Genomic DNA, 226388 nt, shown 5'->3' with positions numbered 1-226388 from the left:
TTCGGACCACCCGGACCCATACATTAGGGAAAGCCCATGCGCGAGCCAGACAGGACCCCCATCCAGCGACGCGACATTCTGACCGGAAAGCTGAAACAGGCAGAGCCGCGCTTCCTTCACATCTCCAGCGCCATCGTCACCACGCGGCCGGAACGGGCCCCTGACATCGCGCGGCGCCTTGCCGCCCTGCCGGGGACCGAGGTGCACGCGGTCCAGGGCGCCAAGATCGTCCTGGTCCTTGAAGGCGACTCGGTGGGCGAGATCGGCGGCCGGCTGGCCGAGATCTCGGTCATGGAGGAGGTGTTCTCGGCCAATCTGGTTTTCGAACAGGTGCTGCCCGCCGATGAGAAGGAGGCGCTGGCATGAGCATTTCCAGACGCGACCTGCTCAAGGCGCAGGCGGCGGGGATCGCCGCGATGGCCGCCAATATCCCGCTTTCCGCCGATGCGCAGCCGGTGCCCGGCGGCGTCGAATCGCTGCAGATCACCTGGTCCAAGGCGCCCTGCCGCTTTTGCGGCACCGGCTGCGGCGTCATGGTCGGCGTCAAGGACGGCCGGGTGATCGCCACCCATGGCGACCTGCTGGCCGAGGTGAACCGGGGCCTGAACTGCGTCAAGGGCTATTTCCTGTCCAAAATCATGTATGGCCAGGACCGCCTGACCCAGCCGCTGCTGCGCAAGAAGGACGGCGTCTATGCCAAGGACGGCGAGCTCACCCCGGTCAGCTGGGAGGAAGCCTTCGACACCATGGCCGCCCAGGCCAAGCGGGTGCTGAAGGACAAGGGGCCCACCGCCGTCGGCATGTTCGGCTCCGGCCAGTGGACCATCTTCGAGGGCTATGCCGCGACCAAGCTGATGCGGGCGGGGTTCCGGTCGAACAACCTCGACCCCAATGCGCGGCATTGCATGGCCTCGGCGGCCTATGCCTTCATGCGCACCTTCGGCATGGACGAGCCGATGGGCTGCTATGACGATTTCGAGGCGGCGGATGGCTTTGTCCTCTGGGGCTCGAACATGGCCGAGATGCATCCGATCCTGTGGACGCGGGTGGCGGACCGGCGGCTGGGCCATCCACATGTGAAGGTGGCGGTGCTGTCCACCTTTACGCATCGCAGCTCGGACCTTGCGGACATTCCCATCGTCTTCAAGCCCGGCACCGACCTGGCGATCCTGAACTACATCGCCAATCACATCATCCAGACCGGCCGGGTGAACCGCGATTTCGTGGATCGGCACACCACCTTCGTCGCCGGCGCGACCGGCATCGGCTACGGGCTGCGCGACGACGACCCGCGCGAGATGGCCGCGCGCACGGCCGAGGACCCGGCGGCGACCACGCCCTCGACATTCGAGGAATTCGCCGAGCTGGTCAGCGAATACACGCTGGAAAAGGTGTCCGAGCTGACCGGGGTCGAGCCGGGCTTCCTGGAGCAGCTGGCCGAGCTTTACGCCGATCCCGAGCGCAAGGTCATGTCGCTGTGGACCATGGGCTTCAACCAGCATGTGCGGGGCGTCTGGGCCAACCAGATGGTTTATAACATCCACCTGCTGACCGGAAAGATCTCGGAACCGGGCAACAGCCCGTTCTCGCTGACCGGCCAGCCCTCGGCCTGCGGCACGGCGCGCGAGGTCGGCACCTTCGCCCATCGCCTGCCCGCCGACATGACGGTGACCAATCCCGAACACCGCAAGCATGCCGAGGAGATCTGGCGCATCCCCGAAGGCGTGATCCCCGACAAGCCCGGGCTGCATGCGGTGGCCCAGGACCGGGCGCTGCATGACGGCACGCTGAACTTCTACTGGGTGCAGGTGAACAACAACCTGCAGGCTGCGCCCAACAACAGCGGCGAGACCTGGCCGGGCTATCGCAACCCGGAAAACTTCATCGTCGTCTCGGACGCCTATCCGACGGTGACGGCCATGGCCGCCGACCTGATCCTGCCCGCCGCCATGTGGGTCGAGAAGGAGGGCGCCTATGGCAATGCCGAGCGGCGCACCCATGTCTGGCACCAGCTGGTCGACGCGCCGGGCGAGGCGCGCTCGGACCTGTGGCAGATGATGGAGTTCTCGAAACGCTTCACCACCGACGAGGTCTGGCCCGAGGAGATCCTGGCCGCCAACCCGAACTATCGCGGCCAGAGCCTGTTCGACGTGCTGTTCCGCAACGGCAGCGTGGACCGCTTCGACATCTCGGAGCTGAATCCCGATTACGCCAACCAGGAGGCCAACCATTTCGGCTTCTATGTCCAGAAGGGCCTGTTCGAGGAATATGCCGCCTTCGGCCGCGGCCATGGTCACGACCTTGCCCCCTATGACACCTATCACGAGGTGCGGGGCCTGCGCTGGCCGGTGGTGGACGGCAAGGAAACGCTGTGGCGCTATCGCGAGGGGCTGGACCCCTATGTCGAGCCGGGCGCGGGCGTGCAGTTCTATGGCAACCCGGACGGCAAGGCCAAGATCATCGCCGTGCCCTACGAGCCGCCGGCCGAGCCGCCCGACGAGGAATACAACATCTGGCTGGTGACCGGCCGGGTGCTGGAGCATTGGCATTCCGGCTCGATGACCATGCGCGTGCCCGAGCTTTACCGGGCCTTTCCCGGCGCGCGCTGCTTCATGCATCCCGAAGACGCCCGCGACATGGGCTTCAACCAGGGGGCCGAGGTGCGCATCGTCTCGCGCCGGGGCGAGATCCGCTCGCGCGTCGAGACACGCGGCAGGAACCGGATGCCGCGCGGCGTGATCTTCGTGCCGTGGTTCGACGCCAGCCAGCTGATCAACAAGGTCACGCTGGACGCCACCGATCCCATTTCCAAGCAGACGGATTTCAAGAAATGCGCGGTCAAGATCCTTTCCGTCTGATCCGGCCCGCCGCCATGGCCGGCCTCGTGCTGTTCGCGCTGGTCGGCGCCGCCCTGCCGCAGGCCGAGCCGGCGGTGCAGATCGTGCCGCCGCTGACCGGCTGGTCCGAGCCGATGACCGAAGGCCAGATCCCGCCGCTGGGCCGGCCGATCACCGACGACGTGCGCCGGATGCGCAACTATCCCGAACAGCCGCCGGTGATCCCGCATTCCATCGACGGCTACCAGCTGACGGTGAACACCAACCGCTGCATGGACTGCCACAAGCCGCAGTTCACCGAGGGTTCGGGCGCGCCGATGATCAGCGTCACGCATTTCATGGACCGCGACGGTCAGATCCTGACCGACGTGACGCCCCGGCGCTATTTCTGCACCGCCTGCCATGTTCAGCAGACCGACGTGAAACCGCTGGTGCCGAACGCGTTCCGCGACGGCTACCAGAATGCCGGGGGCCCGTGACATGGGCTGGATCAGCAGGGTCATCCGCTGGGTCTGGGGCCGGGTCACCTGGTTCTGGCGCGTCATCAGCCGGCCCAGCAGCTTTCTCAGCATCGGCTTCCTGACGCTGGGCGGCTTCATCTGCGGCGTGGTCTTCTGGGGCGGCTTCAACACCGCGCTGGAGATCACCAATACCGAGAAATTCTGCACCAGCTGCCACGAGATGCGCGACAACGTCTATCAGGAGCTGATGCCGACGGTGCATTTCTCGAACCGCTCGGGGGTCAGGGCCAGCTGCCCCGACTGCCATGTCCCGCATGAATGGACCGACAAGATCGCCCGCAAGATGCAGGCCTCGAAAGAGGTCTGGGGCAAGATCTTCGGCACCATCAGCACGCGCGAGAAATTCCTGGAAAAGCGGCTGGAGCTGGCGAAGCACGAATGGGCGCGGCTCAAGGCCAACGACTCGCTGGAATGCCGCAACTGCCACGCGGCGGTGGCGATGGACTTCACCAAGCAGACCCGCCGCGCGGCCGAGATCCACGAGCGCTATCTGATCCCGGGCGAAAAGACCTGCATCGACTGCCACAAGGGCATCGCGCACCAGTTGCCCGACATGACCGGCATCGAGCCCGGCTGGCTGGAGCCCCCTGCCCTGCGCGACGACGACCAGGCCTGGCTGCACCAGGACGGCGAGGCGGTGCGGCGCTATCTCGCCACCGTCGAAACCCGCTAGCCGGCCCCGAGCCGGGACCGGGCGCTATGGCCGGACCAGCCGGCGCCGGTGAAGCCACGCCAGCGTCGGCTCGGTCGGCCCTTCCGGCCGGTATTCGGCGCCAAGGGGCCGCGTCCAGCCCAGATCCTCCAGCACCGCGCAGACATGGCGGTAGTCGAGCTCGCCGTGATCCGGAGAGCCGCGGTCGGGGACCGAAGCGATCTGCACATGGCCCAGGATGTCGCGATGCGCCCGCAGCCGGCGCGAGATGTCGCCCTCCATGATCTGCAGGTGGTAGCAGTCGAACATCAGCCGCAGGTTGTCGTGCCCGGCCGCCTCGATGATCCGCGCCGCCTGGTCCGAGCCGGTCAGGAAATAGCCGGGCGCGTCGCGGCGGTTCAGCGGCTCGATCAGGACGGTAATGCCCTGCGGCCGCGCCAGCCGGCAGGCATGGTCGAGATTGGCCAGGAAAACCTGCTGCGCCGCGTCGCCCTCGGCATTTCCCGCCATGACATGCACCGCGCCGCAGCCGATGGCGGCGGCATAGTCCAGCGTGCGCTCGATCTCGGCCCGGGCCTCGGCCTCGCGGCCCGGCAGGGCGGCAAGGCCGTTCTCGCCCGGGCGGCCGCGGCGGGTGTTCAGGCCCAGCATCGGCAGGCCGGTCTCGGCCAAAGCCGCGGCGACCTGTGCGGGCGGCACCTCCTGCGGCCAGTGGCATTCGACCGCGTCGAACCCGGCGCGATGCGCCGCACGGATCGCCTGCGGCAAGGGCAGGTCGGCCCAGAGAAGGCCCAGATTCGCCGAAAACCGTGTCATCCATTTCTCCTTGCGCCGCGCCTGCCCGGCGCAGCAATCCACCGGCCGCGGCGGCTGTCAACAGCCCCGCGCCGACAGGCTCGTTTCATGCCCCGGCCCCTGCCGCAGCGGGAGCGCCTTGCCCCGGCAGGCAGGGGCCCGGCACGACCGGATCGTCGCAGCGTTCGGCTTCGGCGCGCAAGCCCGGCAAGCCTCTGCCCGCGGGATTCAGGCGGCGGGGACGGGAATCCGGGGGATGCGCTCCAGCGCCTCGGCGTTCAGGGCGCGGGCGCGGTCCTCGGTCTCGGCCTCGGTATAGCAGCGCAGTTCCGGCGCATTGCCCGAGGGGCGCAGGTGGATGATCGCGCCGCTTGCGAATCCCATCCGCAGCCCGTCGGTCTGGTCGATCCGCTGCAACCGGCCGGCAAAGGGGAATTGCGCCTCGATCCGCGCGCTCCGCTCGGCCTCGTCGCCCGAGCTCAGCCAGGCCAGGATCGCCCTGGACCGGCTGGTCGGGAAATCCTTCAGCCGCTCGCTGAAGGTCGCCCGCTGCGGCAGCCCGGCGCAAAGCTCGGCCAGCGGCCGGGTGCGGGCCGCGGCCAGCACGGCGACCACCGGCAGCACCGCATCGCGCGTCGGCAGGGCGGCGAGCCGCGGCCCCTCGCGCCGGATCTCGCTGCCCAGCAGGAAGCCGCCATTCGCCTCGTAGCCGCAGACGGGACCGAGGGTCTCGCGCGCCGCCTCCTCCATGGCGGCGATGACATAGGGCGAGCCGATGCGGGTGCGGATGGTGCGGGCGAAGGCGCCGCTCAGCTCCAGCGCGGTGTTGCTGCTGACCGGCGTGACCACGCATTCGGCGCCCAGTTCGCGGGCGCAAAGCAGGCCCAGGATATCGCCGCGCAGCCATTCGCCCCGGTGATCGGCCAGAAGCGGCCGGTCGGAATCGCCGTCGGTCGAGATGATGGCGTCCAGCCGGTGCTCGGCCGCCCAGCCCCGCGCCAGTGCGACATCCTCGGGCCGCAGCGCCTCGGTATCGACAGGGATGAAGCGATCCGAGCGGCCCAGCGGCAGCACCTCGGCGCCAAGCGCGCGCAGGATGCGGGCCAGCAGGTCGCGGCCGACAGCGGAATGCTGGTAGAGCCCCAGCACCAGCCCCGAAAGCGCATCCGGGCCGAAGAAGTCGAGATAGCGGCGCAGGTAGTCCTGTTCGATGTCGCGCGGCTCGGGCAGCGGCGCGGCATCCGCCAGACCGCCGTCGGGGCCGAAACGGGCCGGGTCCAGCACCAGCGCCTGCCGGGCGATGCCGGCCTCGTCGGGCTTCAGCACCTCGGCCCGGGCGCGGTGGAACTTGATGCCGTTGCGGTCGTCGGGGATGTGGCTGCCGGTGACCATCAGCGAGGGCATGTGCCGCGCGAAGGCATGATGCGCCAGCGCCGGGGTCGGCACATGCCCGCAGAACGCCACCTGCCCGCCCGCGTCGCGGATGGCCTGGGCGCAGGCCCGCAGGATGCGCGGGGTCGAGGGGCGCAGGTCGCCCGCCAGCGCGACCTCGGCCCCCGGGGCGAATTCGCCGATCTCGCGCAGGTAGCGCAGGAAGCCCTGCGTATAGCCATAGGCCACCCGGTCCGTCATGGCGGTGACCAGACCGCGCGCGCCGCTGGTGCCGAAGGCGACGCCGCTTTCCTCGATGAGATCGCTGACGGTGAAGGGTCCTGTCTCGGTCATGGTCGAAGCTCGCTGTTTGGAAAGGTGATCATGCAGGCGCGGCAAGGCATTCGTCCAGTGCCGGCGTGGCGAAATTCCCATGCCGCGCCGCGGCGATCATGCCGGTCCTTCGCGGCGCTGGCCAGCCGCCGAAGGCGGTGGCAGAATGCGGCGATGCAACAGGATCAGGTTCTTAGCCGTCTTGCCGTGTCGCTGGCCATCGGCCTGCTGGTCGGACTGGAGCGCGGCTGGCGCACCCGGGCCGAGCGCGACCACCAGCGCGCCGCCGGCCTGCGGACCTTTGCGCTGGCCGGACTGACCGGCGGCGCCACCGGCGTGCTGGCGCTGGAATTCGGCGGCCTGGTCATCGGCATCGTGTTCTGCGGCTTCGCGCTGGTCTTTGCCGCCTTCCAATGGCTGGAATCGCGGCTTGACCAGGATGTCAGCGCCACCTCGGCGGTGGCGGGGATGCTGGTGTTCCTGCTGGGGGCGCTGGCCGTGACCGGGCCGCTGATCCCCGCCATCGCCGCCGCCGTGGCGATGACGCTGCTGCTGGCGGCGCGCGAGCACCTGCACCGCTGGGTCGCGGCGCTGAGCTGGGCCGAGATCCGGGCGATCCTGACGCTGGCGGCGATGTCCTTCCTGCTGCTGCCGGTGATCCCCGATCGCAGCCTCGACCCCTGGGATGCGGTGAACCTGCGCGAGATCTGGCTGCTGGCCATCCTGATCGCGGGGATCTCCTTTGCCGGCTATCTCGCCGTCAGGGCCTTCGGCGACCGGCTGGGAATCGTGGTGATGGCGGCGGCCGGAGGGCTGGCCTCATCCACCGCGACCACGCTGGCCTTCGCCCGGCTGGGCAGGGCCGAGCCGGGCGCCGCCCGGCTGCTGGGCGCGGGGGTGCTGATTTCCGGCATCGTGATGCTGCTCCGCGTCGGGGCGGTGGCCGTCGGGCTGAACCGGGCGCTGCTGCCGCATCTGGCCCTGCCGCTGGCCGCGGCGGCGCTGGTCATGGCCTGCGCCGCCGCGCTGCTGCTGCGGCAGAGCCGGGCGCAGCACGGCCCGGCGCTGCCGATCAACAATCCGCTGGCGGTGGGGACGGCGCTGAAGATCGCCGGTTTCATCTCCGCGGTGCTTCTGGCCGCCGAGATCCTGCGCCGGCAATACGGCGATGTCGGGGTGCTGATCGTCGCCGCGATCTCGGGGATCGGCGATGTGGATGCGGTGTCGATCTCGATGGCGCGGCTGGGCGGCGGCGATCTGGCCATCGCCACGGCGGCACAGGCGATCCTGGTGGCGGTCGGGGTCAACACCGCCTCGAAGGCGACGATGGCCGCGCTGGTCGGCGGCCGGAGGATCGGCACCGTGGTGATCGTGGCCAGCGGGCTGGCCATCGCCGCCGGGCTGGCGGCGATCCGGCTTCAGGCGGCGCTGCAGGGGGCATGAGGCCCCTGCCCCGCATCGGGCTGCCTCGTCACCGCTGCCGAAATCGTGGTTGTCGAAGCTCCCGGCGATGCGCTGCGCATATTCCGGGCCGTCCAGCCGGTCGGCCCGCTTGTCCATGGTGGCGATGAAGGCCCGCACCTTGTCCGGCGAAAGCGGCCGGAACATCGCCGCCAGCGCGCGGTTGGGCATCAGGTCGGCGCGATCGCGCACGGCCTGCCCGGCCGGGGTCACGTGGAGGCCGAAGCGCCGGCCTCGCCCCCTTTCCCCATGCCCCGCCGCTCCTAGGCCGGCGGGCTGGGCCCCAGATAGCGGTCGAGGATAGCATCTGCGACATCCCCGACCGTCCGCCGCGCCGTGACGGGATCGGCGCCGACGATATCGTAAAGCGCGATCATCGCCTCGGTGCCGGTCGCCAGCGACAGCGCCCGGACCAGCGCCTGGGCCCGAGCCGGCGCCAGCCCGCCGCCGTCCTCTTGCAAGGCCTGCTCATACAGCGCCACCCGGCGGGCGCCGCGCATCTGCGGCGACCCCGCCTTCGGGTCGGGCGTCCAGGCCGCCAGCGTCAAGCCGACAAAGCGGCGAAACCCGGCCTCGTGGCTGACCGAAAGGTCGAAGATATAAAGGCTGATTGCCTTGAGCCTTTGCCGCAGATCGCCAGCGCCCGACACGATCTGCTCATAGGGCTCGACCGCCACGTCCAGCCCCGCCTCGGCCGCCAGCATCGCCGGGTCCGAGAAATAGCGGTAGGCCGTCGCCTTCGAAATGCCGTGCAAGGCGGCGGCGGCCGTCACCGTGACCGGCCGCCCCTCGCGCATCAGCTGGCGCGCGCCCTCGAGGATGGCGCGGCGGGTGCGTTGTTTCTGGGCCGTGCGGCCCTTTGCGGTCGTCATTATCGATACCGTTGTCTTATTATGAGACTCTGGTATCATCAATACCGACTCGGCTCAACTAGGATTGTCAGCCATGACCAGCACGGCGCGGAAATACAATGTTCTCAATATCCTCATGTCGTTTCACGCTTTCCCCGACGAGGTGCAGGGCAAATATTGCCTGGTAGAATGCATCGTTCCGGTCGGGGCCGGAGCACCGCCCAACCACCACGCCGGCGAAACCGAGGCTTTCTATATCCTCGACGGAGAGGTCGCATTCCTGATCGACGGGAAAGAGCGCCTGGCCCGCAGCGGGGATTTCGTGCCGATCCCGGACGGCGCTGTTCACGCCTTCAAGGCGGTCGGGACCGCACCGGCACGCTTGCTGATCCTGAACGCACCGGGCCGCATGCATCAGCAATTCTTCACCAGTATCGGTGAGGCACTGCCCGAGGATTTCATCGGCCTGCCGGCTCCGAAAGAACCCGACCTGCCTGCCATACTGGCGAGCGCCGCCGCGGCCGGAATGACTATCCTGCCGCCGAACTGATCGGCGCGCTTCACCGGGCTTTCTGCCGGAGGCATTGAACGAACCGGTCATGGCTTGGGCGCGACGGGCTGGGGCTATCGCAAGCGGCGCCGTGGAAATTGCCAATTGGCAATTTCCTAAAGCGGGTTCTTCTCGGCATAGCTGCGGAAGAAGGCCAGGAAGGCGCGGTCCGGGTCCTTGGCCGGCTCCTTTCCCGCGCTCCAACTCCTCCATTCCCCCTCCACGAAATAGATGTCGTAGCCGGGATGGCGCAGGCGCGCCGTCTCATAGGTCGCGGTCTGCAGGGCCGGGCCGCGCGATTGCAGCCAGGCGGGGCGCGGGCGGGGCGCCTGCCCCGCCGACACCTGCTCGGTGCGGCCCTCGGCCTTTACGCGCCGGCCGACCTTGGAAAACTGCAGCGCCCGGTCGGCCGCGCCGCTGGCATCGCCATCCTTGCGCCACCAGCGCATCTCGACATGGGTCACGGCCCGGCCGGTCTTGATCGGCGAGATCTCGACCATGTAGTCCGAAAGCGCGTTCACCTCGGCCACGGCAGGGTCGATCGCGCGCAGTTTCAGGTTCGACCAGGACGAAAGCTTACCTTTTGGGACCCCCATGATCCCGCGCAAGGCCTCGAGCGTGAACCGTTCCGAAGCCTTCCAGCGCAGGTTGCCGCGCTTCTGCACCATCTCGTAAAGCGTGAGCGCGTATTTCGACGACAGGGCGAACATCACCTCGCGTTGAAGCCGGGCAAATACCTGGCTGTTGCGGATGATCTTGCGCAGACGCGCGGGGATCTCGTATTCTAGCAGCCCGTCGGCCCGGCCGCTTTCCAGGTTGCCGCCCAGCAGCTGCACCCGCTCGATAGCCGGTTCCCCGTCCCAGATCACGGCAACCTTCACGATGGCCGACATGAGCCGTTCCAGGCTTTCCCCCACGCGATCATTGGAATTATGGCTGCCCCGCAAGGTCGACTTGGCGATGACATGCGTCACCGGCTTGTCGATGGCATCCCAAGCATTCTCCAGCAGCTGGTTATAGATTCGCCGGTCGTTCAGGGTCAGCGGCGTGACCTCGATCAGATCGACAAGCTCTCCCGGCTTGATCAGACTGTCCGCATTCGGACGCGCCTCTACTGTTCGAATCGCCGACTCGGCCATGTTCCCCTACCCTGCCGTTCTTACTTTTGTATCGGATGAAATGTAAGTTTTCAAGCGAGCAGCGAACGTTGCACCCAAAATGTAAGCAACGGCGGGAACCAGTCCGAAAAGGTGATTCGCAGCCCCTTGCTTTCGCTGGGAAATTCCGGGCGTTTTTTCCTGCCGCCGACTCCACCCGATTCGTAAGGTTTGGACCGCACCCGGCATGTAAGGACAGGCTGCCCGATCCGTAAGGCCAGCCATCCCGTAAGGTAGGGGGAATCGTCCCGATCCGTAAGCGTTGGAGGAATTCTTTCCGTCTTTTCAGGTGGATGGCGCACCCGAATCTAGAATCCAAGAATCAGAATGAAGCGGATGGTTGTTTATCCACAGGATTCATGGGAGCAATCTGCCAGCGAACGGCGCAACCCTTACAAATCGGGATGATTGCAGCCTGAAAAGCAGCGTCACCCGGCCAGAGATAAGGGAATTTCCGGTGCCTGGACGCAGCCGCGCCAACTTCCGCTTTTTCACCTGCAAAGCCCATAAATCCGAACTTTACGGTTGGCGCCGTTTTGGACATAGTGACGAAAACGAGCAGAAAAGATAGCCATGACCCCAGCCTTTCCTCCCGTCACCCTGGAAGAGCTCGCGGTGCTTAGCCGCCGCGCCTCGACCGTCATCGAACGCCTGCGCGAACGCGTCTTCGCGCCCGGCACCCGTAAGCAGCTGGAGCTGCTGTTCAATGTCCGAACCGCGGCCGAAATGGTCGGTCGCTCGGAAAAGGCGATCCGCGACGCCGAAGCCGATGGCCGGCTGCCCGAACCCGTGAAGGATGCGACCACCAATCGCCGCAACGGGTACACTCTGGCCGAAGTGAACCGGATGCGCGAGGTCTTCGGCACGCTGCCGCATCGCGCGCCCGAAGACCCGCCGCTGGTCATGGCGGTGCAGAACTTCAAGGGTGGGGTCGGGAAATCCACCCTCGTGGTGCATCTGGCGCAATATTTCGCGCTCAAGGGCTATCGGGTCTGTGTCGTCGATTGCGACTCGCAGGCCTCGACCACGGCTGTCTTCGGCCTCAACCCCGATGTGGATGTCGATGAGGACGAGGATACGCTTTATCCGTTCCTCCAGCATGGCGGCCCCCGGACGCTGCATTACGCGCTGCGGGCGACCTATTGGCCCGGCATCGCGCTGATTCCGGCGAATCTGGGCCTTTACGACGCCGAATATGAGTTTGCCGCCCGCATGGCGCGGGATCCGGCCTTCATTCTGGACCGGCTGCGCGAAGGCGTGGCCTCGATCGCCGATCAGTTCGACATCATCCTGCTGGATCCGCCGCCGGCGCTTGGCATGCTGTCGCTGTCGGTGCTGCGGGCGGCCAATGCGCTGCTGATCCCGGCGCCGCCGAACAATATCGACTTCGCCTCGACCGCGCATTTCCTGAAGATGATGGAATCCACCCTGGTCGAGCTGGCGCGTCACGGCGGGGCCAGGGAATACAGCTTCGTGAAGATCCTGACCTCGAAGATGAACGACCAGAAATCGGCCCATCAGGCGATCAAGCGCATGATGGATGCCGTCTTTCCGCAGGACATGCTGAACGCCTCGCTGAAGGATTCGGCAGAAATCGACAATGCCACCGCCAACCTGATGACCGTCTATGAGCTGACCGGCCCGGCGACGCGGACCGAGACCCACAAGCGTTGCCGCGCCTATCTGGACGCGGTCGGGCGCGAGGTCGAGCTGCTGATCCGCAAGACCTGGCCTAGCCATCACCGCCAACTGCGCAAGGAGGGCCTGCTGTGAGCAAGCGCCATGATGCGATCTTCGACGACGTGCTGAAGGATCTCTCGGTCCCGGAATCGCCCGACCGCGGCGGCGCGCGGTTCCTCAAACGGCAGAATGCGCTGTCGGAGAGCGGCGAGCGCGAGGAAAAGGTGCTGCGCTGGGTGGATCCGGACAGCTGCGTGATGTGGGCGCGCCACAACCGCGCCTATGAGCTGCTGACCGAGGAGAACTGCCGGGACCTGATCGACAGCCTCAAGGCCCAGGGCCAGCAGGAATTTCCCGCCGTCGTGCGCAAGCTGCCGCCGGGGCAGGGGGCGGAATACGAGGTGATCTGCGGCGCCCGCCGGCATTTCGCCGTCAGCTGGCTGCGCGCCAACAACTATCCGCAATTCCGCTATCTCATCGAGATCCGCGACCTGACCGATGAAGAGGCCTTTCGCCTGGCCGATATCGAGAACCGCGACCGCGCCGATCTGAGCGATTACGAGCGGGCGCGGGACTATCTGCAGGCGCTCGAACTTTATTACGGCGGCAAGCAGAAGGCGATGGCGGCCCGGCTTGAGGTCTCGGAAGCCTGGCTCTCGCGCTATCTCTATCTCGCGCGCTTGCCGCGTGTGGTGGTCGATGCCTGGCCGCAGATCACCGACCTGAAAGAGCTGCATGCGCGCAGCTTGCGGCCCTTGCTGCAGGATGCCGAGGACAAGGTGCTGGCCGAGGCGGCCGCCATCGGCGCCGAGCAGGCCGCCGCCCGGGCAGGGCAGGGGGCATTCCTAGCGGTGCCGCAGGTGCTGGCGCGGCTGAAGGCCGCGGCGCTCGGCCCGAAGCCGCAGGCCGAGGGCGAGGGCGAGGTGATCGGAACCGGTGGCCCCAAGGGCGGACTGACCGTCACCCGGCGCGGCCGCAAGATCCGGCTGGAGTTCCGCCAGGACATCGGCCACGAGGAGCTGCAGGCGGCGTTTCACGAATTCCTGCAGCGCCAGTTCGGCGGCTGATGGAAATTGCCAACTGGCAATTTCCCGGCGGGCGCATGCAAGAAACCTGTAAGCGAGGCTTGCCGAATAGCCGGCACGCCCCCTTTCTGGCTGACCCGCCATCGGCTGCCGGCCGGGGTTCAGCACCCTTTTCAAGGTATTTTCAGCTTGTCGATAATTTAAAGGAAATACAACTATAAGCCAGGTATAATCCGCAGAACATCTGCATAATGCGGTTTACAGCTTTGCACCTTGGCATTGGCGCGTTTCAGCCGATTTCAGGCGAAAAGCTCGCTCCACACCGGACGGGCGCGGCTGCAAGCCTGCCGCCAGCAAGCCATATCCTGGACGGGCATGGCGGAGCCGCGATGGCATAGCCGGGGGCGCTCATGCCGCATTCTGGCCGGGCCAGCCTGTGGCGGCCGAAGGAACATTCCGGCGGATGGCGGGTTTTCTGCTGCGGATCACCGGGAAAGGGGCGGGGATGTTCGCAGATCGCGTTGATGCGGGCCGGCAGCTTGCCGCCGCCTTGGCCGGGCAACGGGACGAGCCGCTGCTGGTCCTGGCCTTGCCGCGCGGCGGAGTGCCCGTCGGCTATGAGGTCGCGCGGGCGCTTGGCGCCCCGCTGGATGTGATCCTGGTGCGCAAGATCGGCGCACCGGGCCAGCCGGAGCTCGCCATCGGGGCGGTGGTGGACGGCTCGCCCCCGCAGCTGCTGCTCAACGACCGGCTCGTTGCCGCGACCGGCGCGACGCCTGAACATGTCGCGGCGGAGGAGGCCCGGCAGATCCGCGAAATCGCCCGGCGGCGGCAGCTTTACCGCGGCGACCGTCCGCCGCCCGAGATCCGCGGCCGCACCGTCATCGTGGTCGATGACGGCGTCGCCACGGGGGCGACGATGCGCGTCGCGCTGCGGGCGCTGGCGCGATCCGGCGCCACGCGGGTGATCGTGGCCGTTCCGGTGGCCCCGGCGGATGCGCTGCGGGACATCCGGGCCGAGGCCGATGCGGTGGTCTGCCTTGGCACCCCCGAGCCGTTCCACGCCGTCGGGCTGTATTACCGCGACTTCGAGCAGGTCAGCGATGCCGAGGTGACGCGGATCCTGGCGCGTGCCAATGCCGGCAACGGCTGAGCGCGCCCGCAATCTCGGAGCCGGCCGGCGTCTTGGTCCGCCGGCCCGGTCCCTCAGAGCATGGCCCGCCGCGTCAGCGCCTTCTCGACCTCCAGGATCACCATCGTGGCAAAGCCGATCAGCAGGATCACCAGCCCGTCGGCCGGCGCCACCGGGGCGCTGTCGAACAGCTCGTGCATGAAGGGCGCATAGGTGAAGAGCAGCTGCGCCGCGACCACCACCGCGATCGCCCCCAGAACCGCCGGCGTGCCCATGGCGCCGATCAGGCTGAACGAGCTGCGGTGCAGGTAGCGCACGTTGAACAGGTAGAAGATCTCCATCACCACCACCGTGTTGACGACCATGGCGCGGGCTCCTTCGATCCCATAGCCGCGCATGCCGGCATAGGCGAAGATGCCGAAGGCCCCCAGCATGAACAGGACGGACACGAAACCGATGCGCCAGACCAGGAAGCGCGACAGGATCGGCGCGTCGCGCGGCCGGGGCGGTCGGTTCATCACATCCGGCTCGGGCGGCTCGAAGGCCAGGACCAGCCCCAGGGTGACGGTCAGGATCATGTTGATCCACAGGATCTGCACCGGCGTCATCGGCAGCGTCAGGCCCAGCAGGATGGCCAGGATCACGCAGAGCACCTCGCCGCCATTGGTGGGCAGGGTCCAGCCGATCACCTTGCGGATGTTGTCGTAGACGGTGCGCCCTTCGTGCACGGCGGCGACGATCGAGGCGAAATTGTCGTCGAGCAGCACCATCTGCGCCGCCTCCTTGGCGGCTTCGGTGCCCTTGCGGCCCATGGCGACGCCGACATCCGCCTGCTTGACCGCCGGCGCGTCGTTCACCCCGTCGCCGGTCATGGCGACGATATGGCCGTTCGCCTGCAGCGCGTCGACGATGCGCAGCTTGTGCTCGGGCGTGGCGCGGGCGAAGACGCTGACCTCCTCGACCACCCGGCGCAGGGTTTCGTCCGGCATGCCGTCCAGCGCGGCGCCCTCCAGCACCTTCGGATCGTCGGCGATGGCGAGCTGGCGGGCGATGGCCGCTGCCGTGCCCTTGTGGTCGCCGGTGATCATCTTGATGGCGATCCCGGCCGAGCGGCATTCGGCCACCGCGGCGATGGCCTCGTCGCGTGGCGGGTCGATGAAGCCGGCAAGGCCCAGGAAGGTCAGCCCGGTCTCGACCATGTCGAAGCCCAGCCGCTCGGTCTCGGGGCCGACGGCAAGGGTGGCAAAGCCCAGCACGCGCTCGCCGCCCGCGGCGCAGGCATCGATGCGGGCCTGCCAGTAGCCGGGATCCAGGGGCAGGGGGGTGCCGCCGCTCGCCTGCGTCGCGCACATGGCCAGCACCCGCTCGGGCGCCCCCTTGACAAAGATGCGCCTTCCGCCCTGCGGATCGTCGTGCAGCGTGGCCATGAAGCGGTGCTGCGCGTCGAAGGGGATTTCGTCCAGCCGCCGCCACAGCGCCCGCTCGGTCTCCGGGTGCAGGCCGGATTTGGCGGCGGTGGCGACCAGCGCGCCCTCCATCGGGTCGCCCAGCACGGTCCAGTGGCCGTCGCGTTCCACCAGCCGCGCGTCGTTGCAAAGCAGGCCGGCGCGGATCAGCGCGTCGCGCTCGGGTTCGGGCGCGGGCTCGCTGCCTTCCGGGGCCTGGAACCGGCCCTCAGGCGCATAGCCCAGGCCCGAGATCTCGGTCACGCTGGCGGCGGTCACCAGATGGCGCACGGTCATTTCGTTGCGGGTCAGCGTGCCGGTCTTGTCCGAGCAGATCACCGAGGTGGCGCCCAGCGTCTCGACCGCCGGCAGGCGGCGCACCACGGCGTTGCGGGCGGCCATGCGGCGCACGCCGATGGCAAGGGTGATGGTGATGACGGCGGGCAGCCCCTCGGGCACCACGCCGACGGCCAGCGCCACAACCACCATCAGCGCGTCGAGCCAGTCGTAACCCCGGAACACGGTGGCGAAGGCGAAAAGCAGCGCCCCCGTGGCGATCGCGAACCAGGTGAAGCGGGTGCCGAAGGCGTTGATCTGGCGCAGAAGCGGCGTGGTCAGGGTCTGCACCGTGCCGATCATGCCCGAGATGCGGCCGATCTCGGTCTGCGCGCCGGTCGCCACCGCGACGCCGATGCCCTGGCCCGAGGTGACCAGCGTGCCGGAATGCAGGATCGGCGCGCGGTCGCCAAGCGCGGCGTCGGGCGCCACCGGCGGCTCGGTCTTTTCGGCGGGGACGGATTCCCCGGTCAGGATCGCCTCGTCGGCGCTGAGCCCGCGCGCCCGCAGCAGGCGCAGGTCGGCGGGCACCTTGTCGCCGGCCTCGATCACCACGATGTCGCCGGGCACGATCTCGCGGGTGTCGAGGGTGTGCCGCTCGCCCTCGCGCACCACGACGGCATGCGGGGCGATCATGTCGCGGATCGCGTCCAGCGCGCGTTCGGCCTTGCCCTCCTGGATGAAGCCGACGATGGCGTTGATCAGCACCACCACGACGATCACCGCACCGTCGATGACATGGCCCAGCGTTATCGCCGCCACCGCCGCCGAAAGCAGGAAATAGATCAGCGCATTGTTGAACTGCGCCAGGAAGCGCAGCACCGGATGGGTGCGGGCGGCCGGCGGCAGCGCGTTCGGGCCGAAGCGTTCCAGCCGCCGCGCGGCCTCGTCGCGGCTGAGCCCGTCGAGGCCGGTCGCCAGCGCGATGCAGGTTTCTTCGCCGCTGCGGGCATGCCATGCGCCCTGTTCCGGCGCGATATCGGCGGGCTTCATGCGGCTCTCCTTCGGCAGTTTCCCGTCGCCTATCGTGTTTGCAGGCATTCGCCGGCCAGTTCAATGCGTCGGGGCGCCCGGCGTCGGGAATGCCGCAGCGGCAGGCTATCGCTGCAGGACATAGGTCCCCGGCGCCTCGGCCAGCGGCACATAGCCCTTGGCCGGCGCGCCCATGCCGGGGGCGGCGACGCGTCGGGCCGCCGAATGCGCGGCCAGCCATTCGGTCCAGGCCTCCCACCACGATCCGGGACGGGCCTCGGCGGTCTCGGCCCAGGTGTCGGCGCTGCGGCAGCGGCCGCCGGCCTCGCGCAGGGCGATGCGATAGCGGCGATGCGGCCGCCCGGGCTCGCTGACGATGCCGGCATTGTGGCCGCCGCTGGTCAGCACGAAGGTCAGCGCGGTATTGCTGAGGTAATGGATCTTGAAGACCGAGCGCCAGGGCGCGACATGGTCGCGCTCGGTGCCGACGACGAACATCGGGACGCGGATGTTCTGGATCGCCGCGGGCCGGCCCTCGACCATGAAGCGCCCGGCGGCCAGCTCGTTGTCCAGGTAAAGCCGCTTCAGGTATTCGGCATGCATGCGATAGGGCATGCGCGTCGAATCCGCGTTCCAGGCCATCAGGTCGATCATCGGCCGCCGCTCGCCCATCAGGTAGTCGTGCACCATGCGCGACCAGATCAGGTCGTTCGAGCGCAGAAGCTGGAACGCCCCCGCCATCTGGTCGGCCGACAGGTAGCCGCGGTTCCACATCATGCTTTCCAGCAGGTTCACCTGGCTGTGGTCGATGAACAGCGCCAGTTCCCCGGGCTCGCTGAAATCGGTCTGCGCCGCCAGCAGCGTCAGGCTGGCCAGCCGGTCGTCGTCATCGTCATGCGCCATGTCGGCGGCGGCGATCGACAGCAGCGTGCCGCCCAGGCAATAGCCCACGGCATGGACCCTGCGCTGCGGCAGGATGGCTTTGATCGCCTCCAGCGCCGCCATAACGCCCATCCGCCGGTAATCGTCCAGCGTCAGGTCGCGGTCCTCGGCCTGCGGGTTGCGCCACGAGATGCAGAAGACCGTATGGCCCTGCGCCACCAGATGCCGGATCAGCGAGTTCTGCGGCGAGAGGTCCAGGATGTAGTATTTCATGATCCAGGCCGGCACGATCAGGATCGGCTCGGCCAGCACCGTCCTGGTGGCGGGGGCGTATTGGATCAGCTCGATCAGGTGGTTGCGATAGACCACCTTGCCGGGCGTGACCGCGACGTCCTTGCCGACCGTGAAATCCTCGGTCCCCACCGGCGGCTGGCCGGTCGCCATGCGCAGCACGTCCTCGGACCAGTTGCGCATGCCGGCCAGCAGGTTGGTGCCGCCGGTCTCCAGGGTGCGGGCGATCACCTCGGGATTGGTGAAGGGCAGGTTCGAGGGCGAGAACACGTCGAGGATCTGCCGCGCGGTGAAAGAGACGATCTCCTCGTGATGCGGATTGACGCCCGGAACCTCATGCGTGGCGTTGTGCCACCATTGCTGCTGCAGCAGGAAGGCCTGCGCCCAGATGCTGAAGGGCGGCTTCTTCCAGCCCTCGGCGGCAAAGCGATAGTCGCCGGGCAGCGGCTCGATGCAGGCCGCTGCTTCGCGATCCACGCAAAGCGCGGCGAGATGGGACAGAAGCCGCGCCGCCTTGCGGTTCGCCTTGTCCATCAGCTCCAGCCGCTTGCCGGGGGCGGCGGCCAGATGCATGGTCCAGTCCTGCAGGGCCAGGGTCAGGGCCGCGGGCGACAGGCCGCCGGTGAACTGGCCCAGCATCGCCTCGCGCATGCGGTCGAAGGTGCGGAACACCTCGCTGCCCAGCGTCTCGATCCGGGCGACCGGCGGCAGGTCCGCGGCCGGGGCAGGGGGCAGGGCGGGGGCGGGCTTGTCCATGGCGTCTCCTGCGGCGGCTCTTGGCGGGATGGCTGTTGCTGCCGCGATCCTGCCACGCGTCTTAGGGGGATTTGTGCGCCATCCTGCGGATGTCAATCCGGCACAGCGTTGATTCAGGTCAAGACGGCCGGGTTTTCCGGGCACCTGGGCCAAAGAGCGTGACCTCGGCCCGTCGGGGCCCCGACGGCCAAGCCGCATTGCGCAGGGCCGCTTTCCCGGGTTCTATGGTCCGGTTGCAGGCGACGGGGGAAACATGCGGCAAGGCGGGACGGCCGAGCGTGGGCTGATCGACGGGATTTTGCAGGGCATGGAGCTGCGCTCGGCCGCGTTCATCGTCACCGTCTATGGCGATGTGGTCGTGCCGCGCGGCGGCGTGCTGTGGACCGGGACGCTGATCGAGGTCTGCGGCCGCGTCGGCATCAACGAATCGCTGGTGCGCACCGCCGTGTCCCGGCTGGTCGCCGCCCACCGCCTGCGGGGCGAGCGGCTGGGCCGGCGCAGCTATTACCGGCTGGACGCCTCGGCCCAGCGGGAATTCGATCAGGCGGCGGGGCTGCTTTACCGGGCCGAGGTGCCGGCGCGCGGCTGGCAGATCCTGCATGCCCCCGCCCTGGCCGAGGACGAGGCCCGCCGCCAGCGCATGGGACATATGGGCGGGGCGGTGTTCATCCGCCCCGACCGCGGCCAGCCGGTCCCCGAGGGCGCGCTGCTGTTCCCGGCCGCGGACCCGGCCGAGCTGGGCCGGATCGGCCAGTTCTGGGACCTTTCGGCGCTGCACCGGCGCTATCTCGACCTGCTGGCGCGCTTTGCACCGCTGGCCGAGGCGGGGGCGGCGCCCTCGGACGAGACGGCGCTGATCGCCCGGCTGCTGCTGGTCCACGACTATCGCGGCGTGCTGCTGCGCGACCCGCGCCTGCCGCAGGCCGCCCTGCCCGGCGACTGGAAGGGGCACGAGGCGCGGGCGCTGTTTCGCGATCTCTACCGGCGGCTGACCCCGGCGGCCGAGCGCTGGATCGCCGCGCATTTCGAGGGCAGCGACGGCTTCCTGCCCGGCCAGACGCCCGAAAGCCAGGAGCGGCTGGCCGATCTGTCAGAAGCAGACCGTTGAATTTACGCCTCTTTTTTCATTCTTTGCCAAAACATTACAAGACACCTGAATAATTTTCTTCCTTTGTGATGTTTTGCCATGTATAAACTGACCAACCGGTCGGTGAATTGGAGAATCACCGGCTTTGCCAGCAAAAGGGAGAGAGCATGCAGGACGCCTTCATCTGTGATGCGGTGCGCACGCCGATCGGTCGCTATGGCGGGGCGCTGGCCTCGGTCCGGGCCGATGATCTGGCGGCGCTGCCGCTGAAAGCCCTGATGGAGCGCAATCCGGGCGTGGACTGGTCGGCGGTGGACGATCTGATCTATGGCTGCGCCAACCAGGCCGGCGAGGACAACCGCAATGTCGGCCGCATGGCGGTGCTGCTGGCCGGAATGCCCGTCGGTGTGCCGGGGACCACGGTGAACCGGCTTTGCGGCTCGGGCATGGATGCGGTCGGCATGGCGGCGCGGGCGATCAAGGCGGGCGATTGCGATTTCGTCATCGCCGGCGGAGTCGAAAGCATGACCCGCGCGCCCTTCGTGATGCCCAAGGCGGAAACCGCCTTCTCGCGCGCCAATGCCGTCTATGACACCACCATCGGCTGGCGCTTCGTCAACCCGGCGATGAAGGCGCAGTTCGGCATCGACTCGATGCCGCAGACCGCCGACAACGTGGCCGCCGATTTCGCCGTCAGCCGCGCCGACCAGGACGCCTTCGCCGCCCGCAGCCAAGCCCGCTGGGAAGCGGCGCAGAAGGCCGGCATCTTCCGCGACGAGATCGTGCCGGTCACCGTGCCGCAGAAGAAGGGCGAGCCCATCGTCTTCGACACCGACGAGCATCCGCGCCCCGGCACCACCGCCGAGACGCTGGCCAAGCTGAAAGGCGTGAACGGCCCGGATCTGACGGTCACCGCCGGCAATGCCTCGGGCGTGAATGACGGCGCCGCGGCGCTGGCGATCCTGTCGGGCGAGGCCGCGAGGCGGCACGGTCTGACGCCCAAGGCGCGCATCGTCGCCATGGCCGCTGCGGGGGTCGAGCCGCGCATCATGGGCATCGGCCCGGCGCCGGCGGCGAAAAAGGTGCTGGCGCGTGCGGGGCTGACCATCGAGCAGATGGATGTGATAGAATTGAACGAGGCCTTCGCCAGCCAGGCGCTGGCGACCTTGCGCGACCTTGGCCTGCCCGACGATGCCGCCCATGTGAATCCGAACGGCGGTGCCATCGCGCTTGGCCATCCGCTTGGCATGTCGGGGGCCCGGCTTGTGACGACGGCGATGTATCAGCTGCATCGCACCGGTGGGCGCTATGCGCTCTGCACCATGTGCATCGGTGTGGGACAGGGGATCGCCATCATCATCGAACGCGTTTGATCCAGGGGAGGATCCAGCCATGTATGCCCAGCTTGTGAAATCCGAAGGCGCCAAGACCCGCGAGGAGATGACGCCCGAGGAGCTTGCCTTCCAGGAGCGCATCGACCGCGGCGAGAAGATCGAGCCCAAGGAATGGATGCCCGAGGGCTATCGCAAGACGCTGATCCGCCAGATCGGCCAGCACGCGCATAGCGAGATCGTCGGCCAGCTGCCCGAGGGCAACTGGATCACCCGCGCGCCCACGCTGGAGCGCAAGGCGATCCTCTTGGCCAAGGTGCAGGACGAGGCCGGGCACGGGCTCTATCTCTATTCGGCGGCCGAGACGCTGGGCGTCTCGCGCGACGAGCTGATGGAACTGCTGCACGCCGGCAAGATGAAATATTCCTCGATCTTCAACTACCCGACGCTGACCTGGGCGGACATGGGCGCGGTGGGCTGGCTGGTCGACGGCGCGGCGATCATGAACCAGGTGCCGCTGCAAAGGACCAGCTACGGCCCCTATTCCCGCGCCATGATCCGCATCTGCAAGGAGGAGTCGTTCCACCAGCGCCAGGGCTATGCCATCATGATGAAGATGGCGCAGGGCACGCCGGCGCAGAAGCGCATGGCGCAGGATGCGCTGAACCGGCTTTGGTATCCGGCGCTGATGATGTTCGGGCCGTCCGACAAGGACTCGGTGCATTCCGCGCAGTCGATGGCGTGGAAGATCAAGATGAACACCAATGACGAGTTGCGGCAGAAATTCGTCGACCAGACCGTGCCACAGGCGGAATATCTGGGCCTGACCGTGCCCGACCCGAACCTGAAATGGAACGAGGAAAAGGGCGGCTACGATTTCAGCGAGCCGGACTGGTCGGAATTCTTCGACGTGATCGCCGGCAACGGGCCTTGCAACAAGGACCGGCTGGGCGCCCGCGTCAAGGCCTGGGAGGACGGCGCCTGGTTCCGCGAGGGGCTGATGGCCCATGCCGAGAAGGCCGCCGCCCGCCGGGCGCAGGCCGCCGAATAACCCGTCATCGCCAGGAACACGCGCCAGTCGCAGAACCAAGTTTAGGGAGAGAACCATGTCCAAGGAATGGCCGCTCTGGGAGGTCTTCATCCGGGGCCAGCACGGGCTGAACCACCGCCATGTCGGCAGCCTGCACGCGCCCGACGCTGAAATGGCGATCATGAACGCCCGCGACGTCTATACTCGCAGGAACGAGGGCGTGTCGATCTGGGTCGTGCCCTCGGCGCAGATCACGGCGTCGAGCCCCTCGGACAAGGGGCCGCTGTTCGAGCCGTCGAACAGCAAGGTCTATCGCCACCCGACCTTTTTCGACATTCCCGAAGAAGTGGGGCATATGTGATGCCGTCGCTGCCCGACATGAACACGCCCGAGGTGGCGGACCTTGCCCGGCGCGAGGCCAAGGCCCATCCCACCCATCCGACCGTGCCCCAGCCCGATGCCGGGCAGGAGGCGCTGTTCGAAACCCTGCTGCGCATCGGCGACTCGACGCTGATCCTGGGCCACCGCGTGTCCGAATGGTGCGGCCATTCGCCGGCCCTGGAAGAGGACATTGCGCTGGCCAATGTGGCGCTGGACCTGATCGGCCAGACCCAGCTCTGGCTCGGCCTCGCGGCCGAGGTCGAGGGGCAGGGCCGGACCGCCGACGACCTCGCCTATCTGCGCGACGCCTGGGATTTCCGCAACCTGCTGATTGTCGAGCGCCCGAACGGCGATTTCGGCCATACGCTGATGCGGCAGCTCCTGTTCGACGCCTGGCACCATGAATTGCTGAAGGCGCTGTCCGCGTCCTCGGACCCGCGCGTGGCCGAGATCGCGGCCAAGGCCGGCAAGGAGGTCGCCTATCACCTGGAACGCTCGTCCGACTTGGTGGTGCGGCTGGGCGACGGGACCGAGGAAAGCCATCGCCGCATGCAGGAGGCGCTGGACGCGCTCTGGCCCTATACCGGAGAGATGTTCCTGGGCGACGACAAGGATGCCGAGATGGCGGCGCGCGGCATCGCCCCCGACCCGGCCAGCCTGCGCGCCGGCTGGGACGAGACCCTGCGCCATGTGCTGGGCGAGGCGACCTTGCAGGTCCCCGAAAGCGATTTCGCGCATAAGGGCGGCAAGCAGGGCGTCCATACCGAACATCTGGGCTATATCCTGGCCGAGATGCAGTTCCTGCAGCGCGCCTATCCGGGCGCAAGCTGGTAAAGCGCCATGGCCGCAGCGACCCATCCCAGCGTCGAGGAGGTCTGGGGCTGGCTTTCCGAGGTGCCCGACCCGGAGATCCCGGTGATCAGCCTGACCGACCTGGGCATCATCCGCGGCGTCGAATGGCAGGGCGATACGCTGGTCGTGAAGGTCACGCCGACCTATTCCGGCTGTCCCGCGACCAGCATCATCAACCTGGACATCGAGACCGCGCTGCGCGGCCGCGGCATCGACAAGCTGCGGCTGGAACGCCAGATGTCGCCGCCCTGGACCACCGACTGGATCACGCCGGAGGGGCGGGAAAAGCTGCGCGCCTATGGCATCGCGCCCCCCATCGACGGCACGGCGGCGGACGGGCAGATCGCCGGGCGCATCGCCCGGATGACCGGCGCGAACCTGACCATCGCCTGCCCGCGCTGCGGCTCGGCCAATACCGAAAAGATCAGCCAGTTCGGCTCGACCCCCTGCAAGGCGAGCTATCGCTGCAAGGACTGTCTGGAACCCTTCGACTATTTCAAATGCATCTGAGAATGCGCCCCGCTTCAGGAAGGATACCCACATGGCACGCTTCCACCCGCTGAAGGTCATCGACGTGAAGCGCGAGACGCGCGACGCGGTGGTCGTCACCCTTGCCCCCCGCGACGAGGATCGCGCGCTGTTCGATTTCACCCAGGGGCAATACCTGACCTTTCGCCGCGACTTCGACGGCGAGGAGCTGCGCCGCAGCTATTCGATCTGCGCCGGCAAGGACGAGGGCGCGCTACGCGTCGGCATCAAGCGCGTCGATGGCGGCGCCTTCAGCACCTGGGCGAACGAGAATCTGGCGCCCGGCGACGAGATCGAGGCGATGCCGCCGATGGGCAAGTTCTTCACCCCGCTCGATCCCGGGGCGGAAAAGCAGTATCTGGGCTTCGCCGCCGGTTCGGGCATCACGCCGGTGCTGTCGATCATCAAGACCGTGCTGGCGCGCGAGCCGCGGGCGCAGTTCACGCTGGTCTATGCCAACCGCCAGATCAACACGATCATGTTCCGCGAGGAGCTGGAGGATCTGAAGAACCAGCATCTGGGCCGCTTCTCGGTCATCCATGTGCTGGAGCAGGAGGGGCAGGAGATCGACCTGTTCACCGGCCGCATCGACGCGGGCAAGATGACGGCGCTGTTCCAGCACTGGCTGGATGCCGAGGCCGTGGACACCGCCTTCATCTGCGGGCCCGAGCCGATGATGCTGACCGTGGCGGCATCCTTGCGCGACCACGGGCTGCGCGACGATCAGATCAAGTTCGAGCTCTTCGCCTCCAGCCAGCCGGGCCGGGCCAAGGCCCGCGCCGTCTCGCGCGAGGCGGTCAAGGCGGGCGAGGGCGTTGCCGCCACGGTGACGCTGGACGGCGCCACGCGCAATTTCCAGATGCCGCGTCAGGGCGAGACGATCCTGGAGGCGGCCTTGGCCAACAGCATGGACGCGCCCTATTCCTGCAAGGCGGGCGTCTGCTCGACCTGCCGCTGCAAGGTGCTGGAAGGCGAGGTCGAGATGGCGGTGAACCACGCGCTGGAGGATTACGAGGTCCGCGCCGGCTATGTGCTGAGCTGCCAGGCCTATCCGGTCAGCGACCGCGTGGTCGTCACCTATGACGAATGATCCGGGCGCAGGAGGGGAACCCATGTCCGATACCATGAATATCGAGGACTATCTGGCGCAGGGCGGGGTGCTGACCGCGCCCGGCAACGCGCCCGCCCGCTATCGCGGCGAGCTTCTGCGGCTGATGTCGTCCTTTGTCGACAGCGAGCTTGCCGCCTCGGCCGGCTTCGCCAATGCGATCAACTTCGCCCCCGGCATCAAGGAGCGCATTGCCGCCAGCCGCATCACGCTGGAAAAAGCCGACCATGCCGAGCGCGTGCTGCGGGTGATGGCCGAGTTCGGCACCGATGCCGCGCGCTATCAGACCAGCCACGACTGGGCCGCGCGGGTCGAACGCGATGCCGATCTGGGCGCTGCGCGCCGGCCCGGCGACATGCGGCTGTCGGTGTTCCACTATCCCGTCACCGGCTGGACCGATGCGGTGGTGATGAACGTTCTGCAAGGGCTGGCGACCGGGGTGCAGATGACCGAACTGACCCGCGTTTCCTATGGCCCCTTGGCCGAGGTGTTCCGCGAGATCGCCCCGCGCGAGGCGCGCCATGCCGAGCTGGGTCTTGAGGGGCTGGAGCAGATCGCCGCGACCGAAGAGGGGCGCGAGGAAGCCCGCGCCGCCGTCGCCTATTGGCGGCCGCGGGTGGCGGCGGGTTTCGGCGTGGCCCATTCGGACCGCTACGACACGCTGGCGCGCTTCGGCCTGCGCCACAGCCCGAACGAGGCGCTGCTGGCCCGCTGGGAGGCGCTGGCCTCGGAACATCTGGCCGCGCTCGGCCTGTGATCGGCGTTCCGGCCGCGTTCCCCTGGGGCGCGGCCGGCCGCCTGACCAAAACCAAGACTGACCAAGGAAACGCCAATGACCACTCCGCGCTGTCTTGAAAGCTATGTCTGCGGGGGCTGGACCCCCGGCAGCCAGCAGGGCCAGACCCTGCTGGACGCCGCCACCGGCGAGCCGGTCGCCGTGATCGATTCAAGCGGCATCGACTTCGCCGCCGCGCTGGCCCATGGCCGCGAGGTGGCGGGGCCGAAGCTGCGCGCCATGTCCTTCCACGAGCGCGCCGGCATGCTCAAGGCCCTGGGCCTGGCGCTGATGGCGCAGAAAGAGGAGTTCTACGCCGAAAGCCTGCATACCGGCGCCACCCGCACCGACGGCTGGGTGGATATCGAGGGCGGCATCGGCACCATGCTGACCTATGCCTCGAAGGGCCGGCGCGAATTGCCGAATACCCGCGTGCTGACCGATGGCGATGTCGAGGTCCTGTCCAAGGACGGCAGCTTCGTCGCCCAGCATATCCTGACGCCGCTGCATGGCGTCGCGGTGCATATCAACGCCTTCAACTTCCCGATCTGGGGGATGCTGGAAAAGATCGCGCCGACGCTGCTGGCCGGGGTGCCCTGCCTGGTGAAACCCGCCAGCCAGACCGCCTATCTGACCGAGCTGATGGTGCGCCGCATCGTCGAGACCGGCATCCTGCCGGAGGGCGCGCTGCAGCTGATCTGCGGCTCGGTCGGGGATCTTCTGGACCATGTGACCGAACAGGACGCCGTGACCTTCACCGGCTCGGCCTGGACCGGGCGCAAGCTCAAGACCCATCCGGCGATCGTCGCCAATTCCGTGCGCTTCACCATGGAGGCGGACAGCCTGAACGCCTCGATCCTGGGTCCGGACGCGGTGGCGGGCACGCCGGAATTCGAGCTGTTCGTGCGCGAGGTCGCGCGCGAGATGACGGTCAAGGCCGGGCAGAAATGCACCGCCATCCGCCGCGTCATCGCGCCGCGCGCCCAGGTCGATGCGCTGGTCGCCGCGCTGGACGAGCGGCTGGGCAAGACCGCGCTTGGCCTGCCGGGCGACGAGGGGGTGCGCATGGGGCCGCTGGCCAGCCTCGACCAGCGCGAGGAGGTGCGCGAGCGCATCCGCGACCTGCAGGCGGCGGCCGAGATCGTGGCGGGCGACCCGGACGCGGTGCGCGTGACCTCGGGCGATCCTGCCAAGGGCGCCTTCCTCAATCCGGTGCTGATGCATGCGGCGAAGCCCTTCGAGGCGGCGGCGGTGCATGAGGTCGAGGCTTTCGGTCCCGTCTCGACGATCATGCCCTATGACGACCTGGACGAGGCGGTGGCGCTGGCGCGGCTGGGCAAGGGTTCGCTGGTCACATCGGTCTTTACCGACGATCCGAAGGTCGCCGAGCAGGCGGTGCTGGGCGCGGCCCCCTGGCACGGCCGGGTGCTGATCGGCAACCGCGCCTCGGCGAAAAGCTCGACCGGGCACGGCTCGCCCCTGGCGCCGCTGGTCCATGGCGGACCGGGGCGTGCGGGCGGCGGCGAGGAGATGGGCGGCATCCGCGGCGTCAAGCATTACATGCAGCGCACCGCCGTGCAGGGCGCGCCGCGGCTGCTCTCCGCCGTCACCGGCCGCTGGATCGAGGGCGCCGATGCGCAGCAGGGCGTGCATCCCTTCCGCAAGTCGCTGGCCGAGCTGCGCATCGGCGACCAGCTGGTCACGGCGACGCGCACCATCACCCGCGAGGATGTCGAGCATTTCGCGCATTTCACCGGCGACACCTTCTATGCCCATATGGACGAGGCGGCGGCCAAGGCGAACCCGTTCTTCGATGACCGCGTCGCGCATGGCTACCTGATCGCCAGTTTCGCGGCCGGCCTGTTCGTCGAGCCGAATCCGGGTCCGGTTCTGGCCAATTACGGCGTGGACAACCTGCGTTTCCTGACCCCGGTCTATTTCGGCGACACGCTGCAGGTGCGGCTGACCTGCAAGGAGATCAACCCGCGCGAGAATGCCGGCCATGGCGAAGTGCGCTGGGATTGCCAGGTCACCAACCAGAAGGGCGAGGTCGTGGCGCAATACGACGTGCTGACCATGGTGGCCAAGGAGTGGCCGCTGGCGCAGGCGGCGGAATAAGCGGAAGGGCAGGGCGGTGCTTCGGGATCGTCCCTGCCCGCACCTGCGAAAGCCCGGACCGGCCAGCGGCTGGTCAGGACCCCTCGGAAACTCCCAGTTCGCCGGCGATCTGCCTTTCCAGATGCGCGGCCAATCGCTGCGCCGCGTCGGACCTGCTGCTCCAGTCATCGGCGATCTCGCCGAGATGGGCTTGCCGCGCATGGTCCAGCGTCGCAGCTTCCCACCCCCGGATTCGCCGCTTTGCCCAAAGGGCGGCGGCCTGCTTGGAGGCGAACTGTCCGGTGCTCGCCGTATGCCACATCCGGGCAAGCGTCAGCAGGACGTTCCGCTCATCCCCGTGCAAACCGGCCAGCAGGGCCGGAAGCATGTCGCGCATGGCCTGCCGGAGACGGGCCGGGGGAAATGCGGGCAGAAGCTGGTCCGCGCCCGGGCCGAACAGGGGAATAGCCTCTTCGCGCGCCTGTGCGAGAAGCAGGATATGTTCGGGATCACGCGCCGGCATCGCCTTGCTGCCGCTTTCGAACGCCTCCCGCAACCACTCGCCATAGACGAATTCCGCCCGGCCCCAAGAAGCAGGCTCGGCGAGGTCGGCGCGGCGGAATATCATCACCTCAAGGCAGCGCGGGCCGCCCGGCGCGGCGGGGTGGCGGCCGGAAAGACGCAGCAGGGCTGCCAGCAAGTCGCTGCGCTGACCTTCGGACAGGGCGCGATCCACGACGGCCAGAAGATCGATGTCGCTTTGCGGCCGGTGCTGGCCCGAAGCCGTCGATCCATGCAGATAGGCTGCAAGCAGCGCATCGCCGAGGATGTTTCGCAAGGTCGCCAGCGCGGCGGGTATCTGCTCGAATTGCCTGGGCACGGTCTGCATGATCGCTTCGCTTCCGGTCAGCTGCCCGTCACCGGGACTTCCGCCTGCGCTTCGCGGGGCACTCCGTCGAGAACCGTCGCGTCGCGGCATTACCGCACCGCCTTGATCCCCTCCAGGATCAGCGTCGTCGCCACGTCGGCGTAATCCTCGCGGGTGATGCGGCCGCCGTCGCGGAACCACATATAGACCCAGTTCATCATCCCGAACAGCGACATGGTGACCGGGGTCAGCAGCGGGCGCTGCGGATCGTCCAGCGCCGGGTTGATCTCGCGCAGGACCGCGGCGAAGCGCTTCACGATGCGCCGCTCGACGCCCAGGATCTCGGCCTTCTGGTCGTCGGCCAGGGCCGGGGTGGCGTTCAGCTGAACCTTGTGCTGGTTGTCCGCCCCGCGATAGCGGTCCAGCAGCGTGCCCACCAGCCGGCGCAGGCGCTGCTGCGGCGGCAGGCCGGGGTCGTCGGCATCCTCGATGGCGGCGTCGAGCTCTTCCAGATGGGTGATGATGATGGCGAAGATCAGCGCATCCTTGCTGGGATAATAATGGTAAAGCAGGGCCTTGGAGACCTGGCTATGCGCGGCGATCTGCGCCATGGACGCCTTTTCCATGCCCAGATCGGCAAAGACCTCGGCCGCCTTGTCCAACAGGCCGCGCTGCTTTTCCTCGAAATCCGCTGCCCGTGTCCGAGCCATGCCATCCTCACAAGATCATTTGTTCGCCCGCGGTCGGGAGGCGAGAAAAACAAGGGGGCGCGCCGGCCCCCTTTCGATTTAGCGGGTCTGCGACCGCATGTCATGCCGGCTGCCGCGATGCGGCATCATGTCTTGGGCCGGTTGTCAAGCACCCGCTTGGCCTTGCCTTCCGAACGGGCAAGGGCATTCGGATCCCTGACCTCGATCCGGGTCGAGACGCCGACCACGCTCTTGATGTGATGCGCCAGCTCCTTGGCGGAATGGGCGCGGGCGGCCTCGTCGGTCATCTCGGGGGTGCATTCGACATGCACGATCATCGAATCCATGCGGCCCGAGCGGGTCAACTCGATCTGGAAATGCGGCGCGAGGCCCCGGCATTTCAGGATCTGCTCCTCGATCTGGGTCGGGAAGACGTTGACGCCGCGCAGGATGATCATGTCGTCGCTGCGGCCGGTGATCTTCTCGATCCGGCGCATGGAACGCGCGGTGCCGGGCAGCAGCCGGGTCAGGTCGCGGGTGCGGTAGCGCACCATCGGCAGCCCTTCCTTGGTCAGCGTGGTGAAGACCAGCTCGCCCAGCTCGCCATCCGGCAGCACCTCGCCGGTCACCGGGTCGATGATTTCCGGGTAGAAATGGTCCTCCCAGATATGCAGCCCGTCCTTGGTCTCGACGCATTCCATGGCGACGCCGGGGCCCATGACCTCGGAGAGGCCGTAGATGTCGACGGCATGCATGCCGAAGGCCTCTTCGATTTCCTCGCGCATGGCGTTGGTCCAGGGCTCGGCGCCGAAGATGCCGATCTGCAGCGAGGATTCGCGCGGATCGAGGCCCTGGCGGCGGAACTCGTCCAGGATCGACAGCATGTAGCTGGGCGTCACCATGATGATGCGCGGCTTGAAGTCGTGGATCAGCGTCACCTGCCGCTCGGTCATGCCGCCCGAGATCGGCACCACGGTGCAGCCCAGCCGCTCGGCCCCGTAATGCGCGCCGAGGCCGCCGGTGAACAGCCCGTAGCCATAGGCATTGTGCAGGATGTCGCCCGGCCGCCCGCCGGCGGCGCGGATCGAGCGCGCGATCAGGTTCGCCCAATGGTCGATATCGGCCTGGGTATAGCCCACCACGGTCGGCTTGCCGGTGGTGCCGGACGAGCCGTGGATGCGCACCAGCTTGGACTGCGGAACGGCGAACATGCCGAAAGGATAGGTGTCGCGCAGGTCCTGCTTTACCGTGAAGGGGAATTTCGCGATGTCCGCGAGCGATTTGAGGTCCTCGGGATGGACGTCATGCTCGATGAAGCGGTTGCGGTAGAAGGGCGAATTTTCGAAGGCGTGCTTCAGCGACCGCTTCATGCGGTGGAACTGCAGGGCCTCGATCTCGTCGCGCGATGCGATCTCGATCGGGTCCAGCTCCTTCTTTTCCGGCGCCAGTGGATGCATGGATTCCTCCCCTTGCAATGCTTTGCGGTCAGGATTCGACCGGCAGATGGGTGCCCTTGACGGTGCGGGAATGGCCGCGGAACTCGGCCACATGCGCGCCGTCCTGATTGGTGATGCGGATGTCGTAGATGCCCGAGCGGCCCCGGCGCGAGACCTCGCGCGCCTCCGCCGTCAGCCGGTCGCCGATGCGGCAGGGCACCAGATAGGTGATCGAGCAATGCTGCGCGACCACCAACTGGTTGTAGCTGTTGCAGGCGAAGGCGAAGGCGCTGTCGGCCAGCGTGAAGATATAGCCGCCGTGGCAATTGCCGTGGCCGTTCGACATCGCCTCGGTGATGGTCATCGACAGCGTCGCCTCGCCCGGGGCGATATGGTCCAGGCTCATGCCCAGCCGCTGGCTGGCGGAATCGTCGTTCCACATCGCCTTGGCCGAGGCTTCGGCCAGCTCCTGCGGGGTCATCTGGGAAACGGGCTTCATGGTTGCGTCTTTCATTGTCCCCGGAACTCCGGCTTGCGCTTTTCCAGGAAGGCGGTGACGCCCTCGGCGTAATCGGCGCTGCGGCCGGCCTGCCGCTGGCAGTCGCGCTCCATGTCCAGCTGCTGGTCAAGGCTGTTGGTGGCGGCCGCCTGGATCAGCCGCTTGGTCAGGCCCAGGCCCAGCGTCGGACCCGCGGCAAGGGACGCGGCCAGCGCGCCGGCCTCGTCCATCAGCGCCTCGTCCGGGACCGCCTTCCAGATCAGGCCCCAGGCGGCGGCCTGTTCCGCCGGCAGCGGTTCGGCCGTCAGCGCCAGCGCCTTGGCGCGCAGCTCGCCCAGGATACGGGTCAGGCTGAAGGTGCCGCCGGCATCGGGGACCAGCCCGATCTTCGAGAAGGCCTGGATGAACTTCGCCGATTTCGCCGCCAGCACGATATCGCAGGCGAAGGCGATATTGGCCCCCGCCCCGGCCGCCACGCCGTTGACCGCACAGACCACCGGCTTTTCCAGCGCCCGGATCAGCCGCAGCGTCGGGTTGTAGAAGGTTTCGAGCGTCTGGCCCAGATCGGGGGCGGGGCCGCCCTTGCGCGGGTCGCGGTCGCCCAGATCCTGCCCGGCGCAAAAGCCGCGCCCGGCGCCGGTCAGCAGGACCGCGCGCACCGCGGCATCGTCATGGGCGCGCTGGATCCCGGCCCGCAGCGCCAGATGCATCTCTTCGTTGAAGGAATTCAGCTTGTCGGGGCGATTGAGCGTCAGTGTCAGCACGCCATCGGCCAAGGCCGCCAGGACGGTTTCCGTCATCGGTAAAACTCCCTTGCCCCGGCTTTCGGGGGCTCCCTGAAAATTTTTGTTGCATAAACCGACCGGCCGGTCAATGATAATCTGGTCAAGTGTGGGGGGAGCCGTGACAGAATTTTTCGACCGCCATCGGCCGCTGCTGGACGCCGCGCTGGAGGCGCTGCATTGCCGTGCCTTCTGGACCCCGTTTCCCGAGATTCCAAGCGGCAAGCTCTATGGCGAAACCGCCCGCGAGGACGGTCAGGCCGGGTTCGAGGCGCTGCGCAATGCCGCTTTCGAGCTGCCGGGCCACCCGAATCAGCGGCAGCTGGGCGGCGAGGTCTCTCCTTTTGGCGGCGCCTTGGGGATCACCTATCCGGCCGCCGATGCCCCGACGCTGATCGCGGCCGCGCAGGCGGCGGCGCCGGGACTGGCGGCGGCCGGCGCCGAGGCGCGGGTGGGTGTCTGCCTGGAATCGCTGGTCCGGCTCAACCGCATCAGCTTCCTGATGGGCCATGCCACCATGCACACCACGGGGCAGGCCTTCGCCATGGCCTTCCAGGCGGGCGGGCCGCATGCGCAGGACCGCGGGCTCGAGGCCGTGGCCATGGCCTGGGACGAGATGACCCGATTCGCCCCGCAGGCGCGCTGGGAAAAGCCGCAGGGCAAGGCGGCGCCGATCGTGCTGGAAAAGCACTGGACCATCGTGCCGGCCGGCCTGTCGCTGGCCATCGGCTGCAACACCTTCCCGACCTGGAACTCTTATTCCGGGATCTTCGCCAGCCTTGCCACCGGCAACCCGGTGATCGTCAAGCCGCATCCCGCCGCCATCCTGCCGCTGGCGCTGACCGTCCGCGTGCTGCGCGAGGTGCTGGCCGAGGCCGGGCTGCCGGCCGATTCGGTGCTGCTGGCCGTGGACGAGCGCGGCGCGGAAATCACGCAGGACCTGGCCACCCACCCGGCGGTGCGGCTGATCGACTATACCGGCTCGGGCGCCTTCGGCGACTGGCTGCGCGGCCACGCGACGCAGGCGCAGCTGTTCACCGAAGAGGCCGGCGTGAACACCGTCACCATCGCCGCCACCGACGATTTCGCCGGCATGTGCGCCAACCTGGCCTTTTCGCTGGCGCTCTATTCCGGGCAGATGTGCACCGCGCCGCAGAACATCTATGTCCCCGAGGGCGGCATCGACACCGACCAGGGCCACAAGAGCTGCGATGAAGTCGGGCTGACGCTCGCCGCCGCCATCGACGCGTTGCTGGCCGATCCGGCCCGCGCCGCGGGCATCTGCGGCGCCATCGCCAACCCCGCGACGCTGGAGCGCGTGCAGCAGGCGCGCGGGCTTGGCCGGGTGCTGCGCGATTCGGCGCCGCTGGGGCAGGGGCGCACCGCCACGCCGCTGCTGCTGGCGCTGCGGGACGGCGATCCGGCCTGCGAGCGGGAATGCTTCGGCCCCATCGCCTTCGTCGTCGCGGTGAAGGATGCCGATACCGCCATTGCCCGCGCCGCCGATCTGGCCCGCCGCCAGGGGGCGATCACCGCCGCGCTCTACGACCGGGACGAGGCGCGCATCGCCCGCGCCGCGCGGGCCTTTGCCGCGGCCGGCGTCAACCTGTCGGTCAACCTGACCGGCAACATCTATGTCAACCAGTCGGCGGCCTTCAGCGATTTCCACGTGACCGGGGCCAACCCGGCGGGCAATGCCAGCCTGACCGACACCGCCTTCGTCGCCAGCCGGTTCCGACGCGCCATGTGGCGGCGGCCGGCGGCGGCCTGACCAAGTCAACTCGTTTCTGGGAGGAAACAAACCATGAAGAATATCCTGATGACGACCGTTCCGGCGGCGCTGATCGCGCTTGGCCTGGCCTCTGCCGCCAGCGCCGAGATCAGGATCGGCGCCTCGGTCTCGGCCACCGGCCCGGCCGCCTTCCTGGGCGATCCCGAGGCCAAGACCCTGCAGATGCTGGTCGAAGAGCTGAACGCCAAGGGCGGCATCAACGGCGAAGAGATCGCGCTGGTGCTTTACGACGACGGCGGCGACGCCAACAAGGCGCGTACCTTCGCCACCCGCCTGATCGAGGATGACGAGGTGCAGGCCATCATCGGCGGCACCACCACCGGCACCTCGATGTCGATCCTGTCGGTGGCCGAGGACGCCGAGATCCCCTTCATCTCGCTGGCCGGCGCCATCGACATCGTCCAGCCCGTCAAGCCCTTCACCTTCAAGACGCCGCATACCGACCGCATGGCCTGCCAGAAGATCTTCGAGGACATGCAAAAGAGCGGCATCCAGAAGATCGGCATGATCTCGGGCACCGACGGCTTCGGCGCCTCGATGCAGGCGCAGTGCAAGGACGTGGTCGGCGAATACGGCATCGAGATCGCCGCGGACGAGACCTACGACCCCAAGGACGCCGACATGACGGCGCAGCTGACCAAGATCCGCAACACGGCGGGCGTGCAGGCGGTGCTGAATCCGGGCTTCGGCCAGGGCCCGTCCATCGTGACCCGCAACTATCGCCAGCTGGGCATCGAGCTGCCGCTTTACCAGTCGCATGGCGTCGCCTCGGACGGGTTCATCGAGCTGGCCGGCAAGGAGGCCGCCGAGGGCGTGCGCCTGCCCGGCACCGCGCTGCTGGTCGCGGACCTCTTGGCCGAGGACGATCCGCAAAAGCCGGTGGTGACGGCCTACAAGGCCGCCTATGAGGGCAAGTTCAAGGAGCCGGTCGGCACCTTCGGCGGCTATGCCCATGACGGTTTCGCCCTGTTGGTCGATGCGGTGACGCGCGCCGGCTCGGCCGAGCCCGAGGCGATCCGCGACGCGCTGGAACAGACCTCGGGGCTGGCGGGCACGACCGGCATCTACACCATGACCCCCGAGGACCATCTGGGGCTGGACCTGTCGGCCTTCCGCATGCTGGAGGTCAAGGACGGCAGCTGGTCCATCGTCGAATGAACCCGCGCGGTCCCCGCAGGGGGACCGCTTCCGCCCGCTCGGGAGAGCCCAGCCAGAGAGCCTCGGCATGTCTGAACTTCTGCAATTCCTGTTTTCAGGGCTGACGGTGGGCGCGGTCTATGCGCTGGTCGCCCTTGGTTTCACGATCATCTACAACGCCTCGGACGTGGTGAACTTCGCCCAGGGTGAGTTCGTCATGCTGGGCGGCATGATCACATGGTTCGCCCATGCCGCCGGCCTGCCGCTGCCGCTGGCGGCGCTGATCGCCATCGTCGCCACCGCGGCGCTGGGGGTCGCCATCAACAAGCTGGCCATCGAGCCGGCGCGCGGCGCGCCGGTCGTGTCGCTGATCATCATCACCATCGGCGCCTCGGTCTTTCTGCAGGGCGCGGCGCAGCTGGTGTTCGACAAGCAGATCCACAGTTTCCCCGCCTTTTCGGGCGACACGCCGCTGCGCATCGGCGGCGCGACGATCCAGCCGCAAAGCCTGTGGGTGATCGGCGGCGCGCTGGTGGTCTTTGCCGGGCTGTGGCTGTTCTTCACCCGTACGCTTCTGGGCCGGGCGGTGCTGGCGACCTCGAACAACCGGCTGGCGGCGCAACTGGTCGGCATCAACACCAATTTCGTCATGACGCTGTCCTTCGCGCTGTCGGCCGGGATCGGCGCGCTGGCCGGGGTGCTGGCGACGCCGATCACGCTGACCGCCTATAACGTCGGCATCGGCTTTGCGCTGAAGGGCTTTGCCGGCGCCATGCTGGGCGGCATGGGCAATCCCAAGGGCGCGCTGGCCGGCGGTTTCCTGATCGGGCTGATCGAGGCGCTGACGGCGGGCTACCTCTCCTCGACCTACAAGGAGGCCGCGGCCTTCGTGGTGATCCTGCTGGTGCTGTTCTTCATGCCGCAGGGCCTGTTCGGCCGCAAATCGACGGAGCGGGTGTGATGCCGAAACTGACCGCCAAATCCGCCACTTTGCTGGTGCTGGCCGCGCTGATCGCGGTGACGCCCTTCTTCTTTCCCTCGGGCTATTATTACCGGGTCGGCGCGCTGATCTTCGTCAACGGGCTGGCCGTGACCGGCATCGTCATCCTGACCGGCTATGCCGGGCAGATCAGCCTGGGCCATGCCGGGTTCGCCGGCATCGGCGGCTATGCCTGCGCGCTGGCGCCGACGCATCTGGGCCTGCATCCGTCGCTGGCCGTGGTGCTGGGCGCGGCGATCTCGGGCGTGCTGGCCTATCTGGTCGGCCGGCCGATCCTGCGGCTCAAGGGCTATTACCTCGCCGTGGCCACGCTGGGCTTCGGCATCCTCGTCTCGATGGTGCTGAACAACGAGCGCCAGCTGACCGGCGGCCCCGACGGCATCGCCGTGCCCGAGCTTGGCCTGCGCGGGCTGCTGAAAGACTGGGGGCTGGATCTGACCAACGGCCAGTTCTGGTATTTCTTCTGCGGGCTCGTGCTGCTGGCCGGCGCCTGGCTGGCGCTGAACCTGCATCAAAGCCCCAGCGGCCGGGCGCTGCGCGCGCTGCACGGGTCCGAGATCGCCGCCGGCACCGTCGGCATCGACGTGGCCCGGGTCAAGCTGCAGGCCTTCGTCATCTCGGCCGTCTATGCCTCGGTCGCGGGCTCGCTGGTGGCGTTGCAGAACAAGTTCATCACCCCCGATGTCGCCGGCTTCATGCATTCGATCGAGATGGTGACCATGGCCGTGCTGGGCGGCGCCGGTTCGGTGCTGGGCGCGATCTTCGGCGCCGGCATCCTGACGCTGCTGCCGCAGGCGCTGACCGTCTTTGCCGAATACGAGCAGCTGGTGCTGGGCCTGGTGATGATGCTGGTGATGATCTTCCTGCGCGAGGGGCTTTTGCCCTCGGTCCTGCGCAAGCTGAGGGGGAGGGACGAATGACGCTGCTTTCGGTCGAAGGTCTGGGCATCAGCTTCGGCGGCATCAAGGCCGTGAACGATGTCAGCTTCAAGGTCGAGCCGGGCGAGATCGTCTCGGTCATCGGCCCGAACGGCGCCGGCAAGACCACGCTGTTCAACATGATCTCGGGCGTCTATCAGCCCGGCTCGGGCGGGGTGGTGCTGGAAGGCGAGGACGTGACCGGCATGGCGCCGTTCCGGCTGGCCAGCCGCGGCATGTCGCGCACCTTCCAGAACCTGCAGATCTTCCAGAACATGACGGTGCTGGAAAACGCCATCTCGGGCTTTCACCTGCAGGAGCGGGGGGCGGTGCTGGCCGACCTGCTGCACCTGCCCGCCTCGCGCCGCCGGGCGCGGGCGGCCGATGCGGGTGCGCGCGCGCTTCTGGCCCGGGTCGGGCTGGAGCGGGCGGCGGATCGCGAGGCGGGGAACCTGTCCTATGGCTCGCTCAAGCGGCTGGAGATCGCCCGCGCGCTGGCGATGAAGCCCAAGGTGCTGCTGCTCGACGAGCCGGCGGCCGGCTGCAACGCCGTCGAGACCGAGGAGATCGACCACCTGATCGCCGAGGTCGCGGCATCCGGCACCGCCATCCTGCTGGTCGAGCACGACATGAAGATGGTCATGCGCATTTCCAGCCATATCGTGGTGCTGGACCATGGCGAGAAGATCGCCGAGGGTGCGCCGGCCGAGGTCAGCCGCAACCCGGCGGTGATCGCCGCCTATCTGGGAACCGAGGAGGGTGCCGATGCTGACGGTTGAGGGCTTGCGCTCGCGCTATGGGCGCATCGAGGTCTTGCACGGCATCGACCTGCATGTCGATTCCGGCGAGATCGTCACCGTGGTCGGCGCCAACGGCGCGGGCAAGACCACGCTGCTGCGCTGCCTCTCGGGCGTGCAGCCGGTCTCGGCCGGGCAGATCACCTTCCGGGGCGAGCCGCTGGCCGGGGTGCCGGCGCATCGCCGCCCGGCGCGCGGGCTGACGCAATCGCCCGAGGGCCGGCAGATCTTCACCAACCTCACGGTCGAGGAGAACCTGCGCCTCGGCGCCTTCCTCTACAGCGACGACCGGGTGGAAAAGGATATGCAGGACGCGTTCCAGATGTTCCCGATCCTGCGCGAAAAGCGCAACCTGGCGGCCGGCGGGCTGTCGGGCGGCCAGCAGCAGATGCTGGCCATGGCGCGGGCGCTGATGGGCCGGCCGTCCTGCCTGCTTCTGGACGAGCCCTCGATGGGCCTGGCGCCGATCATCGTCCAGCAGATCTTCGACGTGGTCAGCGGGCTCAAGGCGCTTGGCGTCACCGTGCTGCTGGTCGAGCAGAACGCCTTCGGCGCCTTGAAGATTGCCGACCGGGGCTATGTCATGGAAACCGGCCGCATCACAATGCAGGGACCGGCGGCGGAACTGATCGCCGATCCGCGCATCCGCGAAGCCTATCTGGGGATCTGAGGAAATGACCGTCACCATCGCCCGCCAAGGGGAAATCGCCATCGTCACCGTGGACAACCCGCCGGTCAACGCGCTGAGCCAGGCGCTCCGGCAGGGGCTGTGGGATGCCGTGGACATGCTGGACGCGGACCCACAGGTCGCGGCGGTGGTGCTAATCTGCGCCGGTCGCACCTTCATCGCCGGGGCCGATGTGACCGAATTCGGCAAGCCGCCGCAGCCGCCGCACCTGCACGATCTGGTGGACCGGATCGAGGCTGCGCAAAAGCCTTGGGTCGCGGCCATCCACGGCTCGGCCCTGGGCGGCGGGTTCGAGGTGGCGATGGGCTGCCGCTTCCGGGTGGCCGCCCCCGACGCCTCGGTCGGCCTGCCCGAGGTGAGCCTGGGCATCGTTCCCGGCGCCTCGGGCACGGTGCGCACCCCGCGCCTTGCCGGGGCCGCGCTGGCGGTGGAGCTGGTCACTTCGGGCCGGCCGATGCGCGCGCCGAAGGCCCTCGCCGCCGGGCTGGTCGATGCGGTGATCGAGGGCGACCTGCTGGAAGGCGCCACAGCCTTCGCCCGGCAGGCGCTGGCCCGGCCCTTGCCCGCGCCGGTCTCGGCCCGTCCCGTCGCCGCGCCCGATGCCGGTTTCTGGGCCGAGCAGGAGAAGGCCGTGGCCAAAGCCGCCAAGGGCGCTGCCGCGCCGCTGCGGGCGCTGGCCTGCCTGCGCAAGGCCGTCGAGGCGCCCTTCGCCGAGGCCATGGCCTTCGAGCGCCAGACCTTCCTGGAACTGCGCGGCTCGGATCAGGCGGCGGCGCTGCGCCATGTCTTCTTCGCCGAGCGCGCCGCGCTGCGCCCGGCCGCCCTGCGCGAGGTGGACCCCTTGCCCCTGCGCCGCGCGGCGGTCATCGGCGGCGGCACCATGGGCGCGGGGATCGGCGCCGCCCTGCGCGAGGCTGGCCTGCCCGTCACCCTGGTCGAGCGCGACGACGAGGCGGTGGCGCGCGGCCTTGCCAATCTGCGCGGCATCTTCGCGGGCGGCGTCAAGCGCGGCAAGCTGACCGAGGCGCAGGCCGAGGCCCTGGCGGCCGGCGTCACCGGGACGACGGATTACGCCAGCCTCGCCGATGCCGATCTGGTCATCGAGGCGGTGTTCGAGGAAATCGGCGTCAAGCGCGCCGTGTTCGAGCAACTCGCCCGGGTCTGCCGCCCGGATGCGGTGCTGGCGACCAATACCTCCTATCTCGATCCGCGCGCCATCGCCGAGGGGCTGCCCAACCCCAAGCGTTTCATTGGCCTGCATTTCTTCAGCCCGGCCAATGTGATGAAGCTCCTGGAGATCGTGCCCGCGCCGGAAACCTCGGACCGCACCTTGGCCACCGGCTTCGCGCTGGCGCGGCTGCTGAAGAAGATCCCGGTCCGCGCCGGCATCTGCGAGGGCTTCATCGGCAACCGTATCCTGAAACGCTATCGCGCCGCGGCCGAGGCGCTGGTCCGCAAGGGCGTGCCGATCGCAGAAATCGACGCCGCCATGCGCGGCTATGGCTTTGCCATGGGCCCGTTCGAGGCGCAGGATCTGGGCGGGCTCGACATCGCCTTCCTGCAGCGCGAGGGCGCGCGGGCGGCGGGGCAGGAGGTGCCCGAGACGCTGGGCGACATCCTGGTGCGCGCCGGCCGCAAGGGCCAGAAGACCGGCGGCGGCTGGTATGACTATGCCCCGGGCGAACGCAGGCCGCAGCCTTCCCCGGCGGTGGCCGAACTGCTGGCGGGCCAAATCCGGCCCGGCCCGGCGATGAGCCGCGACGAGATCGCCCAGGCCCTTGTCGCCGAAATGGCCGCCGAGGGGCAGGCGATCCTGGAGGAGGGCATCGCGCAGGCGCCTGCCGATATCGATCTGGTCGAGATCCACGGCTACGGCTTCCCGCGCTGGCGCGGCGGGCCGATGTTCGCCACCGGCATCCGCGGCTGACCCGCGGCGGGGGGGCGGGCCCTCGCGTCATGCGGCAAGGCTGGGCCGGCATCCGTCCCCGCCGCCGGGACGGGCCCGGCGCCTGCCGGGCCGCATCGCGATCAGGCCGCCAGTTCCAGGGTCTGGCCCAGGGCCTGCTCGATGGCGGCCTGCCGCTGCTCGGGGCCCAGATTCACCCCGTCGGCCATGACGAATTCCGGCGCGATGCCGATGAAGCCGAATACCGAGCGCAGATAGGTCTCCAGATGCTCCAGCGCCGCGGCCGGATGCTCGCTGTAGAAGCCGCCGCGCGCCAGGGCGACGATCACGCGCTTGCCCTTGGCCAGCCCCTCCGGCCCGGCCTCGGTATAGCGGAAGGTCCGGCCGGAAACCACGACGCGGTCGATCCAGGCCTTCAGCTGGCTGGGCAGGGTGAAATTGTACATCGGCGCGCCGATCACCACCGTCTCGGCCTCCAGAAACTCCTCGAGCACGGATGCGTCGGCCAGGGCGTCCAGCGTCAGGTGCGGCAGCGGATGGCGGGCAAGATCGCGGTGCACGACGCGGGCATCCGGCCGCCCGGCGGCCAGCTTGTCCACGATGGCCCGGCTGACCGCGCGGCTGACGCTGTTTTCGCCGGTGATGCTGCTGTCGATATGCAGGATGGTCACTATTGCCTCCTAGGTATGGAATATATACTGCGGCTTCCCATGTAACCGGCATGCGGCCGGCCGCAAGAAGGCACAATCCTGTGCCGCGCTTACATGGCTGTGCCATGGTCGCACAGAGGTAACCGGAGGATCTTCCCATGCACGACCCCGACAGTTTCGGTTGCAGGGCCTTTACCGCCGTCCTGCAGCGGATCGGAGACAAGTGGAGCCTGCTGATCGTCTCGGTCCTGGCCGAGGGGCCGAGGCGCTTCAACGAGCTGCGGCGCGAGATTCCCAGCATTTCGCAGCGCATGCTGACGCTGACGCTGCGCGGGCTGGAGCGTGACGGGCTGGTGTCGCGCACGGTGACGCCCAGCATCCCGCCGCGCGTGGACTACGAACTGACCGAACTGGGCCGGTCGCTGCGCGAGCCGGTCTGCGCCCTGGCGCAATGGGCGCTGGCGAATATCGGCACGATACAGGCCGCGCAGGCGCGCTTCGACCTGGCGCGGGGCGAGCAGGCCCGCCCCGGCCCGGCCGCGCCCGCACCCCAGCCGCGGGCCTGAACCTTTTTCTCTTCTGATTGTTCCGTGGAACATCTTTGCCTTGGTTTTGTTGATTGCGTCGCGGCTCCGGGTTCCGGGGCTGTTTTTTTTTCAGGAAGGAGACATCCGATGCCCGACAAGGTCCTCGACGATCTTTTCCACGACACGCTGAAGGACATCTATTATGCCGAGCGGCAGATCGTGAAGGCGCTGCCGAAGATGGCGCGCGGGGCGCAGTCCGAGCGGCTGCGCGAGGCCTTCGAGCAGCACCGCGAGCAGAGCGAGACGCATGTGGAGCGGCTGCAGCAGGTGTTCGAGCTTCTGGGCAAGCCGGCGCGGGGCAAGACCTGCCCGGCCATCGACGGCATCATCGAGGAGGGCGAGGAGGTCCTGGCGGCCTTCAAGGGCGCCCCGGCGCTGGATGCCGGGCTGATCGCCGCCGCCCAGGCGGTGGAGCATTACGAGATCGCCCGCTACGGCACGCTGCGGCAATGGGCGCGGCAGCTGGGGCTGAAGGAGGCGGCGGCGCTTCTGGAGCAGACGCTGGAGGAGGAATCGCAGACCGACGAGCTGCTGACCGAGATCGCCGAGAGCGAGGCCAACCGCGACGCGGTCGAGCCGGCCTGAGGCGGGCCTCCGGCGGGGCGGCGAGGCAGGCATCGGTGCCGGGAAACGCATGCCCGCCGCAGGCGGGGTGCGCAGGATGGCCGCGGCATGAGGCGTCCCCCTCCGGGGAACGTCCCGGGCAGGAGGGCGGCCAGGACCGGAGGGGAGTAGCCCGGGCCCGGTCCTGAAGCGGGACCTGAGGGCCTCCAGGCTCGGCCGCGGCGCGACGCCCCCTTGGGCCGGCAAGCCCGGGCAGGACGGCGGCGGCACCGGCGCGGAGGCAAAGCCGGCGGGGGATGCGGAAGGCCGCAAACGCAGGAGGGCGGGGCACGCCGGCGGCCCTCCGGCAAGGCGGGGCCACAAGGCCGAACGCACGAGGCCGAACGCACAGGGCCGAACGCACGGCCGGACCCGTCGGCCGGCATCATTCGCCTCGCCCTGCTCGGCCGCGCCTCGATCGGCCCTCTCGAACGCTCCACCTCATTCTGGCCGCCTCGTTCTGGCCGCCTCAATCGGGACGCGGCCGCCGCCGGCCTGCCGGCCCGCCGCTCCGGGTCCTCCGGATGCGGCCGGGCGGCGGCGTGGCGGCCGCGCCCCGACCCCGGCAGGGCCGGCGCCCGCCGCGGCCCCGAGGGGCGCGCGCGCGGCCGGCGGAACCGCCCGGCGCGGCGCGCCTGCCCCCGGGCCGCGGACCGGCGGCGCGCGAGGGGAACTTCCGCAGGGCGTGCCGGCTGCCTCCGGGAAGGCGGGAAACCGCCCGGCCGGGCAAATGTTCCAGGCTCCAAATGTTCCCGGCCCGTCTTCCCCGCATATGTTCCCGCGCCGGTTCCCCGCCCGTCCTTCCGGCGAGCCGCCCGGCCCTGGCCATGACCATGCCCCGGCCCAGGCGCCCGGGGCCCGGGTCGGCCCGGGGGTCGGGTCAGAGCGCCGGCTCCAGCACCCGTCGCAGCATCGAACGCGCCCGGTTCACCCGGCTCTTGATGGTGCCGATGTCGCAGTCGAGGATGCGGGCGGCGTCGAGATAGGTCTCGCCGAGCGCCCCGACCAGGATGATCGCCTCGCGGTAATGCCGCGGCATCTCGCGCAGCGCCGCCTGCAGCTCGGTCGCCTGCAGGTGCCATTCCTGCCCGGGCCTGACCTGCGCCAGCAGCGAGGCGCAATCCGCCGCCCCGGTGCGCTCGCGCGCGGCCTTCTGGCAATTGGTCAGGAAGCGGTTGCGCATGATGGTGAACAGCCAGGCGCGCATGTTGGTGCCGGGCCGGTAGCGATGGGCGTTCTCGATGGCGCGCAGCAGGGTCTCCTGGACCAGGTCCTCGGCATCGGGGACCGACCTGCACAGGGCGCGCGAATAGGCCCGGAGGGCTGGGATATGTCCGAGTATGTCGTCCGACATGACGGTCCTTCGCGATCCTCGAGGTGGCGACGCCGAGTCAATGCCGGGACGGGGGGATGGTTCCGCGCGAAAGCGCGGCCGGGCGGAAAGCGGCCGGGGCTAGCGGGCGCCGCCGCCCTTGCCGGGACCGCCGCCATCGCCGGGGCCATTGCCGGCGGCCTTGCCGGGGCCGGCGCGGCGGTGGCGGGCGTCCTCGAGCGCCGTCTCGAGCCGCCTGGCCAGTTCGCGCAGCCGCGGCGAGACCGGCTCCTTCTCGGTCTGCGCCAGCAGGTCGGCCAGGGCCCTGTCCAGTTCGGGGTCCGGCTCGGGATCGACGGCGGGGCCGCCTTCAGCGTTGGCCATCGGGGTCTCCATCTTCCAGGCGAGTTGACATATCTTAATCGATCGTCGCCGCTTGGCGACCCTCTGCAACCTGCATATTCCGGCAGTGTTGCAGAACGGGACGCGCCCTCCCGCTCACATTCGGGCGATGCGGGCGGGGCGCCGCCGGGGGCCTGGCGTTCCGGGGGCCTTGCGTTCCAAGGACTTGCGGCGGCTTGCGGCGGCTTGCGGAGGGGGGGTGGCCCCGGCGGCCCCCGTTCCTTTCCCTGCCTTCCGGCCCCTGCCGTCGCCGCGGCGGCCTGGGCCGGGGCGGGAACATTTGCGCCCCCTGCCGGTTCATCGGCCCCACAGCATGGAGGGGCATCAGATGGAGGCATCACATGGCGCGTGAGACGGAGACCTCCGGCAGCAGGCGCCGGCAGGAGGGCGGGCAGGAGGGCGGGCCGGAGGATCGGGCCCGGACGCAATCGGGGCCGCAATCGGGGCCGCAATCGGGCGCGCAATCCGGCCAGGACCAGGCGGATCAGGAGCAGCCGGATCAGGAGCAAGATCAAGATCAGGAGCAAGATCAGGATCAGGATCAGGATCAGGCGGATGGCCGGGGCGACGGCTTCGCCGCGCTGCGCGGCCATCACAAGGCCCTGCGCGCGCTTCTGGGCGAATGCGCCGGGGTGGCCGATGCCGAAAAGGCCGAAGCCGTGCTGCCGCGCCTGGCCGAGGCCTGGGCGCGGCATGCCGGGGCGCATCGGCTGCTCTACGACGCCGCCGCCGAGGCGGGGCTGCAGGAATTCCCGCTGCTGACCGAGAACGCCGTCGAGGCGGATCTGGTGTCGTTCCTGCTCGGCCGGGCCGGGCGGGACCTGGACGGGCCGCTGGCGCTGGCCGGGCTGCGCGTCGCGGCCCGGATGATCGGCGGGATCGTCGAACGCGAGGAGAAGCCGCGCAGCGGCCTTCTTGCCAAGGCCAGGGCCGCGGGGGTGGAGCCCGCGGCCCTGGGCAGGCGCATCCGCGCCTGCATGACGGCGCTGTCCGGGCAGGACGGCGCGGCGACGCCGCAACCGCGGCACCTTACGGCAAATCAGGAGGATATCATGCCGAGGAATTCGAACATGCCCGAGCGCGACGAGCGCGGCCGCTTCGTCAGCGACGACGACGACCGCCATGGCTCGCGCGGGCGGGGCTCCGGGCGGGGCGCGTCGGGCCGGGACGACGACCGCGAGCGCGACAGCCGCGGCCGCTTCGCGAGCGACGACGACGACCGCCGCTATGCCTCCTCGCGGCGCTACGACGACGACCGCCGCTACGCCTCCTCGCGGCGCTACGACGACGACCGTCGCTATGCTTCGCGCGGGCGCGACGACGATTATGGGCGCGACCGCGGCCAGGGCGGCTGGTTCGGCGACCCCGAGGGCCATGCCGAGGCGGCACGCCGCGGCTGGGACCACCGCCGCGACGATGACGACGACCGCTACGGCTCGCGCGGCCGGGGCGCCGGGCAGGGCGCGTCGCGCCGGGACGACGACCGCGAGCGCGACAGCCGCGGCCGCTTCGTGAGCGACGACGACGACCGCCGCTACGCCTCCTCGCGGCGCTATGACGACGACCGGCGCTATGCCTCGCGCGGGCGCGACGACGATTATGGGCGCGGCCAGGGCCAGGGCGGCCAGGGCGGCTGGTTCGGCGATCCCGAGGGCCATGCCGAGGCGGCACGCCGCGGCTGGGACCATCGCCGCGACGATGACGACGACCGGCGCCATGCCTCGCGCGGGCGCCGCTGAACCCGGGCGAGAGGGGGCCGCAAGGCCCCCTTTCCGCCCCGTGGGACCGGATCGATGAGCAGGCCGGAGAAGGCGACGGAGAAGGCGATGGAGAAGGCGCGCGCGCCCGGGCCGGAGACGGAAGCAGGAAAGCGGCCGGAGGAGAGCCGCGGCGCCAATCCCTTGCGGCTGCGCGCCGAGATCGACGCCGGCCGGACCGGCGACAAGCTGGGCTTTCCCGACCCGGCGGCGGCGCCGCTGGGCACCGACGACGAGGCGGCGGGCACCCCGGTCAGCCGCGAGCAGCTGCGCCTGGCGCGCCGCGCCGAGCTGGCCCAGGGCGCCCGCGCCCGCCGCAACCCCGGCCCGCGCCCCCTGCCGCAGAGGCTCGCCGTCCTCGCCATCCTGCTGCTGATCATCATCACAGCCATCCTCATCCGCGCAAACAGCCAAAACTGAATCACGTCGGACGGGAGAGTTCGGGATGCAGCCGCCGCCCTGCAGGACCTGCGGAAGGACAAGACAGCCTCAAGCCGGGCGACGGCGCTGCTGGCCGTCCACCCCGGCCAGGCCCCGCATGAAACAGAGGATCCACCTCGGTGGCCGAGGCGGGCTTCAAGGCGATGATGGCGGGGAGGAGCAGATCGTTACCGGCAGGAAAACCCGGCTGCAGGTGGCGGCGGCGCATGTGACGCCCGCGGGAATGCTGGCCGAGAATGCTGGCCGAGCGGCATCGCCGGATGGCCGAGCCGAATTCCGGGCGGTCGGGGGATGGCGACCCCGGCTCGGGCGCTTCGGCCTCGATCCGGCCGCCCTCGGGCGATGAACCGGCCGGGTTCGCCATTCGGCCGGGCGGGGTTCAGCCCTCGTCCTCCGGCCGGCCGTCGCGCTTGTGGTGCTGGCTTTCCTGATTTTCCCCCTTGGGAGAAGGGTCGCCATCGTCGTTTTCCAGATCCTGCGGCCTGACCCGCCCTTCGGTTATTTGCCCCTCAGGATGTTTTGCGGCCTCAAGATAGGGGCGGGGATCGAAATCCTTGCCGGCATTGCTGGTATCCACGCGCTTCTCGATAATCTGGCGCTGCTGTTGACGGGTTTTCTTTCCGGTCATTCTTGCCTCCTGGATATTATATCGCCGCGTCACTTGTTTTCGCGGCCGCGCTGCCGGGGATCGACGCCGCCCTGCGGCGTGGTATCGTTCAGCACATCGCCCTCGAAGGTATTTTCGCCGCCGATCTCGGGGTCTTTGCGGTTGACGCCCTTCGAACGGCCGATACCGGGATCGTGCCGCAGATCGGCGTCCGAGGGATGGCGGGTCTTGGGATGCTTGCTTGCCATGGCTTTTTCCTTTCCTCGCTGAAATGCCTTTTCCGGCAAAGGCGCTAACAACCGGAAAATCGCTGCATTGTTCCAGACACGCCCGTATTCCGGAAACGGCTGTGCCATTTCGCCTTGCAGGGTGCTGACGCAATGGGCAGTCCAGCCAATTTCCGCCAATGGGTTTTTGCTCATGCGTTAATTCCATAAGCGCGTGGGGGCGCCGCTCACAGGCATCAGGAGGTGAGCATGCCACATCAAACGATTCTCGCATCGGCGCTGGTCGCCGGCGTCATGACCGGCGCGGTTTTTGCAGCAGCGTCGGTGATTGCAATGCAGGCGATGGGAGTATGGATCGAACCTGCCGAGCATTGAGAGCCAGCCCCCCGTTTTAAAAGCGGGGGGCTTCCTCCGGCCGGTCCTTTGAAACCGCGAAAGGCGCTGCCTGCGCGACATGACCCTTGGCCGGGCTTTTCGTCGACGCCGGAACAAAGCCGCCGCCAGCGGGTTCAGGACCGGCCTTTCTTGCGGGAGACGGGACCATGAACCACCCAGCTTTCAGGCGCGCCGCCGCCATGCGGCCCAGAAGCACGCCGCGGGCCGGCCGGCCATGAGGGTGCTGGTGACAGGCGCGACCGGCCTGATCGGGCAGAGCGTCTGCGCCCGGCTTGCCGCCGACGGCCATGTCGTGCTGGGGGCAAGCCGCAGCGCCCGCCCGCCCGCCTTCGGCGCGGTGTCGCGATGGATCCGGGTGGATTTCGGGCAGGCGGACGATCCCGACCTCTGGCGGCCGCATCTTGAGGGGGTCGAGGCGGTGGTGAATTGCGTCGGCGTGCTGCAGGACAATGCCCGCGAGGACACGACGGCCGCCCATGCCGGCGGCGCGGCGGCGCTGTTTCGCGCCTGCGCGGCGGCCGGCATCCGGCGGGTGGTGCATTTCTCGGCCATCGGGGTGGACCGGCAGCAGGCCTCGGCCTTCTCGGCCAGCAAGCTCGAAGGCGACAGGGCGCTGATGGCGCTGGATCTGGACTGGGTGATCCTGCGGCCCTCGGTGGTGCTGGGCGGCCCGGTCTTCGGCGCCAGCGCGCTGATCCGGGGTCTGGCGGTCCTGCCGGTGCTGCCGGTGATGCCCGAGACCGGCCCCCTGCAGGTGGTGGCGCTGGAGGATGTCGTCGAGACCGTGGCCTTCGTCGTCCAGCCCGACCGGCCGGCACGGCTGGCGCTGGAACTGGCCGGGCCCGAACGGCTGTCCTTTGCCGAGGTGGTGGCGCTGCATCGCGTCTGGCTGGGCTGGCGCCCGGCCCGGACCCTGGCGCTGCCGCGATGGGCGGCCGGGCTGCTTTACCGGCTGGGCGATCTGGCCGGCAGGCTGGGCTGGCGCCCGCCGCTGCGCAGCACCGCGCGGCGCGAGATCCGCCACGGCGCCGTCGGCGATCCCGGGCCCTGGACGCAGATCACCGGCATCCGGCCCCGCAGCCTGGCCGAGGCGCTGCGCGCACGTCCGGCCTCGGTCCAGGAACGCTGGTTCGCCGGGCTTTACCCCATCAAGCCGGTTCTGTTCGTGGTGCTGGTGCTGTTCTGGACGCTGACGGCGGTGATTTCGCTGACCACCGGCTTCGAGAACGGGCTGGAGCTGATGCATCGCGCCCGGACCGGCGCCTTGGCCGGGCCGGGCGTGGTCGCCGGGGCGCTGGCCGATCTGGCCATCGGGCTGGCCATCGCCTGGCGGCCGACGGCGCGGCGCGGGCTGTGGGCGGCGATCGGGCTGTCCTGTTTCTACATCGTCGCCGGCACGCTGCTGCTGCCCGAGCTGTGGAACGAACCGCTGGGGCCCCTGCTGAAGATCTGGCCGATCCTTGTCGCGCATTTCGTGGCGCTGGCGATCCTGGACGAACGCTGATGCTGTATCTTGGCCTGAAATACCTGCATATCATCGGCGCTTCGGTGCTGCTGGGGACCGGCGCCGGCATCGCCTTCTTCATGCTGCTGGCGCATCGCTCGGGCGACAAGGCAGTGATCGCCGGCGTGGCGCGGATCGTGGTGATCGCGGATTTCCTGTTCACCGCCACCGCCGTGGTGGCGCAGCCGCTGACCGGGCTCGCGCTGGCCTGGCATCTGGGCTACGGGCTGGGCGAGCACTGGATCGTGCTGTCGCTGCTGCTTTATCTGCTGACCGGCGCCTTCTGGCTGCCGGTGGTCTGGATGCAGATGCGGATGCGCGACCTTGCCGTGGCGGCGCTGCGCGAGGGGCAGGCGCTGCCGCCGCGCTATTTCCGGCTGTTCCGGACCTGGTTCGCCTTCGGCTTTCCGGCCTTTGCCGCCGTCCTCGGCATCTTCTGGCTGATGATCGCCCGGCCGGCGCAGCTCTGGTAGGCGGGCGGCGGTTTTCAGGAACATTCCGGCCCGCCCCCGGTTGTCCGCACCCAGCCGCCCGCGGCGGCGCTGACCGAACAGGAGGATGACATGGCAGATCGTTGGAGGGACGAAGACCGCAATCGCTGGGACCCGGATTATTCCGAGCGGTCCTATCGCAGCCGCTACGCCCGCGACGACGACAGCGATTATCGCGACCGGGACTATGGCCGGTCGGGGCGCTACGGCGATTATGGGCGCGGCGCCTATGGCACGCCCTACGGCGATTATTCCGGCCGGCCCGGCGGCTATGGCGGCGGCTATGGCGACGATCCCCGCCGCGGCTATGGCCGGGGCGATTACGGCGGCGCCTACGGCACCCATCGCCGGCAGGACCGGGAAGGCGGCTATGGCCGCGACGATCGCGACTGGACGGATCGCGCCGGGGACGAGGTCGCCTCGTGGTTCGGCGATGAGGAGGCCGAGCGCCGCCGCCGCCAGGACGAGCTGCGCGATTACAACGACCGCGGGCGCCGCGGCTATACCCGCGCCGACGACCGCATGGGCGAAGGCGCGCGCGGCCGGTTCCGCGACGACTGGTAACCCTATCCGCGCCGGGGACCGCCCGATTCCGGCGGTCCCCACCAGCCCGATGTTCTGCCGCAGGGACCATGACAGCGCACGGGTCTGCAGGCGTCCGCCATGGCGCTGCCTGCGGCTTGGCCATGCCGGCCGCGCCGGGGAACATTCCGCGCGCTTGCGAGTTGGTTCCGGTCCGGTGGGTTCGGGCGGGCAGATCGTGATCACGGGGGCAGGCCGCGGCTGGTTCCGGGATGCGACCAGTGCGCCCGCAGAAGGGGGGTGAAGGTTGCGCATTCTCGTTGTTGAGGACGATTATTTCCTGGCGGAACAGCTGACGACCGAGATCCTTGAGCTGGGCGATTCCGTCGTGGGCCCATTTGCGGACGTGCATGACGCCATTCTCTGCGACGACCGGATCGAGGCCGCCATCCTCGACGTGAAACTGGGCGACGAGACCTCTTTCTGCATCGCCGATTCCCTGAAGAGCTCCGGCATCCCCTTTCTGTTTCTGACCGGCGGCCATCACGAGCTCGTGCCGCCGCGGTTCCGCGATGCCCGGATCTACAGCAAGCCCAGCCACGCCCGGCCGATGCTGCATGACCTGCATGCCCAACACGACCGCCTGCCCGTCCGGCCTTCGGAATCGATCGAAACCATCGTGGTCGACATGCTGGTGCAGGCGCAGCGGGTGATGCCGGACAGGGCCTCGGCCGAGCGGCTGGTCGAGGCGGCGCTGAAATCCGCCGTCGCGATGACCGAGCGGGGACAGGCCGAGCAGGAGCTGAAAGCATGGCTTCTGCGGCTGCTTGGGAAGGAATATGCGAAACGGCGCAGGCGTCACCTGAACTGATCCGTTGCCCGCCTTGCGGCGGGGTTCACCCGCCCATGGCCTGCACGAGCTTTTCCATATCGACCGGCTTGTCCAGCCGCAGGATGCCCGCGAAGCGGTCGGGCAGGGCGGATTGGTCGTAGCCGGTCACGAACACGAACCGCACCCCCCGCTCGATCAGCAGGTCGGCTGCGGGAAAGGCGGCTTCTCCGTGCAGGTTCACGTCCAGAAGCGCGCCGTCCAGCCGCTTTTCGGCTCTGATCAGCGCCATCGCGTCCTGAAGCGTTCCCGCCCACCCGACCACGATGGCGCCGGCCCGTTCCAGTTCGCCCCGAAGCTCGGCCGCAAGCAGGAATTCGTCCTCGACCACAAGGATGCGGCGGGCCTTGAGCAGGGGTTCAGTCATGCCGGTCCGGCTCCGTCGTGCTGGCAGAGACCGGGATCGAGATGGTGCAATGCACGCCGTCCGGTCCGAAGCTGTAAGAGGTCCGGGCGCTGAGCTGATAGGGCAGGGCGCGCTCGATCAGCTCGCGGCCCTGGCCGTTGCCATGCGGACCCGCGCCCGAAGGCGGCATCCTGACCCCGCTTTCGCGCCAGTCGATATGCAGCCAGGGCTTGTCCTGCCCGCCCTGCGGCTGAAGCCGCCAGCTTACCGCAAGCCGGCCCGCCGGCTGACCCAGCGCGCCGTATTTGACCGCGTTGGTCGCCAGCTCATGCAGCGCCAGGGCCAGAATCTGCACGGTCGAGGAGCGCAGGCGGACGCCCGGCGGTCCGTGCAGCACCACCCGCTCGGAGGCGCTGCCCATGGCGGAAAGCTCGGTCCGGATCAGGTCGTCGAAGGTCACGCGGTCATGTTCCTCCAGCCGCGACAGCAGGCCCTGGACCCGGGCCAGCGCCGCCAGGCGGTCGTGGAACCGTTCGCGGAAATCGGCCAGGTCGGTGCTGGTGCGCGCGATCTTGTCGGCCATCGAGCGGACCACGCCCATCAGATTGCGGGTCCGGTGCTGCAATTCGGCGACAAGGACCTTCTGCCGCTCCTGCAATTCGCGCAGCTCGTGGATGTCGGTCGAGGTGCCGAGCCATTCGACGATCATGCCGGATTCGTCGCGGACCGGCGTGGCGCGGGTCTGGAACCAGCGGTATTGCCGGGTCGCGGCATGGCGGATGCGGCCCTCCATCTCAAGATGGCCGGTGCGCACGGCGGCGTTCCAGAAATGCATGGCCTTGTCCCGGTCGTCGGGATGCAGCGCGTCCAGCCAGCCCAGCCCGGCGCTGTCCTCGCTGCTCAGGCCGGTATGGTCGGTCCATTGCGGGCTGGACCAGGTCCAGTGCCCGCCGTCGATGGCGCGCCAGACCAGCTGGGGGATTCCCTCCATGAGCGTTTGCAGGCGCAGCCCCGCCTTGTGCAGCTGCGTCAGGTCGTGGCCGATGCCGCCGATCAACGTCACCCGCTCGGCGGTGTTGGTGATCGGAAAGACGGTGCTGCGCAGCCAGCGGGTGGTGCCGTCGTTCTGCCTGCGGATGCGATAGTCGAAGGTGACGTGCCGGCCCAGGCGGGCCTGGCGCATGGCATGGCTGGCCTTGCGCCGGTCCTCGGCCGCGATCATCCTGATCCAGGCGCGATAATTGTCGCCCGCCTGCGCCGCGTCGCGCCCCAGCCCGTAGATGGTCTCGAAGGCGGGGGTGAGATATTGCCATTGCAGGGTTTTCGCGTCGCGTATCCACAAGATGTCATGCGAGGCCTCTCCGAACCGGCGCAGCCGCTCCTCGCTGGCGCGCAGCCGGTCCTCGGCCTGCACCCGCTCGACCAGATCGGCCGCCAGCCGCACCAGCAGGTCCAGGAAGCGCAGCTCGCGCTCGCTGGGCCGGTGCGGCCGGCGCCAATGGGTCGAGAGCATGCCGAGCACCGTGCCGCGATGGGTCCGCAGCGGCGTGGACTGCACGGCGCGCAGCCCCGAGCGGCGATAGGCCCCCACCTCGGCCGGATCGTCGATCAGCGGTTCCAGATCCGCCATCACCACCCTGTCGCCGCTGTGATAGGCCCGTCCGCAGGAACTGGCGCCATCCATGCCGACCCATTCCCAGAACCGGGCGGATTCGGGGTGAAATCCGCGATGGGCCAGCAGTTTCAGCTGGCCGTGTTCATGGTCCAGCACCTGGATGCTGGCGGCATCCGAACGCATCAGCACCGCCGCCGCCTGGACGATGCGGTCGTAAAGCGCCTGCGGCGGCTTGGCGCCGATCAGATCCCTTACCACGGCGTGCAGCTCCTCCATCGCCTGCAGGTCCTCGGCCAGCTGCGCCTCGTTGCCGCGCAAGGCCGCCTCGGCATACATGCGCGAGATGATGATGGCCGCGGTCTGGGTCAGCGCCGCGGCAAGCTCGCGATCCCGGGCCGTGGGCTCGCGCGGCTCGGCGAAATACATCGCCAGAGCGCCCACGAGCTGTCCCGAGGCGGTCTCGACCGGAAAGAACCAGCAGGCGCGATAGCCGAAGTCGCGCGCCAGCCAGATCCAGGGCCGCCAGCGCGGTTCCCGGGTGACGTCGGGCGTGATGACCGGCTGGCCGCTGGCGAAGGCCAGTCCGCAGGCAAGCGACTCGGGCGAGACCTCGAAGCCGTTCACCCGCTCGGCATAGGCGTCGGTCATGCCGACGACATGGTGCAGCGTCGCGCTTTCAAGATCGGCAAGGTAAAAGGCGCATCGCAGCGCCCCCTTTTCCTGCTCGACCGCCGCCGCGACAAGGATGCCCAGAGAGACGTCCAGCGCCGCGCCGTCCATGGCGGCGCGGAACGCCTCCTTTTGCGCGGCCAGCCAGTTCTGGTTCCGGCGGCGGGTTTCCTCGCTGGCCTGCAGGGCGGCCTCGGCCTGCTTGCGTTCGGTCACGTCCACGAAGACGTTGATCGCCCCCGCCAGCCGGCCGTCATCGTCGTAAAGCGGGTCGATGCTGGCATGGGTGACCAGCCGGGCACCGCCGGGCTGTTCGAGGACGACTTCGAGGTTGCGGGCGCTGCGCCCGTCGCGCAGGGCTTCGGCCATCGGGCTGTCCTCGGGCCGCAGCGGCGCGCCGTCAGCGGTCCACAGCCGGAACGATCCGCAGAACCGCTCGCCGGCATCGTCGAGCCGCGGCGCCCGCCCCCACAGCTCGGCGGCGCGGCGGTTGAAGAAGGTCAGCCGGCCCTCGGCATCGCAGGTGTAGACGGCGGCGGGCATCAGCGAGAGAAGCTTGCTGACGCGCTGCTCGCTCTGGCGCAGGATGATTTGCGCCCCCGCCCGCTCGGCCGCGGCCCGCGCCCTCTCCGCCACCTCGGCGGCCAGCTTCACCTCGGCCGGGGTCCAGTCGCGCGGCGCGCCGTGTTCGAGGACCAGATTGGCCGCCTCCCGGCCGTGCCGGAGCAGCGGGACCACCAGCAGCGCCCGGGTTCCGGCGGCCAGAAAGGCCCGGCGTGCCTCGGCCCCGATGCGGGGATCCTGCGCGATATCGGCCAGCGCGACCGGCTTGCCCTGCCGAAGCCGCTCGCCCATCCGGCCCGCCAGCCGCGCCCCGCCATCGCCCTGCCGGTCATCGCCCCGCCGGTCATCGCCCTGCCGGCCGGGGGCATCCGGGCGGGCATGTGTCCCGGCGTTGCGCGCATCGTTCGGCGCCGCGACCTCGCGATAGGCGGCGCGATCCGCGCCGAGGCGTTCCGCCAGCAGGCGCGCCGCCGTTTCCTGGATTTCCGCGGCATCCGGAATCGCCGCCAGCGCATCGCTGAGACGGAGCAGGAACGCCTGACGTCCTTCCTTCATGCGCAGCCTTCCCTCCATGTCTGGCGACCCCGCGCGCGGATGCGCGCAAACATGGTTCCTGGACGATCAAGGTCGCGGGAAGCGGATTTCTGACAACGCGCCCGGCATGCATCCGTTCCTTGGCCGCGCGAAAACCCTCTCCCGTCCGATGGAAAGCCGCCCGCCGCGGACAGGAACAGGTGCCGCGCCGCCGAATGCCAGCGGCTAGGTCGTGTTGACAAAAGGGATTCCTCTGGCAGTCGTCCTATGATTCAAGCTCATCTCTACGTGGGAGATGAACTTGGCACGCAACCTGATATCCGACGATGAGTGGACCTTCTTCGAGGGCTTCATTCGTGCCGTCCGGCACCCTAACGGGCGGAAACCTGCGGACCATCGTCTTGTTCTGAATGGTATATTCTGGATCGCAAGGACTGGTGCGCCATGGCGCGATCTGCCCGAAGAGTTTGGCAAGTGGTCCTCGGTCTACCGTCAGTTCCGCCGCTGGACTTTGGCGGGACTGTGGGAGGATATCCTGGATGCGCTGAACCACGCTGGGATCGCGCCAGACAAGCTCCAGATGGTTGATAGCACTGTGATCCGCGCCCATCATCATGCGGCGGGCGCAAAAGGGGGACTCCGAAAGAGGCTCTTGGCCGTTCGAGAGGTGGCTTCTCGACCAAGATCCATCTCCGCGTCAACGGCGCAGGCCTCCCGATGAGGACCGAGATCACGCCGGGGCAGGATTCCGACTACACCGGCTATGATATGGTGATGGCCGACAACCTGCCGCAACCAGCAGTTCTGGTCGCCGACAGGGGCTATGACTCTGATAAAATTCGGGAAGACATCGAGAGCCGCAACGCCCTGCCCATGATACCGATGCGAAGGAACCGAAGGGTGCGCAAGGCTGTCGACATGACCATCTACACCCTGCGCAACATGGTCGAGCGCTGCTTCAACAAGCTGAAAAATAGCCGCCGCCTTGCAACCCGCTACGACAAAACCGCCGAAAGCTTCCTTGGCTTCGTCGACGTCGCCTGCATCAGGCTCTGGCTCCGCCATTTGTCAACATGACCTAAAACGGCCCGGCAGGGCGCCGGAGCTCGGGATGGCGCGGGTCGCGTGCGCGAACTTCGGCCTTCGAAAGCCCCTGACAACATGCAGTCCAGTTGAGCAGTTTTGACACAGCCTCGACCGTGCCCTGCATTCCCTGATGGCAGGCAACGCACGGTGACCTCGGCGCAGGACCTTACGCGCGGTCCGGTCTGCGGTCGTCGGGAGGGGTTGGGCGAAGATTGTTGGCCTCCAGCCAGACCGGGTTTTCGGCATACATGTCGCGGATCAGCTGCCTGACCAGGTCGAGATAGGGCGAGGCGTCGCCGGCGCGGTGATTGAGGATGACCGGCGATGTCGCCCGCGGGCTGTCGATCAGCCGATAGCGCACGTCCGACCGCATCTGCCGGGCCGAGGAAGGGATGATGCAGATGCCCGACTCCGCCGCGACCAGACCAAGCGCCGTCTGGATTTCGCGCACCTCCAGCACCTCGGCCGGGCGAATGCCCTCGTCCTGCAGCAGGTTGAGGACCTGGTCGGCATAGCTGGGGCGCGGCTCCTTGGGATAGACGATCAGCGCCTGCCCGGCCAGCGCAGCCAGCGGCAGCGGCGCGGGATCCCGCGCCAGGGGGGTGTCCTGGGGCAGGGCGGCCACCAGCCGCTCCTCGCGCAGGACGGTGCCGACGACATTCGGATCGCTGTGCTTCAGGCGGCCGAAGCCGATGTCGATGCGGCCTTCCTTCAGCGCGGGGATCTGCTGGATCGACAGCATTTCCAGCAGCTGGATGTCCAGTTCGGGCACGTTCTGGCGCAGTTTCCTGACCAGCACCGGCAGGCCGCCGTAGAGGGTCGAGGCCACGAAGCCGATGGACAGCACCCGGTTGCGATTCAGCCCGACGCGGCGCGTCGCGTCCTTCATCTGGTCGACCCGCCCCAGCACCTGCAGCGCCTGTTCGTAGAACAGCCGTCCCGCGTCGGTCAGCCTGATCGGCCGGCTTTTCCGAATGATCAGGGCGACGCCCAGCTCCTCCTCCAGCAGCTGGATCTGGCGGCTCAGCGGCGGCTGGGCGATGTTCAGGGTCTGAGCCGCGCGGGTGAAGTTCCGTTCCCGCGCGACCGCGGTGAAATAGCGCAGCTGTCGCAGATCCATGGCCATCCTCTGGGCAGGCAAGAGCAAAAACGATGATTGTTTTTGGTATTCTGTGGCGGGGTAACTGGCCGCGGGGCCATATTTTCTTCACCATAATACCTTCAGGGTATTCTTTCAAATCCAAATGGTGTTGGACAGAAAGGGGCCGCCGCCGCAATTTGGCGTCATGAACCAGTCATTCGCACCCATCGCCCCGCGCACCGATATCCGCCCCGTCGTTTCCCGGGTCGAGACGGTGATCCTCGACCTTCCGACGATCCGGCCGCACAAGCTCTCGGTCGCGACCATGAACGGGCAGGTGCTGATGCTGGTCCGCGTCCATTGCAGCGACGGGATCGTCGGCATCGGCGAGGGCACCACCATCGGCGGCCTGGCCTATGGCGGCGAAAGCCCCGAAAGCATGAAGACCAATATCGACAGCTGGTTTGCGCCGGTGATGATCGGCCAGGACGCGACGCAGGTGCAGGCGCTCATGGCGCGGATCGGCCGGATGGTGCGCGAGAACCGCTTTGCCAAGTCGGCCGTGGAAACGGCGCTGCTGGATGCGCAGGGCAAGCGGGTCGGCCTGCCGGTCAGCGAGCTTCTGGGCGGACGGCGGCGCGACCGGCTGCCGGTGGCCTGGACGCTGGCCTCGGGCGACACGGCGCGCGACATCGCCGAGGCGGAGCGGATGCTGGACCTGCGCCGCCACCGCGTCTTCAAGCTGAAGATCGGCGCGCGGCCGATGCGCGACGACATCGCCCATGTGGCCGCGATCAAGGCCGCGCTTGGCGACCGCGCCTCGGTGCGGGTGGACCTGAACATGGCCTGGTCCGAGGGCGAGGCCGCCTTCGGCATTCCCGCCCTTGCCGATGCGGGCTGCGAGCTGGTCGAGCAGCCGGTCGCGCAGACCGCGGCGCTGCGGCGGCTGGTGCGGCGCTGGCCCGTGGCGCTGATGGCCGATGAATCCCTGACCGGCCCCGAAAGCGCCTTCGAGATCGCGCGCCTGCAGGGCGCGGATGTCTTTGCCGTCAAGCTGGAGCAGAGCGGCGGCGCCTTCAACGCGCTGCGCGTCGCGGCCATCGCCGATGCGGCGGGGATCGGGCTTTACGGCGGCACCATGCTGGAAGGCGCGGTGGGCACGGTGGTCTCGGCCCATGCCTTCGCCTGTTTCGCCAATCTGCAATGGGGCACCGAGCTGTTCGGCCCGCTGCTGCTGACCGAGGAGATCCTGGCCGAGCCGCTGGAATACGGCGAGTTCGAGCTGACCGTCCCCGCCGGCCCCGGCCTGGGAGTGGCGCTGGACGAGGATCGCCTGGCCTTCTTTGCCCGCGACGGGATCCGCAAGACGATCAGCCTGCCCGGCGGGAGGGTGTGACGATGCTGTTCCATGTCGCCATGACCGTGAAGCTTCCCCGCGATCTGCCGGCCGAGGAAGCCGCCGGGATCATCGCGCGCGAAAAGGCCTATGCGCAGGATCTGCAGCGCAGCGGCAAATGGCGCCATATCTGGCGGGTCGCGGGGCAATACGCGAATGTCAGCATCTTCGACGTCGGCGACAACGACGAGCTGCACCAGATCCTGTCCGGCCTGCCCCTGTTTCCGTTCATGGAGATCGAGGTCACGCCGCTTCTGCGCCACCCTTCCGCCATCCGCGAGGATGACAGCTAAGTCCCAACGGGCAGGTCCGGGGAAGCCTGCCCGCCCAGTTTCCAAGCGAATCCAGGAGGAGAAACCATGACCGTCAAGATTTTCGATCGACCCGATGTGCAGGAGTTCCTGAAGGAACTCAGCGGGTTGAACAACGACAAGGGCGATCCGCGCATGAAGCAGATCGTGCATCGGCTGATGTCCGACCTGTTCAAGGCCATCGACGACCTGGACATCACCCCCGACGAATACTGGACGGGCGTGGCCTGGCTGAACGATCTGGGCGCGGCCGGGCAGGCCGGGCTGGTCTCGCCGGGCCTGGGGGTCGATCACTTCATCGACGAGCGGCTGGACGCCATCGACGCCTCGCTGGGGATCGAGAACCCCACGCCGCGCACCATCGAGGGGCCGCTCTATGTCGCGGGTGCCCCGGAATCGGTGGGCTTCGCGCGGCTGGACGACGGCACCGACACCGACGGCCACACGCTGATCATGCACGGCACGGTCCACGGATCGGACGGCAGGCCGCTGCCGGGCGCCAAGGTCGAGGTCTGGCATTGCGACACCCGCGGCTTCTATTCGCATTTCGATCCGACCGGCAAGCAGGCGCCCTTCAACATGCGCCGCACCATCATCACCGACGATCAGGGCCGCTACAGGTTCCAGAGCATCCTGCCCAGCGGCTATGGCGTGCCCCCCGGCAGCCCGACCGAGGCCCTGCTGTCGGCGCTTGGCCGCCATGGCCAGCGGCCGGCGCATATCCATTTCTTCGTCAGCGCCGACGGCCACCGCAAGCTGACCACGCAGATCAATATCGAGGGCGATCCGCTGATCGACGACGATTTCGCCTATGCGACCCGCGAAGGGCTGGTGCCGCATGTCGTCGAGCGCACCGACGAGGACAGCATCCACGCCAACGGCTTGAACGGCCCCTTTGCCGAGATCGAATTCGACATCCACCTGACCGCCCTGGTCGATGGCGTCGACAACCAGGCCAATGAACAGCGCCGCCGCGCTGCCGCCTGACCGATGCTCTCGGGCGGCCGCCGCAGGCCGCCCCCTTCCGAACCCGATCAACCATCACCGACATCTGGCAGGGGCCGGCCCGCGAAAGGCGCATCCCCTGGGAGGAAAGCTCATGTCCGCGATCATCGAGAAGGCACGCGACCTGGATCAACTTCTGGCGACGGCCGTGCAGGACGACAAGGAGGCCGGCCTCTACCGCTGCCGCCGCGACATCTTCACCAACGAGGACCTGTTCGCGCTGGAGATGAAGCACATCTTCGAAGGCAACTGGGTCTATCTGGCGCATGAAAGCCAGATCCCCGAACCGAACGACTATTACACCACCTGGATCGGCCGCCAGCCGGTGGTCATCACCCGCGACAAGACCGGCACGCTGCACGCGGTCATCAATGCCTGCGCCCACAAGGGTGCGATGCTGTGCCGCCGCAAGCAGGGCAACAAGGGCAGCTTCACCTGCCCGTTCCACGGCTGGACCTTTTCCAACACCGGCAAGCTGCTGAAGGTCAAGGACGCCAAGACGACGCAATATCCCGAACAGTTCGGCAAGGACGGCTCGCACGACCTGACCCGCGTGGCACGCTTCGAAAGCTATCGCGGCTTCCTGTTCGGCAGCCTCAATGCCGATGTCGCGCCGCTGGAGGAGTTCCTGGGCGAAACCACCATCATCATCGACCAGATCGTTGACCAGGCCCCCGAGGGGCTGGAGGTCCTGCGCGGCAATTCCTCCTATATCTACGACGGCAACTGGAAGCTGCAGATGGAGAACGGCTGCGACGGCTATCACGTCAGCTCGGTGCATTGGAACTATGCCACCACCATGGAGCGGCGCAGCGAAACCGGCACCAAGGCGGTGGACGCCAACAGCTGGTCGAAGTCCGTCGCCGGCGTCTATGGGTTCGAGAACGGCCATATCCTGCTGTGGACCAACACGAAGAACCCCGAGGTCCGGCCGGTCTGGAACCGCCGCGAGGATCTTGTGGCCCGGCTGGGCGAGGAGAAGGCGGGCTTCATCGTCAACCAGACGCGCAACCTCTGCCTCTATCCGAACGTGTTCCTGATGGACCAGTTCAGCACCCAGATCCGCGTCGTCCGCCCGCTTTCCGTGGACAAGACCGAAGTCACCATCTTCTGCTTCGCGCCCAAGGGCGAGTCCGCCGAGGACCGCGCCCATCGCATCCGCCAATACGAGGATTTCTTCAACGTGTCGGGCATGGGCACCTCGGACGACCTCGAGGAATTCCGCGCCTGCCAGACCGCCTATGCCGGCAGCCTGGCGCTGTGGAACGACATGTCGCGCGGCGCGCCGCTGTGGATCGACGGGCCGGACGAGAACGCCCGGCGCATGGGGCTGAAGCCGCTTCTGTCCGGCGAACGCAGCGAGGACGAGGGGCTGTTCGTCTGCCAGCACGAATATTGGGCCGGGGTGATGCGCGACGCGCTTGCCGCCGAGAAAAGGGGGGCCGCGGCATGAGCCTGGATCACGACACCACCGGCACCAGCCTGGGCTACGACGCCATCTGCGCCTTTCTCTATCGCGAGGCGCGCCTGCTCGATGACCGGCAATGGGACGAATGGCTGACCTGCTATGCGCCCGACGTCACCTACTGGATGCCCGCCTGGGACGACAACGACCAGATCACCGAGGATCCGCAGTCGCAGATCTCGCTGATCTATTACCCGAACCGCGAGGGGCTGGAGGATCGCGTCTTCCGCATCAAGACCGAGCGTTCCGGCGCCTCGACGCCCGAGCCGCGCACCAGCCACGCCGTCCTGAATGTCGAGGTGGTCGAGGACCGGGGGACCGAGGTGGATGTCCGCTACAACTTCCATACGCTGAACCACCGCTACAAGGTCACCGACCAGTTCTTCGGGACCATCTTCGTGACCCTGCGACGGACCGGCGACGGGCTGGCCATCGCCGCCAAGAAGATCGTCCTGAAGAACGACTACATCCGCCAGGTCATCGACGTCTATCACGTCTGATCCGTCCCAGCACAACCGCAAGGAGGAGGCGACCATGTGCTACCGCATCGCATTGAACTTCGAGGACGGGATCACCCGCTTCGTCGATTGCAAGCCGGGCGAGAAGGTTCTCGACGCCGCGTTCCGCAACAAGATCAACCTGCCGATGGACTGCTCGGACGGCGTCTGCGGCACCTGCAAGTGCCGCGCCGAAAGCGGCGCCTATGACATGGGCGAGGACTATATCGAGGACGCCCTGACCGAGGACGAGGCTGCCGAGGGGCTGGTGCTGACCTGCCAGATGGTGCCGTCCTCGGATTGCGTGCTGTCGGTGCCCACGACCTCGCAGGCCTGCAAGACCGGCCAGCAGGTCTTTGCCGCCACCGTGACGCGGATCGAGCCGCATCAGGACGCGGCCGTGGTGCTGGAGCTTGAGGTGGAGGACGCCCCCGCCTTCCTGCCGGGGCAATATGTCAATATCGGCGTGCCGGGCAGCTGCGATCACCGTTCCTATTCCTTCAGCTCCGCGCCGGGCGAGCATCGGCTGGGCTTCCTGATCAAGAAGATCCCCGGCGGGCTGATGGGCGGCTGGCTGGCCCGTGCGCAGCCGGGCGAGCGGCTGGAGCTGACCGGGCCGATGGGCAGCTTCTATCTGCGGGACGGCGACGGGCCGCTCTTGTTCCTGGCGGGCGGCACCGGCCTTGCGCCCTTCCTGTCGATGCTGGAGGTCCTGGCCCGCGCCGGGTCGCAGCGCCAGATCCACCTGGTCTATGGCGTGACGCGCGACCTGGACCTGGTGCTGGTGGACCAGATTGCCGCCTATGCAGGCCGGTTGCCGAACTTCACCTTCGCGACTGTCGTGGCCGATCCCGCATCCGCCCATCCCCGCAAGGGCTGGGTCACGCAGCATATGCCCGGCGACATGCTGGCGGCGGGCGGGGTCGATGTCTATCTGTGCGGCCCCCCGCCCATGGTCGATGCCGTGCGTAACTATCTGGATGAAAACGGCATCCGCCCCGCCAGCTTCCATTACGAGAAGTTCACCCCCAACGCGCCCCTGAAGGCCATCGCATGACCGGGGCCGTCTTCGCCGGGCGTTTCGTGGGCAAGGTGCTGGTCGTGACCGGGGCCGCGCAGGGCATCGGCCGCGCCGTGGCCTTGCGCGCGGCGGCCGAAGGGGGGCGGGTGCTGTTCGTGGACCGCGCCGATTTCGTGGCCGAGGTGGCGGCCGAGGCGGGCGGCGATGCCGCCGCCTTCATCGCCGACCTGGAGACCTGGGACGGCGCCGAGGCCGCGATGCGCCATGCGGCCGAAACGTTCGGCGGCATCGACATCTTGATCAACAACGTGGGCGGCGCGATCCGCATGCGGCCCTTTGCCGAATTCGAGCCCGCCCAGATCGACGCCGAGATCCGTCGATCCTTGATGCCGACGCTCTATTGCTGCCGGGCGGTCCTGCCGCATCTGGCGGCGCGCGGCGGCGGCACCATCGTCAACGTCTCCTCGAACGCCACGCGGGGGATCCATCGCGTCCCTTATTCGGCGGCCAAGGGCGGCGTCAACGCGATCACGCAATCCCTGGCGATGGAGCTTGCGGCGCAGAACATCCGCGTGGTCGCCACCGCTCCCGGCGGGACCGAGGCGCCGCCGCGCCGCATCCCGCGCAATGCCGAGGGCGACAGCCCGGCCGAGCGGCAATGGATGGCCGAAGTCGTGGAGCAGGTGACGCAATCGGCCCCGATGAGGCGCTACGGCACCATCGACGAACAGGTCGCGCCGATCCTGTTCCTGGCCTCGGACGAGGCATCCTACATCACCGGATCCGTCCTGCCCGTCGCCGGAGGCGACACGGGATGAGCGTCGCGGGGGGCGACAGCGGCTGACCGGGCTTTCAAGCGAAAAACAAGGGAGGAACGACATGCGAAACATAGATGTCAGCGAGGCGATAGACCAGGGTCCGTTCGGCCGCTTCCAATGGATGGTGGTCGCGCTGTGCGGCACGCTGCTGGTCGTCGACGGATACGATGTCTTCGTGGCGGGCACGGTGCTGCCCACGCTGATCGCGGAATGGGGCCTGACCAAGCCGCAGGCCGGCGCGCTGCAGGCCTGGGCGCTGTTCGGGATGATGTTCGGGGCGCTGATCCTGGGCCCGCTGGCCGACCGGATCGGCCGCAAGAAGGGCGTCGCGATCAGCTTCGTGCTGTTCACCTCGGCCACCGTGCTGACCGGCTTTGCCACCTCGCCCGAGCAGTTCAAGATCTTCCGCTTCATCGCCGGCCTGGGCTGCGGCGGGCTGATGCCGAATGCCGTGGCGCTGATGAACGAATATGCGCCCAAGCGCCTGCGCGGCACCATGGTGGCGCTGATGTTTTCGGGCTATTCGGTCGGCGGCATGGTCGCGGCGGGGCTGGGCGTCGGGCTGATCCCCTCCTTCGGCTGGCAGCCGATGTTCTTCATCGCCGCGGTGCCGCTGCTGCTGCTGCCGCTGGTGCTGTGGAAACTGCCGGAATCGCTGGGTTTCCTGATCCGTCAGGGCAGGCAGGACGAGGCGCGGCGCATCTTTGCCCGCATCAACCCGGCCAGCCCGCTGGCGGCCGATGACCAGCTGGTCTTCACCGAGACCAAGGGCGCCTCGGCATCCGTCGCCGAGCTGTTCCGCCACGGCCGGACGCTGCGCACGCTGATGCTGTGGCTGTCCTTCTTCTGCTGCCTGCTGCTGGTCTATCTGCTGTCGTCGTGGCTGCCCAAGGTGCTGCAAGAGGCCGGATATGCGGAACGGGCGAGCCTGCTGTCGCTGTTCTCGCTGAATTTCGGCGGCATGGCGGGGGCGATCGCCGGAGGGTGGCTGGGCGACCGTTTCGGCCTGCCGAAGGTGGTGGTCGCCTTCTTCGCCGCCGCCGGGGCATCCATCGCGCTGATTGGCTTCAACCCGGCGCCGGCGATGCTGTTCCTGCTGGTCTTCGTCGCGGGGGCCACGACCATCGGCACGCAGATCCTGCTCTATGCCAGCGTGGCGCAGCTTTATAACCTGTCGGTGCGCTCGACCGGGCTGGGCTGGGCCTCGGGCGTGGGCCGGATCGGCGCCATCGTCGGGCCGACCTTCGGCGGGGTGCTGCTGGCGCGGGAACTGCCGCTGGAGCAGAACTTCCTGCTCTTCGCGATCCCGGCGGCGGTCTCGGCCCTGGCGATGCTGGTCTTCGCGCTTGCCAACGGGCGCGCCCGCGACACGGCGCGGCTTGCCGCCGCCTGACGATCCCTGCAACAAGGCGCGCGGCCCCTCGCCGCGCGCCGCATTCGCATGAAAGGCCGCCCATGCCCTGCCTGGACCTGCCCACCCACCGGCTGCACTACCGCATCGACGGCGATGCCGGGGAAAAGCCGTGGCTGACCTTCTGCAATTCACTGGGCACCGACCTGCATATGTGGGACGCCCAGATCGAAAGCCTTTGCCGGGATTTCCGCATCCTGCGCTATGACCGCCGCGGCCATGGCCGGTCCGGCGCGCCGTTGCCGCCCTACGGGCTGGCCGATCTGGGCGGCGACGTGATCGCGCTGTGGGACGCGCTGGGGATCGCGCGCAGCCATTTCTGCGGCCTGTCCATCGGCGGGCTGACCGGGCAATGGCTGGCGATCCATGCCGGGGCGCGGCTGGGGCGCGTGGTTCTCTGCGCCACGGCCGCCCGGATCGGCACCGCCGAAGGCTGGAACGCCCGCATCGACGAGGTCAGGGCAGGGGGCTTGGGCAGCCTTCTTCCCGCGACGGCGGAACGCTGGTTCACGCCGGGCTTTCGTGCGGCCGATCCGGCCAGCGTCGCGGCGATCCTGGCCAGCTTCGCCGCCACCTCGGTCGATGGCTATGCGGGATGCTGCGCGGCGCTTGCCGGGGCGGATCTGCGCGGCCGGCTTCACCAGATCGCCAATCCGCTGCTGGCGATTTCCGGGGCTGACGATCCGGTCTGCCCGCCGGCCGAACTGGCCGCGATCGCCGGAGAGGTGCGGGGCGGACGTCACCTGTCCCTGCCGGGGCGGCACATCGTGAACCTGGAATCGGCGGCGCGGTTCGACACCGTCCTGAAGGATTTCCTGACCGCAGCACCTTGGCGGTGAGAATTCGGCCCAACTCCGCCGGTTCATCTTTGTAAAACGCACCGGCCCAAATGCCGGTGCCCTTGTCCGGATCGCTGCCGTTCGCGTCGAATTGCGCCTGACGGCCCGGCGGTGCGGCCCGGGCGCCGGCCAGAAGCGCCTGGGCCATGTCGAACTCGCCGGACCTTTTACCTCAGAAGGTCACCTTCAGGCCGATACCCACCTCGCGCGGCTCGACCACGGTGGCCTCGAAGCCGCCGATCGAGCGGCTGGCCCGCAGATAGGTCACCGAGCGGTCGTCGAACAGGTTGTTGACATAGGCGAAGGCCTGCAGGTTCTCGCGCGGTTGCCAGGTCAGCCGGGCATTGGCCACGGTATAGGAATCGACCCAGGTGTCGCGGTCCTCGTTGTCGTCGGAATAATAGCCGTCGGTGTGGCGCAGCTGGCCGCTGAGCCGCCATTCCGGGGTGATGTCCCAATCGGCCGCCAGCGAAAGCGTATAGTCCGGGGACCGGCCGAAGCGGTGGCCCTGGTAATCCGCCTCCGCGCTGGTGAAGCGGCTGATCTCGGTATGCAGCAGGCCCAGCCCCGCCTTGACCCGCAGATTGTCGCGTACCAGATAGTCCATCCCCAGTTCCAGGCCATAGGACTTGGCGCGCTCGGCATTGACGGTGATCGAACTGCCGATGTTCTCGGGCAAGCTGGTCACGACATAGCGCTGCGCATCATGGAGCTGGGTGTAGAACAGGTTGCCGGTCAGCTCCAGCCGGTCGTCCAGCAGCCGGGTGCGGCCGAAGATCTCGTAGTTCCACGAGGTCTCCGCGTCAAAGGGCACGTATTCCCCGCTGGTCAGGTTCAGCGTCACCCCGCCCGGGTTGTAGCCCTTGCTGATCATGGCGCCGATGCGGCTCGATTCGTCCAGGTCATAGGCCAGCGCGATCCTGGGCAGCCAGGCGTCGAAGCTTTCGTCGTAATCCAGCACGTTCGGGGTAAAGCTCGACACGCCGCGCCGGGTGATGTCGTCGCGCTGATAGCGCAGCCCGCCGGTCAGGCTCCAGCGGTCGGCAAGGCGCCAGGTGGTTTCGACGAATATCCCCAGGCTGTCCTTGCGGTCGTCATAGGTGGTGGTGCCGCGGTAATCCAGAAGCTCGTCCGAATCGGTGCGCGAGACGAACAGTCCCGCCACGCCGCTGATCCGGTCCTCGGGCGAGCCGAAGGTCACGCGCGTTTCGTTCGAGGTCACGTCCTGATCCAGGGTCGCCGTGCCCGAGTCGACCGGCTCGGTCGAGCGTTTGATCCAGATGTCGGAATATTGCAGCTGGTTGAACAGCGTCCAGCCATTGCCGAATTCATAGCTGACATCCAGGATGGTGGTGTTCGTGCGCAGCCGCCAGCTGGGATTCGATGCGGTGGCGCTTTCCAGATCCTCATAGGGCTCGGTCGCGGCTTCCCAGTTCGGCCGGTTGGTCAGGCTGTGCGAGAAGGTCAGCTTGCCCTCCAGCCCCGGGATCTCCTGCGGCTGCCACAGCAGCTTGGCGCGGATGGTGCGGGATTCATGGTCCTGGTCGGTCGAGCCGACGGCGAAATCCGGGTTGGTATAGTCGATGTAATTGTCGCGCGCCCAGTAGTCGACGGTGATGCGCCCGGCCAGATCCTCGGACAAGGGCCCCGAGGCCATCAGGCTGGCGCGGCGGCGGTTGTGGCTGCCATATTCCAGCTGCGCGGCGCCCTCGGGCTGGAAAGTCGGATCCTTGGTCTTGACGATGATCGCCCCGGCGATCGAGTTCGCGCCTTGGGTCGCGGTCTGCGGGCCGCGAAAGACCTCGATCGACTCGACGTCCCAAAGCGCCTGGCTGCCCCAGACGATCTCGTTATAGCCCAGGTAATGCCCGTCCAGATTGAAGGCCAGCCGCGGGGCCGTGCCGCCGAAGAAGGCCACCGCGCCGGAATTCGGACCCTCGCTGTCCTGCCCGCGGATGGTGGGGGCGCCGCCTTGGCCGCCCGAGGCGACATAGGTCACGTTGGCGATGCCCGTCGCCGCATCGGCGGTGCTGTCCTGCCCGCCGCTCTCCTCAAGGTCGCGCGTGGTCAGGACGGCCACCGAAGAGGCGGTATCCTTGATGCTGCGCGCCTGCTTTTCGCCGGTCAGGACGATTTCGTCCAGCCGCACCGCCTCGGCCATGCCCTGATTGTCCTGAGCCAGCGCGGGGGCCGTGGCCAATGCCAGCATGGCGACCGTGCCAAGCAGCACCGGGATTTTATGTCCATTCATCTCCAAACCCTATCCAGATCTACTGCGGGCTGGCGAATGCTGGCTGCCATTTGCGATTCCGTTCCCCCGGCGGGAAACCGCCGAGCGACAGCGCCGGGTTAACCGATTGACAAGGCTTGGGGCAAGGGCGGCGGCGCCTGGGAATCCAGGGCGTGACCCCTGCGCCACAACCTGCGCCGCAGGATCACTTTACACCCATCTGCAGTTGTGCGACAGTAATCCGATAAAAAAGATAAGATACCGTGCGTTCAGCCCTCCGCCAGTCGTCACGGTCGGGATTTCGGCGGAGCGGACATGGTCCTCCCTATCAAGGAAGATTTGCCCACCCTTCGCCAGCGGATTGCGAAAGGAGATTGCTGTGGCAGATCACGCTCTGGACTGGCAGGCCCGCTGCCCGTTCTGGCCCCGGGACGTTGCTGACCGTTACCGCGAGGCCGGGATCTGGCGATACGAGACATTCTTCGACCTTCTGGCGCGGCAAGCCGGGCGGCTGGGTCGGCGGATCGCCCTGATCGACGGTGCGCGGCAGATCGGTTACGACCGGTTGCACCGCGATGCGCTGGCATTGGCGGGCGGGCTTTCGGCGCTGGGACTGGTTCGCGGCGACCGGGTGGTGGTGCAACTCCCCAATTGCGGGGAGTTCGTCACGCTGTTCTTCGCGCTTTGCCGGCTGGGCGTCGTGCCGGTGCTGGCCTTGCCCGGGCATCGCGACCTTGAGCTTGGCCAGTTTGCCAATTTCACCGGCGCCCGCGCGATCCTGACGGCGCAGGAGCCCGGGGGGTATGACATGGTGGCGCTGGCCCGGCGGGTGCAGGACAAGGTTCCCTCGGTCCGGCATGTGGTGGTGCTTGGCGACGGCCGGGACGCGACGCCCTTCGACAGCCTGTTCCGTCCCGATCTCCCGCTGCCGGCCGGTCCCAATGCCGAGGACGTGGCCTGTTTCCAGATCTCGGGCGGGACGACCGGCGTGCCCAAGCTGATCCCGCGCCGGCACATGGAATATCTTTACAACATCCGCATGGCGGTGGCGGCCAGCGGGCTGGACGGCGATACGCGCTATCTGTGCGTGCTGCCGATGATGCACAACTTCCCGATGGCCTGCCCGGGTTTTCTGGGCACGCTGCAGGCCGGGGGCACGGTGGTCATCGCACCCGAGCCCGAGGCTGGGATCTGCTTCGACCTGATCGCCCGCCATCGCGTCACGATGACCGCGCTGGTGCCGCCGCTGGCGCTGCTGTGGCTGGATGCGCAGGCCGGGCTGGGGGCGGACCTGTCGTCGCTGCAACTGCTGCAGGTCGGCGGCGCCAAGCTGACCCCGTCCAGCGCCCGGCGTATCCGGCCGGAGCTGGGCTGCCAGCTGCAGCAGGTCTTCGGCATGGCCGAGGGGCTGGTCTGCTTCACCGCGCTGACCGACAGCGAGGAGCGTATCGTGAACACCCAGGGCCGGCCCATGTCGCCCTGGGACGAGCTGCGCATCATCCGCCCGGATGGGCGCGAGGCCGCCATCGGCGAGCCGGGCGAGCTGGAGGTCCGCGGCCCCTATACGATCCGCGGCTATTACGACATGGCCGGGCACAATGCCCAGGCCTTCACCGCCGACGGCTTCTATCGCTCGGGCGACATCGCGCGGCGCGATGCCGACGGCGCGATCACCGTCGAGGGGCGGGCCAAGGACCAGGTGAACCGGGGTGGCGAAAAGATCGGCGTGGACGAGGTCGAGGATCTGCTGGTCGCCCATGCCTCGGTGCTGGATGCGGCGGTGGTGGGGCGGCCCGATGCGCTGATGGGCGAAAGGCTTTGCGCCTTCGTGCTGGCCGCGCCGGGCACCACGCCCCGGCCGGGGGCGTTGCGCCGCCATCTGGCCGAGGCCGGGCTTGCCGCCTTCAAGATCCCCGACGAGGTGATCGTGCTGGATCGCTTTCCGCAAACCGGCGTCGGCAAGGTCAACAAGCGCCAGCTGCGCGAGCAACTGTGCAAGGCGCATTTTTCTGATCCCGTCGCCGCCCGGCAGGAGGAGCGTGCATGAGCCCGACCGTCGTGGTGCCCGAGGATCTGGCGCCGGACCTGGTCCCGCCGGAAGCGGTGGCGGGGCTGGGCGACGTCCGGCGCGGCATCGACCTGATCGACGCCCGCATCGTCGGGCTGCTGGGGCTGCGGCTGCGCTATGTGCTGGCCGCGGCGGATTTCAAGCCCGACATCGCCTCGATCCCCGCGCCGGAGCGGGTGCGGCAGATGCTGGACGAACGCGCGGCCTGGGCCGCCGAGGCGGGCCTCGCCCCCGATTTCATCGGTCCCCTGTTCGGGCAGGTGGCGGAATGGTTCATCCGCCAGCAGGTGGCGCATTGGCGGGCCTGCCGCGCAGAGCGGCCGGCCGCAGACCGCCGGTCGTCGGCCCCGGCGCCCTCGCCGTCAGCGCGGCCCCCCGGCCAGCCAGCCCTCGACCGCGTCGAGCGTGTGCATGGCGCTGGCGACTGAAGGGCTGGTGACCCTGGCGGAATCCAGGAACACCATCCGTCCCTCGCGCGCCGGGGCCATGAAACGGTCCCAGCCGGGCGAAAGCCGGTCCAGCGCCGCGCGCGCGGCCGCCTCGTCCCGCGCCGGGGCGGCGAAGCTGGTCATCACCAGCAGCAGGTCGGGGTTCAGGCCGGCCAGGCTTTCGGCCCCGATGGGCAGGATCAGCATCGAGCGCGACTGCCGGGTCGAGCCCTCGCCGGCGATCTCGGCCCGGTGATAGCCCAGGTCCTCCAGGGCCTGCACCGCGCCGGACATGCCGGCCACGACATTGGCCTGGTCGGTCAGCATGACGATGAGATAGGTCCTTTCCCCCGGCGCCTTGGGCAGGCGGTCGGGAAACCGGCCGCGCAATCCGTCCAGCCGGGCCTGATAGGCGGTCCTGAGTTCGCGAAAGCGGTCCTCGCGATGCAGGACGCGCGCCAGCTCCTCCTGCACGCTGAAGCCGTGGGCGGTCGCGGCGCTGCTGTTCTGCAGATAGACCGGCGCCGCCTGGGACAGGGCCTTGGCCTTGCCGGCATCGTAATCGGTGCCGATGATCAGGTCGGGCCGCAGCGCGCGCAGCTTTTCCAGGTTGATGCTGCCCACCGGGCCGATCCCGGGGATCGGGTCGGCATCCTTGGAACGTCCCAGCATCTCGTGCAGGAAATCCCCCGCGGTCAGGCTGGAGCCGTCGTCGCCCCGGCCGTAGATTCCGACGACCGGCACGCCCAGCTCGATCAGCGGCACCGCCAGCACCGGCTCGTGCAGCGCCACGACGCGCTGCGGGTCGTCGGGGATCCGCACCTGCCGCCCCGTATCGTCGGTCACCTCGGCGGCCTGTCCCGTCCCGATGGCGGCCAGCGCCACAAGGGCGGTCATCAGCAATCGGCGCATCTCGTCCTCCTTTTCAGCTTGAACTCATCCGCAGGAACAGCCGCATCCGCATCGCCAGCACGAAAAGCGGCGCGCCCAGCGTCACCAGGACCAGCCCGACCGGCAGGCCGATATCGGTGCCGGCGTTGCGCGCCAGCATGTCGGCCGCCGTGACCAGCAGCCCGCCGGTCAGCGCCGCCAGCACCAGACGCGCCCGGCCCGAGGCGGGCGACAGCGCCGCCGCCAGCTGCGGCGCCATGACCCCGAGGAACATCAGCGGCCCCACCGCCGTCAAGGCGGCCGAGCTCAGCAGCACCGCGACGATCAGGACCGCCACCCGCGTCCGTGCCGCATCCAGCCCCAGCGCCATCGCCATGGGCGCGCCGAGGTCGATCAGCCGCAGCGCCCGGCCAAGCAGCAGGATGGCGATCGGGCTGGCGGCGAACCATGGCGCCAGCATCGTCACCCGCGGCCAGTCGGCCAGCGCCAGCGACCCGGCCATCCAGCCGGCCAGCGCATGCGAGGTCTCGGGCGGGGTATAGAGGACCAGCACCGCCGTCACCGCCGAAAGCGTCGATTCCAGCGCAATGCCCATCAGCAGCACGGCCAGCCCGCCGGCATGGCCGCGGACCAGCGCCAGCAGCAGCGCCGCGACCGCAAGGCCGCCCAGCAGCGCCGCGCCCGGCAGCCATGCCGGCGGCAGGCCGGGGGCCAGCACGGTCAGGACCATGATCGCCACCATCGCGCCCTGCGACAGGCCCAGCAGGCCCGGATCGGCCAGCGGATTGCGGGCCAGCGATTGCAGCATGGCGCCGGCCAGCGCCACCGACCAGCCCGCCATGAAGCCCAGAAGCAGGCGCGGCAGCCGCACCTGGTAAAGCGCGAAAGCCTGATCCGCATCCAGCGGCGCCAGCAGGTCCAGCCGCGTCTCGCCCCAGGACAGCGAAACCGCCCCCAGCCCCAGGCTCGCCAGCGTCAGGGCCAGCGCGGCGGCCAGATTCGCCAGTCCGATCTGCATCCCGCCCGGCAGGCGCAGCACGCGGCGGCCGTCCAGGGCGCGACTGCTCATGCCTCGGCTCCGCGCAGGTAGAAGCGGCGCACCATCAGCATGAAGGCGATGCCGCCCAGAAGCTCCAGCACGACGCCGGTATGCAGCGCCAGGGGGGCAAGCGCCATGCGCGCGATCAGGTCGGCCAGCAGGCACAGGCAGGCCCCGGCCAGGGCGCAGCCCGGCAGCAGCGCCCCGAAGCGCGCGCCGGTCAGCGGCCGCACCAGATGCGGCACCACCAGTCCCAGAAACCCCAGCGGTCCGCAGATCGCCACAGCCGAGGCCGAGGCCAGCACCGCCGCCCCCAGCGCCAGAAGTTGCGCGCGCGCCACGTCGATGCCCAGCGAGGCGGCCTTCTCGGCCCCCAGCGCCAGCAGCGACAGCCGGCGGGCCAGCAGCAGCATCGCCGCCATGCCAAGCGCCGCCAGCCCCCAGAAATCCGCCAGCCTTTCGGCATGGACATGGCTGACATTGCCGCCCAGCCAGCCCAGGTAATCCTGCCGCAGCGCCGGATCGGACAGCAGCAGCGCCTGCGTCAGCCCGCCCAGGAACATCGAGACGATCGCGCCGGACAGGATCAGCGCCAGCCCGCGCGGATCATGCGCATGGCCGGCCAGCCGCGCGACGCCGAGGCTGGCCAGAAAGCCCAGGCCGCCGCCCGCCAGCGCGGCCGATCCCTGCGCCCGCGGCTCCAGCCCCAGCAGGAAGGCGCCGGCCACCACCGCCAGCGCCGCCCCGGCATTGATCCCGACCAGCGAGGGCGAGGCCAGGGGATTGCGCAGCACGCCCTGCAGGACCGCCCCCGACATGGACAGCGCCGCCCCGGCCAGCATGGCGATCAGCGCGCGCGGCAGGCGCTGGTAGATCACGATGACATCCGCCTGCCGCGTCTCGTCAAAGCGGGCCAGCGCGGCCCATATCCCCGAGGGCGGGATCCAGCTTTCGCCCGCCGACAGGGCCAGCAGCAGGCAAAGCGCCAGCGCCAGCGCCGCAAGGACCGGAAAGCCGCGCCTCATGCGCTGGGCTCCGGCAGGGCGGGCAGGCAGATCCGCCGCCCCTCGTGGCGGATGACCTGCGCGTCTAGGTCGAAGACCTCGCGCAGGTTCGCGGCGTTCAGGACCTCGGCCACCGGCCCCGAGGCGCGGGCCTCTCCCCCCGACATCATCACCACCTCGTCGGCGAAGCTCAGCGCCAGGTTCAGGTCGTGCAGGACCGAGACCACCGTGCGGCCATGGCGCCGCGTCAGGTCGCGCACCAGCCCCAGCAGGGCATATTGATAGGTGACGTCCAGGTGGTTCACCGGCTCATCCATCAGCACGACGGGCGTGTCCTGCGCCAGCACCATGGCGATGAAGGCGCGCTGCCGCTGGCCGCCGGACAGGGCGTTGACCGGCAGATGCGCCTGATCCTGCAGCCCGACGATGCGCAGCGCCTCGCGAAACAGCAGCCGGTCGCGGTCGTCCGGCCCGGCGAAAAGCCCCTGCCGGGCATGGCCGCCCATCTCGACCAGCTCGCCCAGGGTCAGGTAGTCGGGGCAATGGTTCTCTTGCGGCAGCCAGGCGATGCGCCGTGCCAGCGCCCGGCGCGGGATGCGCGCCATGGGCACGCCGTCCAGCGTGACGCGGCCGGCCTGGGGACGCAGAAAGCCCATCACCGCCTTCAGCAGCGTCGATTTGCCGCAGCCGTTCGGCCCGACCAGCGCGGTGAAGCGCCCCGGCGCAAAACAGGCGTCCAGCCCGCGAATGACCGGCTTTCGGCCATAGCCGACCGTCAGGCCCTGGATGCGGATCACGTTTTCACTCCGGCTGGCAATCGCGTCCTCCGGTTCGTAAAGTAAAACACTCGGAATTATCCAGACGCAATTTCACGAGGAGCATGCGATGGCGCGGATGCTGCATATCGGTCTGGCCCTTGCCCGGACCTGGGGGCCGCCGCCGGCCCCGGACCAGGCGCTGGCGCTGGATTGCGCGCTGGCGGTCCGGGCCGAGGCCGCGCATCTGGACTTCGTCTTCAAGCCAGACAGCCTTTACATCGACCCGAAGGGGGCGGGGCCGCGCATCGCGCGGGCGGCGCTGGATCCGACGCTGGTGCTGACCGCCGTGGCCGGGGCGACGCGGCGGATCGGGCTGGTCACGACGGTCTCGACCAGTTTCAATCCGCCCTATGTCGCCGCGCGGCAATTGCAGACGCTGAACTGGCTCAGCAACGGCCGGGCGGGCTGGAACATCGTCACCGCGCTGGATGGAGAGCGGAATTTCGGCCTTGCCGCCATGCCCTCGGCGGCCGAGCGTTACGCCCGCGCGGCCGAGTTCACCGATGTCGTGCGCCGCCTTTGGGACAGCCACGGTGCCGAAGGGCTGGCGGCCATCGACCATTGCGGCGCCTTCTATCAGGTCGAGGGGCCGCTGAACGTGCCGCGCCATCCCGCGCGCGTCGCGCTGTTCCAGGCCGGCGCCTCGGCCGAGGGCCGCGGCTTCGCCGCCTCGGTCGCCGATGCGATCTTCGCCTCGGTCCCCGACCCTGCCGCGGGGCAAGAGCTGCGGTCGGACCTGCAGCGCCGGGCCCGCGCCGCCGGCCGCGACGACGCGCCGCGGCTGCTGCCGGGCTTTCACGCCTATCTGGCGCCCAGCCGGAGCGAGGCGCAGGAGATGTTCCGCGAGGCGCAGGCCCGCCGCGATCCTGCCGCGCTGCGGGCCAAGCTGGGGGCGCTGGTCGGCCGCGACCTGGGCGACTGGCCCGAGGACCGCCCCCTGACCCCCGCGGACCTGCCGGCCGGGGACGCGGCGCTGCGCAGCCGCACCCATTCGGGGCTGCTGCAGCGGCTGATCCGGCAGGAAAGCCCGCCCCTGCGCGACCTGCTGCTGCGCCCCGAGGTCGCCAATTCCGGGCACTGGACCTTCGTCGGCACCCCGGCCGAGGCCTTGGCCGAGATCGCCGCCTGGTCGGATGCCGGGGCCATGGACGGCTTCATCGCCCTGCCGGGCGGCAGCGGGGAATCGCTGGACCTGCTGCTGTCCGAACTGATCCCGGCGCTGGCCGAGGCGCGGCGCTTTCGCCACGCCTATGCCGGAGAGACGCTGGCCGCGCATCTGGGGCTTGCCTCGCCGGCGTCCAGCGGCTGATCGTCCTGCGGCTGTGCAAAGCGGGCCAGCATCGCCTCGACCGCTTGGGTGATCCGGCGGATTTCGGCGGGGCCGTAGCGGTCGGCGCGATGGCTTAGCATGATGCGCAGGCCGGCGGTCTCGTCCGCCACGTCCTCGACGATCTCGAATTGCAGGCCCAGCAGCGATTCCGCCTTGTCCGGGTCGATCTGCCGGTATTCGACGCGGCTGCCGTCCATCAGCGCGATGGCGCCGTTCATCCGGTTCCGGGCGTGGATCTGGATGAAGACCTCGAACATCTCGTCCAGCCGGGTGACGGGATTGCCGGTCAGCGCCTCGCCCACCAGGTCCAGCGGGACCTCGGAATGCGGCAGCGAGCGGGCGATGCGGTCGCGGACCTGCGCGATCAGCGCGGCGGGCGTGTCCTGCGCCCCCAGCGCCAGCCGATGCGCGGTCATGGTGGTGAAATAGCCCACCGTGTCGAACCAGGCCGGATCGTTGCGCCCCGAGGCCGAGGTGCCGATCACCAGGTCGCCGATGCCGCCCAGCCGCCCCAGCGCCGCGCCGATCGCCGCATAGGCCGTCGCGAAAAGCGAGGCCGCGTTGCGCCGCGCCGTGGCGTAAAGCCCGCGTGCGACCTCGGCCGGCAGGTCGATCCGGGTCCAGCCGCCCTGCGGGTCCTGCCCGCCCGGCGCAGCGCCGAGGATCGGGCGGGCACGCGGTGCGCCGCGCAGGTGATCCAGCCAGTAGTCCAGATGCGCGCGGTCCGTATCCGCCGCCCTTTGCGCGGCGGCGAAGCGGTGGAAGCCCGGCGGCTGGTCGGGCCAATCCGGCGCCAGCCCCGCCGCGCGCTGGCGATAGGCGTGGCCAAGCTGGTCCATCAGCAGGTTCAGCGACCATTCGTCCAGCACGATATGGTGGAACAGCATGGACAGCACCTGCTCGTCCCCCTCGCGGAAGAAGCGCAGCCGCAGCGGCAATTCGCGGGCAAGGTCGAAGACATGGCCGGCCTCGGTCCGGCGGTTTGCCTCGCCCGCCTCGGCGCTGATCCAGAACCAGCGATAATCGCCCAGCCGCTCGACCGGGACCACGTCTTGCAGCGGCTGGCCGTTTTCCTCGCGGAAATGGCTGCGCAGCACGGGATGGCGGCGGATCAGGTCGCCGAAGGCCAGCCCGAAGACCGCTTCGTCCACCGGGGTCGGGAAACGCAGGGCAAAGGGCAGATTGAAGATGCCGCCATAGCCGAAGGCGGCATAGGCCTTCCACAGCGATTGCTGCGCCAGCGACAGGGGCGCCGCCTGGGGTTCGGCCGCGTCGTCCCCGGCTGCGGGCATCGGCGCGGCCGGCGCGCTGCGGGTGGCGATCCCGGCCAGCGCGAGGGCGGTCGGATGGCGGAAGATGTCGGTGAAGCGCAGGGCGATGCCATGCTCGGCCTGCAGCCTGCCGATGATCCGGGTCGCGACCAGAGAATGCCCGCCATGGTCGAAGAAATCGTCCTCGGGCCCCATTCCGGGCGCACCGAGCGCCTCGCGGAAGGCGGCGAGGATCAGGCCCGTCAGCGCGTCCGCCGGCTCGGCACCTGGCGCTTCTGGCGGTGCGGTTGGCTCGGGGCCGGGCTGGCCCGCGATCTGGCGCGCGCGGCGGCGGTCGGGCTTGCCGTTGGCCGACAGCGGCAGCGCCGGGATTGCAAGGATGCGGTCGGGAAGGTGCGATTGCGGCAGCCGTTCGCGCAGGAAGGCGCGCAGCGCGGCCGGTTCGGGCAGGTCGCGACCGGCGACCAGCGCGGCCAGCACCGTCTCGCCCCGCGCGTCGGGAATGTCCACGACCAGGGCCTGCGCGACGGCGGGATGGGCGGCCAGCTCGGCCTCGACATCGGCCAGCGAGATGCGCACGCCGCGCACCTTGACATAGCCGTTCACCCGGCTGTCGAACAGGATGGTGCCGTCGCCGCGCAGCCGCCCCAGGTCGCCGCTGCGAAAGGCGCGGATGCCACCGACCTCGGTGAAGTCGGTCTGTTCCAGCGCGCCGTCGCGCAGATAGCCGAGCGCCAGGTTCACGCCCGTGGTGTGGATGCGGCCGGCCACGCCCTCGGGGCAGGGTTCGCCCTGCGGGTTCAGCAGCAGGTAGCGGTTGCCGGGCAGGGCGCGGCCATAGGGGATGATGCGGTCGTCCTCGGGGCCGATCCGGTGCCAGATGCTCCAGATCGTGGTCTCGGTCGGGCCGCCCAGCGACCACAGCGCCGCATCGGGCCGCAGCCGGCGCAGCCGGTCGATCACCGCCGGCTTGATGTAGTCGCCGCCCTGCGCCACCAGCCGCAGCGAGGCCAGCCCGTCATCCGGCGCGCAGGCCAGCAGCATCTCGACGATGGCGGGGACCGAGCACCAGACGGTCACGCCGTGGTCGCGCACCAGACGGTTCCAGGCAAGGGCGTCCTTTTCCTCGGCCGGCGCGGGCATCACCAGCCGCGCGCCGGCGGCCAGGGTGCCGAACAGGTCGAAGACCGACATGTCGTGATGCAGCGGCGTGACCGAGATCACCGCGTCCTCGGCACCGATCCCCCAGGCATCCAGCGTATGGCCGATGACATTCGCGGTGGCGTGATTGTTCAGCACCACGCATTTCGGCCGCCCGGTGGTGCCCGAGGTGTAAAGGTAATAGGCGGCCGCTTCGGAACGGGACAGCGCGGCCAGTCCCTGCGGGATCGGGGCCGGGTCATGCGCTTCGAGGGTGCGGGGCGAGGCCAGCGGCCAGCCGGGCAGGTCGGTTGCGGCCACGACCAGCCGCGGCGCGGAATTGCGCAGCAGGTAGTCGCGCCGCTCGGGCGGCGCGGCGGCGTCGATGGGCACCCAGACCAGCCCCGAGAAGGCGCAGGCCAGCGTCAGCACCAGATGCTCGGGCCCGCGCGGCAGGCAGATCGCGACCATGTCGCCCGGCGCGAGCCCGCGCGCGGCCAGCCCGGCCATCACGCGCCGCACCCGCAGGCCAAGCGCGCCGTAGCTGGTGCTGCGGGTGTCGCAGATCAGGGCCGTGCGGTCGGGATCGCCGTCGAACAACTGCGCCGCGATGCGCTCCAGATGGCCGGGGCCGGCATGTTCCGCCCCGGCGGGGGCCGCGGGTGGCGGCGGCAGGAAATCGGCGCCGGCCAGGGTCAGCTCGTCCCGCCCGGCCAGCGCGGCGAAGGCGCGGGCGGCGGCGTCCAGCAACGCGCCGACGACCGCAGGCTCCAGCGCCTGCTCGACGTGATCGGCTTGCAGCAGCAGCGCGCCGTCCGCATCCAGCGACAGCCGCAGGTCCAGCGCGACCTGCGGGGTCTGCACCAGCCCGTCCACCAGCCGCAGCCCGGCATCGGCGGGCACCCGGTCCCAGCCCATGCCGTTGGTCAGCACCACCGGCAGCGCGATCCGGCCGCCGTTCTGCGCCAGCAGCAGCCGGCTGAGGCCGACCCCCGACAGACCGGGATGCGCCATGCCCTCCAGCAGGTCCTCCTGCAGCCGGCGGGCATGGTCCAGGAAGCTGCCCCGGTCGGCGCGATAGTCGACGGCGATGAAGGACGAGCGGTTGGCCAGCGCCCCGCCCGGCGGTGGCGCCACCGGCACCGCGACGCAGGGTGCAAGGTCCGGGGTCTAGCGCGCCAGCACCTCCAGCACCACGGCCATGGCGATGCTGTTGCGGGTCAGTTTCCGCGCCGCCGCCAGCCGGGCCAGGCGCGCCAGCTGATCGCGCGGGATGCGGCGGCTGTCGCGGCGCCAGCGCGGGCGGTCGATGCCCTCTGGCGGTTGCCGCCAGGGCAGGCGCGGCGGCCCCTCGACCCCGGCCAGGCGCGCGCGCCACCAGTCGGCATCGGCGGCGCGGTCGGATTGTTCGGGCGGCGGGTCGGGCAGGACGGAGGCCGGCGGCAACCCGGGCGCCAGCAGTTCGGCGATCACCTGCGCGATCCCGGCGCCGTCCAGCGCCAGCGCGTCCATCTTGACCAGCAAAGCCTGTTCCCGGGGCCGGGGCAATTGCACCAGCACCAGCCGCCACAGCAACCCGTCCAGCGGCAGCGGTGCGCGGGCGAATTCGTCCTGCAGGGCAGAGAGCTGCGCCTCGGCCTCATCGACGGCCAGTCCCGAAAGATCGATCCGTTCCAGCGGCGGCTCGGCTTCGTCCAGCACGCGCAGCGCGGAATGGGCAGGGTCGAGCCGGCAGCGCAGCGCCTCGTGCCGCTCGATCAGCGCCTTGGCCCGAAGCGCCAGGGCTTCGGCATCCAGCGGGCCGCGATAGCAGCGATATTCCTGCATGGCGGTGCGGCCCAGCGGCAGCTCGGCCTCGCGGCCCAGCAGATAGGCCTTTTGCAGCTCGCCCAGCCGCCGCATCCGCATCGGTGCCGGCAGCCAGTCCGACAGCGGCGCCGCCGCCAGATCGGGCGCATCGGCCAGCCGGCACAGCGCCGCGTGGCAGGCATCGAAACCGGTGCGGACCCAGTCGCCGGGCAGCGCGTCAAGCCGCAGGTCCCAGTTCAGCAGCACGCCCTCGGCCAGCGATGCGACCTGCACGTCCAGCGCAACCTGCGGCGCCTGCGAGACGCTCCAGACCAGTCGCCCGAACAGCCGGCCGACGCGGGGGCTCAGCAGCTGGCGCTGCGCCCCGTCCAGGTCGAGCCCGCTGGTAAAGACCACCGGCGCGGATTCCACGCCCTGGCCGCCGCGTGACATCTCGCGCAGCACGGCGACGCCGGGGCAGGCCTGATGCGACAGCGCCTCGGCGATCTCGCGCCCTGCCTCGCGCGCCAGTCCGGCCAGCGTGGCCTCGGGCCCGACCCGCAGGCCGAGCGGCAGGATATTGGTGAAATCCCCGACCAGCCGTGAGGCGCCGCGCATCACCGGGGCGCGAAAGAAGCCCGGCAGCGTCAGGCGAAAGGCCCGGTCGCCCGTCGCCCGCGCCAGCACGGCGGCAAAGACCGCCAGGTAAAGCGCGGTCTGCGTGACCCGCAATTCACGCGCAAGCCCCCGCAGCGCCGCGGCCTGCGCCGGCGGCAGCAGGGCCGAGATCCGGGTGGTTTCCGGCGCGGCCGCCCCGTCGCGCAGCGGCAGCGAGGGCGCCGGCGGCATGTCGCACAGCCGGGCGCGCCACCAGTCCCGATCCGCCGCCTCGGCCGCCGGGTCGGGGGGCAGCCGGGCCAGGTAGTCGAAATAGCAGCCTTCGGGTTCCTCGACCGCAGCGATCCCGGCCGGATCCTCGTAAAGCCGGGCCAGGTCGTCCATGACCAGCCCGAAGCAGGAGGGATCGGCCGCGATCATGTCCAGGTCGACATGCAGTCGCTGTTCGCCGCCCGGCAGCAGGCTGAGCAGGAATTCCGCCGCCTCGCCCGAGGCGATGTCCAGCCGCTGATGCGTCATCCGCCGCCGCGTCGCGGCCAGCCGCGCCTGCGCCTGATCCGGCGCCAGCGCCCGCAGATCCTCGACCCGCAGGGCGTGGCGGTCGTCCAGCGGCTGGATCACCTGCTGGCCTGCGGCCGTGACCCGCAGCCGCAGCATGGGGTGCCGGCGGAACAGCCCGCGCACCGCGCGGTCCAGCCGCTGCGGCTCCAGCCCTTGCGGCTGGAATTCGGTATGCAGATGCGCGGATACGCCGCCACCCGGCCCCTTCCAATCGCGCCCGGTCCAATAGGCTGCCTGCATGGCGGTCAGGTCCATGTTCATCCCCTTGCGTCTGGCGATAGTGGTTGATAAAAATACTCAACTAATGGCGGTGTCAAGGAAAGGCTTGGCCGCGCAGGACAGGACGGGATCGAAATGAACGACATCGGATCTATCGAAACGCTCGGCCGGGCATGGCTGGAAACGCGTGTGCAGGCGCTTGTCCCCGACGAGGCGGAGATTGGTTCCGATGAAAACCTGCTGTTCCTGGGGCTGGATTCGCTGTCGGTGCTGAAGCTGGTCGCCGAACTGAAGCAGGCGGGCATCACGGTCAGCGCGCGGGAACTGCTTCAGGAGCCCAGCATCGAGGGCTGGTGGCGCCTGATCCAGGCGCGGCGACCCTAGATCACGACCTGCGATCGGGTTGACCGTTCGCTCGGACGGACGGCCCCGACGCCCGCCTGACCTGAACGGCATTGAGCCGGATCGACGCCAGGGCTGCCCGTGCCGCACACGGGGTCGATCTCACGCGTGTGGGCACAGTCGCGATCACGGATATGCGGGCTGTCATAGGTCGCGGCACGCCCGGATGGCCGTCCGTAGTCACTGGATCAGGCATCGGCAGCTTCCTTCTTGGGGAAGATCAAGATCCCGGTCATTGGTTGGCGCGCTTTTGGGCCCCAGAGTGCACCCCGCCACATCGTCCAGGTGCTGCGACAGGGGAGTCATCCAGGAAGGTGCTGCGAATGGCCGCTGCCGCATTCCTCCTGCGGGTGCCGCCGCAAGGGGCTAACCTGCATGGAGCAAGCCGGAAAGAGCCCGCGCGCGCCCCGCACCGGGAACGGTGCGGGGCGCGGGGGTTCTATGCCGGCCCGTTGCTCGTGCGATGGCGGTTCAGTCCGGATCCGCGATTTTCTTCGCCGCAGCGCGGGCGGCTGCGGTGACCGCGACCACCAGGGGCTGTTCGAATTGCGACTGCAGCCGGATGGCCGAGGCCGAAAGCGGGCCGCCGCCCATGATCACCGCCTCGGCGCCGTCCTCGCCGACCGATTGCCTGACGGCATCGGCCAGGGCGGCGTCGAGCCGGTCGGGATCCCGGACCAGTTCGGCCGGGTCGCCCGGCGTGACCCGGACGCCGCGATATTGCGCCTCGTAGCCGAGCGAGGCCGCCTTCTGGCGGAAGGACTCGATCAGTTCTTCATCCGGCGTCACCGTCACGATGCCGAAGGGCCGGCCGTCGCGCGCGGCCTCGTGGAAGACCTCCTCGCCGATGCCGAGGACCGGGATGCCGACCGCCGCACGCAGTTCCGGCAGGCCGGGATCGCTGAAGGCCGACACGATCAGCGCCGCGACGCGCGGATCGGACGCGGCTTCGGTGCCGGCGGCGACCACGCCCGGAACCGCATTGGCCATGTCCTCGGGCGTGGTCAGCAGGGCCGGGGCGCCGGCATTGCTGCGCCCCTGGACCGTGGCGGCTTCCCCGACCGCGGCCTGCGCCAGTTCGGTCATGGATTGCGTGGCGGCCTCGTTCGAGTTCGGGTTGATCAGCACGATGATCCGCCCCGAGTCCTGGGCCAGCGCCTGGCCCTGCAGCAGGCCCATGGCGCAGCCGGCGGCCAGTGTCCAGCGCCGGGCCTGTCCGGTGATGATGCTCATGGCTCAGTTCTCGCGGAAACGCTGGGCGGAGGGCAGGTGCTGCATCAGCAGATAGTAGAGCACCCCCGAGGGCAGCAGGCTTGCATACCACGAGATGCCCGAGAAGATCAGCGCAAAGACGACGCCGACGACCATGGCGATGACGGCGGCCATGTTGACGCCCTTATACGGCCCCTCGGGATCATAAAGCTTGGCGAGGTTCAGGTTCCGCCTGCGAAGGACGTAGTAATCCACCACCAGGATCGCGAAGATCGGGCCGAGGAAGGCGGAATAGGTGCGGATGAACAGGCTCAGGCCCGCCGCCGATTCGTCCTTGACCAGCTCCCACGGGAAGGTGCCGAAGGCCAGCAGCCCGACGATCACGGCCGAGGTCTTGAAGTTGACCTTGAACACATCCATCAGCGCATAGGCCGGCGGCACGACGTTGTTGAGGATGTTCGTCGTCACCTGCGCGAAGGCGATGAACAGCAGCGTCACGACCAGCAGCAGCTTGTTGTCGACCGCGCTGGAGAACACCTTGATCGGATCGACCTCGCCGGTCGCGCTGGAGACCATCAGCCCGATCAGGCCCATGAACAGCGTCGCCGGCAGGATCGAGTTGGCATAGATCACCACCTGCCGGAGCGGTCCGACATTCTTGCGCAGCTCGCGCGCGTAGTCCGAGACGTTCAGCATCATCGTCGAATAGATGCCCAGGAACAGCATCGTGCCGCCCCAGAACGGTGCGCCCCAGGTGCCCTCGACATTGATCAGGTTGTCGCTGATCTCGGCGCCGTATTTGTCGATGACGCTGAAGAACATGTAGATCAGCGAGAAGATGATGAAGACCGACCCGATGTTTTCCAGCCATTTGATGCCGTGGAAGCCCAGCACCGACAGGCCGATCTGAAGGGCCTGGAAGCCGACGAAGAACACCCAGATGTTGGAATAGCCGAACAGCGTATCCGAGACGAGGTTCAGCGCCCCGGCGCCGATCCAGCTTTGGAAGCCGAACCAGACGATGGCCGGGACCGAGCGCACCAGCGCCGGGATCCGGGTGCCGGTGAAGCCGAAGGCCGAGCGGGCCTGCACCATGAAGGGGATGCCGTATTTGTGCCCGGCCTGCCCGTTGATCATCAGCGCGACGCCGATGACGGTGCAGCCGATGGCGATGGCCACGAAGGTCTGAAGCAGGTTCAGCGTGCCCACCAGCCCCGAGCCGACGGTGAAGGTCCCGATCGAGACGCAGCCGCCCAGCCAGGCGAACAGGTAGGACCACGGGTCCATGATCCGGGTTTCCTGCGGGGCAAGGCTTTCCTCTCCGACGGCCTTGTGTTCGGTCACGGCGCTGTCGGGCGCCATCTCATGCGTTGTCATTGTCAGTCCTCCTCCCTTTTCCTGCTTCCCTATTTTTCGTTGGGGAAAGCGTAGGCGTTGATCTTGCTGGTCCTCAGCCCCGCGCCCACCAGCGCCTCGATCATGCGGGTCGCGACGCTGACGCCGTCGATCACCGGAATGCCGGTCTCCTCGCTGAGCCAGGCCGTCAGGTCGGCCATGCCGGCGCAGCCCAGCACCACGGCCTCGCAGCGGTCCTCGCGGATGGCGCACAGGATTTCATCGCGCACCTTGATCCGTGCGTTCGAGCCGGGTTCCTCCAGCGCCAGCACCGGGATCGAGGCCGAGCGGACGCGGCGGCATTGGTGCGACAGGCCGTAGCCGTGGATCAGGTGCTCGATCACCGGGACCGAGCGCGGCAGCGTGGTGACGACGGAAAACGAGGTCGCCAGCATGCTGGCCGCCTTCACCGCGGCTTCGCAGATGCCCAGCACCGGGCCGCTGGCCAGTTCGCGGCAGGCGGCGATGCCCGGATCGTCGAAACAGGCGACGACGATGCCGTCGATGCCCTGCGCCTCGGCCTCGCGGACCCGCGCCAGCAGGCCGGGCAGCGACATCGCCTCATCGTAATGGCCTTCGATGCTGGCGGGAGCGCCGGCGGCGGTCGCGCCGTGGATCACCGTGCCGGGGCTGGCCACCGCACGGGCGGCCTCGACGATCTTGTCGGTCATTGACTGGGTCGAGTTGGGGTTGACGACCAGGATTTCCACCACTACCTCCATTTGTGTTAACAATCATTGTTAACAATTCATGTTATCAAGTCAACGGATTTGTGCAATACTTGCGACGGTCAGGATTTGCCTGTAATTCCGCAGGCCAAGCAGGAAGAAGCCGAGCCCGATGGACGCCCAGCCCGAAAGCCAGATCGTCGATGCGGTCCTGAACGCGATCTCCGAACAGCGCCTGCCCGCCGGGGCGAAGCTGGGCGAACAGGCGCTGAGCGAGCTGTTCAACTGCAACCGCGCCAATGTCCGCCGCGCGTTGGCCTCGCTGGCCGCCAAGCAGGTGGTCGAGCTGCGGCCCAATCGCGGCGCCTTCGTCGTCACCCCTTCCGCGCAAGAGGCGCGCGAGGTCTTCCAGGCCCGCCGCGCCATCGAGCGGACCATCGCCCGGCAGGCCGTGGCCCGCGTCAGCGACGAGGATGTCGCCTATCTGCGCGCCAATATCGCCGCCGAAGCCGAGGCGCGGGCCCGCCGGGACAAGCCGACCGAATTGCGCCTGTCGCAGCAGTTCCACATGTATCTGGCGCGGCTTTCCGGCAATCGCGTGCTGGAACGCTTTTTGGCCGAGCTGACCATGCGCAGCACCCTGATCCTGGGCATGTATCCCAGTGCCGCGCATTCATGCGCGCATTGCGACGACCATGTCGGGATCGTCGATGCCCTGATGGCGCGTGACGAGGAATTGCTGCTGCGTCTGACCGACGACCATCTGCGGCATCTGGAGGCGGGGCTGAATTTCGACCTGCCGCCGGTGTCTTCGGTCAGTCTCAAGGACCAGCTGATCGGTGCGCCGGCTGAGGGGGCAAGCGGCGACCGCAAGGCCGGGCGGCAGAACCTGCGAAACGCCTGAGCCGCGCAGATCCCGAGGCCCTGCGCATCATCATTGCACCGGACCGGCGCATGGCCCCGGCCGCCCGGCCAAGGCCGGGCACGGTCAGGTGGCCGGCTCGGGTCTCGGCCCCGAGCCGGCCAGATACTGGCGCAGCAGCACCAGCCCGAGGATCGCCGCACCGATCACGGTCGAGATGATTTCCGGCGCGATCATCATCAGCGCCGCCACGGGCAGCAGCATCCGCTCGACCAGCAGAAGCGGCCCCAGCAGCCAGTTGGTGATCGCCGCCGACAGTGCCACGATGCCCAGCACCGCGCCGGCAAAGGCCAGCAGGAAGTCAGGCAGGGTGAAGGATTGCGTGACCAGCAGCAGCGAGGGCGAGAAGACGAAGACGAAAGGCACCAGCGCCTTGCCCATGGACAGCCGGAAGGCGGTGTTGCCCGCCTTGAAGCCGTTGGCCCCGGCGATCCCCGCCCCGGCATAGGCGGCCAGCGCCACCGGCGGCGTCACGTCGGCCAGCACGCCGAAGTAGAACACGAAGAAATGCGCCACCAGCGGCTCGACATTCATCATGCCCAGAACCGGCGCGGCCACGGCCACCATGATGATGTAATTCGCCGTCGTCGGCACGCCGCATCCCATCAGCACGCAGACCACCGCGGTCATCAGCAGCGTGAACAGCAGCGTCAGCGTCTGGATGCTGAACAGTTCGAAGGGCAGCGCCGCCAGCAGGCTATGCACCGAGGCGGCCCAGCCCGCGGCGACCGAGGTGACCATGAAGGCGATCTTGAAGCCGACGCCGGTCAGGGTCACGACGCCGATCACCACGCCGACCAGCGCCGCGGCCGCCGTCACGGCCAGCGATTGCCGGGCGCCGGCGACGAAGCCCTCATAGATGCCGGCGGCGGTTTCCTTGACGCCCTCGATGGCGCCCGACGCCATGACCCGCTGGATCAGAAAGACCACCATGCAGGCGGTGATCGCCCAGAAGGCCGACAGGAAGGGCGTGCGACCCGACATCAGCATCCAGACCAGCAGCACCAGCGGAAAGACCGACAGCCAGCCCTCGCGCAGGACTTTCCACGCCTTGGGCAGCTCTTCCTGGCGCAGGCCGCGGATGCCCAGGCGCTTGGCCTCCAGATGCACCTGCACCAGCACGCCGAAGAAATGCATGAAGGCCGGCACGACGGCGGCGATCAGGATGGTGCGCAACGGGATGCCCAGGTATTCGACCATCAGGAAGGCGACCGCGCCCATCACCGGCGGGGTGATCTGCCCGCCGGTGGACGAAGCCGCCTCGACCGCGGCGGCGAAATGGCGCTTGAAGCCGATCTTGATCATCGCCGGGATGGTCAGCGCGCCGGTGGTCACGGTATTGGCGATCGACGAGCCCGAGATCGTGCCCAGCATCGCCGAGGAGACCACCGAGACCTTGGCCGGCCCGCCGGCGAAACGGCCGGCCAGCGCCGTTGCCAGGTCGATGAACAGCTGCCCCAGGCCGATCTTCTGCGCCATCACCCCGAACAGCACGAAATGGAACACATAGGTGGCGATGACGCCGAGCGCGGTGCCGTAGATGCCCTGCGAGGTCAGGTAGAGATGGTTGACGATATTGGCCCAGTCCGCGCCGGGATGCACCAGGATGCCGGGCATCGACTTGCCGAAATAGGCATAGGCGATGAACAGGGCCGCGATGACCGGCAGCGGCCAGCCCATCGAGCGGCGCACCGCCTCCATCAGCGCCACCAGCAGCACCGTGCCCATGGCGATGTCGAGCGGCAGCGGATTGCCGACGCGGAACTGCAGCTGGGCATAGATCCAGGGCACGTAGAAGGCGCTGACGGCGCCGCCGATGGCCAAGAGCCAGTCCGTCACCGGCACGCCGAGGACGGCAAGACCGTCCGTCCTGTGCCGGTTGCGTGCCAGCGACGAGAAGCTGAGATAGACGATGAACAGCGACACGCCCATATGCAGCCCGCGATGCGTGGTCGCGCGCGGGATGCCGAACCCGGCCGTGTAATAGTGATAGGCCGCAAGCAGGAACAGGATGATCCCCGAGAGGATGGCGATCGGGCGCGTCACCGTGCGGAATCGCGCCTCGGGATCGTATTCCTCCTCCAGCGCGCGAAGCTGGTCGTCGGTAAGCGGGCGGGTTGGCTCGGTCATGCGGTTTTCCTGCCGTTCGGTTCAGGACCAAAGGACGCGGACCAGGGACCGGCCGCGTCCTTTTCGTCACGTTGCGGGCCTGCTCATTCGAGCTTGCCGGCCTCCTTGTAGAAACGCTCGGCGCCCGGGTGGAAGGGAATGCCCGCGCCCTGGGTGGCGCTGTCCAGCGTGATCAGCTTGCCCTTGGCATGGCCGGCGGCGAACAGCTTCTGGGTGTTCTCGTTGTAGATCGCCGCGGTGATGCCGTGGATCAGCTCCTCGGGCTGGTCGGCGCTGGTCACCAGCTGCGCCCCGACCGAGATCGTGGCGACATCGGCGTCCTGTCCCTCATAGGTTCCGGCCGGAACGGTGTCGGTGGCGAAGAAGGTATAGTCCTCGCGCAGCTTGTCGACCTCGGGGCCGGTGATCGGCACCAGCACCACATCGTGCTGGCTGGCCAGCTCGGCGATGGCACCCGCCGGATAGCCGCCGACGAAGAAGAAGGCGTCCATGGCGCCGTCGCGCATCCGGTCGGCCGCCTGGTCGGGCTTGAGATATTCCGGCGTGATGTCCGATTCCGACAGGCCGAAGGCTTCCAGGATGATCTTGGCATCGACCAGCGTGCCCGAGCCCGGCTCGTCCAGCGACACCCGCTTGCCCTTGAGATCGGCGACCGAGCCGATGCCCGCATCCTTGCGTGCCACGAGGTGGATGCTTTCGGGATAGAGGTTGGCGATCAGGCGCAGTTTCTCGACCGCCGGCTGGCCTTCCCAGAGCCCGGTGCCGGTCTGCGCCCAATAGGCCACGTCGGACTGGCTGAACCCGGCCTCCATCGCGCCGCCGTTGATGGCGTTCACGTTGCCGACCGAGCCGTTCGAGGCCACCGCCGTCGCCACCAGCCCCGGCACCCCGCAGGAGCCGCCATCCTCGCAGGCGCGCGAGCCGGGCGGGCTGGAGATCGCGTTGGCGATCAGCCCGCCGATCGGGTAATAGGTGCCGGCCGTGCCGCCGGTGCCGATGCGGAAGAACGACATCTCCTGCGCCGCCGCGGCCTGGCCGAAAGAGGCGGCGACGGCGAAGGCCGCGAACAATGTCCTGAGTTTCATGTGCTTATCCCTGTTTGCCTGGTTGTCTGGACGCAGGTTAGCCAGAGCCGGCGCCGGCGACAACCGCCGAGGCCCGCCGGAAGGGTGCCGTGACGTCCGGTCCTGGCCGGGCCTTGCGGCTTGTCGACGATGGCAGTCCGCCGGGTTTCGCCTTGCGATCCTGCGGGGGATGTGCCGGGCATGCCCCGTTCCGCGAAGCAGGGACCAAGCCCGGCGGGCACCCGGGCCGGTGCGGCGCGTTCCGGTCGGATGCGTCTTGATATGTAGTCGATTCGCTCCTAGCACGCGCGGGAACAGAAAGGCGGAACATGTCTGACAAGGATCTCGAGCCCCGACACTTGGAAACGCTGGACCGCGATCTCGGCCGCTTCGCAAATCTGGAGGCGGCTGCCGCCTATGTGGCCCGGCCTTTGGTGGCGCCGGGCATCGGCTTCGTCTTCATCATCCTGGCCGGGCTCGCCGCGGCGATGCTGCTGGGGCAGAGCGGCGAGATGCTGATCGTCGTCACCGCCGCCGTGTTCGGCGCCTATATGGCGCTCAACATCGGCGCCAACGACGTGGCCAACAACATGGGCCCCGCGGTGGGGGCCAACGCGCTCAGCATGGGGGGCGCCATCGTCATCGCGGCGGTGTTCGAAAGCGCCGGGGCGCTGATCGCCGGGGCCGACGTGGTTTCGACCATCGCCAAGGGCATCGTGGCGCCCGAGGCGCTGGACACGCCCGCGACCTTCGTCTGGGCGATGATGGCGGCGCTGCTGGCCTCGGCGCTGTGGGTGAACCTGGCGACATGGATCGGGGCGCCGGTCTCGACCACGCATGCCGTGGTCGGCGGCGTCGTGGGTGCGGGCATCGCCGGGGCCGGCTTCGGCGCGGTCAGCTGGGACCAGATGCTGGCCATCGCCGCCAGCTGGGTCATCTCTCCGGTGCTGGGCGGCGTCGTGGCGGCGGGCTTCCTGTCGCTGATCAAGAGCCGCATCGTCTATCGTGAGGACAAGATCGCGGCGGCCCGCGTCTGGGTGCCGATCCTGGTCGGCATCATGGCGGGGACCTTCGCCGCCTATCTGGTGATGAAGGGGCTGAAGCAGCTGGTCGAGGTCTCGATGGGGGCCGCGCTGCTGCTGGGCCTGATGGTCGGGCTGGGCTGCTGGCTGCTGATGATTCCGGTCACGCGCCGCCAGTCCGCGGGGCTGGAGAACCGCAACAAGTCGCTGAAGGTGCTGTTCGGCATCCCGCTGGTCGCATCGGCGGCGCTGCTCAGCTTTGCCCATGGCGCGAACGACGTCGCCAATGCCGTCGGTCCGCTGGCGGCCATCGTGCAGACCGTTCAGACCGGCAATTTCAATAGCGACGTGACCATTCCGCTGTGGGTCATGCTGATCGGCGCCTTCGGGATCTCCTTCGGGCTCAGCCTGTTCGGTCCCAAGCTGATCCGCATGGTCGGCAGCGAGATCACCAAGCTCAACCCGATGCGCGCCTATTGCGTCGCCCTGTCGGCGGCGATCACGGTCATTCTGGCAAGCTGGCTGGGATTGCCGGTCAGCTCGACCCATATCGCGGTGGGCGCGATCTTCGGGGTGGGCTTTTTCCGGGAATGGGACGCCGAGCGGCGCCTGAAGAAGGCCCGCATGGCCGTTCCCCGCCCGGAACGTATTCCTGCGGACGAGCGCCGTCGCCGCAAGCTGGTCCGCAGGCTGCATGTGCTGACCATCGGCGCGGCCTGGGTCGTCACCGTTCCTGCCGCGGCGCTTCTGTCGGCGCTCCTGTTCCTGATCCTGCGGCAGATACCGGGCTGAGGCATGGCGGGAAGTCCGGGGGCGCCAGGGTGCGGGGCCGGGCGCGAAATCGGGCGGCGGAGCCCCGCCGGCCCGCCGTCGCGTGCCGGGCGCTGCGCGTGGCAGAGCTTGACATTCGGCGCCGAAATTCCCCGTCTGTAGGCATTGCAATAACGAAACGCGGGATCAATGGGACTCGATCAGATAGAAGAAGCCTTGGGCAAGATCGGCGGCATCGTCTGGGGACCTTACCTTCTTGTTCCCCTGTTGCTGGGCACCGGGCTTTACCTGACCATCCGCTTGCAGGGCATCCAGCTTGTCCGGCTGGGCGCTGCCCTGCGTCTCGGTCTGCTCAAGCGCAAGGATGACGATGCCGAGGGCGACATCTCGCAATTCCAGGCGCTGACCACCGCCATGGCCGCAACCGTCGGCACCGGCAATATCGTCGGCGTGGCGACGGCCATCGCCGCCGGCGGCCCGGGGGCGTTGTTCTGGATGTGGGTCACGGCGATCCTGGGCATGGCCTCGAAATATTCCGAGGCCTTTCTCGGCGTGCGCTTCCGCACCACCGACGAGGTCGGCGAGAAGAACGGCGGCCCGCAATATTACCTCGAGCGCGGCATCCCGAACGGCTTCGGCAAGGCCCTTGCGCTGTGCTTTGCGGTCTTCGCCGTCTGTGCCTGTTTCGGCATCGGCAACATGACCCAGGGCAATTCCATCGCCTCGAACCTGGAGCGCAGCTTCCTGATCCCGACCTGGATCACGGGCGTGGTTCTGGCCGTCCTGACGCTGGTGGTGCTGGTCGGTGGCATCAAGTCCATCGGCCGGGTGACCGCCGGGCTGGTGCCGGCGATGATCCTGTTCTACGTGCTGGGCGCGCTCTACATCCTGCTGGTCAACATCCAGGCGCTGCCCGCCGCGCTGGGCGAGATCTTTTCGCAGGCCTTCACCGGCACGGCGGCGACGGGCGGCTTCCTCGGCTCGACGATCATGGTCGCGGTGCAGTTCGGCGTGGCGCGCGGCATCTTCTCGAACGAATCCGGCATGGGTTCCGCCGCCATCGCCGCGGCTTCGGCGCAGACCACGCATCCGGTGCGGCAGGGACTGGTGTCGATGACCCAGACCTTCATCGACACGATCATCGTCGTGTCCTGCACCGGCCTTGTCATCATCACCACCGGCGTCTGGAACGAGATCGACCCGCAGACCGGGCTGCAGATCTCGCCCTCGATCATGACCGGGCAGGCCTTCACCCATGGCCTGCCGGGGCAATGGGGGCATTGGATCGTGACCGTCGGGCTGGTGCTTTTCGCCTATTCGACCATCCTGGGCTGGGCCTATTACGGCGAGCGCAACCTGGAACGGCTGGTGGGCCATCGCGGCGTCATGCCCTTCCGCATCCTGTTCTCGCTGGCGGTGCTGCTGGGCTGCACGGTCCAGCTGGGCGTGGTCTGGAGCTTCTCGGACGTGATGAACGGGCTGATGGCCATCCCGAACCTGATCGGGCTGCTGATCCTGTCCGGCCTGATCGCGCGTGAAACCCGCTTCTACCTTCGCCACGATCCGCGGCTGGAGGCCAACCGCCAGCAGATCGAGCACTTCATGAAGGGCCAGCCAAGCTGGGAGGAATGGAAGGCGAGCGAGCGGTCGTAGCCCCCGCAGATCAACCGCTGTGGTTCCGCCGGGTGACGGCGGAGCCGGGGTCGGGGGCGCGGATCAGCGCCAGCGCCAGCGTCTCGCGCAGGCGCCCCAGGCTCGGGTGATCGGCCGAGCCGGCGGTCGGGAAGGACAAAAGCGCCACCCGCCGCGCCTCGGCCAGGAGCCGCCGTGCGCGACCGGCTGGAATGGCCCGCCTCGCGCGACCGGGCCTGCCTGCGCGCAAGCAGGCCATGGGTCTTGTTCCATCCCTTCGGCCCAATGCGCCCGGGGGTATTGCCGCAGGATGCCGCCGTTGCGGTTCAACCCCCTTGCCGCAGCGCCGCGATCAGGTCGTGGAAACGGTCGCCCTGCACGATGACATGGGCGCGCAGCGCCTCGGCCGCGCCCTCGCCGTCGCCGGCGCGGATGCGCGCCACCACCGCGTCATGTTCGGTGAAGGACCGCATCATCCGGTTGCGCACCTTCAGCTGCATGCGCCGATAGGGTTGCAGCATGGCATGCAGTCGCGAGGCCTCCTGCTCCAGGAAGGCGTTGTGCGTGGCGCGATAGATGCAATGGTGGAAATCCGAATTGCGGGCGTAATAGGCCTCGACCTCGCCCGCCTCGGCCAGCCGGCGGCATTCGCCATGCACCGCCTCCAGCGCCGCCATTTCCGCCTCGGTGATGCGGCGGGCGGCCAGGCGGCCGCAGGTGGCCTCGATCTCGGCCATGACCTCGAAACGCTCGGCCAGTTCGCTGGGGCTCCATTCGGTGACGAAGGTGCCGCGCTTGGGCACCACCCGGACCAGCCCCGATGCTTCCAGCTGGTGCAGCGCCTCGCGGATCGGGGTGCGCGAGACGTCGAATTCCCGCTCCAGCGCCTCGGGGTCCAGACGGGCGCCGGGCAGGTATCTGCCTTCCACGATGGCGTTTTCCAGCGCGTTGCGGATGCGCAGCGGGGTGGGAATCGTCGCCATGAAAGCCTCCTTCGCCTCTCTGCCCAGAAGATAGGCGGTTGGCGAACATTTATCCATGTTCCGTTTTGTTATATACAACATCGTATGTGAAACGTATAACAGCGCCGTGAGAGGATTCGCACGCCGGAGGAGGGCGCGGGAATCGACAAGGAGGTTTGCATGGAGAGGAGCCGCGCATGACCCCGCATCTGCTTTCAATCTATACGCTGGCGGCGATGTTCGTCGTCGCCACGATCTGGCCGATCAACATGGGCGTGCTGGCCTATGTCGGCGCCTTCCTGGTCGGCACCCTGCTGGCCGGCCAGGCCGCCAAGGAGATCATCGCCGGTTTCCCCAGCGGCCTGTTCCTGACGCTGGTCGGCATCACCTGGCTGTTCGCGCTGGCGCAGAACAACGGCACCATCGACTGGCTGGTGCGCATGGCGGTGCGCGCCGTCAAGGGCCGCATCGGCGCGATCCCGTGGATCATGTTCGGCATCTCGGCCGTCCTGACCGCCGTCGGCGCCGTCAGCCCCGGCGCTGTTGCCATCGTCGCGCCGATCGCGCTGGGCTTCGCCTTCCGCTACCAGATCTCGCCGCTGCTCATGGGCCTGATGGTGGTGCATGGCGCGCAGGCCGGGGGCTTTTCGCCGATCAGCATCTATGGCGGCATCACCAATGGCGTGGTGGCCAAGGCCGGGCTGCCGCTGTCGCCGATGACCACCTTCGCCGCCAGCTTCTTCGTCAACGCGGCGGTGGCGCTGCTGCTGTTCATGGCCCTGGGCGGGCGCAAGCTGATGCAGGCGCACGCGGACCGGATCGAGCCGGTCACGGTGCCGCATGTCGAGATCGCCCGCCCCGCCACCGGCCCGCAGATCTTCGGCGACAGCGAGGCCGAGGCGCTGAGCCGCCGCATCGGCGAGGAGGGCGGCGGCGAATCGAACCGCCTCGTCGCCGAGGTCGAGGAAGGCAATCAGCCCGACGGCACCCCCTATCAGATCGCGACGCTGGCCGGGCTGGCGCTGCTGGCGGTGCTGGTGCTGGCCTTCAACCTCGATATCGGCTTCGTCTCGCTGACCATCGGGCTGGCGCTGGCGCTGTGGGACCCGACCATGCAGAAACGCGCCATGGCCCAGGTCGCCTGGCCCGAGATCGTGCTGATCACCGGCGTTTCCACCTATGTCGCGGTGCTGGAGCACATGGGCACCATCGACTTCGTCGGCGACAGCGTGGCCGGCATGGCCTCGCCCTTGCTGGCGGCGCTGATGCTGTTCCTGATCGGCGCCGTGGTCTCGGCCTTCGCCTCGTCCACGGCGGTGCTTGGCTCGCTGATCCCGCTGGCGGTGCCGTTCCTGCAGGGCGATACGGGCGTGGGCGCCATCGGCTTCATCGCCGGCATGGCCGTCGCCTCGACCATCGTCGATGTCAGCCCCTTCTCGACCAACGGCGCTTTGGTTCTGGCCAATGCCCGCGGGGTGGACCGCCAGGTGTTTTTCCGCAAACTGCTGAACTACGGCGCGCTGGTGACGCTGGTCGCCCCGGTCGTGCTGTGGCTGATCTTCGTCGTGCTGCCGGGATGATCCCGGCAGGCCACCCGCTTTTTGGAGGCCCGAAATGATCAAGACCGTCGAGACCCCGCGCCCCGGACGCCCGGCCTTTCTGGGCGAGCTGTTCGAGGTGCTGACAGAGCGCGGCCGCCGCCTGCTTGGGCGGCGGGGCGCCGGCACCGCCACCGAGGCGCCCGACCTGTGCGAGCTGGGCGAGGCGCTGCTGTCGCGTCGGGGCGAGGCTTCGGGCGTGGCCATCGCCCAGGGTCTGCTCGCCGCCTTCGAGGATGCCGATGAGGCGACGCGGCTGGCCTTCCTGCAGAACCTCGCCGACCGTTTCGGCCCCGATCCGGCGGCGGTCCGCGCGGCGCTGGCGGCGGTGCAGCGCGACCCCGAGGACGGGCGGGCCATCGAGGCGCTGCACGACGCCGCCGAGCCGCGCCGGCAGGAACTGTTCCGCCGCCTGAACCTGGCGCCCGGCGGCACGGCGGCGCTGGTGCGGATGCGCGAGGAGCTGCTGCGCCATCTGAAGGGCAACCCCGCGCTGCGCCGGGTGGACGGCGATTTCGCGCATCTCTTCGCGTCCTGGTTCAACAGGGGGTTTCTCGTGCTGCGCCATATCGACTGGAACACGCCCGCCAGCATCCTGGAAAAGATCATCCGCTACGAGGCGGTGCATGCCATCCAGAACTGGGACGACCTGCGCAACCGCCTGCAGCCGACCGACCGGCGCTGCTACGGCTTCTTCCACCCGCAGCTGGTGGACGAGCCGCTGATCTTCGTCGAGGTGGCGCTGACCGAGGAGATCCCGGACAATGTCGCCGGGCTGCTCGACCTCGACCGCCAGCCGATCGAGGCGGAGCGCGCCAGCACCGCGGTGTTCTATTCCATCTCGAACACCCAGCGCGGGCTGGCCGGGGTGTCCTTCGGCAATTTCCTGATCAAGCAGGTGGTCGAGGAGCTGAAGGCCGAACTGCCCAACATCCGCAGCTTCGTCACGCTGTCGCCGGTGCCGGGCTTTGCCGCCTGGCTGGCCCAGCAGCGCAAGGACGCGATGTCGGAACTGATCGACGCCGACCAGCGCCTGGCCTTCGCCCTGCTGGACGATCCCGACTGGCACAAGGACCCGGCCAAGGCCGAAAGCCTGCGCGCCCCGCTTCTGGCCGCCGCCGCGGCCTATTTCCTGCGCGCCCGCGACGGCAAGGGCCGCGTCGTCGATCCGGTGGCGCGCTTCCACCTGGGCAACGGCGCCCGGCTGGAGCGGCTGAACTTTCTGGGCGATGTCTCGGCCCACGGGCTGAAGCAGTCGCATGGGCTGATGGTGAACTATCTCTATGATCTCGACCGGATCGAGGCGAACCACGAAGCCTTCGCCGAACGCAGCGCCATCGCCGCATCGGACAGCGTCAAGCGCGCGCTGCCGGCCTCCAACCCATGAACCACGGGGACAACGCATGAGTGACAATCTGTTCGACCTTCTCGCCGCCGGCATCACCGACCCCGAGGCCGTGGCCATCGAGACGCAGGCCGGCGAACGCATCCGCTACGGCGACCTGATCGCCCGCAGCGGCCGCATGGCCAATGCGCTGGCGGCCCTCGGCGTCCAGCCCGGCGACCGGGTGGCGGTGCAGGTCGAGAAATCGGTGCAGGCGATCATCCTCTATCTCGCCACCCTGCGGGCGGGCGCGGTGTTCCTGCCGCTGAACACCGGCTACACCCCCGCCGAGATCGGCTATTTCCTCGGCGATGCCGAGCCGCGGGTCTTTGTCTGCGACCCTGCCCGGCAAGAGGCGCTGCGCGAGCCCACCGAGGCCGCCGGTGCCCGCATGGTCACGCTGGATGCCGAGGGGCGGGGCAGCCTGACCGACGCCGCCGATGCCGCCCCCGAAACCTTCGCCACCGTGGCGCGGGACAGCGGCGACCTGGCCGCGCTGCTTTACACCTCGGGCACCACCGGCCGGTCCAAGGGCGCGATGCTGACCCATGGCAACCTGGTCTCGAATGCCCAGGTGCTGCGCGAGGCCTGGCGCTTTACCGCGCAGGACGTGCTGATCCATGCCCTGCCGATCTTTCACACCCATGGCCTGTTCGTCGCCACCAACGTGGTGCTGTTCTCGGGCGCCTCGATGATCTTCCTGCCGAAATTCGACGTCGACCGGATCTTCGAGGCGATGGCGCGGGCGACCGTGCTGATGGGCGTGCCGACCTTCTATGTCCGCCTGCTTCAGGACGACATGCTGAATGCCGAGACCACCGCGAACATGCGGCTGTTCGTCTCGGGCTCGGCGCCGCTGCTGGCCGAGACGCATCGCGAATGGCAGGCCCGCACCGGCCACGCCATCCTGGAACGCTATGGCATGACCGAGACGAACATGAACGCCTCGAACCCCTATGACGGCGAGCGCATCGCCGGCACCGTCGGCCTGCCGCTGCCGGGCACCGAGATCGTCGTCACCGACCCGGAAACCGGCGCCGAACTGCCGCGGGGCGAGATCGGCATGATCGAGGTGCGCGGCCCGAACGTCTTCAAGGGCTACTGGCGCATGCCGGAAAAGACCGCCGCCGAACTGCGCGCGAACGGCTTCTTCATCACCGGCGACCTGGGGAAATTCGACGAGCGCGGCTATCTGCACATCGTCGGCCGCGGCAAGGACCTGATCATCACCGGCGGCTACAACGTCTATCCCAAGGAGATCGAGACCGAGATCGACGCGCTGCCCGGCGTGGTCGAATCCGCCGTGATCGGCCTGCCGCATCGCGATTTCGGCGAAGGGGTGACGGCGGTGGTGGTCCCGACCGGCAGCCCCGCCCTGACCGAGGCCGAGGTGCTGGCCCCGCTGGAGGGGCGGCTGGCCAAGTTCAAGCAGCCCAAGCGGGTGCTATTCGTGGACGAACTGCCGCGCAACACCATGGGCAAGGTGCAGAAGAACCTGCTGCGCGACCGCTTCGCCGGGCTTTACGACTAGCAGGCCGCTGAAGAGCCCGGCCTCGCCGCGTCCTGCGGCACAGGATTCGGACTGGCCGGGGTGATCCGGGAAAGGAGCGGGATCGGGGCATTGGCGTGGGGACGAGCAAGGTCAATGCCTGGCTGCGGTTCGAGGCATCCTCCTCGATCAGGACGCGGACGGGCTTGCCGCCCGAAGGCTGCGGGGTTGAATGCGGGGACAAGAGTGACGCCGTCATGGCGCATCAGGCGCTGCCTGAAAAGCCCGCCTGCATGATCTGGCTTCGTCGGCATCACTCCGGTGTCGCCGAGGCGGGGCATCCTGCAAGGGACATCGATGGGGGGCGGGTCCCTGCCAGTCACGCTGAACCTGGTGCTGAACGGGGCGGGCGATGCCGGGCGACGTCACCGCTCGCGCCAGCCGCACGCTGGCCCGTTGCCTGTCGCATGGCACCACGGCGATCCGCAGCCATGTGAATGTCGACAAGGATGCCGGATTTGCCGGGATCGAGGCGCTGGCGCAGCTGCGCGGCGACTGGGCGGATCGCGTGCGCCTGCAGCTGGTCGGCTTCATGACCCCGCATCCCGGGCAGGATCTGGACTGGCTGCGCGCCAATATCGACCGCGCCGCCGGGCTCTCGGACGCCATGGGCCGCACCCCCGCCGTGGCCGAGGACCCCGACCGTTATCGGGACATCCTCTTCGACGCCGCCGCCCGGCACGGCCTGCCGGTGGACCTGCATCTGGACGAGCATCTGGACGCCTCGCGCCGGCAGTTCGAGCCCTGCCTGCAATGACGGCATGGCGCCCGGGACCCGCAAGGCTCCGGGCGCCGCCCCGGAAAGATCCCCATCCTGCCCCGCGCGCCGCGGCCACGCGGGCGCTTGATCATGGGGACGATGCCGCAGAAGCATCGTGGACACCGGGAGCAAAGCCAGGGTCGATGAGATCATCCTGGTTGACGGGCTGCGGCCCCGGAGCAGCTGGAGGACCAGACCGATTTCGAGACAAGTTTTCGCCCAGACCCCGCGAATGAATCCGACGCGTTCCGATCAAGGGCATGGTCTGCGGTGTCCGGGTGGCGAAAGGGAAGCGAAGGAGAAGATCCTGCGGAAAGGGCGAGCCGCCCCTGGCATAATGGGGGCTTGCGGGCTGGTGTAGCGCCTCACGAAACCTGTCGTGATGATCCGGCGCTTATCGCCCATCGCATGGCAGCCTGCAGACCTGCTCCAGCCCGTGGGTCTGGCGGTTGCGGATGGTGATGCTGCCGCCGTGGCGCTCGATGATCTCGCGCGCGATGGCGAGGCCGAGTCCGGCGCCCGGGAAGGACTTGCGCCGGGCCTGATCGACGCGGAAGAACGGCTCGAAGATCTGCGCCAGCAGTTCGGGCGGCACGCCGGGGCCGTCGTCCTCGATCCGGATCACCGCATTGCCGCCCTCGCGCGCCAGCGCCACGCGCGCCCCGCCGCCATGGGTCGCGGCATTGGCGATCAGGTTGCGCAGCGCGCGCTTCAACGCGATGGGGCCGGCATGGACGGTCAGCGGCGGCAGCGCGCCCAGCTCGACCTTCTGGTCCAGCACCTGCAATTCCAGGGCGATCTGGCGCAGCAGCCGGTCCAGCCGGACCGGTTCGCCCCCGTCCAGCCCGACCTCCTCGCGCACCAGGCGGATGGCGCTGTCGGCGATCATGTCCAGCTCCTCGAGATCCGAGAGCCATTTCGCCCGCTCGGCATCGTCCTCGATGAACTCGGCCCGCAGCCGCATGCGGGTCATCGGCGTGCGCAGGTCGTGCCCCGCCGCCGCCACCAGCCGCATCCGGCTTTCCATCGCCTGCCGCAACTGCGCCGAGAGCCGGTTCAGCGCCCGCGCCGCCGTCCGCACCTCGCCCGAGCCGGTTTCGGGGATTCGCTCCAGCACGCCGTCCGGGCCGACGCGATCCACCGCATCCTCGAGCAGTTGCAGCGGCCGCGTCAGCCGGCGCGCGGCGTGGATCGAAATGGCGGCGCTGCCCAGCACGATCAGGGTCAGCCAGATCACCAGCACCTTCCAGCGGCCGGGCGGCGGCGACAGGTCCGGTATCTCGGTGATGAACCAGCGCCCGTCGCCGATGCGGATCGAGGCGGTAAAGGATTCCTGGCCCGGCAGTTTGGTGACCCGCGCATCGAGCGGCTGGCCGGTATGGCGCAGGGCGGCGCCGAGAAAGCGCGACATCCGCTCGTCCGGCTCGCCGCCCGCGGGGGCGGGCTGCAAGGCGCGCGGCCGGTCCTGGGGCCGGCCATGGCCCAGCAATGCCAGGGTCGCATGGATCTGCCGCGCCACCGGCTCCATCGTGGCCTGCGGCAAGGGGGGGCGCATCACGCTGGTCGCGGTATAGGTCGCCAGCACCACGACGGTGACAATGGCCGCGATCAGCAGGGCGGCGATGCGGGTCTGGAGCGAGCTCATCCCCGCGTCGCCCCCACGCTGACCGGCACGGACAGCTGATAGCCGCCGTTGCGCACCGTGCGGAAGATCGGCGCCGGCTCCTTTTCGGCCAGTTTGCGGCGCAGCCGGCTCATCAGCACGTCGATGGAACGGTCCAGCGGATCGCGGTCGCGGCCCTGGGTCAGGTCCAGAAGCTGGTCGCGCGACAAGAGCCGGCCCGGGCGCTCCAGGAACACGCGCAGCAGGTCGAACTCGGCGCCGGTAAGCTCGATCTCGCTGCCGTCCGCGGCCCGCACCCGGCGCTGGCCGGGATCGAGCTCGAAACCGGCAAAGCCGTAGGTCCGGGTCTCGGGGGCGGCGGGCTCGTCCTGACCCCCGGTGCGGCGCAGCACGGCCTTGATGCGGGCGACCAGTTCGCGCGGGTTGAAGGGCTTGCCCAGATAGTCGTCGGCGCCGAGTTCCAGCCCGATGATGCGGTCCACGTCCTCTTTCAGCGCGGTCAGCAGGATGATGCGCAGCTCCGGCCGGTGCTCGTGCAGGCTGCGGCAGATATCGAGGCCGGAGCCGTCGGGCAGCATCACGTCCAGGACGATCAGGTCCGGGGCGCCGTCCGTCACCCGCGCCTCGCATTCGCGGCGGTCGGCGGCGACAGAGACGCGGAAACCCTGCCCTTCCAGATAGCGGCGCAGCAGGTTGCGGATTTCGGGATCGTCGTCGACGATCAGGATATGGTTCATCGTCATCACCTTGAGATGCGTCCGTTCTAGCGGATTTCGGCGCGCCTCGCTCAGGCAAATTTGTGACGAAACATTGCTGGATCGCCCTTTGGAAACACTCGTTTGCAAAACTTGGCCGCCCGGAAAGAATTCGTCACCGGCAAGACCTAAGCCGGACAAGCGGCCCCTGTAGCGTCATCGGCATCGCAACCGATGAAAGGTCCCTCCGATGAAGAACATCCCGATGAAAGCTCTGGCGATGGCCGCCCTGCTGGGCGCAGCCGGCATCCCCCTTGCCGCGACGGCGCAGAACGCCGGCGAGGCATCCCCCGCCCCGGCGGAGGAACCGGCGCGTCCCCAGCCTGGTCCTGCCGGGGCCCCTCATGGTCGAGACGACGTCTTCCGTCCCCATATCGGCCGGCCCGGCCCGGCGGGCATGACGCCGGCTCTCGGCCTTGCCGCGCATCTTGCCGCGACCGAGACCTATCTGGGCATCACCGGAGAGCAGCAGGATGCCTGGCGCGATTACAGCCAGGCGTTGATCGTCTTCCTCGAACCGCCGGCTCCCGACGCCCGTGCCGAGGGCGGCGAGCCCCCGGCCGATCAGGCCCGGCCGCTGGCCGCCGAGCGCATGGCGCAACATGCGCTGGCCCGCGCCGAGAAGGCCCGCGCGCTGCTCGCGGCAGCGACCGCGCTGCGCGGGTCGCTGGAGCCGGCACAGCTGGAGAGGCTGCAGCAGGTCGATCCGGGCTTTGGTCCCGGCCCGCACGGCCCGCGCCATGAAGGCCCGGGGCGGCAGCAGCCCGGTCCCCGGCATCACCCCGCGCCGGCGCGCTGAACCGGCCTGCGTCGGGCAAGGGCGCCCGACGCGCCTTTCTTCCAGACCGCAGAACAGCAAGGACAGATGCAATGCGTCGCTTTTTCATGTTGACCGCGATCGCGGTGACGGCCCTGGGCAGCGGCCAGATGGCCATGGCCGAAACCCGCCCGGACGGCCCGCCGCCGGAATGCCGGCAGAACGATCGCAAATGCCCCGCGCCTCCGTCCAAGGACGCCCCGCGCAAGGCCAAGCGCAGCGAGCACAAGCCCCGCCCGGCCGAGGCACCGCCGCGCAACGCGAAAGGCAAGCACGCCCCCGAGGGGCGCAAAGCCCTGCGCGTAGGCGACAGCATCCGTGACGGTCGTCCCTTCCAGCGCGCGGCCAACAGCCGTTTCGCTGCGCCGCCGCGCGGTCAGGAATATCGTGTCGTCCATGATCAGGTCGTGCTGGTGGACCAGAAGACCAAACGGATCGTGCAGATCCTTGGCCCGGCCAACCGGTAACGCCGAAAGGAATTTCCCATGAGAAAGATCATCATTCTGGCAGGCTTGGCGCTGCTTCACATCAGCACGACGCCGGCACTTGCGGACCCTTCCGCGCGTTGCGCGCAGGGGGACCGGAATTGCGCGGTCAAAACCGAGCCGGGCAAAAAAGCCGAGCTCGGGGCCAAAAGCCGGGAGGCGCAAAAGCATTCCGCCTCGGATGCGAAACAGCAAAGCAGGGGGCCGAAAATTGGCGACGTCGCGCGCAGCGGCCGCTCTCTGAACTCTTCCGAGGGCCGCAGGCTGGCAAAACCGACGGCCGGCCGCGCTTATCGCGTGATGGATGAGCGCGTGGTTCTGGTCGATTCCAACACCATGAAAGTCGTGCAGGTTCTGGGACTGGTTTCGGACATTCTTCGCTGATCATTCCACGGGTCAGGCAAGAGGCGGCGATCGGGCAATCCGGTCGCCGCCTTTTTTGCGAAACCCGCAACTTCACAGCCCGGAGTAACGCGCCGGCACGGTCGAGAGCACTTGCCCGGAGGCATCCACCAGCAGGAAGGCGCCGGGTTGCAATTCCCAGCGTTGGCCCTCCTCGGGTTTCGGCAATGCGTGGTTGTGATAATCGACCACCACGCCGCGGCCGCTGCGTGCCGCAGGCTCGACGGCTGCGGGGGCAGTGCTGCCGGGATAGCGGTAGATATGCCCCGTCGGTTCATCCTTTTCCGAACAGGCGGCCAGCGTGGCCACCAGGGCAAGCAGGGGAATGACTTTCACGATATTGTCCTTTTTGCATAGTCTCGGGAAACACCCCCCTTTCATCCTTTTTGGAGTGCTTTGACGGGCCGAGTTTTGCTGCGTTGACGGCCGGGAGGTAGCCGAGGATCAGGAACGGTGCCGGTTTTTCCGCATTGTTCCGACATAGCCGCTGGGCGTTTCCATCGTTGGTCTCGTCTGTGTCGAGAGGTTTCCGCCAGGGCCGAATTTGTAACAGACTGTTTCCCGACGCCTCTCGGAAAACAATTCCGGTTGCATGTTACCGATCGTTTCATTGATCCGGTCCGCGGACGGCGACGATGGGCTGGGGGATGCGACAAGCACGCAGCCTTCCGCATCACTTATGCCAGCAAGCTAAAACCGCGCGTTCCACGGACACTGGCACAGAGGATTTCAGCACGAGCGATGCGGGCGCGCCTGAAGCGGCCGGCCCGGCGGCACGATCTTTGTCCTGCAGGCCGTGATACGGCATCAAATGGCGAGGAACAGCGGGCATACTGCCCGGGGAATGGTCTGGAAGCGGGGCGACATGGGTCAGAACGAAGCGGGATTGGCAGCTGGTGATCGCAACCCCGTGCCGCATTTGCGCATCGACGCCTATGATGCCAGCGCCAAGCCCTTGCGCATGGCGCAGCGGCAGTTGCTGCACGAGTTGACGGTGGGGGTGCTGTGGCCGCATCGTCCCCGCGACCTGGATCTGTTCCTGTCGCTGGGGCAGGGCTACCTGGCGGTCGACGAGATCGGGCGTCCCCTTGGATCGGCCATGTATTTCCCGACGGGCGACGATTTCGCCATGCTGGGGATGATGGTCACGGTGCCGCGGTTGCAGGCGCGGGGGGCGGGCAAGTGGCTGCTGCAGCGGGTGATGGCCGATTGCGCGGGCCGGGATCTGCGGCTCAGCGCGACGCATTCGGGGTATCGCCTTTATGCGGCGGCGGGGTTCCGGCCGGTGGGCATCATCCGCCAGCAGCAGGGCATGGCGCGGGATATCGGGCCGTTTGACGCACCCGGCATCCTGGTCCGCGATCTGCGGGCAGAGGATGATGCGGGCCTTCGGGCCCTGGATGCAAACGCCTATGGCGCAAAGCGAACGCGGGTTCTGGACGCGCTGCTGCCCCTGTCGACCGGCACGGTCGCGTTGCGCGACGGTGCCGTCTGCGGCTTTGCGCTGCAGCGCGATTTCGGCAAGGGCACGGTGATCGGTCCCGTCGTGGCCGAGGGGGACGCCATGGCACAGGCCCTGATCGCCCCGCTGATCCGGGCGAATGCCGGCCGTTTCACGCGCCTCGACACGCCGGTGGACAGCGACGGCTTCCTGTCCTTCCTGACCGATGCCGGGCTGGTGGCCTTCGACACGGTTACGGAAATGTGCATCGGCCCCCACCGCCGCGCTGCGGAAGGGGCGGTGACCTACGGGCTGGCATCGCATTCGCTGGGATAGCGTTTCCGTCCCCGCGCGATCAGGACAGCCGGTCCTTCAGCCCGAACCACAGCCCCACCAGCGGCAGGAACCAGGGCTTGCCGCTATGCGCCGGGATCGCGGGCCAGGCGAGGCCCTCCAGCGGGTTCGTGCCGCGCCGGCCCAGGGCGATGTCCGCCAGGACCTGCCCGACCAGCGTGGACATCTGCGCGCCATGGCCGGAATAGCCCATGCCATAGATCATGCCGTCCACCTCTCCGGCGCGGGGGAAGCGGTCCTTGGTCATGTCCACCAGCCCGCCCCAGCAATAATCGATGGGAATATCCGCCAGATGCGGAAAGATCGCGGCCATGGACCGGCGCAGGATCGTCCCCGATTTCGCGTCAGAGGTCTGGTCCGACCGGGCCGAGAACCGTGCCCGTCCGCCGAAAATCAGCCGCCGGTCGGGCGACAGGCGGAAATAGTTGCCGATGTTCATCGAGGTCACGCAGGTCCGGTCGCCGGGCAGGGTGGCGGCGACCTCGGCATCCGACAGGGGCCGCGTGGCGATGATGAACGACCCGACCGAGATGATGCGCCGCCGGAAATGCCGCAAGGGCGCCGTCGTGCCATAGGCGCCGGTCGCCGCGATCACCCGGCCCGCGGCCAGGCTGCCGTGCGGGGTCTGCAGCTGCCAGCCATCGGCCAGCTTTGTCCTTCCGGTTACGGGCGTGCCTTGCCAGATCCGCGCGCCGTGGCGATGCGCCGCCGCGGCAAGCCCCTGGGCATAGCGGCCCATGTGGATCATCGCGGATTTCTCGTACAGCATCCCGCCGTGGAAGCTGTCGGACCCGACCTCGCTTCGCACCTGGTCGCGGTCCAGCCAGCGGGTGTCGGGATCGACCTCGGCATGGATCAGGTCGAAATTCGCGCGCAGCCCCGCGACATGGCTGGGCTTGGAGGCCAGCTTCAGCTTGCCCGAGCGGCGGAAATCGCAGGCGATGCCTTCCTCGGCCACGATCTGCTCGATCATGTCGATGGACCGGTCATAGGCGCGATATAGGGCATGGGCGCGCTCTGCCCCCAGATGCGCCTTGGCATCGGCATAGCCATGGGCGATGCCGTTGTTCAGATGCCCGCCATTGCGGCCCGACGCGCCCCAGCCGACATGTTCGGCCTCCAGCAGCGCCACGCGCACCCCGGCTTTCGCCAGGCTGCGGGCGGCGTTCAGCCCGGTGAAGCCGCCGCCGATCACGGCCACGTCGAAGCGTCCCTCGACCGGGCCGGCCTCGGCGCCCGCAAAGGGGGGCACGCCATCATGCCAATAGGATGCGTATTTCGTCACAGCCCCACCACCTCGGCCAGCCCCGAGATGTCCCGGACCTCGGTATAGCCGTAATGGGGATTGGCCGGCTCATGGCCGCGATTGACCCAGACCTTGTTGCGGATCCCCAGGTCATGCGCGGTCATCAGGTCATAGCGGAACGACGACGACACATGCAGCACGTCCTCGGGGCCGCAGCCAAGCTGGTCGAACATGTATTCGAAGGCCCGCATCTGCGGCTTGTAGGCGCCCGCGCTTTCGGCGGTGAAGACATGGTCGATGGGCGCGCCCAGCTTGGCGATGTTATGCGGGATCTGGTCGTTCATCGAATTGGTCAGCGCGACCAGCGGGATCTTCCCGGCAATGCGCCTAAGCCCCGCGGGCACGTCGAGGTTCGGCCCCCAGCTCGGCACGCGGGCATAGATGTCCTCGGCCACCGCGGGATCGAAGGCGATGCCGTTGCGCTTGCAGGTGCGTTCCAGCGCGTTGTGGACGACCTCGGCATAGGGTTTCCAGGCGCCCAGCACCTCGTCCAGGCGGTAGGCCGCGAAATTGGCGATGAATTTCTCCATCTGCGGGCCGCTGAGCTGCGCGCCGTAATGGTCGCGCGCGGCGCCCGCCATGTCGAAGAAGATCATCGTGCCGTGGCAGTCGAAGGTAATGAATTTCGGGCGCAGCGCCATGGGGGCCTCCTGTTGGTCCGTCTGATCCATCATTGGCGCGGTCTTGCGACAGCGCATGCGGCAGTCGGGCGCCTGACGGCAGGAGATTGCGAAATTCCGGCAATGGACGGCAGGCCCTGCCGCCCAGGACCCGACAACGGTGCCTGACCCTGCGCGGATCGGGCCAGGCTGGCGGCGTAACGGAAAGGAACCCCATGACCCTGCTGACCCTCATCGACACCGCCCCGGCCTTTGCCCCGCGCGAGGACGTGGCCGCCCCGGAGAAACTGATCGAGGGCGCCCCCGCCTTCAAGACCTGGGCCCTGGACGAGGTGCCCCTGGGCAACTGGTCGAAGATCCGCACCGGCATCTGGGAAGCGACGCCCGGCACCACCCGTTCCGTCAAGGGCGAGGCGCTGGAATTCTGCCATATCCTCTCCGGGGTGGTCGATCTGACCGAGGAAGGCGGCGAGACGCGCCGCTTCACCGCAGGCGACAGCTTCCTGATGAAGCCCGGCTTCAAGGGTACCTGGAAAACCATCGAAACCGTGCGCAAGATCTATGTCTTCGCCGACTGATCTTCTGGCCCGGCTGGTCGGGTTTCCCAGCGTCGTGGGCGGCCCGAACGGCGACATCATCGGCTTCGCGGCGGATTACCTGCGCGGGCACGGGATCGAGCCGGCGCTGGTCCCCGGACCCGAGGGCGACCGCTGGAACCTGTTCGCCAGCATCGGCGATGCCTCGCGCCCCGGCTATGTCCTGTCGGGCCATCTCGACGTGGTTCCGGCGGGCGAGCCGGATTGGCGGGCCGATCCCTTCGTCTTGCGCCGCGACGGCGACCGGCTGATCGGGCGCGGAGCCTGCGACATGAAGGGCTTTGTCGCCGCCGCCCTGGCGATGGTGCCCGAACTGGTCGCGATGCCGCTGTCCGCGCCGGTCCATATCGCGCTTTCCTATGACGAGGAGGCGGGCTGCCGGGGCGTGCCGCATCTGCTGGCGGCCCTGCCCGGGCTTTGCGCGCCGCCGCTGGGGGCGATCATCGGCGAGCCGTCCGGCCTGGTGCCGGTGCTGGCGCACAAGGGCAAGGCGGCGCTGCGGCTGGTGGCGACGGGGGTGGCGGGGCATTCCTCGCGCCCCGATCTGGGCGCCAACGCGATCCACGCGCTGCTGCCGGCGCTGAACGCAGCCGCGGCGCAGGCCGTGGCGCTGCAATCCGGGCCGCAGGACCCGCGCTTCGCGCCGCCCTGGTCCAGCCTGCAGATCGGCACCGTCGCGGGCGGGCAGGCCGTCAATATCATCCCCGACCGCGCCGAGGCGCAGATCGAGGCCCGCGCGATCCACGGCGTCGATCCCCGGGCGGTCCTGGAGCCGGTGGTGGCGGCGGCAGGGGGGCTGGCCGTGGACTGGCTGTCCTCCTATCCGGCGCTTGCGCTTGACGGCGATCACCCGCTGGCGCGGCTGTTGGCCGAGCTGACGGGCGCAACGCCCCTGGGCGCGGTCAGCTATGGCACCGAGGCCGGGCTTTACCAGCAGGCCGGGATCCCCGCGATCATCTGCGGCCCCGGCGACATCGCCCGCGCGCACCGCCCCGAGGAATACCTGACGATGGCCGAATTGCAGGACGTCTGCGCCCTGATCCGTCGCCTGGGGCGGCGGCTCTGCCCATGACAGCATTTTCTGCGGCGGCCGTTCTGCGATCCGCAGGACATGCCGCGCGCCCTTGCCAGATCGGCAATCCTGCGGGCGCGCTCGTGGCAGGATGGTGCCAAGAAGGACAAACCGCATGACCACGACCACTGCTCTTACTGCCTTTACCCCCGCCCATCTGCCGCAGGCGCTGCGCTTGTCGCAGCAGGCGGGCTGGCCCCACCGGGCCGAGGACTGGGCGCTGACCCTGTCCGTATCCCGGGGCGTCGTGGCGCTGGACGAAGGCCGCGTGGTCGGCACCGCGCTGTGTTCGCCCTTCGGCGCGGTCGCCACGCTGAACATGATCATCGTCGATGCGGCGATGCGCGGGCGGGGCCTGGGCCGCGCGCTGATGGAGGCGATCATCGCCCTGGCCGGCGACCGCGAAATGCGCCTGATCGCCACCGCGGACGGGCTGCCGCTTTACGAAAAACTCGGCTTCCGGGCCAGCGGCCAGATCGTTCAGCATCAGGGCCTTGCTGTCGCAACCGCGCCGGAACGGCCCGTCGCCACCGGCAATCCCGCCGATATCGACCGGCTCGCCGATGCCGACCGCGCCGCCAGCGGCATGGACCGCGCATCCCTGTTGTGCGACATCGCCGCCGCCGGCGAGGTCCTGACCTGCGATGCCGGCTTTGCCCTGCTGCGCGATTTCGGGCGCGGCCGCGTGGTCGGGCCGATTGTCGCCCCCGACACCGCCACTGCCCGCGCATTGCTGGCCGAGGCCGCGCGCCGCTGCGAAGGCAGCTTCCTGCGTGTCGATCTGCGCGCGGAACAGGGTCTTGACGGCTTCGCGGCGACGCTGGGCCTTGCCCATGCCGGCGGTGGCACCGCCATGACCCGCAACCCGCGCACCCCCGCACCCACGACCCAGGCCCTGATCTCGCAAGCCCTGGGCTGAACCCGGAGACCCCCATGCTGAGCAATTCCCTGGCCGAGCTTGACCGCCGGCACCTGATCCACCCGGTTTCGTCCTTTCGCGGGCATGAACAGCGCGGCGTGCGCATCCTGACCGGCGGGCAGGGCGCGACCGTCACCGACAGCGAGGGGCGCACCCTGATCGACGGCTTCGCGGGCCTGTGGTGCGTGAACGCGGGCTATGGCCACGAAAGCATCGTCGAGGCCGCCGCCGAGCAGATGCGCAAGCTGCCCTATGCCACCGGCTATTTCGACCTGGGCGCCGAGGCGCCGATCCGCCTGGCCGCCGCCCTGGCCGAACGCGCCCCGGGCGATCTGAACCACGTCTATTTCACGCTGGGCGGATCGGACGCGGTGGACAGCACCATCCGCTTCATCCGCTATTACTGGCACGCCAAGGGCCAGCCGGGCCGCGACCAGTTCATCTCGGTCGCCAACGGCTATCACGGGTCCACGACCATGGGCGCGGGGCTGACGGCGCTGCCGGGCTTTCACGACGGCTTCGGGGTGCCCTATGACTGGCAGCACAAGATTTCGTCGCATGACCTGTATCGCAACCCGGCGGGCCGCGATCCGCAGGCCGTGACCGAGGCCTCGGTCGCGGAACTGCGGGCGAAGATCGAGTCGCTCGGTCCCGACCGCGTCGCCGCCTTCTATGTCGAGCCGATCCAGGGCTCGGGCGGGGTGCTGGTGCCGCCCAAGGGCTGGATCAGGGCAATGCGCGATCTGTGCGCGGAATACGGCGTGCTGTTCGTCGCCGACGAGGTGATCACCGGCTTTGGCCGCACCGGCCCGCTGTTCGCCTGCGAGGACGAGGGCATCGTTCCCGACCTGATGACCACGGCCAAGGGGCTGACTTCGGGCTATGTGCCGATGGGCGCGGTCTTCATGCGCGACCATGTCTATGAGACCATCGCCGACGGCGCGGGGGCCAAGGCCGTGGGCCATGGCTTCACCTATTCCGCGCATCCGGTCAGCGCCGCCGTGGCGCTGGAGGTGCTGGCGCTCTACGAAGGCGGGTTGCTGGAAAACGGCCGCCGCGCAGGCGCGCGGTTGCAGGCCGGGCTGGAAAGCCTGCGCGATCATCCGCTGGTGGGCGATGTGCGGGGCAGGGGGATGCTGGCGGCGGTCGAGCTGGTCGTGGACAAGGAGGCCAGGACCCCTCTGCCGCCCGAGGTCCAGCCCGCCACGCGGCTGTTCGACCGGGCCTGGGAACAGGGGCTGATCGTGCGGTCCTTTGCGCAGGGCATCTTCGGCTATGCGCCGCCCCTGTGCTGCACCGAGGACCAGATCGACCAGATCGTCGCCCGCACCCGCAAGGTGCTGGATCTGACGCTGGAAGACCCGGAAATCCGCGCGGTCCTGCGCTGATGGCGCTGCTGCTGCACTCCACCCCCGAACGCGGCGCCGTCTGGGGGCGCATCTTCGCCGAGGCGGGCGAGGGCTTCATCGCCGACGAGGCCAGCGTGACCGATCCCGCGCAGGTCACGCATCTGGCCTGCTGGACGCCGCCCGCCGATCTGTCGCGCTATCCGAACCTGCGCACGGTGATCTGCGTCGGGGCGGGCACCGACCATTTCCCGGCCTTGCCGGAGGGCGTGGCGCTGTCGCGCACCATCGCGCCGGGGATCGAGGCGATGGTGCGCGACTGGGTGGTCATGGCCACGCTGGCGCTGCACCGGGATCTGCCGTTCTATCTGGATCATGCCGCGCGCGGCGAATGGCAGCCCCGCCCGGCGCGGCTGGCGCGCACGCGGCGCGTGGGCATCATGGGCATGGGCCGGATCGGGCGCCTGGCCGCCGCAAGCCTGCAAGCCCTGGGCTTTGCCGTTTCGGGATACAGCCGCTCGGGCAGGCCGGTCGAGGGGATCGAGATCTTCGGCGCGAATCGGCTGGACGCCTTTCTGGCCGGGGCCGATATCCTGGTCTGCCTGCTGCCGCTGACGGACGAAACCCGCGGCCTGATGGGCAGCGGCTTCTTCGACCGGCTACCGCAGGGCGCGGGACTGGTCCATGCCGGGCGCGGCGCGCAGCTGGACATGGCGGCGCTGCGCCGGGCGCTGGACGGCGGCCGGCTTTCTGCCGCCATGCTGGACGTGACCGACACCGAACCCTTGCCCGCCGATCACTGGGCCTGGCGCGATCCGCGCGTGCTGATCACCCCGCATATCGCCGCCCATACCGATGCCGAGGAAGGCGCGCGCCACGCCCTGGCCGTCATCCGCGCCGACCGCGACGGACAGCCGGTGCCGGGGCTGGTGGACCGCAGCCGGGGATACTAGGGCGCTCGCGATATGCCGCGCCCCCGCCCAATACGAAAGAATCTGCTGCGCCGGCCGCCCGTTTCGGCGTTTTGCAGCCCCGGAATGGCGCAATCTGGATGTGAGGGGATGTGACGACCCGCGCGTCCGCCGATCTGACCGCCGCGGCCCGCGGCATCTGCGAAAGGAAGCTCACCCCATGGCCACCCTGACGGCGGCAAGACCCCTGGACCGCTTTTCCTATGTCACCTTCGATGTGGTCGGCACGCTGATCGACTTCGAGGGTGCGATCACCGGCGCGCTGGCGACGATCGCGGCCGATGCCGGCATGACCGTCGACGGCGAGGAGGCGCTGGCGGTTTACCGCAACGCCCGCTATCAGCCGGACGCGCTGCGCTTCCCGGACGACCTGGGCCGCTGCTACGGTCGGATCGCGGCAGCGACCGGCCTGCCCGACACGCCGGAAAACCGCCGGTTCATGATCGACGCCGTGGGCGAGGCGCAGCCCTTTCCCGACAGCGTCCAGGCGATGGCCCGGCTGAAGGGGCGCTACAAGCTGATCGCCATGACCAATGCCCGCCGCTGGGCCTTCGAGAAATACGAGGAAAAGCTGGGCAATCCCTTCTGGGCCAGCTTCACCACCGACGATACCGGCACCGAAAAGCCCGATCCGGCCTTCTTCCAGCAGGTGTTCGACTTCGTCGGCAAGAATGGCGGGACCAAGGACGACATCCTGCATACCGCGCAAAGCCAGCACCACGACATCGGCATTTCGCGCGCCTTGGGCATGACGAATGCCTGGATCCAGCGCCGGCATGCCCAGAAAGGCTATGGCGGGACCATCGAACCCGCGGAATTCACCGAACCCGACTACCACTTTCACGCACTGATCGACCTGGCCGAGGCCGCCGACAAGGCCTTCGACAACTGACTTCACCCGCCCGAGCGGACACGAGAGCCGCCGGGCAAGCAACAGGGATGACGACATGAAAGACCTCAAGCCGAACAACTGGACGGGCCGCGACGACGCGATGGTCGAGGCCGCAATCCGCCGTGGCGCTTCGCGCCGGGACCTGCTCAAGATGCTGATGGCGTCGGGCGTGGCGCTGTCGGCGGGCGGGTCGCTGCTGCTGCGCGCCGGTCAGGCCGTCGCGCAAACCCCGGTCACGGGCGGGCATCTGAAGGCCGCGGGCTGGTCGGCCTCGACCGCCGACACGCTGGACCCGGCCAAGGCGTCCCTGTCCACCGACTACACCCGCTGCTGCGCCTTCTATAACCGGCTGACCTTCCTCGAGGAGGGCAGCGAGGTGAAGATGGAACTGGCCGAGTCCATCGAGACGACGGACGGCAAGACCTGGCAGATCAGGCTGAAGCCCGACGTGACCTTTCACGACGGCAAGACCTTGACGGCGTCGGACGTGGTCTGGTCGCTCAAGCGCCATCAGGATCCGGCCGTGGGGTCCAAGGCCGCCGCCATCGCCGAACAGATGGCCGAGATCACCGCCGTGGACGACCGCACCGTCAGCATCGTGCTGGCGGCGGCTAATGCCGACCTGCCCACGATCCTGTCGCTGCACCATTTCATGATCCTGGCCGAAGGGACCAGCGATTTCAGCAAGGCCAACGGCACCGGCGCCTTCCTCTGCGAAACCTTCGAACCCGGCGTGCGGTCGATCGGCACGCGCAATCCGAACTACTTCAAGGGCACCGGCCCCTATCTGGACAGCTTCGAATATTTCGCCATCTCGGACAACAATGCGCGCGTCAATGCCGTGTTGTCGGGCGATATCCACCTGGCCGCCGCGATCAACCCGCGGTCGATGCGCATGGTCGAGGGGCAGGGCCATGTCGTCAGCTCGATCTCGACGGCGGGCAACTATACCAACCTCAACATCCGGCTGGACATGGCGCCGGGCGACAAGGCCGATTTCATCGAGGGCATGAAATACCTGATGAACCGCGAGGCCATCGTGAACGGCGTGCTGCGCGGATTGGGCGAGGTCGCTAACGACCAGCCCGTCTCGGCCATGGACCGCTATCACAACCCGAACCTGAAGCCGCGCGAATTCGACCCCGAGCGCGCCAAAGCGCTGTTCGAAAAGGCCGGCGTGCTGGGCCAGGCGATCCCCATCGTCACCTCGGACGCGGCGAACTCGGCCATCGACTATGCCATGGTCGTCCAGCAGGCCGGCGCCCAGGCCGGCATGCCCTTCAAGATCGAGCGCGTGCCGTCCGACGGATACTGGTCGAACTACTGGCTGAAGGCACCGATCCATTTCGGCAACATCAACCCGCGCCCGACGCCGGACATCCTGTTCTCGCTGCTCTACGCCTCCGACGCGCCCTGGAACGAAAGCCATTACAAGTCCGAGAAGTTCGACGCCATGCTGGTCGAGGCGCGCGGCTTGCTGGACGAGGAAAAGCGCAAGGCGATCTATTGGGAGATGCAGGAAATGATCGCGGCCGAGGCAGGCACCATCATTCCCGCCTATATTTCCAACGTCGATGCGCATTCGTCGAAGATGAAGGGCATGCGCCCCAATCCCCTGGGCGGCCAGATGGGCTATGCCTTCGCCGAATATGTCTGGCTGGAGGGCTGACATCCCCACGCCCCGCGCCCCTGTGCAATGCGCGCAGGGGCATCCCCATTGATGGAGGTGTGACATGCTGCGTTCCGCAACCACCTGGATCCTGCTCGGCCAGCGCCTGGGCATCGCGCTCATCACGCTGCTGATCGTGTCCTTCGCGGTCTTCTTCGCGACCGAACTGCTGCCCGGCGACGTGGCCGAGGTGCTGCTGGGTCAGGCCGCAACCCCCGAGGCCGTGGCCGGGCTGCGCACCGCCATGGGCCTGGACGAGCCGGCGATCTGGCGCTTCCTGTCCTGGCTGGGCGGGCTTGCTACGGGTGATCTGGGGATGTCCTATGTCAACAAGATGGCCGTGGCCGACCTGCTGTCGGGGCGGCTGATGAACACGCTGCGCCTGGCGGGCATCGTCACGCTGGTCTGCGTGCCCGTGGCGCTGACCCTGGGCATCGCCGCCGCCATGTGGCGCGGATCCTGGCTGGACCGCCTGGTCTCGGTGCTGACCATTTCCGTCATCTCGGTGCCCGAATTCATGGTGGCGACGCTGGCGGTGCTGGTCTTCGCCGTCTGGCTGGACTGGCTGCCGGCGCTGTCCTTCGGGGTCAATGTGAACAGCATCGGTGACATGCTGCGCGCCTATGCGATGCCCGTCATCTCGCTGTCCTTCGTCGTCTCGGCCCAGATGATCCGCATGACGCGGGCCGCGGTGATCGAGACGATCAACACCCCCTATGTGGAGATGGCGCTGCTGAAGGGTGCGTCGCGGACGCGGATGGTCCTGCGCCACGCCCTGCCGAACGCGCTTGGCCCCATTGCCAACGCGGTGGCGCTGTCCTTGTCCTATCTGGTCGGCGGCGTGATCATCGTCGAGACCGTCTTCAACTATCCGGGCGTGGCCAAGCTGATGGTCGACGCGGTGTCCACCCGGGACCTGCCCCTGATCCAGAGCTGCGCGATGATCTTCTGCATCAGCTATCTGCTGCTGATCACGCTGGCCGATATGATCGCCATTCTCTCCAACCCGAGGTTGCGCCGTTGATGTCCCTTGCTTTGCGCCTTCCGACCCCGGCCCGGCTGGGATATTCCTTCAACTGGGTGGGCCGCATCGGCCTGGCCGTGATCCTGTTCTGGGCGGTGATCGCCATCATCGGCCCCTGGATCGCGCCCTATCCCCCCGGCGACATGGTCGATTTCGACTATTTCGGCCCGATGAGCAGCCAGTTCTGGATGGGCAGCGACTATCTGGGCCGCGACATCCTGTCCCGCATCATCATGGGGACGCGCTATACCGTCGGCATCGCGCTGGCCGCGGTGATGCTGGCCTGCGCGGGCGGCGTGCTTCTGGGCATGATCGCGGCCGTGGTCGGCGGCTGGTTCGACACGCTGCTGTCGCGCTTTCTGGACGCCTTCAACGGCATTCCGCACCTGCTGTTCGGCCTGGTCGTGGTGGCGGCCGTCGGATCCTCGATCCCGATCCTGATCGTGACGCTGGCGGCCATGTATCTGCCGGGCTCCTATCGCTTTGCGCGCGCGCTGGCGGTCAACGTCAACACCATGGATTTCGTCACCGTGGCCCGCGCCCGGGGCGAGGGCTTCGGCCATATCATCCTGCGCGAGATCTTTCCCAACATCCTGGGCCCCGTCCTGGCCGATCTGGGCCTGCGCTTCGTCTTCATCGTGCTGGTGCTGTCGGGCCTGTCCTTCCTGGGCCTTGGCGTGCAGCCGCCCAATGCCGACTGGGGCGCCTTGGTGCGCGAGAACATCGAGGGCCTCAGCCTCGGGGCGCCGGCGGTGATCTTTCCCTCGATCGCCATCGCCTCGCTGACCATCTCGGTCAACATGTTCATCGACAACCTGCCCACCCGCATCCGCGACAGGAGCGAATGATGGATCAGCCGCTTGTTTCCGTGCGCGACCTGAAGATCGGCGCCAGGACCGACTCGGGCCGCGAGGTCGAGATCATCAAGGGCGTCAGCTTCGACATCGCCCCGGGCGAGATCGTGGCCCTGATCGGCGAAAGCGGGTCGGGCAAGACCACCATCGCCCTGTCGCTGATGGGCCATGCGCGGCCCGGCTGCGCCATCCAGGGCGGCAGCATCCGCGTGGGCCGCCGCGACGTGACGGCGATGCCCGAGCGCCAGCGCGCCGCCATGCGCGGGACCGAGGTGTCCTATGTCCCGCAATCGGCGGCGGCGGCCTTCAACCCGGCCAAGCGCATCATGGACCAGGTGGTCGAGATCACCGCCATCCACCAGCTGATGCCGCGCGAGCAGGCCGAGGCCAAGGCGCGGCAGCTGTTCCGCGCCCTGGCGCTGCCCGATCCCGACACCATCGGCAGCCGCTATCCGCACCAGGTCTCGGGCGGGCAGTTGCAGCGCCTGTCGGCGGCCATGGCGCTGATCGGCGATCCGGCGCTGGTGATCTTCGACGAACCGACGACCGCGCTGGACGTGACCACCCAGATCGAGGTGCTGCGCGCCTTCAAGTCGGTCATGGACAAGGGCGCCATGGCGGGGGTCTATGTCAGCCACGACCTGGCCGTGGTGGCGCAGATCGCCGACCGCATCATCGTGCTGAAGAACGGCGCGGTGCAGGAGGAGGGCGCGACCGAGCAGATCCTGCACGCGCCGAAGCACCCCTATACCCGCCAGCTGCTGGATGCCTTCGAGCCGGTGCCGCATGTCCCGGTGGCCCGGCCCGACGCGGCCGAGCCGATCCTTGCGGTGCAGGACCTCTGCGCGGGCTATGGCGTGATCCGCGACGGCGTGCCGGCGGCGAAGATCCTGCAGGATGTCAGCTTCCGGCTGGAACGCGGCCGCAACCTGGGCGTGATCGGCGAATCCGGGTCGGGAAAGTCGACGCTCGCCCGCGCCATTGCCGGCATTCTGCCCGCCTATCGCGGCAACCTGCTGCTGGACGGCAAGGAACTGGCGCCCGCGCTGCGACAGCGCAGCAAGGACGAATTGCGCCGCGTCCAGATCGTCTTCCAGCTGGCCGATACCGCGCTGAACCCCGCGCAGTCGATCGAGACGATCCTGGCCCGGCCCCTGACCTTCTATCACGGCATGACCGGGGCCGCGCGCAATGCCCGGGTGATCGAGCTTCTGGACATGGTGCGCCTGCCCGGCCACCTGCGCCACCGCCTGCCCTCGGAATTGTCGGGCGGGCAGAAGCAGCGGGTGAATCTGGCCCGCGCCCTGGCCGCCGAGCCTGAGCTGATCCTGTGCGACGAGATCACCTCGGCGCTGGACACCGTCGTTGCGGCGGCCATCCTGGACCTGCTGAAGGAACTGCAGCGAGAGCTGAACCTGTCCTACATGTTCATCAGCCACGACCTGTCCACGGTCGAGGCGATCTGCGACGAGGTCCTGGTGATGCTGAAGGGCCGGGTGGTCGAGGCGCTGCCCGCCGCACGCATGTCGACCGAGGCCGCGCATCCCTATTCGCGGCTGCTGATCGGCTCGATCCCCCAGCTGGATACCGGCTGGCTGAAGGGGCTGGAACAGGACCCCGCCCTGATGGCGCAGTTCGCGGGACGGTAGCTGCGACGGGCAAGGGCCCAAGCCTTCGCGGCCAGCTGTCCTGTCCACGGATGCCGCCGGACCGCACAGGCCCGGCGGGCGCCGCTTGCCTCGTCCGCCCGGGCGTCAGGACCGTTCCGCGAATAGCCGGGTCAGCGGGATCTGCGTCTTGACGAAGGGCGTCTTGATGACCACGAAGCTGAAATACTTGTCCACGCCGACGTCGCGGTCGATCAGCGATTCGATGATGTTCTGGTAGTCCACGATCCCCGAGGTCACGAATTTCGCCAGATAGTCGTATCCGCCCGACACCAGGTGGCATTCGATGCAGCTGTCGATCTTTTCCAGCGCCTCCTGGAAGCGCGCGAAGTCCGGCGGGCGGTGGTTCTTCAGGGTGAATTCGGTAAAGACGGTCAGCGTCTCGCCCAGCTTCGCCACGTTGATCTGGGCGCTGTAGCCGGTGATGTATCCGGCCTGCTGCAGCTTCTTGACCCGCATCAGGCAGGGCGAGGGGGACAGCGCGACCAGATCGGCCAGCTCGACATTGGTGATGCGGCCGTTCTTCTGCAGCTCGGCCAGGATCTTCACATCGATGCGGTCCAGTTTCAGCGGCGGTGCCATTCGATCTTCCTTCCCGTTCCGGGTCCCTTCTGCTGCAATTCGGCCTCGCTGCCAACCGGCTGCGATTCGACAGGAAATGCCGCTGCCGCCGCGAGATGCGGCAGATGCGGCTGGCCACCCGCCGCTAGCCTGCGGTGACACGACCGGAGAACCCCATGCCCGCACCGCTTTTGTCCATCGAGACCGCCGGAGACCCGCCCGCCCGCGCCGATTGCGTCGTGATCGGCGGCGGCATTGTCGGGGTCTCGGCCGCCTATTGGCTGGCCCGCGCCGGGCAAAGCGTGGTGCTGCTGGAAAAGGGCCGCATCGGGGCGGAACAGTCCAGCCGCAACTGGGGCTGGTGCCGGCAGCAGAACCGCGATGCCCGCGAATTGCCCTTGTCCACGCGCAGCCTGGACCTGTGGGAGCAGATGGCGGCCGACCTGGGCCCCGGCATCGGCTTTCGCCGCTGCGGGCTCTTGTATCTGACCGATGACCCCGCCGAGCTGGAAGGCTGGGCCGCCTGGGGCCGCTTCGCGCAAGGCGAAGGCATCGACACGCGGATGCTGTCGGGCCCCGAGGCTGCCGAGCGCGGCCGCGCCACCGGCAAATCCTGGCTGGGCGGCGTCTGGTCGCCCACGGACGGCATTGCCGACCCCGCCAGCGCCGCGCCGCTGATCGCGCAGGGCATCGTCAAGCATGGCGGCCATGTGATCCAGTCCTGCGCCGCCCGCGGGCTGGAGCTTGAGGCCGGCCGCGTCGCGGGCGTCGTGACCGAGCGCGGCACGATCCGCACCGGCACGGTGGTGATGGCCGGCGGGGCCTGGGCCGGCAGTTTCCTGCACCAGCTGGGGATCGGCTTCCCGCAAGCCTCGGTGCGCAGTTCGATCCTGTCGGTGATGCCGGGGGCCGAGGGGCTGCCCGATGCCCTGCACACCGCTGCCGTATCGGCCACGCGCCGGGGCGACGGCGGCTATACGCTGGCGATCTCGGGCCGGGCCAATGTGGATCCGACGCCGCGGATGATCGCCGGAGCCAGGCATTTCCTGCCGATGTTCGCGAAACGCTGGCGCGCCCTGCGCCCCGGCGGGCTGCAGGGCTGGGCTGCGGGGTTCGAGACCCGCGCCCGCTGGTCCCTGGATCGCGAAACGCCCATGGAGCGGGTGCGGATTCTCGACCCGCATCCGTCGAAGGCCCTGGTCAGGGAAACGCTGGCCCGCGCCCGCCGCCTGCTGCCCGCGTTGCGGGACATTCCCGTGCAGGCCAGCTGGGCGGGCTTCATCGACAGCACGCCCGACGGGGTGCCGGTCATCGACGCGGATTGCGGCCTGCCGGGCCTGGTCCTGGCGGCGGGCCTGTCGGGCCATGGTTTCGGGATCGGGCCGGGGGTCGGGCATCTGGTGGCCGACATGATCCTGGGCCGGACACCGATCACCGAGATCGCGCAATACCGGCTGGACCGCTTCAAGGGCAGCCAATGGGGCAAGGTGGCGAAATTCTGAGCTCATGCCGCAAAACGCCCGATGTGGAAATCCTCCAGCGGCGTTTCGCAGCGGCCTGTGGCGACCAGTTCCGCCATCGCATCGCCCACGCCGGGGCCCAGCTGGAAGCCGTGGCCGCAGAAACCGAAGGCATGGAACAGCCCCGCCGTGGTGCCCGAGGCGCCCATGACCGGCAGGCCGTCGCGGACATAGCCCTCGGCCCCCGACCATTGCCGGATAACGGCAACATGGCGCAGGGCCGGGCACAGGCGCATCACGGCGCGCAATTGCGCGGGCAGGCGGGCAGGGTCGGCATGGGCGCGGCCATCCGCGCCGACCGCTGCCCGGTCCACCGCGCCGCCAAAGACCACGTTGCCGCGTTCGACCTGCCGCAGATAGGCGCCGTGATCCGCCGACCAGACCCCGACGACCGGCAGGATGCGGTGCGGCAGGGGCTCGGTCACGGCCATCTGCGGGCCGCGAACCTCGATCGGCACGGGTTCGCCGAACTGCGCCGCCAGAGCCGCGCCGTGATGGCCCGTGCAGTTGACCAACCGATCGGCACGGAAGGTCCCGCGCGAGGTCTCGACGGTAAAGCCGGGCTGGACGGACAGCACCTGCGCCTGGTCCACCACCTGCACCCCCGCCCGCGCCGCGGCATCGGCAAAGGCCGGCGCGATCAGGCGCGGGTTGGCCGAGCCGTCGCGGGGCGAGAACGACGCGGCAATGGCCTCCGGACCAAGCCCCGGAAAGCGCTGCCGGATCTGGTCCGGGCCAAGCTCTTCGAGCTCCAAGCCCCAGGGCCGGGCGTCTTCGGCAAAGCGGCGCATCAGGGCCAGGCCCTCGGGGTCGAAGATCAGCCGCAGATGGCCCGTCGCGCGAAACTCCACGTCGCGGCCCAGCAGCGCCCCCAGCCGGTGCCACAGGGCAAGCGAGCGATGCGCCAGCGGCAATTGCGGCAGGTAGCGCCCGCTGCGCCGGATATTGCCGAAGGATGCGACGGTCGCCCCGGCGCCGATGCGGCCGGTGTCGATCAGGGTCGTGGCGATGCCCCGGCGCGCCAGGAAGAACGCCGTTGCGCTGCCCATCAAGCCGCCACCCAGAACGATCGCCGACATCCGTGTTCCCCCGAAAATCTTGCCCAAGGGAACGCCCTGAGCCATGAAGGGTCAAGGACGGGTTCTTGGGTGAGCCATAAGTCGAACCTATGGGGTGGTGATGCGGGCCAGGCAGCTTGAGGTGTTCGTGGCGGTGATGCGCGCAGGCTCGATCACCGCCGCGGCGCGGATGCTGAACATCTCGCAACCCGCCCTCAGCCAGGTGCTGCTGCATGCCGAGGACGAATTGGGTTTCGCCCTGTTCACCCGCGAAAAGGGCCGCCTGCACCCTACGCCCGAGGCGCTGGAGCTGTTGCCCGATGCCGAGCGGCTGTTCGGCGGGCTGGAAGGGCTGCGCCGCAAGACCGCCGACCTGCGGCAGGGGCGGGCGGGGCTGGTGCGCATCGCGGCCTCGCCCCCGCCGGCGATGTCCTTCCTGCCGGAGGTTCTGGCCGCTTATCGCAAGGCGCATCCCGACATCCTGGTGCGCGCCCATGTCGCCCCGGTCGCCTCGCTGATCACCATGCTGCGCGCAGGGGATGCCATGCTGGCGCTGGCGCTGGACGACACGATGCCGCCCGATATCGACGTCGAGCCGCTGGGGGGCGCGCGGTTTACCTGTCTCTTGCCGCCGGGCCATCCGTTCCTGGACCGCGACGGGCTCAGGCTTGCCGACCTGCAGGATCAGGCATTGATCTCTTATCGCGCGGCGACCCGGCCGCATCACGAATTGTCCCAGGCGGCCCGCGCCCAGGGCCTGCGGTTCGAGCCGGTCCTGGAAATCGACATGTCGATCACCGCCGTCGGCTTCGTGCAGGCGGGGCTGGGGATTGCGGTGGTCGATTCCCTGCTGCCCTGGGCGCAATTCGCGGGCATCCGGCAATGCCCGTTGCTGGACGATGCGGCGCTGCCCCTGTCGCTGCTGACGCTGAAGGGCCGCGTGCTGTCGCGCGCGGAAAGCCTGATGCGGGACACGATCCGAAGGCATAAGCCCGACTTATAGCCCGCGCCGCTTTGCGTCTTGGACGCGGATCGCCGCTTCTGGTTCCATCGCCTCGACCAATGACGGAGTGGCGGAATGGACGGGACCGTAGCGGACTGGAAGATCGGCGTCGATATCGGCGGCACCTTCATGGATTTCTGCGCGCTGGAGGCGACCTCGGGCCGCGTCGCATCGCTGAAGGTGCTGACCACGCCCGACGATCCCGGCGCCGAACTGCTGGAAGGGCTTCGGCTGCTGGCCGAACGCGAGGGGCTGGATCCGGCGACGGTCAGCCGCTTCGTGCACGGCACCACGGTCGGCATCAACACCATCATCCAGCGCAAGGGCGCGCGCCTGGCGCTGATCACCAATGCGGGCTTCGAGGATGTGATCGAACTCGCCCGGTTGCGGATGCCCGAGATGTATTCGCTGTTCTGCCACCGGCCCGACCCGCTGGTCTCGCGCGACATGATCTTCGGCATCCCCGCCCGAATGCGCGCCGACGGCCGCCAGACCCTCGCCCCCGATGGGGTCGCCATCGCCGATGCCGTGGCCCGCGCCAAGGCCGCAGGCGCCGAGGGGGTGATCGTGGCGCTGCTGCATTCCTGGCGCGACGGCTCGCAGGAGGCCGCCGTCAAGGCGCAGGTCGAGGCGCAGGCGCCCGATCTGTTCGTCTTCACCTCGGCAGAGGTCTGGCCGGTGATCCGCGAATACGAGCGCAGCTCGACCGCGATCCTGAACGGCTATGTCCACCCGCGCGTCGCGGGCTATCTGACGGCGTTGGAATCGCGGCTGGCGGGGCAGGGGGTTCCGGCCCGCGCCATGCTGACCAAGTCGAACGGCGGGCTGATGACCGCGGCCGAGGGGCGGCGCGACTGCGTGTCGATGCTGCTGTCGGGCACGGCATCCGGCGTGATCGGCGCAAGCTGGCTGGCCCGCCAGGCCGGCGAGGATCGCATCCTGACGCTGGACATCGGCGGCACCTCGGCCGATTTCGCGCTGATCGTGGACGGGCAGGTGCAGTTCGGATCGGACGAGCTGATCGGCGAATTTCCGTTGCACATCCCATCGGTCTCGGTCAGCTCCATCGGCATCGGCGGCGGCTCCATCGCCAGCGTGGACGCGCAGGGGGTGCTGCGCGTGGGGCCGGAATCGGCGGGATCGAACCCCGGTCCGGCCTGCTACGCACGCGGCGGGACACAGGCCACGGTGACGGATGCGATGGCGGTCTGCGGCTGGCTGGGCCACAGCCAGATGGCCTACGGCCAGTTGCAGATGGACGTGGCGCTGGCCCGGCAGGCCGTTGCTGCCTTGGCCGAGCAGCTTGGCCGCAGCCCCGAGGAAACCGCGCAGGCGATCCTCGACATCGCGATTTCCGAGATGTTCGTCGAGGTCGAGAAGCTGTCCTCGCGCGCCGGCGTCGATCTGCGGGACTTCGCGCTGATGCCCTTTGGCGGCGGCGGGCCGATGCTGGGGGCCTTCCTGGCGCGCGAACTGGGGATCTCGCGCGTCATCGCCCCGCGCCGTCCGGGCGTGGTCTCTGCGCTTGGCGGCCTGGTGGCCGATCTGCGCGGCGACTTCATCCGCACGGTCTTTGCCGATCTGGGCGCGGATCTGACCGCGCCGTTCCGGGCGCTGACCGATGACGGTCGCGCCTGGCTGGCCGCCCAGGGCCATCACGGCGCCGCCGATCTGCGCCTGTCCGCCGACATGCGCTATGCCGGCCAGAGCTACGAGATCGAGGTCGATCTGGAACCCGCCTGGCTGAACGATCCCGCCCGCATCGCGCAGGCCTTCCACGCCACGCATCTGCGTCTTTACGATTTCGACGACCCCGAGGGCCGGATCGAGATCGTGAACCTGCGCCTGTCCGCCATCGGTGCCGGGCCGAAGCCCGAATTTCCGACAGAGACGGGCGACCCCGCCCCTGCCCGGCCCGCGCGCCATGTGCCGGTGCATCTGGGGGCCTGGCAGGATATCCCGCTCTATGACCGCGCGGACCTGACGGGGGGCGCAAGCTTCCACGGCCCCGCCATCGTCGCGCAGGAAGACACCACCTTCGCCATCCCCGAAGGCGCGACGGCCCGGGTGGACGACCACCTGAACATCCACCTGAGCTTTGCGGAGTAAGCCCATGTTCGACAAGATGACGCTTCAGGTCCTGGCCAACCACGCCCGCGCGGCGGCCGAGAACATGGCGCATACGCTGCACCGCACGGCGCATTCGGCCTTCGTCAAGGAAACGCAGGACTTCACCGTCATGCTGATGGACAAGGGCGGCGACACCTTCGCGGTGCCGATGGACCTGGGCGCGACCTGGTATCCGGGCCTGACCTATGGCCGGGCCATCGCCATGGTGGACGATTACCGCCCCGGCGACGTGGCCTTCACCAACGACCCCTATTCCGGCCATGTCGCGACCCATGCCCCCGACACCCACCTGTGGAAGCCGGTCTTCGCGGATGGCGAGATCGTCGCCTGGACCGGCGGGCATATCCACAACACCGACATGGGCGGCGCGGTGCCTGCCTCGCTGTCACGGTCCCTGACCGAGATCCACCAGGAAGGCATCCGCTTTCCGCCGATGAAGCTGGTGAACGAAGGCGTCTTCGACGAGCAGATCCTGCGGATCATGCAGACCAATGTCCGCAAGCCCGCGCTGAACATCGGCGACATCAAGGCGCTTGTCGGCGCGCTGAACACCGGCGAGCGCAAGGTGCACCAGATGATCGCCCGTTTCGGCAAGCAGGGCTTCGTCCAGGGCGTCGCGGCGCTGAAGGACCAGGCCGAGGCGCAGGCCCGCGACATCCTGCGCGCGATCCCGGACGGGGATTACCATTTCGCCGATTACGCCGACGAGGACAGCGACCAGGCCAATCCCTGCCGGCTGAACCTGACCCTGAAGATCCGCGGCGACAGCGCGGTGCTGGATTTCACCGGATCGGACCCGCAGCTTGGCAGTTCGCTGAACGTGCCCTCGGGCGGGGATCCGCGCCACACCATGCTGCTGGTGGGGGTCTATTACGTCCTCTATACGCTCAACCCGCGCATCCTGCTGAACACCGGGCTGACGCGGCCCTTCACCTGCATCGCGCCGGAAGGCACGGTGCTGAACCCGGTCGCGCCCGCCGCCGTGGGGATGCGGTCGCTGACCTGCGCGCGGCTGCGCTCGGTGATCTTCGGGGCATTCTCGCAGGCCATTCCTGACCGGATGCCCGCCGCGCCCGCCGGCAACAACTGCATCATCAACGTGATGACGCGGGACGAGCGCACGCAGAAGACGGTCATCGCCGCCGTGAACCCGGTGGTGGGCGGCGGCGGCGGCATGCCCTGGCGCGACGGCACCAACGGCTCGGGCGCGGACGCGGCCTATTTGAAGAACACCCCCATCGAGATCACCGAGACCGAGGTGCCGGTGGAATTCGTCCGCTACGGCCTTGCGCAGGACAGCGGCGGGGCCGGACGCTGGCGGGGCGGGCTGGCCACCGAGATGGCCTTCCGCGTCTTCGCCCCCGACAGCCGCATCACCGCGCGCAACCGCGACCGCAGCCTCTTCCGCCCCTGGGGGATCCTGGGCGGCAAGGCGGCGGGCCTGGCCGAGATGATCGTGAACCCCGGAACGCCCGAGGAACGGCGCACCGGGTCCTCCGACACCGCGATCCTTGGCCCCGGCGATGTGCTGATGATCCGTTCCGCCGGCGGCGGCGGGCGTGGCAACCCCTTCGAGCGAGAGGTCTGGCGCGTCGAGCAGGATGTGGCGCGGGGCTATGTCTCGGCCGATGCGGCGCGGCGCGATTACGGCGTGGTCGTCGGCGATGCCGATGCCACGGCGGCGCTGCGGGCGCAGGCGACGGAACATCAGGGGCATTTCCATTTCGGCCCCGAACGCGACGCCTTCGAGGCGCGCTGGACCAGCGCCGCCTATGAGGCCCTGACGGCGATCCTGACGGCGCTGCCGATCCACTGGCGCTTCTTCGCCAAGACCGAGATCTTCCGCCGCATGGAGGGCAATGGCCCCGAGGCCGTGCACCGCGCCTTCGATGCCGTCTGCGCGCGCTTTCCCGACCTGCCGCGCCCGGCCCTTGCGCAGGCCGCGGAATGACCGGGCAACTGGTCCGGCTGGCCGAGACGGGGCGCGCGCCGGTGGCGTTCCGTTTCGACGGGCGGGACATGACCGGGCTGATGGGCGACACGGTGCTGACCGCGATCCTGACCGGCGCCGGATCGCTGCGCCCGGCCGAGTTCGGGCCGGAGCGGCGTGCGGGCTTCTGCCTGATGGGCGCCTGCCAGGATTGCTGGATCTGGGCCGAGGACGGCTCGCGCCTGCGTGCCTGCTCGACGCCCCTTGCGGCGGGGATGCGGCTGCTTTCCGAGGCGCCGCAAGGGTGGCCCGCATGACGCGGGTGCTGGTCGTCGGTGCCGGGCCTGCGGGCATCCGCGCGGCAGAGCGGCTGGTCCGCGCAGGCCTGCGCCCGGTCGTGGTGGACGAAGCCGCGCGGGCCGGCGGCCAGATCTATCGCCGCCCGCCCGAAGGCTTCACCCGCCCGCCGGAAAAGCTCTATGGCTCCGAGGCCGGGAAGGCGCGGGCGCTGCACGCGCTGTTCGACGCCATGGTGGCGGCGGGGCAGGTGGACTATCGCCCGCAATCCGCGGTCCATGCGATCCGCGGCGGGGTGGCGCATGTCGGTGCGGCACGCATTCCCCATGACCGGCTGATCCTGGCGACGGGGGCCACCGATCGCCTGGTCCCGGTGGATGGCTGGCAGCGTGCCGGGGTCTATTCCCTGGGCGCGGCGCAGATCGCGCTGAAGGCGCAGGGCGTGGCCATCGGGCGGCAGATCGTGCTGGCAGGATCGGGGCCGCTGCTGACGCTGGTGGCGACGCAGCTGCTGGCGGCGGGGGCAGGGGTCGCGGCGGTGCTGGACACCTCGTCCCTGGCGACGCAGATGCGGGGCGGCATCGGCATGGCCCTGGCCCGCCCGGCGGTGACGGCGCGGGGGCTGGCGATGCGGGCGCGGCTTGGGCGGCTGTATCACGCCGGCGTCCGGCTGGAACGGATCGCCGCGGATGCGGTCCATTGGCGCGATGGCAGGGGCCGGGCGCAGGTCACCGAATGCGACGCGGTGGCGCTTGGCTGGCACCTGCGGGCGGAAACGCAACTGGCCGACCTGGCGGGCGCGCGCTTTGCGTGGTCCGACACCTGGGCGCAATGGCTGCCGGTCGCGGATGAGATGGGCCGGGCGGGGCCGGGCCTCTATCTGGCGGGCGACGGGCTGCGCATCCTGGGCGCGGATGGCGCCGAGGTCGCGGGTGCCCTGGCCGCCAATGCCTGCCTGACCGACCTGGGGATCGCCACGCCCGGCACGCGCGCGCTGCTGCGCCGCGCCCGGCGGCTGCACCGCTTCGCCGCCGCGATGGCGCGGGCCTTTCCCTGGCCCTCGGGCCAGCTGGATGCGCTGCCCGATGCGGCTGTCCTGTGCCGCTGCGAGGGGATCACCCTGGGGCAGATGCGCGATGCCGCAGGCCTGGGCGGGGCCGAGGCCAACCGCGTGAAATCCCTGGGCCGCATCGGCATGGGCCGCTGCCAGGGCCGCTATTGCCAGCTTGCCGCCGCCGCGCTGATCGCCCGCCACGCCGGTCTTGCCCCGCAGGAGGTGGGCCGGCTGCGCGGCCAGCCCCCGGTGCGCCCGGTGCCCGTCGGCGCGTTGCTGGAGGACTGACAGCATAATCTTCCGTGCCTCGGTGCGGCACGGTGATTTCTGCTGCCCGACGCGCCCCTTCGGCAGCTTTCGCCGGCCGCCCCGCGCCACCCTTGTCCCAACAGCCGAGGATGCCATGACCCTTGCCTTCGATCCCCTGTCCCTGACCCTGCCCGCAGGCCATTTCATCGACGGCGCCTATGTCGAGGACGAGGCGCGGCTCGAGGTGCGCGCGCCTTCCAGCGGCCGGGTGATCGGCCATGTCCCGGTGGCCGATGCGGTCATGGTGGACCGCGCGGTGGCGGCGGCGCGGCGGGCGCTTGCCGTGTCGGGATGGGCGACCCTGCATCCCCGCGACCGTCTGCGCGCGCTGCATGCCTGGGCCGACCTGATCGAGGCCGAGGCCCCGGCGCTCGCCCGGCTGGAGGCGGTCTGCTCGTCCCGCCCCGTCGCGCATGTGGCCGCAGGCGACGTGCCGGTGACGGCAGAACAGATCCGCTTCTTCGCCGAATTTGCCGACAAGGAAGGCGGCGACCTGGTGCCCACGGGCGCGGGCAGCCTGGGCTTCATCGCCGCCGAGCCCTATGGCGTGGTCGGCGCCATCGCGCCCTGGAACTTCCCGATCTCGATGGCGGGCTGGAAGCTGGCGCCGGCCTTGGCCGCAGGCAATGCCGTGGTGCTGAAACCGTCCGAGATGACGCCCTGGTCCACGCTTTACATGGCCGAACTGTCGGTGCGCGCAGGCATTCCCGCGGGGCTGGTCAATGTCATCCTGGGCGACGGGCCGGTCACCGGGGCGGCGATCACCGGGCATCCCGGCATCGACAAGGTCAGCTTCACCGGCTCGACCCGCGCGGGCGCGGCGATCATGGAGAATATCGCGCGCACCGGCATCAAGCCGATGACCCTGGAACTGGGCGGAAAAAGCCCGATGCTGGTGTTCGACGATGCCGATATCGACCTGGCCGCCACCTGCCTGGAACGTGGCATCCTGCCCAATGCGGGCCAGTTCTGCATCGCCGGATCGCGCATCATCGTGCAGCGCGGCATCGCCGATGCGCTGGCCGCGCGGCTGGCCGACCGCTTCGCCAGGCCGCACCCGGCGCCGACCTGGGCGGAAAGCCCCGGCTTCTCGCCCATCATCTCGGACCCGCAGCTGCGGCGGATCGACGGCATCGTGCAGGCGGCGCGGGCGCAGGGCGGCGAGATCCTGTGCGGCGGCACCCGCTTCGATCACGAGGGCAGCTTCTACCGGCCGACCCTGATCGGCGGCGTTTCGGCCGACAATCCCGCCGTGACCGAGGAAATCTTCGGCCCGGTCGCCACCTTCCAGACCTTCGACACCGAGGAGGAGGGGCTGGCCCTGGCCCAGCACCCGACCTATGGCCTTTGCGCCGGGCTGTTCACCCGCGACCTGTCCCGCGCCCTGCGCCTGACGCGGCGGCTGGAAGCGGGGACGGTCTGGGTCAACCGCTATGGCCGGTCGCGCGACCATATCCTGCCGACCGGCGGCTGGAAGGCCTCGGGGCTTGGCAAGGATCTGGGGCGCGAGGCATTCGCCGCGAACCGCCGCACGAAATCGGTGCTGATCGACATCTGAAGGAGAAGACCATGACCGCCCACAAGATCGCGCTGATCCCCGGCGACGGCATCGGCGTGGATGTGACCGATGCCGCGATGCAGGTGCTGGACGCCGCCGCCGCGCGCTTCGGCTTCACGCTGGAACCGACCCGCTTCGACTGGTCCTGCGAGACCTGTCTGGCCACCGGCCGCATGATGCCCGAGGACGGGATCGAGCAGCTGCGCCCCTTCGACGCGATCTATCTGGGCGCGGTCGGCTGGCCCGCCACGGTGCCGGATTCGGTGTCGCTGCACGGGCTGCTGCTGCCGATCCGCAAGGCCTTCGACCAATATGCCAATATCCGCCCGCACCGGCTGCTGCCCGGCGTGGAAGGTCCGCTGAGGGCGGAAGGCTTCGACATCCTCTGCATCCGCGAGAACACCGAGGGCGAATATTCCGGCGCCGGCGGCCGCGTCCACCAGGGCCGCGACAACGAGGTCGCCACCGAAACCGCGATCTTCACCCGCAAGGGGGTCGAGCGCATCATCCGCTTCGGCTTCGAACAGGCGCGGGCGCGGCGGGGGCACCTGACCTCGGTCACGAAATCCAATGCGCAGAAATATTCGATGGTGTTCTGGGACGAGGTGACGCAGCAGGTTGCCGCCGAATATCCCGACGTGACCGTCAGTCCCATGCATATCGACGCCATGGCCGCCAAGATGGTGATGGCGCCGCAGGATCTGGACGTGATCGTCGCCTCGAACCTGTTCGGCGACATCCTGACCGATCTGGGCGCGGCGATCCAGGGCGGCCTGGGCTTCGCGGCCTCGGCCAATATCTGCCCCGACCGCAGCGGCCCCTCGATGTTCGAGCCGGTGCATGGATCGGCCCCCGACATCGCGGGCAGGAACCTCGCCAATCCCATCGCCGCGATCTGGTCGGGGGCGATGATGCTGGAGCACCTGGGCGAAAAGCCCGCCGCCGATGCGGTGCTGGCCGCCATCGAATCCGCCACCGCCCGGGGCATCGGCATCCGCCCCGGCTTGCACGGCACCGATGCCATTACCGCAGCCGTCCTGGCCGCGCTGGAGGAACACGCATGAACCAGATGACCGATTTCGGCCCGCAGTTGAACGATCCCGGCCTGTTCCGCCAGGCCGCGCTGATCGACGGCCAGTGGATCGCCCGCCCCGACATGGAGGTAATGAACCCCGCCACCGGCCGCGCCATGGGCACCATGCCCGACTGCACGGCAGATGAAACCGCGCAGGCCATCGCCGCCGCGGAACGCGCCATGCTGGCCTGGCGCAAGCGCACCCATGCCGAGCGCGCCGACCTGCTGATGGGCTGGTATCAGCTGATGCTGGACCATGCGGACGACCTGGCGCAGATCCTGACCGCGGAACAGGGCAAGCCCCTGGCCGAGGCGCGGGGCGAGGTGCTTTATGGCGCCTCCTTCCTGCGCTGGTTCGCCGAGGAAGCGCGGCGGATCAACGGCAAGATCATCCCCTCGCCGGTGCCGGGCAAGAAGGTCTTTGCGATGAAGGAACCGGTGGGCGTCTGCGCGATCATCACGCCCTGGAACTTTCCCATCGCGATGATCACCCGCAAGGTGGCGCCGGGGCTGGCGGCGGGCTGCACGATGGTGGTGAAGCCGTCGGACCTCACCCCCTATTCGGCGCTGGCGCTTGGCGTGCTGGCCGAACGCGCCGGCATCCCGGCGGGCGTCATCAACATCCTGACCGGCCGCCCCGAGGCGATCGGCGCCACGCTGACCGCCAGCCCGGTGGTGCGCAAGCTGTCCTTCACCGGCTCGACCCGCGTCGGCGCGCTGCTGGCCGAACAATGCGCGCCGACGCTGAAGCGCATGTCGCTGGAACTGGGCGGCAACGCGCCTTTCATCGTCTTCGACGATGCCGACCTGGACGCGGCGGTCGAGGGCGCGATGCTGTCCAAGTTCCGCAACGGCGGGCAGACCTGTGTCTGCGCGAACCGGATCCTGGTGCAGTCGGGCATCCACGACGCCTTCGTCGCGGCGCTGGCGAAGCGTGTCGATGCGCTGCAGGTCGGCCCCGGCACGGCCGAGGGCACGACCATCGGCCCGATGATCAACGGCGCCGCCATCGCCAAGATCCGCACCCATGTCGAGGACGCGCTGTCCAAGGGCGCGACCCGCGCCACCGCCGCGCGCGATCTGCCCGATGCCTATGCCGATCCGGTGGTTCTGGTCGGCGCCACGACCCAGATGCAGCTGGCCGCCGAGGAAACCTTCGGCCCCGTCGCCCCGATCTTCCGCTTCGAGACCGAGGAGGAGGCTCTGGCCATCGCCAACGGCACGCCCTTCGGCCTGGCCGCCTATTTCTTCACCCGCGACATCGCGCGCGCCTTCCGCGTGGGCGAGGCCTTGGAGTTCGGCCTTGTCGGGCTGAACACCGGCGCGGTCAGCCATGCCGAAACGCCCTTCGGCGGCGTCAAGGCCTCGGGCCTTGGCCGCGAGGGGGCGCAGGACGGGATCGAGGAATATCTGGAAACCAAGGCGTTCCATTTCGGCGGGCTGTAAGGCCCGCCCCTTCTCAAACGCTGTCACACCCCATGAAAGGGCGAGCGGCCTGCAGGGTGGGGTTTTACCCACCTTTTGCCGGGCGCGCGGCGGGGTGAAACCCACCCCAAGGCCTGCGCCCAAGGCCCGCCGTCACAACCCCAGGCACAGCCGATAGGCATCCAGGATCGAGGCGTGCAGGTCGCGGCTGGCGACCGCATCGCCGATCCGGTGCAGCGCGAAGCCCTTGCTTGACCGGCGCAATTCGGCGAACAGATCGTCCACCGGAAGCGTGCCGTGTTCCACCACCACCTGCGCGACGTCCAGGCTGCGTTGCGCCCCCGTCATCTCGTTGCGCAAGGTGGCGCGCAGCCGGTTTCCCCGGCGCTCGACCCGGATCAGGGCATGATCGGTCAGGGTGGCGAGGCCCGCCTGATAGAAGCGTTTGCGAAAGCTGGTCGCGTCCTGATAGGGCATCTCGGTCGCCGGAACGGCGTCGGGGGTGGCAAGGGTGACGGTCCGCCCGGCATCGGCCAGCTTCAGCGCGCAGGACGGGGCTGCCTGCCGCCCGGTGCCGTCATAGACCAGCACCTCGCCCTGGGCCGCGACCGCGCCGGTCAGCAGATCCCAAGTGCTGTGGCAATGCTCGGCCCCCTCCAGCCAGTCCAGGTCGGGAATGCCGCCGGTCGCCACGACGACGATGTCGGGGGCCTTGGCCAGGATGTCGGCCGCCTCGGCCCAGGTGTTCAGGCGGACATCCACCCCCAGCCGCTCCAATTCGCTGCGCCGCCAGTCGATGATGCCCAGCAGGTCGCGGCGCCCCGGTGCCTTGGCCGCCACCAGGATCTGCCCGCCAAGGCGCGCCGCTGCCTCGATCAGGGTGACGCGGTGGCCGCGTTCGGTCAGCACGCGCGCGGCCTCCATCCCCGCCGGGCCGCCGCCCACGACAATGGCGCGGCGCGGCGCGGGGGACCGGGGGATCGCGTGGCCCAGGGTGGTTTCGCGCGTGGTCGCGGGGTTATGGACGCAATGCGCCTTGCGATACAGGCAATAGGAGGCGCCGACGCAAGGGCGGATGCGATCCTCGACCCCGGCCGCGATCTTGGCGACCAGATGCGGGTCGGCGATATGGGCGCGCGTCATGCCGACCAGATCCGCGATCCCGTCGCGCAGCACATGGCGCGCGGTGGCCACGTCGCGGATGCCACCCGCGTGCAGGACCGGCAGCGACACCGCCTGCCGGAAGGCGCGAATATGCGCCAGATAGGGGGCCGAGGGCTGGAACATGCCGGGCATGTTGTCCTCGGTCAGCAGCAGGTCGCTGTCCATGCGGCCATAGATGCAGTCGAACAGGTCCACATGGCCCTCGGCCTGGATCATCCGGGCGATGTCCAGAGCGTCGCCGGCGGTCAGCCCGTCCGTGCCGCCTTCGTCGACGACATAGCGGATGCCCACCACGAAATCGTCGCCCACGGCACGGCGGATCGCCTCGTGCACCATCAGCGCGAAGCGGGCGCGGTTGGCAGGCGATCCGCCGAAGCCGTCGCTGCGACGGTTGGTGCGCGGCGACAGGAACTGACCGATCAGGTGCCCGCCGGTCAGCGTCTCGACCCCGTCCAGCCCCGCCTCCTGGCAGCGCCGGGCGACGGCGGCGAAATCCGCGATCACCCGGTCGATATCGGCGCGGTCCATCTCTTTCGGAAAGCTGCGGGTCCGGGTCTCGCGCACGCGGGAGGGCGCAATGGCCGGCAGCCAGGCCCCGCCAAGCGCCGTTGCCCGCCGGCCCAGATGCGAGATCTGGCACATGATCGCCGCCCCCTGGCCATGGATCCGCTCTGCCATCGCCGCCAGATGCGGGATGACCGCGTCATCCGCCAGGTTCAGCTGCCCCCCGCCCCAGCTGGAATCGCGCGAGATCATGGCCGAGCCGCCGATCATCGTCATGCCGATGCCGCCCCTGGCCTTCTCCTCGTGATAGGCTTGGTAACGCTCCCCCGGCATTCCGCCATCGTCCAGCATCGAGGCATGGCTGGTGCTGACGACACGGTTGCGCAGTTCCAGCCCCCGCAGGCGGAAGGGGCGAAGAAGCGGGTCGGCTGATGGGGCGTCGGGGGCGATCATCGGCATGCTGTGGTCCTGTCTGCTGCGGCACTTCCGGGCGCAAGCTGTCCTTCCACCCTGCGCGAGGACGGGCGTGGCAGGAAGCTTGATAATCCTGACAGGGGGTATACGCTGCAGGCATGACCCCTCCGCTCCGACTGGGCGCAGCCACGCGCGCGCTGTTCGTTTTCGAAGCCGCGGCGCGCACCGGCAGCTTCTCGGCCGCGGCGCGGGAATTCAACGTGACCCAACCCTCGGTCAGCCGTGCCGTCGCCCAGCTTGAAGCCGAGCTGGGCCTGCGCCTGTTCGACCGCAGCCCGACGGGCATCGCCCTGACCGCAGACGGGCAGCGCATCTTCGACGCCGTCTCCCAAGGCTTTGCCGGCATCGGCGCGGCCATTGCCGAGGCGCAGGACCGCTTTGCCCGGACCCGGGTCACGCTGTCCTTTTCCAGTTCCTTTGCGACCCATTGGCTGCTGCCCCGGCTGGGCAGCTTCAAAGCCGCCTTTCCGGGCATCGAGTTGCGCCTGGACCTGGCCCCGGGCATGCTGGGCGAGCCGCCCGCCCATGCAGACATCGCCACCCGGATCGTGCGCGACGACGACCCGCGCTATCATGTCTGGCCCTTCGCGCCCGAGGTCATCCTGCCCGTCTGCAGCCCCGACTATCTGGCCGAGCGGGGACCGTTGACGGACGATCCGTCAGGCCATGTCTTCCTGAACCTCGATGACGCGCATGCGGCCCATTGGCAAAGGCTGCTGGGCCCCGGCTTCGCCCGGTCAGGACAGTGGCACCGCTTTTCCGACTATTCCGTGGTCCTGCAGGCGGCCGAGCGGGGCGAGGGCATCGCGCTTGGCTGGATCAGCGTCGTCTCGCGTGCATTGCGCGAGGGAAGGATGGTTGAAGCGTCGGACAAAAGATTGCGCACGGGCCGCCAGCATTCCCTGATCGCACCGCGGTCGAAACCCTTGCCGCCGGTGGTTCCGCAGATCTGCGAATGGCTGGCAGGCAGGATGGCCGAGGATCTGGCGGCGATCAATGCTCGCCCCGATACGGCCGAGCAAGGACGATGACCGGCTATTCCGCGATCACGTCCCGCCTCAGCAGCGCCTCCAGCCAGTCGGCGAACACCTGGAGCCGGCGTGAAAGATGCTGCCGGTGCGGATAGAGCAATGTCATCGGCAGGGCCTCGGCCCGGTGATCGGGCATCACCTCGACAAGCTCTCCGGCTTCGAGATGCGCGCGGACATCATAGGCCGGGATCTGGATGAGTCCGAGACCCGCCAGGCAACAGGCGATGCAGGCTTCGGCACTGTTGACGGTGACGCGGGCACGCAATGGCCGGGTGCGGAGGATTCCGCCGTCCATCCATTCCCATTCCTCGACCCTGCCGCTGGAGGGCGAAGCGTAGTTGACGCCCCAATGGGCGCCAAGGCGGTCGGGGCTGTCCGGAATGCCATGGCGCTTGAGATAGGCGGGACTGGCGACATTGATCAGCGCCAGCTTGCCGAGCGGCCTTGCGATCAGCCCGGAATCGTCAAGCGGCCCGACGCGCAGCACGCAATCCACGCCGTCCTCGACAAGGTTCACCGCCCGATCCGTGACACCAAGGTCGATGTCGATCTGCGGGTAGAGATCAAGGAATTCCGGCAGGGCCGGCGCGATGATCAGCCGCCCGATCCGGCCCGGAACGTCGACCCTGATCCTGCCCGAGGGCTGCGCCGCCGTCTGCCGGAACAGGTTCTCGGTGTCCTCGACATCGGAAATGACCCGCAGGCAGCGATCATAGAAGGCCCTGCCGTCCTGCGTCGGCGAGACGCGGCGCGTGGTGCGATGCAGCAGGCGCGCGCCGACGCGACCTTCGAGTTCCTGCACGGCCGCCGACACCGATGAGCGCGGGATGCCGAGCGTGTCGGCGGCCCGCGTGAAACTGGAACATTCGACGACACGGGTGAAGACGCGAAACAGGTCGATGCGGTCCAAGTTCGGCTGCCCTATTGTGCCGTTTTTCTGACAAGTGATGTCAGAATAGCCGGATTTATCCACGATTTCCATACGGTATGTTGTCCGGACGAAAGCGGCGCCCATACCGGCGCCCTGCGGACAAAGGAGAACGATCCATGACCGACCACAGCATCAAGGGCAAGACCGTCATCATCGCCGGCGGTGCGAAGAATCTCGGCGGGCTCGTCGCGCGCGATCTTGCCGGGCACGGCGCGAAAGCCATCGCCATCCACTACAACAGCGCATCGACCAAGGCGGATGCCGACGCGACCGTCGCCGCCGTCAAGGCCGCTGGTGCCGAGGCCATCGCCTTGCAGGCCGATCTGACCACCGCCGGAGCGATGGAAAGGCTTTTTGGCGACGCGATCGCCGCCATCGGCAGGCCGGACATCGCCATCAACACCGTCGGCAAGGTGCTGAAGAAGCCCATCGTCGAGGTTTCGGAAGCCGAATATGACGAGATGGCGGCGGTGAATGCCAAGACCGCCTTCTTCTTCCTGAAGGAAGCCGGCAAGCATCTCAACGACAACGGCAAGATCTGCACGCTCGTCACTTCGCTGCTTGGCGCCTTCACGCCCTTTTATGCGGCCTATGCCGGCACCAAGGCGCCGGTCGAGCATTTCACCCGCGCCGCGTCGAAGGAGTTCGGCGATCGCGGCATCTCGGTGACTGCGATCGGTCCGGGCCCGATGGATACGCCCTTCTTCTATCCGGCAGAGGGCGAGGATGCGGTTGCCTATCACAGGACGGCGGCGGCGCTTTCGAGGTTCTCCAGGACCGGCCTGACCGATATCGAGGACATCGTGCCCCATATCCGCTTCCTGGTCTCGGAGGGCTGGTGGATGACCGGCCAGACCATTCTTGTCAACGGCGGCTACACGACCAAATAGGATAGGCTGCCCGAAGACGAAGAGAGGCCCGGCGAACGATCCTGCTTCAGCCCCGCCTCGGCCTGTGTCGCAAAACCCCTGCCCATGCCGCCTGTCATCGGCCAGATCCGCGTGTCGGCCGGAACCGGGATCAAACCGCGTTCAACCTCTTGTGCCTGCCGTTCCCCGTGCTGCGGATCATCCCGGAACTGAAAGGGAAGGCCACTGTCACTCTTTGGTCAAACTGGGCCGCTATGGAAGGGGCGGTCCCGTCTTCGGCCGGGGCCGCGCCATCAGCCAGGAGCGTCTCATGACCGAGCAACATCCGTCCCGCCATGTCTTCCGCACCAGCCAGTTGGAGGAGGCTGACGGACCGGGCCACAATCCGACCGACAACCGCACCATGGGCGAGATCATCGCCGCGCGCTTCTCGCGCCGCGGCTTCCTGAAGGGCTCGATGGCCGCGACCGCCATCTCGGCCACCGTCAGCCCCTTCGCCCTGCTGGCCGCCGACGAGGCGCGCGCCCAGGATGCCGTCGAAGGTTCGGCCTTCGACTTCCCCGAGGTGACGGCCGGCGTCGATGCCGACCATCACGTGGCCCAGGGCTATGACGCCGACATCCTGCTGCGCTGGGGCGACAAGGTTTTTGCCGACGCGCCGGAATTCGACCCGCTGAACCAGTCCGAAGCCGCGCAGGAACGCCAGTTCGGCTATAACAACGATTTCGTCGGCTTCATCCCGCTGGACGGCGCCGATGACCGCGGCCTGCTGGTGGTGAACCACGAATATACCAACGAACACCTGATGTTCCCCGGCATCGTCACCGTCGAGGACGGCAAGATCGCCGTCGCCGATGCGACCGAGGACCGCGTGGACATCGAGATGGCCGCGCATGGCGGCACGGTGATCGAGATCCGCAAGGTGGACGGCAAATGGCAGCCGGTGCTGGACGGCGCGCTGAACCGCCGCATCACCGCCAAGACGCCGATGGAGATCCGCGGCCCGGCCGCCGGGCATGCGCGGATGCAGACCGCCGCCGACCCGACCGGCACCCGCGTCCTGGGCACCATCAACAATTGCGCCGGCGGCGTGACGCCCTGGGGCACCTACATCATGGCCGAGGAGAACATCCACGGCTATTTCACCGGCGCGCTGCCCGAAGGCCACCCCGAGGCCGAGAACTACAAGCGCATGGGCATCCCCGAGGACAGCTATGCCTGGGGCAAGTTCCACGACCGCTTCGACATCGGCAAGGAACCGAACGAGCCCAACCGCTTCGGCTGGATCGTCGAGGTCGATGTCATGGACCCGAACTCGACCCCGAAGAAGCGCACCGCGCTTGGCCGCTTCAAGCACGAGGGCGCGGCGAGCGCGCTGGCCAAGGACGGGCGCGTCGTCTTCTATCTGGGTGACGACGAGCGTTTCGATTATGTCTACAAGTTCGTGACCGCCGGCCGCTATGATCCCGAGGACCGGGCCGCGAACCTGGACCTGCTGGACGAGGGCACGCTTTACGTCGCGCGCTTCGACGAGGATGGCAGCTTCGTCTGGCTGCCGCTGGTGCACGGGCAGGGGCCGTTGACCGCCGAGAACGGCTTCGAGAGCCAGGCCGACGTGCTGATCGAGACCCGCCGCGCCGCCGACCTGCTGGGCGCGACGCCGATGGACCGGCCCGAGGATATCGAGCCCAATGCCGAGACCGGCCGGGCCTATGTCATGCTGACCAACAACACCAAGCGCGAAGAGGCGAATGCCGCCAACCCGCGCGTGGACAATGCCTTCGGCCATATCATCGAGATTCTCGAGGACGGGGGCGATCTGGCGGCGACCAAGGGCAGCTGGGAGATCCTGCTGCAATGCGGCGATCCTTCGGTGGCCGAGGTGGGCGCGACCTTCTCGACCGCAACCACGGCGAATGGCTGGTTCGGCATGCCCGACAATTGCGCCATCGACAGCGACGGGCGGCTCTGGGTCTCGACCGACGGCAATTCGCCTTCGGATACCGGCCGCACGGATGGTCTTTGGGCGGTGGATGTCGAGGGCGCGGCGCGCGGCACCTCGCGGCTGTTCTATCGCGTGCCCGTGGGGGCCGAGATGTGCGGCCCCTGTCCGACGCCGGACCTGACCACCTTCTTCGTGGCGGTGCAGCATCCCGGCGACGGCGGCGAGGATTGGGAGGGCCACGGCCGGCCGTCCTATTACGAGGACCTGTCGACCCGCTGGCCGGATTTCCGCGACGACATGCCGGTGCGCCCGGCGGTGGTGGCGATCACGAAACAGGGCGGCGGCCGGATCGGCTGATACGTCCTGCCCGAATTAAAGAAGGGGGCGGAAAACCGCCCCCTTTCGTGTCGTGCCTGCGTCAGTGCGTGACGCCGCTGCCGCCGGTCACGGCGATGTTGTAGGGCTTGCCCTCGACCGGCACGGTGCCGAGTTCTTCGAGGCTCTCGGCCGAGATGCGGCGGACCAGGCCCGCGTTCGGGTCGGTGACGACGATTTCGTCCCCGGCCATGGCGATGCGCGGGCGCGGGTCGTTCCAATGCCCGTCCATCGAATAGGGCTCGGTCACCTTGGCGCTGGCCGCGATCTCGGCCTTCAACAGGTCGATGCGGTGCAGGCTGCCGTCCTCGGTCAGCACGTAGCCGGTCGAGGGCTTGGCCGGGTCGAGCGCGAAATCCACCCGGCGGAAGGGCAGCTTGATGTAGCGGTAATGCGGCTCGTCCACCGGGTCGAGCACCACCAGCCCGTCGGGGCCGTAATTGCCCAGGAACACCTGGATGCCGGTCGAACCCAGCAGCGTGCCGGTGGTCACGCCCTGCGGCAGATCCTCGGGATAGGGCAGCAGCTTGTATTCCGGGCCGTTCGCGCCGGCCTTGACGGTCAGCACGCCCTCCTTGCAGCCGGCGGCCAGATAGGCGCCCGAGAAGGCCTCGCCATGGATCGCGGTGCAGGTGGCCAGCTCGCCCGCCGGATTGCCCTCGGCATCGAAGGCCTGCAGGCCGAGGCGCGGCACCGAGGCGTCGCCCTCGACCTTCTCGTCCGAGGCGACGGTGGAGAGCCAGCTTCCCCCCAAGGGCGCGACGAACCCGTGATGGGCGCGGGCCTGCGGGAACTTCACCGGCTCGACCTTGCCCTCGGCCAGCGCGCCGCCGTCGAGGATCTCGGCATAGCCGCCATTGTCGTAGTTCAGCACCACCTTGCCGTCATGCTCGACCAAGTGGAACGGGCGCGGCCCGGTCAGGCTGGCGTCGATGGCCGCGGGATCGCCCACCTCGATGTCGCGATGGTCGCCGTGGTCGTGGAACGAGATGCCGCTGCGGATGAACTGCACCGTATCGGCATCGGACTGCACCGCGGCCACCACCGCGCCGCCGGCAACGGAATAGAGCTTGACCTGGCCGGTGGTCGGGAAGGTCCAGCGATGGTCGGGTTCGGACAGGTCGAACGCGGTGACCTGACCCTTTTCATGGTCGCCGACGAAGACGCGGTAAAGCGTGACGTCGCCATGGTCGTGATCGTGGTCGTGGTCGTGATCCTGGGCGACGGCGCCGCCGGCCAGGATCAGCGCCAGGGTGCTGGCGCCCGCGAGTTGTCTGAACATGGATGGTCTCTCCTTGATGAGGTTCGGGATGAAGGAATTGAAGCGGCCCGGCGCGGTCGGGTCAGTCGGCGGCCAGCGCCGCGGTGATGGCACCGGCATTGTGCCGCATCATCGCGATGTAGTCGGACGCGGGACCGTCCGGCCCGGACAGCGCGTCGGAATAGAGCGTGCCGGCCAGCGGCAGTCCGGCCTCGCGCGCGATCTGCTCCAGCAGCCTCGTGTCGCTGATGTTCTCGGCGAAGATGGCCGCGGCCTTGCGGTCGCGGATCTCGCGGATCAGGCCCGCGATATCGGCCGCAGCGGCCTCGGATTCGGTCGAGATGCCCTGCGGCGACAGGAAATCCACGCCATAGGCGGCTTCGAAATAGCGGAAGGCGTTGTGGGCGACCACCACGGTGCGGCGGTCCTCGGGCAGGGCGGCGACGGCGCTGCGGATCTGGGTATCGAGGGCGTCCAGTTCGCCGGCATAGCGGGCCGCATTCGCCTCATAGGCGGGGCAGCCCTCGGCATCGGCGGCGCAGAAGGCGGCGGCGATGTTCTGCACATAGACCTTGGCATTCGGCACCGATTGCCAGGCATGGGGATCATGCGCGCCGGCATGGAAGATCGCCTCGCCGTCGATATAGTGGTAATGGCCGCCGCCCGGCTCCTCCATGGTCTCAACCCCGTCGGTCAGGGTGGCGACGGCGGCATCGGTTCCGCTGGCGGCGATCAGGCGGGTCAGGAAGCCCTCGAACTCCAGCCCGTTGGTCAGCACCACATCGGCGCCGGCCAGCGCGATCGCGTCGGCCGGCCGCGGCTCATAGACATGCGTGTCGGAATCCGGGCCGACCAGTACGTTCAGCCTGATCCGGTCGCCGCCGACCTCTGCCGCGAAATCCCCGATGATCGAGAAGGTCGCGACCACGTCCAGCGGTTCCGCCTGCGCAGCCGCAAAGGAAGAAAACGTGATTGCCGAACAGGCGGCGATGCGGAAGAGCCAGTCTTTCATGGGATATCCTTTCATGGCGTCAGGCCGTCCGGTGGTGGCGGCGGGGCAGGGCGGGCCGCAGCACGCCGCGCGGCCCCGCCAGAAGCGAGAGGAGATAGACCACCCCGGCCGAGAGGATGATCGCCGGACCCGAGGGCAGGCTGGCGTGATAGGACAGCAAGAGCCCGCCCAGCGAGGAGACGATGCCGATCCCGACCGAGACGACGCACATCGCGAGGGTCGTGTTCACCCAGAACCGCGCCGCGGCGCCCGGGAGGATCATCAGCCCGACCGACAGGAGCGTGCCAAGCGCCTGGAACCCGGCGACCAGGTTCAGCACCACCAGCCCCAGGAAGGCGAAATGCACCACGCCCCCCAGGCCCGAGACCGAACGCAGGAACAGCGGGTCGAGGCATTCCGCCACCAGCGCGCGCCACAGCAGCACCGTGGTCGCCAGCGTGACGGCGGCGACAAGCCCGATCAGCCGCAATGCATCGTCGTTCAGCGCCAGCACCGTGCCGAACAGAACATGCATCAGATCGACGCTGGAGCCGCGCAGGCTGACCATGACGACCCCGATGGCCAGCGAGACCAGATAGAAGGCCGCCATCGAGGCGTCCTCCTTTTGCACCGTCAACCGTGCCACGGCGCCGGCGCCAAGCGCCACGATGGCCCCGGCGACCAGCCCGCCGATGGTCATCGGCACGATCTCCAGCCCGTAAAGCAGGAAGCCCGCCGCCGCGCCCGGCAGGATGGCGTGGGACATGGCGTCGCCGGTCAGGCTCATCCGGCGCAGCATCAGGAAGACGCCGACCGGGCAGGCCGAGAGCGACAGCAAGAGCGCCCCCGCCAGCGCGCGCTGCATGAAGGCGAATTCCATGAAAGGCGCCACGACCCAGTCGACCATCACGCCACGCCTCTGGCCGGGGCGGGGGACGGCTCGCACCAAGGCGCCTTCTCGTCCCAGGCTTCCTGGAACTGCCGGGCGCGCTGCATGTTTGCGGGCGTGACGACCTCGGCGGTGGGTCCCCAGGCGATGGGACGGCGGGCAAGCAGCAGCGCCTGCGGGAAATGCGCCCGCACCAGGTCGAGGTCATGGACGACCACGACCACCGTGCGCCCTTCGCCATGCCAGTGCAGGATCAGGCCGATGAGGTCGCGGATGGTCTTTTCGTCGATGGCGTTGAAGGGTTCGTCGAGCAAGATCAGATCGGCATCCTGAACCAGCACCCGGGCGAACAGCGCCCGTTGCAACTGACCGCCCGACAGGCTGTCGATGGGACGCCCTTCGAAGCCCTCCAGCCCCCCGGCGCGCAATGCATCCGCCACGGCCTTGCGATCCTGGGCCCGGTGCCGGCCCAGCAGGCCGCGCTTGCGCCACAGGCCAAGCGCCACCAGGTCCACCACCCGCGCCGGAAAGCTGCGGTCCAGTTCTGATTGCTGCGGCAGATAGGCCAGGCTGGTCCGCGGCGCGATGCGGCAGCTGCCGCTGAGCGGATTGAGCAGCCCGGTGATGCATTTGACCAGCGTGGACTTGCCCGATCCGTTCGGCCCGACCACGGCGAGCAGCGCGCCGGCCGCAACCGGGCCGTTCAGGTGATGGACAGCGGCATGGCTGCCATAGCCGACCGTCAGATCCTCGAAGGTGATACAGGCATCGGCCGTGCGGGGGTTCATTTCAGGCGGCTCCGGGCGTCGCTGCATGACAGACTCGAATTTGCGTGATGTTATTACATTACCGAACTGCGACGGCAAGAGACGAGGTTCAACAACCCTCCGCTTCCGTCCGAGAGGGTGGCACGGCACGTGAAAGCGGGCCGAGACTCCGGCGGGGAACTGCCGAGACGCCGGTTTTGTGATTTGTCCAGGCGGACGCCAGCGCATAAGGCAGGCCCCATGCGCTGTCTCGGGGTTGCTACACTGTGTCTGCTGTCGGTCCTTTCGCTCGGAAAGGCCGAGGCGCATCCGCATGTCTTCATCGACACCGGGCTGACGTTCCGCTTCGACGGCGAGGGCAGGCTGGGCGCCGTCAGCGTGGTCTGGGCCTTCGACGATTTCTCCTCGATGCTGATGGTCGAGGACATGGAGATGGACAAGGACGGCGATGGCGTGCTGACCGATGACGAGATCGCCCGCCTCACCGCCATGTTCAGCGACTGGCCCGAGGATTTCGCGGGCGACCTCTATCTGACCCGTGACGGCAAGCCGGTTGCGCTGTCCGGTCCTTTGGACATCGCCGTGCGCTATCAGCAGGGCCGGATCATCGTGACCCATATCCGTGCGCTTCTGGACCGGATCAGGCCCGAGGACGAGCGGATCGAGGCGCAGGTCTATGATCCGACCTATTACACCTTTTATGACCTGGCCGGAGCCCCCCGGATCAACGGCCGGGACGATTGCCGGATCGAGATCGAAAAGGCCGACATCGCCGCCGCGCAGCGCAAATATGGCGACGAACTGGCCAAGCTGACCAATGACGAGATCATGGATCAGGGCAAATATCCCGATGTGGGCGGCGATTTCGCCGACGACATGAGGCTGGAATGCGCAAGGTGATCCCCGTCACCCTGCTGGCTCTTGCGGTGGCCGCCGGCCTGGTCTTCTGGACCGGGCTGGACGACCGAGTCGCCCGGATGGCGGTGGGCTGGCAGCGCGACTATCAGAACGCGCTGGCGCGTGTCTTGCGCGCCCTGCGGGGCGGCGAGGCCGGGGCGGTCACGACCTTTCTGGGCATCTGCTTCGCCTATGGTTTCCTGCATGCGCTGGGGCCGGGACACGGCAAGGCGCTGATTGGCGCCTATGGGGTCGCGACCGACGTGCCGATGAAGCGCATGGTCAGCCTGGCCGCGATCACCAGCCTTGCGCAGGCGACGGTGGCGGTGGTCCTCGTCTATGTCGGCGTCTGGATCTTCGGCGGCGCGCGCGACCGCGTCGAGGGCGCCTCGGCCAGTCTCGAACCGTTCTCGGCCGCGGCGATCGCCCTGCTGGGGGTGATCCTGTGCTGGCGGGGATTGCGCAGGCTGGCCGCCGGCCGGCACCGGCACGGTCACGCGCATTCCGAAACCTGCGGCTGCGGCCATGCCCATGTCCCCGATGCCCAGGAGGTTCTGGCGACCCGCTCGTGGCGCGAAGCTGCGGCGCTGGTCGCCGGAGTGGCCCTGCGTCCCTGCACCGGGGCGCTGTTCCTGCTGATCCTGACCTGGCGGTTCGGTCTGGACGCCGTCGGGATCGCCGGGGTCTATGCCATGGGGATCGGCACCATGATGGTGACGGGCCTTGCCGCGGTCGTCGCGGTCGGCTTGCGTCGCGGCGTGCATGTCTCGCTGCCGGCCTTTGGTCGCGCGCCGGTCCTTGCCAGCCTGGTCGAGATCGTCCTCGGCGGTCTCGTGGCGATCTTTGCCTTCTCGACGGCGCTGCGCCTGCTCCAGACGCCGTTCTGAACTGCGCCGATCCCGGCGCGTCTACCCGACAGGACCAGAGGAGTTGCCAATCAAGCTGGTTGCGGCCTGCGGGGTCCGCCTTGATCCGGCCGCGGGCCATTCATGCCGGCGAGGCTTGCGCGCGTTTTAGTAACGTAATAACATTACGTTCATCCATTGGCGAGGCAGTTGCATGTCGGGGTCCGGTCCCAGTCCTGCTCACACCCTGAGCATCGAAGCGGTCGAGCGCATCTGCGCCGAACGGGGCGTCCGCTTCACGCCGCTCCGGCGGACGGTGCTTGAGGTATTGCTGAAATTCGACGGCCCCGTCAGAGCTTACGAGCTGTTGCGGGCATTGGGCCACAGGCTGGGCCGGCCCCTGGCCCCGCCGACCGCCTATCGGGCGCTCAACTTTCTGCTGGAGCAGGGGTTCATCAGCCGGATCGAGACGCGCAACGCCTTTGTCCCCTCGGCGCATCCACAGGATCGCTATGCCGGTCTTTTCTTTCTCTGCAACAGCTGCGGCGCCACGGTGGAACTGGAACTGGCCGGCCTTGCCGAGGTCCTTTCCGAACGCGCGGCTTCGCTGGGCTTCCAGGTCGGACGTCGCGTCATCGAATTGCAGGGAACTTGCGCCGATTGCCGGGATGCCGCCGCCGTCCCCAAGCGTCAGGGCCGGATAAGGGCGGGGCGGACATGACGGACCCTTGCCCGACGCCTCTTCCCGTCACGCTGCTGACCGGCTTTCTTGGCAGCGGCAAGACCACGGTGCTGAACGGGCTGCTGCGCCATCGCGATTTCGGCCGCACGGCCATCATCATCAACGAATTCGGCGAGATCGGGCTGGACCACGAACTGGTCGTCTCGACGACCGAGACTCTGGTCTTGCTGCAGTCGGGCTGCATGTGCTGCGCCTTGCGGGGCGATCTGCTGGACACGCTGGTCGAGTTGGCGGAACGGCGCGAGGCGGGCGAGCTGGACTTCGACCGGGTGATGATCGAGACCACCGGCCTGGCCGATCCGGCGCCGATCCTGCACACGCTGCTGACCAGCATGGACCTGTCCGAGCGTTTCGTGACCGATGGCGTCGTGGCGACGGTCGATGCCGCGACGGGGCCGGACACCCTGCGCCGGCACGAGGAGGCAAGGCGCCAGGTTGCCCTGGCCGATCTTGTCCTGCTGACCAAGACCGACCTGCCCGAGGCCGACGAGCCCGGCGCCCGCCGCGAAATCGCGGCGCTGAATGCCGCTGCGCCGGTCCAGATCGCGCTGCATGGCCGGATCGACCCCCGACGGCTGACCGGGCTGGGGCACTTCGATCCGACGATGAAGTCGGCCGAGGCGCGGGGCTGGCTGCGGCAGGAGGCCGTTCCGGTTCCGAAGCTGGCCGATCTCGACGCCCTCAGGCATCTGGACGCGATCCGCTCGGTCTCCTGGGTGATCGACGAGCCGATCTCGGCCACGGCCTTCGATCTCTGGATGGAGATGCTGATGGCGCAGCGCGGCGCCGATCTGCTGCGCTTCAAGGGGTTGATCCACCTGCAGGGCGTGCCGCATCCTTTCGTGGTCCACGGCGTCCAGCACATCTTTCATCCGCCGGTCCTGCTGACCGACTGGCAGGGCGAGGATCGCCGCTCGAAGCTGGTGCTGATCCTGCGCGACTTCACCGATCCCGAGCTGCGGGATCTCTTCTCCGCCCTGAACTCCGTTGCCGTGTCCGAGCATGTGCTGCCCGTCGGCTATCTTTCCGCCGAGGTGACGCCATGAGCCTGTCCGAAGACCGTCGCATCCCCGATCACGTCACCGTGGCCATCGTCGGGGCGGGGCCGGCGGGTCTGGGCGTGGCGCGGGTGCTGCGCGACCTGGCGATCCCCGATGTCTGGGTGCTGGAACGCGGCCGGATCGGGCAAAGCTTCCTGCGCTGGCCCTCGGGCACGCGGCTGCTGACGCCGTCCTTTCCCGTCAATGTCTTCGGCCTGACCGACCTGAACGCGATCAGCTATGACAGCTCGCCCGGCTGGTCGCTGAAGCGCGAGCATCCCGACGGCGGACGCTACGCCCAATATCTGGAGCAGGCGGCGCTGGCCTTCGGGCTGAACGTCGCATGCGGCATCGAGGTGCTGGGGCTGGAGCCGCATGGCGAAGGGCTCGTCCTGCGCACGGATCGCGGCGAGATCGGCGCGGATTTCGTGATCTGGGCCTGCGGCCAGTTCGGCACCCCTTCGGATGGGGGGCTGATCGGTGCGGAACTTGCCCGCCACTACGCCGCGGTCGGCCGCTGGCAGGATGTGCCGGGCGACGAGGTCTTCGTCATCGGCGGCTATGAAAGCGGCATCGACGCGGCGCTTGGACTTGCCCGCGCGGGCAAGCGGGTGACGGTGCTGGAACGCGGGGCGGCGCCCTGGCAGGACCGCGACAAGGACCCCAGCCGCGCCCTGTCGCCCTTTACCCGCCAGCGGCTGGACGTGGCGATGAAGGGCGGCGCCATCACGCTGATCGACGGCGCCGAGGTCGTCGCGCTGGAAGAGGAGCCGGGCGGCATCCGCATCCTTGCGGGCGACGGGCGCAGCTGGCTTTCGTCCCATGCGCCGATCCTGGCCACGGGTTTTGCCAGCGGCACGGCGCCGGTCTCGGGCTGGTTCGACTATGACGAAACCGGCCTGCCGCTGCTGACGCCGCAGGACGAATCCACCGAATTGCCGGGCCTGTTCCTGGTCGGGCCCGAGGTGTCGCATAACGGCCATCTTTTCTGCTTCATCTACAAGTTTCGCCAGCGTTTCGCTGTGGTCGCCCGCGCCATTGCAGGACGGGTCGGGGCTGACACCTCGGCGCTGGAACTCTATCGCGCCAACAACATGTATCTGGACGATCCGACCTGTTGCGATGCCGACAAATGCCTCTGTTGAGGCCCGTCCCCGCGCAACCGATCCCGCATTTTCCACACAGAGACGACAGATGACCCTATATCTCACCAACAGCCTGGGCGGCGAGAAACAGCCCTTCGTCCCCCGCAATCCACGCGAGGTCCGCATGTATGTATGCGGCCCGACGGTTTATGACTACGCCCATATCGGCAATGCCCGCCCCGCCGTGGTCTTCGACGTGCTGGTGCGGGTGCTGGAACGGCATTTCGGGCGGGTGATCTATGCCCGCAACCTGACCGACGTGGACGACAAGATCAACGCGGCGGCGGCGGCCGCGGGTGTTCCGATCGCAGCGATCACCGAACGCTTCACCGCCGCCTATCACGCCGACATGGCGGCGCTGGGGGTGCGGCCGCCCGGCATCGAGCCAAAGGTGACGGATCATATTCCGCAGATCATCGACCTGATCCGGCGCCTGCTGGCGGCGGGGCACGCCTATGAGGCCGAGGGCCATGTGCTCTATCATGTGCCCTCCTTTGCCGATTACGGCATGCTCTCGCGGCGCAAGCGCGACGAAATGATCGCCGGCGCGCGGGTCGAGGTCGCGCCCTTCAAGCGCGATCCGGCGGATTTCGTGCTGTGGAAGCCCTCGGACGCCAGCCAGCCCGGCTGGGACAGCCCCTGGGGTCGGGGGCGCCCCGGCTGGCATATCGAATGCTCGGCGATGATCGAGCATCACCTGGGCAATCCCATCGACATCCACGGCGGGGGCGTGGACCTGCAATTCCCGCACCATGAGAACGAGATCGCGCAAGGCACCCGCGCGCGCTTCTGGATCCATAACGGCTTCGTCACGGTCGAGGGGCGGAAGATGTCGAAGTCGCTCGGCAATGTGCTCTTGCTGCGCGACCTGTTGGGGCAGGCGCCGGGCGAGGCGGTGCGGCTGGCGCTGCTCTCGGCGCATTACCGGCAGCCACTGGGCTGGACGGCACAAACGCTGCCGCAGGCGGTCAGGACGCTTTCCCGGCTTTACGTCGCCATCGGCGACGGGCCGGGCGATCTGCGGCTGTGCCGGGACAGCCCGCTGCTGGCCCGTTTCCGCGCCGCGCTGGACGACGATCTGAACACGCCGGCGGCGCTGGCCGAGCTTTTCGTGCTGGCCACCACGGCGCGCTCGGTCGATCCCGAACTCAGGCCGCGCTATGTCGCCGCCCTGGTCGAGGCCGGGGCGGAGCTTGGCCTGCTGCAAAGGACCGAGCGCGACTGGCAGGCGGAACTGGCCGCGTGCCAGACGGACCAGAAAGACGTGGCCCGCATCGATGCGCTGCGGGACGAACGCGCCGCCGCCCGTGCCGGCCGCGATTTCGCCACGGCCGACCGTATCCGCGACGAGCTGTTGGGGCTTGGCATCGCGGTCGAAGATCCCCCGCTTGTGGGGCAAGGCGGATGAGGGCGCGCCGCAGCATCCAGCCGCGCGGCGTGTCGGGCGGCATGATCGGCCCTGTGCGGGCCTATCAGCTGGCTGCCGCCCTGGTTCGGCCACGGCTGCCGCATCCGGCCGAGGATTTACCGAAGATCGAGGCGAGGATATCCGCATGAAACCCGGCATCACCATCGAACAGCTTCCCGTCTTCCTCCTCACCGGCTTTCTGGGTGCGGGCAAGACCACGCTGCTGAACCGCATCCTCGAGAATCCCGCCTTCCACGATACGGCCCTGATCATTAACGAGTTCGGCCTGGTATCCGTCGATCACGATCTGGTCCGCGAGGGGCGGGAGCGGCCGGTGGTCACCACCACCGGCTGCATCTGCTGCACCGTCGGCAGCGACCTGCGCTCATCCCTGGATGAGCTGCTCGTGGGCCGCCGCGATGGCAGCCTGCCGCCATTTTCGCGCGTCATCGTCGAGACGCCGGGGCTGGCCGATCCGGCGCCGATCATCAACAGCCTGATCCCCGGCGGGGTGGCGGCCATGTCGCTGCGCGATCACGCGGTGGCGCGGGCGTTTCGGTTGTCGGGCGTGATCACGGTCGTCGATGTCCAGGGCATCGGCGCGGCACTGGACAGCCATCCCGAAAGCCTTCGCCAGATCGCCTTCGCCGATCATGTCGTTCTGACCAGGACCGACGTGGCACCGGCGGGCGATTGGCCGGAAAAGCTGAAGCGACTCAACCCGGGCCTGAGGATTCATGACGGAACCGATCCCTCGTTCCGACCGGCCGCGCTGCTCGAACCTGCCAGCTATTCCGCTTTCGGCAAGGGCGAGGGGGTCGAGGCCTGGCTGGCGGCGGAAGCGAGCCATGACCATGGTCACGGCCATGGCGGCCATTTCCACGACCTGAACCGGCATGGGAACGTCGTCGCCATCCCGCTTGTCCGCGACGATCCGGTCGATGAACGCGCGCTGCGGCAGTTCCTCATGCGGCTGACCACGACGCGGGGCAACGGGCTCTTGCGGATCAAGGGATTGGTCGCGCTTCAGGACGATCCCTCTGCACCGGCGCTGATCCATGCCGTGCAGCATCGGCTCTATCCGATCATGCGGCTGGAGGGCTGGCCGCAGGGACAAGCCGCAAGCCGGCTGGTGATCATCGGCACCAATCTCGACGAGGGCGCCATCCGGGCCGAATTCGAGGCGCTTTCGGGCAAGCCTCAGCCTGTTTCTCGCCATGGCGTTCCAGGCATTCAAGCAGGGCGGCAGGCCCTTCGGTTGATGGGCCGCCCGGGGCCGGGGCCCGGCAGGACAAGGAGAGAGTCATGAAACAGGACGTCATCGTCATTGGCGGCAGCTACGCCGGGATGGCGGCGGCGCTGCAGCTTCTGCGGGCGCGACGCTCGGTCCTGATCGTCGATGCGGGCCGGCGGCGCAATCGCTTCGCCAGCCATTCGCATGGCTTCCTGGGACAGGACGGCGTCGACCCGGCGGTGATCTGGGCGACCGCGCGCGAGCAGCTTCTGCGCTATCCGAGCCTGACCTGGATCGACGCGACAGCCGTCGATGCCGCCGGGCAAAGAGAGGAGTTCCGCGTTACCCTGGAGGACGGCTCCGGCCATGACGGCAGGCGCCTGCTCTTCGCCGTCGGCGTCCGCGACATTCTGCCGGACATTCCGGGGCTGGCCGAGCGGTGGGGCAGGACCGTGTTCCATTGCCCCTATTGCCACGGCTACGAACTGGACCGCGGCCGGATCGGCTTGCTGGCCAGCGGGCCGATGGCGCTGCACCAGGCGCAGCTTCTGCCGGAATGGGGCGAGGTCACGCTGTTCACCAATGGCGCGGTGACGCCGGATGCGGCGGCCCTGGCCGACCTTGCCGCCCGGGGCGTCGGGGTCGAGACGGCGCCGGTCGTGCGGCTGGACGGCGAGGCCGAGGTGGTGCTGGCCGACGGGCGCCGCCTGGGTTTTGCCGGGCTGTTCACCGCCGGCCGCAATGTCCCGGCCTCGCCGCTGGCCGAAAGCCTGGGCTGCGAACTGGAGGAGACCCCCTTCGGCACCCAGATCCGCACCGATGCGGCGAAGGAGACCACGGTGCCCGGCGCCTTCGCCTGCGGCGATGCGGCGCGGGTGCCGCATTCGGTCTCGCTTGCCGTGGGGGACGGGGCTTGGGCCGGGGCGCAGATGCATCGTTCGCTGGTGTTCTGACGGATAAGCGGCGAAGTTGCTCCTACGGGACGGCGCCGCTTCGGTATCCGGCGACAGCTGCGGTAGCGGCAGCAAACATTCAACCAGACAAGAGAGCGCCAATGCGAATTGCCAGCACCGTCCTTGTTCTCGCGCTCCTTGGAGGATGCGCAGAAAGCGGCCCCAAGGCCCACCTGGTCGATGAAGCCGCGGAACGCGCGACCCTGGATGTCGAGGCCCGGGCGGCGGCGCATGCCCTGTCGCTTTATCTGAACGGCATGGTTCCGTCCCCCTAGCTCCGGGCAGGACATCGCGCGATGATAGTCCCGCCGGCCGGCTTCGGGCGCAGGCGACCCCCGGACATGCAAGATGCCCGGGGAATTGCTTCATCGGCTTACGCCGGGACGATCTTGCCGGGCAGGTTGTTCACCCGCATCGTTTCCTGCGGCTGGTAATGGATGACCGAGCGGATCGACTCGCCCGCATGCAGCAGGTCGAAGGCGGTATTGATCTGCTCATGCGTCATGTTGTGGGTGATATAGGGATCGACGTCGAAATCGCCCCGCAGCCATTCGTCCACCATGCCGGGCAGCTGGCTGCGCCCGCGCACGCCGCCAAAGGCCGAGCCGCGCCAGACCCGGCCGGTGACCAGCTGGAAGGGGCGGGTGGCGATCTCTTCGCCCGCGCCGGCGACGCCGATCACCGTGCATTCGCCCCAGCCCTTGTGGCAGCATTCCAGCGCCGAGCGCATGACATTGACGTTGCCGATGCACTCGAAGGAGTAATCTACACCGCCGCCGGTCATGTCGATGATGAGCTGCTGGATAGGCTGCTGGAAATCCGCGGGATTGATGCACTCGGTCGCGCCAAGGCCGCGGGCCAGCGGGAACTTGTTCGGGTTGGTGTCGATGCCGATGATCCGGCCGGCGCCGACCATCTTCGCCCCCTGGATCACCGCCATGCCGACCGCGCCCAGGCCGAAGACCGCCACCGTCGCGCCGGGTTCCACCTTGGCGGTGTTCCTGACCGCACCCATGCCGGTCGGAATGGCGCAGCCCATGACGCTGGCCTTGGCCAGCGGCGCCTCGGTCGAGATCTTCGCCACCGAGATCTCGGGCAGCACCGTGTATTCGCTGAAGGTGCTGGTGCCCATGTAGTGATGGATCATCTTGCCCTTGTAGGAGAAACGTGAAGTGCCGTCGGGCATGACGCCGCGGCCCTGCGTTTCGCGGATTGTCTGGCACAGATTGGTCTTGCCCGATTTGATATCGGGGCAGTCCGGATCCTCGGGGATGTAGAGCGGGATGACATGATCGCCCGGCTTGACCGAGGTGACGCCGCGGCCGATCTCTTCGACGATCCCGACGCCCTCATGGCCGAGGATGGCGGGGAACAACCCCTCAGGGTCCTTGCCCGACAGGGTGAACATGTCGGTATGGCACAGGCTGGTGGTGACGATACGGACCAGGACCTCGCCGTTCCTGGGGCCTTCAAGGTCGATTTCCTCGATCTCCAGCGGGCGGTTCGGTTCCCAGGCGATGGCGGCGCGGGTTTTCATCTCGGACAGTCTCCTCGGCTTGCATCCAATCACGTAATGTTATTACGTTACTGATGCTGCAGGAACCTGTCCGGCCGGTCGATTTCGGACAGGGTTCCCGATGTTCAGGCCAAGGGACAGGAAGCGAATGACAGGGCAGGGGCCAGCCGCGCCCGGCAGGGACAGCCACCGGGTGCATATCGTCATCTATCCCGGCTTCAAGTCGATGGAGGCGGTCGGGCCGGTCAATGTGCTCAGCTATGCCAACCGCCATCTGGCCGAGCGGGGCGATCCGCGCCGCTACGACATCGTGCTGACCGCGCCCCGGCCCGGCGCCATCCCCTCGGATACGCCGATCACGCTTGCCGCCGAAACCGGATTGCCCGAGACCGGCCCGCTGGCCACGGTCATGGTCGCCGGTGCGCTGGACATCCAGGCGGCGCTGGCGCGGGAAGCCGGGCTGGTGGAGTGGTGCCGCCGGCGGGCCTTCGAGGCGGAACGCTTCGCGGCGCTCTGCTCGGGGTCGTTCTTCCTGGCCGCGGCGGGGGTTCTGGACGGACGCCGCGCGGCGACGCATTGGAGCGTGGCCGAGCTGTTGCAGCGCCGCTTTCCCGGGGTCCGCGTGGATGCCGACGCGATCTTCGTGCAGGACGGCAGCCTGTGGACCTCGGCCGGGGTGACGGCGGCGATCGATCTGGCGCTGGCCTTCGTCGAGCAGGATTTCGGCCGCGACCTGGCGCTGGCCGTGGCGCGCGACCTGGTGATCTATCTCAAGCGGCCGGGAGGGCAGTCGCAGTTCAGCGCCGCCCTGACCAGCCAGATGCGCGGCCCGCCGGGGATGCGGGACATCCAGTCCTGGCTGCTGGCCAACCTGCACCAGCCTTTGCGCATCCCCGACATGGCCGCCCGCGCCGGGATGAGCCCGCGCAACTTCACCCGTCTGTTCGCCGCCGAACTGGGCACGACTCCGGCCAGCTATCTGGAAGGCGCGCGCTGCGAACGGGCCAAGGCGCTGCTTCTGGACAGCGACCTGCCGCTGAAGGCCATTGCCTTCCGCTGCGGCTTCACCTCGGACGAGCAGTTGCGCAAGGCCTTCCTGCGCCGGTTTTCGCTGACGCCGCGCGACTATCGCGACCGCTTCGGGACGTCGCGGCCGGGGTGAAAGGCGCAATGCCGGGCCGGGCGGTCTATCGCTGCGACAGTCGCGCCGTGCTTGCCGGCCAGGGATCGTCGAAGGCTTCGCCCGCCCTCCACGCCGCGACCTCTGCAGGGGTGCAGAAGCAGCCCCTGACCGCATCGGCGAAGTCCGCCAGCCCGTCGCGGTCGCCGATCACGGTCAGCCGGCAACGCCGGTCGCCGAACTCGGGCGACATGCCGGCAAGGCGCCGGCGCATCTCTTGTCGTTCCTCGGGCAGCAGGTTCAGGCTGTCGTCCTCCAGCGCCGCGACTTTCCAGTAATTGACGATCTCCAGCCCGATGCTGCCGGCGGTCTGGTTCCACAGCAGTTGCAGCCGGTCGCGCGAAGGCAGCCAGAAGAAGCCCTTGCTGCGATGGATGCCGGTGCCGAGGGAATGGTTATAGACCTTCCACAGCCTTTGCGGGTGAAAGGGGCGGGGGTCCGCGATCACGATGCTGCCGAGCCGGTAGCCTTCGGCCCCGGACATCGAGGCGGTGCCGCGGCTGCGGTCCCAGTCGGTCAGCTCGGCGCCCAGGGTGGCGACGCGCGCATGGTCATAGGGCGGCAGGGCCAGCACATCGGCCAGCCGGACATTGCCCCATTGCATCCCCATGATGTCGGCGAAGGGGTTGAGCGGATGGATCGCCTGCGCGACAGTGCGCAGCGTCTCGCCGGATACCCGGTCCATCTTGCTCAGCAGGATGCGGCTGGCGAACATGATCTGCTCGGCCAGCAGGTTCTCGATCCCGCGCCGACCCTCGGCCAGATGGTGCGAGGCGGCGGGCAGGATGGCGCGGCCCAGGTCGTGGTCCTGCGCCAGCGTCACCGTGTCCGCCACCGACAGGAAACCGTGCAGCCGCAGGGCGGGATGCACGCGGATCGCTTCCAGAAGCGGCCAGGGATGGGTGCTGCCCGAGGTTTCGATCAGGATATGCGTGGCGCCTGCGCCGGTCACTTTGTCCACGGCGCCGGCGAACTGCTTCAGCCCCTGCGCGTCGCTGATGCTGCCGGCCGGAATGGCGGCAAAGCGCGGGTCGCGGCGCGAGATCACCTCGCTGGTGTCGAGGATCGCGCCATCGACATCAAGCGCGCTCATCTCGTTGACGATGACGCCAAGCCGCACGCCCGGCATGCCCCGGGCCTGCACCAGGAGGCTTTGCAGGAGCGTGGTCTTTCCGGCGCCGAGAAAGCCGTTGAGAATCGTGACCGGAATCTGCGGCATGGTGTCTTCCTGAATGAATGCGGGTCAACCGGCGGCGAGCTTGCCTGCGGCCTTGCGGAACCATTCAAGCGTCCTCGCGTGATGGGCCTGACCCCAGCGGTCGATGAATTTCTGGGTGTGGAAGTCATGCCCGTCCTCAAGCGCGGCGATGCGCCCGGCCACATAGGCCGGGGTCAGCGGGATGCCGCATTTGACGGTGATGCAATGTTCCCATTCGTCATAGGTTTGCGGAATGTAGTTCATCCAAATCCTCATGCAGGCGTTGAAGAAAGCGCGGCGGATAGCGGGTCGTCGCGCCACAGGGCAACCGAAGTCAGGCCGAGGCCGCCGAGGCGGCGCAGAAGGCCATCCGGGCTGAGATCGCAAGCCATGCCCGGCATGCGGCGGGAACCTTGCAGGCGAAGCCCGTGCCGTCCGCTCCGCGTCTCCAGCAGGGCGTCGGCGCCCTCGGGGACCGCTCCCGCCCGTTCGGTCAGGATCAGTTCCGGCTCTCCGGTCCGGGTGCGGTGCAAGAAGCCGGACATGATCGCGGCGGCGTCAGCTGCGCCTTCGCCGACCGTCACCTCGATGCCGGCCGCGCGCAGTCGGGCGAAGCCGCCGCCGTCTACGCGGGGATCGGGATCCTGCATCGCGGCAACGACACGGGTCACCCCGGCAGCAATGATCGCATCGGCGCAGGGCGGGGTCCTGCCCCAATGGCAGCAGGGCTCCAACGTGACATAAAGCGTGGCTCCGCGCGCCGCCGCCCCGGCGCGGTTCAGCGCGACCCGCTCGGCATGGGGCCGTCCGCCCGGCTGCGTCTCGCCTTCGGCGATGATCGTGCCGCCTTTCACGATCACGCAGCCCACGGGCGGATTGGGCCAGACATGGCCGCGCATCCGCCGGGCCAGCGCCAGCGCCCGGGCCATCCAGAGCGCATCAGAGCTGCGTGGGATTGGGCGCATCGCCGTAGACCTGAACCGGATCGAAAAGCTTTTCGGACTCGGTGAAGACGAGCCGTGGCGCACCGTCCCCGCCCAGCGGCACCGCACGATAGAAGCAGGAGCGATAGCCGACATGGCAGCTTGCGCCCCCGGCGATCTCGACCCGCAGCCAGATCGCGTCCTGATCGTCGTCGATCCGCATCTCGACGATCTTCTGGATCAATCCGCTGGTCGCGCCCTTGTGCCACAGGCATTGCCGCGAACGGCTCCAGTAATGCGCCTCGCCGGTTACGATGCTGCGCGTCAGCGCCTCGGCATTCATCACGCCCATCATCAGCACCTCGCCGCTGCTGGCGTCGGTGGTGATGACCGGGATCAGCCCTGCGGCATCGAATTTCGGAGCCAGCGCATGGCCTTCCTCGACCTGCGCGACCGTGAGGCGGGGGGAAAAGAGCGACATCGTGTTTCCGTGCTTGAATTACAACGAAGATGGCATGCGCGAGGAGTGGTGCCCGGTGATCAGCCAGACCCCGTCGATTTCCTCGAAGGTGAACAGGTAGCGGGCCGGCAGCGTCTGTTCCGCGCCGTCGCGTTCGAAGGTGAAGGTGTAATGCCCGCCGACAACCACGGTGCCCAGCTTGTGGCTGATCCGCTTGCGCAGCGTGTCGATACGACAGCGCAGCTTGGGATTGGCGAGGAAGCTTTCGAAATAGGCCCGGCGTTCCTCGGCATGGCCGCCGATCTCGTCCGCCACGGTCGGGACCAGGATGGCATCGGTGGCGTAAAGCGCCAACAGATCCTCCAGTCGGCCCAGGGACACCACCTCGGCCCATCGCATCAGGGCCTGGCGCACCTGCGACAGATAGGGCCGCGCGGCTGCCTCGAACAAGGCATCCTCCCGGACGCGGCTGGTCGTCACATCTTCCAGCATGGCTCTGCTCTCCTCGCTGTCCGGGGTGGGCCGGCCTGAAAACGGCATTGCAGGTCCCGGTGATTCTGGCTATTGGAGTAACGTAATAACATTACATTTACGAGGACGCCATGCCGACCAGCCAGCAAACCCGCGACAATCGCCTGCCCGTCACCGTCCTTTCGGGCTTTCTGGGCGCCGGAAAGACCACGCTGCTGAACCATATCCTGAACAATCGCGAGGGGCGCCGCGTCGCGGTCATCGTCAACGACATGTCCGAAGTGAATATCGACGCCGATCTGGTCCGCGAGGGGGCCGAGCTGAACCGGGCCGAGGAAAAGCTGGTCGAGATGACCAACGGCTGCATCTGCTGCACCTTGCGCGACGACCTGCTGCAAGGGGTGCGCAAGCTGGCCGAGGAGGGCCGCTTCGACTACCTGCTGATCGAGGGCACCGGCATCGCCGAGCCGCTGCCCGTCGCCGCGACCTTCGATTTCCGGGACGAGAACGGCGACAGCCTGTCGGATGTGGCGCGGCTGGACACGATGGTCACGGTCGTCGATGCGATCAACCTGACCAACGACTTCGCCAGCGACGATTTCATCGCCGAACGCGGCGAAAGCCTGGGCGACGAGGATGAGCGGACGCTGGTCAACCTGCTGACCGACCAGATCGAATTTGCCGATGTGATCGTGCTGAACAAGGCGACGGATGCGGGACCCGAGCGGCTGGACCGGGCGCGCAAGATCGTGCGCGCGCTGAACCCGGACGCGCAGCTGATCGAGACGGATTTCGGCCGTGTCGAGGCCGATGCGATCTTCGATACCGGCCTGTTCGATTTCGACCGCGCGCATATGCATCCGATGTGGGCGAAAGAGCTTTACGGGTTCCAGGACCATGTGCCCGAGACCGAGGAATACGGCATCTCGTCCTTCGTCTACCGGGCGCGGCGGCCGTTCCATCCCCGCAAGATCTACGACCTCTTCAACGGCGAGTTGCCGGGCGTGATCCGGGCCAAGGGGCATTTCTGGATCGCAAGCCGCCCGAACTGGGCGGTGGAGTTCAGCCTGGCCGGCGTCGTCTCCTCGGTTGTGCCGCTGGGCGGCTGGTGGGCCTCGGTGCCGCGCGAACGCTGGCCGACCCATCCCGACAGCCTCGCCGAAGTGGCGAAGAACTGGGAGGAACCCTGGGGCGACCGGCGTCAGGAACTGGTGTTCATCGGCGCGGGCATGGACCCTGCGGCCATCACCACGGCTCTGGACGACGCCCTGGTCGACGCCTGGGACTTCACGCCCGAGGCCTGGGCGAGATTGCCCGATCCCTTTCCGCAATGGGGCCAGCGCCGCGTCGCCTGAGTGCGGCGGCTGACGAAAAGGACGAAGGGCAGGGCTGCCCCGTCCACGAGAGGACCATACAGGTAGAGGAGAAGCCGCTGCATGACCGAAACCGTTTCCGCAACTCCGCAAGGAGCATCCCCCGATCAAGCCGAGGCGCGGGAAATCCTCGAATCCGACAGCGGGCTGGTTCTGCAGCAGGTTGCCCAGCCGGGGGTCGGCGCGGCGATCTGGCGGCGCAGCCTCTCGTCCGGTTTTGCCGAATGGATCGAGGGCATCCCGCTTGACCAGATGCCGGCGCTGCGCGCCCTGGTGGATTTCCGCGCGGTCGAGAACTGCATCCATGCCGCCTGCGACCTGTCCGGGCTGCCCGCCGGGACGATGCGCGACCTGCTGGCCAGCGACATCGGGGCGCTGGCGCTGATGCTGGCGCAGATCATGCGCAATCCGCTGATGCATCTCCGCTTCGAAGCCGTGACGACGGATGCCTGCCGGAAATTCCATGTCGACCAGATGCCCGCGCGGCTGCTTTGCACCTATCGGGGGCCGGGAACGCAGTTCGGGTTGCAGGACGAAAGCGGCCAGGTCGTGCCGGCCGGCGAGATGCGCGCGGGCGAGGCCGCGATCCTGCGCGGCGGGCTGTGGCCCGGCGAGGAGGTCACGACGCTGCTGCACCGTTCCCCGCCCATCGCCGGAACCGGCGGGGTGCGGCTGTTCCTGGCCCTCGACCCCGCCGCGGAACCCGCAGCCGAGGCGCGGAGGCTGCACTGATGCGCGGCAACCTTGCCACCTCGCTGCGCCGCCGCCGCCGGCCCTGTCCGATCGCGCAATACGACCGCCTGCCGCCCGAGTTGCGCCGTTGGCTGGCGCAGGCGGCACTGCCCTGGAGCCCGGTTTCGGCGCTGCGCCTGTGGCAGAAGCTGATGGCCGAGACCGCGGGCAATGCCGAGGCCGCCTGCCGACGCCTCGACCTGATCGAGGCGCGGATGCTGATGCGCGATGCGCCGCGGATCTGGGCTGACTAGCTGGGGCTTCGCGGCATACTGGTTGCTCGTGACCAGCATCCGGGTGTTGGGAGGGTGTCGGGACCGGGGCGAAATAGGGGTCCGGGATTGTCCCGGCGCCGGCAAGGGCCCGGCCGCGGCATGGGCGAAGATGGCGGCTCGTTACCACTATAGCCAAGTCCTGCGAGTCCTGCGCGGGGATGCCTGGGGAGCCTCTCAGAAGGCCTGCAGCACCGGCGGGGGCGCGGCGGAGGGCTGGGGGACGGTATAGGGCGACAGGAAGGGGGCGAACTGGTCCACCGCCCGGCCCAGCCGGGTATGGGCGGCATCGTCGGCCAGCTTGCCGCCGGTGAATTCGCGGTCGGCGACATAGACTCCGGTGGCCAGGGTCTGCGCCTCGAAAAAGGCCATCAGCGGCCGCAGCTGGTGTTCGATCACCAGCGCATGGCGGTCGCCGCCGCCGGTCGCGGCCAGAAGCACCGGCTTGCCGGCCAGCATGGGGGGATCCAGCAGGTCGAGGACATGCTTGAACAGCCCGGCATAGCTGCCCTTGTGGACCGGGCTTGCGATCACCAGCGCATCGGCATGGATCAGCTCGGTGAGATGCGACAGCGCCTCTGGGTCGAGGTCGCTGATGTGGCGAGCATGGCCCAGAGACGGGCCCAGATCGGCAAGATCGAAGACATGGCCGACGGCGCCGAAGCGGTCGGCGGCCAGATCCACGGCGGCCTGGACCAGGGCGCGGCTGCGCGAGGGGGCGGAAAAGCTGCCGGCAAAGCCGGTGATGGTCAGGGCGGTCATGATGATCTCCTGTTCTGTGCAGTCCCGAAGGGTCAGGACAGAGGCGGCCTGTGGCCGGCGGCGACGGCGGGTCGTGCCGCCGCCGGGTGCAGGATGGGGCCCAGCAGGGCATGGCGGGCGATCTCGCGCGCGATCTGGCTGGTCTGGGAGGCGCATTCCGGTGCCCCGGTCAGCTCTCCCAGATGGCCCCGGGCCAGCGGGCCGGCGATGAGGATGCGGTTGCTGGCGCGTCCCTGCGCATCCAGCGCCCGGCAGATCTCTGTGGTGGCAAGGCCCAGGCCCAGCGGACAGGGCACGATCAGCCCCAGCCGCGCCAATGCGCCAAGCGCCGGGTTGGCGTCGATACATCGGTCCTGCGCGGGGCCGGTGGTGACGATGATGCGGTCGAAATGCGCCTGCTGCGGCTGGGACCGGCCGCGCGGACGCCAGCGGACATCCACGCCGCCGCCGCGCCTCGCCGCGTCCAGAAGATGCCCGGCGACGAATTCCAGCCGGCTCTGATCGGTCAGCCGGGCCAGCACGGCCTCGGTCTGCGGGGCAAGGCGATAGCGGTGCACGTCCCACCAGACGCGCAGGTGGCGCAGGAAGCGCCGCCGCTCGGTCATGTCCAGCGCCGCCCAGATCTGCGGGGCCTGTGCCCGCAGCCGCCAGAAGGTGGCGTGCCAGCCGTTGCCGCGCGCTTGATCGTCGACGATGGCATGGCGCACCCGGCGCAGCAGGTCCGAGACGCGCCGCGCGGGCGGGGCGGTGAAATCGGCCTGGCTGTCATGCTCGGCCGCGCCCTGGCCACGGGCTTGCAGCCCGCGCCGCGACAGGCAGGTGATCTGCCCGGCATGGCCCTGGCGGTCCAGCGTGGCGACGGCGTCGGCGGCGCTGAGCCCGGCGCCCAGGATGAGCACCCGCGCCTGCTGCGGCACGGCGGCCAGCGCCTCGGCATCGCCCGGATCGGCGACCAGCAGGCTGCTGCCGGCCAGTCCGGCCAGGGGCCGGGGCAGGGCAGGGGCGGGATGGCCGCTGGCCAGCACCAGCAGGTCGGCGTGGATGCGGTTGTCGTCGGAAAGCAGCAGCAAAAGATCGCCGTTCGCGCCATGCGCCACATCGCTGACCCGCGCCCGGATATGGCGCACCGCGCCCGAGGCCAGGTGCGGCGCCAGCCGCTCGGCGACATAGCGGCCGAACAGCGCGCGCTGGACATAGAGATCGCCATTCGGCGCCGTCGCCTGCGGGTCCGGCAGGTCCGGATTCTCTGCCAGCCAGTCCGCGAAATCGCTGCGGTTCTCGGGGTCAATCGACATGCGATGCGCCGGCACGTTCAGCCGGTGCGCCGGGTCGGTGGCGGAATAGGCCAGCCCGCGGCCCAGTTCCGGCCGCGGCTCGACCACGGTCAGGCGCACCGGCAGCCGCATCCGCGCCAGCTGCCATGCCAGCGAGGCGCCGGTGAAGCCGCCGCCCAGAATGACGATGCGCAGGGGGTTCTGGATCGCGGTCATGGTCTCAGCCTCCGGCTACGGCAAGACGTGGCGCGGGCGGGGCCGGGCGATGGTCGTTGCCGATCGTCTCGCCGAAGGGGCCCATGTTGGCCGCAAGGCTGGCCTGCGGCAGCGGGTGGTCCAGCGGCAGCAGGGGCAGGACGCGTTCGCCGAAGCTGTAGGCTTCCTCCAGATGCGGATAGCCCGAGAGGATGAAGGTATCGATGCCGATGCGCCGGTATTCGTCGATGCGCTCGGCCACGGTTTCGGCATCGCCGACCAGTGCCGTGCCGGCCCCGCCCCGCACCAGACCGACGCCGGCCCAGAGGTTCGGGCTGATCTCCAGCTTGTCGCGGCGCCCGCCATGCAGCGCCGCCATGCGCGCCTGCCCGACCGAATCCATCCGTGCGAAGGTCTCCTGCGCCTTGGCTATGGTGGCGTCGTCCAGCCGGCTGATCAGCTGTTCGGCGGCCTGCCAGGCCTCGGCATTGGTGTCGCGCACGATGACATGCAGCCGGATGCCGAAGCTGACCTCGCGGCCCTCGGTCGCGGCCAGCCGGCGCACGGATTCGATCTTGTCGCGCACCTGGGCCGGCGGCTCGCCCCAGGTCAGGTATTTGTCGATCTGCCGCGACGCCACCTTGCTCGCCGCTTCCGACGAGCCGCCGAAATACAGCGGCGGGCCGTTTTCCTGCAGCGGCGGGAACAGCAGCTTGCCGTCTTCGATCTTCAGGTGCCTGCCGTGGTGGTTCACGGTTTCGCCGGCCAGCAGGGCCTTGTAGACGTTCAGGAATTCCTCGGTCACCTCGTAACGCTCGGCATGGTTCAGGTGGATACCGTCGCCGGCGTTCTCGACCGGATCGCCGCCGGTGACCACGTTGATCAGCAGCCGCCCGCCCGACAGCCGGTCCAGCGTCGCGGTCATGCGCGCGGCCAGCGTCGGCGATTGCAGCCCCGGCCGCACCGCGACCAGAAAGCGCAGCTTTTCGGTCTGCGAGGCCAGCGCCGCCGCCGTGACCCAACTGTCCTCGCAGCTGCGGCCGGTGGGCAGCAGCACGCCGTAATAACCCAGGGAATCGGCGGCTTGCGCCACCTGGCGCAGATAGGGCAGGTTGACCGCCCGGCCGCCGTCGGCCGTGCCAAGATAGCGGCTGTCGCCATGCGTCGGCAGGAACCAGAGCACGCGGATCTTGTCGGGAGTAGGGATGCTCATGTCGGAGTCCTTTGCTGATATCACGGCCGGGCAGCGGATGCCGGTCTTCTCGCGCCTCAGGAAAACACTTAAATACGACCAAGTATATAGTGATTTAGGGCGCGACAGGAATTTGGGCTGAAACCGGCATTTCCTGCCGCCGATTTGGAAAAATTCGCTATGCGAGCGGTGGCTGGGGGACTGATATTCTCTGCCCGGCGCGGAAGCCTCGGGCGTCCCGCGGAAGAACGGCGCCCATGGGTCCGGCCGGATTCGCCGGGTCGGCCCTGCGCCGCCGGACCCGGACTGGCGCGGCGCCACAGCCGCGGCCGGTCTGCCGCGCTTCCTCCATGCCCGGCCGGGGAACCGGGCCTGCGTCGCTGCCGGGGGAAAGAGAACGATGCTCTCCCAGCAGCACGACCTTTGGAATGGCCGCAGGATGGCTGGCGGCGTAGCAAAAGACGATCAGAATTATCGTTTTTTGGCCGCAGAGGATCAGCCATGAGTTCAGCAACGAGGTGGAGAACGCGCATCCCTGTCACGGTCGCCGCGCTGATGCTGTTGGCCGGCCCGGCGCCGGCCGGGGTCAGGATCGGCGTGACGCCCGGCGCGCTTGCCGATTCGATCAACGTCGCCGCCGAGGAGGCCAAGGCCCAGGGGCTGGAGGTCGAGGTTGTCGAGTTCAGCGACTGGACCACGCCCAACCTGGCGCTGGAGAATGGCGATCTGGATGCCAACTATTTCCAGCACCAGGCTTTTCTGGACAATGCCGTCCAGGAAACCGGCTATGACCTGACCTCGGTCGCGCTGGGAATCCTGCCCAATATCGGGCTTTATTCGGAACGATACGACCGGCTTGACCAACTGCCGGACGGCGCGCGCGTGGCGGTGGCCAGCGACCCGGTGAACCAGGGGCGGGGCCTTGCGCTGCTGCAGACCGCCGGGCTGATCGCGCTGCGTCCCGGCGTGGGCTGGAAGGCGACGCTGGACGACATCGCCGACAATCCAAAAGGGCTGAAATTCGTCGAGGTCGAGGGGCCGCAGTTGGTCCGCGCCGTGTCGGATGTCGATCTGGCGCAGGGCTATCCGGCCCATTACGTCAATGCCGGACGCGGCGATTTCGCGGGCAAGGCGCTGATCTATTCCGGGCTGGACGACACGCATTTCGCCATCCGCTTCGTGACCCGGACCGACAATTCCGACGATCCCGAGATCGCCGGCTTCATCCGCATCTATCAGCAATCTCAGGCCGTGCGCGACCAGATCGACGCCTCGAATGCCCATAACCCGGTGCTTTACTCGCTGCCCTGGCTGGCAGCGGCCAAGACCCAATAAGGAGACAGGAATGAAACTCGTGACATTCGCCCTTGCCGCCGCGCTGTCGCTGGCCGGGCTGTCCGCCTCGGCCGAGGCGCTGAAGATCGGCGTCGTGCCGGGCGCCTATGGCGATGCCGTGAACGTCGCCGCCGAGGAGGCCAAGGCCAAGGGGCTGGAGGTCGAGGTGATCGAATTCAGCGACTGGACCACGCCCAATTCCGCGCTGGCCAGCGGCGACATCGACCTGAACTTCTTCCAGCACCAGCCCTTCCTCGAGAATGCCGAAAAGGAACGCGGCTATGATTTCGAGGTGGTGGGGCAGGGCATCCTGGCCAATCTCGGCCTTTATTCCCTGCGCCACAAGAGCGTTGACGAGATCCCGCAGGGCGGCACCGTCGCCATCGCGAACGACCCGGTCAATCAGGGGCGCGGCTTGCTGCTGCTGGAGAAATCCGGCCTCATCAAGCTGCGCGAGGGCGTGGGCTTTCTAGGCACGCTGGACGATATCACCGAAAACCCGCGGGCGCTGAAATTCACCGAGGTCGAGGGGCCGCAGCTTGTGCGCATCACCGGCGACGTGGATCTGGCGCAGGGCTATCCGCATTTCATCGTCGCGGCGGGAGCCTTTGATCCGACCTCGGGACTGGCCTATTCCGGCATCGAGGACAAGCAATTCGCCGTCAGCTTCGTGTCCCGCGCCGACAACAAGGATGACCCGCGCATCGCGCAGTTCATCGCGCTGTTCCAGCAGTCGCAGGCGGTCAAGGATCAGGTGCGCCATTCCTTCGCCGACAGCGACAAGCTGTATATCCTCGCGTGGCAAGGCTGATGACGGGCCTGGCTGCAAATCTGGGCCGGCGGAGCGCGGTGACCGAGCTGGCCCCGGCCGCCGCGGCCGCCACCCCGGCGCTGCGCAAGGCGGGGACCGTGCGCTTCGAAGCCCTGGGCAAGAGCTATGCCTCGTCGGCGGGGCAGGTGCAGGCGCTGGCGGGGATCGACCTCGACATCCGCGCGGGCGAGATCTTCGGCATCATCGGCCGCTCGGGGGCGGGCAAGTCCAGCCTCTTGCGCACCATCAACCGGCTGGAGCGGCCCAGCACCGGCCGCGTGCTGGTCGATGGCGAGGATATCGCCGCGCTGGACGAGGCAGGGCTGGTGGCGCTGCGCCGCCGCGTCGGCATGGTGTTCCAGCATTTCAACCTGCTCTCGGCCAAGACCGTGCGGGGCAATGTGGCGCTGCCGCTGCGCGTGGCCGGCCTGCCCGGGGGCGAGATCGCCCGCCGCGTCGACCAGGCGCTGGAGCTGGTCGGCCTGACGGGCAAGGGCGATACCTATCCCTCGCGCCTGTCCGGCGGCCAGAAGCAACGCGTCGGCATCGCCCGCGCACTGGTCAGCCGCCCCGAGATCCTGCTCTGCGACGAGGCGACCTCGGCGCTGGACCCGGAAACGACGGTTTCGATCCTGCGGCTGTTGCGCGACATCAACCGGCGGCTGGGCCTGACCGTGGTGCTCATCACCCATGAGATGAGCGTGATCCGCGAGATCTGCGACCGCGTCGTGGTGCTCGAGGCCGGGCGGATCGCCGAACAGGGCCCGGTCTGGCAGGTGTTCGGCGCGCCGAACCATGCCGCGACGCAGGCGCTGCTGCAGCCCCTGCAGCACGGCCTGCCCGAGGACCTGGTCCAGCGCCTGCGCGACAAGCGGCACGGGGCGGGCGACGAAACGCTGGTCGAGCTGAGCTTTCTGGGCCGCAACGCCCCGGACCTTGGCCAGCTTGCCGCCGTGACGGGGCAAGGGGCGGGGCGGGGCCGGCTGCGGCTGGTCAGCTCGCAGCTGGAACGCATCCAGGGCCATTCCATCGGCAAGCTGCTTGTGGCGCTGGGGCCGGGCGTTGCGCCCGAGGCGCTGGCCCCGCTGGCCGATCAGACAAGGATATTGGGATATGTTGACGCCTCAGATGATTGATCGCCTGCAACAGGCATTCTGGGATACGGTGCTGATGGTCTCGGTCTCGGCCGGGATCGCGGTGCTGGTGGGGATTCCGCTGGCGGTGTTCCTGGTCACCTCGGGACCGGGCGGCATCTTTCCGGCGCCCCGGCTGAACCGCATCGTCGGCACGGTGGTCAACGGCTTTCGCGCCGTGCCCTTCATCGTGCTGCTGGTGGCGCTGATCCCGTTCACCCGGCTGGTCGCCGGCACCACGATCGGGGTCTGGGCGGCGATCGTGCCGCTGGCGGTTTCGGCGACGCCCTTCTTCGCCCGCATCGCCGAGGTCTCGCTGCGCGAGGTCGATTCCGGGCTGATCGAGGCGGCGCAATCCATCGGCTGCCGCCGCCTCGACATCGTGCGCCATGTCCTGCTGCCCGAGGCGCTGCCGGGCATCATCGGCGGCTTCACCATCACGGTGGTGACGATGATCGGCGCATCCGCCATGGCGGGGGCGGTCGGCGCCGGGGGGCTGGGCGACGTGGCCATCCGCTATGGCTACCAGCGCTTCGACACCACGGTGATGCTGGTGGTCATCGCCATCCTGATCCTGCTGGTCTCGGCCGTGCAGTTCACCGGCGATTACGCGGTGCGCCGGCTGCGGGCGCGCTGATCGGGAAAGGAAATGGGGGCTGACTGCCCCCATACCCCCGTGGATATTTTCCCAAGAAAGAAGCCTATTCGGCCGCCAAGGCGGCTGCCGGGCGAAAGGCCTGGGCGCTGTGGCGTTCGGGCAGCCTGTCGCCCTGGCCGAACAGCTTGCGGCGCAGCGTCCCTTGGGCATATCCGGTCTTGTAGCTGCCGCGGTCCTGCAATTCCGGCACGATCAGGTCGGCGAAATCCTCGTAGGTTTCGGGGGTGACCAGCCGGGTCAGGTTGAAGCCGTCGATCTCGCCCTCGCGGATCCAGGATTCCAGTTCGTCCGCGACCTCGGCCGGGTCGCCCACGGCCAGCGGATAGCGCCCGCCAAGCGCCAGCTGGCCTAGGAGGTCGCGCTTGGTCCAGCCCCGGCTTTCGGCCAGCGTCGCCGCCGACTGGATCGCGTTGGTCGGGCCATAGGGGATGGGGTCGTCGAGGCCGTAGCGGGCAAAGTCGATGCCGGTCGAGGCGGCGAAATGCGCCAGCCCCGCCTCGGGGCTGGAATGGGCGCGGTATTCGGCCAGCTTCTCCTGCGCGGCGGCGGCGTTGTGGTCGGTCACGACATTGATGCCGAGGATGACCTTGACGTCCTCGGGGCGGCGGCCGGCGGCGACCACCGCCTCCCGGATGCTGCGCGAGGCCTTGCGGGCCAGCGCCTTGTCCGGGGCCGAGATGAAGACGCATTCCGCATGCCGCGCCGCGAATTGCTGGCCGCGCCCCGAGGTGCCGGCCTGGAACAGCACCGGCGTGCGCTGGGGCGAGGGTTCGCTGAGGTGCCAGCCCTCGACGTCGTAGAAGCGGCCGTGATGCACAATCCGCCGCACCTTGGCCGGGTCGGCATAGACACGGGCGTCGCGGTCGCGGATCACCGCGTCGTCGTCCCAGGACCCCTCCCACAGCTTGTAGAGCACGTCGAGATATTCGTCCGCCTGGTCATAGCGCAGGTCGTGGCCGGTCAGGCCGTCGCGCCCGACCGCGCGGGCGGCGCTGTCCAGATAGCCGGTGACGATGTTCCAGCCGATCCGTCCCCCGGTCAGGTGGTCGAGGGTCGAGATGCGGCGGGCAAAGGTATAGGGCGCCTCCTGGTTGACGTTCACCGTGACGCCGAAGCCAAGGTTCTGCGTCACCGCCGCCATGGCCGAGACCAGCAGGATCGGGTCGTTCACCGGCAGCTGCACCGACTCGCGCAGCGTCAGGTCGACGCCGCCGCCATAGATGTCGTAGGTGCCCAGGATGTCGGCCAGGAACAGCCCGTCGAACAGGCCCCGCTCCAGCGTGCGCGCCAGCCCGGTCCAATAGTCCAGCCGGATGTAATCCGCGGAACGGTCGCGCGGATGCGTCCATTGCCCGTGGTTGATATGGCCCACGCAGTTCATGTTGAAGGCGTTGACGATGATATGCTTGCCAAGGCGCTTGTCCGTGCGGGCCATTCAGATCGCTCCGTGTCGCGGCGGGTTGACGCCGTTCAGGCTGTGGTTGCCGATGGCGTGGTATTTCCAGCGCACCGGGTCGTGCAGCGTATGGGTGCGCACATTGCGCCAGTGGCGGTCCAGGTTGTCCTCGGCGAAGGTGGCCGAGGTGCCGGTCAGCTCGAACAGCTTCGAGGCGGCGAGCAGCCCTGCCGTCGTCGTCAGCGCGCGCGCCGCGGCCACCGCCAGCGAGGCCTGCGCCACGGTGAATTCCGTCGGGTCGGCGATGGCCTCGTCCACGGCGCGGCCGGCGCGGTCCACGAGCGCCTCGGCCGCACGCAGCCGGACCGAGACCTCGCCCAGGCCGGCGACCAGCAGCGGGTCGTCTGCCGCGCGTTCGACCCCGGCGTCGATCCATGGCCGGGCGCGGTCGCGGATGAAGGGCAGGGTGGCGGCAAACGCGCCCTGGCCGATGCCGAGGTCGATGGCCGCGTGCATGATCTGCGCCAGCGGGCCGATGGGCGTCGGGCGCTCGAAACTGGACTGGAAGGGGACGACCCATTCCGGCCGCACCTCGACCTGCCGGAACGCGACCGAGCCCGAGCCGGTGGTGCGCTGCCCGAAGCCGTCCCAGTCGTCGGTGACGGTGACGCCCGGCGCCTCGCGCGGGATGAAGACCAGTTGCTGGCGGTCGTCCTCGTCCACGACCAGCGTCGGGATCCAATGCGCATAGATGGCGCCGGTGCAATAGAACTTGTCGCCCTGCACCAGCAGCCGGTCGCCCTGGCGCAGCAGCCGGGTGCGGCGCTGGAAGTCGCGGGCGCCGATTTCCGCCAGCGCATTGCCGAAGCGGTGCCCCGACAGCGCCAGCCCGTCGAAGAAGGCGCGCTGTTCCGGGCTGCCGCCGCTGCGCAGCACCTCGAGCGCATAGAAATGGTTCTGCGGGATCTGCGCCAGCGACCCGTCGGCCGCCGCGACGATGGCGATGACGCGCGCCAGCGTGACGGCCGAAACCGCCGCGCCGCCATGTTCGCGCGGCACGGTGATGCCCCAGAGCCCCGAGGCGGTAAAGGCGTCGAGCTGCTGCCAGGGCAGCCGTCGATCGCGGTCGCGGTCCGAGGCGCCGGGCGCGAATGCGGCGGCAAGGCGGCGGGCGGCCTCGATGGCCTCGGCATCCGAGGCGATCACATGCACGCCCTGCGGAGGAGATGCGGTCTTCATGCTCAGTTCCATTGATGGCGGGCGGGCAGGGCGCCGTTCAGGTGCCAGTTGCCCAGCAGGTGATGTTTCCAGCGCACGGGATCGTGCAGCGTATGGGTGCGGGCATTGCGCCAGATCCGCCCCAGGTTCGGGCCTTCGCGTGTCGCGGCCGAGCCGGCCAGCTCGAACAGCTTTTCTGCGGCATTCAGGGCGATTTCCGTGGTCAGGATCTTGGCCTCGGCCACGGCGACCGAGGCGCGGGCGCTGGCCTCGGCGGTGACTTCGCCCGCGGCGATGTCGTCGAGCAGGCGCGCGGCGTCGTGCAGGACGGCGCGCGCGGCCCACAGGTCGACCTGCAACCGCCCGATATCGCCGATGACATAGGGGTCGTCCTGGGCCCGGGCGACGCCGGAATCCACCCAGGGCCGCGACTTGTCGCGGATGAAGCGGACCGCCTCGTCCAGCGCGCCGATGGCGATGCCGCTGTCGATGGCGGCCTGGATCAGCTGCGAGACGGGGCCGGCCAGTCCCGGCACCTCGGCGCGCTGCCAGACCGGGATGATCTGGTCCTCGGCCACCGGCACGTCGCGAAAGATCACGCTGCCCGAGGCGGTGGTGCGCTGGCCGAAGCTGGACCAGTCGTCGACCACCTGCACGCCGGGCGCGTCGCGCGCCACCCAGACCTGGACCGGGCGGCCCTGCTCGTCGGCGGCGCGGGTCGGGATCCAATGCGCGAACATCGCCCCCGTGGAATAGAAGCGGTGGCCGTTCAGCCGCAGGCCTTCGGGGCTGCGGCTCAGCCCGGTGGCGTTATGGGTGACGGGTTTGCGGCTTTTCTCCGGCCCGGCATTGCCGATGCGGGCGCCGGCAAGGATGTCGGCGAACCAGCGCGCCTTCTGCTCCGGGCTGCCCGCCTCGGAGAGCAGCTGGATGACGCCGAAATGGTTCTGCGGGATCTGGCCGACCGAACTGTCGGCGGCGCAGAGGATCTCGAACACCTCGGCCAGGGTCACATGGTCCAGCCCCGGCCCGCCCCAGTCGCGCGGCACGGTGATCGCGCCAAGGCCCGAGGCGGTGAAGGCGGCGATCTCGTGATGCGGCAGGATGCGGTGTCGGTCGCGCTCGGCCGCCTTGGGGGCCCAGTCGGCCGCCAGCTGCCGTGCCGCCTGAAGCGCCTGTTCCCGCGTCTCGATCAGGGCCGGCACGACGGGCTTGCCGGGATCTGCCGGGATTTTCGCGGGGTGAAAGGTCATGGCGGTGCTCCTGTGCTGGCGGTCGGGCGGGCCGGGCCGGAATGGCTGCCCGGCCCGCACGGCATCGAAAGCTGCCCGATGCGGCCACAGGATCGCCTTGCGGAGGTCTGATCTCCATTCCAAAGATCGGCGGGGGCAGAGCACAGGCTTCCACCAGGCGCGGCGCGGACAGTAAGCCCATGCCCCGGTCGGGTCGGGCTGTCGGTCCAGGGGCGGCGGATGGGTGGCGTTCAGCCAGCAATGGCCGATATGGAGGACCTGCCCCGCACCGGGTCGCGCAGCGCATGCGCCCGCCCGGCCGGGATCGGGCGCCCTTCATTCCTTTGCAGGAGCTGGCCGATCTGCCCTGCGGGGACCTTTATCTGCACCAACCCTGTCCGGACGAAGGGGCGCATCGGCTCGGTGGCCTTCGGCCATCCGCCTCATGCGACCGGCGCCGGGCGCCGGAACCGCTTCGGGCGAGAGGATCCTGCTTGCGAACGGGGCCGTCTGTCGCGACCGCCATCCAGAGGGCCGGGACAGCGTGCCGCCACCGGGGCCGATCAGCCGCCCGCTGCGCCGGCGGCTGGCGCCAAGGCCCGGGCTTGCCGGGCTTTTCTCAGTTCGAGAAAGCCTCGATCAGGTTCAGGACGGCGAGGATCTTTCGGGTGCCGCTGTCGACACGATAGATCCGGTCGTCGTCCCGATAATAATTCCACCCCCGGCGCTGCTCCAGGCCGTATCGGTCCAGGTTGCGGATCAAGGTGTAATTGCCGATGCGAAGCGTGTCGCCTACCCGGGTGCCATAGCGTTTGCCGACCTGACCCGGCGGAACGCAGGGCGGGTTCTTCTTGGCAAGTCCCGGCGGGCAATCGGCAACATGGCGAGCCTGCGTGCGGGGCTTGTCCTTGTGGCCGCGATGGTCGTGATGACCCGCGAAACCGCCCTTGCCGTTGTTCCGCCCGGGATCGGCCACGACCGGCGCGGCGCCCGTCGCGGCAACAACCAAGGCGGCCATCAGTATCGGCGCCAGTTTCATCGTTCGTGCTCCAAGCAGTATCCAGCGAAGCATATAGCCTCAACGGGGCGCAAGGTTGCATCACGAAAACAGGCGCTGGCGGAAAGGCGCCGCCGGGCTGCAGGCCGCGCGGCATGCGCCGGGGCATGTCCATCACCCCAGGCTGTCATATCTGCGCACGATCCAGCTGATGTCATAGGCCAGCCAGACCGCGCCGATCAGCGCGACGCGTTGCAGGGTCCTGGCGCGAAGCGCCGCGAAGGCGACGGACAGGCCCAGGGCCAGCCTCAGGAAATATTCGGGGCCCAACGCATGAAGATAGTCGCTGCCCTTCATCAGCGTGTCGAACAGGTCGAAGCCGAATGTCAGGGCAAAGACGCCGAAGAACCAGCGGCGGCGGCGCATGAAGAAGCTCTCGCTTTCGGCATGGTCGGGCAGCGCGTCGGGAAAGATCAGCGTCGCCATCACGAAATGCAGCGAGGCATAGCAAAGAACGAAGACATAGGCGCCGAAATGCCAGTCGCTGATACGGCGCAGCCCGAATTCCCACCACCAGAAATGCACCGCGCCCAGCAGGACGATGACCGCCCAGACCGTCTGGGCCAGCATGCCCTCGGTCCGGGCGGGCGACTGGATGCGCCGCGACAGTCCCGACAGGACGCGGGTGATCCCCAGCCCCAGGATCATGCTGACGAGAATGCGAAGATGGCCGTAAGCATCCATCGCCAGGCTCCTTCATCCTTCCACCGTCCCCATCCATCCTGAAAGCCGGGATCGCGTTTTTCCAGCCCCAAGGCGGAAATTTATCGTAACCTGCCCGAAGAGATCATTGCATTGAAAGGATTGGGACATGCCTTCGTTCAAGGTTTCGTGGATCGCCATCGCTCTTCTCATCCCGCAGGTCGCGCAGGCTTCCGAGGCCTGCGACGGGGTCGGCCGTATCCAGGACGACGCGGGCAGGAATGCCTTCCGCGCCTTCGTCACCGGCGCGCTGACCGAGCCGCCCCCCGCTTCGCAGATCGCCGTCGACGATGTCCTGCGGCAGGGCGCGTGGACCATCGTCGGCGCGGAAATCCCCGATGCGGACGGCGTGGGTTACTTCCTGTATCAGGAACGGGGCGGCAAGCAGATGTTCTACGGCATCTGGGGCGGGATGGCCGATCCGTCCGAGGCTGCCGAGGTCGTCAAATGGGCGACCGACCAGGGCGCGCCTGCCGCATTGGCCCGGTGCTTTGCCAGCATAGCGACCGCGGAGTGAGGCCGAAGGCAAGCCCGGATCGAAACCCTGTTCCCGCGCTGCCTCCGGGGGGCGTAACCGCTGTTTCCCGCTTTCGGGGTGCGGTGGCCGATGTCCGCCGCCTCGTTCATCCGCTGCTGTCTTCGAGAAAACCGGGGCAGCTGTTCAGGAAGAGGCGGGTCGGACGCCGGCCCATGCGCGTCTCGCGCCCGGGCCTCCATGGCGCTCATCCGCCGCATGACAAAGGGGGAGGCGCGACGAGGAGAGCCGCGAGATGCGCCTGCGGTGCGGGGGGCATGGCCCCGCCGCGTCCCTCATCTTCCGCTGGGCGCGGCATAGATGGCCGACCAGAACCGGGTCCGGCCATCCGAGCCCGTCGCATGGCCGATGCCGAATTGCCGGACCTGCGGAATCAGGATGTTGGCGCGGTGTCCGCTGGAGCCGTTCCATTCCCGCAGCACCTGATCGACCCCGTAAGGGCCGGCGGCAATGTTCTCGGCGGTGATCCGGGGCGAATATCCCAGCGTCTTGATCCTTTGCGCCGGCCCGCTGCTGCGGCTGCCGGCATGGGTCATCCGGCCCCGGCGGGCCATGTCGCAGGCATGCTCGGCGGCGGCGCGGGCCAGCAGGGCGTTGGCGCTGACCGGAGGCAGGCCGGCCTGGATGCGGGCGCTGTTGGTTGCGGCCAGGCCGGAGCCGATGACCGCCGCGCTGGGGGCGCTGCATTCGACCTCTCCCGGCGGTGATGCCTGCACGTCGTGGTCCTTGACGGGATCCCGGGCGTCCGGGGGCGTGCAGGCGGCAACCAGTATGCAAGCCATCATCGTCGCGCGGGGGTTGTGCGGGAATGCATGCGGCATCGTCCTTCTCCTGGCCTTATGGAAGAACGCCTGCGGCATGACTGGGAAATTCCGGTGAAATAACTCAATAAATCTTGTGCATCCATGCCTGCGCTTCTGGCAGCGCAACGCAAAGCGGGCGATCCTCGAACACGTTATGCGTGCATAACCTTTGATGCGGCTTATTGTTCCGCAGGCTTCGGACCACCGCCAGGCACCGGAACAAACCCGCCGCCAGCAGGACCAGGCCCGGCCTTTCGGGGGACGGGCCATGCCGGCCACGGTCCAGCCCTTGCCGGCGCCGGGTTTGCGGCAGCTCTGGATCGACCGGCGCCGGCTTTCCATCGCGTCGCGGGGCGGGCGAACCGCTGCCGGCCTCTCGGGGCGAAGGTGCTGCCCTCGCCCGGCAGCCGGCCAGAGGGCAAGGCGACGAGGCCGCCCGTCGGGACCGCTGCCGAATGACGGGCCCCGACCACCAATCTGATCCATTTGGACAAGTCGACATGGTCCCCGCTTCCTCTCAGGATGGCCGAAGATCGGTTTCCGAGTAAGGTCATGGCCCGTATCCTTCTGACCCTCGCGTTCCTGTTCGGGCCGGCCCTTGCGCTGGCCGAACCCTTGGCCGGGCGATGGTCGGGCACCTATGCCTGCAATGCGCTTGGCGGCGCGCAGTTCACGCTGGAAACCGAGCAGGCGGGAAACGGCATCATCTCGGGCACCTTTTCGTTCGAGATCGGGACAGGCGGCCGTGCGCTCAAGGGCGCCTACAAGGTCATGGGCCGCGGCGGCGCGGACGGCTTCCGGCTGCAGCCGCGCGACTGGATCGAGCGCCCGCCGGGCGTCGAGGCCCTTGCGCTGAGCGGCAGGACCCGCGACGGCGGCGCCGTCATCGAGGGCGAGATGGAGGGCTGCGCCCTGAACGACAGGTTCCTCGGCGCCTCGGCGGAAGGGATGGCCGTGCGGCTGGAGGACGCCAACAGCGAGCCCGTGCCGCCGACCATGGGCCCGCCGGCCGGGCGCTGGAAAGGAGAGGTGATCTGCCGCGGCCAGCGCAAGACCACGCTGTCGCACCCGATCGAGGCGGTGATCCTGACCGACGGTGATCGCGTCGCGGCGGATGCGCGGGTGCATGTGGCCAACCAGCAGGGCGGCGTGCCCGCCGAGCAGCGCACGATACTGGGCGGGCAAAGCGCCGAGGGGCGGCTGGAGCTGGCCGGGCTCGGCAGCCTTTCCCCCGGCGGCCCGCGGTTCCAGATCAACGGCCTGTCCCTCGCCGTCGATGGCCAGTCGCTGAGCGGCCCGGTTAATATGCGCGGCTGCGACAAGGTCAGCCTGACCTATGCCGGCCCCGCCGCTGTGCCGCCCCTGCCCGACAGCATGACCGGCAGCTGGGTCGGCACGGCGGAACAGCAGAACGGCGCCATCGCCATGCATTTCGAGCTGCGGAACGGCCGGGCCGGGGGCTTCGGCGAGCTTCGCCTCGGCGCCCCGGCGCATCTGCCCGTGGAGCGGCGCAGCAAGCTGCATCTTGTCCTGGCGCCGGTGGGAGAGCTGAACGGATGGCAGCTGATGCTGCCGCTTGGCCAGCGCGCCTTCGAGATTTCGCAAGACGATGTCCGGCGGCACAGTTCCGGCCCGGTCGGGCCGTTCGCCAAGGCCGGCGCCTATCTGGTGTCGGAAACCCCGGCCGGCGGGCTTGAGCTTGTGGCGCTGATCCGGTCGGGCGATTTCGCCGTGGCCGCCTCGCTCAAGCCGGGCACGCCGCCGGGGCCCAAGACAAGTGTGCTGGTCTTGCAGCGGTCCGAGGGCGGGCTTGCCGATGCCGTCGTCGCCGGTGAAACGCCGCCGGTGATCTTTCCCGAACCGCTGGGGGGAACGCTGGCGGCGGCGCGCTCGCGCGAGGCGCAATGCGCGGTCTTGCAGGAATGGATCACCCCCTATTCCGAAGGCAAGGACATGCGCGGGACGGTGATCGCCAATCTGCAGCGCGAGCTGGCAGAGGCCTTCACCGACGCGAAGTTCGAGCCGGTGTTCGGCCTGCCCTTCGCCCTTCTGAGCGACGAGGAGCGCAGGGCGCTGGCCCGTTTCATCCGCGAGGATTGCGAGCAGGGACAGGGCATGGCCGACGTGGGCTTTGCCGGCGCGCAAGTGATCGGGCACCAGAGGGGCTATCGGGAAATGGTTAAGCGCCTGACCGATGTGGCGGAATCCTCGCGTTGGGCCGAGGCCGCGCTGGACGAGGCGCAGGCGCTTTCCAGCACGGCGGCTTCCCTCGCCCGGATCGAGCAGCTGAAGGCCGGGGCCCGGGATCGCGCGCGGGAGCTTTCGGCGCGGCAGATCGCCGGGCTTGACGCGGGGCTGGCGCTTCGCGCGCGTCAGATCCGCACCGATATCCTGCGGGCCGATATCGACCGCGACCTGCCCGGACTTTCCGCCGGCAGCCGGGAAGACGGCGCCCTCGACCAGCTTTTCCGGCTGGCCGGGCGCATCGCGGATGAGGATATCCTGCCTGACGCGCGGCAAGAGCTGCATGATCGCATCGCGCCTCCTGCCCTGAAGATAAGCGACGAATACGTGACCGCGCTGATGGCCGAGGTCGATACCTTGCCGGCCTCGTTGCAGGGCCTTGCGGATGCCCGGCGGATCGGTGCTGCGCTTGGGCCGGTCGTCGAGGCGGTGCACGAGCATTTCGGTGCCGATCTCCGGCCCCGCATCCAGCCGCTCTTTCTTCGCCGCAGCGTGATCGAAAGCGATCCGGCCGTGCTGGAAGCTTTCCGGAAACTGCTGGCGGATGCCCCCTCCGGTCGCGGCGCGAAAGAGGCGGTCCGGGCCGCTGCCGCGCAATATCTCGACGAGGCGGCGATGCAGCGCCTGCCCGAATATGGTGCGGTCTACAAGGCGGCTCTGGAACATGCCGAGTGGCGCGCGATCATCATCACCGACAACAGCCGCAATCCCGGCCGGGACGAGCCGCGTGCCGAGGATATCGCCCGGTTCGCGCTGGACCGCGTGCGCGAGGTGAACGCGACGATCTCGCAGATCGAGGACGACTGCCTGCAGGGGGTCGCGGCCATCGGCAACAGTCCGGCGCGCGGGATCGAGTGCCTGACCATGCCGGCGGTCTGGACGGGGCAAAAGGGCTTTGCGTCCGAGCTGGTCTCGGTCACCAAGATATCCTGCTCTCCCGACGCCGGGGGGTTTCGATGCTATTTCCAGCAGGAGATACAGTTTTTCGGCCCCGGCGGCGCCCGCATGAATCTTGAGGATTTCATCGGCACCTTCGGAGAGAGGGCCGCCCGGCTGGAGGTTCAGGAGGCGCTTTTCATCCCCGGGAACGAGGGCTGGCAAGTGCTCTGGGGCGACTTGAGATAGGGCGGAGGCAATGCCGGCGGCGGGGCCTCGCCCATCCCGGAGGCCGCATCAGGCGCCCGACCGGGCGGTTCGGTCCCGGATCGGAGGGCAAAAGACGTCTTTTCTGGCCGCGAAAGCAGCCTGACCCGCACCCGGCCCTGAAAGGTCGGTAGCCGAAGGCTTGCGGTGCAATCGGCCGGCTTGTCCGGTCCGCTGGCCGGCCCGCCAGGAACATCCCGCCCGTTTCCCTGTTGTTGGCCCCATGCTGCTGAAGGCGTGAAACCTGCAACAGGAAAGGACGACGACATGCCGAAGATGGCCGATGCCAGGATTCTCATCCTCGCCACCGACGGGTTCGAGCAATCCGAACTGGAAGTGCCGCGCGACCGGCTGCGCGAGGCAGGCGCGACGGTCGAGATCGCCTCGCCCGACGGAGAAAGCATTCGCGGCTGGCAGGGCGAGGATTGGGGGCAGAGGGTCCAGGTCGATCTGGATTTGTCCTCGGTCGATGCGTCGGGCTATGACGCGATCGTGCTGCCGGGCGGCCAGATCAACCCCGACAAGCTGCGCCTCGAGGCCGGCGCGGTCGATCTGGTGCGGCGCTTTCACGACGAGGGCAAGATCGTCGCGGCGATCTGCCACGGGCCCTGGCTGCTGGTCGAGGCGGATCTGGTCGAGGACCGCAAGGTGACCTCTTACAAGTCCATCCGCACGGATCTGGTGAATGCGGGCGGCATCTGGACCGACAGCCAGGTGGTATCGGACGAGCGCATCATCACCTCGCGCAGCCCGGACGACCTGGAAGCCTTCTGCGGCGCCATCATTGCCGAGCTTGAGGGCGGCAGCGCGCAGCCGCGCTGACCGGCGGATCCGTGCCCGTCCCTTTGCGTTGAAATTCAGTCATCCGCGTCTTACAAGGGCCTTTCATGCCGATCCCTCCCGACAGGCCGACCGACGATCTGGGCCATGGCGCGGACACTCCCGCCGAAATTCCAAGGAACGGCTGGCGGCAGATATTCCGGCGGGTCCGGTCCGAAATCGCCGAAGACCATGTCGGCGTGGTGGCGGCAGGTATCGCCTTCTATGGGCTGGTCGCCATCTTCCCGGCCATCGCGGCGCTGGTGGCGATTTCCGGCCTGATCCTCGATCCCGCCGATCTGGGCAGCACCATGGAGCGGATATTCGCCTTCCTGCCCCCCGATGCCGCGGCGATCATCCGAGACCAGCTCGTCAAGGTCACCGATGGCGGGACCGGCACCGGGCTCGTCGCGGTCTCGGGCCTGGGGATCGCAGTTTACGGCGCGATGAAAGGGGTGATGACGCTGATCGAGGGGCTGAACATCGCCTATGACGAAGACGAGACACGCAGCCTGCCGATGCTCTACCTGACCGGCTTCGCCTTGACGCTGGCGCTGATGGTGGGCTTGATCGTCGCGATCGGCCTGATCGTGGTGCTGCCCCTGGCCGCCGATCTGCTGCATCTCGGCGGAAGGGTGCAGGCGGCGATCTCGTGCATCGCCTGGCCGATCCTTGCAGGCTTTGCGGTGCTGGGGCTGGCGGTGGTCTATCGGTTCGGCCCGTCCCGCAAGGCGGCGCAATGGCGCTGGCTCAGCCTGGGTGCGGCGCTGGCCGTCTGCGTCTGGATCGCCGCATCCTTCGGATTTTCGCTCTATGCCAGCAATTTCGGCAGCTATACCGAAACCTACGGAACGCTGGCCGGGGTGGTGATCCTGCTGACCTGGCTCTGGCTGTCGGCCTATGTGATCCTGGCCGGCGCCGAACTGAATGCCGAGATCGAACAGCAGACCGCACGCGACACGACGGCCGGCGCACCGCAGCCCATGGGCCTGCGCGGCGCCGTCAAGGCGGACACGCCCCCGCCCGGAACAGCGCATCCGAACGGCGAAGGCGGGAACGGCGCGGATGGGGCGTCCGGCGCCTCGGCGGAAGGCTCGCCCCGCCATGAGCTTCTGCTGGCCGGGGCGCTGGCCCTGCACGCCTTGATCCGCATGGCGAAGCCTCGCGGCAAACAACCGCATGAGGATGATCGCCGGCTTGAGTAGATTCCAGCCCGATGCATCTTCAGGAACATTTCCCGGCGCATTGTGTTGGACCGGCATGAACAGGAGGCGAGCATGACCGATCATGACGACCACGTCGAGAAATTCTGGAGCCGGCTCGGCGGCATCAACTCCGGCATGCTGGGCTTGATCCAGGACGCGCGGCTTGTGCCCATGTCGCATTATGCCGAAGCCGAAGCGGGCAGGCTGTGGTTCATCACCGCCAAGGGGACGGATCTGGCCCGCTCGCTGGCCGTTGGCGGCAAGGAGGCCGTGCATGTGGTCGGCGACGAGGGGAAAGGGCTCTTTGCCCGGATCCACGGCACGCTGGCCCTGTCCGACGACCGCGCCAAGCTTGACGAGCTGTGGAACGCCGTGGCCGCAAGCTGGTTCGAGGACGGCCGGCAGGACGAGGATGTCCAGCTTCTGCGCTTCGATCTTGCCGAGGCCGAGGTCTGGCTGACGGGCGGCAGCCTGTCCTTCCTCTATCAGATCGCGAAGTCCAAGGTCACCGGCGACAAGCCGGATATGGGAGAGCATTTCACCCTTTCCTTCTGAACCTCGCCGCGGCGGCTTGTCCCGGCCCTTCACCCGGTGGCGACCGGTCGCGAGCCGCGGAAATCCGGCGGACGCCCCGCGCCATCTTCGAGATCGCACCGGAGCCATGCTGCCCGGGGGCTTGCAGAGCCATGCACTCGACTGGCGCGACATCTGCGGCGGCGTCCAGTCGGGCAGGATCGGCCCCGATCGGCCGCTGCACAAGTGTTCCGCCCGGATGAAATCCGGCAACAGCACCACGCCCGCGCCATCGGCCTATGCGCCGGCAGATCGCCATCATTGGCGCTGATGGACCGCCCCGCAAAGCCCGCTTTCCCGGTGGGTGCCGGCGCTATAGGCCGGGCAATCGCCGGGCGACAATTCGCTGGGATGCTGGACCTCGGCATGCGGCCTGCCTGGTGCCGCGACCAGCAGGCGTTTGACCGGGCCGATCTTGCGCCAGATGGTGGACTTGTCCGAAGGCGCGGCGGAGATGCGGATCGTCATGTCGAAATCCTCCTCGGCATGTCGAAGATCGACTTCGACGCACTGCCGCCGTCGCAAGTTGCCCGGCAAGGGGCGGGTGCGGTGCATCGCATCGCCTGCTGCGGCAGTTCGCGGTGGATGCCGAGCCCGACCATTTTCGATATCCTTGCTCCGCTGCTTCCCGGCAAGCAGGCCGAGCCGGAATTCGTCGCGACGGCGATCCTGGGCGGCCTGACGGAGAGCCATGGCGTCGACGCTGGCCGGGCTGCTGGCCTGGTTTCTGCCGGGAACCGGCGAAGGCGCGCATCAGCGGCGCGCCAAGGAGTTCGTGCCGAAGGAGATGCCGAACCCTTCGAGCTCGGCGGCCAGCCGCGCCAGAGCCTCTGCATCCGGCGCGATGGCGACCAGCCGGTTCATGGCCATGCCTTCGGGCGCCTCGGCCGGTTCCAGCGCCAGCACGCCCGCGGCCAGCTGCAGCAGATGCGGGCGCTCCGCGTCGGGCAGGCGGACATAGCCCTTCAAGCGGTGGATGGCGCGCCCATGCCGCGCGATGATTGCGGCCAGCCCTTCGCGGTCCGGGGGTGGGGAAATCCCGATGATGCGGCTGGCGAACAGCCGACCATGGTCGCGGTCCGGGGCCAGGGCCACTAGGCTGCGGCCGTCATGGGGCGTCGCCAAGGCCTGCATGAAGCCGCCGTCCACCGCCAGATGCTGGCTGGCCAGCGGGTTGAGCCGGGCGACCAGCCGCGCCGCGCGGCGCAGCGCAGCGCGGCCGGCGATGTCGGCGCGCGACAGGAACACGGCGTCGGCGCCGCGGATCTGGCTTTCCGCAACCCTGCCGATCCGGGGATCGGCCAGCCGCTCGGCCAGGCTTTGCGGATCGACAACCGCCACCACCGCCCGGCAGTCCAGCTCGGGCTCGGCCAGGGCAAAGGCGGCCAGCCGCTGCGGCTCGGCCACGCCGCTGGCCTCGATCACCAGCCGGTCCACCCGGTCGCGAAGGCTCAGCGCCCGCTCGAAGGCGTCGAACAGCCCGCCGCCCATCGAGCAGCAGATGCAGCCGTTGCTGAGCTGGATCGTGTCGGCCGAGCGGCCGGCGATCAGTGCCGCATCGACCGCGATGTCGCCGAAATCGTTGACCATGACCAGAATGCGCTCGCCCTGCCGGTCCAGCAGCCGGTTCAGCAGCGTGGTCTTGCCCGCGCCCAGATAGCCGCAGAGCAGGTTGACGGGCAGCGGCGCGGCCATGGTCAGAACGACCCGGCCGCGACCGGCCTGCCGCCGAAGACGGTGCCCCAGACCCGGACCTCGCGCAGGTGCTCGGGGCCGAGGGTATGCGGATCGTCCTCGAGCACGGCGAAATCGGCGCGCTTGCCGACCTCGACCGAGCCGAGCTCGCCGTCCAGCTTCAGCGTATGGGCGGCGCCCAGGGTGATGGCGTAAAGCGCCGCCTCCAGCGGGATGCGCTCGGACGTGCCCAGCTGCCGGCCGCTGTCGGTTCGGCGATTGACCGCGCACCAGGCGGTGACCAGCGGCGCCAGCGGCGTGATCGGCGCGTCGGAATGGATGGCCAGCGGAATGCCCATCTCCAGCGCGCTGGCGCAGGGGTTCATGCGGCAGGCGCGCTCGGGGCCGATGGTGATCTCGTAATGCTTGTCGCCGAAATAATACAGGTGGTTGGCGAACAGGTTCACGCAGCATTGCAGCGCGGCGATGCGGCGCAGTTGCGCCCGGTCGGCCATCTGGCAATGTTGCAGCACATGGCGGTGGTCGGGGCGGAAATGCCCGGCCAGCGCCGCCTCCAGCGCCTCGATGGCGGCAAGGCTGGCGCCGTCGCCGTTGACATGGATATGCATCTGGATGCCCTGGCGGTTCAGATCGTCCACCATGGCGTTCAGCGCCTCGGGGGCGATGTTCCAGATGCCGTTGTCGGTGCCGCGATGATAGCCCGGGGCCAGCAGTTGCGCGGTGAAGCCCTGGATCGAGCCGTCGGTGACGATCTTGACCCCGCCCAGCCGCACCCGGTCGGTCGAGCGCGCCCGCAGCTCCTTCGCCCGCGCCGCCACCGCCGCGGGTGGCAGCGCCATGGCCGACAGCATCGGCACCAGCCGCAAGGGATAGCCGGCCTCGGCCGTGGTGGCGAACAGGTCGGCCAGCGTCTCCTCGGCCAGCTCGTTCAGCAGGTCGGTCGAGGTGGTGACCCCCGCCCGGCAGGCCGAGCGCGCGAAGTTCCAGATCGCCTCGGGATCGCCGCCCATGGCGCGGAAGCTGGCGCCGACCCGGCGCATGACCGGGAACATGGCGCCCATCTCATGCAGCTCGCCGTGCAATTCGCCGTCCTCGGTGTGGATGACGCCGGGCACGTCGGTGTTCTCGTCATAGCCGGCCAGGTCCAGCGCCACGCTGTTGGCGGTCAGCAGGTGCATGTTGGAATGCAGCACCACCACCGGCCGCGTGGTCGAGACCCGGTCGAGGTCCAGCCGCGACAGCCGGTCGCCCGGCACGAAAAGCGGATCGAAGCCCCAGCCGACGACGGGCCCGTCCCCCAGTTCCTCGGCGCGGTCGCGCAGGCGCTGGACCAGCGCGTTGGTGCTGGTGACGCCCTGCCACAGCCGCCCGTCCGGGGCCACGCGGTCGTAATGCCCCAGATAGGTGAAGCGCCAGACCGAGCCTTCCATCATATGGGCATGGCCCTCGACGAAACCGGGCATCAGCACCTTGTCGGCGAATCGGTCGTCGTGGTGCAGCTCGCCCCGGTCCTGCATGTCCTCGGGGCCGCCGACGGCAAGGATGCGCCCGTCATGGGACACCATCACATGCGTCGCCTCGGGCCGCGACGGGTCCATGGTGATGATGCGGCGTGCTGAAAAAACGGTCGGGATCATGCAATTTCTCCGTCGGATGCGGCGTCGCGGGCAGATTAGCCGTGACAAACATCCTGCGTGAAATGCATAATTGCGCGGGATTTCCGCTATTTTCCTGAGGGTCGGATGCATTACACCCTGAAGCACCTGCGCTATATCGAGGCGGCCGAGCGGCACCAGTCGATCACCGCCGCGGCCGAGGCGCTGGCGGTCTCGCCCTCGTCCATCGCCGCCGCCATCGACCATGTCGAGGCGCAGCTGGGCCAGCCGGTCTTTGCCCGCGTGCCCTCGCGCGGGATCGGGCCAACGAGCTTCGGGCGCAAGATCATCGACGAGATCCGGCTGCTGCTGGTGGCGCAGGCGCGCTTCGACGGCAAGATCGCCGACCTGGAGCAGCGCATCGACGGCACCGCCCGCATCGCCTGCTTCACGCCGCTGGCGCCGATCCTGCTGCCCACGATCCTGTGCGAGGTGCGCGAACGCTATCCGAACCTGATGATCGAGGTGATGGAGGGCAACTGGGAGGAGGTGGTGCGTGCCGTCGATACGGGCGACGCCGATTTCGCCTTCTGCTACGGGCTGATGAACGAGCTGGCCTATCGATTCCTGCCGCTTTTCGTCGGCCACCCCCATGCCGCGCTGCCGGCGGCGCATCCGCTGGCCAGCGGCCGCTTCGTCACGCTGGAGCAGCTGGCGCCCGAGCCGCTGGTGGTGCTGGACCTGGACCTGTCGCGGCGCTACCTGATGGACCTGTTCGCGACGCGCGGGCTCAAGCCGAACGTGGTCTATTCGGCGCGCTCGACCGACATGATGCGGGCGCTGATCGCGGCCGGCATGTGCTACGGCATCTTCAACATCCGCCCGATGAGCAAGCAGACCTATGCCCGCGGCGACCTGGTGCGCCTGCCGCTGGCCGGCGAGCACGACGCGCCGCGCGCCGGGGTTCTGACCCGGCGCGACGTGCAGCTGACCCCGGTTTGCGAAGCGATCATCGCCACTTGCGAGATGCAGGCGATGCGCGGCGAATTCGACCGCGCCTTCGTGCGGCCCTACCTTCCACAGGATTTCTGAGGAATTCGGGCGCAAAAATGCATTTGCCGCAAAGCCTGCCGATGACCGATCCATAAGGACGCAGCGTCAACGCAGAATTCGGCGCGCGCCCAACACGGAGAACCAGATGACCCTTCCCCCCGCCTTTTCGCGTCGTTTCCTGCTGGCCGGTGCCGTGGCGCTGGCCGCGATCGCCACCGCCCCCGCGCTTTCTGCGCAAGAGGCGCAGCAGGGCGGCACGCTGGTCGTGGCCTCGGTGCAGAAGCCGCGCCACCTGAACGCCGCCGTGCAATCGGGCATCGCCACCGGCGTGCCGGCGGCGCAGATCTTCGCCACGCTGCTGCGCTATGGCGAGGATTTCACCCCGCAGCCCTACCTGGCCGAAAGCTGGGAGTTCAGCGATGACAGCAAGGTGCTGACGCTGAAGCTGCGCGGCGGCGCCACCTTCCACGACGGCCAGCCGATCACCGCCGAGGACGTGATCTGGTCGCTGGGCGTGGTCAAGGAGAACCACCCGTTTTCCAGCATGCTGGAACCGGTCGAGGCCTTCGAGGCGCCCGATCCGCAGACCGTGGTGATCCGCATGAAGCAGCCGCATCCGGCGATCCTGCTGGTGCTGTCCTCGGCGCTGACGCCGATCCTGCCGAAGCATGTCTTCGACGACGGCCAGGACATCAAGTCGAACCCCAAGAACAATCTGCCCGTGGGCTCGGGCCCGTTCAAGGTGACTGCCTTCGAGCCGGGCCAGCACATCATCCTTGAACGCTATGACGGCTTCTTCCTGGAGGGGAAGCCCTATCTGGACCGCATCGTGATCCGGCAATACCAGGACGCCAACTCGGGCGTGCTGGCGCTGGAATCGGGCGAGGCACAGATGTTCCCGCTGCTCGACTCGACCCGGCTGATCCGGCGGCTGCAGAAGTCCGGCGGCCTGACCGTGACCGATCAGGGCTATGCCGGCATCGGCCCGGTGAACTGGCTGGCCTTCAACACCAAAAGCCCCGGACTGTCGGATGTGCGCGTGCGTCAGGCCATCGCCCATGCCATCGACCGCAATTTCATCACCAAGGCGCTGCATTCCGGCCTGTCGAAGCCCGCGATCGAGCCGGTCGTGCAGGGCAGCCCCTTCTTTACCGAGGAGGTCGAGCATTACGACTTCGACCTCGACAAGTCCAAGGCCCTGCTGGCCGAGGCGGGTTTCGGCGAGGGCGGCAAGACGCTGAAGCTGCGCATCGACTACATCCCCGACAACGAGGAACAGCAGCGCGCCATCGCCGAATATGTCAAGGCGGCGCTGGCCAAGGTCGGGGTCGAGGTCGCCGTGCGCGCCTCGCCCGATTTCCCGACCTGGGCGCAGCGCGTGGCCTCGTATGACTTCGACATGACCATGGATCAGGTGTTCAACTGGGGCGACCCGGTGATCGGCGTGAACCGGACCTATCTGTGCTCGAACATCCGCGAGGGGATCATCTGGTCCAACACCCAGCAATATTGCAACGAAGGCGTGGACCAGCTGATGAACGAAGCGGGGGTCGAGCCGGACCTGGCCAAGCGCAAAGACCTTTACGCCCAGGCGTTCAAGCAGATCACCACCGACATCCCGATCCATTTCATCAACGAAGTGCCCTATCACACGGTCTATTCGCAGGCCGTGCAGAACCCGCCCGTCTCGATCTGGGGCGCGATGGGGCCGATGGATGAGGTCTGGCTGAAGCAGTAACCGGCGGAGGCAATCCCGATGTTTCGACCTATCCTGCGGCAGCTGCTTTATGCGGCCGCCCTGATCCTTGCTGTCCTTGTCCTGAACTTCCTGCTGATCCAGCTCGCCCCCGGCGACCCGGCCGAGGTCATCGCCGGCGAGATGGGCGGCGCCAGCGCCGAGGTCATGGCCGCGATCCGCCAGCAATACGGGCTCGACAAGCCGCTGCCGACGCAGCTGGCGCTGTATCTGGGCCGCGCGCTGCAGGGCGACCTGGGCATGTCCTATTTCTACAACCGCCCGGTGGTCGATCTGATCCTGTCGCGGCTGGGACCGACGCTGCTTCTGGTGGCGACCGCGCTGGGTTTCGCGCTGATCGTTGGCACGCGGCTCGGGATGCTCGCCTCGCGCAACCCGCGCGGCATCGCCTCGGCGGTGGTCACGGTGCTGTCGCTGGTCGGCTATTCGGCGCCGGTGTTCTGGACCGGGCTGATGCTGGTGATCCTGTTCGGCGCCACCATCCCGCTGTTTCCCATCGCCGGCATGATCGACGTGGTGAAACAGGGCGGCCCGCTGGTCCGGGCGCTGGACATCGCCCATCATCTTGTGCTGCCGGCGCTGACGCTTGGGCTGGTCTATCTGGCGCAATACAGCCGGCTGACCCGCGCCTCGATGCTGGAAGTGCTGGGCGCCGACTATATCCGCACCGCCCGCGCCAAGGGCGTCAGCGAGCGGCAGGTCTTCGGCCGCCACGCCTTCCGCAACGCGCTTCTGCCGGTCGTGACCGTCGCGGGCATGCAGTTCGGCGCCATCATCTCGGGCGCCGTGCTGGTCGAGACGGTGTTCAGCTGGCCGGGCCTGGGCACGCTGGCCTTCCAGTCGATCCTGGCGCGCGACTATCCGACCGTGCTGGGCATCCTGTTCTTCTCCACCCTGATCGTCATCATCGCGAACCTGCTGACCGACTTCGTGTCGCGCCTGCTGGACCCGCGCCTTGCCGGAGGTCGCTGAGTCATGACCGCGCCCGCCAGAACCACGGTTCCAGCCGCCCGCGGTCCCATGGCCGAAGCCTGGGACATCTTTCGCCGCAGCCCCTCGGCCATGCTGGGCCTGGCGCTGTTGGGGCTGGTCATCCTGATGACCTTTGCCGGCCCCTTCCTCTATCAGGTCGACCCATTCGAGATCGTCTGGGCACCGCTGACGCCGCCGGGCGAAGAGGCCACCATCCCCCTGGGCACCGACAATCTCGGCCGCGACATCCTGGCCGGGCTGATCGAGGGCGGCAGCGCCACCCTGGCCGTGGGCTTTGCCGCGGCACTGATCACCATGCTGATCGGCGTGCTGATCGGCGCCTATGCCGGCTTCTACGGCGGCCTCGTCGACGACATGCTGATGCGCGTCACCGAGTTTTTCCAGGTCCTGCCGCCGCTGCTGTTCGCCATGGTGGTCGTCACGCTGTTCCAGCCGACGCTGGTGAACGTGGCGCTGGCCATCGGCATCGTCAGCTGGCCGCAGACCGCGCGGCTGACCCGATCCGAGTTCCGCCGCATCCGCACGCTGGAATATGTCAGCGCCATGCGCGCCATCGGCGCGGGCAACGGCAACATCATCTGGCGCGTGATCCTGCCCAACGCCCTGCCGCCGCTGATCGTCTCGGCCACGCTGACCATCGGCATGGCGATCCTGTTCGAGGCCGGGCTCAGCTTCCTCGGCCTCTCGGACCCGAACGTCATGTCCTGGGGGCTGATGATCGGCTCGGGCCGGGAATACCTGCTGGACGCCTGGTGGGTGGTGACGCTGCCCGGGGCGATGATCTTCCTGACCGTGCTGGGCGTCAGCCTGGTCGGCGACGGGCTGAACGACGCCTTCAACCCCCGGATGAGGGAGCGCTGAGCCATGACCGAACCCGTTCTGGACATCCGCAACCTCAAGGTCGATTTCGCCACAAGGCGCGGCGTGGCCCATGTGCTGGACGACGTGTCCTTCAGCGTCGCCCCGGGCGAGCTGCTGGCCATCGTCGGCGAATCCGGCTGCGGCAAGAGCATGACCGCGCTGTCGGTGCTGGGCCTGATCCCCTCGCCCCCCGGCAAGGTGGTCGGCGGCAGCATCCTGTTCCAGGGCCGCGACCTGACCAAGCTGCGCCAGTCCGAGATGCGCAAGATCCGCGGCGGCGACATTGCGATGATCTTCCAGGAGCCGATGACCTCGCTCAATCCGGTCTTCACCTGCGGCGAGCAGATCGCCGAGGCGGTGCGCCTGCACCAGAAGGTCAGCCCCAAGGCCGCCTTCGCCCGCGCCGTGGACATGCTGCGCGCCGTCGGCATCCCCGAGCCGGAACTGCGCGCGCGTGCCTATCCGCACCAGCTTTCCGGCGGCATGCGCCAGCGGGTGATGATCGCCATGGCGCTGTCCTGCGAGCCGAAGCTGCTGATCGCGGACGAGCCGACGACGGCGCTGGACGTGACCGTGCAGGCGCAGATATTCGGCCTGCTGGACGAGCTGCGGCAAAAGACCGGCACCGCCATCGTCCTGATCACCCATGACATGGGCGCGGTGGCGGAAATGGCCGACAAGGTCGCGGTCATGTATGCCGGCCGCGTCATCGAGCGCGGCCCGGCCGATGCGGTGCTGGACGATCCCGGCCATCCCTATACGCGCGGCCTGCTGGCCAGCATCCCGCGCGTCGATGCCGACCCGGATGCCGATCTGCCGGAAATCCCCGGCATCGTGCCGGCGCTGACCGACCTGGGCCGCGGCTGCGCCTTCGCGCCGCGCTGCCCGCTGGCCGTCGACGCCTGCCACGCCGCCCAGCCCCGCCATATCGCCATGACCGGCGACCATTCGGCCGCCTGCATCCAGCTTGAATCCCGCGAGGTCCCGGCATGACCCAGCTTCTTTCCGTCCGCGACCTCAAGGTGCATTTCCCCACCGCGAAGGGCGGCACCGTCCATGCGGTGGACGGGGTTAGCTTCGACATCCAACGCGGCCAGACGCTGGGCATCGTCGGCGAATCCGGCTCGGGCAAGACCACCACGGCGCTGGCGGTGATGCGCCTTGCCCCGATCACCGGCGGCGAGATCGACCTGGACGGCACGCCCATCAGCCGCATCGAAGGCGAGGAGCTGCGCCGCGCCCGGCCGCGCTTCCAGATGGTGTTCCAGGACCCGTTCTCGTCGCTCAATCCGCGCGAGCGGGTCGGGCGGATCATCCGCCAGCCCATGGACCTGCTGGGCCTGGGCGAGCCCTCCGGCCGCGACGCGCGGGTCGAGGAGCTGCTGGCCCAGGTCGGCTTGCGCCCCGAGCTGAAGTCGCTTTACCCGCACCAGTTTTCCGGCGGGCAGCGGCAGCGGATCGGCTTGGCGCGGGCCTTGGCGACCAAGCCCGACCTGATCGTCTTCGACGAGCCGGTCTCGGCGCTGGACGTGGCGGTGCAGGCGCAAGTCCTGAACCTGATCCGCCGCCTGCAGCGCGAGACCGGGCTGACCTATCTGTTCATCAGCCACGACCTGGGCGTCGTGCGCCATATCTGCGACGAGATCGCGGTGATGTATCTGGGCCAGATCGTGGAAAAGGCGCCGGCGGCGCAGATCTTCGCCGCGCCGCGCCATCCCTATACCCAGGCGCTGATCGCCGCCGCGCCCTCGCTCGCGCCCGAGCATCGGCGGCGGGGCGGCGGCGCGCGGCTGCAGGGCGACCCGCCCAGCCCGGTCAACCTGCCGAAAGGCTGCCGCTTCGCCTCGCGCTGCCCGATCGCGGTCGAGGATTGCCGGCAGCGGATGCCGGCCCTGCGCGAAGTCGCCGCCGGGCAGGCGGTCGCCTGCCATCTGGCCTGACGGCCGGCCGGGAAAAGGGGCCTGCCGCCGGGGCAGGCCCCTTTCGTCATTTCGACACCGCGGCGGCCAGCTGCGGATCGCATCCGAGACCTTCGTCGTCATCGGCGGGATCGTCGCGGAACGGGCGGTCCGGGCGGATCAGCAGCGCGCAGGCCGCGCCCACCAGCAGCAGGACCAGCGAGGCCGCGAAGGGCAGGTCCCAGCGCCCGGTCAGATCGATGATCAGCCCGAAGACGATGGGCGAGATCATCCCGGCCAGCCCGAAGCCGAAGTTCATGAAGCCGCTGGCGGTGCCGGAATATTGCGGCGCGATATCCATCGGCGTGGCCCAGATCGGCGCCACGATCAACTCGGCGAAGAAGAAGGCCGCGCTGAGGCTGATCGCCACGGTGACCAGATCGGTCGAGAACATCACCGGCAGCATGCAGGCGAAGGCGCCAAGGAAGCCCAGGATGATGACGCTGATCCGCGCCAGCGACACGTTGCCGGTGCGGCGCAGGATGCCGTCGCTGAGCCAGCCGCCCGCCAGGTCGCCCACCACCCCGGCCAGGAAGACGCCGGCCGCGAAGATGGCGGATTTCTTCAGGTCCAGCTCGTGCTGGTGCAGGAAATAGGACGGGATCCAGTTCAGGAACAGCCACAGCGTCCAGCCATAGCAGAAATCGGTGATCGTCACCGGCAACATGCGCTTGAGCAGCCGGCCCCAGGGCAGGGTCTTGCGCTCGCCCACGATCTTCTGGTCGGGCAGGGCCTCCAGTTCTTCGGGCGTGATGCCCTTGTGGCTGCGGGGATCGTCGCGGAAATACCACCACCACAGCGCCACCCACAGGAAGCTGATCAGGCCGACGATGACAAAGGCATGCCGCCAGGACAGCGCGATGATCAGGAAGGCGATCAGCGGCGGGGTCAGCGCATTGCCGAAGCGCGCGAAGGCATGGGTGATGCCCTGCGCGAAGCCGCGCTTTTCGGCCGGCATCCAGTTCGAGAGCGCCCGGGTGGCGGTCGGAAAGGCCGAGCCTTCGCCCATGCCCAGAAGCACGCGCGCGATGATCAGCGACACCGCGCCCTCGACGAAGCCGATCATCACCGTCGCGGCCGACCAGACCGTGCCGCAGATGATCAGCGTCTTGTGCGGCCCCAGCCGGTCGCCCAGACGGCCGCCAAGGATCTGGAACAGCGCATAGGGATAGGCGAAAGCGGAAAACGCCAGCCCCAGCTCGAAATTCGTCAGGCCCAGTTCGGCCTGCATGGCGGGGGCGGCGGTGCTGATGTTGACCCGGTCGATATAGGTGACCAGATACATCAGGCAGATGACGAACAGAACCCGGTCCGTCGTCCTGAATCGGGTAAGCCTTAGCATGTCTCCTCCCTGGATTATGCTGGATGTGTTGGCACGTCCGTTTGCGGCCCGTTGCGGGGTCCCCTGTTGAAGTCCCGCCCTCCTCCGACGGGTCTTTGGGCTCCGGACGCCGGGCCGGGTTCTTGGGAATCACACCTCCTTCCTGCCCTGGGGGCGCTATTGCGTCAGTTGCGCCAGCTTCAGGCGCTGGATCTTGCCCGAGGGGCCCTTGGGCAGCTCGGCCAGCAGGTGGATCACCTCGGGCGACTTGAACGCCCCCAGCCGCTGCTGGCAGATCGAGATCAGCTCGGGCGGCTGCAGCGCCGAGCCGGGGCGCAGGGTGACGGCCGCCTCGACCCGCTCGCCATAGCGGGCGCATTTGCGGGCAAAGGCCGCGGCCTCGATCACGTCGGGATGGGTGTAAAGCGCCTCGTCGATCTCGCGCGGGGCGATGTTTTCGCCGCCCTTGATGATCAGCTCCTTCAGGCGGCCGGTGACGAAGACGTAACCCTCCGCGTCCATCCGGCCCAGGTCGCCGGTGCGCAGCCAGCCGTCCGCGGTCAGCGCGGCGGCGGTCGCGACCGGGTCGCCCAGATAGCCGCGCATGACATTGGGCCCGCGCACTGCGATCTCGCCCTCGGCGCCCGGCGGCAGCGGACGCAGGTCGGGCGACAGGATCGCCACCTGGTTGCCCACCGCCCGGCCGGGCGAGCCGATCTTGCGCTGGCCCGGCGGCAGCGGGTTCGACAGGATCTGCGCCGCGGTCTCGGTCAGGCCCATGGTCTCGACGATGGGAATGCCGAAGCGGCGCTCGAAGCCCGACTGCACCTCGGGCGCCAGCGCCGCCGAGGCCGAGCGGCCGAAGCGCAGCCGCGCCCGGGCCTCGGGCGACGGCGCGCCCTCGCCATGCAGCAGATGCGAGATGATCGTCGGCACGACCGAGAACCAGCTGGCCCCGTGCCGCTCGCAAAGGCCCCAGAACTGGCTGGCCGAGAAACGCTCGCAGACCACCACCGAGCCGCCCGAGAGCAGCGGCGCCAGGATGGTCACGCAAAGCCCGTTGATGTGATAGACCGGCAGCACGCAGAGCGCCCGGTCCTCGGGGCAAAGCTCATGCGCCAGCGCGGTGGTCCAACCGCCGGCCAGCAGGCTGGCATGGCTGTGCAGCACGCCCTTGGGCCGGCCGGTGGTGCCCGAGGTATACATCAGCAGCGCGTCGTGCCCCGCGCCATGCGGATGCGGCGGCGCCGGTTCGCAGCCAGCGGGCCAGCCGAAGCCGTCCCCGGCCTCGATGACCATGGGCTCGACGGGATGGGCGGCCAGCGCGCTGTCGAGCAGCCCGCGCTGGCCCGGATCCAGCAGCAGCGCCCGGGCGCCGGAATGCGACAGCGCATAGCCGACGGCCTCGGCCCCGGCGACCAGGTTGATCAACGTGGCGCGAAAGCCGCCGTAGAGCGCGCCGAACAGGCCCAGCACCGCATTGCGGCCGTTGGGCATCATCAGCGCCACGCTGTCGCCGCAGGACAGGCCCAGCCCGGCCAGGTGCCCGGCGATGCGGGCGGCCTCGTCCCGCAACTCGCGCCAGGTCAGCGCGCCGCCGTCGCCGGGGAAGATGTGGCTGGTGGTGTCGCCCCGCACGGCGGCGCGGATGTCGAGCCAGTCGCGGACGGTGCCTTGCGGCGGATGGTGCGGGTCCAGCCTCATTGCCCGACCTCCTGCCAGTAGTCGCCAAAGATCTCGTCCAGCGCCGGCTCGCGCGGCGGGATCGGCCGCACGACGCGGGTGCGCTGCATGAAATGCCGCCAGTTCAGGTTGGCGTCGATGGAATTGCCGCCCCAGCTGCCGCAGCCCATCGACAGCGAGAAGGGCAGCCCGTTGTCGAAGGCGCCGCCGGTGGCGAAGCAATGCGCCTGGTTGACGATGACCCGGCAGACCGGCAATTCGCGGCCCAGCCAGATCGGGCGGCCGGTGTCGCGCGAATGCAGCCCGACCGAATGGCCCGCCCCCTGATGCAGCAGGATGCGCCGCGCCAGCTCGGCCGCATGGCCGAAATCGCGGGCGCGGTAGAGCGCGGCGATGCGGCTGAGCTTTTCGCCCGACAGCGGATGATCGGGACCGATGCCCTCGGTCTCGACCGCGATCAGACGGGTGCCGGTCGGGACCTTGCCGGCCAGTCCCAGCTTGTCGATCATCACCGCGGCATCCTGGGCGATGATCTCGCGGTTCATGTGCCCGTCCTGCCAGAGCCGGGCAACGATGCCCGTCGCCTCGGACGGCGGCAGCACCGCACCGCCCTCGGCCGCCAGCGCGGCCAGGAAGGCGTCGTAGACCGCATCGACCACGATCAGCGCGTTTTCCGACGAGCAGGAGGTGGCGCTGTCGAAGGTCTTCGAGGCGGCGATCTTGCCGGCCGCCGCCGCCAGGTCGGCGGTTTCGTCCACGATCACCGCGACATTGCCGGCGCCGACGCCGATGGCTGGGGTGCCGCTTTCATAGGCGCGGCGCACGTTGTCCTGGCTGCCGGTCACCACCACCAGGTCGGCGGTCTCCAGCAGGCGCTGGGTCTTGGCCTTGCTGCCCTGGCCCGGCAGCATCTGCACGAGGTCGCGATCCTCGCCGATGCGGTCGAATTCGGCGTGGATGAAGCCCAGCAGCATCTCGCAGCAGGCCACGCCCTTGGGCGAGGGCGACAGCAGGATGGCATTGCCGCATTTCAGCGCGTTGATGATGTTGTTCGCGGGCGTCGCCGCCGGGTTGGTCGAGGGCACCACCGCGCCGATCACGCCGATGGGCCGGGCGATCTCGGTGATGCCGGTCTCGGGGTCGTCGGACAGGATGCCATGCGTGGCCACGCCGCGGATGTCGCGCAAAAGGCCCAGGGTCTTGCGGTGATTCTTGACGATCTTGTCGGCGACATTGCCAAGCCCGGTGCTGCGGACCGCCAGCTCGGCCAGTTGCCGGTTGCGCTCGGGCTGCATGATCGCCCAGCCGGCGGCCAGGGCGGCGCGGTCATAGCGGCGCTGGCTGCCCCGCGCCTCGTATCCGGCCTGCGCGCTGCGCGCCCGCGCCATCGCCGCGTCGACCGAGAGAATATCGTTCGAGATGTTCATACCTGTCACTTGCTCCGGTTCCCGGCAGGCTGCCCGCCGGGAAGGTGAATGGATCAGCGGCCCGGGAAACCGGGTCTCACCATGTCTGCAATGTTGGTCTGGCACGGCTTCCTCTTGCCGTGATCTTCGACCTTAGGCGATGAAAACAGTCTTGCAAATGTTTTCATTAACTCCCATGATTGATAAAATTATATCCAGAAAATCCGATGATTAAGCCCGATATTGTTTTCGTCGCAAAGCTTGCAGGCGTTTCACCTGCCACGGTGTCGCGGGTGATGAATCACCCCGACCTGGTGCATCCGGCGACCCGCAAGAAGGTCGAGCTGGCGGTCGAGAAATCCGGCTATATCCGCAACCGCGCCGCGCAGGCCATGCACGGCAAGCGCAGCGCCACCATCGGGCTGGTGGTGCCGACCGTCGCCAATACCATCTTCGCCGAGGTGGTGCAGGCCTTCAACGACACGGTCAGCGCGCAGGGCTTCACCCTGCTGCTGGCCTCGCATGGCTACGACCTGGACAGCGAATACCGGCTGGTCCGCAAGCTGCTGGAGCACCGGGTCGATGCGCTGGCGGTGGTCGGGCTGGACCACAGCCCCGGCACCTTCCGGCTGATCGCCGAGCAGCGCGTGCCGCTGCTGGCGATCTGGAACTACCTGGCGGATTCGCCGCTGCCCTGCATCGGCGTGGACAATCGCGAGGCGGGGCGGCTGGCGGCCGAGCATCTGGTGGCGCTGGGACATCGCCGCATCGGCATGGTCTTTCCCGCCACCTTCGACAACGACCGGGCGCGGGACCGCAAGACGGCGGCGACGGCGGTGTTCCGCGCCGCCGGGATCGAATTGCAGGACCGCTGGCAGGTCGAGGTGCCCTACAGCATCGCCCAGGCCAAGGCCGCCTGCCTGGAGCTGCTGGCCGGCGAGGACCGGCCGAGCGCCTTGCTTTGCGCCAATGACGTGATCGCGCAGGGGGCCATCTACGCGGCGGCACGGCTGGGGATCGCGATCCCCGCCAGCCTGTCGGTGATCGGCATCGGCGATTTCGCCGGCTCGGCGCAGATGGAGCCGGCGCTGACCACGGTGCGGATCCCGGCGCAGCAGATCGGCATTTCGGCCGGGCAGGCCATCGTCGAGGCGATCGGGCGCCCGGATGCCGATTTCATGATTCGCAGCCGCGCCGAGCTGGAGCTGATCATGCGCACCAGCACCGGCATCGCCGCCGAGATGATCCGGCCCTGACGCCCCTCACATCAACTCGGCCAGTTCCTCGGCCGCCGCGCGCAGGTCGGGCAGGTATTTCAGCCCCTCGTCCAGGGTCAGCCGCTGCACCGGGGCGTGGAAGGACACGGTGGCGATCATCTGCCCCGAGCGGTCCAGCACCGGCACGGCCATGGCGATCATGCCGGGCACGAATTCCCCGGTATCGGTCGAATAGCCCTGCTGCCGGATCTGGCGCAGCTCTTCGCGCAGCCGGTCCGGATCGGTGAGTGTCTGCGCCGTATAGGCCCGCAGCTCGGCGCGTTTCAGATAGCGTTCCAGCCTGCCGTCGTTGATCTGCGACAGGGCGAGCTTGCCCGCCGCCGTGGCGTGCAGCGGCACGCGCGAGCCGATGTGAAGCTGGATGCGCAGCGGCCAATGCGTCTCGACCCGGTCGATATAGAGCATCGCGTCGCCGTCGGGGATCGACAGGTTGCAGGTCTCGCCCAGGCGCTGGTTCAGCCGAATCAACACGTCGCGCTGCGGCAGGTTCTGGTGCCAGAAGCGGATCACGCCCTGCATCATCTGCCGCAGCTTCGGCCCCGGCTGATAGCTGCGCCCGTCGATGTCGCGGCTCAGGAAGCCCTCGGCTTCCAGATTGCCGACCAGCCGGTGGATGGTCGGCACCGGCAGGTTCAGCGAGGCGTTGATCTCGGTCGCGGTCAGGGGCCGGCCCTCGCTGGCAAGAACCTCGAGAATCTGCAGATTCCGGAAGCTCGGCGGCAGGGCGGACTTGTCCTGGATACTCGTCATGATCGGCTGTTTCCGTCGTTTACCCGACCCGACTCTACATGGTTGCCGGCGCCGCTCCAACCGCCGGCTGTGAAACATGGATATATAAAAATGAGAGCAGTACTACCAAAAATACTTTGACATGACTCGGCAGGCTGGGGCAACGTGGGTCCGCCGGCAAAAGGAGGAGTTTGCCGGGGCACAGCTGAACAATCGAACAACGTCGCAGCATCAGGGAGGATGTCATGGCGGTCACAACCGCTGGCGCCAACGCGTTTGGCGACCGGGAGCACGATGTCAAGAAGGTGGTCTTCGCAAGCCTCGTGGGATCGACCATCGAGTGGTACGATTTCTTTCTTTACGGCGTCGTCGCCGGCATCGTCTTCAACAAGCTGTATTTTCCGGCCGACGACCCGACGATCTCGGTGCTGCTGGCCTATGCGACCTTCGCGGTGGGCTTCGTCGCCCGGCCGCTGGGCGGGCTGGTCTTCGGCCATTTCGGCGACCGCATCGGCCGCAAGACCATGCTGGTCATCACGCTGTTGCTGATGGGCGGCGCCACCGTGCTGATCGGCCTTTTGCCGACCTATGACCAGATCGGCATCCTGGCGCCGATCCTGCTTTTGCTGCTGCGGGTGGCGCAGGGCATCGGCATCGGCGGCGAATGGGGCGGGGCGGTGCTGATGGCCTATGAATTCGCGCCCGAGCACAAGCGCGGCTTCTACGCCTCGATCCCGCAGATCGGCCTGTCGCTGGGCCTGTTCATGGCCTCGGGCGTGATGGCGCTCTTGACCATGCTGCCGGACGAGGCCTTCATGGCCTGGGGCTGGCGCACCGCTTTCGTCGCCTCGATCGTGCTGGTGCTGCTGGGCACCTGGATCCGCAGCAATATCGGCGAAAGCCCCGAGTTCAAGAAGGCCAAGGCGGCATCGCGGGCCAAGGACCAGGGCCTGCCCTTCGTCGACATGATCAAGCGCTATCCGGGCAATGTCACGCTGGGCATGGGTGCGCGCTATATCGACGGCGTGTTCTTCAACGTCTTTGCGGTGTTCTCGATCCTCTACCTCACGAAATATGTGGGGATGGAGCGGTCCTTCGCGCTATGGACGGTCTGCGGCGCGGCCATCGTGATGGTGGTCTGCATCCCGTTCTTCGGCCGGCTGTCGGACCGGGTCGGGCGGCCGCGGACCTATGCGATGGGCTCGGCCCTGCTGGCGCTGAGCGTGTTCCCGGCCTTTGCGCTGATGTCCTCGGGCGATCCGCTGCTGGTGGTGCTGGGCATCGTGCTGCCCTTCGGCATCGTCTACCCGATGTGCTACGGCCCCGAGGCGGCGCTGTTCTCGGACCTGTTCGATCCCAGCGTGCGCTATACCGGCGTGTCCTTCGTCTACCAGTTCTCGGGCATCTTCGCCTCGGGCATCACGCCGATGATCGCCACCTGGCTGATGGCGGCGAACGACAACGATCCGTTCTGGCTTTGCGCCTATGTGGTCTTTGCCGGGCTGGTCTCGATGCTCTGCGCCATTCTCATCGGCCGGCGCGAGCGCCGCTGAGCACATGCCGGGCGGCCCGCCCCGGGCCGCCCGCGACCTTCAGGAATTCGGGGGCGCAACCGCCCCGCAAGGGATGAAATCATGAGCCATGAATCAGAGTTGCCGGATTATGTGGTCGTGGGCGCGGGTTCGGCGGGCTGCGTCGTCGCCAACCGGCTGTCCGCCGATCCCGCGATCCGCGTCACCCTGCTGGAAGCCGGCAACCGCGACTCGAGCCCCTGGATCCATATCCCGGTCGGCTATTTCCGCACCATGCATAACCCGGACTTCGACTGGTGCTACGAGACCGAGCCCGATCCGGGGCTGAACGGCCGTTCGCTGCACTGGCCGCGCGGCAAGGTTCTGGGCGGCTCGTCCTCGCTGAACGGGCTGCTCTATGTCCGCGGCCAGCGCGAGGATTACGACCACTGGGCGCAGATGGGCAACGAGGGCTGGTCCTGGCGCGAGGTCGGCCCGATCTTCGAGGAGTTGGAAACCTTTCAGCGCGGCGAGGGCGAGGGGCGCGGCACGCATGGCGCCTTGCAGGTCTCGGACCCGCGCCTGCGCCGCCGCATCTGCGAATTGTGGATCGAGGCGGCCAAGGCCAACGGCATCCCCTACAACCCCGATTACAACGGCCCGGTGCAGGACGGCGTCGGCCATTTCCAGCTGACCGTGGACAAGGGCCGGCGCTGCTCGGCGGCGGTCGCCTTCCTCAAGCCGATCCGCCACCGGCAGAACCTGCGGGTCGTCACCAACGCCCAGGTGCGCCGCGTGGTGATCGAGCAGGGCCGCGCCACCGGGGTCGAGATCCGGCGCCCCGACGGCAGCCGCCAGGTGATCCGCGCCGCGCGCGAGGTGATCCTGTGTGCCGGCGCCATCGGCTCGCCGCAGATCCTGATGCTCTCGGGCGTGGGCGATGCCGCGCATCTGCGCGACCACGGCATCGCGGTCGCCCATGACGCGCCCGAGGTCGGCCGCAACCTGCAGGACCACCTGCAGGCCCGGCTGGTGTTCAAATGCCGCGAGGCGACGCTGAACGACGAGGTGCGCAGCCTGATGAACAAGGCGCGGATCGGGCTGGAATACGCGCTGTTCCGCAGCGGGCCGATGACCATGGCGGCCAGCCTGGTCTTCGGCTTCCTGCGCACCCGGCCGGGGCTGGCGACGCCCGACATCCAGTTCCACATCCAGCCCTGGTCTGCCGACAGCCCCGGCGAGGGGGTGCATCCCTTCTCGGCCTTCACGCAATCGGTCTGCCAGCTGCGCCCGGAAAGCCGCGGCACCATCACGCTGCGCTCGGCCGATCCGCTGGAGGCGCCGCTGATCGAGCCGAACTACCTGGCCACTCAGACCGACCGCGACACGCTGGTCGCCGGCATCGAGATCGCCCGCAAGCTGGCGCGCACCGAGCCGCTGAAATCCGCCATTTCCGAGGAGTTCCGGCCAACCGCCAAGGTGCAGGGCTATGACGAGGTGCTGGCCTGGGCGCGGATGAACTCGACCACGATCTACCACCCAACCGGCACCTGCCGCATGGGCGCGGACGCGCGCGCCGTGGTGGACCCGCGTCTGCGGGTGCGCGGCATCCGCGGCCTGCGGGTGGCCGATTGCTCGATCATGCCCGAGATCGTCTCGGGCAACACCAATGCGCCCGCGATGATGATCGGCGCCAAGCTGGCGCGCATGGTCCTTGACGACCGTCGCGCCGAAACCGGCGCGGGACCCCGCGCCGGTATCGACAAAGCCGCCTGAAGGACGAGGAAACAGCCATGCGAATGACGACTGAGGAATCTTTTGTTAAGGTATTGCAGCTTCACGGGATCGAGCATGCTTTCGGGATCATCGGCTCTGCGATGATGCCTGTGTCGGATCTGTTTCCGAAGGCTGGGATCAGGTTCTGGGATTGCGCGCATGAGACGAATGCGGGTCTGATGGCGGACGGGTTCACGCGCTCGACCGGCAAGATGTCGATGGCGATCGCGCAGAACGGCCCCGGGGTGACGGGCTTCGTGACGCCGGTGAAGACCGCCTACTGGAACCACACGCCGCTTCTGCTGGTGACGCCGCAGGCGGCGAACCGGACCATCGGCCAGGGCGGCTTCCAGGAGATGGAGCAGATGCGGCTCTTTGCCGATTGCGTCTGCTACCAGGAGGAGGTGCGCGACGCGAGCCGCATCCCCGAGGTGCTGAACCGGGTGATCATGCAGGCCTGGCGCAACTCGGCGCCGGCGCAGATCAACATCCCGCGCGACTTCTGGACCCAGGTGATCGACGTGGAACTGCCGCAGGTGGTGGCCTTCGAGCGGCCCGCGGGCGGCGAGCAGGCGGTGGCCGAGGCGGCAAGGCTGCTCAGCGAGGCCAGCTTCCCGGTCATCCTGTCGGGCGCCGGGGTGGTGCTGTCGGGGGCGATCCCGGATCTGGTGAAGCTGGCCGAGCGGCTGGATGCGCCGGTCTGCAGCAATTACCAGCACAATGACAGCTTCCCGGGCAGCCACCCGCTGGCCATGGGGCCGCTGGGCTACAACGGCTCGAAGGCCGGGATGGAGATCATCCAGAAGGCCGATGTGGTGCTGGCGCTGGGGACGCGATTGAACCCGTTCTCGACCCTGCCGGGCTACGGCATCGACTACTGGCCGAAGGAGGCCAGGATCATCCAGGTCGACATCAATGCCGACCGCATCGGCCTGACCAAGAAGGTCACGGTGGGCATCCAGGGCGATGCGGCCAAGGTGGCGCGCGCCGTCCTGGCGCAGCTCGCCCCCGCGGCGGGCGATGCCGGACGGCAGGAACGCAAGGATCTCATCGCGCAGACCAAGTCCCGCTGGGCGCAGGAGCTTTCGAGCCTCGACCACGAGGAGGACGATCCGGGCACCGAATGGAACGCCGAGGCGCGGGTCCGCGACGCCGGGCTGATGAGCCCGCGCCAGGCCTGGCGGGCGATCATGCAGGCGGTGCCGAAGGAGGCGATCGTCAGCTCGGACATCGGCAACAACTGCGCCATCGGCAATGCCTATCCAAGCTTCGAGGCCGGGCGCAAATACCTGGCGCCGGGGCTCTTCGGTCCCTGCGGCTACGGCTTCCCGGCGATCCTGGGCGCCAAGATCGGCAATCCCGAGGTGCCGGTGATCGGCTTTGCCGGCGACGGCGCCTTCGGCATCTCGATGAACGAGATGACCGCCTGCGGGCGCGCGGACTGGCCGGCGATCACCATGGTGATCTTCCGCAACTACCAATGGGGCGCGGAAAAGCGCAACACGACGCTGTGGTACGACAACAACTTCGTCGGCACCGAGCTCGACCGCGACACCTCCTATGCCGGCATCGCCCGGGCCTGCGGGCTCGTCGGCGTGCAGGTCAAGTCGCAGGAGGAGCTGACCGCGGCCCTGCACGAGGCGGTCGAGCGGCAGATGCGGGACGGCGAGACCACCTTCATCGAGGTGCTGCTGAACCAGGAGCTGGGCGAGCCCTTCCGCCGCGACGCGATGAAGAAGCCGGTGGTGGTGGCCGGCATCGACCCGGCCGACATGCGCCCGCAAAAGGGCGCGGCCTGACGCGGAAAGGCGGCGCAGGGCGCCGGCGCCCCCTGGCTTTCACCGTTTCCCAAATACTCCGGGGGGCGCTTGCCGGGCCCCGTCGAGGGGGCCGGGCAAGCGCGAGGGGGGCAGCGCCCCCCTCGGCGGCCGGGAAGGACCGCAGGACCGCCGGACACACCCGCCCATGAGGCCCTCTCCCGGGGCGCATGACGCCCTTCCGACGACGACCCGGCGCGGCCCCCGCCCCGGCCCCATCCCCGCATCCCGGTGACGACGATGATGACCACCCTGATCCCTTCGCGCAGCCTGCTCGGCGAGGCCTTCCCGGGCTTCGCGGTCTCGGCGCTGGTCGCGGCCACGGCGCAGTTCCTGTCGGACCATTACGGCGCCCCGGCCATGCTGCTGGCGCTGCTCCTGGGCCTGGCGCTGAACTTCCTGGCCGAGGAGGGCACCCGCACCGCGCCCGGCATCGCCTTCACCGCCCGCACCGTGCTGCGGCTCGGGGTGGCGCTGCTCGGCGCGCGGATCTCGGTCGAGATGCTGAGCGGGCTGGGGCCGCGCGCCATCGCGCTGGTGGTCGCGGGGGTGGTGCTGACCATCCTCTTCGCGCTCCTCGCCACCCGCCTCGTCGGCCGCGGCTGGCGCTTCGCGCTGCTGACCGGCGGCGCGGTGGCGATCTGCGGCGCCTCGGCGGCCATGGCCATCGCCGCGGTCCTGCCCCGGCACGAGAAATCCGAGCGCGACCTGGTCTTCACCGTGCTCTCGGTCACCGTGCTCTCGACCCTGGCCATGGTGCTCTACCCGATGCTGTCGAACGCCTTCGGCTTCACGGCGCGCGACAGCGGCGTCTTTTTGGGCGGCACCATCCACGACGTGGCCCAGGTGGTCGGCGCCGGCTTCTCGGTCGGCCCCGAGGCCGGCGAGACCGCGACGCTGGTCAAGCTGATCCGCGTCTCGATGCTGGCGCCGGTGGTGCTGTGCTTCTCGCTGGCGATCCGGGCGCGCGGGCTGGCCGATGCCGGGGGCGGCAAGGCGCCGCCGCTCTTGCCGGGCTTCGTGCTGGGCTTCCTGGCGCTGGCGGCGCTGAACAGCGCCGGGCTGATCCCGCAGCCGGTCTCGGCGCTTGCCGGGCAGCTTTCCCGCTGGGCGCTGCTGATCTCGATCGCCGCGGTCGGCATCAAGACCTCGCTCGGCAGGATGCTCGAGGTCGGGGGCGGCGCCATCGCGCTGATCGTGGCCGAGACCGTGTTCCTGGGCGTCTTCGTCGTCGCCGGCCTGCATTTCTGGGGGTAGTGCCATGAAACCGCTCGAGCGCATCCACGAGGCCGCGAAGGCCCTGGACCGCCACATCATCCTGCCCGAGGGCGGGGACCCGCGCGTCGCCGAGGCCGCCCGCCGGCTGGTGGCCGAGGGGCTGGCCCGCGTCACCCTGCTGGGCGGGCCCGAGATCCCCGGCGTGGGCCGCATAGACCCGGCGGGCGCGCCCGACCTGGCCGAGCTGGCCGACCACTGGCACCGGCTGCGCGCCGCCAAGGGCATGACCGCCGAACGCGCGCTTTCCGAGATGCGCGACCCGATCCGCCAGGCGGCGATGCGGGTGCGGCTGGGCCAGGCCGACGGCACGGTGGGCGGCGCGGTCGCCACCACCGCCGACACGGTGCGCGCGGCCCTGCAGGTCATCGGCCGGGCCCCCGATGCCGGGATCGTGTCGAGCTTCTTCCTGATGCTGTCCTGCGGGCCCGGGGCGCCGGTCCGGGGCGGCATGATCTTTGCCGATTGCGGGCTGGTGATCCAGCCCGACGCGGCCGAGCTCGCCGCCATCGCGCTGTCGGCGGCCGAGAGCTGCCGGCGGCTCCTGGCCGAGACGCCGCGGGTGGCGCTCTTGTCCTTCTCGACCGCCGGCTCGGCCGATCATCCCAGCCTGGGGCGGCTGCGCGAGGCGCTGGCGCTGATCCGCGCCGCCGCCCCGGATCTGGAGGTCGACGGCGAGCTGCAGTTCGACGCGGCGCTGGACGAGGCGATCCGGGCGAGGAAGGCCCCGGCAAGCCGCCTGACCGGCCGGCCGAACGTCTTCGTCTTTCCCGACCTGGCCTCGGGCAATATCGGCTACAAGATCGCCCAGCGCCTGGGCGGCCTCATCGCCATCGGACCCATCCTCCAGGGCCTCGCCAAACCAGCAAACGACCTCTCCAGAGGATGCTCCGTCAACGATATCGTCAATGCAACAGCAATAACCGCCATGCAAACTCAAATATGAGCCGCGCGGAGCCGGAACCGGATTTTGCCCCATGATTGCACGTTTTTCGATCCTGGCGCGTTACGTTTCAACCCGGGCCACCGATCGGTGATCGGCCCCGCAATCGCAAGCAGCCGGCCGCGTCCGAAAGGGCGTGCCAAGAGGAGGAGAAGCCATGACCGAACAGCCTGGAAACCCTGAAACCCCCCGCGCCGCGGATGCGACGGACCCCGCGCGGCGTCGCTTTCTCGGCAGGACCGGCCTGACGGCGCTGGGGACCATCCTGGGCATGGCCGTCCCGTTCGAGCGCAACCTGCCCGCAGGCTTCGTGCCCGCTGCGCTGGCCCAGGACACCGGCCTCGACCTGATGGCGGGCAAGCAGGGGCTGGTGGTGCTGGGCGACCGGCCGCTGAATGCCGAGACCCCGGCGCATCTGCTGGACGACGACATCACGCCCTATGAACGGCTGTTCATCCGCATGAACGGCCTTGTCCCGCAGACGGCGCTGGACCAGGACGCCGAGGGCTGGACGCTGACCGTCGACGGCGAGGTCGAGACGCCGCTGGAGCTGACCATCGACGCGCTGAAGGCGCGCTTCGAGACCGTCACCCGGCGGCTGGTGATCGAATGCGGCGGCAATGGCCGGGCCTTCTTCCAGCCCGGCACCTCGGGCAACCAATGGACCGTCGGCGCGGTCGGCTGCCCGGAATGGACCGGCGTGCGGCTGGCCGACGTGCTGAAGGCGGCGGGCGTCAAGGACAGCGCCGTCTATACCGGGCATTACGGCAACGACGTGCATCTGAGCGGCGACGAGGAGCAGGAGGTCATCTCGCGCGGCGTGCCGATCGAAAAGGCGCTGGAGGAGGATGCGATCATTGCCTGGGCGATGAACGGCGAGCCGCTGCCGGCGCTGCACGGCTTTCCGCTGCGGCTGGTGGTGCCGGGCTATCCGGCCTCGGTCTCGCAGAAATACCTCAACCGCATCCGGGTCCGCGACAGGGAGCATGACGGCGCCAAGATGACCGGCGATTCCTATCGCATCCCGGCCTATCCTGTCGCGCCCGGCACCGAGGTGCCCGAGCAGGACATGGTGGTGCTGACCGAGATGCCGGTGAAGTCCATCGTCACCTTCCCCGAGACCGGGACCGAGGTGAAGGCGGGCGAGACGGTCGAGGTGCGCGGCCATGCCTGGTGCGGCAAGGGCGACGTCGCCTCGGTGCATGTCTCGCTGGATTTCGGCCAGACCTGGCAGGAGGCCGCGCTGGAGCCGCCGCCGAACCGCTTTGCCTGGCAGCGCTGGCGCGCGCAGCTGACCCTGCCGCAGCATGGCTATTACGAGGTCTGGGCGCGGGCCACCGACCAGGATGGCATCGGCCAGCCGCCGCTGTCCCCGGCCTGGAACCCGCGCGGCTATGCCAACAACATCCAGCACCGCATCGCGCTGGTCGCGGTCGCGTGAGGGGTGGCCGCGATGTCCAGAATCATCAAGACATTTGCCGCCGCTCTGGCCGTGCTGGTGCTGGGGGCCGGGCTGGCTGCGGCCGAGGTGCGGCCCGATCCGATGCAGGCGCTGGCGGGCCGGCCGGCCGGCGCGAATCCGCTCGACCCGATGACGGCGATCCGTGCCAAGGCGGATGCGGGCGAGGCGCGGGCGGGGAACGAGGAATTCGGCGGCCTGCCCGACGGCGAGGGCGCCGAGGAGACCTATTACCAATGCGTCGCCTGCCATTCGACCGAGATCATCAAGCAGCAGCGCGTCACCGACCATCGCTGGGACGAGCTGTGGGCCTGGATGGTCGAGGAGCAGGGCATGGTCGAGCCCGATGAGGAGACCAGGGCGCTGATCCTGACCTATCTCAAGACCAATTTCTCGTCCCAGAGGTAGGAAGGGCCGCGGCGGATGTGTCGTCCGGGTTCGAGAATCGAGCAAGGCCGCGCACAGGCGCGGCCTGCTGCGCAGCCATGGCGGAGCATATTGATATGCTACAAAGAATAGCCATTGTATCTACAAAAGATTTGCAGAAAGGGCGGCGTTTTGGCTGCAGATGATCGGGAAGATCCGTCCATGACGGCGCAGAAGCCTGCGGCCGCGACGACCGATCGCAAGGGTGTGCGGATGCGTTGCGCCGCCGCATCCTGGCCATGGAGATCGCGCCCGGGGCCATGATCGACGAGCAGGAACCGGCCGAGGAATTCGGGCTCTCCCGCCCTTCGCCCGGCCCGCGGTGGATTTCGAACCGACCCGCATCTATCGCGCCTTCCTCGATCCGAAAAGACTGCCGCCGCCAAGGCCACGCTGGCGATTCGGGAGCGGCGGGCCGGAATCGAGCAACCGCCAACCCCTTCACGAGGACGTTCCCTGCGCCACCGCTTCTTCTGCATCGACAGCCATGCCTGCGGCAACCCGGTCCGGGTGGTCGCGGGCGGCGCCCCGCTGCTGCCGCATCTGCCGATCTTCGAACGCCGCAACCTGTTCCTGCGCGACCACGACTGGATGCGCACCGCGCTGATGTTCGAGCGGCGCGGCCATCATGTCGGGCGCGATCCTTTATCCCGCCTTCCGCGAGGATTGCGACTTCGCGGCGCTGTTCATCGCGCTGCGCCTTCCCGGCCCGGCGGCCAGCTCAATAGGGCAGGCCGACGTAGTTTTCGGCCAGTTCGCGGCGCGCGGTGTCGGATTCCGCCAGATGCGCCAGGGTGGCGCGGCGCATCTGCGCGGCGAAGCCGTCCTCGCCGTCGAAACGGTGCAGCATCATGGTCATCTGCCAGCTGAAGCGCATGGCCTTCCAGATCCGCGCCAGCGCGCGGTCGGAATAGGCGTCGAGCCCTGCCTGATCGCCCTGCTTCAGCGCCGCAATCAGCGCCTGATGCAGGTAGAACACGTCCGACACCGCCAGGTTCAGCCCCTTGGCCCCGGTCGGCGGCACGATATGCGCGGCATCGCCCACCAGGAACAGCCGGCCCCAGCGCAGCGGTTCCGAGACGAAGCTGCGCAGCGGCGCGACGGATTTCTCGATCGAGGGGCCGGTGACCAGCCGCGCCGCGGCCTGGGCGGGGATGCGGCGGCGGAACGCGGCCCAGAAGCGGTCGTCGGGCCAGTCCTCGACCCGGTCGCTCAGCGGCACCTGCACGTAATAGCGCACGAGATTGTGGTTGCGCATCGAGGCCAGCGCGAAGCCATGCGGCGAATTGGCATAGATCAGCTCGTCGGCGACCGGCGGCGTGCGCGACAGGATGCCCAGCCAGCCGAAGGGATAGACCCGCTCGAATTCGCGGCGCCGATCCTCGGGGATGGTCCTGCGCGAGACGCCGTGAAAGCCGTCGCAGCCCGCGACATAGGCGCAGCTCAGGCGGTGGCGCCGGCCGCCCTGCGTGTATTCCACCGCCGCCTGCGGCCCGTCGAGGTCGAGGATGCGCACATCCTCGACGCCGTGCAGGATGGTCGTGCCCATGGCGTCCTGCGCGTCGTAGAGGTCATGCGTGACCTCGGTCTGGCCATAGACCATGACCTGCCTGCCGGTCAGCGCCTTGAAATCGACATGCACCATCAGGTCGGCATCGGTGAACCAGGCGCCGTCATGCGGGATGCCCTCGGCATCCATGCGGGCGCCGACCCCGGCCTCGCGCAGCAGTTCGACGCTGCCCCATTCCAGGATGCCGGCGCGGATGCGTGACAGCACATGCTCGCGGCTGGCGCGTTCCAGGATGACCGTGGCGATGCCGGCGCGGTTCAGAAGCTGCGAGAGCAGCAGCCCCGAAGGCCCGCCGCCGATGATGACGACCTGAGTGTCCATGACGATGTCCGCTTGTTTCCCTGACCTGCAGCATAGGCGGCGGGCGGGCGGCGATGAATGGACGCGGACGGCAAAGACTTGTATGAATCGTGCATGAGCGCGCCCGGCCCCATCCCGGTCTTCAACCTGTTCGGCGAGACCGCCGCCTTCCCGGACGTGATCCATTGCGAGCGGATCTGGGACCGGGCGCGTCTGCACGACTGGGCGATCTCGCCGCATCGCCATCGCGAGATGATGCAGGTCTTCGCCATGCGGCAGGGCGAGGCGCAGGTGATGCTGGACGGCGATGTCGCACGTCTGCATGACGGGCAATTCCTGTTCGTGCCGGCGCTGGTCGTGCATGGTTTCCGCTTCCGCAAGGGCAGCGAGGGCATGGTGCTGTCCTTTCCGCTGAGCGTCGCCGCCGGCTTGCAGGCCGCCTCGGCCGAGATCGGCCGGCACCTGTCGCGCCCGTTCTTCGGTGCGCTGGACGAGGGGCTGCTGGCGCTGATCGGCCAGCTCTCCGACGCCTTCGCCGGTCATGGCGCCTATCGCGGGCCGCTGCTGGCGGCGCTGTCGCATGCCCTTCTGACCGCGCTTTGCGAGCTCGACCGCGCGGCCTCGGCCGAGACGGTCGGCGGCAGCCCGCAGCGGCTGCAGCGGCTGGCGGCGCTGGTCGCGGCGCATATGGCCGAGGGCTGGCGGCCCGGCGACTATGCCCGCGCGCTGGCGATCACGCCCGGCCATCTGAACCGGCTGTGCCGCGAGGCGGCGGGGGTCAGCGCCTCGCGCCATATCGAGGGGCTGGTGATGGCCGAGGCCTGCCGCCTGCTGGCCTTTACCCAGCTGCCGGTGGCCGAGATCGGCTATCGGCTGGGCTTTCACGACCCGGCGCATTTCTCGCGCCGGTTCCGGCTTTTGCGCGGCACGACGCCAAGCGCCTATCGCCGGCCCTTCATGACCGTGGCCTGACCGCTGGCACCAATCGGGCCGTCAGCCGCCCGCCGCCCGGCCGGCGATCTGGCGCGCCACCTGTTCCAGCGTGGCAAGGCCCGGCGTCGCGGCGGCCTGCCGGCGGGTCATGCCGACCGCGCCGGAGAGGAACCTTGCCCCGGTGGGGAACTCGACCAGCAGGCCGCGCTCGACCTCGTCCAGCACCACCCCGCGTGAGATGAACCACAGGCTGTCCGAGGCCAGGCAGATCCCCCGCCCCAGCGCCAGCGACACCGTCTCGACCAGCGGCCGGACGCTGGCCAGCCCCAGCGAGACCAGATAGGCATCGACCGAGGCGCGGATCAGCGCCGTCGCCGGCGGCAGGATCAGCGGCGCCTCGCGCAGCGCCTCGGCGGCCGGCCGGCCGGCTGCGGGATGGCCGGCGCGCGCCACCAGCACGACATCCTCCTCGTAAAGGTGATCGAAGCTCAGCCCCGCCATTTCCGAGGGGCTGGGCAGGCGGCCGATCATCAGGTCGATGCTGCCGGCGCGCAGCATGCGGATCAGGTAGTGATGCGGCCCGGTCTCGACCGCCAGCATCACGTCGGGCAGGATCTGCCGCAGCCGCAGCACCACCTGCGGAAAGAACCGCGTCGCCACCGTGGGCAGCACGCCCACCCGGATCGTGCCGCTGGTCCCCGGCCGCAACGCCGCCGCGCCCGCCTCCAGCGCCTGCAGGGCATGGGCGGCGTGGTGGCGAAACAGCGCGCCCTGTTCGGTCAGCACCAGCCGCCGCCCCTGGCGCAGGAACAGCCGCTGCCCCAGCAGCGTCTCCAGCTCGGCCAGGGTGCGCGACAGCGCCGGCTGGGTGATGCCTTGCCGGCGGGCGACGGCGGACAGCCCGCCCTCGGCCGCGATGTCCAGAAAGGCGCGGATATGGCGCAGCTTGATCGCCGGATGCATAATTGAATGATTATACATGATCGCTCATTTAGCATTTTTCGCCCGGAACAGGCTGTGGCAGATTATGGGTGAGAGAGGAGTTGCCATGCAAGTTCTGATGCGACCCTGGGGGGCGATGCATTACCGGATCGACGGGCCCGAGGACGGGTTGCCGGTGGTTTTCGCCAATTCCCTGGGCACCGACCTGCGGCTTTGGGACGCGGTGCTGCCGCTTCTGCCGGGCATCCGCGCCATTCGCTACGACAAGCCCGGCCACGGCCTGTCCGATTCCGGCGGCCCCGTCTCGATCGCCGATCTGGCCGAGGACGCCGCGGCGCTGATCGAGGCCACCGGCGGACCGGCGGTCTTCGTCGGCCTGTCCATCGGCGGCATGATCGGCCAGGCGCTGGCCGCGCGCCGGCCCGAACTGCTGCGCGCGCTGGTGCTGTCGAACACCGCGCCCCGCATGGGCGCGCCCGAGATCTGGGCCGCCCGCATCGCCGCCATCCGCGCCGGCGGCGTCGCCAGCATCGCCGATGCGGTGCTGGAGCGCTGGTTCGCACCCCCCTTCCGCGCCACGCCGGCGCTGCATCCCTGGCGCAACATGCTGGCCCGCTGCGACGCGCAGGGCTATATCGCCGCCTGCGAGGCCATCGCCGCCGCCGACCTGACCGAGGGCACGGCCGGCCTGCGCATGCCGGTGCTGGTGATCGCCGGGGACCAGGACGGCTCCTCGCCGCCGGATCTGGTGCGCGGCACCGCCGATCTGATCCCCGGCGCGGATTTCCATGTCATTCCCGGCGCCGGCCATCTGCCCTGCGTCGAAACCCCCGCCGCCTGGGCCGCGCTGCTGGCCCCCTTCCTTCAGGACCATCTCCGATGACCAACCGCTACGACCAGGGCATGACCACCCGGCGCCGGGTGCTGGGCGATGCCCATGTCGCCCGCGCCGAGGCCGCCAAGACCGATTTCGACGAGCCCTTCCAGAGGCTGATCACCGAATCCGCCTGGGGCGCGGTCTGGTCGCGCGACACCATCAGCCTGCGCGAGCGCTCGATGCTGACCATCGCGCTGCTGGCGGGGCTGGGCAACGACCACGAACTGGCCCTGCATATCCGCGCCACCGCCAACACCGGCGCCACGCCCGGCGACGTGATCGAGGCGCTGCTGCATGTCGCCATCTATGCCGGCGTCCCGCGCGCCAACCACGCGATCAAGATCGCCAAGGAGACCTTTGCCGAGATGGAGGCGGCCAAGCGATGACCCTCAGCAATGCAACCGACCGCGGCCCGCTGTTCTTCCGCGACCGCGACTGGCACCCGCCGGCCTATACGCCGGGCTACAAGACCTCGATGACCCGCGCCCCGCATCGCGCGCTGGTGGCGCTCGGCTCGACCCTGTCCGAGGAAACCGGCCCCGCCTTCGGCCATGACATGCTGGGCGAGCTGGACAACAACCTGGTGATGAACTTCACCGGCCAGCCCGCCATCGGCGAGCGCATCATCATGCACGGCCGGGTGCTGGACGAGACCGGCCGCGGCGTGCCGAACGTGCTGGTCGAGATCTGGCAGGCCAATGCCGGCGGCCGCTACCGCCACAAGAAGGACGGCTACCTGGCGCCGCTCGACCCGAATTTCGGCGGCTGCGGGCGCACGCTGACCGGGCCGGACGGAAGCTACGAATTCCTGACCATCCGCCCGGGCGCCTATCCCTGGCCGAACCATGTCAACAACTGGCGGCCGATGCATATCCACATCTCGGTCTTCGGCACCGGCTTCGGCCAGCGCCTGATCACCCAGATGTATTTCGAGGGCGACCCGCTGATCGCGAAATGCCCGATCGTCAACACCATCGGCCAGGACCGCGCCATCCAGGCGCTGGTAGCGCCCCTGGACATGAACCGGGCGATCCCGATGGACTGCCTGGCCTACAAGTTCGACATCGTGCTGCGCGGCCGCCGCCAGTCGTTCTTCGAAAACCGCAAGGAGGGGATGTGATGCAGGGACTGGACTATCTCAAGGAAACCCCCTCGCAGACCGCCGGCCCCTATGTCCATATCGGCCTGACCCCGAACGCGCTCGGCAATCCCGGCATCTATCCGCAGGACCTGGGCCTCTCGCCGATCCGCGAGGGCGCGCGGGGCGAGCGCATCATCATCACCGGCCGCGTCATCGACGGCGCCGGCATGGTCCTGCGCGATGCGCTTTTCGAAACCTGGCAGGCCGATGCGGATGGCATCTATCCCGGCAACGACCCGCGCGGCGCCGCCGATCCGAACGTCACCGGCTGGGCCCGGGTCGCGGCGGATTTCGACACCGGCATCTGGCGGCTGGAAACCGTCAAGCCCGGCCGCGTGCCCTTCCCGGACGGCCGGCTGATGGCGCCGCATATCAATGTCTGGCTGGTGGCGCGGGGCATCAATCTCGGGCTCCAGACGCGTATCTGCTTCGAGGACGAGGAGGCGGCCAATGCCGAATGCCCGGTCCTCGCCCGGATCGAGCACAAGGCCCGCATCCAGACGCTCATGGCGAAGCGGACCGGACCGGGCGAATACGGCTTCGACTTCAAGCTGCAGGGCGAGAACGAAACCGTCTTCTTCGACATCTGAGGGCAAGGCCATGACCGCAACCCCCTGCATCATCTGCGTCGCCATCACCGGCTCGCTGCCGACCAAGGACAACAACCCGGCGGTGCCGATCACCATCGAGGAGCAGGTCGAATCGACGCAGGAAGCCTTCGAGGCCGGCGCGACCATCGCCCATTGCCACGTCCGCGACGGCGAGGGCCGGCCGAGTTCCGACCCCGAACGCTTCGCCCGGCTCAAGGAAGGGATCGAGACGCATTGCCCCGGCATGATCGTCCAGCTCTCGACCGGCGGCCGCTCGGGGGCGGGTCGCGCACGCGGCGGCATGCTGCCGCTGGCCCCCGACATGGCCTCGCTCTCGGTCGGCTCGAACAATTTCCCGACGCGGGTCTACGAGAACCCGCCGGACCTGGTGGACTGGCTGGCCGCCGAGATGGCGAAATACGATATCAAACCGGAAATCGAGGCTTTCGACCTCAGCCATATCCTCAAGGCGCATCAGATGTGGCAGGCGGGCCAGATCAAGGACCGGCCCTATGTGCAATTCGTCATGGGGGTGAAAAACGCCATGCCCGCCGACCGCGAGGTCTTCGACTATTACGTCCATACGGTGAAGCGCCTTTTCGGCGCCGATGCGCCCTGGTGCGCGGCGGGCATCGGGCCGAACCAGATCGTGCTGAACGACTGGGCGATCTCTGCCGGCGGCCATGCCCGCACCGGGCTCGAGGACAATGTCCGCCTCGACCGCGACAGGCTCGCCCCCTCGAACGCCGCGCTGGTGAAACGCGCCGTGGCGCTTTGCGAGAAATACCGCCGCCCGGTGGCGACCTGGCGGCAGGCCCGGCAGATCCTCGGCCTGCGCTCCCCCGCCGCCTGACCCCTGCCGCCGGCCTCTCGCATCTTCTTTCTTGTCCAAATATCCTCGGGGGGTCCGGGGGGCAGACGGCCCCCCGGTCCTGTCATTGCAAAAGGACCGACCGATGCCCGCCGCAGCCGCCGACAGCGCCCTTTATCGCAGCCTCTTCTCGGATGACGAGACCGCCGCGCTCTTCGCCGACAGCGCCGAGATCCGCGCCATGCTGCTGGTCGAGGGCGCGCTGGCCCGCGTGCAGGCCCGGCTGGGCCTGATCCCCGACACCGCCGGCGCCTTCATCGAGCGCGCCGCGCGCGAGGTGCAGATCGACCCCGCCGCGCTCGGCCCCGAGACGGCGACAAACGGCGTGCCGGTCCCGGCGCTGGTCGCGGCCTTCCGCAAGGCCATGGAGGCGCCTGATCATGCGCAATACCTGCATTGGGGGGCGACCAGCCAGGACATCATGGAAACCGGCCAGGCGCTGCGGCTGCGCCGGCTGACGGGGATCTGGGACGACAGGCTCGGCCGGCTGGCCACCGCGCTCGGCCGGCTGGCCCGCGAGCATGCCGATCTGCCGATGGCGGCGCGGACCTACGGGCAGGCGGCGACGCCGACCGGCTTCGGCGCCGTGATCGCCGGCTGGGGCCATCCGCTGCTGCGCCACCGCGCGCGGCTTCAGGCGCTGGCGCCGGAGCTGGCCACCGTCTCGCTGGGCGGGGCGGCGGGCACGCTCTCGGCCATGGGGGCCGAGGGCCCCGCCGTGCGCGCCGGCCTGGCCGAGGCGCTCGGCCTGCACGATCCCGGCCACGGCTGGCATGCCGAACGCGACCGCATCGGCAATTTCGCCGCCTGGATGGCGGGGCTTTGCGCCAGCCTGGGCAAGATGGGCGAGGACCTGATCCTGATGGCGCAAAGCGGCATCGGCGAAATCCGCATCTCCGGCGCCGGCGGTTCCTCCACCATGCCGCAAAAGCAGAATCCGGTCGGCCCCTCGGTGCTGGTGGCGCTGGCGCGGCAGGCGGCGGCGCTGGCCTCGGCGCTGCAGGGCGCCGGCATCCACCGCCAGCAGCGCGACGGCGCGGCCTGGTTCGTGGAATGGCTGACCCTGCCGCAGCTCTGCATCTCGACCGGCCGGGCGCTGGCGCTGGCGCTGGACCTGTCGGGGCGGATCGCACCCGATGCGCAGGCCATGGCGCGCGGGCTCGACGACGGCAGCGGGCTGATCCATGCCGAGGCCTTCACCTTCGCCCTGGCCCGCCACATGCCGCGCCCCGAGGCGCAGGCCAGGATCAAGGCGCTCTGCGCCGAGGCGCAATCCGGCGGCCAGCCGCTGCCGGCGCTGGTCGCCCGCGACTTCCCGGATCTGGACCTTTCCGCCGCCGGCGGGCTCGGCACCGCCCCGGCCGAGGCGCGGGCCTTTGCCGAGGCCGCCGGCGCCTAGACCGGCAGCCTCGTCGATCCGCGCGGATGCGCAGCGCGTCCGCCTCGACCAGACCGGGCGGACAAGGCCGGTCCCCCCGCCGGGACGAAACCAGCCGGCCATGGGCGGCGCGGGGCACGGGCATCGATGCCCGGCCTCGCACCGCCGCCGGTCAATAGCTGATCGCGGCGCTTTCGCGCAGTTCCGCGACGCTGGGCTTGGGGAAGCCGAAGAACTCCAGATAGGCCGGGATCTGCTCGAACAGCATGTCGGTGCCGACCTGATAGCGGCAGCCGCGGGCGCGGGCGGCGGCAAGCAGGGGCGTGATCTCGGATTTCAGCACCACCTCGCCGACGAAGGTGGCGGGGTCGAGGCGTTCGGGATCCATGGGCAGCGGGTCGCCCTCGGTCATGCCCAAGGGCGAGGCGTTCACCGCCAGGTCGAAGCCCGCCGGGTCGTTCGCGCCGGTCTCAAGCGCGATGCCGGGATAGGCGGCGGCGATGCGGCCGGCCAGCGCCTCGGCATTGGCGGCCGCCGGGTCGTAGAGCGCCAGCCGCGCCACGCCCGCCCGGGCCAGCGAGGCGGCGATGGCCGAGCCGACGCCGCCGCAGCCGACGACCAGCGCCGAGCGGCCCTGCAGCTCCTGGCCCTTGGCCAGCACGCCGCGCACGAAGCCCTCGCCGTCGAACATGTCGGCCTCGAGCGCGCCGTCCCCGGCCAGCCGCAGCCCGTTCGCCGCGCCGGCGATGCGGGCGGTGACCGAGACGCGGTCGGCCAGCGCCAGGGTGCTGACCTTGTGCGGCATGGTGACCAGCGCGCCGTGGATGTTCGACAGCCGGAACAGCAGGCGCAGGAAATCGGGGTAATCCTCGGGCTTGCAGCCCATCGGCACCACCACGGCATCGATGCCGCGCCGCTGGAACCACGGGTTGTAGATCATCGGCGATTTGAAGGTCGTGGTCGGATAGCCCAGATGCGCGATCAGTCTGGTGGTTCCGCGGATCATGATGCCTTGCCTTTCCTGCTCGGGGGGAAGGCCCCGGATGGACCGGGGCCTTGCGGTGGGGTTCAGCGGCTGGCGGCGGCCTCGGTCCGCAGGTGGTCGTATTCCGCCTTGGGCACCGGCGCGGCATTCGGCTTGCCCAGGTCCTCGATGCGGACCCGGTAGGTCTCGCGCGCCGACCAGGCCGCGGCGGCGGCGATGCAGCAGATGGCGAAGGTGATCGAACCCACCATCAGCGGCACATTGGTCGCGCCCGGAGGGGCGACGGTGGCGAAGAGCGCCGGCAGCAGCGCGGTGATCGTGGTGCCGATATTCTGCGAGATCGCCATCGAGGACACGCGGGTCCGGGTCGGGAACAGCTCGGGGTAGAAGCTGGGGAAGACCGCGTTATAGCCCTGATAGACCACGCCCCACATCAGAAGCGACATCAGGATCGCCAGCGGCACCGAATGGATCGAGATGGCGTAGAGATAGCCGAAGGCCAAGAGGCCCGATCCCAGCGCGCCGACGATGATCGGCGGGCGGCGGCCGATGCGGTCCGACAGGTTGCCGACCAGCGGGATCACCAGGCAGGCGACGATATTGCCCAGGACCGGGATCCACAGATAGACGTCCTTGTGGAAGCCGATGCCATAGGCGGCCTGCACGGCATAGGCGGCGCCGAAGACGGTGGCGACGACCGGGATGGTGTTCATCAGCGCCATGCAGATCACCCGGATCATGTCCGGCCAGGTGGTGCGGATCGCCTCGACGACGGGCGAGCGCGGGGTGGCGTGCTCGGCCTCTTCCTGGCGGAAGGCGGGGGTTTCCTCGACCTCGCGGCGGATGATCCAGCCGGCGATGATGACGACGAAGCTCAGCAGGAACGGGATGCGCCAGCCCCAGCTGTTGAAAGCCTCGTCGGGCATGTAATGCGCCAGCGGCAGGAAGACGGCGGCGGCCAGGATCTGGCCGGCCTGCACGCCCTGCAGCGTGAAGCTGGCGAAAAAGCCGCGCCGGCCGAAGGGCGCGTGTTCCATGATCATCGAGCTGGCGCCCGAGATCTCGCCCGCCACGGCGAAGCCCTGCACCAGCCGCAGGATCACCAGAAGGATCGGGGCCAGGATGCCGACCTGCTGATAGGTCGGCAGAAGGCCGACCAGCAGGGTCGAGATGCCCATCAGGAACATGCACAGGATCAGCACGTTCTTGCGGCCATGGGTGTCGCCCCAATGGCCCAGCACGAAGGCGCCGATCGGCCGGGCGACATAGCCCACGCCATAGGTCGCCAGCGAGGCGACGATGGCGACGCGCGGGTTTTCCGACGGGAAGAAGATCTGCGGAAACACCAGCGAGGCGGCGGTGGCGTAGATGAAGAAGTCGTAATATTCCAGCGCAGAGCCGATCCAGCCGCTGGCCGCAGCCTTGCCGGATTGATGCCTGCCCTTGGGCGCGATGGCCGGTGAAGCGGTCATGGGTAACCTCCCTGAAGCTGACCACGCCAGCTCCTCTGATTGCGCGGTCTGTGGCAAAAGGTCGCAAAACAGGTGAATAACGTCAAAGACCGTTTGACGCTTTGCGTTAACATGATGTTAATTCATTAGCGCCGGGAGGGGCCGGAATGAGGCGGCGATTCCGGGCAGGGGATTGATTTCCGGGCCGGTCGCTTGCGGAATCGGCCCGATGGCCCGGTGACCGGCGGTTTTCCCGCAAGGGCGGAAAATCAGCCCTGCTCCGCCAGCTGCCTGGCGATTTTCCAGCCGAAGACCATGGCCGGGCCGATGGTCGTGCCGGGCCCCGGATAGGTGCCGCGGAAAATCGAGGCGGCGTCGTTGCCGCAGGCGTAAAGCCCGGGGATCGGCCGGCCCTCGCGGTCCAGCACCTGCGCCTCGGCATTGCAGTCGAGCCCGCCGCTGCCGGCCAGATCGACCGGAACCACGCGCAGCGCATAGAAGGGCGCATGCCGGATCGGGCCCAGGCAGGGATTGGGCTTGACCTCGGGATCGCCGTTGAAACGGTTCACCACCGTCGAGCCGCGGCCGAAATCGGCGTCGGAACCGGTTTCCGCGAAACGGTTGTTGGCCCGGACGCTTTCGGCCAGCCCCTGCGCATCGACCCCGATGGCGGCGGCCAGCGCGTCAAGGTTGCCTGCGCGCTGCAGATAGCCCTGCCGCAGCAGCCGGCGCAGCCCGCGCCCGCCCGGCAGGACCAGCCCCAGCCCGTAGCGGCGGATGAAACCGGAATCGACCACCAGCCAGGCCTCGGACAGGCCGGCGCGGATCATGCCCATGCAGAAATCGTGATAGCTGCCGGCCTCGTTCACGAAGCGGCGGCCGTCGCGGCCGACGGCGATCAGCCCCGGCTTGGCGCGGTCCAGGATGATATGCGGCCAGATTGCCTGCGACCCGTCCGGACGGCCGAGCAGCGAGCAGGGCATCCACAGCCCGGCGCTGTCGCAGCCATCGTCCAGCGCCGCGCCGGCGCGCTCGACCGCCAGGGCGATGCCGTCGCCGCTATTGCCCTCGGGCGCCTGCGAGAAGGCGGCGATCTGCGGCGGAAACAGCCGCTCGCGCAGGGCGCGGTTCCAGCCGATGCCGCCGGTCGCCAGCACCACGCCCCGCCGCGCCCGGATGCGGCGCCGGCCCTGCGGGGTCTCGATCACCGCGCCGATCACCGGCTGCCCGTCGCGGATGAGATCGGCCAGCGGGCTGTCGAACCAGATCGGCACCGCGCGCCGGCGCAGGCTGAAAAACAGCCGCGCCACCAGCGCATTGCCCATCAGCAGCCGGGTGCCGCGCCGATGGCCCAGCCGGTCGCGGGCATAGCGCAGCAGGATCTTCAGCGCGGTCGTCAGGTTGCCGGCGCTGGCAAAGGGGGCGAGCAGCGCCCCCAGCTCGCCGCGCGCGACCATCATGCCGCCCAGACCCATGAACACGTCGCGCGGCGGCCGCACCCGGTCGAAATCGGCCCCGAGCAGCCGGCCGTCGAATTCCACCGGCGCGAGCGCCCGCCCGCCATAGGCCGAACCCGGACCGTCCAGATAGTCGGGATGCGCGGCGGCGGCGACGAAGCGGACCTCGGAATGGCGTTCAAGCTCGGCGATGGCCTCGGGTCCGGTGGCCAGAAACGCCTCGCGCCGCGCATCGCCGCCACGGTGGCCGACGACATGGCGCAGGAAGGCGGCGGCGTCCTCGGCGCTGTCGGGCACCCCGGCCCGGTGGCTCAGCTCGGTGCCCGGCACCCAGGTCGTGCCGCCCGAGGTGGCGGTAGTGCCGCCGACCATGCCGGTCTTTTCGCAAAGCAGCACCGACAGGCCGGCGATGGCGCCGCTCAGCGCCGCCGTCATGCCGCCCGCGCCGGCGCCGATCACCAGAAGATCGACCTCTTCGTCGAAAGCCGTGGCCGTCATGCGCGATCCCTCCTCCTTGCCCGGATGCGCGGCGGAACTTGCCACAGGCGGCATGAAAATGGAAGATACTTTGATAATTGAATAACATTCCATATAATACGGAAAGGAGGAGACAGCATGACACAGGACACAAGGCGGCCGCGCCGCATTCTTCTGACCGGCGGCACCGGTTTCATCGGCCTGCGGGTGGCGGCCGCGCTGGCGGCGCAGGACATCGTCCCGCGCCTCTTCGACCTCGAAACCGCGATCCGCCGCACCGTGCTGCCAGAGGGCTGCGAGGCGGAGGTCGGGGATGTGACCGATGCCGATTCGCTGGCGCGGGCCGGCGAGGGCTGCGACGGCATCGTGCATCTGGCCGGGCTGATGACGGTGGATTGCGCCGCCGACCCGGCGCGGGCGGTGCGGGTCAATGTGCTGGGCTCGGCGCATGTCTTCGAACTGGCGCGCCGGCTGCGGGTGCCGGTCGCCTGGCTCAGCACCGCCGGGGTGTTCGGGCCGGACAGCGCCACGCTGCCGCGGCCGATGACCGTCTATGGCGTGACCAAGCTGGCGGTCGAGGGGCTGGCGCGGGTCCATGCCGCGGATCACGGCCTGCCCAGCCTGGGGCTGCGGCCCTATATCGTCTACGGGCCGGGGATCAGCAGCGGCATCGCGGCCGGGCCGTCCATCGCGCTGGCGGCCTCGGTCCGGCGCGAGCCGGCGGTGATCCGCTTCTCGGGCCGGGTGGGCTTCGTGCATGTGGATGACGTGGCGCGGCTGCTGGCCGCGGCGATGCTGCGGCCGATGCAGGGCGCGACGGTGCTGACCATGGCCGGCGATACGCGCGGGATGGCGGACTTCACCGCCGAGCTGGCCCGGCAGAGCGGCTGGGACGGCATCGCCATCGACGGCCCGCCGCTGCGCATTCCGGCGGATCTCGCCTCGGACCCGGTGCCGGACTGGCTGGGCGCGCAGCCGGTCACGCCGATCGAGGAGGGCATCCGCCGCACGCTGGCGGAACTGGGCGGCTAGGCTTTCGGCATGCCCTTGGGCCGCAGGGTGCGCTTTTGCGCGGCGATGCGGAACGGGGCGTTCGGCGCGCCATAGCCGGCGTAATCGCCGCGGCGCTGCACGATCTCCAGGAAGAAGCCGCCGGGCAGGGCGGTCGAGTAGAATTGCAGGAACTGCCCGCCGGCATCCTCGTCATACATGATGTGATGGGCGCGCAGCCGGGCGGTGAAATCCGGATCGAGCCCGAAGCGCGCCTCGACGTCGTCGTAGTAATTCGCCCCGATGCGCAGGAAGGGGAAGCCGCGCGCCGCCATCTCGGCCGCGGTGGCGAAGATGTCGTCGCTGGCGAAGGCGAGGTGCTGGACCGAGGAGCCGAAGGTCTCGTGCAGGAACTGCCCGGCCAGGGTGCGCCGCGTCTCGGCGCCGTTCAGGGTGATGCGCAGCCCGCCGGCCTGAATGGCCTGGCTGCGCACCAGCCCGTCGGGATCGACCACATCGACCATCGGCGCCTTTTCGGCCGTGAACAGGGTGGTGTAGAACAGCGACCAGCTGAGCATCTCGTCATAGGCCATGGTCTGGCCCAGGTGATCGACGCCGGCAAGCCCGGCGCCCGGCGGCGGGGGGACGTCGAGAGCGAAATCCACCTCCCAGATCCGGCCCAGATCGCCCCGGCGGTCCAGCAGGCGGATCACGTTGCTGCCGGCGCCGCGGATGCCGGGGATATCAAGCTCCTGCGCGGCATGGGGCGCGACATGCGGTTCGGCCCCCAGCGCCAGGGCGCGGTCGAAGGCGGCGCGGGCGTCGGGGACCATCAGCCCGATTTCGGACACGCCGGTGCCATGCGTGACCCAGGCGCTGCGGGCGTAGCCCTGGGGCTCGGCATTGACCAGCAGGTTGACGCCGCCCTGCCGCCACAGCGTCACCTGCTTGCTGAGATGCCGGCCGGCCTTTTCGAAGCCGGCCGTGGTGAGCAGGGTCTCCAGCGGCCCGGCATCTTCGGCCGAGGTGGCGAATTCGACGAACTCGACCTGCTCGACCGGGGCGGGGGCGGGAAAGGCGGGCAGATCGACGGAGAGCGAAGGCTCGGCCCGGCGCACGCGGTCCATCAGCGCCACCAGGCTGCGATGGCCGTCGCGGGCCACCAGGCGCGGCAGCCCGGCGCGGAACTGGTCGTTGAAGATTTCCAGGCTCAGCGGCCCGTCATAGCCGGTGGCCATGACCGCGCGGGTGAAGCCGGCGACGTCCAGGTCGCCCTCGCCCGGCATGTTGCGGAAATGCCGCGACCAATAGAGCAGGTCCATCTCGATCAGCGGCGCGTCGGCCAGCTGCACGAAGAAGATGCGGTCGCCGGGAATGCGGCGGATGCTGTCCGGATCCAGTTTGCGGCCCAGCGTGTGGAAGCTGTCGAGGATCAGGCCGACATTCGGGTGATCGGCGCGGCGCACGATCTCCCAGGCGTCGCGGTGGTCGTTGACGTGCCGGCCCCAGCACAGCGCCTCGTAGCCGAGGCGGATGCCGCGCTGCGCCGCGATCTCGCCCAGTTCGCGGAAATCGGCGGCGGCGCGGTCGATGCCGCCAAGCGCCTCGGGATGGGTCGAGGAGCAGACGAGCACCAGGTCGGTGCCCAGCTCGGCCATCAGGTCGAACTTGCGCTGCGCCCGGGCGAAGGCGCGGCTGCGCAGGGGCTCGGGCAGGCCCTCGAAATCGCGGAAGGGCTGGAACAGGGTGATCTCCAGCCCATGGTCGCGGACCATGCGGCCCACCTCGGCCGGGGTGAAGTCCGAGGCGAGGAAATCCTGCTCGAAGATCTCGATCCCGTCGAATCCGGCCTGCTGGATCGCGGCGAGTTTCTCGGTAAAGCTGCCCGAAATCGACACGGTGGCAATCGAGGTCTTCATCCCGCATCCCTTTCCCTGATGCGCCAAGGGTCGCAAAGAATGGGCGTAACGGCAAATGCCGATTCTTCGCCGTGATTAACCTTGCGTTAATTCACAGCGGCGAGAAGGCCAGCGGACGCAGGATCACATGCCGTCCCGGCTGCGGCGCTGCGGGCACCGGCTCGGCGCTGCGCGGCATCAGCGCGACGGGACCGCGCGCATCGCCCGAGACCGGCTGCCACAGCGCCTCTGCCCCGGCCGGCTCCGCGCCGATCACCAGCGCGGCGCAATCGGGGGCGAAAAGCGCCGCGCCGGGGGCTGGCGCGGCATGGGCGCGCAGGCGTCCCGCCAGCGCCGCATGGAAGCGCGGCGAGGCGCGGTCGAGCCGCAGGAAACGGTTCTGCTGCGCATCGACCAGCGCGAAGGCGGCGGGGATGAAACCCCTGGTCCAGCCTTCCTCCTGCGCCAGCGCGGCGCGGCGGGATTCGCGTTCGGCCCAGTCGGCATAGCTCCACAGGTGATGGATGGTGTTCAGCGGCCCGGTCTCGGCCAGCCAATAGCCCATCAGGGGCAGGTGCCGGGTCACCAGCGGCAGGCCGCGTTCGGCCAGCAGGGCCAGGTAATCGCCCGCCGCGCCGGGTTTCAGCCGATAGCTGCGCCATTCATGGATCATGCCGGTCCCTCCTGCCGCGCAGATTGGCGCGGGCGGCGGCCCGCGGAAATGGACCGCGCGTCGGAAAGATTGGACTCAGCCCTCGGATCGCGCGGCCTGCTTGCGGAAGGCGCCGGGCGAGATGCCGACGCGCTGGGTGAAGAAGCGGTTGAAATAGGCCGGATCGTCGAAGCCGGTCAGATGCGCCACCTGCGCCACCGTGCTTTCGGTATAGACCAGATAACGCTTGGCCTCGATCACGATGCGCTCGTAAAGCAGCTCGGATGCGGTCTTGCCGCTGCGCGCCTTGCAGGCCGCGTTCAGCCGCGCCGGGGTGACGGCCAGCTCGCCGGCAAAGAAGCCCAGCGAACGCTGGCTGCGGAAATGTTCTTCGAGCAGCGCGCGATAGCGCACCAGCAGGTCGTAGTCGCGGTCCGGCGTGGCGGTGCCGGCGTCCTGATGCGCGATCGACAGCCGCAGCACCACCACCAGGATGCGCATGTATTGCGCCAGGATCGCCGTGCGCCGGCCCGGCGCCGACCAGATGAATTCGCGGTGCAGCCAGTGGAAGGTGTCGATCACCGCCGGAATGTCGAGGCCGGTCCCGGCCAGCGGATAGACGGCCGGCCGGCCCGCCGCCGTCGCCAGCCGCGGATCGCCGGCCGATGCCGTGCGCAGGCAGCCAAGCGCCGCCGTCACCGCGAACCCGTCGGTGCCGGGATCGAAGTCGATCTGGTGCACGACGCCCGCCGGCACCACCAGGATGCCGGGGGCGGGGATCGGCAGCTGGCGGTCCTCCATGCGGATGCCGCCGCCGCCCGATTTCACCAGCAGCACCTGCATGTGATCGGGATGGGCATGGAGACGAATCCTCCAATCGTTCGGGCCGCTGCGTTCGCGGATCGGCTCGATATGAAGCAGGTCCAGTTCGACATCCGCCTCCTGATCTCCATAGAGATAGTAATGCGGGATGCTGCCCGCCGCCTTGGCGCCCATGCGTTCCTCCGTCCCCCGGTCGGTTGCGAATAGTGCAAGAATTGCGCGCCAGCGTCCATTGGTTCGCCATGCCCCCCGCAGTAGCAGGAAGGCAGCGAGAAAGGGAGGGAGCCAATGGGCGCGCAGGAGCATTGCGACGTGCTGGTGATCGGCTCGGGCGCCGGCGGGCTGGCCACGGCGATCACCGCCAGAAAGCACGGGCTGTCGGTGATCGTGATCGAGAAGGAGCCGGTCTTCGGCGGCACCACCGCCTTTTCCGGCGGCGTGCTGTGGATCCCCGGCAACCGCCACGGCCGGGCGCTGAACCCGGATGACACGCGCGCGGCGGCGCGGGCCTATCTGCGGGCCGAGACCGGCAATTTCCACCAGCCCGAGGCGGTCGAGGCCTTCCTGGAGGCCGGACCGAAGATGCTGGACTGGTTCGAGGCCGAGACCGAGGTGAAATTCATCCCCACGCTTTACCCCGATTATCACCCGACCGTGCCGGGCGGGGTGGATGTCGGCCGCTCGGTGCTGGCGGCGCCCTATGACAGCAGCGCGCTGGGGGAAAACCTGCGCCGCCTGCGGCCGCCCTTGGCGACCATCACCTTCATGGGGATGATGTTCAATTCCTCGAACGCGGACATCCGGCATTTCTTCAACGCCACCCGCTCGCCGACCTCGTTTGCCTATGTCGCGAAGCGGCTGGCCGCCCATGCGGCCGAGGTCGCCCGCCACGGCCGCGGCGTGCAGGTGACCAGCGGCAACGCCCTGGCGGCGCGGCTGGCCAAGACCTGCTTCGACCTCGGCATCCCCATCCTGACCGAGACCCCGGCGCTGCATCTGCTGAAGCAGGGCGGCCGCGTCACCGGCGCGCAGGTCGGCGGCGCGCAGCCGCGCAGCATCATGGCCGCGCGCGGCGTGGTGCTGGCCTGCGGCGGCTATGCGCAGGATCTGGCCCGCCGTGCCGGGATCTATGCCCATCTGAAGGCGGGGGGCGCGCATCACTCGCCGGTGCCCCCGGGCAATACCGGCGACGGCATCCGGCTGGGCGAGGCGGTCGGCGGCGCTTTCGACGCCGAATATCCGCAGCCCGCCGCCTGGATGCCGGTCAGCCTGGTGCCGGGCAAGGGCGTGTTTCCGCATCTGCTGGACCGCTACAAGCCCGGCATGATCGCGGTGCGGTCCGACGGGCGGCGCTTTGTCAACGAAAGCGACAGCTATCACGATGTCGGCGCGGCCATGGCCGCAGGAGAGGGGGCAGCCTGGCTGATCTGCGACCATCGCGCGATCCGCAAATACGGCCTTGGCCATGCCAAGCCGGCGCCGATGCCGCTATGGCTTTGGACCCGCAGCGGCTATCTGAAGCGCGGCCGGACGCTGGCCGGTCTGGCGCGGGCCTGCGGCATCGACCCGGCAGGGCTGCAGGCGACGGTCGCGGCCTATAACCGCGGCGCGCGCGAGGGGCGGGACGAGCAGTTCCGCCGCGGCGAGACCAGCTTCAACCGCTATCTCGCCGATCCGGAGCACAAGCCGAACCCCTGCGTGGCGCCGGTCGAGCGCGGCCCGTTCTACGCCGTGCGCCTGCAGATGGGGGATCTGGGCACCTTCGACGGGCTCAGGACCACGGTCGAGGGTGCGGTGCTGGACCGGCAGGGCGCGGCGATCGCGGGGCTCTATGCCGTGGGCAACGACCGCGCCAGCATCATGGGCGGGAACTATCCGGGCGCGGGCATCACGCTGGGCCCGGCCATGACCTTCGGCTGGATCACCGGCCGCCATCTGGCCGGGCGCGCGGCCGCAAAGGAGGATGCAGCATGAGCTGGCTTGGACTGGAAGGCAGGACCGTCGTCATCACCGGCGCCGGCGGCGGCATCGGTCAGGCGCTGGCGCGGAACTTTGCCGCCGAGGGGGCGCGGGCAATCCTGCTGGACCGCGACCTTGACCGCTCCGGGCCGCTGGCCGAACAGCTGGGCGGCGGCGCCTTGGCGCTGGCCTGCGATCTGGCCGATCCTGGCAGCGTCGCGGCCGCTGCCGGGCGGGTCGAGGCCGAGGGCGGCGCCGAGGTGCTGGTCAACAGCGCCGCCATCCTGCGCCCCGGCGCGCTGGACAGCGTCAGCGCCGAGGATTGGTCGGCCATGCTGGCGGTGAACCTGACCGGCTACCTGACCGCAGCGCAGGCCTTCGGGCGCGGCATGTTGCGACGCGGGCGCGGTGCGCTGGTCCATGTCGCCAGCATCGCCGCCAGCCAGCCGCAGCCGGCCAGCGGCGCCTATTCCGCCTCGAAGGCGGCGGTGGCGATGCTGTCGCGGCAGCTGGCCGCCGAATGGGGGCCGCGCGGCCTGCGCTCGAACTGCGTCAGCCCCGGGCTGGTGCTGACGCCGATGTCCGCCGCCTTCTATGCCGATCCCGAGGTCAGGGCCCGGCGCGAGGCCATGGTGCCCTTGCGCCGCATCGCTTCGCCGCAGGACATCGCGGATGCGGCGCTGTATCTCGCCTCGGACCGGGCGGCCTATGTCACCGGGCAGGACATCGTGGTCGATGGCGGCTTGTCGCAAAGCCTGATGGGGCTGGTGCCGAGGCCGGGCTATGCCTAGCGAGGCGCTGGTCACCGGCGGGGCCGAGGGTATTGGCTGGGCCATCGCGCAGGCGCTTGCGGCGCAGGGCTGCCGGGTCACGATCGCCGATCTCGACGGCGACAAGGCGGCGCTGCGGGCGGCGGAACTGGGCGCGGGGCATCGCGGCATCCGCTGCGACGTCACCGACGAGGTTCAGGCGCGGGCGGCGGCGGCCGTCGCGCCCTTCGGCATCCTGGTGAACAATGCCGGCATCGGCGACAGCCACCTGCCGACGCCGGAACAGGATCTGACCGCCTTTCGCCGGGTGCTGGACGTGCATCTGTCGGGGACCTTCCTGATGACGCGGCAGGTGGCGCGCGGCATGCTGGCGCGCGGGCGCGGGGCGGTGGTGAACCTGTCCTCGATCGCCGGGCTGACCGGCCTGCCGCGGCGCAATGCCTATGGCGCGGCCAAAGCCGGCATCGTGGCGATGACCCGGGCCATGGCCTGCGAATGGGCGGGGCAGGGGCTGCGCGTGAACGCCGTCGCCCCGGCCTTCGTCGAGACCGCGCTGGTCCGGACGCTGGCCAAGGCGGGCCGGATCGACCTGCCGGCCATCCGCCGCCGCACGCCGCTGGGCCGGCTGATCGAGGCGCGCGAGGTGGCGGCGGCGGTGGCCTTCCTGGCCTCGGACGCGGCCTCGGGCATCACCGGGGCGGTGCTGCCGGTCGATGGCGGCTGGACCGCCTTCGGCGATTTCGGCGAGGCGAGCCGCCCCGATTGAGCGCGGCCCCGCCGGTTTGCGCACGGGCTGCACAAGGAACGGGCAGGCGCCTTGCCCCAAGCCGGATTTCCGGCCCCCTCCGGTGGCCCTGGGGCCGGAAAGGCGCGACAATCGGGCATGAGCCATCTCCGATTCGACGGGGGCTTGCCATGATCGAACTGGTCTTCATCGCCTGCATGGGCGGCGCCCCGGCCGATTGCCGGGAACACAGCCTGATCTATACCGAGGTCACGCCCCTGGTCTGCATGCATGGCGCGCAGCCTGCGCTGGCGCAGTGGGTCGAGACGCATCCCGACTGGCGCATCGCCCGCTGGTCCTGCCAGACGCTGCGCCGCGAGCGCAGCATCTGACGGGGCGGCGCCTAGGCCGCGTCCTCGATATGGCCGCCCAGGAACAGCTGGCCGACGCGCGGATCCCGAAGCAGCGCGTCGGCCCTGTCGAACATCCGGGTCTGGCCCAGTTCCAGCACCAGCCCGTAATCCGACATGGCCAGCGCCGCCTTGGCGTTCTGTTCCACCATCAGCACCGTCACCCCCTGGTCGCGCAGCCGGATCAGGGTCTGGAACACTTCCTGCACCAGGTTGGGCGACAGCCCGATCGAGGGCTCGTCGATCAGGATCAGCTTGGGGTCCAGAAGCAGGGCGCGGGCGATCTCCAGCTGCTTCTGCTGGCCGCCCGACAGCTCGATGGCCTTCTGGTCGCGGCGCTCGCGCAGCATGGGAAACTGGTCCATGACCTGCTCCAT

205 protein-coding genes and 3 pseudogenes (2 of these 208 only partly in view) are annotated in these 226388 nt (G+C 68.8%); 131 read left to right on the top strand and 77 right to left on the bottom strand.

Translation table 11 applies throughout. From position 1 onward, the window contains the following. The 5 genes in view from napE to LOS78_RS20785 are tightly spaced (at most 9 nt apart) and all read left to right on the top strand, a layout consistent with a single transcriptional unit that may run on beyond the window. A protein-coding gene (napE, locus tag LOS78_RS20805; RefSeq protein WP_028713611.1) for a periplasmic nitrate reductase, NapE protein crosses the window boundary here: on the top strand, positions 1-27 show its final stretch. It extends 153 nt beyond the left edge of the window; the window shows 27 of its 180 coding nt (coding positions 154-180); its start codon lies beyond the left edge, outside the window; it ends in the stop codon at positions 25-27. 9 nt (positions 28-36) lie between these two features. Continuing rightward, complete coding sequence (locus LOS78_RS20800; RefSeq protein ID WP_230378583.1) at positions 37-366, top strand: chaperone NapD; 330 nt, start codon at positions 37-39, stop codon at positions 364-366. Then, on the top strand, positions 363-2858 hold the full coding sequence (gene napA / locus LOS78_RS20795; protein ID WP_230378582.1) for a periplasmic nitrate reductase subunit alpha: 2496 nt from the start codon (positions 363-365) through the stop codon (positions 2856-2858). Before LOS78_RS20800 ends, napA begins: the two co-directional genes overlap by 4 nt. Beyond that, positions 2831-3316 carry a nitrate reductase cytochrome c-type subunit gene (locus LOS78_RS20790; RefSeq protein ID WP_230378581.1) on the top strand — a complete coding sequence of 162 codons (486 nt, stop codon included), beginning with the start codon at positions 2831-2833 and terminating at the stop codon, positions 3314-3316. Before napA ends, LOS78_RS20790 begins: the two co-directional genes overlap by 28 nt. Position 3317: 1 nt before the next feature. Then, positions 3318-4031, top strand: coding sequence for a cytochrome c3 family protein (locus LOS78_RS20785; RefSeq protein WP_028713615.1), 714 nt, complete (start codon positions 3318-3320; stop codon positions 4029-4031). A gap of 24 nt (positions 4032-4055) precedes the next feature. Here the strand turns inward: LOS78_RS20785 and LOS78_RS20780 are convergent, their stop codons facing one another. After that, entirely contained in the window at positions 4056-4826 is a 771-nt protein-coding gene (locus LOS78_RS20780; RefSeq protein ID WP_230378580.1) for a hydroxypyruvate isomerase family protein, read from the bottom strand. A gap of 207 nt (positions 4827-5033) precedes the next feature. Then, positions 5034-6530, bottom strand: coding sequence for a phosphomannomutase (locus LOS78_RS20775; RefSeq protein ID WP_230378579.1), 1497 nt, complete (start codon positions 6528-6530; stop codon positions 5034-5036). Positions 6531-6683: 153 nt separating this feature from the next. On the opposite strand from LOS78_RS20775, the gene LOS78_RS20770 reads away from it, so the two are divergent. Then, on the top strand, positions 6684-7952 hold the full coding sequence (locus LOS78_RS20770) for an MgtC/SapB family protein (protein ID WP_230378578.1): 1269 nt from the start codon (positions 6684-6686) through the stop codon (positions 7950-7952). 281 nt (positions 7953-8233) lie between these two features. Here LOS78_RS20770 and LOS78_RS20765 read toward each other — a convergent pair whose 3' ends face one another. Further along, positions 8234-8842, bottom strand: coding sequence for a TetR/AcrR family transcriptional regulator (locus tag LOS78_RS20765; RefSeq protein ID WP_230378577.1), 609 nt, complete (start codon positions 8840-8842; stop codon positions 8234-8236). Positions 8843-8915: 73 nt separating this feature from the next. Between LOS78_RS20765 and LOS78_RS20760 the strand changes: the two genes are divergently transcribed. Beyond that, positions 8916-9371: a cupin domain-containing protein gene (locus tag LOS78_RS20760; protein ID WP_230378576.1), complete on the top strand. Its 456-nt coding sequence runs from the start codon at positions 8916-8918 to the stop codon at positions 9369-9371. Positions 9372-9487: 116 nt separating this feature from the next. Here the strand turns inward: LOS78_RS20760 and LOS78_RS20755 are convergent, their stop codons facing one another. Continuing rightward, a complete protein-coding gene (locus LOS78_RS20755; protein WP_028713621.1) occupies positions 9488-10510 on the bottom strand; it encodes a replication initiation protein in 1023 nt (340 codons plus the stop codon). A gap of 591 nt (positions 10511-11101) precedes the next feature. Between LOS78_RS20755 and LOS78_RS20750 the strand changes: the two genes are divergently transcribed. The 3 genes from LOS78_RS20750 (at position 11102) to LOS78_RS20740 (ending at position 14386) form a co-directional block, all read left to right on the top strand. Further along, a complete protein-coding gene (locus LOS78_RS20750; RefSeq protein WP_028713622.1) occupies positions 11102-12301 on the top strand; it encodes an AAA family ATPase in 1200 nt (399 codons plus the stop codon). After that, positions 12298-13275, top strand: coding sequence for a ParB/RepB/Spo0J family partition protein (locus tag LOS78_RS20745; protein ID WP_028713623.1), 978 nt, complete (start codon positions 12298-12300; stop codon positions 13273-13275). The genes LOS78_RS20750 and LOS78_RS20745 overlap by 4 nt, the downstream gene beginning before the upstream one ends. A gap of 463 nt (positions 13276-13738) precedes the next feature. Next, positions 13739-14386 carry a phosphoribosyltransferase gene (locus LOS78_RS20740; protein ID WP_036714235.1) on the top strand — a complete coding sequence of 216 codons (648 nt, stop codon included), beginning with the start codon at positions 13739-13741 and terminating at the stop codon, positions 14384-14386. Positions 14387-14439: 53 nt separating this feature from the next. On the opposite strand, the gene LOS78_RS20735 is transcribed toward LOS78_RS20740, so the two are convergent. Further along, on the bottom strand, positions 14440-17139 hold the full coding sequence (locus LOS78_RS20735) for a cation-transporting P-type ATPase (protein WP_230378575.1): 2700 nt from the start codon (positions 17137-17139) through the stop codon (positions 14440-14442). Positions 17140-17244: 105 nt separating this feature from the next. Further along, a complete protein-coding gene (locus LOS78_RS20730) occupies positions 17245-19047 on the bottom strand; it encodes an alpha/beta hydrolase (RefSeq protein WP_230378574.1) in 1803 nt (600 codons plus the stop codon). 253 nt (positions 19048-19300) lie between these two features. Between LOS78_RS20730 and LOS78_RS20725 the strand changes: the two genes are divergently transcribed. The 9 genes from LOS78_RS20725 to paaZ all read left to right on the top strand — a co-directional run bounded on the left by LOS78_RS20725 (position 19301) and on the right by paaZ (position 28257). Next, on the top strand, positions 19301-20155 hold the full coding sequence (locus LOS78_RS20725) for a PaaX family transcriptional regulator C-terminal domain-containing protein (RefSeq protein WP_230378573.1): 855 nt from the start codon (positions 19301-19303) through the stop codon (positions 20153-20155). Positions 20156-20301: 146 nt separating this feature from the next. Further along, positions 20302-21507, top strand: coding sequence for a 3-oxoadipyl-CoA thiolase (pcaF, locus tag LOS78_RS20720; RefSeq protein WP_230378572.1), 1206 nt, complete (start codon positions 20302-20304; stop codon positions 21505-21507). Positions 21508-21526: 19 nt separating this feature from the next. After that, positions 21527-22516 (top strand): 1,2-phenylacetyl-CoA epoxidase subunit PaaA, encoded by a 990-nt coding sequence (gene paaA, locus LOS78_RS20715; RefSeq protein ID WP_230378571.1) that lies wholly within the window; start codon positions 21527-21529, stop codon positions 22514-22516. 55 nt (positions 22517-22571) lie between these two features. Then, positions 22572-22856: a 1,2-phenylacetyl-CoA epoxidase subunit PaaB gene (gene paaB / locus LOS78_RS20710; protein WP_028713630.1), complete on the top strand. Its 285-nt coding sequence runs from the start codon at positions 22572-22574 to the stop codon at positions 22854-22856. After that, complete coding sequence (gene paaC / locus LOS78_RS20705; protein WP_230378570.1) at positions 22856-23710, top strand: 1,2-phenylacetyl-CoA epoxidase subunit PaaC; 855 nt, start codon at positions 22856-22858, stop codon at positions 23708-23710. Before paaB ends, paaC begins: the two co-directional genes overlap by 1 nt. A gap of 6 nt (positions 23711-23716) precedes the next feature. Continuing rightward, positions 23717-24238 carry a 1,2-phenylacetyl-CoA epoxidase subunit PaaD gene (gene paaD / locus LOS78_RS20700; protein WP_028713632.1) on the top strand — a complete coding sequence of 174 codons (522 nt, stop codon included), beginning with the start codon at positions 23717-23719 and terminating at the stop codon, positions 24236-24238. A 31-nt stretch (positions 24239-24269) separates the two neighbouring features. Further along, a complete protein-coding gene (gene paaE / locus LOS78_RS20695) occupies positions 24270-25346 on the top strand; it encodes a 1,2-phenylacetyl-CoA epoxidase subunit PaaE (RefSeq protein ID WP_028713633.1) in 1077 nt (358 codons plus the stop codon). A 22-nt stretch (positions 25347-25368) separates the two neighbouring features. Next, positions 25369-26121 carry a Phenylacetic acid catabolic protein gene (locus tag LOS78_RS20690; protein ID WP_230378569.1) on the top strand — a complete coding sequence of 251 codons (753 nt, stop codon included), beginning with the start codon at positions 25369-25371 and terminating at the stop codon, positions 26119-26121. Between the two features lie 75 nt (positions 26122-26196). Next, positions 26197-28257, top strand: coding sequence for a phenylacetic acid degradation bifunctional protein PaaZ (gene paaZ / locus LOS78_RS20685; RefSeq protein WP_230378568.1), 2061 nt, complete (start codon positions 26197-26199; stop codon positions 28255-28257). Between the two features lie 73 nt (positions 28258-28330). Here the strand turns inward: paaZ and LOS78_RS20680 are convergent, their stop codons facing one another. The 5 genes from LOS78_RS20680 to paaG form a co-directional block, all read right to left on the bottom strand. Beyond that, positions 28331-29125, bottom strand: coding sequence for an aminoglycoside adenylyltransferase domain-containing protein (locus tag LOS78_RS20680; protein WP_230378567.1), 795 nt, complete (start codon positions 29123-29125; stop codon positions 28331-28333). Positions 29126-29214: 89 nt separating this feature from the next. Beyond that, on the bottom strand, positions 29215-29814 hold the full coding sequence (locus LOS78_RS20675) for a TetR/AcrR family transcriptional regulator (protein WP_028713637.1): 600 nt from the start codon (positions 29812-29814) through the stop codon (positions 29215-29217). A gap of 125 nt (positions 29815-29939) precedes the next feature. After that, positions 29940-31250, bottom strand: coding sequence for a phenylacetate--CoA ligase PaaK (paaK, locus tag LOS78_RS20670; protein ID WP_230378566.1), 1311 nt, complete (start codon positions 31248-31250; stop codon positions 29940-29942). 28 nt (positions 31251-31278) lie between these two features. Next, positions 31279-31728, bottom strand: a complete 450-nt coding sequence (gene paaI, locus LOS78_RS20665; RefSeq protein WP_230378565.1) for a hydroxyphenylacetyl-CoA thioesterase PaaI — start codon at positions 31726-31728, stop codon at positions 31279-31281. A gap of 11 nt (positions 31729-31739) precedes the next feature. Next, positions 31740-32528 (bottom strand): 2-(1,2-epoxy-1,2-dihydrophenyl)acetyl-CoA isomerase PaaG, encoded by a 789-nt coding sequence (paaG, locus tag LOS78_RS20660; protein ID WP_230378564.1) that lies wholly within the window; start codon positions 32526-32528, stop codon positions 31740-31742. A 103-nt stretch (positions 32529-32631) separates the two neighbouring features. Here paaG and paaN point away from each other — a divergent pair, with 103 nt between their 5' ends. The 7 genes from paaN (at position 32632) to LOS78_RS20625 (ending at position 40768) form a co-directional block, all read left to right on the top strand. After that, positions 32632-34281 (top strand): phenylacetic acid degradation protein PaaN, encoded by a 1650-nt coding sequence (paaN, locus tag LOS78_RS20655; RefSeq protein WP_230378563.1) that lies wholly within the window; start codon positions 32632-32634, stop codon positions 34279-34281. Between the two features lie 33 nt (positions 34282-34314). Further along, positions 34315-35460 carry an ABC transporter substrate-binding protein gene (locus LOS78_RS20650; RefSeq protein ID WP_230378562.1) on the top strand — a complete coding sequence of 382 codons (1146 nt, stop codon included), beginning with the start codon at positions 34315-34317 and terminating at the stop codon, positions 35458-35460. A gap of 67 nt (positions 35461-35527) precedes the next feature. Next, entirely contained in the window at positions 35528-36400 is an 873-nt protein-coding gene (locus LOS78_RS20645; protein WP_011751016.1) for a branched-chain amino acid ABC transporter permease, read from the top strand. Continuing rightward, positions 36400-37359: a branched-chain amino acid ABC transporter permease gene (locus LOS78_RS20640; RefSeq protein WP_230378561.1), complete on the top strand. Its 960-nt coding sequence runs from the start codon at positions 36400-36402 to the stop codon at positions 37357-37359. Before LOS78_RS20645 ends, LOS78_RS20640 begins: the two co-directional genes overlap by 1 nt. Continuing rightward, complete coding sequence (locus LOS78_RS20635) at positions 37356-38135, top strand: ABC transporter ATP-binding protein (RefSeq protein WP_230378560.1); 780 nt, start codon at positions 37356-37358, stop codon at positions 38133-38135. Before LOS78_RS20640 ends, LOS78_RS20635 begins: the two co-directional genes overlap by 4 nt. Then, entirely contained in the window at positions 38122-38823 is a 702-nt protein-coding gene (locus tag LOS78_RS20630) for an ABC transporter ATP-binding protein (RefSeq protein WP_024843928.1), read from the top strand. The genes LOS78_RS20635 and LOS78_RS20630 overlap by 14 nt, the downstream gene beginning before the upstream one ends. 4 nt (positions 38824-38827) lie before the next feature. Continuing rightward, positions 38828-40768 carry a 3-hydroxyacyl-CoA dehydrogenase NAD-binding domain-containing protein gene (locus tag LOS78_RS20625; protein WP_230378559.1) on the top strand — a complete coding sequence of 647 codons (1941 nt, stop codon included), beginning with the start codon at positions 38828-38830 and terminating at the stop codon, positions 40766-40768. Between the two features lie 101 nt (positions 40769-40869). On the opposite strand, the gene LOS78_RS20620 is transcribed toward LOS78_RS20625, so the two are convergent. Continuing rightward, positions 40870-41418, bottom strand: coding sequence for an FMN-dependent NADH-azoreductase (locus tag LOS78_RS20620; protein WP_028713646.1), 549 nt, complete (start codon positions 41416-41418; stop codon positions 40870-40872). Between the two features lie 137 nt (positions 41419-41555). Here LOS78_RS20620 and LOS78_RS20615 point away from each other — a divergent pair, with 137 nt between their 5' ends. Together LOS78_RS20615 and LOS78_RS20610 are read left to right on the top strand one after the other, a co-directional pair. Next, complete coding sequence (locus LOS78_RS20615; RefSeq protein WP_230378558.1) at positions 41556-41963, top strand: helix-turn-helix domain-containing protein; 408 nt, start codon at positions 41556-41558, stop codon at positions 41961-41963. Between the two features lie 108 nt (positions 41964-42071). Further along, complete coding sequence (locus LOS78_RS20610) at positions 42072-42569, top strand: ferritin-like domain-containing protein (protein ID WP_028712650.1); 498 nt, start codon at positions 42072-42074, stop codon at positions 42567-42569. Positions 42570-43467: 898 nt separating this feature from the next. Here LOS78_RS20610 and LOS78_RS20605 read toward each other — a convergent pair. Both LOS78_RS20605 and LOS78_RS20600 read right to left on the bottom strand, forming a co-directional pair. Next, on the bottom strand, positions 43468-43941 hold the full coding sequence (locus LOS78_RS20605) for a sigma-70 family RNA polymerase sigma factor (protein ID WP_028712651.1): 474 nt from the start codon (positions 43939-43941) through the stop codon (positions 43468-43470). A gap of 99 nt (positions 43942-44040) precedes the next feature. Beyond that, positions 44041-44283, bottom strand: a complete 243-nt coding sequence (locus LOS78_RS20600; protein WP_230376844.1) for a hypothetical protein — start codon at positions 44281-44283, stop codon at positions 44041-44043. 359 nt (positions 44284-44642) lie between these two features. On the opposite strand from LOS78_RS20600, the gene LOS78_RS20595 reads away from it, so the two are divergent. Next, positions 44643-46040 (top strand): hypothetical protein, encoded by a 1398-nt coding sequence (locus tag LOS78_RS20595; RefSeq protein WP_230376845.1) that lies wholly within the window; start codon positions 44643-44645, stop codon positions 46038-46040. Between the two features lie 54 nt (positions 46041-46094). Further along, on the top strand, positions 46095-46478 hold the full coding sequence (locus LOS78_RS20590; protein ID WP_230376846.1) for a hypothetical protein: 384 nt from the start codon (positions 46095-46097) through the stop codon (positions 46476-46478). Positions 46479-46878: 400 nt separating this feature from the next. On the opposite strand, the gene LOS78_RS20585 is transcribed toward LOS78_RS20590, so the two are convergent. Continuing rightward, entirely contained in the window at positions 46879-47127 is a 249-nt protein-coding gene (locus LOS78_RS20585) for a hypothetical protein (RefSeq protein WP_230378557.1), read from the bottom strand. Between the two features lie 29 nt (positions 47128-47156). Further along, complete coding sequence (locus tag LOS78_RS20580; RefSeq protein ID WP_230378989.1) at positions 47157-47354, bottom strand: hypothetical protein; 198 nt, start codon at positions 47352-47354, stop codon at positions 47157-47159. A gap of 228 nt (positions 47355-47582) precedes the next feature. On the opposite strand from LOS78_RS20580, the gene LOS78_RS22020 reads away from it, so the two are divergent. The 5 genes from LOS78_RS22020 (at position 47583) to LOS78_RS20560 (ending at position 51117) form a co-directional block, all read left to right on the top strand. Then, positions 47583-47708, top strand: coding sequence for a hypothetical protein (locus LOS78_RS22020; RefSeq protein WP_256380434.1), 126 nt, complete (start codon positions 47583-47585; stop codon positions 47706-47708). Positions 47709-47943: 235 nt separating this feature from the next. After that, on the top strand, positions 47944-49233 hold the full coding sequence (locus LOS78_RS20575) for an SDR family oxidoreductase (protein ID WP_230378556.1): 1290 nt from the start codon (positions 47944-47946) through the stop codon (positions 49231-49233). Then, positions 49233-49706, top strand: coding sequence for a DUF2269 domain-containing protein (locus LOS78_RS20570; protein ID WP_028712658.1), 474 nt, complete (start codon positions 49233-49235; stop codon positions 49704-49706). The genes LOS78_RS20575 and LOS78_RS20570 overlap by 1 nt, the downstream gene beginning before the upstream one ends. A gap of 90 nt (positions 49707-49796) precedes the next feature. Beyond that, positions 49797-50288: an SWFGD domain-containing protein gene (locus LOS78_RS20565; protein ID WP_230378555.1), complete on the top strand. Its 492-nt coding sequence runs from the start codon at positions 49797-49799 to the stop codon at positions 50286-50288. 265 nt (positions 50289-50553) lie between these two features. Beyond that, positions 50554-51117 carry a response regulator gene (locus tag LOS78_RS20560; protein ID WP_230378554.1) on the top strand — a complete coding sequence of 188 codons (564 nt, stop codon included), beginning with the start codon at positions 50554-50556 and terminating at the stop codon, positions 51115-51117. A 25-nt stretch (positions 51118-51142) separates the two neighbouring features. Here LOS78_RS20560 and LOS78_RS20555 read toward each other — a convergent pair whose 3' ends face one another. Next, the gene (locus LOS78_RS20555; RefSeq protein WP_230378553.1) at positions 51143-51502 is read right to left on the bottom strand and encodes a response regulator; all 360 of its coding nucleotides are present in this window, start codon (positions 51500-51502) and stop codon (positions 51143-51145) included. Then, positions 51495-54884, bottom strand: a complete 3390-nt coding sequence (locus LOS78_RS20550) for a GAF domain-containing protein (RefSeq protein WP_230378552.1) — start codon at positions 54882-54884, stop codon at positions 51495-51497. Before LOS78_RS20550 ends, LOS78_RS20555 begins: the two co-directional genes overlap by 8 nt. A 274-nt stretch (positions 54885-55158) precedes the next feature. On the opposite strand from LOS78_RS20550, the gene LOS78_RS20545 reads away from it, so the two are divergent. Then, positions 55159-55940 (top strand): IS5 family transposase gene (locus LOS78_RS20545; protein WP_085999836.1). Its coding sequence is split into 2 segments (ribosomal slippage): positions 55159-55501 and positions 55501-55940, totalling 783 coding nucleotides; the frame shifts between segments, so codons are not numbered across the junction. A gap of 175 nt (positions 55941-56115) precedes the next feature. On the opposite strand, the gene LOS78_RS20540 is transcribed toward LOS78_RS20545, so the two are convergent. Then, positions 56116-57069 (bottom strand): LysR family transcriptional regulator, encoded by a 954-nt coding sequence (locus LOS78_RS20540; RefSeq protein ID WP_230378551.1) that lies wholly within the window; start codon positions 57067-57069, stop codon positions 56116-56118. A gap of 166 nt (positions 57070-57235) precedes the next feature. Between LOS78_RS20540 and LOS78_RS20535 the strand changes: the two genes are divergently transcribed. From LOS78_RS20535 to pcaD (LOS78_RS20495), 9 genes are all read left to right on the top strand, one after another. After that, positions 57236-58426, top strand: coding sequence for a muconate/chloromuconate family cycloisomerase (locus LOS78_RS20535; RefSeq protein ID WP_230378550.1), 1191 nt, complete (start codon positions 57236-57238; stop codon positions 58424-58426). Positions 58427-58428: 2 nt separating this feature from the next. Then, positions 58429-58719: a muconolactone Delta-isomerase gene (gene catC / locus LOS78_RS20530; protein ID WP_028716747.1), complete on the top strand. Its 291-nt coding sequence runs from the start codon at positions 58429-58431 to the stop codon at positions 58717-58719. 66 nt (positions 58720-58785) lie between these two features. Continuing rightward, the gene (catA, locus tag LOS78_RS20525) at positions 58786-59724 is read left to right on the top strand and encodes a catechol 1,2-dioxygenase (RefSeq protein WP_230378980.1); all 939 of its coding nucleotides are present in this window, start codon (positions 58786-58788) and stop codon (positions 59722-59724) included. A 112-nt stretch (positions 59725-59836) separates the two neighbouring features. Next, positions 59837-61195 carry a Rieske 2Fe-2S domain-containing protein gene (locus tag LOS78_RS20520; protein WP_230378979.1) on the top strand — a complete coding sequence of 453 codons (1359 nt, stop codon included), beginning with the start codon at positions 59837-59839 and terminating at the stop codon, positions 61193-61195. Then, positions 61192-61707 (top strand): benzoate 1,2-dioxygenase small subunit, encoded by a 516-nt coding sequence (gene benB / locus LOS78_RS20515; RefSeq protein ID WP_230378978.1) that lies wholly within the window; start codon positions 61192-61194, stop codon positions 61705-61707. Before LOS78_RS20520 ends, benB begins: the two co-directional genes overlap by 4 nt. A gap of 34 nt (positions 61708-61741) precedes the next feature. After that, entirely contained in the window at positions 61742-62761 is a 1020-nt protein-coding gene (gene benC / locus LOS78_RS20510; RefSeq protein WP_230378977.1) for a benzoate 1,2-dioxygenase electron transfer component BenC, read from the top strand. Further along, positions 62758-63543, top strand: a complete 786-nt coding sequence (benD, locus tag LOS78_RS20505; RefSeq protein ID WP_230378976.1) for a benzoate diol dehydrogenase BenD — start codon at positions 62758-62760, stop codon at positions 63541-63543. Before benC ends, benD begins: the two co-directional genes overlap by 4 nt. Positions 63544-63604: 61 nt before the next feature. Beyond that, the gene (locus tag LOS78_RS20500) at positions 63605-64936 is read left to right on the top strand and encodes an aromatic acid/H+ symport family MFS transporter (RefSeq protein ID WP_230378975.1); all 1332 of its coding nucleotides are present in this window, start codon (positions 63605-63607) and stop codon (positions 64934-64936) included. 62 nt (positions 64937-64998) lie between these two features. Then, positions 64999-65793 (top strand): 3-oxoadipate enol-lactonase, encoded by a 795-nt coding sequence (gene pcaD, locus LOS78_RS20495; RefSeq protein ID WP_230378974.1) that lies wholly within the window; start codon positions 64999-65001, stop codon positions 65791-65793. A gap of 172 nt (positions 65794-65965) precedes the next feature. Here the strand turns inward: pcaD (LOS78_RS20495) and LOS78_RS20490 are convergent, their stop codons facing one another. After that, on the bottom strand, positions 65966-68044 hold the full coding sequence (locus LOS78_RS20490; protein ID WP_230378973.1) for a TonB-dependent receptor: 2079 nt from the start codon (positions 68042-68044) through the stop codon (positions 65966-65968). Between the two features lie 358 nt (positions 68045-68402). Between LOS78_RS20490 and LOS78_RS20485 the strand changes: the two genes are divergently transcribed. Together LOS78_RS20485 and LOS78_RS20480 are read left to right on the top strand one after the other, a co-directional pair. Further along, on the top strand, positions 68403-70070 hold the full coding sequence (locus LOS78_RS20485) for a (2,3-dihydroxybenzoyl)adenylate synthase (protein ID WP_230378972.1): 1668 nt from the start codon (positions 68403-68405) through the stop codon (positions 70068-70070). After that, positions 70067-70519, top strand: coding sequence for a chorismate mutase (locus LOS78_RS20480; RefSeq protein WP_179922070.1), 453 nt, complete (start codon positions 70067-70069; stop codon positions 70517-70519). The genes LOS78_RS20485 and LOS78_RS20480 overlap by 4 nt, the downstream gene beginning before the upstream one ends. Here the strand turns inward: LOS78_RS20480 and LOS78_RS20475 are convergent. From LOS78_RS20475 to LOS78_RS20460, 4 genes are read right to left on the bottom strand one after another with little or no spacing between them, the layout of a single operon-like run. Continuing rightward, positions 70454-71431 carry an ABC transporter substrate-binding protein gene (locus tag LOS78_RS20475; protein ID WP_230378971.1) on the bottom strand — a complete coding sequence of 326 codons (978 nt, stop codon included), beginning with the start codon at positions 71429-71431 and terminating at the stop codon, positions 70454-70456. The two genes, LOS78_RS20480 and LOS78_RS20475, sit on opposite strands and share 66 nt — an antisense overlap. A 13-nt stretch (positions 71432-71444) precedes the next feature. Beyond that, positions 71445-72479: an iron ABC transporter permease gene (locus tag LOS78_RS20470; protein ID WP_024845255.1), complete on the bottom strand. Its 1035-nt coding sequence runs from the start codon at positions 72477-72479 to the stop codon at positions 71445-71447. After that, complete coding sequence (locus LOS78_RS20465) at positions 72476-73474, bottom strand: iron ABC transporter permease (protein ID WP_230378970.1); 999 nt, start codon at positions 73472-73474, stop codon at positions 72476-72478. The genes LOS78_RS20470 and LOS78_RS20465 overlap by 4 nt, the downstream gene beginning before the upstream one ends. Next, positions 73471-74250: an ABC transporter ATP-binding protein gene (locus LOS78_RS20460; protein WP_072462915.1), complete on the bottom strand. Its 780-nt coding sequence runs from the start codon at positions 74248-74250 to the stop codon at positions 73471-73473. Before LOS78_RS20460 ends, LOS78_RS20465 begins: the two co-directional genes overlap by 4 nt. 88 nt (positions 74251-74338) lie before the next feature. Between LOS78_RS20460 and LOS78_RS20455 the strand changes: the two genes are divergently transcribed. Further along, positions 74339-75580, top strand: coding sequence for an NtaA/DmoA family FMN-dependent monooxygenase (locus LOS78_RS20455; RefSeq protein WP_072462914.1), 1242 nt, complete (start codon positions 74339-74341; stop codon positions 75578-75580). On the opposite strand, the gene LOS78_RS20450 is transcribed toward LOS78_RS20455, so the two are convergent. Beyond that, entirely contained in the window at positions 75520-79149 is a 3630-nt protein-coding gene (locus LOS78_RS20450; RefSeq protein WP_230378969.1) for a non-ribosomal peptide synthetase, read from the bottom strand. The two genes, LOS78_RS20455 and LOS78_RS20450, sit on opposite strands and share 61 nt — an antisense overlap. 33 nt (positions 79150-79182) lie before the next feature. Beyond that, positions 79183-81234, bottom strand: coding sequence for a condensation domain-containing protein (locus LOS78_RS20445; RefSeq protein WP_230378968.1), 2052 nt, complete (start codon positions 81232-81234; stop codon positions 79183-79185). Positions 81235-81333: 99 nt separating this feature from the next. On the opposite strand from LOS78_RS20445, the gene LOS78_RS20440 reads away from it, so the two are divergent. Continuing rightward, positions 81334-81582, top strand: a complete 249-nt coding sequence (locus tag LOS78_RS20440; RefSeq protein ID WP_036697886.1) for a phosphopantetheine-binding protein — start codon at positions 81334-81336, stop codon at positions 81580-81582. 489 nt (positions 81583-82071) lie between these two features. On the opposite strand, the gene LOS78_RS20435 is transcribed toward LOS78_RS20440, so the two are convergent. The 3 genes from LOS78_RS20435 to LOS78_RS20425 are packed head-to-tail and all read right to left on the bottom strand — an operon-like array spanning position 82072 to position 84917. Beyond that, on the bottom strand, positions 82072-82833 hold the full coding sequence (locus LOS78_RS20435; RefSeq protein WP_230378967.1) for an aspartate/glutamate racemase family protein: 762 nt from the start codon (positions 82831-82833) through the stop codon (positions 82072-82074). A 3-nt stretch (positions 82834-82836) separates the two neighbouring features. Next, positions 82837-84189, bottom strand: coding sequence for an NCS1 family transporter (locus tag LOS78_RS20430; RefSeq protein WP_230378966.1), 1353 nt, complete (start codon positions 84187-84189; stop codon positions 82837-82839). 29 nt (positions 84190-84218) lie between these two features. Then, complete coding sequence (locus tag LOS78_RS20425) at positions 84219-84917, bottom strand: aspartate/glutamate racemase family protein (RefSeq protein ID WP_305802577.1); 699 nt, start codon at positions 84915-84917, stop codon at positions 84219-84221. A gap of 130 nt (positions 84918-85047) precedes the next feature. Here LOS78_RS20425 and LOS78_RS20420 point away from each other — a divergent pair, with 130 nt between their 5' ends. Continuing rightward, a complete protein-coding gene (locus tag LOS78_RS20420) occupies positions 85048-85779 on the top strand; it encodes a GntR family transcriptional regulator (RefSeq protein ID WP_230378964.1) in 732 nt (243 codons plus the stop codon). 84 nt (positions 85780-85863) lie between these two features. Here LOS78_RS20420 and LOS78_RS20415 read toward each other — a convergent pair whose 3' ends face one another. Beyond that, entirely contained in the window at positions 85864-87927 is a 2064-nt protein-coding gene (locus LOS78_RS20415) for a TRAP transporter permease (RefSeq protein WP_230378963.1), read from the bottom strand. An 83-nt stretch (positions 87928-88010) separates the two neighbouring features. Further along, a complete protein-coding gene (locus LOS78_RS20410) occupies positions 88011-89012 on the bottom strand; it encodes a TAXI family TRAP transporter solute-binding subunit (RefSeq protein ID WP_230378962.1) in 1002 nt (333 codons plus the stop codon). A gap of 308 nt (positions 89013-89320) precedes the next feature. Here LOS78_RS20410 and LOS78_RS20405 point away from each other — a divergent pair, with 308 nt between their 5' ends. Next, a complete protein-coding gene (locus tag LOS78_RS20405) occupies positions 89321-90805 on the top strand; it encodes an inorganic phosphate transporter (protein ID WP_230378961.1) in 1485 nt (494 codons plus the stop codon). A 168-nt stretch (positions 90806-90973) separates the two neighbouring features. Continuing rightward, the gene (locus tag LOS78_RS20400; protein WP_230378960.1) at positions 90974-92437 is read left to right on the top strand and encodes a sodium:alanine symporter family protein; all 1464 of its coding nucleotides are present in this window, start codon (positions 90974-90976) and stop codon (positions 92435-92437) included. Between the two features lie 34 nt (positions 92438-92471). Here the strand turns inward: LOS78_RS20400 and LOS78_RS20395 are convergent. Then, a pseudogene (locus LOS78_RS20395) lies at positions 92472-92624 on the bottom strand (phosphate acetyltransferase); the annotation flags it as partial. Positions 92625-92742: 118 nt separating this feature from the next. Beyond that, on the bottom strand, positions 92743-93399 hold the full coding sequence (locus LOS78_RS20390; protein WP_230378959.1) for a GntR family transcriptional regulator: 657 nt from the start codon (positions 93397-93399) through the stop codon (positions 92743-92745). Between the two features lie 176 nt (positions 93400-93575). On the opposite strand from LOS78_RS20390, the gene LOS78_RS20385 reads away from it, so the two are divergent. The 4 genes and pseudogenes from LOS78_RS20385 to LOS78_RS20370 form a co-directional block, all read left to right on the top strand. Then, positions 93576-94958, top strand: a complete 1383-nt coding sequence (locus tag LOS78_RS20385; protein WP_028716736.1) for an SLC13 family permease — start codon at positions 93576-93578, stop codon at positions 94956-94958. Between the two features lie 34 nt (positions 94959-94992). Next, on the top strand, positions 94993-96363 hold the full coding sequence (locus LOS78_RS20380; protein WP_230378958.1) for a malonyl-CoA decarboxylase: 1371 nt from the start codon (positions 94993-94995) through the stop codon (positions 96361-96363). Positions 96364-96379: 16 nt separating this feature from the next. Beyond that, positions 96380-97891 (top strand): malonyl-CoA synthase, encoded by a 1512-nt coding sequence (locus LOS78_RS20375; protein ID WP_230378957.1) that lies wholly within the window; start codon positions 96380-96382, stop codon positions 97889-97891. 364 nt (positions 97892-98255) lie between these two features. Further along, positions 98256-98651: pseudogene (locus LOS78_RS20370) on the top strand (deaminase); the annotation flags it as partial. Between the two features lie 412 nt (positions 98652-99063). Here LOS78_RS20370 and LOS78_RS20365 read toward each other — a convergent pair. Together LOS78_RS20365 and LOS78_RS20360 are read right to left on the bottom strand one after the other, a co-directional pair. Continuing rightward, the gene (locus LOS78_RS20365; protein WP_028712708.1) at positions 99064-100314 is read right to left on the bottom strand and encodes an ATP-binding protein; all 1251 of its coding nucleotides are present in this window, start codon (positions 100312-100314) and stop codon (positions 99064-99066) included. Further along, positions 100311-101030: a response regulator gene (locus tag LOS78_RS20360; protein WP_305802576.1), complete on the bottom strand. Its 720-nt coding sequence runs from the start codon at positions 101028-101030 to the stop codon at positions 100311-100313. Before LOS78_RS20360 ends, LOS78_RS20365 begins: the two co-directional genes overlap by 4 nt. 208 nt (positions 101031-101238) lie before the next feature. Between LOS78_RS20360 and LOS78_RS20355 the strand changes: the two genes are divergently transcribed. From LOS78_RS20355 to LOS78_RS20345, 3 genes are all read left to right on the top strand, one after another. After that, the gene (locus LOS78_RS20355) at positions 101239-101847 is read left to right on the top strand and encodes a Spy/CpxP family protein refolding chaperone (protein ID WP_230378955.1); all 609 of its coding nucleotides are present in this window, start codon (positions 101239-101241) and stop codon (positions 101845-101847) included. Positions 101848-101975: 128 nt separating this feature from the next. Further along, positions 101976-102332, top strand: coding sequence for a DUF1236 domain-containing protein (locus LOS78_RS20350; protein ID WP_230378954.1), 357 nt, complete (start codon positions 101976-101978; stop codon positions 102330-102332). A gap of 18 nt (positions 102333-102350) precedes the next feature. After that, positions 102351-102734: a hypothetical protein gene (locus LOS78_RS20345; protein ID WP_230378953.1), complete on the top strand. Its 384-nt coding sequence runs from the start codon at positions 102351-102353 to the stop codon at positions 102732-102734. A gap of 72 nt (positions 102735-102806) precedes the next feature. Here the strand turns inward: LOS78_RS20345 and LOS78_RS20340 are convergent, their stop codons facing one another. Continuing rightward, a complete protein-coding gene (locus LOS78_RS20340; protein WP_230378952.1) occupies positions 102807-103088 on the bottom strand; it encodes an RcnB family protein in 282 nt (93 codons plus the stop codon). Between the two features lie 529 nt (positions 103089-103617). Here LOS78_RS20340 and LOS78_RS20335 point away from each other — a divergent pair. Then, on the top strand, positions 103618-104529 hold the full coding sequence (locus tag LOS78_RS20335) for a GNAT family N-acetyltransferase (RefSeq protein ID WP_230378951.1): 912 nt from the start codon (positions 103618-103620) through the stop codon (positions 104527-104529). Between the two features lie 19 nt (positions 104530-104548). Here LOS78_RS20335 and LOS78_RS20330 read toward each other — a convergent pair whose 3' ends face one another. Together LOS78_RS20330 and LOS78_RS20325 are read right to left on the bottom strand one after the other, a co-directional pair. Further along, positions 104549-105832, bottom strand: a complete 1284-nt coding sequence (locus tag LOS78_RS20330) for an FAD-binding oxidoreductase (RefSeq protein ID WP_230378950.1) — start codon at positions 105830-105832, stop codon at positions 104549-104551. Next, positions 105829-106494 (bottom strand): haloacid dehalogenase type II, encoded by a 666-nt coding sequence (locus LOS78_RS20325; protein ID WP_230378949.1) that lies wholly within the window; start codon positions 106492-106494, stop codon positions 105829-105831. Before LOS78_RS20325 ends, LOS78_RS20330 begins: the two co-directional genes overlap by 4 nt. A gap of 194 nt (positions 106495-106688) precedes the next feature. Here LOS78_RS20325 and LOS78_RS20320 point away from each other — a divergent pair, with 194 nt between their 5' ends. From LOS78_RS20320 to LOS78_RS20275, 10 genes are all read left to right on the top strand, one after another. Then, entirely contained in the window at positions 106689-107051 is a 363-nt protein-coding gene (locus LOS78_RS20320) for a cupin domain-containing protein (RefSeq protein WP_230378948.1), read from the top strand. Then, complete coding sequence (argE, locus tag LOS78_RS20315; protein WP_230378947.1) at positions 107035-108141, top strand: acetylornithine deacetylase; 1107 nt, start codon at positions 107035-107037, stop codon at positions 108139-108141. The genes LOS78_RS20320 and argE overlap by 17 nt, the downstream gene beginning before the upstream one ends. Positions 108142-108256: 115 nt before the next feature. Beyond that, positions 108257-109060, top strand: a complete 804-nt coding sequence (locus LOS78_RS20310; RefSeq protein WP_230378946.1) for a GNAT family N-acetyltransferase — start codon at positions 108257-108259, stop codon at positions 109058-109060. A 14-nt stretch (positions 109061-109074) separates the two neighbouring features. Then, on the top strand, positions 109075-110448 hold the full coding sequence (locus LOS78_RS20305) for an aspartate aminotransferase family protein (protein WP_028712719.1): 1374 nt from the start codon (positions 109075-109077) through the stop codon (positions 110446-110448). Then, positions 110448-111359, top strand: coding sequence for a glyoxylate/hydroxypyruvate reductase A (locus LOS78_RS20300; protein WP_230378945.1), 912 nt, complete (start codon positions 110448-110450; stop codon positions 111357-111359). Before LOS78_RS20305 ends, LOS78_RS20300 begins: the two co-directional genes overlap by 1 nt. 178 nt (positions 111360-111537) lie before the next feature. Next, positions 111538-112269: an HAD-IA family hydrolase gene (locus tag LOS78_RS20295; protein WP_230378944.1), complete on the top strand. Its 732-nt coding sequence runs from the start codon at positions 111538-111540 to the stop codon at positions 112267-112269. A gap of 55 nt (positions 112270-112324) precedes the next feature. Next, on the top strand, positions 112325-113938 hold the full coding sequence (locus LOS78_RS20290; protein WP_230378943.1) for an ABC transporter substrate-binding protein: 1614 nt from the start codon (positions 112325-112327) through the stop codon (positions 113936-113938). Positions 113939-114002: 64 nt separating this feature from the next. Next, entirely contained in the window at positions 114003-114962 is a 960-nt protein-coding gene (locus tag LOS78_RS20285; RefSeq protein WP_230378942.1) for an ABC transporter permease, read from the top strand. Further along, entirely contained in the window at positions 114962-115810 is an 849-nt protein-coding gene (locus LOS78_RS20280; RefSeq protein ID WP_062562762.1) for an ABC transporter permease, read from the top strand. Before LOS78_RS20285 ends, LOS78_RS20280 begins: the two co-directional genes overlap by 1 nt. Next, positions 115810-117465: an ABC transporter ATP-binding protein gene (locus LOS78_RS20275; protein WP_230378941.1), complete on the top strand. Its 1656-nt coding sequence runs from the start codon at positions 115810-115812 to the stop codon at positions 117463-117465. The genes LOS78_RS20280 and LOS78_RS20275 overlap by 1 nt, the downstream gene beginning before the upstream one ends. A gap of 105 nt (positions 117466-117570) precedes the next feature. Here LOS78_RS20275 and LOS78_RS20270 read toward each other — a convergent pair whose 3' ends face one another. Beyond that, on the bottom strand, positions 117571-118053 hold the full coding sequence (locus LOS78_RS20270) for an Lrp/AsnC family transcriptional regulator (protein ID WP_028710686.1): 483 nt from the start codon (positions 118051-118053) through the stop codon (positions 117571-117573). A gap of 167 nt (positions 118054-118220) precedes the next feature. Between LOS78_RS20270 and LOS78_RS20265 the strand changes: the two genes are divergently transcribed. Beyond that, positions 118221-119546, top strand: coding sequence for an FAD-binding oxidoreductase (locus LOS78_RS20265; protein WP_028712726.1), 1326 nt, complete (start codon positions 118221-118223; stop codon positions 119544-119546). Positions 119547-119548: 2 nt separating this feature from the next. Here the strand turns inward: LOS78_RS20265 and LOS78_RS20260 are convergent, their stop codons facing one another. Continuing rightward, complete coding sequence (locus LOS78_RS20260; RefSeq protein WP_230378940.1) at positions 119549-120643, bottom strand: FAD-binding oxidoreductase; 1095 nt, start codon at positions 120641-120643, stop codon at positions 119549-119551. A gap of 100 nt (positions 120644-120743) precedes the next feature. Here LOS78_RS20260 and LOS78_RS20255 point away from each other — a divergent pair, with 100 nt between their 5' ends. The 8 genes from LOS78_RS20255 to LOS78_RS20220 all read left to right on the top strand — a co-directional run bounded on the left by LOS78_RS20255 (position 120744) and on the right by LOS78_RS20220 (position 131424). Beyond that, positions 120744-121625, top strand: a complete 882-nt coding sequence (locus LOS78_RS20255; protein ID WP_230378939.1) for a LysR family transcriptional regulator — start codon at positions 120744-120746, stop codon at positions 121623-121625. A gap of 75 nt (positions 121626-121700) precedes the next feature. After that, on the top strand, positions 121701-123734 hold the full coding sequence (locus LOS78_RS20250; protein WP_230378938.1) for a hydantoinase/oxoprolinase family protein: 2034 nt from the start codon (positions 121701-121703) through the stop codon (positions 123732-123734). Between the two features lie 4 nt (positions 123735-123738). Then, the gene (locus LOS78_RS20245) at positions 123739-125706 is read left to right on the top strand and encodes a hydantoinase B/oxoprolinase family protein (RefSeq protein WP_230378937.1); all 1968 of its coding nucleotides are present in this window, start codon (positions 123739-123741) and stop codon (positions 125704-125706) included. Next, positions 125703-126002 carry a (2Fe-2S)-binding protein gene (locus tag LOS78_RS20240; protein WP_028716727.1) on the top strand — a complete coding sequence of 100 codons (300 nt, stop codon included), beginning with the start codon at positions 125703-125705 and terminating at the stop codon, positions 126000-126002. Before LOS78_RS20245 ends, LOS78_RS20240 begins: the two co-directional genes overlap by 4 nt. Then, the gene (locus tag LOS78_RS20235) at positions 125999-127324 is read left to right on the top strand and encodes an FAD/NAD(P)-binding oxidoreductase (RefSeq protein ID WP_230378936.1); all 1326 of its coding nucleotides are present in this window, start codon (positions 125999-126001) and stop codon (positions 127322-127324) included. Before LOS78_RS20240 ends, LOS78_RS20235 begins: the two co-directional genes overlap by 4 nt. A 115-nt stretch (positions 127325-127439) precedes the next feature. Continuing rightward, positions 127440-128903: an aldehyde dehydrogenase gene (locus LOS78_RS20230; protein WP_230378935.1), complete on the top strand. Its 1464-nt coding sequence runs from the start codon at positions 127440-127442 to the stop codon at positions 128901-128903. Between the two features lie 11 nt (positions 128904-128914). Beyond that, positions 128915-129967, top strand: a complete 1053-nt coding sequence (locus tag LOS78_RS20225; RefSeq protein WP_230378934.1) for a tartrate dehydrogenase — start codon at positions 128915-128917, stop codon at positions 129965-129967. Continuing rightward, positions 129964-131424, top strand: a complete 1461-nt coding sequence (locus LOS78_RS20220; RefSeq protein ID WP_371824732.1) for an NAD-dependent succinate-semialdehyde dehydrogenase — start codon at positions 129964-129966, stop codon at positions 131422-131424. The genes LOS78_RS20225 and LOS78_RS20220 overlap by 4 nt, the downstream gene beginning before the upstream one ends. 132 nt (positions 131425-131556) lie before the next feature. On the opposite strand, the gene LOS78_RS20215 is transcribed toward LOS78_RS20220, so the two are convergent. Continuing rightward, positions 131557-133530, bottom strand: coding sequence for an NADH:flavin oxidoreductase (locus LOS78_RS20215; RefSeq protein ID WP_230378933.1), 1974 nt, complete (start codon positions 133528-133530; stop codon positions 131557-131559). A gap of 113 nt (positions 133531-133643) precedes the next feature. Between LOS78_RS20215 and LOS78_RS20210 the strand changes: the two genes are divergently transcribed. Next, a complete protein-coding gene (locus tag LOS78_RS20210; RefSeq protein WP_230378932.1) occupies positions 133644-134576 on the top strand; it encodes a LysR substrate-binding domain-containing protein in 933 nt (310 codons plus the stop codon). 4 nt (positions 134577-134580) lie between these two features. Here LOS78_RS20210 and LOS78_RS20205 read toward each other — a convergent pair whose 3' ends face one another. Next, positions 134581-135486 (bottom strand): LysR family transcriptional regulator, encoded by a 906-nt coding sequence (locus tag LOS78_RS20205; protein WP_230378987.1) that lies wholly within the window; start codon positions 135484-135486, stop codon positions 134581-134583. A 137-nt stretch (positions 135487-135623) separates the two neighbouring features. On the opposite strand from LOS78_RS20205, the gene LOS78_RS20200 reads away from it, so the two are divergent. Further along, complete coding sequence (locus LOS78_RS20200; protein WP_028712739.1) at positions 135624-136397, top strand: SDR family oxidoreductase; 774 nt, start codon at positions 135624-135626, stop codon at positions 136395-136397. A 289-nt stretch (positions 136398-136686) separates the two neighbouring features. Beyond that, positions 136687-138678, top strand: coding sequence for a PhoX family phosphatase (locus tag LOS78_RS20195; protein ID WP_230378931.1), 1992 nt, complete (start codon positions 136687-136689; stop codon positions 138676-138678). A gap of 61 nt (positions 138679-138739) precedes the next feature. Here the strand turns inward: LOS78_RS20195 and LOS78_RS20190 are convergent, their stop codons facing one another. From LOS78_RS20190 to aztA, 4 genes are all read right to left on the bottom strand, one after another. Further along, positions 138740-139978 carry a metallochaperone AztD gene (locus LOS78_RS20190; RefSeq protein ID WP_230378930.1) on the bottom strand — a complete coding sequence of 413 codons (1239 nt, stop codon included), beginning with the start codon at positions 139976-139978 and terminating at the stop codon, positions 138740-138742. A 61-nt stretch (positions 139979-140039) separates the two neighbouring features. After that, a complete protein-coding gene (aztC, locus tag LOS78_RS20185; RefSeq protein ID WP_230378929.1) occupies positions 140040-140969 on the bottom strand; it encodes a zinc ABC transporter substrate-binding protein AztC in 930 nt (309 codons plus the stop codon). A 19-nt stretch (positions 140970-140988) separates the two neighbouring features. Continuing rightward, positions 140989-141855 carry a zinc ABC transporter permease AztB gene (aztB, locus tag LOS78_RS20180; protein ID WP_230378928.1) on the bottom strand — a complete coding sequence of 289 codons (867 nt, stop codon included), beginning with the start codon at positions 141853-141855 and terminating at the stop codon, positions 140989-140991. After that, the gene (gene aztA / locus LOS78_RS20175) at positions 141855-142625 is read right to left on the bottom strand and encodes a zinc ABC transporter ATP-binding protein AztA (RefSeq protein WP_230378927.1); all 771 of its coding nucleotides are present in this window, start codon (positions 142623-142625) and stop codon (positions 141855-141857) included. Before aztA ends, aztB begins: the two co-directional genes overlap by 1 nt. A 219-nt stretch (positions 142626-142844) precedes the next feature. Here aztA and LOS78_RS20170 point away from each other — a divergent pair, with 219 nt between their 5' ends. The 9 genes from LOS78_RS20170 to LOS78_RS20130 all read left to right on the top strand — a co-directional run bounded on the left by LOS78_RS20170 (position 142845) and on the right by LOS78_RS20130 (position 151143). Beyond that, complete coding sequence (locus tag LOS78_RS20170; RefSeq protein WP_230378926.1) at positions 142845-143504, top strand: DUF1007 family protein; 660 nt, start codon at positions 142845-142847, stop codon at positions 143502-143504. Continuing rightward, a complete protein-coding gene (locus tag LOS78_RS20165) occupies positions 143492-144388 on the top strand; it encodes a nickel/cobalt transporter (protein WP_230378925.1) in 897 nt (298 codons plus the stop codon). The genes LOS78_RS20170 and LOS78_RS20165 overlap by 13 nt, the downstream gene beginning before the upstream one ends. 172 nt (positions 144389-144560) lie before the next feature. Further along, positions 144561-145067: a transcriptional repressor gene (locus LOS78_RS20160; protein ID WP_230378924.1), complete on the top strand. Its 507-nt coding sequence runs from the start codon at positions 144561-144563 to the stop codon at positions 145065-145067. Next, complete coding sequence (locus LOS78_RS20155) at positions 145064-146134, top strand: GTP-binding protein (protein ID WP_230378923.1); 1071 nt, start codon at positions 145064-145066, stop codon at positions 146132-146134. Before LOS78_RS20160 ends, LOS78_RS20155 begins: the two co-directional genes overlap by 4 nt. Beyond that, positions 146131-147273 (top strand): NAD(P)/FAD-dependent oxidoreductase, encoded by a 1143-nt coding sequence (locus tag LOS78_RS20150; RefSeq protein WP_230378922.1) that lies wholly within the window; start codon positions 146131-146133, stop codon positions 147271-147273. Before LOS78_RS20155 ends, LOS78_RS20150 begins: the two co-directional genes overlap by 4 nt. A 49-nt stretch (positions 147274-147322) precedes the next feature. Then, on the top strand, positions 147323-148681 hold the full coding sequence (gene cysS, locus LOS78_RS20145) for a cysteine--tRNA ligase (RefSeq protein WP_230378921.1): 1359 nt from the start codon (positions 147323-147325) through the stop codon (positions 148679-148681). A gap of 145 nt (positions 148682-148826) precedes the next feature. Continuing rightward, a complete protein-coding gene (locus LOS78_RS20140) occupies positions 148827-149990 on the top strand; it encodes a GTP-binding protein (protein WP_230378920.1) in 1164 nt (387 codons plus the stop codon). Further along, complete coding sequence (locus LOS78_RS20135) at positions 149987-150868, top strand: NAD(P)/FAD-dependent oxidoreductase (RefSeq protein ID WP_230378919.1); 882 nt, start codon at positions 149987-149989, stop codon at positions 150866-150868. Before LOS78_RS20140 ends, LOS78_RS20135 begins: the two co-directional genes overlap by 4 nt. Before the next feature lie 101 nt (positions 150869-150969). After that, positions 150970-151143, top strand: a complete 174-nt coding sequence (locus tag LOS78_RS20130; RefSeq protein ID WP_230378918.1) for a hypothetical protein — start codon at positions 150970-150972, stop codon at positions 151141-151143. Between the two features lie 98 nt (positions 151144-151241). Here LOS78_RS20130 and LOS78_RS20125 read toward each other — a convergent pair whose 3' ends face one another. Beyond that, complete coding sequence (locus LOS78_RS20125) at positions 151242-152405, bottom strand: S-(hydroxymethyl)glutathione dehydrogenase/class III alcohol dehydrogenase (RefSeq protein WP_230378917.1); 1164 nt, start codon at positions 152403-152405, stop codon at positions 151242-151244. 127 nt (positions 152406-152532) lie between these two features. Here LOS78_RS20125 and LOS78_RS20120 point away from each other — a divergent pair, with 127 nt between their 5' ends. Next, a complete protein-coding gene (locus LOS78_RS20120; protein WP_230378916.1) occupies positions 152533-153546 on the top strand; it encodes a GlxA family transcriptional regulator in 1014 nt (337 codons plus the stop codon). A 25-nt stretch (positions 153547-153571) separates the two neighbouring features. Here the strand turns inward: LOS78_RS20120 and LOS78_RS20115 are convergent, their stop codons facing one another. Genes LOS78_RS20115 through LOS78_RS20095 form a run of 5 tightly spaced genes read right to left on the bottom strand, consistent with a single transcriptional unit; the run spans position 153572 to position 156637 of the window. Continuing rightward, positions 153572-154783 (bottom strand): GTP-binding protein, encoded by a 1212-nt coding sequence (locus tag LOS78_RS20115; protein ID WP_230378915.1) that lies wholly within the window; start codon positions 154781-154783, stop codon positions 153572-153574. A gap of 24 nt (positions 154784-154807) precedes the next feature. Next, positions 154808-155026 carry a hypothetical protein gene (locus LOS78_RS20110; RefSeq protein ID WP_230378914.1) on the bottom strand — a complete coding sequence of 73 codons (219 nt, stop codon included), beginning with the start codon at positions 155024-155026 and terminating at the stop codon, positions 154808-154810. Between the two features lie 8 nt (positions 155027-155034). Continuing rightward, positions 155035-155691, bottom strand: coding sequence for a bifunctional diaminohydroxyphosphoribosylaminopyrimidine deaminase/5-amino-6-(5-phosphoribosylamino)uracil reductase RibD (gene ribD / locus LOS78_RS22170; RefSeq protein ID WP_371824731.1), 657 nt, complete (start codon positions 155689-155691; stop codon positions 155035-155037). Between the two features lie 10 nt (positions 155692-155701). Continuing rightward, positions 155702-156166, bottom strand: coding sequence for a phosphoribosyl-AMP cyclohydrolase (gene hisI / locus LOS78_RS20100; RefSeq protein WP_230378913.1), 465 nt, complete (start codon positions 156164-156166; stop codon positions 155702-155704). An 18-nt stretch (positions 156167-156184) separates the two neighbouring features. After that, positions 156185-156637 (bottom strand): nuclear transport factor 2 family protein, encoded by a 453-nt coding sequence (locus LOS78_RS20095; protein ID WP_230378912.1) that lies wholly within the window; start codon positions 156635-156637, stop codon positions 156185-156187. A 110-nt stretch (positions 156638-156747) separates the two neighbouring features. On the opposite strand from LOS78_RS20095, the gene zigA reads away from it, so the two are divergent. The 3 genes from zigA (at position 156748) to LOS78_RS20080 (ending at position 158975) form a co-directional block, all read left to right on the top strand. Beyond that, positions 156748-157971: a zinc metallochaperone GTPase ZigA gene (zigA, locus tag LOS78_RS20090; protein ID WP_230378911.1), complete on the top strand. Its 1224-nt coding sequence runs from the start codon at positions 156748-156750 to the stop codon at positions 157969-157971. A gap of 81 nt (positions 157972-158052) precedes the next feature. Then, positions 158053-158721, top strand: a complete 669-nt coding sequence (locus tag LOS78_RS20085) for a DUF1826 domain-containing protein (RefSeq protein ID WP_230378910.1) — start codon at positions 158053-158055, stop codon at positions 158719-158721. Continuing rightward, positions 158721-158975: a DUF6525 family protein gene (locus LOS78_RS20080; protein WP_230378909.1), complete on the top strand. Its 255-nt coding sequence runs from the start codon at positions 158721-158723 to the stop codon at positions 158973-158975. The genes LOS78_RS20085 and LOS78_RS20080 overlap by 1 nt, the downstream gene beginning before the upstream one ends. A gap of 195 nt (positions 158976-159170) precedes the next feature. Here LOS78_RS20080 and LOS78_RS20075 read toward each other — a convergent pair whose 3' ends face one another. The 3 genes from LOS78_RS20075 to ssuD are packed head-to-tail and all read right to left on the bottom strand — an operon-like array spanning position 159171 to position 162437. Next, positions 159171-159755, bottom strand: a complete 585-nt coding sequence (locus LOS78_RS20075) for an NAD(P)H-dependent oxidoreductase (protein ID WP_028712759.1) — start codon at positions 159753-159755, stop codon at positions 159171-159173. 32 nt (positions 159756-159787) lie between these two features. Further along, positions 159788-161245: an FAD/NAD(P)-binding protein gene (locus LOS78_RS20070; RefSeq protein ID WP_230378908.1), complete on the bottom strand. Its 1458-nt coding sequence runs from the start codon at positions 161243-161245 to the stop codon at positions 159788-159790. Positions 161246-161249: 4 nt separating this feature from the next. Continuing rightward, on the bottom strand, positions 161250-162437 hold the full coding sequence (ssuD, locus tag LOS78_RS20065; protein WP_230378907.1) for an FMNH2-dependent alkanesulfonate monooxygenase: 1188 nt from the start codon (positions 162435-162437) through the stop codon (positions 161250-161252). 480 nt (positions 162438-162917) lie between these two features. On the opposite strand from ssuD, the gene LOS78_RS20060 reads away from it, so the two are divergent. The 4 genes from LOS78_RS20060 to LOS78_RS20045 are packed head-to-tail and all read left to right on the top strand — an operon-like array spanning position 162918 to position 166332. Next, complete coding sequence (locus LOS78_RS20060; RefSeq protein ID WP_230378906.1) at positions 162918-163751, top strand: MetQ/NlpA family ABC transporter substrate-binding protein; 834 nt, start codon at positions 162918-162920, stop codon at positions 163749-163751. 10 nt (positions 163752-163761) lie between these two features. Further along, complete coding sequence (locus LOS78_RS20055; RefSeq protein ID WP_230378905.1) at positions 163762-164562, top strand: MetQ/NlpA family ABC transporter substrate-binding protein; 801 nt, start codon at positions 163762-163764, stop codon at positions 164560-164562. After that, positions 164562-165698: a methionine ABC transporter ATP-binding protein gene (locus tag LOS78_RS20050; RefSeq protein WP_230378904.1), complete on the top strand. Its 1137-nt coding sequence runs from the start codon at positions 164562-164564 to the stop codon at positions 165696-165698. The genes LOS78_RS20055 and LOS78_RS20050 overlap by 1 nt, the downstream gene beginning before the upstream one ends. Next, on the top strand, positions 165676-166332 hold the full coding sequence (locus LOS78_RS20045; protein WP_198019339.1) for a methionine ABC transporter permease: 657 nt from the start codon (positions 165676-165678) through the stop codon (positions 166330-166332). Before LOS78_RS20050 ends, LOS78_RS20045 begins: the two co-directional genes overlap by 23 nt. A gap of 64 nt (positions 166333-166396) precedes the next feature. On the opposite strand, the gene LOS78_RS20040 is transcribed toward LOS78_RS20045, so the two are convergent. The 5 genes from LOS78_RS20040 to LOS78_RS20020 all read right to left on the bottom strand — a co-directional run bounded on the left by LOS78_RS20040 (position 166397) and on the right by LOS78_RS20020 (position 171940). After that, positions 166397-167788, bottom strand: a complete 1392-nt coding sequence (locus tag LOS78_RS20040; protein ID WP_230378903.1) for an LLM class flavin-dependent oxidoreductase — start codon at positions 167786-167788, stop codon at positions 166397-166399. Next, positions 167789-168988, bottom strand: coding sequence for an SfnB family sulfur acquisition oxidoreductase (locus LOS78_RS20035; protein ID WP_230378902.1), 1200 nt, complete (start codon positions 168986-168988; stop codon positions 167789-167791). Between the two features lie 2 nt (positions 168989-168990). Then, a complete protein-coding gene (locus LOS78_RS20030; protein WP_230378901.1) occupies positions 168991-170220 on the bottom strand; it encodes an SfnB family sulfur acquisition oxidoreductase in 1230 nt (409 codons plus the stop codon). Between the two features lie 598 nt (positions 170221-170818). Next, positions 170819-171238 (bottom strand): hypothetical protein, encoded by a 420-nt coding sequence (locus tag LOS78_RS20025; RefSeq protein WP_230378900.1) that lies wholly within the window; start codon positions 171236-171238, stop codon positions 170819-170821. A 132-nt stretch (positions 171239-171370) separates the two neighbouring features. Beyond that, positions 171371-171940 carry a hypothetical protein gene (locus LOS78_RS20020; protein WP_230378899.1) on the bottom strand — a complete coding sequence of 190 codons (570 nt, stop codon included), beginning with the start codon at positions 171938-171940 and terminating at the stop codon, positions 171371-171373. Positions 171941-172067: 127 nt separating this feature from the next. On the opposite strand from LOS78_RS20020, the gene LOS78_RS20015 reads away from it, so the two are divergent. Continuing rightward, a complete protein-coding gene (locus LOS78_RS20015; protein ID WP_230378898.1) occupies positions 172068-172475 on the top strand; it encodes a hypothetical protein in 408 nt (135 codons plus the stop codon). A 293-nt stretch (positions 172476-172768) separates the two neighbouring features. Here the strand turns inward: LOS78_RS20015 and LOS78_RS20010 are convergent, their stop codons facing one another. Continuing rightward, complete coding sequence (locus LOS78_RS20010) at positions 172769-173209, bottom strand: CAP domain-containing protein (protein ID WP_230378897.1); 441 nt, start codon at positions 173207-173209, stop codon at positions 172769-172771. 639 nt (positions 173210-173848) lie between these two features. Here LOS78_RS20010 and LOS78_RS20005 point away from each other — a divergent pair. From LOS78_RS20005 to LOS78_RS19990, 4 genes are all read left to right on the top strand, one after another. Continuing rightward, on the top strand, positions 173849-176665 hold the full coding sequence (locus tag LOS78_RS20005) for a hypothetical protein (RefSeq protein WP_230378896.1): 2817 nt from the start codon (positions 173849-173851) through the stop codon (positions 176663-176665). 285 nt (positions 176666-176950) lie between these two features. Further along, entirely contained in the window at positions 176951-177505 is a 555-nt protein-coding gene (locus tag LOS78_RS20000; protein ID WP_230378895.1) for a type 1 glutamine amidotransferase domain-containing protein, read from the top strand. Between the two features lie 65 nt (positions 177506-177570). Next, a complete protein-coding gene (locus LOS78_RS19995) occupies positions 177571-178707 on the top strand; it encodes a YihY/virulence factor BrkB family protein (RefSeq protein WP_230378894.1) in 1137 nt (378 codons plus the stop codon). Positions 178708-178779: 72 nt separating this feature from the next. Then, the gene (locus LOS78_RS19990; protein ID WP_230378893.1) at positions 178780-179262 is read left to right on the top strand and encodes a pyridoxamine 5'-phosphate oxidase family protein; all 483 of its coding nucleotides are present in this window, start codon (positions 178780-178782) and stop codon (positions 179260-179262) included. Between the two features lie 276 nt (positions 179263-179538). Here the strand turns inward: LOS78_RS19990 and LOS78_RS19985 are convergent, their stop codons facing one another. Genes LOS78_RS19985 through LOS78_RS19975 form a run of 3 tightly spaced genes read right to left on the bottom strand, consistent with a single transcriptional unit; the run spans position 179539 to position 182612 of the window. Then, on the bottom strand, positions 179539-179973 hold the full coding sequence (locus tag LOS78_RS19985) for a hypothetical protein (protein WP_230378892.1): 435 nt from the start codon (positions 179971-179973) through the stop codon (positions 179539-179541). A 60-nt stretch (positions 179974-180033) separates the two neighbouring features. Next, positions 180034-180975 (bottom strand): GTP-binding protein, encoded by a 942-nt coding sequence (locus LOS78_RS19980; RefSeq protein WP_028712774.1) that lies wholly within the window; start codon positions 180973-180975, stop codon positions 180034-180036. Between the two features lie 2 nt (positions 180976-180977). Further along, the gene (locus LOS78_RS19975; protein WP_230378891.1) at positions 180978-182612 is read right to left on the bottom strand and encodes an amidohydrolase; all 1635 of its coding nucleotides are present in this window, start codon (positions 182610-182612) and stop codon (positions 180978-180980) included. A gap of 105 nt (positions 182613-182717) precedes the next feature. Here LOS78_RS19975 and LOS78_RS19970 point away from each other — a divergent pair, with 105 nt between their 5' ends. The 6 genes from LOS78_RS19970 to LOS78_RS19945 all read left to right on the top strand — a co-directional run bounded on the left by LOS78_RS19970 (position 182718) and on the right by LOS78_RS19945 (position 189173). Further along, complete coding sequence (locus tag LOS78_RS19970) at positions 182718-183662, top strand: LysR substrate-binding domain-containing protein (protein WP_230378890.1); 945 nt, start codon at positions 182718-182720, stop codon at positions 183660-183662. Between the two features lie 106 nt (positions 183663-183768). Further along, positions 183769-185361, top strand: coding sequence for an ABC transporter substrate-binding protein (locus LOS78_RS19965; protein ID WP_230378889.1), 1593 nt, complete (start codon positions 183769-183771; stop codon positions 185359-185361). 18 nt (positions 185362-185379) lie between these two features. Next, the gene (locus tag LOS78_RS19960) at positions 185380-186351 is read left to right on the top strand and encodes an ABC transporter permease (RefSeq protein ID WP_230378888.1); all 972 of its coding nucleotides are present in this window, start codon (positions 185380-185382) and stop codon (positions 186349-186351) included. Between the two features lie 3 nt (positions 186352-186354). Further along, positions 186355-187233 (top strand): ABC transporter permease, encoded by an 879-nt coding sequence (locus tag LOS78_RS19955; protein WP_230378887.1) that lies wholly within the window; start codon positions 186355-186357, stop codon positions 187231-187233. A 3-nt stretch (positions 187234-187236) separates the two neighbouring features. Continuing rightward, the gene (locus LOS78_RS19950; RefSeq protein WP_230378886.1) at positions 187237-188226 is read left to right on the top strand and encodes an ABC transporter ATP-binding protein; all 990 of its coding nucleotides are present in this window, start codon (positions 187237-187239) and stop codon (positions 188224-188226) included. After that, positions 188223-189173, top strand: a complete 951-nt coding sequence (locus LOS78_RS19945; RefSeq protein ID WP_230378885.1) for an ABC transporter ATP-binding protein — start codon at positions 188223-188225, stop codon at positions 189171-189173. Before LOS78_RS19950 ends, LOS78_RS19945 begins: the two co-directional genes overlap by 4 nt. A 46-nt stretch (positions 189174-189219) precedes the next feature. Here the strand turns inward: LOS78_RS19945 and LOS78_RS19940 are convergent, their stop codons facing one another. From LOS78_RS19940 to LOS78_RS19930, 3 genes are all read right to left on the bottom strand, one after another. Then, a complete protein-coding gene (locus tag LOS78_RS19940; RefSeq protein WP_230378884.1) occupies positions 189220-190533 on the bottom strand; it encodes an MFS transporter in 1314 nt (437 codons plus the stop codon). A gap of 156 nt (positions 190534-190689) precedes the next feature. Beyond that, positions 190690-192216: an AMP-binding protein gene (locus LOS78_RS19935; RefSeq protein WP_230378883.1), complete on the bottom strand. Its 1527-nt coding sequence runs from the start codon at positions 192214-192216 to the stop codon at positions 190690-190692. Further along, on the bottom strand, positions 192213-193622 hold the full coding sequence (locus LOS78_RS19930; protein ID WP_230378882.1) for an aldehyde dehydrogenase family protein: 1410 nt from the start codon (positions 193620-193622) through the stop codon (positions 192213-192215). The genes LOS78_RS19935 and LOS78_RS19930 overlap by 4 nt, the downstream gene beginning before the upstream one ends. Before the next feature lie 272 nt (positions 193623-193894). Here LOS78_RS19930 and LOS78_RS19925 point away from each other — a divergent pair, with 272 nt between their 5' ends. Next, entirely contained in the window at positions 193895-194857 is a 963-nt protein-coding gene (locus tag LOS78_RS19925; RefSeq protein WP_230378881.1) for a substrate-binding domain-containing protein, read from the top strand. 6 nt (positions 194858-194863) lie between these two features. Here the strand turns inward: LOS78_RS19925 and LOS78_RS19920 are convergent, their stop codons facing one another. Beyond that, a complete protein-coding gene (locus LOS78_RS19920; RefSeq protein ID WP_028716707.1) occupies positions 194864-195628 on the bottom strand; it encodes an IclR family transcriptional regulator in 765 nt (254 codons plus the stop codon). 224 nt (positions 195629-195852) lie between these two features. Here LOS78_RS19920 and LOS78_RS19915 point away from each other — a divergent pair, with 224 nt between their 5' ends. The 8 genes and pseudogenes from LOS78_RS19915 to LOS78_RS19875 form a co-directional block, all read left to right on the top strand. Continuing rightward, complete coding sequence (locus LOS78_RS19915; protein WP_028716706.1) at positions 195853-197160, top strand: MFS transporter; 1308 nt, start codon at positions 195853-195855, stop codon at positions 197158-197160. Between the two features lie 81 nt (positions 197161-197241). Next, positions 197242-198894, top strand: a complete 1653-nt coding sequence (locus tag LOS78_RS19910) for a GMC family oxidoreductase (protein ID WP_230378880.1) — start codon at positions 197242-197244, stop codon at positions 198892-198894. Positions 198895-198911: 17 nt separating this feature from the next. After that, positions 198912-200693: a sulfoacetaldehyde acetyltransferase gene (xsc, locus tag LOS78_RS19905; RefSeq protein ID WP_230375329.1), complete on the top strand. Its 1782-nt coding sequence runs from the start codon at positions 198912-198914 to the stop codon at positions 200691-200693. Positions 200694-200951: 258 nt separating this feature from the next. Further along, on the top strand, positions 200952-201968 hold the full coding sequence (locus LOS78_RS19900) for a YeiH family protein (protein WP_230375331.1): 1017 nt from the start codon (positions 200952-200954) through the stop codon (positions 201966-201968). A 4-nt stretch (positions 201969-201972) separates the two neighbouring features. Next, positions 201973-202932 carry a phosphate acetyltransferase gene (pta, locus tag LOS78_RS19895; RefSeq protein ID WP_230375333.1) on the top strand — a complete coding sequence of 320 codons (960 nt, stop codon included), beginning with the start codon at positions 201973-201975 and terminating at the stop codon, positions 202930-202932. Between the two features lie 154 nt (positions 202933-203086). After that, positions 203087-204370, top strand: coding sequence for a sulfite oxidase (locus LOS78_RS19890; RefSeq protein ID WP_230378879.1), 1284 nt, complete (start codon positions 203087-203089; stop codon positions 204368-204370). A gap of 12 nt (positions 204371-204382) precedes the next feature. Beyond that, positions 204383-204796, top strand: a complete 414-nt coding sequence (locus tag LOS78_RS19885) for a cytochrome C-552 (protein ID WP_230378878.1) — start codon at positions 204383-204385, stop codon at positions 204794-204796. Between the two features lie 474 nt (positions 204797-205270). Further along, positions 205271-205544: pseudogene (locus LOS78_RS19875) on the top strand (proline racemase family protein); the annotation flags it as partial. Here LOS78_RS19875 and pobA read toward each other — a convergent pair. Beyond that, entirely contained in the window at positions 205536-206705 is a 1170-nt protein-coding gene (pobA, locus tag LOS78_RS19870; protein WP_230378877.1) for a 4-hydroxybenzoate 3-monooxygenase, read from the bottom strand. The pseudogene LOS78_RS19875 and the gene pobA overlap by 9 nt on opposite strands. A 93-nt stretch (positions 206706-206798) precedes the next feature. Here pobA and LOS78_RS19865 point away from each other — a divergent pair, with 93 nt between their 5' ends. Beyond that, positions 206799-207656, top strand: a complete 858-nt coding sequence (locus tag LOS78_RS19865) for a helix-turn-helix domain-containing protein (RefSeq protein ID WP_230378876.1) — start codon at positions 206799-206801, stop codon at positions 207654-207656. A gap of 21 nt (positions 207657-207677) precedes the next feature. Here LOS78_RS19865 and LOS78_RS19860 read toward each other — a convergent pair whose 3' ends face one another. Beyond that, complete coding sequence (locus tag LOS78_RS19860) at positions 207678-208598, bottom strand: LysR substrate-binding domain-containing protein (RefSeq protein ID WP_230378875.1); 921 nt, start codon at positions 208596-208598, stop codon at positions 207678-207680. Between the two features lie 67 nt (positions 208599-208665). On the opposite strand from LOS78_RS19860, the gene pcaD (LOS78_RS19855) reads away from it, so the two are divergent. From pcaD (LOS78_RS19855) to LOS78_RS19830, 6 genes are all read left to right on the top strand, one after another. After that, positions 208666-209442: a 3-oxoadipate enol-lactonase gene (gene pcaD / locus LOS78_RS19855; RefSeq protein ID WP_230378874.1), complete on the top strand. Its 777-nt coding sequence runs from the start codon at positions 208666-208668 to the stop codon at positions 209440-209442. After that, positions 209439-209822, top strand: coding sequence for a 4-carboxymuconolactone decarboxylase (pcaC, locus tag LOS78_RS19850; protein ID WP_230378873.1), 384 nt, complete (start codon positions 209439-209441; stop codon positions 209820-209822). Before pcaD (LOS78_RS19855) ends, pcaC begins: the two co-directional genes overlap by 4 nt. Beyond that, the gene (pcaH, locus tag LOS78_RS19845) at positions 209819-210556 is read left to right on the top strand and encodes a protocatechuate 3,4-dioxygenase subunit beta (protein ID WP_028713079.1); all 738 of its coding nucleotides are present in this window, start codon (positions 209819-209821) and stop codon (positions 210554-210556) included. Before pcaC ends, pcaH begins: the two co-directional genes overlap by 4 nt. Beyond that, on the top strand, positions 210553-211167 hold the full coding sequence (gene pcaG, locus LOS78_RS19840) for a protocatechuate 3,4-dioxygenase subunit alpha (RefSeq protein WP_024845855.1): 615 nt from the start codon (positions 210553-210555) through the stop codon (positions 211165-211167). Before pcaH ends, pcaG begins: the two co-directional genes overlap by 4 nt. A gap of 10 nt (positions 211168-211177) precedes the next feature. Beyond that, positions 211178-212020 carry a 3-keto-5-aminohexanoate cleavage protein gene (locus LOS78_RS19835; protein ID WP_230378872.1) on the top strand — a complete coding sequence of 281 codons (843 nt, stop codon included), beginning with the start codon at positions 211178-211180 and terminating at the stop codon, positions 212018-212020. Positions 212021-212123: 103 nt separating this feature from the next. After that, positions 212124-213437, top strand: coding sequence for a lyase family protein (locus tag LOS78_RS19830; protein WP_230378871.1), 1314 nt, complete (start codon positions 212124-212126; stop codon positions 213435-213437). A gap of 151 nt (positions 213438-213588) precedes the next feature. On the opposite strand, the gene LOS78_RS19825 is transcribed toward LOS78_RS19830, so the two are convergent. The 3 genes from LOS78_RS19825 to LOS78_RS19815 all read right to left on the bottom strand — a co-directional run bounded on the left by LOS78_RS19825 (position 213589) and on the right by LOS78_RS19815 (position 217807). Then, positions 213589-214422, bottom strand: a complete 834-nt coding sequence (locus tag LOS78_RS19825) for a shikimate dehydrogenase (protein WP_028713075.1) — start codon at positions 214420-214422, stop codon at positions 213589-213591. Between the two features lie 62 nt (positions 214423-214484). Continuing rightward, on the bottom strand, positions 214485-215873 hold the full coding sequence (locus LOS78_RS19820) for an MFS transporter (protein WP_230378870.1): 1389 nt from the start codon (positions 215871-215873) through the stop codon (positions 214485-214487). Positions 215874-216121: 248 nt separating this feature from the next. After that, a complete protein-coding gene (locus tag LOS78_RS19815; protein ID WP_230378869.1) occupies positions 216122-217807 on the bottom strand; it encodes an FAD-binding protein in 1686 nt (561 codons plus the stop codon). A gap of 117 nt (positions 217808-217924) precedes the next feature. Between LOS78_RS19815 and LOS78_RS19810 the strand changes: the two genes are divergently transcribed. Continuing rightward, positions 217925-218818, top strand: a complete 894-nt coding sequence (locus LOS78_RS19810) for an NAD(P)-dependent oxidoreductase (RefSeq protein ID WP_230378868.1) — start codon at positions 217925-217927, stop codon at positions 218816-218818. Here the strand turns inward: LOS78_RS19810 and LOS78_RS19805 are convergent. The 3 genes from LOS78_RS19805 to LOS78_RS19795 form a co-directional block, all read right to left on the bottom strand. Further along, on the bottom strand, positions 218815-220695 hold the full coding sequence (locus LOS78_RS19805) for a bifunctional sugar phosphate isomerase/epimerase/4-hydroxyphenylpyruvate dioxygenase family protein (protein ID WP_230378867.1): 1881 nt from the start codon (positions 220693-220695) through the stop codon (positions 218815-218817). The two genes, LOS78_RS19810 and LOS78_RS19805, sit on opposite strands and share 4 nt — an antisense overlap. 91 nt (positions 220696-220786) lie before the next feature. Further along, complete coding sequence (locus tag LOS78_RS19800; RefSeq protein ID WP_230378866.1) at positions 220787-221347, bottom strand: NIPSNAP family protein; 561 nt, start codon at positions 221345-221347, stop codon at positions 220787-220789. 75 nt (positions 221348-221422) lie between these two features. Continuing rightward, positions 221423-222322, bottom strand: a complete 900-nt coding sequence (locus LOS78_RS19795) for a helix-turn-helix domain-containing protein (protein WP_230378865.1) — start codon at positions 222320-222322, stop codon at positions 221423-221425. A 114-nt stretch (positions 222323-222436) separates the two neighbouring features. Here LOS78_RS19795 and LOS78_RS19790 point away from each other — a divergent pair, with 114 nt between their 5' ends. From LOS78_RS19790 to LOS78_RS19775, 4 genes are all read left to right on the top strand, one after another. After that, positions 222437-224122 carry an FAD-dependent oxidoreductase gene (locus tag LOS78_RS19790; protein ID WP_230378864.1) on the top strand — a complete coding sequence of 562 codons (1686 nt, stop codon included), beginning with the start codon at positions 222437-222439 and terminating at the stop codon, positions 224120-224122. Continuing rightward, positions 224119-224898, top strand: coding sequence for an SDR family NAD(P)-dependent oxidoreductase (locus LOS78_RS19785; protein ID WP_028713069.1), 780 nt, complete (start codon positions 224119-224121; stop codon positions 224896-224898). The genes LOS78_RS19790 and LOS78_RS19785 overlap by 4 nt, the downstream gene beginning before the upstream one ends. Continuing rightward, positions 224891-225643: an SDR family NAD(P)-dependent oxidoreductase gene (locus LOS78_RS19780; protein WP_230378863.1), complete on the top strand. Its 753-nt coding sequence runs from the start codon at positions 224891-224893 to the stop codon at positions 225641-225643. The genes LOS78_RS19785 and LOS78_RS19780 overlap by 8 nt, the downstream gene beginning before the upstream one ends. 149 nt (positions 225644-225792) lie before the next feature. Further along, entirely contained in the window at positions 225793-225993 is a 201-nt protein-coding gene (locus LOS78_RS19775; RefSeq protein WP_024845239.1) for a hypothetical protein, read from the top strand. Between the two features lie 11 nt (positions 225994-226004). Here the strand turns inward: LOS78_RS19775 and LOS78_RS19770 are convergent, their stop codons facing one another. Further along, positions 226005-226388 carry the 3' portion of an ABC transporter ATP-binding protein gene (locus LOS78_RS19770; RefSeq protein ID WP_230378862.1) on the bottom strand. Its footprint extends 339 nt past the window's final position, so 384 of the gene's 723 nt are visible here — the last part of the coding sequence; its start codon lies beyond the right edge, outside the window; the stop codon is at positions 226005-226007.

The organism is Paracoccus sp. MA (genome assembly GCF_020990385.1).
Classification (GTDB): domain Bacteria; phylum Pseudomonadota; class Alphaproteobacteria; order Rhodobacterales; family Rhodobacteraceae; genus Paracoccus.
This window is presented reverse-complemented; position numbering and strand designations above follow the sequence as displayed.

Bases quoted from the DNA above. Each gene is read 5' to 3' on its own strand.
- LOS78_RS20800 (WP_230378583.1), top strand. From the start codon at position 37: ATGCGCGAGCCAGACAGGACCCCCATCCAGCGACGCGACATTCTGACC.
- napA (WP_230378582.1), top strand. From the start codon at position 363: ATGAGCATTTCCAGACGCGACCTGCTCAAGGCGCAGGCGGCGGGGATC.
- LOS78_RS20790 (WP_230378581.1), top strand. From the start codon at position 2,831: ATGCGCGGTCAAGATCCTTTCCGTCTGATCCGGCCCGCCGCCATGGCC.
- LOS78_RS20785 (WP_028713615.1), top strand. From the start codon at position 3,318: ATGGGCTGGATCAGCAGGGTCATCCGCTGGGTCTGGGGCCGGGTCACC.
- LOS78_RS20780 (WP_230378580.1), bottom strand. From the start codon at position 4,826: ATGACACGGTTTTCGGCGAATCTGGGCCTTCTCTGGGCCGACCTGCCC.
- LOS78_RS20775 (WP_230378579.1), bottom strand. From the start codon at position 6,530: ATGACCGAGACAGGACCCTTCACCGTCAGCGATCTCATCGAGGAAAGC.
- LOS78_RS20770 (WP_230378578.1), top strand. From the start codon at position 6,684: ATGCAACAGGATCAGGTTCTTAGCCGTCTTGCCGTGTCGCTGGCCATC.
- LOS78_RS20765 (WP_230378577.1), bottom strand. From the start codon at position 8,842: ATGACGACCGCAAAGGGCCGCACGGCCCAGAAACAACGCACCCGCCGC.
- LOS78_RS20760 (WP_230378576.1), top strand. From the start codon at position 8,916: ATGACCAGCACGGCGCGGAAATACAATGTTCTCAATATCCTCATGTCG.
- LOS78_RS20755 (WP_028713621.1), bottom strand. From the start codon at position 10,510: ATGGCCGAGTCGGCGATTCGAACAGTAGAGGCGCGTCCGAATGCGGAC.
- LOS78_RS20750 (WP_028713622.1), top strand. From the start codon at position 11,102: ATGACCCCAGCCTTTCCTCCCGTCACCCTGGAAGAGCTCGCGGTGCTT.
- LOS78_RS20740 (WP_036714235.1), top strand. From the start codon at position 13,739: ATGTTCGCAGATCGCGTTGATGCGGGCCGGCAGCTTGCCGCCGCCTTG.
- LOS78_RS20735 (WP_230378575.1), bottom strand. From the start codon at position 17,139: ATGAAGCCCGCCGATATCGCGCCGGAACAGGGCGCATGGCATGCCCGC.
- LOS78_RS20730 (WP_230378574.1), bottom strand. From the start codon at position 19,047: ATGGACAAGCCCGCCCCCGCCCTGCCCCCTGCCCCGGCCGCGGACCTG.
- LOS78_RS20725 (WP_230378573.1), top strand. From the start codon at position 19,301: ATGCGGCAAGGCGGGACGGCCGAGCGTGGGCTGATCGACGGGATTTTG.
- pcaF (WP_230378572.1), top strand. From the start codon at position 20,302: ATGCAGGACGCCTTCATCTGTGATGCGGTGCGCACGCCGATCGGTCGC.
- paaA (WP_230378571.1), top strand. From the start codon at position 21,527: ATGTATGCCCAGCTTGTGAAATCCGAAGGCGCCAAGACCCGCGAGGAG.
- paaB (WP_028713630.1), top strand. From the start codon at position 22,572: ATGTCCAAGGAATGGCCGCTCTGGGAGGTCTTCATCCGGGGCCAGCAC.
- paaC (WP_230378570.1), top strand. From the start codon at position 22,856: ATGCCGTCGCTGCCCGACATGAACACGCCCGAGGTGGCGGACCTTGCC.
- paaD (WP_028713632.1), top strand. From the start codon at position 23,717: ATGGCCGCAGCGACCCATCCCAGCGTCGAGGAGGTCTGGGGCTGGCTT.
- paaE (WP_028713633.1), top strand. From the start codon at position 24,270: ATGGCACGCTTCCACCCGCTGAAGGTCATCGACGTGAAGCGCGAGACG.
- LOS78_RS20690 (WP_230378569.1), top strand. From the start codon at position 25,369: ATGTCCGATACCATGAATATCGAGGACTATCTGGCGCAGGGCGGGGTG.
- paaZ (WP_230378568.1), top strand. From the start codon at position 26,197: ATGACCACTCCGCGCTGTCTTGAAAGCTATGTCTGCGGGGGCTGGACC.
- LOS78_RS20680 (WP_230378567.1), bottom strand. From the start codon at position 29,125: ATGCAGACCGTGCCCAGGCAATTCGAGCAGATACCCGCCGCGCTGGCG.
- LOS78_RS20675 (WP_028713637.1), bottom strand. From the start codon at position 29,814: ATGGCTCGGACACGGGCAGCGGATTTCGAGGAAAAGCAGCGCGGCCTG.
- paaK (WP_230378566.1), bottom strand. From the start codon at position 31,250: ATGCATCCACTGGCGCCGGAAAAGAAGGAGCTGGACCCGATCGAGATC.
- paaI (WP_230378565.1), bottom strand. From the start codon at position 31,728: ATGAAGCCCGTTTCCCAGATGACCCCGCAGGAGCTGGCCGAAGCCTCG.
- paaG (WP_230378564.1), bottom strand. From the start codon at position 32,528: ATGACGGAAACCGTCCTGGCGGCCTTGGCCGATGGCGTGCTGACACTG.
- LOS78_RS20650 (WP_230378562.1), top strand. From the start codon at position 34,315: ATGAAGAATATCCTGATGACGACCGTTCCGGCGGCGCTGATCGCGCTT.
- LOS78_RS20645 (WP_011751016.1), top strand. From the start codon at position 35,528: ATGTCTGAACTTCTGCAATTCCTGTTTTCAGGGCTGACGGTGGGCGCG.
- LOS78_RS20640 (WP_230378561.1), top strand. From the start codon at position 36,400: ATGCCGAAACTGACCGCCAAATCCGCCACTTTGCTGGTGCTGGCCGCG.
- LOS78_RS20635 (WP_230378560.1), top strand. From the start codon at position 37,356: ATGACGCTGCTTTCGGTCGAAGGTCTGGGCATCAGCTTCGGCGGCATC.
- LOS78_RS20630 (WP_024843928.1), top strand. From the start codon at position 38,122: ATGCTGACGGTTGAGGGCTTGCGCTCGCGCTATGGGCGCATCGAGGTC.
- LOS78_RS20625 (WP_230378559.1), top strand. From the start codon at position 38,828: ATGACCGTCACCATCGCCCGCCAAGGGGAAATCGCCATCGTCACCGTG.
- LOS78_RS20615 (WP_230378558.1), top strand. From the start codon at position 41,556: ATGCACGACCCCGACAGTTTCGGTTGCAGGGCCTTTACCGCCGTCCTG.
- LOS78_RS20610 (WP_028712650.1), top strand. From the start codon at position 42,072: ATGCCCGACAAGGTCCTCGACGATCTTTTCCACGACACGCTGAAGGAC.
- LOS78_RS20605 (WP_028712651.1), bottom strand. From the start codon at position 43,941: ATGTCGGACGACATACTCGGACATATCCCAGCCCTCCGGGCCTATTCG.
- LOS78_RS20600 (WP_230376844.1), bottom strand. From the start codon at position 44,283: ATGGCCAACGCTGAAGGCGGCCCCGCCGTCGATCCCGAGCCGGACCCC.
- LOS78_RS20595 (WP_230376845.1), top strand. From the start codon at position 44,643: ATGGCGCGTGAGACGGAGACCTCCGGCAGCAGGCGCCGGCAGGAGGGC.
- LOS78_RS20590 (WP_230376846.1), top strand. From the start codon at position 46,095: ATGAGCAGGCCGGAGAAGGCGACGGAGAAGGCGATGGAGAAGGCGCGC.
- LOS78_RS20585 (WP_230378557.1), bottom strand. From the start codon at position 47,127: ATGACCGGAAAGAAAACCCGTCAACAGCAGCGCCAGATTATCGAGAAG.
- LOS78_RS20580 (WP_230378989.1), bottom strand. From the start codon at position 47,354: ATGGCAAGCAAGCATCCCAAGACCCGCCATCCCTCGGACGCCGATCTG.
- LOS78_RS22020 (WP_256380434.1), top strand. From the start codon at position 47,583: ATGCCACATCAAACGATTCTCGCATCGGCGCTGGTCGCCGGCGTCATG.
- LOS78_RS20575 (WP_230378556.1), top strand. From the start codon at position 47,944: ATGAGGGTGCTGGTGACAGGCGCGACCGGCCTGATCGGGCAGAGCGTC.
- LOS78_RS20570 (WP_028712658.1), top strand. From the start codon at position 49,233: ATGCTGTATCTTGGCCTGAAATACCTGCATATCATCGGCGCTTCGGTG.
- LOS78_RS20565 (WP_230378555.1), top strand. From the start codon at position 49,797: ATGGCAGATCGTTGGAGGGACGAAGACCGCAATCGCTGGGACCCGGAT.
- LOS78_RS20555 (WP_230378553.1), bottom strand. From the start codon at position 51,502: ATGACTGAACCCCTGCTCAAGGCCCGCCGCATCCTTGTGGTCGAGGAC.
- LOS78_RS20550 (WP_230378552.1), bottom strand. From the start codon at position 54,884: ATGAAGGAAGGACGTCAGGCGTTCCTGCTCCGTCTCAGCGATGCGCTG.
- LOS78_RS20540 (WP_230378551.1), bottom strand. From the start codon at position 57,069: ATGGATCTGCGACAGCTGCGCTATTTCACCGCGGTCGCGCGGGAACGG.
- LOS78_RS20535 (WP_230378550.1), top strand. From the start codon at position 57,236: ATGAACCAGTCATTCGCACCCATCGCCCCGCGCACCGATATCCGCCCC.
- catC (WP_028716747.1), top strand. From the start codon at position 58,429: ATGCTGTTCCATGTCGCCATGACCGTGAAGCTTCCCCGCGATCTGCCG.
- catA (WP_230378980.1), top strand. From the start codon at position 58,786: ATGACCGTCAAGATTTTCGATCGACCCGATGTGCAGGAGTTCCTGAAG.
- LOS78_RS20520 (WP_230378979.1), top strand. From the start codon at position 59,837: ATGTCCGCGATCATCGAGAAGGCACGCGACCTGGATCAACTTCTGGCG.
- benB (WP_230378978.1), top strand. From the start codon at position 61,192: ATGAGCCTGGATCACGACACCACCGGCACCAGCCTGGGCTACGACGCC.
- benC (WP_230378977.1), top strand. From the start codon at position 61,742: ATGTGCTACCGCATCGCATTGAACTTCGAGGACGGGATCACCCGCTTC.
- benD (WP_230378976.1), top strand. From the start codon at position 62,758: ATGACCGGGGCCGTCTTCGCCGGGCGTTTCGTGGGCAAGGTGCTGGTC.
- LOS78_RS20500 (WP_230378975.1), top strand. From the start codon at position 63,605: ATGCGAAACATAGATGTCAGCGAGGCGATAGACCAGGGTCCGTTCGGC.
- pcaD (WP_230378974.1), top strand. From the start codon at position 64,999: ATGCCCTGCCTGGACCTGCCCACCCACCGGCTGCACTACCGCATCGAC.
- LOS78_RS20490 (WP_230378973.1), bottom strand. From the start codon at position 68,044: ATGAATGGACATAAAATCCCGGTGCTGCTTGGCACGGTCGCCATGCTG.
- LOS78_RS20480 (WP_179922070.1), top strand. From the start codon at position 70,067: ATGAGCCCGACCGTCGTGGTGCCCGAGGATCTGGCGCCGGACCTGGTC.
- LOS78_RS20475 (WP_230378971.1), bottom strand. From the start codon at position 71,431: ATGCGCCGATTGCTGATGACCGCCCTTGTGGCGCTGGCCGCCATCGGG.
- LOS78_RS20470 (WP_024845255.1), bottom strand. From the start codon at position 72,479: ATGAGCAGTCGCGCCCTGGACGGCCGCCGCGTGCTGCGCCTGCCGGGC.
- LOS78_RS20465 (WP_230378970.1), bottom strand. From the start codon at position 73,474: ATGAGGCGCGGCTTTCCGGTCCTTGCGGCGCTGGCGCTGGCGCTTTGC.
- LOS78_RS20455 (WP_072462914.1), top strand. From the start codon at position 74,339: ATGGCGCGGATGCTGCATATCGGTCTGGCCCTTGCCCGGACCTGGGGG.
- LOS78_RS20445 (WP_230378968.1), bottom strand. From the start codon at position 81,234: ATGGACCTGACCGCCATGCAGGCAGCCTATTGGACCGGGCGCGATTGG.
- LOS78_RS20440 (WP_036697886.1), top strand. From the start codon at position 81,334: ATGAACGACATCGGATCTATCGAAACGCTCGGCCGGGCATGGCTGGAA.
- LOS78_RS20435 (WP_230378967.1), bottom strand. From the start codon at position 82,833: ATGAGCATCATCACCGGACAGGCCCGGCGCTGGACACTGGCCGCCGGC.
- LOS78_RS20430 (WP_230378966.1), bottom strand. From the start codon at position 84,189: ATGACAACGCATGAGATGGCGCCCGACAGCGCCGTGACCGAACACAAG.
- LOS78_RS20420 (WP_230378964.1), top strand. From the start codon at position 85,048: ATGGACGCCCAGCCCGAAAGCCAGATCGTCGATGCGGTCCTGAACGCG.
- LOS78_RS20415 (WP_230378963.1), bottom strand. From the start codon at position 87,927: ATGACCGAGCCAACCCGCCCGCTTACCGACGACCAGCTTCGCGCGCTG.
- LOS78_RS20410 (WP_230378962.1), bottom strand. From the start codon at position 89,012: ATGAAACTCAGGACATTGTTCGCGGCCTTCGCCGTCGCCGCCTCTTTC.
- LOS78_RS20405 (WP_230378961.1), top strand. From the start codon at position 89,321: ATGTCTGACAAGGATCTCGAGCCCCGACACTTGGAAACGCTGGACCGC.
- LOS78_RS20400 (WP_230378960.1), top strand. From the start codon at position 90,974: ATGGGACTCGATCAGATAGAAGAAGCCTTGGGCAAGATCGGCGGCATC.
- LOS78_RS20390 (WP_230378959.1), bottom strand. From the start codon at position 93,399: ATGGCGACGATTCCCACCCCGCTGCGCATCCGCAACGCGCTGGAAAAC.
- LOS78_RS20385 (WP_028716736.1), top strand. From the start codon at position 93,576: ATGACCCCGCATCTGCTTTCAATCTATACGCTGGCGGCGATGTTCGTC.
- LOS78_RS20380 (WP_230378958.1), top strand. From the start codon at position 94,993: ATGATCAAGACCGTCGAGACCCCGCGCCCCGGACGCCCGGCCTTTCTG.
- LOS78_RS20375 (WP_230378957.1), top strand. From the start codon at position 96,380: ATGAGTGACAATCTGTTCGACCTTCTCGCCGCCGGCATCACCGACCCC.
- LOS78_RS20365 (WP_028712708.1), bottom strand. From the start codon at position 100,314: ATGAGCTCGCTCCAGACCCGCATCGCCGCCCTGCTGATCGCGGCCATT.
- LOS78_RS20360 (WP_305802576.1), bottom strand. From the start codon at position 101,030: ATGAACCATATCCTGATCGTCGACGACGATCCCGAAATCCGCAACCTG.
- LOS78_RS20355 (WP_230378955.1), top strand. From the start codon at position 101,239: ATGAAGAACATCCCGATGAAAGCTCTGGCGATGGCCGCCCTGCTGGGC.
- LOS78_RS20350 (WP_230378954.1), top strand. From the start codon at position 101,976: ATGGCCATGGCCGAAACCCGCCCGGACGGCCCGCCGCCGGAATGCCGG.
- LOS78_RS20345 (WP_230378953.1), top strand. From the start codon at position 102,351: ATGAGAAAGATCATCATTCTGGCAGGCTTGGCGCTGCTTCACATCAGC.
- LOS78_RS20335 (WP_230378951.1), top strand. From the start codon at position 103,618: ATGGGTCAGAACGAAGCGGGATTGGCAGCTGGTGATCGCAACCCCGTG.
- LOS78_RS20325 (WP_230378949.1), bottom strand. From the start codon at position 106,494: ATGGCGCTGCGCCCGAAATTCATTACCTTCGACTGCCACGGCACGATG.
- LOS78_RS20320 (WP_230378948.1), top strand. From the start codon at position 106,689: ATGACCCTGCTGACCCTCATCGACACCGCCCCGGCCTTTGCCCCGCGC.
- argE (WP_230378947.1), top strand. From the start codon at position 107,035: ATGTCTTCGCCGACTGATCTTCTGGCCCGGCTGGTCGGGTTTCCCAGC.
- LOS78_RS20310 (WP_230378946.1), top strand. From the start codon at position 108,257: ATGACCACGACCACTGCTCTTACTGCCTTTACCCCCGCCCATCTGCCG.
- LOS78_RS20305 (WP_028712719.1), top strand. From the start codon at position 109,075: ATGCTGAGCAATTCCCTGGCCGAGCTTGACCGCCGGCACCTGATCCAC.
- LOS78_RS20300 (WP_230378945.1), top strand. From the start codon at position 110,448: ATGGCGCTGCTGCTGCACTCCACCCCCGAACGCGGCGCCGTCTGGGGG.
- LOS78_RS20295 (WP_230378944.1), top strand. From the start codon at position 111,538: ATGGCCACCCTGACGGCGGCAAGACCCCTGGACCGCTTTTCCTATGTC.
- LOS78_RS20290 (WP_230378943.1), top strand. From the start codon at position 112,325: ATGAAAGACCTCAAGCCGAACAACTGGACGGGCCGCGACGACGCGATG.
- LOS78_RS20285 (WP_230378942.1), top strand. From the start codon at position 114,003: ATGCTGCGTTCCGCAACCACCTGGATCCTGCTCGGCCAGCGCCTGGGC.
- LOS78_RS20280 (WP_062562762.1), top strand. From the start codon at position 114,962: ATGTCCCTTGCTTTGCGCCTTCCGACCCCGGCCCGGCTGGGATATTCC.
- LOS78_RS20275 (WP_230378941.1), top strand. From the start codon at position 115,810: ATGGATCAGCCGCTTGTTTCCGTGCGCGACCTGAAGATCGGCGCCAGG.
- LOS78_RS20265 (WP_028712726.1), top strand. From the start codon at position 118,221: ATGCCCGCACCGCTTTTGTCCATCGAGACCGCCGGAGACCCGCCCGCC.
- LOS78_RS20260 (WP_230378940.1), bottom strand. From the start codon at position 120,643: ATGTCGGCGATCGTTCTGGGTGGCGGCTTGATGGGCAGCGCAACGGCG.
- LOS78_RS20255 (WP_230378939.1), top strand. From the start codon at position 120,744: ATGCGGGCCAGGCAGCTTGAGGTGTTCGTGGCGGTGATGCGCGCAGGC.
- LOS78_RS20250 (WP_230378938.1), top strand. From the start codon at position 121,701: ATGGACGGGACCGTAGCGGACTGGAAGATCGGCGTCGATATCGGCGGC.
- LOS78_RS20245 (WP_230378937.1), top strand. From the start codon at position 123,739: ATGTTCGACAAGATGACGCTTCAGGTCCTGGCCAACCACGCCCGCGCG.
- LOS78_RS20240 (WP_028716727.1), top strand. From the start codon at position 125,703: ATGACCGGGCAACTGGTCCGGCTGGCCGAGACGGGGCGCGCGCCGGTG.
- LOS78_RS20235 (WP_230378936.1), top strand. From the start codon at position 125,999: ATGACGCGGGTGCTGGTCGTCGGTGCCGGGCCTGCGGGCATCCGCGCG.
- LOS78_RS20230 (WP_230378935.1), top strand. From the start codon at position 127,440: ATGACCCTTGCCTTCGATCCCCTGTCCCTGACCCTGCCCGCAGGCCAT.
- LOS78_RS20225 (WP_230378934.1), top strand. From the start codon at position 128,915: ATGACCGCCCACAAGATCGCGCTGATCCCCGGCGACGGCATCGGCGTG.
- LOS78_RS20220 (WP_371824732.1), top strand. From the start codon at position 129,964: ATGAACCAGATGACCGATTTCGGCCCGCAGTTGAACGATCCCGGCCTG.
- LOS78_RS20215 (WP_230378933.1), bottom strand. From the start codon at position 133,530: ATGCCGATGATCGCCCCCGACGCCCCATCAGCCGACCCGCTTCTTCGC.
- LOS78_RS20210 (WP_230378932.1), top strand. From the start codon at position 133,644: ATGACCCCTCCGCTCCGACTGGGCGCAGCCACGCGCGCGCTGTTCGTT.
- LOS78_RS20200 (WP_028712739.1), top strand. From the start codon at position 135,624: ATGACCGACCACAGCATCAAGGGCAAGACCGTCATCATCGCCGGCGGT.
- LOS78_RS20195 (WP_230378931.1), top strand. From the start codon at position 136,687: ATGACCGAGCAACATCCGTCCCGCCATGTCTTCCGCACCAGCCAGTTG.
- LOS78_RS20190 (WP_230378930.1), bottom strand. From the start codon at position 139,978: ATGTTCAGACAACTCGCGGGCGCCAGCACCCTGGCGCTGATCCTGGCC.
- aztC (WP_230378929.1), bottom strand. From the start codon at position 140,969: ATGAAAGACTGGCTCTTCCGCATCGCCGCCTGTTCGGCAATCACGTTT.
- aztB (WP_230378928.1), bottom strand. From the start codon at position 141,855: ATGGTCGACTGGGTCGTGGCGCCTTTCATGGAATTCGCCTTCATGCAG.
- aztA (WP_230378927.1), bottom strand. From the start codon at position 142,625: ATGAACCCCCGCACGGCCGATGCCTGTATCACCTTCGAGGATCTGACG.
- LOS78_RS20170 (WP_230378926.1), top strand. From the start codon at position 142,845: ATGCGCTGTCTCGGGGTTGCTACACTGTGTCTGCTGTCGGTCCTTTCG.
- LOS78_RS20165 (WP_230378925.1), top strand. From the start codon at position 143,492: ATGCGCAAGGTGATCCCCGTCACCCTGCTGGCTCTTGCGGTGGCCGCC.
- LOS78_RS20160 (WP_230378924.1), top strand. From the start codon at position 144,561: ATGTCGGGGTCCGGTCCCAGTCCTGCTCACACCCTGAGCATCGAAGCG.
- LOS78_RS20155 (WP_230378923.1), top strand. From the start codon at position 145,064: ATGACGGACCCTTGCCCGACGCCTCTTCCCGTCACGCTGCTGACCGGC.
- LOS78_RS20150 (WP_230378922.1), top strand. From the start codon at position 146,131: ATGAGCCTGTCCGAAGACCGTCGCATCCCCGATCACGTCACCGTGGCC.
- cysS (WP_230378921.1), top strand. From the start codon at position 147,323: ATGACCCTATATCTCACCAACAGCCTGGGCGGCGAGAAACAGCCCTTC.
- LOS78_RS20140 (WP_230378920.1), top strand. From the start codon at position 148,827: ATGAAACCCGGCATCACCATCGAACAGCTTCCCGTCTTCCTCCTCACC.
- LOS78_RS20135 (WP_230378919.1), top strand. From the start codon at position 149,987: ATGAAACAGGACGTCATCGTCATTGGCGGCAGCTACGCCGGGATGGCG.
- LOS78_RS20130 (WP_230378918.1), top strand. From the start codon at position 150,970: ATGCGAATTGCCAGCACCGTCCTTGTTCTCGCGCTCCTTGGAGGATGC.
- LOS78_RS20125 (WP_230378917.1), bottom strand. From the start codon at position 152,405: ATGAAAACCCGCGCCGCCATCGCCTGGGAACCGAACCGCCCGCTGGAG.
- LOS78_RS20120 (WP_230378916.1), top strand. From the start codon at position 152,533: ATGACAGGGCAGGGGCCAGCCGCGCCCGGCAGGGACAGCCACCGGGTG.
- LOS78_RS20115 (WP_230378915.1), bottom strand. From the start codon at position 154,783: ATGCCGCAGATTCCGGTCACGATTCTCAACGGCTTTCTCGGCGCCGGA.
- LOS78_RS20110 (WP_230378914.1), bottom strand. From the start codon at position 155,026: ATGAACTACATTCCGCAAACCTATGACGAATGGGAACATTGCATCACC.
- ribD (WP_371824731.1), bottom strand. From the start codon at position 155,691: ATGGCCCGGGCGCTGGCGCTGGCCCGGCGGATGCGCGGCCATGTCTGG.
- hisI (WP_230378913.1), bottom strand. From the start codon at position 156,166: ATGTCGCTCTTTTCCCCCCGCCTCACGGTCGCGCAGGTCGAGGAAGGC.
- LOS78_RS20095 (WP_230378912.1), bottom strand. From the start codon at position 156,637: ATGCTGGAAGATGTGACGACCAGCCGCGTCCGGGAGGATGCCTTGTTC.
- zigA (WP_230378911.1), top strand. From the start codon at position 156,748: ATGCCGACCAGCCAGCAAACCCGCGACAATCGCCTGCCCGTCACCGTC.
- LOS78_RS20085 (WP_230378910.1), top strand. From the start codon at position 158,053: ATGACCGAAACCGTTTCCGCAACTCCGCAAGGAGCATCCCCCGATCAA.
- LOS78_RS20080 (WP_230378909.1), top strand. From the start codon at position 158,721: ATGCGCGGCAACCTTGCCACCTCGCTGCGCCGCCGCCGCCGGCCCTGT.
- LOS78_RS20075 (WP_028712759.1), bottom strand. From the start codon at position 159,755: ATGACCGCCCTGACCATCACCGGCTTTGCCGGCAGCTTTTCCGCCCCC.
- LOS78_RS20070 (WP_230378908.1), bottom strand. From the start codon at position 161,245: ATGACCGCGATCCAGAACCCCCTGCGCATCGTCATTCTGGGCGGCGGC.
- ssuD (WP_230378907.1), bottom strand. From the start codon at position 162,437: ATGAGCATCCCTACTCCCGACAAGATCCGCGTGCTCTGGTTCCTGCCG.
- LOS78_RS20060 (WP_230378906.1), top strand. From the start codon at position 162,918: ATGAGTTCAGCAACGAGGTGGAGAACGCGCATCCCTGTCACGGTCGCC.
- LOS78_RS20055 (WP_230378905.1), top strand. From the start codon at position 163,762: ATGAAACTCGTGACATTCGCCCTTGCCGCCGCGCTGTCGCTGGCCGGG.
- LOS78_RS20050 (WP_230378904.1), top strand. From the start codon at position 164,562: ATGACGGGCCTGGCTGCAAATCTGGGCCGGCGGAGCGCGGTGACCGAG.
- LOS78_RS20045 (WP_198019339.1), top strand. From the start codon at position 165,676: ATGTTGACGCCTCAGATGATTGATCGCCTGCAACAGGCATTCTGGGAT.
- LOS78_RS20040 (WP_230378903.1), bottom strand. From the start codon at position 167,788: ATGGCCCGCACGGACAAGCGCCTTGGCAAGCATATCATCGTCAACGCC.
- LOS78_RS20035 (WP_230378902.1), bottom strand. From the start codon at position 168,988: ATGAAGACCGCATCTCCTCCGCAGGGCGTGCATGTGATCGCCTCGGAT.
- LOS78_RS20030 (WP_230378901.1), bottom strand. From the start codon at position 170,220: ATGACCTTTCACCCCGCGAAAATCCCGGCAGATCCCGGCAAGCCCGTC.
- LOS78_RS20025 (WP_230378900.1), bottom strand. From the start codon at position 171,238: ATGAAACTGGCGCCGATACTGATGGCCGCCTTGGTTGTTGCCGCGACG.
- LOS78_RS20020 (WP_230378899.1), bottom strand. From the start codon at position 171,940: ATGGATGCTTACGGCCATCTTCGCATTCTCGTCAGCATGATCCTGGGG.
- LOS78_RS20015 (WP_230378898.1), top strand. From the start codon at position 172,068: ATGCCTTCGTTCAAGGTTTCGTGGATCGCCATCGCTCTTCTCATCCCG.
- LOS78_RS20005 (WP_230378896.1), top strand. From the start codon at position 173,849: ATGGCCCGTATCCTTCTGACCCTCGCGTTCCTGTTCGGGCCGGCCCTT.
- LOS78_RS20000 (WP_230378895.1), top strand. From the start codon at position 176,951: ATGCCGAAGATGGCCGATGCCAGGATTCTCATCCTCGCCACCGACGGG.
- LOS78_RS19995 (WP_230378894.1), top strand. From the start codon at position 177,571: ATGCCGATCCCTCCCGACAGGCCGACCGACGATCTGGGCCATGGCGCG.
- LOS78_RS19990 (WP_230378893.1), top strand. From the start codon at position 178,780: ATGACCGATCATGACGACCACGTCGAGAAATTCTGGAGCCGGCTCGGC.
- LOS78_RS19985 (WP_230378892.1), bottom strand. From the start codon at position 179,973: ATGGCTCTCCGTCAGGCCGCCCAGGATCGCCGTCGCGACGAATTCCGG.
- LOS78_RS19980 (WP_028712774.1), bottom strand. From the start codon at position 180,975: ATGGCCGCGCCGCTGCCCGTCAACCTGCTCTGCGGCTATCTGGGCGCG.
- LOS78_RS19975 (WP_230378891.1), bottom strand. From the start codon at position 182,612: ATGATCCCGACCGTTTTTTCAGCACGCCGCATCATCACCATGGACCCG.
- LOS78_RS19970 (WP_230378890.1), top strand. From the start codon at position 182,718: ATGCATTACACCCTGAAGCACCTGCGCTATATCGAGGCGGCCGAGCGG.
- LOS78_RS19965 (WP_230378889.1), top strand. From the start codon at position 183,769: ATGACCCTTCCCCCCGCCTTTTCGCGTCGTTTCCTGCTGGCCGGTGCC.
- LOS78_RS19960 (WP_230378888.1), top strand. From the start codon at position 185,380: ATGTTTCGACCTATCCTGCGGCAGCTGCTTTATGCGGCCGCCCTGATC.
- LOS78_RS19955 (WP_230378887.1), top strand. From the start codon at position 186,355: ATGACCGCGCCCGCCAGAACCACGGTTCCAGCCGCCCGCGGTCCCATG.
- LOS78_RS19950 (WP_230378886.1), top strand. From the start codon at position 187,237: ATGACCGAACCCGTTCTGGACATCCGCAACCTCAAGGTCGATTTCGCC.
- LOS78_RS19945 (WP_230378885.1), top strand. From the start codon at position 188,223: ATGACCCAGCTTCTTTCCGTCCGCGACCTCAAGGTGCATTTCCCCACC.
- LOS78_RS19940 (WP_230378884.1), bottom strand. From the start codon at position 190,533: ATGCTAAGGCTTACCCGATTCAGGACGACGGACCGGGTTCTGTTCGTC.
- LOS78_RS19935 (WP_230378883.1), bottom strand. From the start codon at position 192,216: ATGAGGCTGGACCCGCACCATCCGCCGCAAGGCACCGTCCGCGACTGG.
- LOS78_RS19930 (WP_230378882.1), bottom strand. From the start codon at position 193,622: ATGAACATCTCGAACGATATTCTCTCGGTCGACGCGGCGATGGCGCGG.
- LOS78_RS19920 (WP_028716707.1), bottom strand. From the start codon at position 195,628: ATGACGAGTATCCAGGACAAGTCCGCCCTGCCGCCGAGCTTCCGGAAT.
- LOS78_RS19915 (WP_028716706.1), top strand. From the start codon at position 195,853: ATGGCGGTCACAACCGCTGGCGCCAACGCGTTTGGCGACCGGGAGCAC.
- LOS78_RS19910 (WP_230378880.1), top strand. From the start codon at position 197,242: ATGAGCCATGAATCAGAGTTGCCGGATTATGTGGTCGTGGGCGCGGGT.
- xsc (WP_230375329.1), top strand. From the start codon at position 198,912: ATGCGAATGACGACTGAGGAATCTTTTGTTAAGGTATTGCAGCTTCAC.
- LOS78_RS19900 (WP_230375331.1), top strand. From the start codon at position 200,952: ATGATGACCACCCTGATCCCTTCGCGCAGCCTGCTCGGCGAGGCCTTC.
- pta (WP_230375333.1), top strand. From the start codon at position 201,973: ATGAAACCGCTCGAGCGCATCCACGAGGCCGCGAAGGCCCTGGACCGC.
- LOS78_RS19890 (WP_230378879.1), top strand. From the start codon at position 203,087: ATGACCGAACAGCCTGGAAACCCTGAAACCCCCCGCGCCGCGGATGCG.
- LOS78_RS19885 (WP_230378878.1), top strand. From the start codon at position 204,383: ATGTCCAGAATCATCAAGACATTTGCCGCCGCTCTGGCCGTGCTGGTG.
- pobA (WP_230378877.1), bottom strand. From the start codon at position 206,705: ATGGACACTCAGGTCGTCATCATCGGCGGCGGGCCTTCGGGGCTGCTG.
- LOS78_RS19865 (WP_230378876.1), top strand. From the start codon at position 206,799: ATGAGCGCGCCCGGCCCCATCCCGGTCTTCAACCTGTTCGGCGAGACC.
- LOS78_RS19860 (WP_230378875.1), bottom strand. From the start codon at position 208,598: ATGTATAATCATTCAATTATGCATCCGGCGATCAAGCTGCGCCATATC.
- pcaD (WP_230378874.1), top strand. From the start codon at position 208,666: ATGCAAGTTCTGATGCGACCCTGGGGGGCGATGCATTACCGGATCGAC.
- pcaC (WP_230378873.1), top strand. From the start codon at position 209,439: ATGACCAACCGCTACGACCAGGGCATGACCACCCGGCGCCGGGTGCTG.
- pcaH (WP_028713079.1), top strand. From the start codon at position 209,819: ATGACCCTCAGCAATGCAACCGACCGCGGCCCGCTGTTCTTCCGCGAC.
- LOS78_RS19835 (WP_230378872.1), top strand. From the start codon at position 211,178: ATGACCGCAACCCCCTGCATCATCTGCGTCGCCATCACCGGCTCGCTG.
- LOS78_RS19830 (WP_230378871.1), top strand. From the start codon at position 212,124: ATGCCCGCCGCAGCCGCCGACAGCGCCCTTTATCGCAGCCTCTTCTCG.
- LOS78_RS19825 (WP_028713075.1), bottom strand. From the start codon at position 214,422: ATGATCCGCGGAACCACCAGACTGATCGCGCATCTGGGCTATCCGACC.
- LOS78_RS19820 (WP_230378870.1), bottom strand. From the start codon at position 215,873: ATGACCGCTTCACCGGCCATCGCGCCCAAGGGCAGGCATCAATCCGGC.
- LOS78_RS19815 (WP_230378869.1), bottom strand. From the start codon at position 217,807: ATGACGGCCACGGCTTTCGACGAAGAGGTCGATCTTCTGGTGATCGGC.
- LOS78_RS19810 (WP_230378868.1), top strand. From the start codon at position 217,925: ATGACACAGGACACAAGGCGGCCGCGCCGCATTCTTCTGACCGGCGGC.
- LOS78_RS19805 (WP_230378867.1), bottom strand. From the start codon at position 220,695: ATGAAGACCTCGATTGCCACCGTGTCGATTTCGGGCAGCTTTACCGAG.
- LOS78_RS19800 (WP_230378866.1), bottom strand. From the start codon at position 221,347: ATGATCCATGAATGGCGCAGCTATCGGCTGAAACCCGGCGCGGCGGGC.
- LOS78_RS19795 (WP_230378865.1), bottom strand. From the start codon at position 222,322: ATGGGCGCCAAGGCGGCGGGCAGCATCCCGCATTACTATCTCTATGGA.
- LOS78_RS19790 (WP_230378864.1), top strand. From the start codon at position 222,437: ATGGGCGCGCAGGAGCATTGCGACGTGCTGGTGATCGGCTCGGGCGCC.
- LOS78_RS19785 (WP_028713069.1), top strand. From the start codon at position 224,119: ATGAGCTGGCTTGGACTGGAAGGCAGGACCGTCGTCATCACCGGCGCC.
- LOS78_RS19780 (WP_230378863.1), top strand. From the start codon at position 224,891: ATGCCTAGCGAGGCGCTGGTCACCGGCGGGGCCGAGGGTATTGGCTGG.
- LOS78_RS19775 (WP_024845239.1), top strand. From the start codon at position 225,793: ATGATCGAACTGGTCTTCATCGCCTGCATGGGCGGCGCCCCGGCCGAT.